The organism is Mycolicibacterium iranicum, assembly GCF_002101705.1.
In the GTDB taxonomy this organism is placed as follows: Bacteria; Actinomycetota; Actinomycetes; order Mycobacteriales; family Mycobacteriaceae; genus Mycobacterium; species Mycobacterium iranicum.
Map to the genome: position 1 here is coordinate 279,934 of NZ_LQPC01000047.1, position 230,686 is coordinate 510,619.

Annotated in this window: 214 protein-coding genes and 1 pseudogene (1 of these 215 cut by a window edge); 106 read left to right on the forward strand and 109 right to left on the reverse strand. The window is 65.9% G+C overall.

The annotated features are described in order from the left end of the window. A protein-coding gene (locus AWC12_RS22600) for a DUF305 domain-containing protein (protein WP_085177051.1) crosses the window boundary here: on the forward strand, positions 1–270 show its 3' end. 411 nt of this gene lie to the left of the window's left edge; the window shows 270 of its 681 coding nt (coding positions 412–681); its start codon lies beyond the left edge, outside the window; its stop codon occupies positions 268–270. Positions 271–283: 13 nt separating this feature from the next. Here the strand turns inward: AWC12_RS22600 and AWC12_RS22605 are convergent, their stop codons facing one another. The 3 genes from AWC12_RS22605 to ripB form a co-directional block, all read right to left on the reverse strand. Further along, positions 284–1,459: a sensor histidine kinase gene (locus tag AWC12_RS22605; protein WP_085177053.1), complete on the reverse strand. Its 1,176-nt coding sequence runs from the start codon at positions 1,457–1,459 to the stop codon at positions 284–286. Continuing rightward, positions 1,456–2,211: a response regulator gene (locus tag AWC12_RS22610; protein ID WP_110808716.1), complete on the reverse strand. Its 756-nt coding sequence runs from the start codon at positions 2,209–2,211 to the stop codon at positions 1,456–1,458. The genes AWC12_RS22605 and AWC12_RS22610 overlap by 4 nt, the downstream gene beginning before the upstream one ends. Before the next feature lie 364 nt (positions 2,212–2,575). Further along, a complete protein-coding gene (gene ripB / locus AWC12_RS22615) occupies positions 2,576–3,259 on the reverse strand; it encodes an NlpC/P60 family peptidoglycan endopeptidase RipB (protein ID WP_234814136.1) in 684 nt (227 codons plus the stop codon). Positions 3,260–4,200: 941 nt separating this feature from the next. Here ripB and AWC12_RS22620 point away from each other — a divergent pair. From AWC12_RS22620 to AWC12_RS22630, 3 genes are all read left to right on the forward strand, one after another. Continuing rightward, complete coding sequence (locus tag AWC12_RS22620) at positions 4,201–4,431, forward strand: heavy-metal-associated domain-containing protein (protein WP_420087732.1); 231 nt, start codon at positions 4,201–4,203, stop codon at positions 4,429–4,431. Beyond that, a complete protein-coding gene (locus AWC12_RS22625; RefSeq protein WP_412098545.1) occupies positions 4,428–4,664 on the forward strand; it encodes a metal-sensing transcriptional repressor in 237 nt (78 codons plus the stop codon). The genes AWC12_RS22620 and AWC12_RS22625 overlap by 4 nt, the downstream gene beginning before the upstream one ends. Positions 4,665–4,752: 88 nt before the next feature. Next, entirely contained in the window at positions 4,753–6,870 is a 2,118-nt protein-coding gene (locus AWC12_RS22630; RefSeq protein WP_085177059.1) for a heavy metal translocating P-type ATPase, read from the forward strand. A 34-nt stretch (positions 6,871–6,904) separates the two neighbouring features. On the opposite strand, the gene AWC12_RS31715 is transcribed toward AWC12_RS22630, so the two are convergent. Further along, positions 6,905–7,672, reverse strand: a complete 768-nt coding sequence (locus tag AWC12_RS31715) for a hypothetical protein (RefSeq protein WP_110808717.1) — start codon at positions 7,670–7,672, stop codon at positions 6,905–6,907. An 87-nt stretch (positions 7,673–7,759) separates the two neighbouring features. Then, positions 7,760–9,202 (reverse strand): GGDEF domain-containing protein, encoded by a 1,443-nt coding sequence (locus AWC12_RS22640; RefSeq protein ID WP_085177061.1) that lies wholly within the window; start codon positions 9,200–9,202, stop codon positions 7,760–7,762. 380 nt (positions 9,203–9,582) lie between these two features. Here AWC12_RS22640 and AWC12_RS22645 point away from each other — a divergent pair, with 380 nt between their 5' ends. Then, positions 9,583–10,428: a universal stress protein gene (locus AWC12_RS22645; RefSeq protein ID WP_024449476.1), complete on the forward strand. Its 846-nt coding sequence runs from the start codon at positions 9,583–9,585 to the stop codon at positions 10,426–10,428. Here AWC12_RS22645 and AWC12_RS22650 read toward each other — a convergent pair. Both AWC12_RS22650 and AWC12_RS22655 read right to left on the reverse strand, forming a co-directional pair. After that, a pseudogene (locus tag AWC12_RS22650) lies at positions 10,429–11,133 on the reverse strand (hypothetical protein). A gap of 118 nt (positions 11,134–11,251) precedes the next feature. Next, positions 11,252–11,686, reverse strand: a complete 435-nt coding sequence (locus AWC12_RS22655) for an Hsp20/alpha crystallin family protein (protein ID WP_024449478.1) — start codon at positions 11,684–11,686, stop codon at positions 11,252–11,254. Positions 11,687–11,913: 227 nt separating this feature from the next. Between AWC12_RS22655 and AWC12_RS22660 the strand changes: the two genes are divergently transcribed. The 3 genes from AWC12_RS22660 (at position 11,914) to AWC12_RS22670 (ending at position 14,433) form a co-directional block, all read left to right on the forward strand. After that, positions 11,914–12,573, forward strand: a complete 660-nt coding sequence (locus AWC12_RS22660) for an SRPBCC family protein (RefSeq protein ID WP_024449479.1) — start codon at positions 11,914–11,916, stop codon at positions 12,571–12,573. 46 nt (positions 12,574–12,619) lie between these two features. Beyond that, positions 12,620–13,408 (forward strand): HPF/RaiA family ribosome-associated protein, encoded by a 789-nt coding sequence (locus AWC12_RS22665; RefSeq protein WP_085177063.1) that lies wholly within the window; start codon positions 12,620–12,622, stop codon positions 13,406–13,408. A gap of 134 nt (positions 13,409–13,542) precedes the next feature. Then, positions 13,543–14,433, forward strand: coding sequence for a universal stress protein (locus AWC12_RS22670; protein ID WP_085177065.1), 891 nt, complete (start codon positions 13,543–13,545; stop codon positions 14,431–14,433). Here the strand turns inward: AWC12_RS22670 and AWC12_RS22675 are convergent. Continuing rightward, on the reverse strand, positions 14,424–14,924 hold the full coding sequence (locus AWC12_RS22675; protein ID WP_085177067.1) for a GNAT family N-acetyltransferase: 501 nt from the start codon (positions 14,922–14,924) through the stop codon (positions 14,424–14,426). The genes AWC12_RS22670 and AWC12_RS22675 overlap by 10 nt on opposite strands. Positions 14,925–15,096: 172 nt before the next feature. Between AWC12_RS22675 and AWC12_RS22680 the strand changes: the two genes are divergently transcribed. Beyond that, positions 15,097–15,687, forward strand: a complete 591-nt coding sequence (locus AWC12_RS22680; protein ID WP_085177069.1) for an Rv1733c family protein — start codon at positions 15,097–15,099, stop codon at positions 15,685–15,687. 40 nt (positions 15,688–15,727) lie between these two features. Beyond that, positions 15,728–16,459, forward strand: coding sequence for a universal stress protein (locus AWC12_RS22685; protein WP_024449484.1), 732 nt, complete (start codon positions 15,728–15,730; stop codon positions 16,457–16,459). Here the strand turns inward: AWC12_RS22685 and AWC12_RS22690 are convergent. The 3 genes from AWC12_RS22690 to AWC12_RS22700 are packed head-to-tail and all read right to left on the reverse strand — an operon-like array spanning position 16,423 to position 18,922. Next, positions 16,423–17,079 carry a response regulator gene (locus AWC12_RS22690; protein WP_024449485.1) on the reverse strand — a complete coding sequence of 219 codons (657 nt, stop codon included), beginning with the start codon at positions 17,077–17,079 and terminating at the stop codon, positions 16,423–16,425. The two genes, AWC12_RS22685 and AWC12_RS22690, sit on opposite strands and share 37 nt — an antisense overlap. Positions 17,080–17,083: 4 nt before the next feature. Next, positions 17,084–17,932, reverse strand: a complete 849-nt coding sequence (locus tag AWC12_RS22695; protein ID WP_085177071.1) for a universal stress protein — start codon at positions 17,930–17,932, stop codon at positions 17,084–17,086. A gap of 6 nt (positions 17,933–17,938) precedes the next feature. Beyond that, the gene (locus tag AWC12_RS22700; protein ID WP_085177073.1) at positions 17,939–18,922 is read right to left on the reverse strand and encodes an Acg family FMN-binding oxidoreductase; all 984 of its coding nucleotides are present in this window, start codon (positions 18,920–18,922) and stop codon (positions 17,939–17,941) included. Positions 18,923–19,047: 125 nt separating this feature from the next. Between AWC12_RS22700 and AWC12_RS22705 the strand changes: the two genes are divergently transcribed. Further along, positions 19,048–20,547 carry a bifunctional aminoglycoside phosphotransferase/ATP-binding protein gene (locus AWC12_RS22705; protein ID WP_110808718.1) on the forward strand — a complete coding sequence of 500 codons (1,500 nt, stop codon included), beginning with the start codon at positions 19,048–19,050 and terminating at the stop codon, positions 20,545–20,547. Positions 20,548–20,564: 17 nt separating this feature from the next. Here the strand turns inward: AWC12_RS22705 and AWC12_RS22710 are convergent, their stop codons facing one another. The 5 genes from AWC12_RS22710 to ppsA all read right to left on the reverse strand — a co-directional run bounded on the left by AWC12_RS22710 (position 20,565) and on the right by ppsA (position 27,691). Continuing rightward, on the reverse strand, positions 20,565–22,928 hold the full coding sequence (locus tag AWC12_RS22710) for a heavy metal translocating P-type ATPase (RefSeq protein ID WP_085177075.1): 2,364 nt from the start codon (positions 22,926–22,928) through the stop codon (positions 20,565–20,567). Between the two features lie 12 nt (positions 22,929–22,940). After that, positions 22,941–23,591: a DUF305 domain-containing protein gene (locus AWC12_RS22715; RefSeq protein ID WP_085177077.1), complete on the reverse strand. Its 651-nt coding sequence runs from the start codon at positions 23,589–23,591 to the stop codon at positions 22,941–22,943. A 30-nt stretch (positions 23,592–23,621) separates the two neighbouring features. Beyond that, entirely contained in the window at positions 23,622–24,503 is an 882-nt protein-coding gene (locus AWC12_RS22720; RefSeq protein WP_085177079.1) for a universal stress protein, read from the reverse strand. Between the two features lie 29 nt (positions 24,504–24,532). Then, positions 24,533–25,318 carry a universal stress protein gene (locus AWC12_RS22725; RefSeq protein WP_085177081.1) on the reverse strand — a complete coding sequence of 262 codons (786 nt, stop codon included), beginning with the start codon at positions 25,316–25,318 and terminating at the stop codon, positions 24,533–24,535. A gap of 84 nt (positions 25,319–25,402) precedes the next feature. Next, on the reverse strand, positions 25,403–27,691 hold the full coding sequence (ppsA, locus tag AWC12_RS22730; RefSeq protein WP_085177083.1) for a phosphoenolpyruvate synthase: 2,289 nt from the start codon (positions 27,689–27,691) through the stop codon (positions 25,403–25,405). Between the two features lie 182 nt (positions 27,692–27,873). On the opposite strand from ppsA, the gene otsB reads away from it, so the two are divergent. Then, positions 27,874–31,524 (forward strand): trehalose-phosphatase, encoded by a 3,651-nt coding sequence (gene otsB / locus AWC12_RS22735; protein WP_165762846.1) that lies wholly within the window; start codon positions 27,874–27,876, stop codon positions 31,522–31,524. On the opposite strand, the gene arcC is transcribed toward otsB, so the two are convergent. Genes arcC through arcD form a run of 4 tightly spaced genes read right to left on the reverse strand, consistent with a single transcriptional unit; the run spans position 31,514 to position 36,192 of the window. Then, positions 31,514–32,428, reverse strand: coding sequence for a carbamate kinase (gene arcC, locus AWC12_RS22740; protein WP_036466012.1), 915 nt, complete (start codon positions 32,426–32,428; stop codon positions 31,514–31,516). The genes otsB and arcC overlap by 11 nt on opposite strands. A gap of 9 nt (positions 32,429–32,437) precedes the next feature. After that, positions 32,438–33,442: an ornithine carbamoyltransferase gene (locus AWC12_RS22745; RefSeq protein WP_024449042.1), complete on the reverse strand. Its 1,005-nt coding sequence runs from the start codon at positions 33,440–33,442 to the stop codon at positions 32,438–32,440. A 21-nt stretch (positions 33,443–33,463) separates the two neighbouring features. After that, entirely contained in the window at positions 33,464–34,720 is a 1,257-nt protein-coding gene (locus tag AWC12_RS22750; protein ID WP_024449043.1) for an arginine deiminase, read from the reverse strand. Further along, a complete protein-coding gene (gene arcD / locus AWC12_RS22755) occupies positions 34,717–36,192 on the reverse strand; it encodes an arginine-ornithine antiporter (protein WP_024449044.1) in 1,476 nt (491 codons plus the stop codon). Before arcD ends, AWC12_RS22750 begins: the two co-directional genes overlap by 4 nt. A gap of 191 nt (positions 36,193–36,383) precedes the next feature. Here arcD and AWC12_RS22760 point away from each other — a divergent pair, with 191 nt between their 5' ends. The 7 genes from AWC12_RS22760 to AWC12_RS22790 all read left to right on the forward strand — a co-directional run bounded on the left by AWC12_RS22760 (position 36,384) and on the right by AWC12_RS22790 (position 45,568). Further along, positions 36,384–39,254, forward strand: a complete 2,871-nt coding sequence (locus AWC12_RS22760; protein ID WP_024449045.1) for a cation-translocating P-type ATPase — start codon at positions 36,384–36,386, stop codon at positions 39,252–39,254. Positions 39,255–39,349: 95 nt separating this feature from the next. Continuing rightward, positions 39,350–39,811 (forward strand): hypothetical protein, encoded by a 462-nt coding sequence (locus tag AWC12_RS22765; RefSeq protein WP_024449046.1) that lies wholly within the window; start codon positions 39,350–39,352, stop codon positions 39,809–39,811. A gap of 55 nt (positions 39,812–39,866) precedes the next feature. Continuing rightward, positions 39,867–40,235: a SpoIIAA family protein gene (locus tag AWC12_RS22770; RefSeq protein ID WP_024449047.1), complete on the forward strand. Its 369-nt coding sequence runs from the start codon at positions 39,867–39,869 to the stop codon at positions 40,233–40,235. Between the two features lie 87 nt (positions 40,236–40,322). Next, positions 40,323–40,772, forward strand: coding sequence for a pyridoxamine 5'-phosphate oxidase family protein (locus AWC12_RS22775; protein WP_024449048.1), 450 nt, complete (start codon positions 40,323–40,325; stop codon positions 40,770–40,772). A gap of 25 nt (positions 40,773–40,797) precedes the next feature. Continuing rightward, entirely contained in the window at positions 40,798–42,843 is a 2,046-nt protein-coding gene (locus AWC12_RS22780) for an erythromycin esterase family protein (protein WP_024449049.1), read from the forward strand. Next, positions 42,840–43,802 carry a 1-phosphofructokinase family hexose kinase gene (locus tag AWC12_RS22785; protein ID WP_024449050.1) on the forward strand — a complete coding sequence of 321 codons (963 nt, stop codon included), beginning with the start codon at positions 42,840–42,842 and terminating at the stop codon, positions 43,800–43,802. Before AWC12_RS22780 ends, AWC12_RS22785 begins: the two co-directional genes overlap by 4 nt. Positions 43,803–43,888: 86 nt before the next feature. Continuing rightward, positions 43,889–45,568: a sensor histidine kinase gene (locus tag AWC12_RS22790; RefSeq protein WP_081660148.1), complete on the forward strand. Its 1,680-nt coding sequence runs from the start codon at positions 43,889–43,891 to the stop codon at positions 45,566–45,568. 12 nt (positions 45,569–45,580) lie between these two features. Here the strand turns inward: AWC12_RS22790 and AWC12_RS22795 are convergent, their stop codons facing one another. The 7 genes from AWC12_RS22795 to AWC12_RS22825 all read right to left on the reverse strand — a co-directional run bounded on the left by AWC12_RS22795 (position 45,581) and on the right by AWC12_RS22825 (position 50,534). After that, positions 45,581–46,216, reverse strand: a complete 636-nt coding sequence (locus tag AWC12_RS22795; RefSeq protein ID WP_051226936.1) for a TetR/AcrR family transcriptional regulator — start codon at positions 46,214–46,216, stop codon at positions 45,581–45,583. 67 nt (positions 46,217–46,283) lie between these two features. Then, positions 46,284–46,736 carry a hypothetical protein gene (locus tag AWC12_RS22800; protein ID WP_051226938.1) on the reverse strand — a complete coding sequence of 151 codons (453 nt, stop codon included), beginning with the start codon at positions 46,734–46,736 and terminating at the stop codon, positions 46,284–46,286. A 60-nt stretch (positions 46,737–46,796) separates the two neighbouring features. Then, entirely contained in the window at positions 46,797–47,054 is a 258-nt protein-coding gene (locus AWC12_RS22805; protein ID WP_085177085.1) for an Rv2628 protein family, read from the reverse strand. A gap of 119 nt (positions 47,055–47,173) precedes the next feature. Continuing rightward, the gene (locus tag AWC12_RS22810) at positions 47,174–48,472 is read right to left on the reverse strand and encodes a dienelactone hydrolase family protein (protein ID WP_085177087.1); all 1,299 of its coding nucleotides are present in this window, start codon (positions 48,470–48,472) and stop codon (positions 47,174–47,176) included. A 13-nt stretch (positions 48,473–48,485) separates the two neighbouring features. After that, positions 48,486–49,280: a GAF and ANTAR domain-containing protein gene (locus AWC12_RS22815; protein ID WP_085177089.1), complete on the reverse strand. Its 795-nt coding sequence runs from the start codon at positions 49,278–49,280 to the stop codon at positions 48,486–48,488. Next, positions 49,277–50,026 carry a GAF and ANTAR domain-containing protein gene (locus AWC12_RS22820; protein WP_085177091.1) on the reverse strand — a complete coding sequence of 250 codons (750 nt, stop codon included), beginning with the start codon at positions 50,024–50,026 and terminating at the stop codon, positions 49,277–49,279. Before AWC12_RS22820 ends, AWC12_RS22815 begins: the two co-directional genes overlap by 4 nt. A gap of 91 nt (positions 50,027–50,117) precedes the next feature. After that, complete coding sequence (locus tag AWC12_RS22825; RefSeq protein WP_085177093.1) at positions 50,118–50,534, reverse strand: DUF5709 domain-containing protein; 417 nt, start codon at positions 50,532–50,534, stop codon at positions 50,118–50,120. Positions 50,535–50,787: 253 nt separating this feature from the next. Between AWC12_RS22825 and AWC12_RS22830 the strand changes: the two genes are divergently transcribed. Further along, the gene (locus AWC12_RS22830; protein ID WP_085177095.1) at positions 50,788–51,675 is read left to right on the forward strand and encodes a universal stress protein; all 888 of its coding nucleotides are present in this window, start codon (positions 50,788–50,790) and stop codon (positions 51,673–51,675) included. A gap of 306 nt (positions 51,676–51,981) precedes the next feature. On the opposite strand, the gene AWC12_RS22840 is transcribed toward AWC12_RS22830, so the two are convergent. Together AWC12_RS22840 and AWC12_RS22845 are read right to left on the reverse strand one after the other, a co-directional pair. Beyond that, positions 51,982–53,133: an Rv2629 family ribosome hibernation factor gene (locus AWC12_RS22840; RefSeq protein WP_085177412.1), complete on the reverse strand. Its 1,152-nt coding sequence runs from the start codon at positions 53,131–53,133 to the stop codon at positions 51,982–51,984. Next, positions 53,123–53,578 carry a nitroreductase/quinone reductase family protein gene (locus tag AWC12_RS22845; RefSeq protein WP_110808719.1) on the reverse strand — a complete coding sequence of 152 codons (456 nt, stop codon included), beginning with the start codon at positions 53,576–53,578 and terminating at the stop codon, positions 53,123–53,125. The genes AWC12_RS22840 and AWC12_RS22845 overlap by 11 nt, the downstream gene beginning before the upstream one ends. Positions 53,579–53,740: 162 nt before the next feature. Between AWC12_RS22845 and AWC12_RS22850 the strand changes: the two genes are divergently transcribed. The 10 genes from AWC12_RS22850 to AWC12_RS22895 all read left to right on the forward strand — a co-directional run bounded on the left by AWC12_RS22850 (position 53,741) and on the right by AWC12_RS22895 (position 61,939). Next, entirely contained in the window at positions 53,741–54,007 is a 267-nt protein-coding gene (locus tag AWC12_RS22850) for a hypothetical protein (protein ID WP_085177099.1), read from the forward strand. Continuing rightward, the gene (gene acsA / locus AWC12_RS22855) at positions 54,004–55,803 is read left to right on the forward strand and encodes an acetate--CoA ligase (protein ID WP_085177101.1); all 1,800 of its coding nucleotides are present in this window, start codon (positions 54,004–54,006) and stop codon (positions 55,801–55,803) included. Before AWC12_RS22850 ends, acsA begins: the two co-directional genes overlap by 4 nt. Beyond that, positions 55,803–56,777 carry a pyruvate dehydrogenase (acetyl-transferring) E1 component subunit alpha gene (gene pdhA / locus AWC12_RS22860; protein WP_036466016.1) on the forward strand — a complete coding sequence of 325 codons (975 nt, stop codon included), beginning with the start codon at positions 55,803–55,805 and terminating at the stop codon, positions 56,775–56,777. Before acsA ends, pdhA begins: the two co-directional genes overlap by 1 nt. After that, positions 56,774–57,751, forward strand: coding sequence for an alpha-ketoacid dehydrogenase subunit beta (locus tag AWC12_RS22865; RefSeq protein ID WP_085177103.1), 978 nt, complete (start codon positions 56,774–56,776; stop codon positions 57,749–57,751). Before pdhA ends, AWC12_RS22865 begins: the two co-directional genes overlap by 4 nt. Then, positions 57,748–58,923: a dihydrolipoamide acetyltransferase family protein gene (locus AWC12_RS22870; protein WP_085177414.1), complete on the forward strand. Its 1,176-nt coding sequence runs from the start codon at positions 57,748–57,750 to the stop codon at positions 58,921–58,923. Before AWC12_RS22865 ends, AWC12_RS22870 begins: the two co-directional genes overlap by 4 nt. A gap of 5 nt (positions 58,924–58,928) precedes the next feature. After that, positions 58,929–59,183, forward strand: a complete 255-nt coding sequence (locus AWC12_RS22875; protein WP_024449067.1) for an acyl carrier protein — start codon at positions 58,929–58,931, stop codon at positions 59,181–59,183. 88 nt (positions 59,184–59,271) lie between these two features. Next, entirely contained in the window at positions 59,272–59,814 is a 543-nt protein-coding gene (locus AWC12_RS22880; protein ID WP_085177105.1) for a hypothetical protein, read from the forward strand. Positions 59,815–59,899: 85 nt separating this feature from the next. Continuing rightward, the gene (locus AWC12_RS22885) at positions 59,900–60,178 is read left to right on the forward strand and encodes a DUF1876 domain-containing protein (protein ID WP_085177107.1); all 279 of its coding nucleotides are present in this window, start codon (positions 59,900–59,902) and stop codon (positions 60,176–60,178) included. 286 nt (positions 60,179–60,464) lie between these two features. Next, positions 60,465–61,346, forward strand: a complete 882-nt coding sequence (locus AWC12_RS22890) for a universal stress protein (protein WP_085177109.1) — start codon at positions 60,465–60,467, stop codon at positions 61,344–61,346. Next, a complete protein-coding gene (locus AWC12_RS22895; protein ID WP_234814117.1) occupies positions 61,343–61,939 on the forward strand; it encodes a hypothetical protein in 597 nt (198 codons plus the stop codon). The genes AWC12_RS22890 and AWC12_RS22895 overlap by 4 nt, the downstream gene beginning before the upstream one ends. Before the next feature lie 15 nt (positions 61,940–61,954). Here AWC12_RS22895 and AWC12_RS22900 read toward each other — a convergent pair whose 3' ends face one another. Continuing rightward, on the reverse strand, positions 61,955–62,878 hold the full coding sequence (locus AWC12_RS22900; protein ID WP_234814118.1) for an alpha/beta hydrolase: 924 nt from the start codon (positions 62,876–62,878) through the stop codon (positions 61,955–61,957). Between the two features lie 97 nt (positions 62,879–62,975). Between AWC12_RS22900 and AWC12_RS22905 the strand changes: the two genes are divergently transcribed. Further along, positions 62,976–64,226, forward strand: a complete 1,251-nt coding sequence (locus tag AWC12_RS22905; RefSeq protein WP_085177111.1) for an alpha/beta hydrolase family protein — start codon at positions 62,976–62,978, stop codon at positions 64,224–64,226. On the opposite strand, the gene AWC12_RS22910 is transcribed toward AWC12_RS22905, so the two are convergent. After that, complete coding sequence (locus AWC12_RS22910) at positions 64,188–65,081, reverse strand: universal stress protein (protein WP_024447462.1); 894 nt, start codon at positions 65,079–65,081, stop codon at positions 64,188–64,190. The two genes, AWC12_RS22905 and AWC12_RS22910, sit on opposite strands and share 39 nt — an antisense overlap. 127 nt (positions 65,082–65,208) lie before the next feature. Between AWC12_RS22910 and AWC12_RS22915 the strand changes: the two genes are divergently transcribed. Further along, the gene (locus AWC12_RS22915; protein ID WP_024447461.1) at positions 65,209–65,952 is read left to right on the forward strand and encodes a ZIP family metal transporter; all 744 of its coding nucleotides are present in this window, start codon (positions 65,209–65,211) and stop codon (positions 65,950–65,952) included. Positions 65,953–65,955: 3 nt separating this feature from the next. Here the strand turns inward: AWC12_RS22915 and AWC12_RS22920 are convergent, their stop codons facing one another. Then, positions 65,956–66,831, reverse strand: a complete 876-nt coding sequence (locus tag AWC12_RS22920; protein ID WP_085177113.1) for a universal stress protein — start codon at positions 66,829–66,831, stop codon at positions 65,956–65,958. A gap of 126 nt (positions 66,832–66,957) precedes the next feature. On the opposite strand from AWC12_RS22920, the gene AWC12_RS22925 reads away from it, so the two are divergent. Beyond that, positions 66,958–71,328 carry a cation-translocating P-type ATPase gene (locus AWC12_RS22925; RefSeq protein ID WP_133057376.1) on the forward strand — a complete coding sequence of 1,457 codons (4,371 nt, stop codon included), beginning with the start codon at positions 66,958–66,960 and terminating at the stop codon, positions 71,326–71,328. Here AWC12_RS22925 and AWC12_RS22930 read toward each other — a convergent pair. Continuing rightward, positions 71,278–72,279: a magnesium transporter gene (locus AWC12_RS22930; protein WP_085177114.1), complete on the reverse strand. Its 1,002-nt coding sequence runs from the start codon at positions 72,277–72,279 to the stop codon at positions 71,278–71,280. The genes AWC12_RS22925 and AWC12_RS22930 overlap by 51 nt on opposite strands. After that, a complete protein-coding gene (locus AWC12_RS22935; RefSeq protein WP_085177116.1) occupies positions 72,276–73,655 on the reverse strand; it encodes a WS/DGAT/MGAT family O-acyltransferase in 1,380 nt (459 codons plus the stop codon). The genes AWC12_RS22930 and AWC12_RS22935 overlap by 4 nt, the downstream gene beginning before the upstream one ends. 129 nt (positions 73,656–73,784) lie before the next feature. On the opposite strand from AWC12_RS22935, the gene AWC12_RS22940 reads away from it, so the two are divergent. Beyond that, the gene (locus tag AWC12_RS22940) at positions 73,785–74,429 is read left to right on the forward strand and encodes a response regulator (protein ID WP_024447457.1); all 645 of its coding nucleotides are present in this window, start codon (positions 73,785–73,787) and stop codon (positions 74,427–74,429) included. A gap of 647 nt (positions 74,430–75,076) precedes the next feature. On the opposite strand, the gene AWC12_RS22945 is transcribed toward AWC12_RS22940, so the two are convergent. Beyond that, complete coding sequence (locus AWC12_RS22945; RefSeq protein WP_085177118.1) at positions 75,077–75,436, reverse strand: Rv2640c family ArsR-like transcriptional regulator; 360 nt, start codon at positions 75,434–75,436, stop codon at positions 75,077–75,079. 102 nt (positions 75,437–75,538) lie between these two features. Here AWC12_RS22945 and AWC12_RS22950 point away from each other — a divergent pair, with 102 nt between their 5' ends. The 5 genes from AWC12_RS22950 (at position 75,539) to AWC12_RS22970 (ending at position 78,718) form a co-directional block, all read left to right on the forward strand. Beyond that, a complete protein-coding gene (locus AWC12_RS22950) occupies positions 75,539–75,991 on the forward strand; it encodes an ArsI/CadI family heavy metal resistance metalloenzyme (RefSeq protein WP_085177120.1) in 453 nt (150 codons plus the stop codon). 131 nt (positions 75,992–76,122) lie between these two features. Continuing rightward, entirely contained in the window at positions 76,123–76,497 is a 375-nt protein-coding gene (locus tag AWC12_RS22955; protein WP_085177122.1) for an ArsR/SmtB family transcription factor, read from the forward strand. After that, positions 76,494–77,603, forward strand: a complete 1,110-nt coding sequence (arsB, locus tag AWC12_RS22960; protein ID WP_085177124.1) for an ACR3 family arsenite efflux transporter — start codon at positions 76,494–76,496, stop codon at positions 77,601–77,603. Before AWC12_RS22955 ends, arsB begins: the two co-directional genes overlap by 4 nt. 3 nt (positions 77,604–77,606) lie before the next feature. After that, on the forward strand, positions 77,607–78,284 hold the full coding sequence (locus AWC12_RS22965; RefSeq protein ID WP_024447452.1) for an arsenate reductase ArsC: 678 nt from the start codon (positions 77,607–77,609) through the stop codon (positions 78,282–78,284). Positions 78,285–78,292: 8 nt separating this feature from the next. Next, the gene (locus tag AWC12_RS22970; protein WP_085177126.1) at positions 78,293–78,718 is read left to right on the forward strand and encodes an arsenate-mycothiol transferase ArsC; all 426 of its coding nucleotides are present in this window, start codon (positions 78,293–78,295) and stop codon (positions 78,716–78,718) included. A gap of 56 nt (positions 78,719–78,774) precedes the next feature. Here AWC12_RS22970 and AWC12_RS22975 read toward each other — a convergent pair whose 3' ends face one another. Continuing rightward, entirely contained in the window at positions 78,775–79,440 is a 666-nt protein-coding gene (locus AWC12_RS22975; protein WP_234814119.1) for a hypothetical protein, read from the reverse strand. 303 nt (positions 79,441–79,743) lie between these two features. On the opposite strand from AWC12_RS22975, the gene AWC12_RS22980 reads away from it, so the two are divergent. Then, entirely contained in the window at positions 79,744–80,808 is a 1,065-nt protein-coding gene (locus AWC12_RS22980; protein ID WP_024447449.1) for a GGDEF domain-containing protein, read from the forward strand. Here AWC12_RS22980 and AWC12_RS22985 read toward each other — a convergent pair whose 3' ends face one another. The 10 genes from AWC12_RS22985 to AWC12_RS23030 form a co-directional block, all read right to left on the reverse strand. Next, positions 80,809–82,731 (reverse strand): DUF2339 domain-containing protein, encoded by a 1,923-nt coding sequence (locus AWC12_RS22985; RefSeq protein WP_085177128.1) that lies wholly within the window; start codon positions 82,729–82,731, stop codon positions 80,809–80,811. Positions 82,732–82,762: 31 nt separating this feature from the next. Further along, positions 82,763–84,367, reverse strand: a complete 1,605-nt coding sequence (locus AWC12_RS22990; protein WP_085177130.1) for a S53 family peptidase — start codon at positions 84,365–84,367, stop codon at positions 82,763–82,765. Positions 84,368–84,418: 51 nt separating this feature from the next. Then, entirely contained in the window at positions 84,419–84,685 is a 267-nt protein-coding gene (locus AWC12_RS22995; RefSeq protein ID WP_024447446.1) for a hypothetical protein, read from the reverse strand. A 164-nt stretch (positions 84,686–84,849) separates the two neighbouring features. Next, positions 84,850–85,152, reverse strand: a complete 303-nt coding sequence (locus AWC12_RS31210; RefSeq protein ID WP_165762848.1) for an ANTAR domain-containing protein — start codon at positions 85,150–85,152, stop codon at positions 84,850–84,852. Between the two features lie 121 nt (positions 85,153–85,273). Continuing rightward, a complete protein-coding gene (locus AWC12_RS23005) occupies positions 85,274–85,882 on the reverse strand; it encodes a sigma-70 family RNA polymerase sigma factor (protein ID WP_085177134.1) in 609 nt (202 codons plus the stop codon). Positions 85,883–86,035: 153 nt separating this feature from the next. Continuing rightward, positions 86,036–86,701, reverse strand: coding sequence for a nitroreductase (locus AWC12_RS23010; protein WP_024447443.1), 666 nt, complete (start codon positions 86,699–86,701; stop codon positions 86,036–86,038). 89 nt (positions 86,702–86,790) lie between these two features. Next, on the reverse strand, positions 86,791–89,571 hold the full coding sequence (locus AWC12_RS23015; protein WP_085177422.1) for a helix-turn-helix transcriptional regulator: 2,781 nt from the start codon (positions 89,569–89,571) through the stop codon (positions 86,791–86,793). A gap of 103 nt (positions 89,572–89,674) precedes the next feature. Then, a complete protein-coding gene (locus AWC12_RS23020) occupies positions 89,675–90,439 on the reverse strand; it encodes an SDR family oxidoreductase (protein WP_024447441.1) in 765 nt (254 codons plus the stop codon). A 100-nt stretch (positions 90,440–90,539) separates the two neighbouring features. Continuing rightward, positions 90,540–91,451, reverse strand: a complete 912-nt coding sequence (locus AWC12_RS23025) for an MBL fold metallo-hydrolase (protein ID WP_085177136.1) — start codon at positions 91,449–91,451, stop codon at positions 90,540–90,542. Between the two features lie 119 nt (positions 91,452–91,570). Then, complete coding sequence (locus AWC12_RS23030; protein WP_085177138.1) at positions 91,571–92,248, reverse strand: GAF and ANTAR domain-containing protein; 678 nt, start codon at positions 92,246–92,248, stop codon at positions 91,571–91,573. 76 nt (positions 92,249–92,324) lie between these two features. Between AWC12_RS23030 and AWC12_RS31215 the strand changes: the two genes are divergently transcribed. Further along, complete coding sequence (locus AWC12_RS31215) at positions 92,325–92,486, forward strand: hypothetical protein (RefSeq protein ID WP_162562239.1); 162 nt, start codon at positions 92,325–92,327, stop codon at positions 92,484–92,486. Between the two features lie 194 nt (positions 92,487–92,680). Here AWC12_RS31215 and mbp1 read toward each other — a convergent pair whose 3' ends face one another. The 10 genes from mbp1 to AWC12_RS31220 all read right to left on the reverse strand — a co-directional run bounded on the left by mbp1 (position 92,681) and on the right by AWC12_RS31220 (position 100,578). Next, positions 92,681–92,920, reverse strand: coding sequence for a microaggregate-binding protein 1 (gene mbp1, locus AWC12_RS23035; protein ID WP_024447438.1), 240 nt, complete (start codon positions 92,918–92,920; stop codon positions 92,681–92,683). A 98-nt stretch (positions 92,921–93,018) separates the two neighbouring features. Further along, positions 93,019–93,273 (reverse strand): hypothetical protein, encoded by a 255-nt coding sequence (locus tag AWC12_RS23040; protein WP_420087733.1) that lies wholly within the window; start codon positions 93,271–93,273, stop codon positions 93,019–93,021. An 81-nt stretch (positions 93,274–93,354) separates the two neighbouring features. After that, a complete protein-coding gene (locus AWC12_RS23045) occupies positions 93,355–93,813 on the reverse strand; it encodes an STAS domain-containing protein (protein ID WP_036465298.1) in 459 nt (152 codons plus the stop codon). Between the two features lie 280 nt (positions 93,814–94,093). Beyond that, entirely contained in the window at positions 94,094–94,534 is a 441-nt protein-coding gene (locus AWC12_RS23050; protein WP_024447435.1) for a response regulator, read from the reverse strand. Positions 94,535–94,730: 196 nt separating this feature from the next. After that, a complete protein-coding gene (locus AWC12_RS23060) occupies positions 94,731–95,555 on the reverse strand; it encodes a glycosyltransferase family 2 protein (protein ID WP_085177143.1) in 825 nt (274 codons plus the stop codon). Continuing rightward, on the reverse strand, positions 95,552–96,478 hold the full coding sequence (locus AWC12_RS23065; RefSeq protein ID WP_024447432.1) for a glycosyltransferase: 927 nt from the start codon (positions 96,476–96,478) through the stop codon (positions 95,552–95,554). Before AWC12_RS23065 ends, AWC12_RS23060 begins: the two co-directional genes overlap by 4 nt. Next, positions 96,396–97,634, reverse strand: coding sequence for a glycosyltransferase family 4 protein (locus AWC12_RS23070; RefSeq protein ID WP_024447431.1), 1,239 nt, complete (start codon positions 97,632–97,634; stop codon positions 96,396–96,398). Before AWC12_RS23070 ends, AWC12_RS23065 begins: the two co-directional genes overlap by 83 nt. Before the next feature lie 180 nt (positions 97,635–97,814). Then, positions 97,815–98,588 carry a SigB/SigF/SigG family RNA polymerase sigma factor gene (locus AWC12_RS23075; protein WP_085177145.1) on the reverse strand — a complete coding sequence of 258 codons (774 nt, stop codon included), beginning with the start codon at positions 98,586–98,588 and terminating at the stop codon, positions 97,815–97,817. Positions 98,589–98,826: 238 nt separating this feature from the next. Further along, positions 98,827–99,633: a SigB/SigF/SigG family RNA polymerase sigma factor gene (locus tag AWC12_RS23080; RefSeq protein WP_051226765.1), complete on the reverse strand. Its 807-nt coding sequence runs from the start codon at positions 99,631–99,633 to the stop codon at positions 98,827–98,829. A 681-nt stretch (positions 99,634–100,314) separates the two neighbouring features. Beyond that, entirely contained in the window at positions 100,315–100,578 is a 264-nt protein-coding gene (locus AWC12_RS31220; protein ID WP_162562238.1) for a hypothetical protein, read from the reverse strand. Between the two features lie 83 nt (positions 100,579–100,661). Here AWC12_RS31220 and AWC12_RS23085 point away from each other — a divergent pair, with 83 nt between their 5' ends. The 3 genes from AWC12_RS23085 to AWC12_RS23095 all read left to right on the forward strand — a co-directional run bounded on the left by AWC12_RS23085 (position 100,662) and on the right by AWC12_RS23095 (position 105,608). Beyond that, positions 100,662–101,687: a YihY/virulence factor BrkB family protein gene (locus AWC12_RS23085; protein WP_085177425.1), complete on the forward strand. Its 1,026-nt coding sequence runs from the start codon at positions 100,662–100,664 to the stop codon at positions 101,685–101,687. Between the two features lie 366 nt (positions 101,688–102,053). Beyond that, on the forward strand, positions 102,054–103,346 hold the full coding sequence (locus AWC12_RS23090; RefSeq protein WP_234814120.1) for a PE-PPE domain-containing protein: 1,293 nt from the start codon (positions 102,054–102,056) through the stop codon (positions 103,344–103,346). A gap of 267 nt (positions 103,347–103,613) precedes the next feature. Continuing rightward, the gene (locus tag AWC12_RS23095; RefSeq protein WP_085177147.1) at positions 103,614–105,608 is read left to right on the forward strand and encodes an acetoacetate--CoA ligase; all 1,995 of its coding nucleotides are present in this window, start codon (positions 103,614–103,616) and stop codon (positions 105,606–105,608) included. Positions 105,609–105,671: 63 nt separating this feature from the next. Here AWC12_RS23095 and AWC12_RS23100 read toward each other — a convergent pair whose 3' ends face one another. The 4 genes from AWC12_RS23100 to AWC12_RS23115 are packed head-to-tail and all read right to left on the reverse strand — an operon-like array spanning position 105,672 to position 108,731. Continuing rightward, a complete protein-coding gene (locus AWC12_RS23100; RefSeq protein ID WP_085177427.1) occupies positions 105,672–106,763 on the reverse strand; it encodes a sulfate/molybdate ABC transporter ATP-binding protein in 1,092 nt (363 codons plus the stop codon). Continuing rightward, positions 106,763–107,569 carry an ABC transporter permease gene (locus AWC12_RS23105; RefSeq protein ID WP_024447424.1) on the reverse strand — a complete coding sequence of 269 codons (807 nt, stop codon included), beginning with the start codon at positions 107,567–107,569 and terminating at the stop codon, positions 106,763–106,765. Before AWC12_RS23105 ends, AWC12_RS23100 begins: the two co-directional genes overlap by 1 nt. After that, entirely contained in the window at positions 107,566–108,285 is a 720-nt protein-coding gene (modA, locus tag AWC12_RS23110; RefSeq protein ID WP_085177429.1) for a molybdate ABC transporter substrate-binding protein, read from the reverse strand. Before modA ends, AWC12_RS23105 begins: the two co-directional genes overlap by 4 nt. 41 nt (positions 108,286–108,326) lie before the next feature. Further along, positions 108,327–108,731, reverse strand: a complete 405-nt coding sequence (locus tag AWC12_RS23115; protein WP_024447422.1) for a TOBE domain-containing protein — start codon at positions 108,729–108,731, stop codon at positions 108,327–108,329. A 188-nt stretch (positions 108,732–108,919) separates the two neighbouring features. On the opposite strand from AWC12_RS23115, the gene AWC12_RS23120 reads away from it, so the two are divergent. Beyond that, complete coding sequence (locus tag AWC12_RS23120) at positions 108,920–109,303, forward strand: STAS domain-containing protein (protein WP_085177149.1); 384 nt, start codon at positions 108,920–108,922, stop codon at positions 109,301–109,303. Here AWC12_RS23120 and AWC12_RS23125 read toward each other — a convergent pair. The 6 genes from AWC12_RS23125 to AWC12_RS23150 form a co-directional block, all read right to left on the reverse strand. Next, positions 109,300–110,568 carry a DUF4032 domain-containing protein gene (locus AWC12_RS23125; RefSeq protein ID WP_024447420.1) on the reverse strand — a complete coding sequence of 423 codons (1,269 nt, stop codon included), beginning with the start codon at positions 110,566–110,568 and terminating at the stop codon, positions 109,300–109,302. The genes AWC12_RS23120 and AWC12_RS23125 overlap by 4 nt on opposite strands. A 33-nt stretch (positions 110,569–110,601) precedes the next feature. Then, positions 110,602–111,801, reverse strand: coding sequence for an ABC transporter ATP-binding protein (locus AWC12_RS23130; protein ID WP_024447419.1), 1,200 nt, complete (start codon positions 111,799–111,801; stop codon positions 110,602–110,604). A gap of 4 nt (positions 111,802–111,805) precedes the next feature. Then, positions 111,806–112,633, reverse strand: coding sequence for a carbohydrate ABC transporter permease (locus AWC12_RS23135; protein WP_085177151.1), 828 nt, complete (start codon positions 112,631–112,633; stop codon positions 111,806–111,808). Further along, positions 112,630–113,592 (reverse strand): carbohydrate ABC transporter permease, encoded by a 963-nt coding sequence (locus AWC12_RS23140; RefSeq protein WP_024447417.1) that lies wholly within the window; start codon positions 113,590–113,592, stop codon positions 112,630–112,632. Before AWC12_RS23140 ends, AWC12_RS23135 begins: the two co-directional genes overlap by 4 nt. Beyond that, the gene (locus tag AWC12_RS23145; RefSeq protein ID WP_024447416.1) at positions 113,589–114,899 is read right to left on the reverse strand and encodes an extracellular solute-binding protein; all 1,311 of its coding nucleotides are present in this window, start codon (positions 114,897–114,899) and stop codon (positions 113,589–113,591) included. The genes AWC12_RS23140 and AWC12_RS23145 overlap by 4 nt, the downstream gene beginning before the upstream one ends. 125 nt (positions 114,900–115,024) lie before the next feature. Then, positions 115,025–116,047, reverse strand: coding sequence for a LacI family DNA-binding transcriptional regulator (locus tag AWC12_RS23150; RefSeq protein ID WP_024447415.1), 1,023 nt, complete (start codon positions 116,045–116,047; stop codon positions 115,025–115,027). A gap of 131 nt (positions 116,048–116,178) precedes the next feature. On the opposite strand from AWC12_RS23150, the gene AWC12_RS23155 reads away from it, so the two are divergent. Both AWC12_RS23155 and AWC12_RS23160 read left to right on the forward strand, forming a co-directional pair. Then, positions 116,179–117,831 carry a glycoside hydrolase family 13 protein gene (locus AWC12_RS23155; protein ID WP_085177153.1) on the forward strand — a complete coding sequence of 551 codons (1,653 nt, stop codon included), beginning with the start codon at positions 116,179–116,181 and terminating at the stop codon, positions 117,829–117,831. 39 nt (positions 117,832–117,870) lie between these two features. Beyond that, a complete protein-coding gene (locus AWC12_RS23160) occupies positions 117,871–118,863 on the forward strand; it encodes an Acg family FMN-binding oxidoreductase (RefSeq protein WP_085177155.1) in 993 nt (330 codons plus the stop codon). On the opposite strand, the gene dosR is transcribed toward AWC12_RS23160, so the two are convergent. From dosR to AWC12_RS23175, 3 genes are read right to left on the reverse strand one after another with little or no spacing between them, the layout of a single operon-like run. Then, complete coding sequence (gene dosR, locus AWC12_RS23165) at positions 118,860–119,504, reverse strand: hypoxia response regulator transcription factor DosR/DevR (protein WP_024447412.1); 645 nt, start codon at positions 119,502–119,504, stop codon at positions 118,860–118,862. The two genes, AWC12_RS23160 and dosR, sit on opposite strands and share 4 nt — an antisense overlap. Positions 119,505–119,537: 33 nt before the next feature. Continuing rightward, the gene (locus AWC12_RS23170) at positions 119,538–120,359 is read right to left on the reverse strand and encodes a universal stress protein (protein WP_024447411.1); all 822 of its coding nucleotides are present in this window, start codon (positions 120,357–120,359) and stop codon (positions 119,538–119,540) included. Then, complete coding sequence (locus tag AWC12_RS23175; protein WP_085177430.1) at positions 120,353–121,348, reverse strand: Acg family FMN-binding oxidoreductase; 996 nt, start codon at positions 121,346–121,348, stop codon at positions 120,353–120,355. Before AWC12_RS23175 ends, AWC12_RS23170 begins: the two co-directional genes overlap by 7 nt. Before the next feature lie 104 nt (positions 121,349–121,452). On the opposite strand from AWC12_RS23175, the gene AWC12_RS23180 reads away from it, so the two are divergent. The 3 genes from AWC12_RS23180 (at position 121,453) to AWC12_RS23185 (ending at position 126,869) form a co-directional block, all read left to right on the forward strand. Next, positions 121,453–123,174 carry a sensor histidine kinase gene (locus tag AWC12_RS23180; RefSeq protein WP_207576469.1) on the forward strand — a complete coding sequence of 574 codons (1,722 nt, stop codon included), beginning with the start codon at positions 121,453–121,455 and terminating at the stop codon, positions 123,172–123,174. Positions 123,175–123,393: 219 nt separating this feature from the next. Beyond that, positions 123,394–124,488 carry a hypothetical protein gene (locus tag AWC12_RS31720; protein WP_234814144.1) on the forward strand — a complete coding sequence of 365 codons (1,095 nt, stop codon included), beginning with the start codon at positions 123,394–123,396 and terminating at the stop codon, positions 124,486–124,488. Further along, positions 124,482–126,869 carry a hypothetical protein gene (locus AWC12_RS23185; protein ID WP_234814121.1) on the forward strand — a complete coding sequence of 796 codons (2,388 nt, stop codon included), beginning with the start codon at positions 124,482–124,484 and terminating at the stop codon, positions 126,867–126,869. Before AWC12_RS31720 ends, AWC12_RS23185 begins: the two co-directional genes overlap by 7 nt. Before the next feature lie 15 nt (positions 126,870–126,884). On the opposite strand, the gene AWC12_RS23190 is transcribed toward AWC12_RS23185, so the two are convergent. Continuing rightward, complete coding sequence (locus AWC12_RS23190) at positions 126,885–127,628, reverse strand: GAF and ANTAR domain-containing protein (RefSeq protein WP_412093753.1); 744 nt, start codon at positions 127,626–127,628, stop codon at positions 126,885–126,887. 87 nt (positions 127,629–127,715) lie between these two features. Next, the gene (locus tag AWC12_RS23195) at positions 127,716–128,213 is read right to left on the reverse strand and encodes a DUF1990 domain-containing protein (protein ID WP_024447406.1); all 498 of its coding nucleotides are present in this window, start codon (positions 128,211–128,213) and stop codon (positions 127,716–127,718) included. Between the two features lie 37 nt (positions 128,214–128,250). Here AWC12_RS23195 and AWC12_RS23200 point away from each other — a divergent pair, with 37 nt between their 5' ends. The 12 genes from AWC12_RS23200 (at position 128,251) to pdxT (ending at position 139,118) form a co-directional block, all read left to right on the forward strand. Then, positions 128,251–129,102: an aldo/keto reductase gene (locus AWC12_RS23200; RefSeq protein WP_036465294.1), complete on the forward strand. Its 852-nt coding sequence runs from the start codon at positions 128,251–128,253 to the stop codon at positions 129,100–129,102. A 21-nt stretch (positions 129,103–129,123) separates the two neighbouring features. Next, positions 129,124–129,753 carry a PaaI family thioesterase gene (locus tag AWC12_RS23205; RefSeq protein WP_085177157.1) on the forward strand — a complete coding sequence of 210 codons (630 nt, stop codon included), beginning with the start codon at positions 129,124–129,126 and terminating at the stop codon, positions 129,751–129,753. Then, positions 129,750–130,178, forward strand: coding sequence for a TIGR02611 family protein (locus AWC12_RS23210; protein WP_085177159.1), 429 nt, complete (start codon positions 129,750–129,752; stop codon positions 130,176–130,178). The genes AWC12_RS23205 and AWC12_RS23210 overlap by 4 nt, the downstream gene beginning before the upstream one ends. A gap of 73 nt (positions 130,179–130,251) precedes the next feature. Further along, positions 130,252–132,327, forward strand: coding sequence for a threonine--tRNA ligase (gene thrS, locus AWC12_RS23215; RefSeq protein WP_085177161.1), 2,076 nt, complete (start codon positions 130,252–130,254; stop codon positions 132,325–132,327). 2 nt (positions 132,328–132,329) lie between these two features. Beyond that, the gene (locus AWC12_RS23220; RefSeq protein WP_024447402.1) at positions 132,330–132,878 is read left to right on the forward strand and encodes an ATP adenylyltransferase; all 549 of its coding nucleotides are present in this window, start codon (positions 132,330–132,332) and stop codon (positions 132,876–132,878) included. After that, a complete protein-coding gene (gene pgsA, locus AWC12_RS23225; protein ID WP_024447401.1) occupies positions 132,875–133,543 on the forward strand; it encodes a phosphatidylinositol phosphate synthase in 669 nt (222 codons plus the stop codon). The genes AWC12_RS23220 and pgsA overlap by 4 nt, the downstream gene beginning before the upstream one ends. A gap of 47 nt (positions 133,544–133,590) precedes the next feature. Continuing rightward, entirely contained in the window at positions 133,591–134,496 is a 906-nt protein-coding gene (locus tag AWC12_RS23230; protein WP_110808731.1) for a phosphatidylinositol mannoside acyltransferase, read from the forward strand. Between the two features lie 4 nt (positions 134,497–134,500). After that, positions 134,501–135,631, forward strand: a complete 1,131-nt coding sequence (locus tag AWC12_RS23235; RefSeq protein WP_085177164.1) for a glycosyltransferase family 4 protein — start codon at positions 134,501–134,503, stop codon at positions 135,629–135,631. Next, the gene (locus AWC12_RS23240; RefSeq protein ID WP_024447398.1) at positions 135,628–136,671 is read left to right on the forward strand and encodes an NUDIX hydrolase; all 1,044 of its coding nucleotides are present in this window, start codon (positions 135,628–135,630) and stop codon (positions 136,669–136,671) included. The genes AWC12_RS23235 and AWC12_RS23240 overlap by 4 nt, the downstream gene beginning before the upstream one ends. 65 nt (positions 136,672–136,736) lie before the next feature. After that, the gene (gene pdxS, locus AWC12_RS23245) at positions 136,737–137,642 is read left to right on the forward strand and encodes a pyridoxal 5'-phosphate synthase lyase subunit PdxS (RefSeq protein ID WP_024447397.1); all 906 of its coding nucleotides are present in this window, start codon (positions 136,737–136,739) and stop codon (positions 137,640–137,642) included. Positions 137,643–137,685: 43 nt separating this feature from the next. Beyond that, positions 137,686–138,534: an acyl-CoA thioesterase II gene (tesB, locus tag AWC12_RS31725; protein WP_024447396.1), complete on the forward strand. Its 849-nt coding sequence runs from the start codon at positions 137,686–137,688 to the stop codon at positions 138,532–138,534. Then, positions 138,531–139,118 (forward strand): pyridoxal 5'-phosphate synthase glutaminase subunit PdxT, encoded by a 588-nt coding sequence (pdxT, locus tag AWC12_RS23255; RefSeq protein WP_024447395.1) that lies wholly within the window; start codon positions 138,531–138,533, stop codon positions 139,116–139,118. The genes tesB and pdxT overlap by 4 nt, the downstream gene beginning before the upstream one ends. A gap of 14 nt (positions 139,119–139,132) precedes the next feature. Here pdxT and AWC12_RS23260 read toward each other — a convergent pair whose 3' ends face one another. Together AWC12_RS23260 and AWC12_RS23265 are read right to left on the reverse strand one after the other, a co-directional pair. Next, a complete protein-coding gene (locus AWC12_RS23260) occupies positions 139,133–140,344 on the reverse strand; it encodes an acyl-CoA dehydrogenase family protein (protein ID WP_085177166.1) in 1,212 nt (403 codons plus the stop codon). 69 nt (positions 140,345–140,413) lie between these two features. Continuing rightward, positions 140,414–142,138, reverse strand: coding sequence for a CocE/NonD family hydrolase (locus tag AWC12_RS23265; RefSeq protein WP_085177168.1), 1,725 nt, complete (start codon positions 142,136–142,138; stop codon positions 140,414–140,416). Between the two features lie 62 nt (positions 142,139–142,200). Here AWC12_RS23265 and AWC12_RS23270 point away from each other — a divergent pair, with 62 nt between their 5' ends. Next, positions 142,201–142,794 (forward strand): TetR/AcrR family transcriptional regulator, encoded by a 594-nt coding sequence (locus AWC12_RS23270; protein ID WP_085177169.1) that lies wholly within the window; start codon positions 142,201–142,203, stop codon positions 142,792–142,794. A 47-nt stretch (positions 142,795–142,841) separates the two neighbouring features. Here AWC12_RS23270 and AWC12_RS32060 read toward each other — a convergent pair whose 3' ends face one another. Beyond that, a complete protein-coding gene (locus tag AWC12_RS32060) occupies positions 142,842–142,913 on the reverse strand; it encodes a hypothetical protein (RefSeq protein WP_110808732.1) in 72 nt (23 codons plus the stop codon). Between AWC12_RS32060 and AWC12_RS23275 the strand changes: the two genes are divergently transcribed. Then, positions 142,902–143,657, forward strand: a complete 756-nt coding sequence (locus tag AWC12_RS23275; protein WP_024447391.1) for a YebC/PmpR family DNA-binding transcriptional regulator — start codon at positions 142,902–142,904, stop codon at positions 143,655–143,657. The genes AWC12_RS32060 and AWC12_RS23275 overlap by 12 nt on opposite strands. A gap of 48 nt (positions 143,658–143,705) precedes the next feature. Continuing rightward, the gene (locus AWC12_RS23280) at positions 143,706–144,056 is read left to right on the forward strand and encodes a hypothetical protein (RefSeq protein ID WP_234814122.1); all 351 of its coding nucleotides are present in this window, start codon (positions 143,706–143,708) and stop codon (positions 144,054–144,056) included. On the opposite strand, the gene AWC12_RS23285 is transcribed toward AWC12_RS23280, so the two are convergent. Further along, positions 144,040–144,885 carry an alpha/beta fold hydrolase gene (locus AWC12_RS23285; protein ID WP_085177171.1) on the reverse strand — a complete coding sequence of 282 codons (846 nt, stop codon included), beginning with the start codon at positions 144,883–144,885 and terminating at the stop codon, positions 144,040–144,042. The two genes, AWC12_RS23280 and AWC12_RS23285, sit on opposite strands and share 17 nt — an antisense overlap. 62 nt (positions 144,886–144,947) lie before the next feature. On the opposite strand from AWC12_RS23285, the gene AWC12_RS23290 reads away from it, so the two are divergent. The 7 genes from AWC12_RS23290 (at position 144,948) to AWC12_RS23320 (ending at position 149,394) form a co-directional block, all read left to right on the forward strand. Further along, positions 144,948–145,562 (forward strand): TetR/AcrR family transcriptional regulator, encoded by a 615-nt coding sequence (locus AWC12_RS23290; RefSeq protein ID WP_085177173.1) that lies wholly within the window; start codon positions 144,948–144,950, stop codon positions 145,560–145,562. A 72-nt stretch (positions 145,563–145,634) separates the two neighbouring features. Beyond that, complete coding sequence (locus tag AWC12_RS23295) at positions 145,635–145,958, forward strand: hypothetical protein (protein WP_024447387.1); 324 nt, start codon at positions 145,635–145,637, stop codon at positions 145,956–145,958. A gap of 76 nt (positions 145,959–146,034) precedes the next feature. Beyond that, complete coding sequence (gene ruvC / locus AWC12_RS23300) at positions 146,035–146,625, forward strand: crossover junction endodeoxyribonuclease RuvC (RefSeq protein WP_024447386.1); 591 nt, start codon at positions 146,035–146,037, stop codon at positions 146,623–146,625. After that, complete coding sequence (gene ruvA / locus AWC12_RS23305; protein ID WP_085177175.1) at positions 146,622–147,209, forward strand: Holliday junction branch migration protein RuvA; 588 nt, start codon at positions 146,622–146,624, stop codon at positions 147,207–147,209. The genes ruvC and ruvA overlap by 4 nt, the downstream gene beginning before the upstream one ends. 51 nt (positions 147,210–147,260) lie before the next feature. After that, positions 147,261–148,280, forward strand: coding sequence for a Holliday junction branch migration DNA helicase RuvB (gene ruvB / locus AWC12_RS23310; RefSeq protein WP_420087734.1), 1,020 nt, complete (start codon positions 147,261–147,263; stop codon positions 148,278–148,280). Between the two features lie 17 nt (positions 148,281–148,297). Next, positions 148,298–148,684 carry a DUF1304 domain-containing protein gene (locus AWC12_RS23315; protein WP_085177179.1) on the forward strand — a complete coding sequence of 129 codons (387 nt, stop codon included), beginning with the start codon at positions 148,298–148,300 and terminating at the stop codon, positions 148,682–148,684. A 71-nt stretch (positions 148,685–148,755) separates the two neighbouring features. Next, positions 148,756–149,394, forward strand: coding sequence for a hypothetical protein (locus tag AWC12_RS23320; RefSeq protein WP_085177180.1), 639 nt, complete (start codon positions 148,756–148,758; stop codon positions 149,392–149,394). Here the strand turns inward: AWC12_RS23320 and car are convergent. Continuing rightward, positions 149,391–152,879: a carboxylic acid reductase gene (car, locus tag AWC12_RS23325; RefSeq protein ID WP_085177181.1), complete on the reverse strand. Its 3,489-nt coding sequence runs from the start codon at positions 152,877–152,879 to the stop codon at positions 149,391–149,393. The two genes, AWC12_RS23320 and car, sit on opposite strands and share 4 nt — an antisense overlap. A gap of 310 nt (positions 152,880–153,189) precedes the next feature. Between car and AWC12_RS23330 the strand changes: the two genes are divergently transcribed. Continuing rightward, positions 153,190–153,564 carry a hypothetical protein gene (locus AWC12_RS23330; RefSeq protein WP_234814123.1) on the forward strand — a complete coding sequence of 125 codons (375 nt, stop codon included), beginning with the start codon at positions 153,190–153,192 and terminating at the stop codon, positions 153,562–153,564. 258 nt (positions 153,565–153,822) lie between these two features. Here the strand turns inward: AWC12_RS23330 and gabT are convergent, their stop codons facing one another. Next, entirely contained in the window at positions 153,823–155,166 is a 1,344-nt protein-coding gene (gabT, locus tag AWC12_RS23335) for a 4-aminobutyrate--2-oxoglutarate transaminase (RefSeq protein ID WP_024447380.1), read from the reverse strand. Positions 155,167–155,561: 395 nt separating this feature from the next. Between gabT and yajC the strand changes: the two genes are divergently transcribed. The 6 genes from yajC to AWC12_RS23365 all read left to right on the forward strand — a co-directional run bounded on the left by yajC (position 155,562) and on the right by AWC12_RS23365 (position 163,616). Next, on the forward strand, positions 155,562–155,906 hold the full coding sequence (gene yajC / locus AWC12_RS23340) for a preprotein translocase subunit YajC (protein WP_024447379.1): 345 nt from the start codon (positions 155,562–155,564) through the stop codon (positions 155,904–155,906). A 64-nt stretch (positions 155,907–155,970) separates the two neighbouring features. Further along, complete coding sequence (secD, locus tag AWC12_RS23345) at positions 155,971–157,758, forward strand: protein translocase subunit SecD (protein ID WP_024447378.1); 1,788 nt, start codon at positions 155,971–155,973, stop codon at positions 157,756–157,758. 3 nt (positions 157,759–157,761) lie between these two features. Then, positions 157,762–159,018, forward strand: a complete 1,257-nt coding sequence (gene secF, locus AWC12_RS23350; protein ID WP_085177185.1) for a protein translocase subunit SecF — start codon at positions 157,762–157,764, stop codon at positions 159,016–159,018. A 6-nt stretch (positions 159,019–159,024) separates the two neighbouring features. After that, a complete protein-coding gene (locus tag AWC12_RS23355; protein WP_024447376.1) occupies positions 159,025–160,674 on the forward strand; it encodes an ABC transporter substrate-binding protein in 1,650 nt (549 codons plus the stop codon). Beyond that, complete coding sequence (locus AWC12_RS23360; RefSeq protein WP_051226750.1) at positions 160,641–161,204, forward strand: adenine phosphoribosyltransferase; 564 nt, start codon at positions 160,641–160,643, stop codon at positions 161,202–161,204. The genes AWC12_RS23355 and AWC12_RS23360 overlap by 34 nt, the downstream gene beginning before the upstream one ends. 39 nt (positions 161,205–161,243) lie before the next feature. Then, on the forward strand, positions 161,244–163,616 hold the full coding sequence (locus AWC12_RS23365) for a RelA/SpoT family protein (protein WP_024447374.1): 2,373 nt from the start codon (positions 161,244–161,246) through the stop codon (positions 163,614–163,616). A 23-nt stretch (positions 163,617–163,639) separates the two neighbouring features. Here the strand turns inward: AWC12_RS23365 and AWC12_RS23370 are convergent, their stop codons facing one another. After that, a complete protein-coding gene (locus AWC12_RS23370) occupies positions 163,640–164,653 on the reverse strand; it encodes a peptidylprolyl isomerase (protein WP_085177187.1) in 1,014 nt (337 codons plus the stop codon). Between the two features lie 5 nt (positions 164,654–164,658). Continuing rightward, positions 164,659–165,549, reverse strand: coding sequence for a peptidylprolyl isomerase (locus tag AWC12_RS23375; RefSeq protein ID WP_085177189.1), 891 nt, complete (start codon positions 165,547–165,549; stop codon positions 164,659–164,661). Between the two features lie 117 nt (positions 165,550–165,666). Between AWC12_RS23375 and AWC12_RS23380 the strand changes: the two genes are divergently transcribed. The 3 genes from AWC12_RS23380 (at position 165,667) to AWC12_RS23390 (ending at position 168,659) form a co-directional block, all read left to right on the forward strand. After that, positions 165,667–166,347 carry an MBL fold metallo-hydrolase gene (locus AWC12_RS23380; RefSeq protein WP_024447371.1) on the forward strand — a complete coding sequence of 227 codons (681 nt, stop codon included), beginning with the start codon at positions 165,667–165,669 and terminating at the stop codon, positions 166,345–166,347. Continuing rightward, positions 166,340–167,602: a histidine--tRNA ligase gene (hisS, locus tag AWC12_RS23385; protein WP_085177191.1), complete on the forward strand. Its 1,263-nt coding sequence runs from the start codon at positions 166,340–166,342 to the stop codon at positions 167,600–167,602. The genes AWC12_RS23380 and hisS overlap by 8 nt, the downstream gene beginning before the upstream one ends. A gap of 145 nt (positions 167,603–167,747) precedes the next feature. Beyond that, positions 167,748–168,659 carry a cutinase family protein gene (locus tag AWC12_RS23390; RefSeq protein WP_110808724.1) on the forward strand — a complete coding sequence of 304 codons (912 nt, stop codon included), beginning with the start codon at positions 167,748–167,750 and terminating at the stop codon, positions 168,657–168,659. A gap of 4 nt (positions 168,660–168,663) precedes the next feature. Here AWC12_RS23390 and AWC12_RS31730 read toward each other — a convergent pair whose 3' ends face one another. Continuing rightward, positions 168,664–169,206, reverse strand: coding sequence for a hypothetical protein (locus tag AWC12_RS31730; RefSeq protein WP_234814124.1), 543 nt, complete (start codon positions 169,204–169,206; stop codon positions 168,664–168,666). A gap of 71 nt (positions 169,207–169,277) precedes the next feature. On the opposite strand from AWC12_RS31730, the gene AWC12_RS23400 reads away from it, so the two are divergent. Beyond that, positions 169,278–170,270, forward strand: a complete 993-nt coding sequence (locus AWC12_RS23400) for an amidohydrolase family protein (RefSeq protein WP_085177193.1) — start codon at positions 169,278–169,280, stop codon at positions 170,268–170,270. Between the two features lie 414 nt (positions 170,271–170,684). Here the strand turns inward: AWC12_RS23400 and urtE are convergent, their stop codons facing one another. The 5 genes from urtE to urtA are packed head-to-tail and all read right to left on the reverse strand — an operon-like array spanning position 170,685 to position 175,503. Beyond that, positions 170,685–171,377 carry an urea ABC transporter ATP-binding subunit UrtE gene (gene urtE, locus AWC12_RS23405; protein ID WP_024447365.1) on the reverse strand — a complete coding sequence of 231 codons (693 nt, stop codon included), beginning with the start codon at positions 171,375–171,377 and terminating at the stop codon, positions 170,685–170,687. Beyond that, positions 171,377–172,210 (reverse strand): urea ABC transporter ATP-binding protein UrtD, encoded by an 834-nt coding sequence (urtD, locus tag AWC12_RS23410; RefSeq protein ID WP_024447364.1) that lies wholly within the window; start codon positions 172,208–172,210, stop codon positions 171,377–171,379. The genes urtE and urtD overlap by 1 nt, the downstream gene beginning before the upstream one ends. Further along, positions 172,207–173,319: an urea ABC transporter permease subunit UrtC gene (urtC, locus tag AWC12_RS23415; protein ID WP_085177195.1), complete on the reverse strand. Its 1,113-nt coding sequence runs from the start codon at positions 173,317–173,319 to the stop codon at positions 172,207–172,209. Before urtC ends, urtD begins: the two co-directional genes overlap by 4 nt. Then, complete coding sequence (gene urtB, locus AWC12_RS23420; RefSeq protein WP_024447362.1) at positions 173,316–174,200, reverse strand: urea ABC transporter permease subunit UrtB; 885 nt, start codon at positions 174,198–174,200, stop codon at positions 173,316–173,318. Before urtB ends, urtC begins: the two co-directional genes overlap by 4 nt. A gap of 37 nt (positions 174,201–174,237) precedes the next feature. After that, positions 174,238–175,503: an urea ABC transporter substrate-binding protein gene (gene urtA / locus AWC12_RS23425; protein WP_085177197.1), complete on the reverse strand. Its 1,266-nt coding sequence runs from the start codon at positions 175,501–175,503 to the stop codon at positions 174,238–174,240. A 257-nt stretch (positions 175,504–175,760) separates the two neighbouring features. Here urtA and AWC12_RS23430 point away from each other — a divergent pair, with 257 nt between their 5' ends. Continuing rightward, positions 175,761–176,204 carry an Rv2576c family protein gene (locus AWC12_RS23430; protein ID WP_234814140.1) on the forward strand — a complete coding sequence of 148 codons (444 nt, stop codon included), beginning with the start codon at positions 175,761–175,763 and terminating at the stop codon, positions 176,202–176,204. Position 176,205: 1 nt separating this feature from the next. On the opposite strand, the gene helR is transcribed toward AWC12_RS23430, so the two are convergent. Next, positions 176,206–178,419, reverse strand: coding sequence for an RNA polymerase recycling motor ATPase HelR (gene helR / locus AWC12_RS23435; protein ID WP_085177201.1), 2,214 nt, complete (start codon positions 178,417–178,419; stop codon positions 176,206–176,208). Positions 178,420–178,501: 82 nt separating this feature from the next. On the opposite strand from helR, the gene AWC12_RS23440 reads away from it, so the two are divergent. Continuing rightward, the gene (locus AWC12_RS23440) at positions 178,502–179,521 is read left to right on the forward strand and encodes an Rv2578c family radical SAM protein (protein ID WP_085177438.1); all 1,020 of its coding nucleotides are present in this window, start codon (positions 178,502–178,504) and stop codon (positions 179,519–179,521) included. Positions 179,522–179,551: 30 nt separating this feature from the next. Here the strand turns inward: AWC12_RS23440 and AWC12_RS23445 are convergent, their stop codons facing one another. The 4 genes from AWC12_RS23445 to AWC12_RS23460 all read right to left on the reverse strand — a co-directional run bounded on the left by AWC12_RS23445 (position 179,552) and on the right by AWC12_RS23460 (position 183,943). Next, positions 179,552–180,826, reverse strand: coding sequence for an acyl-CoA dehydrogenase family protein (locus AWC12_RS23445; protein ID WP_085177203.1), 1,275 nt, complete (start codon positions 180,824–180,826; stop codon positions 179,552–179,554). Next, positions 180,823–181,959, reverse strand: coding sequence for an acyl-CoA dehydrogenase family protein (locus tag AWC12_RS23450; RefSeq protein ID WP_085177205.1), 1,137 nt, complete (start codon positions 181,957–181,959; stop codon positions 180,823–180,825). The genes AWC12_RS23445 and AWC12_RS23450 overlap by 4 nt, the downstream gene beginning before the upstream one ends. Positions 181,960–181,976: 17 nt before the next feature. After that, positions 181,977–183,206: an amidohydrolase family protein gene (locus tag AWC12_RS23455; protein ID WP_085177207.1), complete on the reverse strand. Its 1,230-nt coding sequence runs from the start codon at positions 183,204–183,206 to the stop codon at positions 181,977–181,979. Positions 183,207–183,325: 119 nt separating this feature from the next. Beyond that, on the reverse strand, positions 183,326–183,943 hold the full coding sequence (locus AWC12_RS23460; RefSeq protein WP_085177209.1) for a TetR/AcrR family transcriptional regulator: 618 nt from the start codon (positions 183,941–183,943) through the stop codon (positions 183,326–183,328). A 109-nt stretch (positions 183,944–184,052) separates the two neighbouring features. On the opposite strand from AWC12_RS23460, the gene AWC12_RS23465 reads away from it, so the two are divergent. Beyond that, complete coding sequence (locus tag AWC12_RS23465) at positions 184,053–184,925, forward strand: acyl-CoA thioesterase (RefSeq protein WP_085177211.1); 873 nt, start codon at positions 184,053–184,055, stop codon at positions 184,923–184,925. Here the strand turns inward: AWC12_RS23465 and AWC12_RS23470 are convergent. Together AWC12_RS23470 and ypfJ are read right to left on the reverse strand one after the other, a co-directional pair. Next, positions 184,922–186,550 (reverse strand): DUF885 domain-containing protein, encoded by a 1,629-nt coding sequence (locus tag AWC12_RS23470; RefSeq protein ID WP_085177213.1) that lies wholly within the window; start codon positions 186,548–186,550, stop codon positions 184,922–184,924. The two genes, AWC12_RS23465 and AWC12_RS23470, sit on opposite strands and share 4 nt — an antisense overlap. After that, positions 186,543–187,439, reverse strand: a complete 897-nt coding sequence (gene ypfJ, locus AWC12_RS23475; RefSeq protein ID WP_024447351.1) for a KPN_02809 family neutral zinc metallopeptidase — start codon at positions 187,437–187,439, stop codon at positions 186,543–186,545. Before ypfJ ends, AWC12_RS23470 begins: the two co-directional genes overlap by 8 nt. A 77-nt stretch (positions 187,440–187,516) precedes the next feature. Here ypfJ and AWC12_RS23480 point away from each other — a divergent pair, with 77 nt between their 5' ends. Continuing rightward, the gene (locus AWC12_RS23480) at positions 187,517–189,004 is read left to right on the forward strand and encodes a carboxylesterase/lipase family protein (RefSeq protein WP_085177215.1); all 1,488 of its coding nucleotides are present in this window, start codon (positions 187,517–187,519) and stop codon (positions 189,002–189,004) included. On the opposite strand, the gene AWC12_RS23485 is transcribed toward AWC12_RS23480, so the two are convergent. After that, positions 189,001–189,516 (reverse strand): SRPBCC family protein, encoded by a 516-nt coding sequence (locus tag AWC12_RS23485; RefSeq protein ID WP_207576470.1) that lies wholly within the window; start codon positions 189,514–189,516, stop codon positions 189,001–189,003. The two genes, AWC12_RS23480 and AWC12_RS23485, sit on opposite strands and share 4 nt — an antisense overlap. A 140-nt stretch (positions 189,517–189,656) precedes the next feature. Between AWC12_RS23485 and aspS the strand changes: the two genes are divergently transcribed. The 3 genes from aspS to AWC12_RS23500 all read left to right on the forward strand — a co-directional run bounded on the left by aspS (position 189,657) and on the right by AWC12_RS23500 (position 192,912). Then, entirely contained in the window at positions 189,657–191,429 is a 1,773-nt protein-coding gene (aspS, locus tag AWC12_RS23490) for an aspartate--tRNA ligase (protein ID WP_085177217.1), read from the forward strand. 38 nt (positions 191,430–191,467) lie between these two features. Continuing rightward, positions 191,468–192,400 carry a DUF8686 domain-containing protein gene (locus tag AWC12_RS23495; RefSeq protein ID WP_085177219.1) on the forward strand — a complete coding sequence of 311 codons (933 nt, stop codon included), beginning with the start codon at positions 191,468–191,470 and terminating at the stop codon, positions 192,398–192,400. A 62-nt stretch (positions 192,401–192,462) separates the two neighbouring features. Next, positions 192,463–192,912 carry a nitroreductase family deazaflavin-dependent oxidoreductase gene (locus AWC12_RS23500; protein WP_024447346.1) on the forward strand — a complete coding sequence of 150 codons (450 nt, stop codon included), beginning with the start codon at positions 192,463–192,465 and terminating at the stop codon, positions 192,910–192,912. Between the two features lie 56 nt (positions 192,913–192,968). Here AWC12_RS23500 and AWC12_RS23505 read toward each other — a convergent pair whose 3' ends face one another. Next, positions 192,969–194,168 carry a thiolase family protein gene (locus tag AWC12_RS23505; RefSeq protein WP_085177221.1) on the reverse strand — a complete coding sequence of 400 codons (1,200 nt, stop codon included), beginning with the start codon at positions 194,166–194,168 and terminating at the stop codon, positions 192,969–192,971. 96 nt (positions 194,169–194,264) lie between these two features. On the opposite strand from AWC12_RS23505, the gene AWC12_RS23510 reads away from it, so the two are divergent. Then, positions 194,265–194,735: a winged helix-turn-helix transcriptional regulator gene (locus tag AWC12_RS23510; protein ID WP_085177442.1), complete on the forward strand. Its 471-nt coding sequence runs from the start codon at positions 194,265–194,267 to the stop codon at positions 194,733–194,735. Positions 194,736–194,806: 71 nt separating this feature from the next. On the opposite strand, the gene AWC12_RS23515 is transcribed toward AWC12_RS23510, so the two are convergent. The 8 genes from AWC12_RS23515 to AWC12_RS23550 all read right to left on the reverse strand — a co-directional run bounded on the left by AWC12_RS23515 (position 194,807) and on the right by AWC12_RS23550 (position 203,015). Continuing rightward, entirely contained in the window at positions 194,807–195,628 is an 822-nt protein-coding gene (locus AWC12_RS23515) for a BtpA/SgcQ family protein (protein ID WP_085177224.1), read from the reverse strand. Positions 195,629–195,672: 44 nt separating this feature from the next. After that, entirely contained in the window at positions 195,673–196,443 is a 771-nt protein-coding gene (locus AWC12_RS23520) for an SDR family NAD(P)-dependent oxidoreductase (RefSeq protein WP_085177226.1), read from the reverse strand. A 28-nt stretch (positions 196,444–196,471) separates the two neighbouring features. Continuing rightward, positions 196,472–197,530 (reverse strand): ABC transporter ATP-binding protein, encoded by a 1,059-nt coding sequence (locus AWC12_RS23525; protein ID WP_085177228.1) that lies wholly within the window; start codon positions 197,528–197,530, stop codon positions 196,472–196,474. A 21-nt stretch (positions 197,531–197,551) separates the two neighbouring features. Continuing rightward, positions 197,552–198,367 carry a carbohydrate ABC transporter permease gene (locus AWC12_RS23530; protein WP_085177230.1) on the reverse strand — a complete coding sequence of 272 codons (816 nt, stop codon included), beginning with the start codon at positions 198,365–198,367 and terminating at the stop codon, positions 197,552–197,554. Further along, positions 198,364–199,224, reverse strand: a complete 861-nt coding sequence (locus AWC12_RS23535) for a carbohydrate ABC transporter permease (protein WP_085177444.1) — start codon at positions 199,222–199,224, stop codon at positions 198,364–198,366. Before AWC12_RS23535 ends, AWC12_RS23530 begins: the two co-directional genes overlap by 4 nt. Positions 199,225–199,286: 62 nt before the next feature. Continuing rightward, positions 199,287–200,609: an ABC transporter substrate-binding protein gene (locus AWC12_RS23540; RefSeq protein WP_085177232.1), complete on the reverse strand. Its 1,323-nt coding sequence runs from the start codon at positions 200,607–200,609 to the stop codon at positions 199,287–199,289. Positions 200,610–200,625: 16 nt separating this feature from the next. Then, positions 200,626–202,203 carry an FGGY-family carbohydrate kinase gene (locus AWC12_RS23545; RefSeq protein WP_085177234.1) on the reverse strand — a complete coding sequence of 526 codons (1,578 nt, stop codon included), beginning with the start codon at positions 202,201–202,203 and terminating at the stop codon, positions 200,626–200,628. Beyond that, a complete protein-coding gene (locus AWC12_RS23550; protein WP_085177236.1) occupies positions 202,200–203,015 on the reverse strand; it encodes a DeoR/GlpR family DNA-binding transcription regulator in 816 nt (271 codons plus the stop codon). Before AWC12_RS23550 ends, AWC12_RS23545 begins: the two co-directional genes overlap by 4 nt. A 139-nt stretch (positions 203,016–203,154) precedes the next feature. Here AWC12_RS23550 and AWC12_RS23555 point away from each other — a divergent pair, with 139 nt between their 5' ends. From AWC12_RS23555 to AWC12_RS23575, 5 genes are read left to right on the forward strand one after another with little or no spacing between them, the layout of a single operon-like run. Next, positions 203,155–204,084, forward strand: coding sequence for a DUF389 domain-containing protein (locus AWC12_RS23555; protein ID WP_085177446.1), 930 nt, complete (start codon positions 203,155–203,157; stop codon positions 204,082–204,084). A gap of 43 nt (positions 204,085–204,127) precedes the next feature. Then, the gene (locus AWC12_RS23560; RefSeq protein ID WP_085177238.1) at positions 204,128–207,463 is read left to right on the forward strand and encodes a transglutaminase family protein; all 3,336 of its coding nucleotides are present in this window, start codon (positions 204,128–204,130) and stop codon (positions 207,461–207,463) included. Continuing rightward, on the forward strand, positions 207,463–210,162 hold the full coding sequence (locus tag AWC12_RS23565; protein ID WP_085177240.1) for a circularly permuted type 2 ATP-grasp protein: 2,700 nt from the start codon (positions 207,463–207,465) through the stop codon (positions 210,160–210,162). Before AWC12_RS23560 ends, AWC12_RS23565 begins: the two co-directional genes overlap by 1 nt. Beyond that, the gene (locus AWC12_RS23570) at positions 210,159–211,091 is read left to right on the forward strand and encodes a transglutaminase family protein (protein ID WP_085177242.1); all 933 of its coding nucleotides are present in this window, start codon (positions 210,159–210,161) and stop codon (positions 211,089–211,091) included. Before AWC12_RS23565 ends, AWC12_RS23570 begins: the two co-directional genes overlap by 4 nt. Next, positions 211,084–212,169 carry a zinc-binding metallopeptidase family protein gene (locus AWC12_RS23575; RefSeq protein WP_085177448.1) on the forward strand — a complete coding sequence of 362 codons (1,086 nt, stop codon included), beginning with the start codon at positions 211,084–211,086 and terminating at the stop codon, positions 212,167–212,169. Before AWC12_RS23570 ends, AWC12_RS23575 begins: the two co-directional genes overlap by 8 nt. Here AWC12_RS23575 and AWC12_RS23580 read toward each other — a convergent pair. From AWC12_RS23580 to AWC12_RS23600, 5 genes are read right to left on the reverse strand one after another with little or no spacing between them, the layout of a single operon-like run. Continuing rightward, entirely contained in the window at positions 212,099–214,741 is a 2,643-nt protein-coding gene (locus AWC12_RS23580) for a PEP/pyruvate-binding domain-containing protein (RefSeq protein ID WP_085177244.1), read from the reverse strand. The genes AWC12_RS23575 and AWC12_RS23580 overlap by 71 nt on opposite strands. 58 nt (positions 214,742–214,799) lie before the next feature. Then, the gene (locus AWC12_RS23585; RefSeq protein ID WP_085177246.1) at positions 214,800–215,576 is read right to left on the reverse strand and encodes an SDR family NAD(P)-dependent oxidoreductase; all 777 of its coding nucleotides are present in this window, start codon (positions 215,574–215,576) and stop codon (positions 214,800–214,802) included. Next, complete coding sequence (locus tag AWC12_RS23590; RefSeq protein ID WP_024445075.1) at positions 215,573–216,049, reverse strand: nuclear transport factor 2 family protein; 477 nt, start codon at positions 216,047–216,049, stop codon at positions 215,573–215,575. Before AWC12_RS23590 ends, AWC12_RS23585 begins: the two co-directional genes overlap by 4 nt. Further along, positions 216,049–216,834: an SDR family NAD(P)-dependent oxidoreductase gene (locus AWC12_RS23595; protein WP_024445074.1), complete on the reverse strand. Its 786-nt coding sequence runs from the start codon at positions 216,832–216,834 to the stop codon at positions 216,049–216,051. The genes AWC12_RS23590 and AWC12_RS23595 overlap by 1 nt, the downstream gene beginning before the upstream one ends. A gap of 40 nt (positions 216,835–216,874) precedes the next feature. Beyond that, positions 216,875–217,450: a hypothetical protein gene (locus AWC12_RS23600; protein ID WP_024445073.1), complete on the reverse strand. Its 576-nt coding sequence runs from the start codon at positions 217,448–217,450 to the stop codon at positions 216,875–216,877. A 49-nt stretch (positions 217,451–217,499) separates the two neighbouring features. Between AWC12_RS23600 and AWC12_RS23605 the strand changes: the two genes are divergently transcribed. From AWC12_RS23605 to AWC12_RS23640, 8 genes are all read left to right on the forward strand, one after another. After that, a complete protein-coding gene (locus tag AWC12_RS23605) occupies positions 217,500–218,339 on the forward strand; it encodes a DUF3097 domain-containing protein (protein ID WP_024445072.1) in 840 nt (279 codons plus the stop codon). A gap of 9 nt (positions 218,340–218,348) precedes the next feature. Continuing rightward, positions 218,349–219,692 (forward strand): replication-associated recombination protein A, encoded by a 1,344-nt coding sequence (locus AWC12_RS23610; RefSeq protein ID WP_085177248.1) that lies wholly within the window; start codon positions 218,349–218,351, stop codon positions 219,690–219,692. Positions 219,693–219,819: 127 nt separating this feature from the next. Then, positions 219,820–220,128, forward strand: a complete 309-nt coding sequence (locus AWC12_RS23615) for an ArsR/SmtB family transcription factor (protein WP_051226528.1) — start codon at positions 219,820–219,822, stop codon at positions 220,126–220,128. Next, a complete protein-coding gene (locus tag AWC12_RS23620) occupies positions 220,125–220,598 on the forward strand; it encodes an SRPBCC domain-containing protein (protein ID WP_085177250.1) in 474 nt (157 codons plus the stop codon). The genes AWC12_RS23615 and AWC12_RS23620 overlap by 4 nt, the downstream gene beginning before the upstream one ends. A gap of 122 nt (positions 220,599–220,720) precedes the next feature. Beyond that, the gene (locus tag AWC12_RS23625) at positions 220,721–221,359 is read left to right on the forward strand and encodes an HD domain-containing protein (RefSeq protein ID WP_085177450.1); all 639 of its coding nucleotides are present in this window, start codon (positions 220,721–220,723) and stop codon (positions 221,357–221,359) included. 9 nt (positions 221,360–221,368) lie between these two features. Continuing rightward, positions 221,369–223,528: an ATP-binding protein gene (locus tag AWC12_RS23630; RefSeq protein WP_085177252.1), complete on the forward strand. Its 2,160-nt coding sequence runs from the start codon at positions 221,369–221,371 to the stop codon at positions 223,526–223,528. Next, positions 223,489–224,169: a helix-turn-helix transcriptional regulator gene (locus tag AWC12_RS23635; RefSeq protein WP_085177254.1), complete on the forward strand. Its 681-nt coding sequence runs from the start codon at positions 223,489–223,491 to the stop codon at positions 224,167–224,169. Before AWC12_RS23630 ends, AWC12_RS23635 begins: the two co-directional genes overlap by 40 nt. Before the next feature lie 13 nt (positions 224,170–224,182). Further along, entirely contained in the window at positions 224,183–227,008 is a 2,826-nt protein-coding gene (locus AWC12_RS23640) for a helix-turn-helix transcriptional regulator (protein WP_085177452.1), read from the forward strand. Here AWC12_RS23640 and AWC12_RS23645 read toward each other — a convergent pair. Then, entirely contained in the window at positions 226,962–227,924 is a 963-nt protein-coding gene (locus tag AWC12_RS23645; protein ID WP_234814125.1) for an alpha/beta hydrolase, read from the reverse strand. The two genes, AWC12_RS23640 and AWC12_RS23645, sit on opposite strands and share 47 nt — an antisense overlap. A gap of 145 nt (positions 227,925–228,069) precedes the next feature. On the opposite strand from AWC12_RS23645, the gene AWC12_RS23650 reads away from it, so the two are divergent. Both AWC12_RS23650 and AWC12_RS23655 read left to right on the forward strand, forming a co-directional pair. Beyond that, entirely contained in the window at positions 228,070–229,575 is a 1,506-nt protein-coding gene (locus tag AWC12_RS23650) for a catalase (RefSeq protein WP_272937895.1), read from the forward strand. A gap of 8 nt (positions 229,576–229,583) precedes the next feature. Next, positions 229,584–230,165, forward strand: a complete 582-nt coding sequence (locus AWC12_RS23655; RefSeq protein ID WP_085177256.1) for a sigma-70 family RNA polymerase sigma factor — start codon at positions 229,584–229,586, stop codon at positions 230,163–230,165. Here AWC12_RS23655 and AWC12_RS23660 read toward each other — a convergent pair. Next, positions 230,151–230,645 (reverse strand): FBP domain-containing protein, encoded by a 495-nt coding sequence (locus AWC12_RS23660; protein ID WP_085177258.1) that lies wholly within the window; start codon positions 230,643–230,645, stop codon positions 230,151–230,153. The two genes, AWC12_RS23655 and AWC12_RS23660, sit on opposite strands and share 15 nt — an antisense overlap. Between the last annotated feature and the right edge of the window lie 41 nt (positions 230,646–230,686).

Consider the following 230,686-nt stretch of genomic DNA (forward strand, 5'->3'; position numbering starts at 1 on the left):
CAAATGCCCGGTGCTGGCGACATGGGCGATATGGCCGGCAGCCACGGCATGATGTCCGAGGCCGATATGGCGGAACTGCAGAACGCTCAGGGCGCCGCGGCAAGTCGCCTGTTTCTAGAGCAGATGATTGTCCATCACGAGGGTGCAATCACTATGGCGCAGCAAGAAATCGACAACGGACAGTTCGCGGCGGCAGTCGAGATGGCACGCAACATCGTCTCGTCGCAGCAAGCTGAAATCACGAAGATGCAGGAGCTCTTGCAAGGGTAAAAGCACGATCTGATTACGTGAGGGCGGAACCGGTGCTGACGTGCACCTCGCCGTTGCGGGTGAGGCCCCAGGGCAGGTCGACAACGAAGATTGCTCCTGTGCCGGGTCCCGCGCTTCTGGCGGCAATGTTCCCGCCGTGTGCCTCGACAAGCGCTTTGGCGATCGCCAGGCCCAGTCCAGCACCACCGTGGTCGCGATCGCGCGCCGTATCGGCTCGGTAAAACCGTTCAAACAGCTGCGGCAGATGTTCGGTGGTGATGCCCTCGCCGTCGTCCCTGACCTCGAGTCTGAGCCGAGTGCCTTTGTTGGTGGCGCTGATCTCGACGGTGCCTCCGGATGGGGTGTGGCGCAGCGCATTCTCGAGCAAGTTGCCCAACACCTGCCCCAGGCGTTGCTCGTCGGCCCACAGCGGGGGCAAACCAGGATCGACTTGTAGGTGCAGGGAGACGCCCTTGCTGTCATAGCGCTCCCTGACCGCAGCGACGCTGCGACGGGCCAGACGATCGACATCGAGCGCGGTATACGACATTGACACCGAACTCTCTTCGGCTTTGGCCAATGCCGCCACGTCGTCGGAGAATCGAACCAACCGCCGAGTCTGGTCACGCAGCATCGCTGCGGTCTGCGGTGTCAAGGTTCGCACCCCGTCTTCGAGCGCCTCAATGTAGGCCTCGAGCACTGCGACAGGTGTGCGGATCTCGTGCGCCAGGTCGCCGAAAAGACGCTGTCGAGTCGAATCGACTGCCTGCAGCCGCGATGCCATTTGGTTGAATGCGGTAGCGAGAGCGTCGAAATCGTCGCCTAGTCGAGGCGGGGACACGCGAATGTCGTAGTGACCTTCGGCGATGTCGGTCGCGGCTGAGGCGACCTCTGTGACCGACCGTTGCAAGCGTCGGCTGACGTAAAAACTTACCGCCAACGCAGCGAGGGCCGACACTGCGAGAGCGCCTCCGATGGAGATGACCGTCGCGTAGCCGTATGCCTCTTCGGCATGCATTTCTTCCAGTGAGTCCGTGGGTACCCCGGCGAGGTGGAGATGTTCCCGAAACAGTGGCGGACCTACGACCGCAGCCACGATGGAGGTCGTCGCGGCACCGGCGATCAACACGATGGCCTGGGCTGCCAGCAGGCGCAGGCCAATTCCGGGGCGGCGCCACCACCACCGTCGTGGGGATGATGCCGTGTTCACTGGCCCGTGCCCATGCGGTATCCAACTCCTCGGACCGTCGCGATGTATCGCGGCCGAGCGGCATCGTCGCCGAGCTTGCGCCGGAGGTGTCCAATATGGACGTCGACCAGATGCTCGTTGCCGACCCAGGGTCCGTCCCGAACAATCTCCAAGAGTTGACGTCTGCTCAGCACCATCCCAGGCCGCCCCGAGAGTGCTTCGAGAATGTCGAATTCTGTGCGAGTCAACAAGATCGCCTCATCGTCGATGTGTACTTCCCTGGCTGCCACGTCGATGCTGAGCGGCCCAAATCGCCGCGGTGGCGTGATCTCGGGTCCTGCGGTCTGCGACGCGCTTTGCAAGACGCGCGGCCGCCTGAGCATCGCCCGGATGCGCGCTACGAGTTCCCTCGGACTGAAGGGCTTGGTGATGTAGTCATCCGCGCCGACCGTCAGTCCCAGGATGGTGTCCAGTTCGGTATCACGGGCCGTGAGCATCACGACGTAGGCATCGGAGAACGTGCGAAGCTGTCGGCATACTTCAAGGCCGTCGATGCCGGGTAAGCCGATATCGAGGATGACGACGTCGGGATCAAGCTCGCGTGCGATGGCGATGGCATCGGCGCCGTTGTTTGACACGATGGTTTCGAATTGCTCGCGTTCCAGGTAGCTGGCTACTACCTCGGCCAGCGGCACTTCGTCATCGACGACGAGCGCTCGATAACCTTTCGCATGCTCACACGGCGAGGCCGGGGACTGCTCCATGTTTCTCATGGTGCCTGTCGGCAAGGCCCGACGGCGGAGAGACTGTCCGTATCGGTTCGATCTTGAGCAGATCTTCACAGGACCCATATCAAGAGGACTCCACGATTAAGCAAGGCTCGAGCGTGAAGGGAGGGCAGGGATGCAGTCGGTGATGGACGGATACTTCAACAATCTCGGGTGGGAACCCTGGTTGCTTGTGTGCTCCGCTTTGGTAATGCTGTGGGCTGGGGTGCAACAGCTCTGTTCCAATCCTCGGGACGGCTACCCGGTGTTCACAGCACGGAACTGATGCACAACGATGGCAGCCTCGACGCAGGATCGCCCAGACGCCCCCGCGAGAAGGATTGAGCGACCACTTGGGGCTGAGTTCCAGTCAGCTCTCTATGATTCGAACGACGTAGGTAGCCATGCCTGCCAGCCGAACGGGGGAGATCCTGACCGGCACACCGGTCTGCTGTGCTTCGATGATCTGACCTCCCCCTAGATAGATGGCTTCGTGTTGGCCTCCGCCAGGTCCCCAGAACAACAGATCTCCCCGTTCGGCTTGAGAGGGGGGCACCTTGCGGCCAGTGTCGTATTGATCGCCTGAGTAACGCGGAAGCAGAATTCCTACTCCGGCGAAGGCGAATCGCGTCAGGCCTGAACAGTCGAAGCCCACCGTGCCCGCTCCTTGATTGACTCCGCGGCTGGGCCCATTGAGGCTGCCGCCGCCCCACGAGTAGGGAACGCCTATTTGCGTGCCAGCCCTGCGAATTACGTATTCGATCGCCTGAGCACCAAACAGCCTATTACTGCGAATGCTCGCTGCGGGACTGGCTGTGGGGCTGGCAAATCCCAAGCTGCTCAAGAAGTTGCGCCCCATCGTCACAGCGGTCTGTGTCGCCAGTGCCGTCGCTTGCAGCGACGCATTCGCGATGGCGACAGGATCTCCTGGTGCTCCCGCGCTCGGCATCTGGGGGAGAAGCGGGTCCCACGGGGATGTCGCGGGTTGCGCTGAGGCGACCGGAGCGCACGCGAGGACCAACGTTGCGACGGCGGCAACGATCCGCGACAGAATCCGAACCTTGGGGTCACTTGGGGAGGTCTCCGTGCTGGCGCCACGTTTTCTGGCCAAACATCGGAGGCATACAACTGATCCCACGTGCTTCTCCCATTCCGGCGCCGAGAAATGCGCTGCTGATACATCGCAACGATGCCTGGCGGTGAGGCACGATCGTCGCTGCGCGACAGTCACATACGTAGCAAATACGTAGGAAACCTAGCTCACAAAACTCCCTTCAGTCGCATTCGTAACCGAATTGCAGCATCTAGATATGTTGCAATGAAACTGATTTCAAGCCGCCACTGAGGCCGCCTGTGAAGTGTTGCCTTGGGCGACTAGACGTTGGCGTCACCGGCTTTTCACCGCTGCTACGGGATGTTCCAATCTCCGGGGGCATCGGTCACCGAGAGGGTCGACCATCGACCGGGCCGCGTCCTCGGGCCGTTGCTTAACTGTCGTTGTCGGCAGTTTGGCTTTGCTGGCGCTTCGATGAAGATCTGATAAAGGTGCGCAGTCATGTCGCAGAAGTGGCGCCGAGCACGTGCGCCTTCGCAAGGCCGTCAGCGATGTACTGATCCCAACGATGCGGCGTCGCGTCTGGGCGGTGCGACGCTGCGTAGCTCTAATGTGAAACAGCGCAACGTGATCGCGACCCGCGAGGCCTCGGTCGGCGGGCGCACGCTGTGGTGAGCAGATCCATCCCCCGTAGCGCATCGAAACGAGCTCGCCTGCACCCATCACCTATCACCCTTCACCCGTCAACGGCCAATCGTCGTCTCGGGCGTGACGCACTTTTACCGGAATGCCGACGCCTGCCCCTCTGCGTAACTTCCGGGTCAAGGGTCCGAAAAAGCTGGGCGCAGGAAGTCCGATTCGGCTTACGCAACTAGTTGCCACATACCCTATGGGGGTATAGAGTAGACCACACTTATACCCCATGGGGGTATGTCGAATATATGAGGCGGAGCGTGGCCGTGATCACCAGCAAGTACGTGGTAACGGGGATGACCTGCGGGCACTGCGAGCTGTCGGTGCGGGAAGAGGTGAGCGAGGTCGGCGAAGTCGAAGCCGTTGAGGTGAACGCCAAGACCGGCGATTTGATCGTGACCTCAAGCGGCCCGATCGACGATGCGAAGATTCTCGCCGCTGTCGATGAGGCCGGCTACTCGGCGGTGCGGGTCGCATGAATGCCGCGGGCTTCGCGTCCAAAGGGCCGCTTATGACCCGCGCCGGCGCCGCGGACGATGGCCTGCCACCTTCAACGCACGGCTACATCAGCGACAAAGACAAGTACCTCAAGCGCATGAAACGCATTGAAGGGCAGGCCCGCGGCATCAGCACCGCTGCCGCCGGTGGGCCAGAATCCGACGCCAAACTCGCCGAAGCATCCGAAGCTATCGCCCGACTCGTGCGATCGTGACGGCCTCGGCGGCGCAGCCGCGTCCGCCTCTTCCCGACGCCATGGGGGCATCGAAACATCACGTGAGCTCCATGAAGGAGAGCAGCAGATGACACATCACCAGAACAAGGCAGCAGCGTCGCCGTACAACGACGTCCGGGCCGACCATGAAAGCCACGGCGAGCACCACGGGCACGCCGAGCACGAGCCTCACACCCAGCATGGTGGCCATACCCACGCCGGGCACGGCGATCACGTCGCACAATTCCGAAAGCTCTTCTGGATCAACCTGCTTCTCGCCGTACCCGTCGTGGCGTTCTCCACCATGTTCGCGATGCTGATCGGCTACGAAGTCCCCGACGTCGCGGGCGCCCGCTGGATTGCGCCCCTCCTTGGCTCAGCGATGTACGTCGTCGGCGGGCGTCCCTTCCTCACCGGCGCGGTCAGCGAAATCCGTTCCCGCAAACCAGGAATGATGCTGCTGATCGGGCTGGCGATCACCGTCGCCTTCCTCGCGTCCTGGGGTGCCAGCCTGGGCCTGCTGCATCACGAACTCGAGTTCTGGTGGGAACTGGCGCTGCTGATCGTCATTATGCTGCTCGGACACTGGGTGGAAATGCGCTCGCTCGCCCAAACCACCTCCGCGCTGGACTCGCTGGCCGCTCTGCTCCCCGACGAAGCCGAAAGGGTCGACGGCGACCACACCATCACGGTCGCACCCGCAGACCTGGTGGTGGGGGACCTCGTCGTCGTCAGGCCCGGTGGAAGCGTGCCGGCTGACGGCAGGATCGTCGCCGGTCGTGCCGACATGGACGAATCGATGGTGACCGGCGAATCACGACCCGTCACCCGTGACGTCGGCGATGCAGTCACCGCCGGAACCGTAGCAACGGATTCCGGGTTGCGGATAGAGATCACCGCCACGGGCGAGGACACCGCACTCGCCGGAATTCAGCGTCTGGTCGCCGAGGCGCAGAACTCCTCCTCACGCGCCCAACGCCTCGCAGACAGGGCGGCCGGCTGGCTCTTCTGGTTTGCGCTGCTGATCGCCGTCATCACCGCGACTGCCTGGACGATCGCGGGTGATCCCGACGCCGCGGTGATACGGGCAATCACCGTCCTGGTCATCGCTTGCCCCCACGCGTTGGGCTTGGCGATCCCACTGGTCGTCTCCATCGCCACCGAACGCGCCGCACGGGGCGGCGTGCTCATCAAAGACCGGCTCGCGCTGGAAGCGATGCGCACCATCGACGCGGTGTTGTTCGACAAGACAGGCACTCTCACCAAGGGCGAACCCACCGTGACAGCGATCGAGACCACCGGCGACCTTGATGGCAACGGTGTGCTGGCGCTGGCCGCCGCAGCCGAGGCCGATAGCGAGCATCCACTGGCGCGCGCCATCGTCAAAGCGGCCCATGACCACAAGCTCGATATCCCACGCGCAAGCGGCTTTTCGTCTTCCCCGGCGGTTGGTGTCACCGCGACAGTCCATGGACAAGAGATTCGCGTCGGCGGTCCACGCCTGCTTGACGAAGTTGGCGCCGACGAGGTCACGGCTGCCGCGCAATGGCGAGCCCAGGGAGCCATTATTTTGCATGTCGTCCGTGATGACATCGTCGTCGGCGGCCTCAGCTTGGCCGACGAAATCCGGCCCGAGTCTCGCGAAGCCGTCGACGCGCTCCACAAACTCGGTGTCGAGGTCGTCATGATCACCGGCGATGCCGACGCCGTCGCTCAAGCTGTCGGGCGCGAACTCGACATCGACCGCGTGTTCGCCGGTGTGCGCCCAGAAGACAAGGCCACCAAGGTGTCTGAGCTGCAACACGAGGGAAAGAAAGTGGCCATGGTAGGTGACGGGGTCAACGACGCCCCGGCACTGGCACAGGCCGACGTCGGCATCGCCATCGGGGCAGGCACCGATGTCGCCATCGCTTCCGCCGGAGTCATCCTGGCCAGCTCAGACCCGCGATCGGTGCTGTCGGTGATCGAACTGTCCCGCGCCACCTACCGCAAAATGAAGCAAAACCTCTGGTGGGGCGCCGGATACAACCTCATCTCCGTACCCCTGGCAGCCGGAGTCCTGGCACCGGTCGGATTCGTCCTGCCCATGTCGGTCGGTGCAATCCTGATGTCACTATCGACCGTCGTGGTGGCATTGAACGCCCAACTGCTGCGCCGACTCGACCTCAGCCCCGAGGCCAGCACCCGCGCTGTCCTGACCCGCTAGGACGGAGGTTTACTCGTGTTGCAATGCGTAGCGATCAGTGTGCGTGGTCATGATCCTCGTGACCGCTCAGAGGCGCGGCAGGGGGAAGCGGTTCGCTGATGGGCGCTGGCGTGGGACCGGCAGGAACCCCTCCAGGTGCCGGGGCGGGAGCGTCGACCGGGCGCGCGGCAGGCGGGGAAGTCACGGGCTCAGGAGCATGACCGTAATGGTCATCAGCATGTTCGCCGGTCGACGCGTGATGACCTGGTTCCGCCGCGGGCCCGTGGCCGGTTGTCCCGTGATCCCCGTGCCCGTGCCCGTGGTCGCCGTGCCGCAGGCCAGAGGCAGCCCCGACTGTAGACGCCAACGCAACGACACCGACCGCGCCGAGCAAGATCGCAGCACTTGCGAAGGCCGACACCGGCTCCCCGCGCAGACCGCGATACCAAACCCAGCCGGCGCCCATCACGACATAGATCTGAAGGAGAAGCGCGCACAAGTCAGCGCCGGCCACGATCTCGGTCTGTCCGGCGTGCGGACCGATCGGAGCCCCCGCCGTGCGGGACAGCGCCCAAAGGACAATGGCGCCAACGTTGACCAGAATCCCGGCGGCAAGCACCAGTGTCGTTGTGTGGACGAGAACAACGCGGGACCACACCAGCTGAAACAGAGCAATCGCTAGAAAGAAGAGACCCGCAGGGGCCCACTCCTGCCAGTGGGCAGGGACGACGGCGAAGTGAATAACAGAGGCGCCCAGTGAAGCTAGCGCGGCAAGGCGGGCCGCCAACCTGCTGTCTGTCCTTTTCACCGTCTGAGACGCCACCCGTCCGATGATGACAGCAGGTATCACGTCCGAAACTCGGCGACATCACATCGCCACCCGAACGAGACGACGTCGTCATCTGGCCGGCTAACCGCCATCGTTCTGAAACTGTGCGACCTTCTCGGAAGACGCATCGACGCTGACGGAATCCTTACCGCTTCGTTTCGCGTCGTACATCAGCGCGTCGGCTTGGCGCAGGAGCATCTCGGCGTCACACCCTCCGTTTCCGGTCACGACGCCCGCGCTGACGGACAGCCGGTCATAGGTGCCTCCCATGCTGAGCGTGATGGGTCGACGCAGATCTTCTCGAAGCTGTTCTGCGATACCCTCCAACTGCCCGATGTCGGACGTGTTGGGGCACAGCACGGCGAATTCGTCGCCACCCAAACGGCCTGCGGTGTCGGTCATTTCGATTGCCGCCAGTACCCGGGCCGATACCTCGAGAAGTACTTTGTCGCCTTCGGCATGTCCCCATGTGTCGTTGACTGCTTTGAAACCGTCGAGGTCGAGGAAGATCAGACCCACGCCATCTGACGCCCCGCTGCGCACCAACTCCAGGGCGTCCTCGATCCGTTCGACGAACAGATCGCGATTGACCAGCCCGGTCAGCGAATCGTGCGATGCGAGATGGTCTGCCCTGTCGCGTGCCTCCTCGAGTTCGGCGATCAGTCGCGCGCGCGAGTCGCGGTAGAGCGACAGCGTCAGCACAACTAGGGTCAGACTGCAGACCATGCCCTGCGCCAACAGTGCCCGCATCTGAACGTCATCAACGACGAACCCCCTGCCGGACAGCGTCGCGTAGACGATCCACCCGCCCGCGACCAGGAGGAACACGGTGCTGCCCGTCGTGCTGTACCGCAGTGCCACCCACATGGCGGGTAGCAGCGCTATGAACGCCATCGGTATGCCGGCATGCAGCCAGAACGTCCAGAAAAACAGGACCGCCACGCCGCAGGTCACGAGGAACACCTCAAGGACGGTTTGCGCGCTGAAGCGCCTCCAGTGTGTTTCTCGGTTGCGCAAAGTCAGCCAAATCGACAGTCCCAGCAGCGCCATCGCGCCATTGCGCACGGCGAATAGCGCGAACGTCTCCACCACCGGCGCACCACCGACGAGCGCGAAGTATCCCGTCGCGAGCACCGCGGCCGAACAGGTGCCGACTGTCACGGCGGCGACGAGATGCGCAAAGTCGGCTGGGTCGCGAAGCGTGACCTCATCTCGGCCGGCGGTCAGAACCTGCACCGTGACGACCGACAAGACCACGTTGACGAGGACAAACCACAGGCTCAGGGGTACCGCGGCGCCCGTTGTGAGGTTGGTTGCGAATGAGACGACAGCGAGGAGGGCGACATGTGCCACCCGCACCCATGTGCGGCATCTCCACACCGAGAGCATCCAGATCGCTCCGACCGCTGCTGCGGGCCACAACAGCGCCACCTCGCCACCGGCGAGTCGAGTCGCGCGTCCGGCAAGGACGGATAAGGAGTACACGAGGGGGAACGCGACCAAGTGGGCTGCGGAGCAGGTCATTGATTCACACTCCACCCCACTCCTGACGTCAGCGGCAGCTTCAGGATGCCGTCCCGGGGGATCTCCGCGGGGCAAATGACGCGTACGTCAGAGATTAGTTTCTGTACACCGTTCGGTTGTTGCCTTCTGCCGCCGCACGATGCGCCATCCGTGGGATCGCGTCAGCCGTGCACGCCGTTGCCTTGCGAGCAATGTCCGCAACACAGCCTTGTGCGATAGCGCTTCCATTGTGCAGCGCTCGTAGCTGGCGGGGCAGAGGCATTTGGACCCTATTGCTTCACAGAACACTCCGTGATCTGCGGCTTCCGGGCATTTGGACCCTAGTGCCGCGTCGCGCACGCGCTTAACGTCAGCATGCGGATCTATTAGGGGAGGCCTGTATGCAGACCAACGTGCTCGTGGGTTACGACGGTTCGCCGGCGGCGGGAGCTGCCATCACGGCGGCAGCGGTGCTCTTCCCGGACGCCCACGCCTGGATTGCCTACATATGGGAACCGCCCTTTGCCGGCAAAAGGCTCCGGCGAAGGTTACGCACACTCGCGGCCACCGCGGACGAACTTGCCGAACTCATCGAGCAGGAAGGCGAGCGCGAGGCGGGCGCCATCGTGGCTGCCGGCGTCGCGTTGGCGACGGCGGCGCAATGGGATGCCGAGCCAATCGTCAAGCGCGCCGTCGGTTCAGACGGCCTGAGGCTGGCGCAGTTGGCAGAAAAGCTCGACTCCGACGTGCTCGTGCTCGGCGATCGGGGCCTCGACGGGACGCAGGAGGTGGTCGGCGGCGTGTGTGACATGGCGGTGCACTTCGCTACGGTTCCGGTCCTGATGGTGCCCAGTCCTCTGCTGTCTGGAGAGTTCGACGCACTGGAGGGCGGCCCGGTGGTCGTCGGCTACGACGGTTCCGCGGCAGCCGATGCGGCGGTGTCGAAGGTCGAGCGCCTGTTCCCGGATCGGAAGGTGGTACTTGCGTCCGTTCGCGGGGACGGCGACGACGAAGTCACGGGTCCCGATGGAGCCGAGGTCTTGTCGGTGTTCGAGTCGAACCGTTTTGGTCGCCCTCGCGACCGCTCGGTGGCCGATGCGCTCATTCAATGCTGCGACGATACGGACGCCGCGGTGCTGGCCGTCGGTTCGCGCGGACGCTCACCCGTCCGTGAAGTTCTGCTCGGAAGCGTCGCGGCCGCCGTCCTGCGCCGCGCCCACCGGCCGGTCCTGGTCGTTCACAGCTGATCAGGTCGCCTGCGGAATTCGCGTGACGCCCGGGCTGCACGGGTGCCGCTCGATCGCATCCGCGATTTCGCGTCGGCGCGTCTGCTGAGCCCGGCGCGCGATGCCGCGCAGCATCTTCTGCTCCATCACGAAGTGGGGGATGTCGAACCAGAAGTGACCGACGGCGCCGCCGCTGCTTCGCGCCAGCAACCGCGTCCACCCCACCTCGCGGCGTAACACGAATGACCAACTGCCGCTGGCTTTTCCGCCTCGCTGTAAGCGCACATAGTCGTCCGGGGACACGAGAACCAGATGAGATTTCGGCTCTACCGCGGCGACGATCTGCCGCGCGTCTGGGCCGTATCGGTGGGCCAGCCATACGGTGTCGCCCACCTGGAGGTGCTGCCACTCCGGATGGATGACGTCGGCGTTGCGGATGTCGGCTCCGACGGCTCGCTCCAGCAGGGAGTAGCTGTAGAAGCCCGCCCGATCCTCGCCGATCTGAACCAGCCACGGCCAGATGTCGTGGCGCGGAGCGTCGACCGTCACGGCGCGGGTCGCGCGCCTGGTGCCTTCCTTGACGAGTTCGTCGCCGGGCAACGTGGCGCTGACCTCGTCGGCTCGAGCACCCTAGGTCTGAATCCAGGGCTGCACGTGGGCGCGGTACAGCGCGGCGATGCCGATGGCGGCCATTGCGTCAGCCAGGAGTTCTCGTTGCTTACCCATGCCCTGACGTTATGGATCCAGGGGACCGTCGCGTAGAGCCGAAAGTCACGTTCGCCGGTGCGTCGGCCCAGGGCGCTCGGGGGCTCGAAAAGATCGCCCGGGCGCCGCCGAACCTGCATCAACCCTCGGCGGCTCCGACGGGGATGTGCTTTTCGGGTGCCTCAACTTCTTTGAGCGGCACGGCGACGCGGAGAATCCCTTTGTCGTAGCTGGCTTTGATGCCATCCTCGTCCGCACCGGTCGGTAGGGTGACAGACCGGGTGAAGGAGCCGTACGCGAATTCCGAGCGGCCGTTGGATTCCTTCTTCTCGCTGCGCTCGGCCTTGATGGTCAGCACGCCGTTTCGGACGGTGATCTGGACGTCCTTGTCCGGATCGACGCCTGGGATTTCGGCCTGCAGCTCGTATGTGCCGTCGGTGATGTCGTCTTCGACTTTGATGGGGTGGGTGCCGAACAGCGGGCGCAATGTCGCCCACTGCGGCAGGCCCGAGAAGAACTCGCTGACTTCCGGCCACGACGGCCGATGATGTTGCGGTGCAACAACGTCGTTCATGATGCTCTCCTGACATCGATGGTTGGTAGTGCGGTGGAGTTGCAGTTGAATCCGACCACCGACGAATCGACCTCACTAGGGACTGAAGTCCCTGGCATGCGGGTCGTTCGTCTGGCGAATCCGGTCCTGCTGGTTTGCGACGCGGTCTACAAGTCCAGGACCGGTCGCATGACGCAAAGGACTACCGGCCCTAGCGGATGAGTCCCTGTCGGGACGAAGGTGAGGCCATGCCGAAAAAGACTGGAATGGTCGTCGCCGCAGCGGCGTTACTGTACGCCGCGCGCCGCTACTTCCGTGACTGGGGCACGACCAAGGGCGAGGCAGGCGAGAAGCTCGCGGGTGACGAACTGCTCTCACCGCCAGTGCTGCAGGCGACCGAGGCGGTGTGGATCGACGCACCCGCCGACGAAGTGTGGCCCTGGCTGATCCAAATGGGCCAGGACCGTGGCGGCCTCTACAGCTTCGAGGCGCTCGAAGACGTCATTGGTCTTCGCTATCACAACGTCGACACACTTCATCCGGAATGGCAGCACCTCGCGGTGGGGGATGCGGTCCGGTTGGTGCCGAAGGGATGGCTCGGTCTGACCGAAGGGGTCGAAATGCAGGTCGTCCAAGTAACTGCACCAGAGACGATCGTGCTGCGTACGCAAAAGCCGCAGTCGCCGTGGGATGCAGTGTGGTCGTTCCACATCGTCGCACAGTGGGAGGATCGCTGTCGGCTGCTGATCAGATCCCGTCTGGCGTTGCGCCACCCCGGCGAGGTGCTGCTGGCAGAGGTGGCAGGACCGGCCAGAGCACTCGTCACTCGCGGCATGCTCCTTGGCATCAAGCGTCGAGTCGAGAGCCGGTCCGGCATTTCGGCTCCGAAACAGCCTGTCGACCAATGACCTTCGGCCCTAACCGAGGCGAGGGTCAGCGGCGTACCAACGAGCCATGAGCAATACAGCAGACACTGCCACCGTCGTCGATGTCACCACACACGGTGAGTTTCCCGGCGCCGTCGAGTACGCGAAAGCAAAGATCGGCAGCGTCGCCCGCTTGACCCGCCGCCCGATGTCGCACGCACGGGTGAGGCTGACCCGCAGTCATCGCGCGGCCGCGGAGAAGCCGGTGATTGCGCAGGCGAACGTGGATTTTGGTGGTCGTGTCGTGCGCGCGCAGGTCGAGGCCGACGATGCACTCGAGGCCATCGACATGCTGGAAGCGCGGCTGCGCAGGCAGGTGGAGCACCTTCACCACTTGTGGGACCCCCATCGCGGTCCGGACACCGCGCCGCCATGGCGCAAATCGGGTGAACCCAGGTCGCACGCCGGATCCTCGGCAGGCGCGGTGGGTTACCCGCGGGTCATTCGTCGCAAATCGTTCGCCATGGCGCCATGCACGGTGGACGAGGCCGCCGCAGAGATGGAACTGCTCGATTACGATTTTCATCTGTTCAATGAGATCGGTTCGGGCGCCGCCGCAGTCCTGTACAGGGGTGGGCCCACAGGACATCGCCTCGCGCTGGTGGCGCCCGCGCTGGCTGGTGAGGTCGCGCCGTACCGGCTGCTCGCCACGATCAGCCCCCATCCGGTGCCGTGCCTACGCGAAGAGGATGCTCTGGCCAGGCTGAGCGAGATGAATTTGGCGTTCCTGTTCTATATCGACGCCGCGGAAGGTCGCGCCTGCGTGCTGTATCGCCGCTACGACGGCCACTACGGACTGATCACGCCCGCCGGGTGAACGGTGAGAAGCGCTCTGAGGTCTTGCGGCGACTCCGAATGTGACAAACGGCCTTAGAGATCCGTGAGCGGCCGGTCTTAGCGTCAGAGGCAGGGCCGCCGCCAGGCGGTGAGAATCGAACGGAGAGTGCGACCATGACTTCTCAACAATTGCCGAGGCTGCACGGCATCGTGGCGGCGGTGGACGGCTCGCCGACATCCGAAACGGCGCTGGCATGGGCTGCGCGTGATGCGTCGCTGCGCGATGTGCCGCTGACCGTGGTCCACGTCCAGCCGTCCGACGAGGTCGGCCCATGGCTGGACCTTCCGATCTCCGAGGAGTATCTCGAGGCCCGCGATCGTCAGAGCACCGGGATCGTCGACAGGGCAGTTGAACTCGCCGGCACCGCAATGGAGGGGCGTCGCCGCGTCCCCGTGGAGAAGCTGGTCTTGCGAGGCCCGGTGATGCCTGCGCTGCTGGATGTGTCCAAAGACTCCGACATGATGGTCGTCGGATGCCGCGGATTGGGTGCACTCGCGGGGCTGCTCTTGGGCTCCACCAGTTCGGCCCTCGTCCATCACGCACATTGCCCGGTCGCGGTGGTGCACGAACACTCGGGTTCAGGCATTGCTGTCACTGCACCGGTGGTCGTCGGGGTCGACGCCTCGCCAGCATCCGAATTGGCAATCGCCATCGCCTACGACGAAGCATCGAGACGCGGTGTCGAATTGGTTGCCGTCCACACGTGGATGAACAACGCCGACTTCTATGTCGACGTCCCGGTCGAGGACCTGGCCAAGCAAGCTGACGAGGAACTCGCGCAGCGGCTCGCCGGTTGGGGCGAGCGGTATCCGGACGTGACGGTGCGCCGCGTCGTGGGACAGGACAGCGCCGCGCACCGCCTGATCGAGGAATCCGAGGACGCCCAGCTTCTGGTCGTCGGCAGTCACGGCCGCGGTGGCTTCGCGGGACTTCTTCTGGGATCGGTCAGTTGGGCAGTGGCCCAGTCGGCCCACATCCCGGTAATTGTGGCTCGTCAATCCTGAATCGGTCCGCCCGCGGCGTCGATGTTGATTCGCAGCTTGAGCATCTCTCCGTCCCGGCGAACCGTGACAGGCCAGCCGGCGTCACGAATCACCTCATGGACGGCATGGTTTGCGGCCAGTACGTCGGCAACAAAGCACCGCATACCGTTGCTTCGTGCCTGGCGCCCGAGCTCGTGGAGCAGCGCCGTTCCGATGCCTCGGTGATGTTGTTCGTGGGCAACGACAATGGCGACTTCCGCGCACCCGTCCTCCGACGTGTCGACGTAGTTCGCGACTCCCTGCAAGTCGCCGGATTCGAAGGCCCCCAACGCGCAACCACGGTCCGACGGCGTGGTCAGCGACAGCGCCCACTCACCGATGTAGGTCGGATAGCGGGTCAAGAACCGTCGATAGCGTTCGTCGGCGTCGAGCTCGCTGACCAGACGAATGACGGCGTCATAATCGTCGTTGCAGAGAACTCGGACGTCGATGTGCGGCGCGGAACGATTCACAGCGTCGTGCCTCCCGGTCCCCTCGTGGAATGAATCTCAGCCTAGGGGACCCGAAGTCGGGCAGCCGTGGGGCATTCGGCTCACCACGAGGGGACCTTCGCCCCTGCCGTGCACTTCGTACCTCCCGCGATGATTGTCTTGACGAGCGAACCAGGGCGAGACGAGGTGCAACATGCAGGTTTTCATGAACAGCTTCGGCGTGTGGCTGCGCCGGTTGACAGCACGGAATCCGCTCGTTCGAGTAGCTGACCGCTTCGAAGCGTTTGCCCTTCTCGCGGTCGGCGCGGTCATGATCTTGACCGTGCCGGTGGCGGGTGCTGTGGGTACCGCCACCCACGACCGACTTTCAGAATCTTTCGCCGCGCAGCGGCTCGTCCGCCAGGATGTCACCGCGACCGCGGTCGCGGACAGCCGAGAAGATCCGGAGCCCTACCAGACGCTTTACGTCACGACCGTGACGTGGACCTACAACGGCGTGACCCATGAGGACGACGTTCGTACTCACCGCATCAATGCCGGCGACACGGTAGTGATTTCGGTTGACGGCGCGGGGAACCGAACTGCGCGGGTACCGACCGACGATGACGCGGCGGCGCAGGCGGTACTCGCGGCACTGGGTTTGTGGTGCGCGGTGGTGACCGCTGCCGTCGCGTCGTGGCTGTTGCTTCGAATGCGGTTGAACCACTTGCGTTCCACCGCCTGGGATCGTGAGCTCGACGACCTCGCCGACAACGGAGGTAGGGCCAATAACAGCGCGGCGTGAGGGCGATACGGATACCCGCGAGAATCGGAGAGGCAGAGCGATGGTCGATGGCGGGCCGGTGGTCGTGGGTGTCGATGGTTCTCGCGCAGCACTGAATGCAGTGTGTTGGGCTCGCTTGGAAGCGCTTTCACGAGATAGCGTCCTTCGACTCGTCCACGCTGTCCCCGCTCACGCAGAGGGATACGATACGGCGCTGAAGCATGCCGAACAAACGGCGAGGGCGACACCGCATCCCGTGCGCATCGAAGTTGCTTCGGTCATCGGAATGCCGGGCGAGGTTCTACTGCGGGAATCCGAGAGCGCGGCGATGGTCTGCATCGGTTCCAAAACCATTCGGGCAATGGACGGAACGTCCATAGGTCCTACCGCGAAGGCTCTCGCCGAGGCCGCCCGCTGCCCGGTCGCGATCATCCGGACACGGCGGGACGGATCACCGCACACCGAGGGTGTGGTTGCGGTGGTTCTGTCCGACGAAGACGGTAACGACGAGGCGGTGCATCTGGCCATGCATGAGGGCAGACTGCGGCACGCGACGGTCCGTCAGATCGACCAACGCGCCACGAGTTGGGTGCGGCGCTACCCCGATGTCCATGTCGAAACCGTGGCAGCCGGGACGGGACAACAGTACGACCGACATGATGTGACGAGTGTCGGGGTAGGTCTGGCAGTGGTGGGGCGCAGGGACGCACAGGAATTGGCCGGCGTGACGTCACCCAACTGCCACCCCATCGTGGGCTATCCGGATTGTTCGGTTCTGCTCGTGCGGGCGTGATGGTTGGAGATGAATGCCGCCGCTTGGGTTCTGCGCTGCATGCCCAGTTTCTCGAGCAGGCGCGACACGTAGTTCTTGACGGTCTTCTCGGCCAGGAACATTTGGTCGGCGATTTGCTTGTTGGTCAGGCCCTCGCCGATGTGCTCGAGGAGGACCCGCTCCTGCCCGCTGAGCGCCGCCAGCGGATCTTGCTGCTGCTTTCCTTGACGTAGCTTGGCCATCAGTGCTGCTGCGGCCCGATTGTCGAGCAGCGAACGACCTGCCCCGACGTCTTTGACTGCTTGCGTCAATGCCAGGCCTTTGATGTCCTTGATCACGAAACCACTTGCCCCGGCGAGGATCGCATCGAGCATTGCTTCGTCGGAGGTGTAGGACGTCAACATCAGGCAGCGCAAGTTGGGCAGGCGTGACAGGAGATCTCGACACAGTTCGATGCCGTTGCCGTCGGGAAGCCGGACATCGAGTACAGCGACATCCGGCTGAAGTGCCGGAATGCGGGCCATCGCCTGCTCCACCGAGCCTGCTTCACCGACTACCGTCAGTTCCTCGTCCGCGCTGAGTAGCTCGACGAGCCCGCGACGGACAACCTCGTGGTCGTCGACCAGGAAGACCGTCACCATGTGCTCAGAGTAGGCGGTGCGGCTCGCAGATCAAGATGTCGAAGCAAATATCCTGCGAACTTGCCGTACTCCTCGGTCCGAGGAGGTCGGCGATCTCGGCGGCGCGTTCATGGGGGACTATCGCTAGCGCGATCATATCTTGGTTCCGCGCAAAGTAATTGAGGGCGCTTCCCGCCAGGGCGACTACCTCGGCATTGAGGTCGGGGTGCTTCTCGCGCCACGGTGCAAGCCTGCGTTCCCAGTCGCTTTTGACCGTGCGATTCATGCTGGTGACCGCATGGTGATCGTGGATGTCGGGGTATCGAGATCGTCGGGCTGCGACGACTCTCAACGCGGCTGAACGCAGAAGCGCTTCTTCGATACCGCGCACCATGGCGATTTCGCCTGCCTGCGAGTCCGTCACCTCGGCGACCACCCAATCCTTGCGGGAGTGTGTCCGACCCTGCGCGTGGACGATTGCCACCGGACACACCGCCGAATGTGCCACTGCCACTGCGACGGAACCGACGTGGCCGATGCCGCCATGGCTGATTCCCATGGATCCCACACACAGCATCGCCGCCCCGTCGGCCTCCCGCCGCAAGATCTCGCCGGGCGGCCCGGTCAACACCTGAGCCTCTACTTTGACCGGTTTTCCGCTTCTCTCGACCGCGATCACCGCGGAATGGACGATCGTTCCGGCGTGGTCCAGGGCGTCAGCAGTGATCTGGGAGCTGTCCGGCGATGGCGTGACGGCGTGCACCAGCCGGACGGGTACGTCGCGGCTCGCGGCTTCGTCGACTGCCCAGAGCGCAGCAGCGGTGGCGGAATCCGATCCGTCGACGCCCACGATCACAGCGGGGGGACTGGACACGGCGGCTCACCGCCTGATCTCAAGCACGTCGGTGACTCGACGACGCGGTGTCGGGACTGCGATGTCGTCGGGGGCGGGCGCGGAACCTATTCGCACGAGAAGTTCAGGCGTGGACTCCGAACCGGTCAGTTGTCTGACGATCTCGCGGCTGGCGGGGACTTCCGTCAGGTGCGACAGCGTGCACGTCGCCAGGCCGGCCATCGTCGCGTCCAGCAGGATGGAGGACAGCAACTCGCCGCATCGAACCCGGCTGTCGCGAGTGCAATCCTCGGTCGACAACACGACTACCTCGGCATCGTCGTCGGAGATGTCTCTGCGCCGGTCGGCATGCGCGGCCACCGGGAAATCCCGTCCGATCGCGACACGTTTGCTTTCGGCGTCGGACGGTAAGGTGCCTTCCGGAATTCCCTCGGCGACCGCCACCTCGGATGTCCAGCCGACGAGTTCGGCGTGATACCCGGAATCGTAGAGACGCGCCGTTCTGGTCAGCTCCGACGCCCGGACGAGCTCGGGTTGTCGGGCATCGCCGATGGCGAATACCGACACGCCGTTCGAACCGACGCCGCGACTGATCGTTCCGAGGAAGACGTCCCAATCGGCCGGTCGTGCGTACGGAAGCCGGTCAGTGCGTCGGCGCGCAATCGCATCGGCGCGCCGCCGATGCGCCTCGGTGACGAAATCGAACGGTGTGAAGTCGACGGACGCCAGATGATCTCTGTTGTTCGGGTTGGGGAAGCGGTCGACATTGCACGTCCAGCCCGCAGCCGCCATCGCCACACGAAAGTGGTCGAGCGCAGCGCCGCAACTGATGAGCAATTCGCGTCCTGTCGGATCGGTGAGCTTCGGGGTCCGAGCGTCATCCAGGAACAGCGATACGACGGGTCCCTCGCTCACCCATCTCCACGGCTGGCTGTTGTGCAGCGACGGAGCACGACACGCCAGTGCCACGGCGTCGGTGATCACATCGATGTCCACGATCACGTCGCGCATCTCTACCTCCGTTCGATACGTTGACCATCGCCGGGAACCGGTCGGGAAACCAGGGTCAATGGTCCTCATCGGCCGATCCCAGAAGGCCCTGTCGCCGCGACGCAGCCGAGCGCAGGCTTGAGGGCATGGCTTCGGGGCTTGAATGCGCAGTTGAGTCACAGCCGGCGTGGATGACGCCGGGCAACCTCGGTGCCGAAGTCCACGAAACTCACACCGGCCTGGTCACCCTCGTCGGCGACCGGGCCTTCAAAGTCAAGAAGCCCGTGCGCACGGATTTCCTCGACTTCAGCACCGCCGCCAAACGCGCCGAGGCCTGCCACCGTGAGGTGCAGCTCAACCGTCGGCTGGCACCGTCGAGCTACCTCGGGGTGGGCCAGTTCCACCCGCCCGTGGGCGAGCCCGAACCGGTTGTCGTCATCCGCAGATATCCGGACTCCGAGCGGCTGGCCACGCTCGTTTCCTGCGGGGTGCCGGTGGGGAAATGGCTGATGACGATCGCTGAGATGCTGGCGCGTTTCCACGCCCATGCCGACCGCGGGCCCGTCGTGGACACCGAGGCGACGACGGAGGTGCTCCGGGACCGCTGGCAGCAGAATCTTTCGGAGTTGAAACGGCACGTCGGTCCCGTGATCGCCGAAGAGCCCCTGGCTGATATCGAGCGGCTGGCGATGCAGTACCTGGCCGGCCGCGCGCTGTTGTACGACAACCGCATCGCCGCCCGCCGTATCGTCGACGGACACGGCGATCTGCTCAGCCAAGACATCTTCTGCACCGCCGAAGGACCCGTGCTGCTGGACTGCCTGGAGTTCGACGACCGGCTTCGATACGTGGACGGCGTCGACGATGCCGCCTTCTTGGCAATGGATCTGGAGTTTCTCGGGCGTCGAGACCTTGCCGATCTGTTCCTCGACGAGTATTGCCTGCAAGCGGGTGATCACGCCGCGCACTCGCTACGGCATTTCTGCATCGCCTACCGGGCGGTCGTGCGAGCCAAAGTCGACTGCGTGCGCGTCGGCCAGGGAGACTCGGACGGTATCGCGGCAGCACAGCGGCACCTCGCCATCGCGCACTCGCACCTCAAAGCCGGCTGTGTGCAGCTCGTCGTCATCGGGGGTGGCCCCGGCACCGGCAAGACGACGATTGCCCATGCCTTGGCAGAGATCATCGACGCCCACGTCATCTCGACCGATGAGGTCCGGCGCGAACTTCGGCAGAGCGGAGACATCACCGGCGGAGTCGGTGACCTGAACGCAGGACTCTACGCGCCGGACAAGGTGTCCGCGGTCTACGACGAAGTCCTCAACCGCGCGCAAAACTGGCTCAGCGCAGGCCATTCCGTCGTACTGGACGGGACGTGGCGCGATGCGCGCCAACGCCAGCGGGCGCACACGGTGGCTGCCGAGACCCACAGCCCGATCGTCGAGCTGGTATGCACCTCGCCTGTCGGCGAAGCGGCGAATCGGATCGCGGGCAGAGGATCCACCGCCTCGGACGCCACCCCGGCGATGGCCGCCGAGCTGAGTGGATGGTCGGACGAGTGGCCCGGTGCCCACCCGGTCGACACCACACGTCCGCTTGAGGAGTCGGTGCGCGAGGCGCGCCAAGCGTGCGCGGCCGCGATCTAGGCGCAACTGTTCGTACCTCAATGCGGCTTCGTCGGTGCGGGGGCAGCCGCCGTGTCCAGGTCGGCAAGCGAGAAGTAACTCTCCTCTTCCTGAATGAAATGCAGCCGCAGCAGCGCATACAGTCCGTAGAGGCACGCGAGCAAATCATCGATCTGATCGTGCTGGATACCTCCGGCCGCCTGCGCGAGTCGGAGGTGCTCACCGATGCGATCGGACAGTCGCTGAATCTCGGCATGGGTACGACTCATGGTGGCAGTGGCTTCACCGCTGTGCAGGGGCGCGGCCAGCGCCGGGTAAAGCTCCGTTTCCTCGGCGCGCTCGTGGGGCAGAATCCGCTCCGTGAGCAGCGCGTAGGCTCTCGAAAGTGATTGCAGGGCAGCCTCATCAGCGCCATCGGCCAGTTTGTCCGCGCAGTTGCGGATTTCTATGAGGCTGTCGCGCAGCTCGTCGTGCTCGGCTGCGAACCCCTGCAGCATTCGTTCGGTGTCTGCGGCCAGCTCGAGGTCGGCGCGCGGATCCCCGCGCAGTGCGCGCAGAGCGTTCAGGATGACCGCCACGTCGATGGCTTCCTGCAGCAATGCTCCCGGCGCGGGCGGAAGCCAACCCAGCGCAGCGACCGTCATCGCCGCCAGGGAGAGCGCCATGCCGACGACAGCGCTCTGCACGGCGATGTGCCGGGACCACCGCGCGATGTCCATCGCGTCGGCGAGCCTGTCGAGACGGTCGGTGGTCAGGACGATGTCGGCCGCCTCCGATGATGCCGTGGCACCACGCGCCCCCATCGCGACACCCACTGTCGCTGCCGCGAGTGCCGGTGCGTCGTTGATGCCGTCACCGACCATCACCGTGATCGCCCGATTCCTTTCGGCGCGGACCGCTGTCACCTTGTCGGCGGGTGTCTGGTGGGCGTACACCTCGTCGAGACCCAGTACGGTCGCGACCTCGCGGGCAGGTTCGGCACGATCACCAGTGAGCATCACCAGTCGGTTGAAGCCCGCCTCTCGTAACCGTCTCATTGTTCTGGGCGCCTGGCGTCGCAGCGGATCGCGAAGCAGTACAGCGCCTTTCGGTACGCCGTTCACGCAAACCCACGCCACTGCGGCATTGTCGAGCCGTGCCCTGTTCAGGGCGCCCTGCGCCCACGTGGTCTGCAGATCGTCGTCGGCGAGTTTGCCGACGGTCACGCGAAGACCGTCGAGTTCTGCACTGACACCGCGGCCCGGTTCCTCGGTCGCGCCGGTGGGCAGCGAAAGCGTCATGCCTCGCTTCAGTGCCTCGGTGACGATGGATTCAGCCATGACATGCGGTGACAACTGATCCACCGAGGCGGCCATCCGCAGCACCTCGATGGTATCGGTCGACGGCCCGGCGATGACATCGATGACCACTGGACGGCTCATGGTCAGAGTGCCGGTCTTGTCCATCATCAATGTTGTTGCATGGCCCAGGTTTTCCAGTGCGCCGCCGTCGCGGATGACCACCCCGGCCCGCGACGCGCGGGACAGGCCCGAGACAATCGCGACCGGCGCGGCCAGCAGCAGGGGACACGGGGTGGCGACCACGAGCACGGCCACCGCCCTGACGGCTGAACCGCTGATGAGCCACGCAACACCCGACACGAGCAACGTCAGCGGGAGGAAGTAGGTGGCATAGCGGTCCGCGAGGCGCACGAGCGGTGCGCTTTCGGCTCCCGCCTGCAGTGCCAGCCGGACGATCCCGGCGTAGGTGCTCTGCTCGGCAGACGCTGTGGCACGGAGCTCGAAGACCCCACCCGCGTTGACCACACCGCTGCGGACCGTATCTCCCGGGGGGCGGTCCACGTGTGCGGATTCGCCGGTGAGTGCGGCTTCGTCGAGCACTGCCGCGGAGCCGACGACTCGTCCGTCGACCGGGACGACATCGCCGGGACTGATCACGAGGATGTCCCCGACGTCGACGTCGGCAAGGCCGACGACCTCAACCTGGGTGCCGACGCGGCGACGTGCGAACCGCGGCGCGCGCTCAAGCAGTGCCGTGAGGTCACGAGATGCTCTGCGAGTGGCTGCGGCGTCCAAAGCGCGACCGCCTGTCAGCATCAACGCGATCAACGCACCTGCGAGATACTCGCCGACGAGCAGCGTTCCGCCCAGCGACAGCACCGCAATCAGGTCCACTCCGAATCGCCCGTGCCGCAACGCGATGAGCACCCACAGCAGGGCAGGCACGATCGCGATTGCGGTGCCGATCATCCAGCACATGTCGGCTGCATCTTTCGCGCCGAACAGCCACGCGACACCACCTGCCCCCAGCGCAAGGCCTGTGAGCGCCAACAGGATCGGCTCCAGAAAGGGCCGCCAACGTGCGGACAGATGTCCGAGGGAAGTAGCGCTGACTACGGTCATCCTTACGCTCCGCTACAGCGACCGCAGGATCTGGTTCATCACATCGATCTCCTTGCGCTGGCTGGTGACGATGGATTCTGACAGCGCAATGGCCTCAGGGAAGCGACCGCTTTCGATCTCGTTGTTCGCCATGTCGATCGCTCCCTCGTGGTGCTTGATCATGTGTACGAGGAACAGCCTCGTGGCATCCACTCCTTGTGCGTCACGGATGGCCTGCATGTCGGCTGGTGACACCATCCCCTGCATACCGGGCATACCTTCCATGCCGGGCATTCCGGGCATTCCGGGCATCCCGTGCATTCCTGGCATGCCGTCCATTCCGGGCATCCCGGCCATTCCCCACTGGTCGAGCCAGGCCTGCATCTGTTGGATTTCTGCCGCCTGTACGGACTTGATCTGTCCCGCCAATTCAATGACACGCGGATCGATATCCGACTTGGTCGTGATGATGTCGCTCATCTCGATCGCCTGCTGATGGTGCGGGATCATGTGGCGCGCGAACATCACATCGGCCTGATTGTGCAGGTTCGCCGCGCCGTCAGATGTTGTCCACGAAGTGGTCGACGATGATCCTGGTTGGTCCGTAGCGGCGCCCCCGCACGCCGCGACAGCAACCGCCGCAACGAAGATGACTCCGGTCAGGTATTCTGTGTTCCCTTTCATGCCAGATCCTTTCGCTGATGGCGTCCGATCTCACGATCGGACAACGGCCACCGGAGTGGTCGCCGACTCGGCGACGGCTGTGCTGACCGAGCCGAGCAACATGCTCGAAATCCCGCCTCGACCACGGCTTCCCACCACCACCAGCTGCGCGTGCTTCGACTCGTCGATAAGCCATCGCGCGGGCTTGTCGCAGACGATCCGGCGACTGATGCGTACGTCGGGATAGGCCTCCTGCCACCCCGCGAGGCGCTCACCGAGGACTTCGTGGCCTTGCTGCTCGTAGGTGTGCCAGTCCATCCCCAGAATCGGGAACACGGCAACGTCGCTCCAGGCGTGCAGTGCGACGAGTTCCACCCCGCGCCGTGACGCCTCTTCGAAGGCGAATGCCGTGGCAGCCTCGGAGGCCGGAGAGCCGTCAATACCCAGCAGCACGGGCAGATTACGATCGGGCCGCCTGACCACCCCCTCCCTGGCGACGATGACCGGACATCGAGCGTGATGCAGCAGAGCGCGGCTCACCGAACCCAGCACCGCGCCGCCAACGGGACCCAAGCCGCGACTGCCGACCACGATCATGTCCGCGCTCTCTGAGGCGCTCGACAGTTCCGTCATGATCCCGTCGTGCCGGAGTTCGAGGTGCACCTCGGGTGAAGGGGATCCCTCCACTTCCGAGTGCAGGGTTTCCTGACTTTGCTTCAGCACTTCGGTGGCGTTGTCTTCCTGCCACTCATAGAAACCCGTGATCACCGGTTCGATGGGCCAGGTGACCACGATGGGTGCCACGACATGTAGGAGCGTCACGGGTCGTCGGCGAAGGACGGCCTCCTGCGCGGCCCAGCGGACGGCGGCATGCGACTCGGGAGACCCGTCGACGCCGACGACTATCCCGCGTTCGGCGGGGGATTCGGACATTGGTGACTCCTCCTCGACTACATGGGGTTTCAACGCACGACAAGGGCCGAGGTCGCCGTGTGACGGAAGGCCGAGTGGCCGTGTCCCACGATCTGCGCGACCTGGTCGGCGTGACGTCCCCCGATGACGGCGAGCAGTACCGGCTCGTCGTGCTTTCGGAGGAAGTGGGTCACTTCGGCGCGGTTGTCGATCGGGTAGATGTGGACATCAGGGAAGCGTTCTCGCCACAGGAGTAGCTGCCGCCTCAGCGATTCGGGCGCGCTGCTGTCACCGAGGGCCAGCACCGGGAGGTGGCGCAGGGCAGCTTCTCGCATCGCCTGCTCGACGACGTCGTCGTTGTCCGGCTGGTCGGTCACGGCGACGACGATCCAGTTCACGGCCTGATCACCGCCTCCGGCGTCGGGTCTGATGACCGCGACCGGGCAGTGCGCCTTTTCGGCGAGATCGGCAGCGGTTGAGCCGAGTATCGATCTGGCATACCGTCCAATTCCGACGGAACCTACACACATCATCTGCGCGGCGGTCGACTCCGCGATCAGAGCGTCCGCCGGCGGTCCGCTGATGACCGCGGTGTCGACGGTGACTGCGCTGCCCGCCGCTTCGACCTCAGCCTGTGCCTGGTGTAACGCGGAGTGGGCATGACGCACGTCCTCGGCGTACTCGTCGGTGCTTCCATGCGGGGTTTTGGTCACGTACACGAGTCGCAATGGCGCGCCGCGGAATTCGGCCTCGGCGGCTGCCCAGCGCGCGGCATGGAGTGCCGTCGTCGACCCGTCCACTCCGGCGGTCACAGGTAGGGGCGTGGCATCTGTCATCGTTGGTCTCCATTCAGGCCCTGCTTGAACGCTATGGGGCGGTGCTGACCGCAGACAGGGCCATTGGTCCCCACTCGGGTTGCGCTACGCGTGACCTCGCCGCGCCGCGTCGAGCAGGATGCGGCGCTCTGCGGCCGCGATCACCCGTCGAGTGGCGTCGACCGCGTCGGGGTTGACTGAGACGGAGGTGATCCCGTAGCGGACGAGATGCTCGGCGAACGCGGGATTGGTCGAGGGTGCCTGACCGCACAGTGACGACGTGATACCGAACTTGTTGGCTGTCGTGATGATTCGCCGGATGGCGTGCAGGACCGCGGGGTCGGACTCGTCGAACAGCTCGGCGCACGTATCGGAGTCGCGATCGACCCCGAGCACCAACTGTGTCAGGTCGTTACTGCCGATCGAGACTCCGTCGATCCCCATGCCGATGTACTCCGGCAGCCAGTGCACGACGGAGGGAACCTCGGCCATCACCCAGCGGTGCAGGCCGCGCTGGCGGCCGAGTGGGCTGGCGTCGACCAGTGAAAGGCATTCCTCCAGTTCCCATCGGGTGCGTACGAAGGGAATCATCAGAGCGACATTGGGTGACTCCTCCCGCACCCTGGCCAATGCTTCCAGCTCGAGGGCGAACAGATCAGGTTCCTTGACGTAGCGGTAGCAGCCGCGATACCCGATCATCGGGTTGTGCTCGACCGGTTCGTAGTCGGATCCGCCTTTCAGGCCTCGGAATTCGTTGCTGCGGAAGTCGGTGGCCCGGTAGACGACGGGACGGGGCGCGAACGCCGCGGCGATTCGACCGACCGAGGCCACCATGCGGGTGACGAGCGTCTGCTGCTCCCCGCGAGCGATGAGGTCGCGGGGGTGACGGCCGCCGAGGGCGTCGGTCAGCATGAACTCCGCGCGCAGTAGTCCGACGCCGTCGACCTCCTGGCCCGCGACGCTCTCCGCGGCGTCGGGCATTGCGAGGTTGACATAGATCCGCGTTGCCGTCACCTCGCTGACCGCAGTGTGTTCCGCGGTGGGGCGCGCGGACGTGACGACGGTGCTGGTGCCACGCCCCGACACAACCTCGCCGCGGGCACCGTCGACGGTCACGGTGGTTCCGTCACGCAGGTCTGTGGTCGCGGTCCTGGCGCCGACGATGCACGGTACTCCCAACTCCCGCGCCACGATCGCGGCGTGGCAGGTCATGCCGCCGGTGTCGGTGACCAGCGCGGCGGCGCGGCGGATGGTGGGCAGCCAATCGGGGTTCGTCATCGGCGCGACGAGAATCTCCCCGGCCTGTAGGCGTTGGCCGTCTTCGGGTGCCTGGAGGACACGGACCCGACCTGTGGCCACCCCCGGTGCCGCGGCGAGTCCGCGCGCGAGAACCGTGTTCGGCGTCTCTGCGGCCTGCACAGTGTGTCCCAGCGTGGTGACGGGGCGAGCCTGCACCAAGAATGTTCTGCCGCGGCTGATCGCCCATTCCGTGTCCTGTGGACAACCGCTGTGTTGCTCCATCGCGATCGCCATGCGCGCGATCGACCGCAACTCGTCGTCGGTGAGCACGCGGGCCTCCGCGTGCGTATCGTCCAGGTCGACCACCTCGTCGCTACCATCAGATCCTCGAATGATCTGAAACTTTTGATGCCCGATGCGAATATCGAGGGGCGCCAGGGTGTCCTTCGAGACGGTGTACGTGTCGGGTTCCACCTTGCCCGACACCACCACTTCCCCGAGTCCGTAAGCAGCTTCGATCACCACGCGGTCTCGCGCTCCGGTGCTGGGGTCGGCGGTGAACGCCACTCCGGCCTTCTCGGAATCGACCATCTGCTGCACGACGACCGCCATGGCAGGGTCGTCGGTGAATCCGCGGCTGGCGCGATAGGTGATCACCCGGGGGCTGAACAGCGATGCCCAACAGCGGGTGACGGCGTCGAACAATTGTGCCTGGCCGCAGACGTTGGTGATCGTCGCGTTCATTCCCGCGAACGACGCGTCGGCGCCGTCCTCACCGGTGGCCGACGACCGCACGGCCACCACCGCTTCCGGGCCGAGCCGGTCGTAGGCGGCTAAAACCTGACGACGAAGGCGATCGTCGATACCCGCCCTGCGGACCAGGGCCTGCATCCACCGGCACAGCTCATCCAGGCGTTCGGTATCGGCGGCGTTCGCGAGCGCCTCGCGGTGCAGTGCGGCGAGTTCGGCGTCGACGCCACCGTGGTGCATCGCGTCGCGATAGCAGGTGCGCAACAGTACGAACCCGGGCGGGACTGGCAACTTGGCCGCCACCATTTCACCGAGGTTCGCGCCCTTGCCTCCGGCTTCCTCGGCGTCGTGGATCGACAGACTCTCGATGTCTCGGATGTAAGCCGTATCAATTCCGTGGTCCATGGTTTGAGCTTCCGCTGCGGTGCCGTGTCGCCGTAACGGCCGAGGGCAGCTCTCGGCCCGACGAAAGTCCTCTGTTCGCAGGGTCTTAAGTCCCCGTTGCCGGGAGAAGGGACCAATGTCCCTTCTCCGTCCAGCACGAGGTTGCTGACATTGAGCGCGAATGCTGAGTGAGGAGCCTGGCGATGGTACTGCCGGTCTTTGTCGACCCACGTGATCATGATGCGGTGCTCATCGAGCTCGACAGTCTGATCACTGGCGCAGGCAGCCTTCGCCCCTATCACAGGGCGCGCGAGTTCGTGCGCGAGTTGGCTTCTGCCGGCGTGCGCACTGCCGCTTACTCCTCGGCCGGAGGGTGTGCACAGAAGCTGACATCCATCGGGCTGACCGAGGTGTTCGCCGCAGTGGTGGACGGCCCAGCCGGCGACGCTGCGGAGAAGCTCGGTCTCCCCCCCAACCGGTGCGTCGTCGTCGATCACACCTCGGCCGGGGTGGCTGCTGCGTGTGAGGGCGGTTTCGGCCTGGTGATCGGCGTGGACCTGACAGGTGATGCGGCCCGCATCGTGCAGAGCGGCGCCGACGCGGTGGTTCCCGACGTTGTCACGCTGAGCGTGCGCAGCGGCTACGAATCTGTGGCTGTGATGCCCGACGCGCTCGCCGCTTTCGACGAGGTTGCCTCCCTGGCTGTGACGCGTCGACCGGTGCTGCTCCTCGACTTCGACGGAACTCTGTCGGAGATTGTCGACGACCCGGCCAAAGCCGAATTGCCGCCGCGCACCGCCGAAGTGGTCGAAAGTCTGGCACGTTACTGCCCTGTCGCGATACTCAGTGGTCGCGGCCTTGCCGATCTGCGCGATCGCGTCACGCTTCACGGTGTGTGGTACGGGGGCAGCCACGGCATCGAACTCGTGTCACCGGACGGTGCCGGACACCACAACCCGCGTGCGACCGAAGCGCTGCGTGCGCTGAGTCCCGCTGTACCCGACCTGACGGAACAGCTCGGTGATGTCCAGGGCATCGTCATCGAGGACAAACGCTTTGCGATCGCAGTGCACTACCGCAACGTGGCCGACGACGTCGTCGACGGCGTGATCGCAGCTGTTCGCAGGGTCGGGCGCGCCCGCCACCTACGCGTTTCGTCGGGGCGGAAGGTGATCGAGCTGCGTCCCGACATCGACTGGGACAAAGGGCGGGCGGTCGACTGGATTCTCAATCAGATCGACGGACAGGATCTGGCGCTGCCTGTCTACATCGGAGACGACAGCACCGACGAGGACGCCTTTGACGTGCTCAGGCACAAGGGCGTGGGAATTGCGGTGCGCCAGGGGCTTTCCGACAAGCGACGGTCATCGGCACGGTTCTGTCTGGCCGACCCCGAATCCGTCTGCACGTTCTTGTCCCGGCTGGAACAGCGACTCGGCGATGAGGCCGACGGCGCCGGTGACTCCTGGAGCCTGGTGTTCGACGGCTACGAGCGAGAACAGGAGAGGCTTCGAGAGTCGTTGTGCACGACGGGCAACGGGTACCTCGCTGTGCGCGGCGCCGCACCCGAGGCCCATGCCGGACAGTTCCACTACCCGGGGACCTATATCGCCGGCGTGTACAACCGGCTCACCGATTCGGTCGCAGGCACGCCTGTCGCCAACGAAAGTCTGGTCAACCTGCCGAACTGGTTGCCGGTCTCGTTCCGGGTGGATGGTGGAGCGTGGTTCGACATCGACCGCACTCCACCGGCGTCCTATCGCGTGATATTCGATTTGCGTCGCGCGACGCTGATCCGGACGTTCACCGTCTGTGACGAGGACGGGCGCACCACCGAGATCACTCAGCGGCGGTTCGTTTCGATGCAGCAGCCGCATGTGGCGGCAATGCAGACAATGGTTCGGCCGTTGGACTGGGAAGGCTTGCTGGAGATCCGTTCGACACTGGATGGCGGCGTTGCGAACACGGGCGTCGACCGTTATCGCGACCTGGCGTCCAGGCACCTGAACATCACCGAGATTCGGGAGTTGTCCGAAGATTGCGCGCTGCTGGCCGCAGAGACCACACAGTCCAGGATTCGCATCGCTCTCACCGTCCGCAACGCGCTGCGGTGTGGGGGAGCAGCCTCGGAGGATCGTGAAGTCCGACGCATGCCGATCGTCGGCGATGTCCACGTCGGCCATCAGTTCTCGGTCGACCTGGCACCAGGTCACACGGTATTGCTGGAGAAGACCGCGTGCGTGTTCACCAGCCGGGACCACGGCATCGGCGAACCTGTCGAAGCCGGTATCCGTGAGATCAGCAGGGTCGCAGGTTTCACCGAACTCCAGCGGGGACACCAGCTCTCCTGGGCGCACCTGTGGGAGCGCTTCACCATCGATATCAGCCGTGACGTCGAGACACTGCGCGTCGTGCGGCTCCATCAGCTTCATCTGCTGCAGACGCTGTCGCGCCACACCGCAGACCTCGACGTCGGTGTCCCGGCGCGGGGCTTGCACGGCGAGGCGTACCGGGGCCACGTCTTCTGGGACGAACTGTTCGTCTTTCCGGTCACCAATCTGCGGATGCCTGAGGTCACGCGGTCACTGCTGATGTACCGCTACCGCCGGTTGCCCGAAGCCCGCCTCGCCGCACGTGAAAGGGGGTATCGAGGCGCTATGTTTCCGTGGCAGTCCGGCAGCAGTGGACGCGAGGAGAGCCAGCAGTTGCATCTCAATCCCCGTTCGGGGCATTGGAATCCCGATGCGAGCGCCCGGGCACATCATGTCGGCATCGCGATCGCCTACAACGTCTGGCAGTACTACCAGGCCACCGGCAACTGGGGTTTCCTGATCGATTACGGAGCGGAAATGCTGACCGACATCGCTCGATTCTGGGTGAGCCGGGCCAGATTCGACAGCACACGCAACCGATATGTCGTCACCGGCGTCATCGGGCCCGATGAGTTCCATTGCGGCTATCCGGGGCGCGACTACGACGGAATCGACAACAATGCCTACACCAACGTGATGGCAGTATGGGTGATATTGCGGGCACTGGACGCCCTTGAGTGGGTCCCGTTGTCCCACCGGCTGAACCTGTTGGAGAAGCTGGGAATTGATGACGACGAGATCGCGCAGTGGGAGGATGTCAGCCGCCGGATGTTCGTGCCCTTCCACGACGGCGTCATCAGCCAGTTCGAGGGTTACGAGAATTTGCGCGAACTCGACTGGGACGCCTATCGGACGCGCTACGGAAGCCTGCAGCGCCTGGACCGGATCCTGGACGCCGAGAACGACAACGCCAACAACTACAAGGCCGCCAAACAGGCCGACACGGTCATGCTCTTCTACCTCTTGTCGTCCGACGAACTCTACGAGCTGTTCGATCGACTCGGCTACACGTTCACTCCGGACCAGATACCGGCGACGATCGACTACTACCGGTCGCGCACCTCACACGGTTCGACGCTGAGCGCTGTCGTGCACTCCTGGGTGACGGCGCGCGGTGACCGCGCCGAGGCGATGCGCTATTTCAAACAGGCGTTGGACTCCGATGTCGTCGACATCCAGCGCGGCACCACTGCCGAAGGAATTCATCTCGCTGCGATGGCAGGCAGTGTCGACCTGCTGCAGCGGTGCTTCACCGGCCTCGAACTCCGTGATGATCGGATTGTCATCGGCCCGCTGTGGCCGGAGTCGCTGGGCGGCTTGGCCTTTCCATTCCGGTACCGAGGTCATCGGCTCCGGCTCAGCGTACGCGGACGGGGTGCCACCCTCAGCGCGGAACCCGGGGACGCACCGCCCGTCCAGGTCGAGTGCCGCGGTGCACAGCAGACCCTGGTCGCAGGCGGAACCGTGCGATTCAGCCGGTAGCCTTCGCGACTGCCGTCCCCGCTTCACCGGCGACGATTCTGTCGATGTCGCGAAGCGCGCCGATCACCGCGGTGTTGCCGGTGTTGCCGGCGAATCCGCAGGCGGCCTCGACCTTGGGGCCCATCGAGCCCGCGGCGAAGTGCATCGCTCCAAGTTCCTCAACGGTGATATGGGACAGTCGCTCCTGCTCGGGGGTGCCCCAGCCGCTGTAGACACCGTCGACGTCGGTGGCGATGACGAGCAGGTCCGCCTGGAGTTGTTCGGCCAGCAGCGCCGATGCCAGGTCTTTGTCGATGACCGCTTCGACGCCGCATAACCTGCCGGCTTCGTCGTAGGCAGTCGGGATCCCGCCGCCACCCGCGCAGATGACCACGGTCCCCGATTCCACCAGTGTGCGGATCGGCTCGATCTCGAAGATGCGCCGAGGTTTTGGGCTTGCCACCACTCTGCGGAACCCATCGCCGTCGGGAGCGAAGGCCCAGCCGCTCTCGGCGCGTAGCCGATCCGATGCATCGCGGTCGTAGACCGGGCCGATCGGCTTCGTCGGATGGGCGAAGGCCGCGTCGTGCCTGTCCACTTCGATCATCGTGAGCAGGGTCGCCAGCGATTGACCGGCCGGCAAAAGGTTTCCGAGCTCTTGTTCGATGACGTAGCCGATCATCGCCTCGGTCTGTGCGCCGAGCACATCCAGGGGGTACGGGGCCACGTCGTGGTACGCCGCGGCCTGCAGCGCCAGCAGCCCCACCTGCGGCCCGTTTCCGTGCGCGATCACGAGTTGGTTCCCCGGTGCGACAGCAGCGATTGCCGCGGCGGCCACGCGAATGTTGTCCCGTTGATTTTCAGCCGTCATGGGCTGGCCCCGGCGCAGAATCGCGTTGCCACCCAGTGCGATGACGATACGCACGGGCGCGCGTCAGGACAGCGCCGACACGAGGACGGCTTTGATGGTGTGCATCCTGTTCTCGGCTTGCTCGAACGCGACGTTCATCGGGCTCTCGAAGACCTCTTCGGTGACTTCGATGCCGTCACACAAATTGGGGTACTGTGCGGCGATCTCGGCCCCGACCTCGGTAGCGCTGTTGTGAAACGCCGGCAGGCAGTGCATGAACTTCACCCGCGGATTGCCGGCCGCGGCCATCAGGGCCAGGTTGACCTGGAACGGCAACAGCTCCTGGATACGTTCGCCCCACCTCTGGACCGGCTCGCCCATCGACACCCAGACATCGGTATAGACGAAGTCGACGCCGGTGACCGCCTTGACGGGGTCGTCGGTGATGGTGATGCGCGCCCCGGAATCCATGGCGAATTCCTCGCACATCGACACGTGGTCCTCGTGCGGCCACAGTGCCGGGGGTGCTCCGATCCGGACATCCATCCCCAGTTTCGCCGCCACGAGCAGAAGCGAATTGGCGACGTTGTTCCTGCCGTCGCCGACGAACGCGAACGCGATGTCGGTCAACGGCTTCGGGCACTGCTCTGTCATGGTCATCACGTCGGCGAGCATCTGGGTGGGGTGGAACTCGTCGGTCAGGCCATTGAAGACAGGGACCCCGGCGTACTCGGCGAGTTCCTCCACCGTCTTCTGACTCGCTCCGCGGTATTCGATGGCGTCGTACATGCGGCCCAGCACGCGCGCGGTGTCTTTCATCGACTCCTTGTGCCCGATCTGTGAGGACTTGGGGTCGATGTAGGTGACATGGGCTCCTTCATCATGGGCTGCCACCTCGAATGCGCACCGTGTCCTCGTAGAGGTCTTCTCGAAGATCAGCGCGATGTTCTTGCCCGCGAGACTCTGCCGCTCCACCCCGGAGTACTTGGCTCTCTTGAGGTCCCGGGACAGGTCCAGCAGGTAGTGCAGGTCCCGTTCCGTATGGTGAACGAGACTGAGCAGACTGCGATTACGGTTGTTGAAGGCCACGATCGGTCCCCTCGTCGGATGTCAGGTGTACAGCGGGTCACGAAGAATGGGGCAGGTCATGCACCTGCCGCCGCCGCGCCCGCGGCCGAGTTCACTGGCGGTGATGGTGACGACTTCGACACCGGCCTTGCGCAATGCCGTGTTGGTGAGGATGTTGCGGTCGTATCCGATCACCAGACCGGGCTCGAGCGCGACGACGTTGTTCCCGTCGTCCCACTGCTCGCGTTGCACCCCGTAGACGTCGCCGGCTGTACTGACGACCCGGAACGTGACGCCGAGTGCGTCCCCGATGGTCGGAATCAACGCTCTCGGCTCGCGTCGGATGTCCAGGCCGGACGGTGCCCGATCGTCCGGGCGGAGGCTGAACGGCACGATCCCGTCGACGACCGACGCGTATGCCGTGACGAGGTCGTAGTCGCAGAACGTGAACACGGTGTCCAGATGCATTGCTGCGCGCGACTTGGGCAGGCTCGCAACGATCACATGCTCGGCGGCACCCGCCGCGAAGAGATTGCGCGCAACCTGTGCGATCGCCTGGTGTGACGATCGCTCGCCCATGCCGATGACCACCACTCCTTTGCCGATCGGCATGACGTCGCCGCCTTCGAGTGTCGCCGAACCATGGTCCAGCCCAACGCTGTCCGTGTCACCCAGCCAGACGTCGAACTTCTCGTCGACGAACGCGGGATGGAACTTGTAGACCGCGGTCGTCAGCAGCGTCTCCTGGCGTCGCGCAGGCCAGTACATCGGATTCAGTGTGACCCCATGGAAGATCCAGGAGGAGTTGTCTCGCATGAACTGTGTATTGGGAAGCGGCCGCAACACGAAGCCCGTCGGATCCAGATCGCGGAGCGTGGTGAGGAAGCTGCCGCCGACCTCGTCGGGAACATCGGCGTAGGCGATCCCACCGATCAAGAATTCTGCCAGCTGTTCTGCGGGGAGTTGATCCAGCCAATCTCGGACCTGATGACGCATCCCCGGACCGACCAGGTCGTCGGTCACCTTGCGGTCCAGAATCCATTGGCGGGCTTGATGACTGGTAACGATGTCAGCAAGAAGGTCCTGCAGTTCGAGGACTTCGACCCCGTGGTCCTCCATCTTGGCGACGAAATCGAAGTGGTCGCGGCGTGCCTGCTGTAGCCAGATCACGTCGTCGAACAGCAGCTCGTTGCAGTTCTGCGGGGTCAGCCGCTGATGAGCTAGTCCCGGAGCGCACACCAGGACCCGGCGCAGTTTGCCCGCCTCCGACCACACTCCGAGGCGCGAATCCGTTGTCACAGCACGGCCAGGTTGCCGGCGGCGAGCAGGACGATCGCGACAGCCGACGTCGCGGCCACCACTCCGACCACAAGCATCTCGCCCGGTGTGAAGACCGGCAGCCTGCTCTCTCGCCGGGCCCATATGTACAGCGCCGTGCCGACCAGATAGAACACTGCCGCCATCAGCAGGTACTGCCAGCCGCCCGCGTACAGCAGCCAGACGGCGTAGCCGAGGGCGACCACACCGACGACCAGGTCGCGCGTCCTCCCATGGCCGGACTGATACGTCTCACCGCGTAGCGTCAGCAGAACCTGATAGGCCGCCGACCACAGGTAGGGCAGCAGGATCAGCGACGTCGCGAGGTAAATCAGGTTGGTGTAGGTGCTCTCGTTGGCCAGTGTCCACAGCAGCATCGCCTGCACGCACAGGTTGGTCAGCCAGAGGGCGGTTGCGGGTGCGCCGTGCGCGTTCTCCTTCGCGAGTGCCTTGGGCATCACGTTTTCCAGTGCGGGCAGACGCAGGATCTCGACACACAGCAGCACCCAGGCGATGAGCGCACCCAGCAGAGAGATGACCAGACCGGCCGAGATGAAGGTCGCACCCCAGCTGCCGACCTCGTTCTCCAGCACGCCCGCCATCGATGGATCCGGCACACCGGCCAGCTCCGCCTGCGCCATCAGGCCATACGAGAGCAGGTTCACCAGGAGCAACAGGGCCAGTACGGCGCCGAAGCCCAGCACCGTGGCACGCCCCACGTCGGCGCGTTTGGCGGCGCGCTGCGAATACACGGCGGCGCCTTCGATACCGATGAACACCCATACCGTGACCAGCATCATGTTCTTCACCTGGGTGAGGGTGTCGCCGAGCGGGGCGCCGTCGATTTGTGTTGTCCTGCCCCAGAAGTCGGCGGTGAACAGGCCGGCCTTGAATCCGACCGCGGCGATCGCGATGAACACGACGATCGGAACAACCTTGGCGATCGTGACGATGACGTTCACCAACGCCGCGGTCTGGATCCCCCGCAGGGTCAGGGCGTGCACGACCCAGAGCACGACCGAGGCGCCGATGATGGCCGGTACGGTGACGCCGCCCTCGAAAGCGGGAAAGAAGTAGCCCAGTGTCGAGAACAGCAGCACGAGGTAGGCGACGTTGCCCACCCACGCCGACATCCAGTAGCCGAACGCCGATGTGAAACCGATGTAATTGCCGAAACCCGCTCGGGCATAACCGTAGACGCCACCGTCCACGTCGGGTTTACGGGTGGCCAGAGTCTGGAAGACAAAGGCGAGCGTCAACATGCCCACGCCGGTTACGACCCACCCGATGATCAGCGGACCGGGTGCGGCACTGCCGGCCATCTGTGACGGCAACGCGAAGATCCCGCTGCCGATCATCGAACCGACGACCAGTGCGGTCAACGCCGTGAGGCCGAGGCCCGCGCGGATGCCAGGACGTGGTGCGGCAGGTCTCGGAAGTACTGACTGCGACATCGTTGTCTCCCAGATACATCGGTACAAGATCGCGGACGCCACCTTGCTGAGGTCGACGCTATTGCTGAGGTCAGGCGGGCTGAGGGGTCTTTGGTCCTCTATCGGCTGTCGGAAGTCCTCATACCCCGCGGCGCACTGCTGTGGGACGGGACTGTCAGGGCACCATGGCCGGCAACGGAAGGAGCGCGGCAATGACGGCGAGAGCCAGCGATTGTGGCGCGATCATGTCAGGCGCCTGCCCGCCGCTCGAATCCATGGATCCTTCCCTGCGCGAAGGCGTCGAGGTAGCCAGGGATCTGGGCGTGGACCCAGCTACCGGCCTCAGCGCAGCGCAGGCTGCGCGGAGATTGGATACCGACGGTCCCAACGAACTCGAATCCGAACCGCCGGTGCCGCTGTGGCGAAAGATCATGTCGCAGTTCCGCGATCCATTCGTCTACCTCCTCCTGGCTGCCGCGTCGATCGCGCTGCTCGCGTGGGTTGCAGAGGGTGCGCCCGGCGTGCCCATCGACGCTGCGGTCATCGGCGCGGTGATCATGCTCAACGCCGCCATCGGTTTCATCCAGGAGCGTCGTGCCGAGAATGCGGTGGCCGCACTGCAGGCCGTGACTGCTGCACGGTCCACTGTCCTGCGAGACGGTGCGCTGCTGACCATTCCGTCGAGTAAGTTGGTGTGCGGCGACATCATGGTGCTCAGCGAGGGCGATGCCGTCGGGGCCGACGGGCGCCTGCTGACTGCTACAGGGTTGCGGATGTCCGAGGCGGACCTCACCGGGGAGAGTGAGCCCGTCACGAAAAGCCCCGCTGCGCTCAGCGCGGCGGCCTCCCTCGGCGACCGAACGGGAATGGTATACCGGGGCACCGGAGTCGCGCAGGGCGTGGGTCGCGCCGTGGTCACCGGCACGGGCATGTCCACCGAGGTGGGCGCCGTCGCTGCGATGCTCAAAGCCACTAAGGCCGAGCCCAGTCCGCTGCGAAGGGAAATAGCACGGGTCAGCAAGTCCCTCGGTATGGCGGTGATCGTCATTGCGTTGGTCGTCATGATCGTGACCGCGCACGTGAATCGTGTTTCCACGCTTGACCAATTCGTCACCGTGCTGCTTCTCGGCGTATCGCTGGCTGTCGCTGCCGTACCCGAGGGCTTGCCCGCGATCGTGACGGTGGTGCTGGCCCTCGGAGTCGAACGCATGGCCAAGCGGAGCGCGGTCGTCAAGGATCTGCACTCTGTCGAGACACTCGGTTGCGCAACGGTGATCGCGTCCGACAAGACCGGAACACTGACTCAGAACCAGATGACGATCCGACGAGTACACACGGCGTCGGGCACTGTGGAACTGACCGGCATCGGGTACCGGCCGGAGGGCACCGCAGTGGTTGACGGACAACCGCCCGACGATCGTGCGCTGAGAAGGGAAGCGGCGATGGTGATCGGTGGCGGAGCACTGGCCAACGACGCCCAGTTAGCGCGGCGCGACGAAGAGTGGGAGATCCAAGGCGATCCCACCGAGGCTGCCTTCCTGGTGGCCGCGCACAAGCTCGACGGAACGGTGGAAGCGATCGGACGGTTCCGTCGCCGCTGGGAGGTGCCGTTCACCTCGGACCGAAAGATGATGTCGGCCGTTGTCACCGACGCCGCCTCCGGCGCCACGTTTCTCATCACGAAGGGCGCGCCTGACGTCCTTCTGACGCGGTGCGTCGCGGTCCAGGTGGGTGATCACCCAAGACCGCTGAACGACCACGACGGCGCTGCGATGCTCGCGGGTGTCGAAGCGCTGTCCTCGCAGGCCTTTCGCACCCTGGGGGTGGCATACCGCCGGCTCGGCACTTCGGACACCGTCGAGGTCAGCGAGGCGGATGAGAACGACCTTGTGTTTCTGGGTGTCGTCGGGATCATCGACCCACCCCGCGACGAAGTTCCCGCCGCAGTGGCAGACGCGCGGCGGGCCGGGGTGCGGGTGGTGATGATCACGGGGGATTACCCGACGACGGCCGCGCGCATCGCCCAGGATCTCGGCATTGCCGGACCCGACACGGCGGTCGTCACCGGGACCGACCTGGACGCGACATCACCGGCGCAGTTGTCCGATCTGGCGGTCGACACCTCGGTGTACGCCCGCGTGGCACCGAGGAACAAGTTGCAGATCGTCAGGGCGCTCCAGGCCCAGGGTGAGGTGGTTGCGGTTACCGGCGACGGAGTCAACGACGCGCCGGCGTTGAAGGCGGCGGACATCGGCATAGCGATGGGCACGGGCACGGAGGTCACCAAACAAGCGGCGCACATGATCCTCGGTGACGACAACTTCGCGACGATCGTCGCCGCCGTACGGCAGGGGCGGGTCATCTTTGACGACATCGCCAAGTTCCTGCGCTATCTGCTGTCGTCGAACGTGGGTGAGGTCTTCACCGTCTTCTTCGGGATCTTCTTCGCGGGCGCGCTGGGAATCGCGGGCGCCTCAGGAGGCGAGATCGCGGTGCCCCTGCTTGCCACTCAAATCCTCTGGATCAATCTCGTCACCGATGCCGCGCCCGCATTGGCCATCGGTGTAGACCCCGAGACCGCAGACGTGATGCTACGGACTCCGCGGCGTCTCACCGATCGGATCATCGACCTGCAGATGTGGACCAAGATCATGTTCACCGGCGCCGTGATGGCAGCCGCCACCCTGCTGACGATGGACGCCTTCCTCCCAGGTGGCCTCATCGAGGGTTCGGATTCGCTGGATGTGGCACGCACCGTGGGCTTCACCACTTTGGTTGTCGCCCAACTTTTCAACGCTTTCAACTCCCGATCGGCGACCGCCAGCGCGTTCCGGAACCTGTTCACCAACCGCTGGTTGTGGACGGCGGTGGCGCTGGGTCTGGCGCTGCAGATCGCTGTGGTCCATGTGCCGTTTCTGCAGACCGCGTTCGGTACGGCATCGCTGGACGTAGGGCAGTGGGCTGTCGCCGTGGCGGCTGCCTCGTCGGTGCTGTGGTTCGAGGAGGTTTACAAATTCGCGCTGCGCGCGACCGGAGCTGACCGCCGTTGGTGGCGGAATCGTGACCTAAGGCGTGTGGGGTAGAGGCTTTCGACCCTGCAGCGCCGCGGCGATCAATGGTGGAATGGCATCGCGAGATCAATGGATCTCGTAGGACCGCGTGATGAATCGAGAAGATCATGACTGTTCGGATTCACAGCCGTACCAGACATTTCGCCCGGGTGCTCGGCCCGTTTCTCGCAATCGTCGCAATCGTGGCCGTGATACGCATGCGGGATATGCCCCAATTGCTGTCGGAGTTCACCGCCAGCAGTGTGTGGCCCTGGGTCACGGGGACCTTCGTGCTCCTCGGCGGCGTGGCCATCGTCGCGTCCCACCAGATATGGCGCGGGCCGGCGGCGATCATCGTGTCGGTGCTGGGATGGTTGCTCGTGGTGCGCGGGATCGTGTTGCTGGCTTTCCCCGACGTCCTCGCCTCCCTGGCCGACCGGCTCATCGACGTCGCAGGTGTGTGGATCCCGATGTTGGTGGTGATGGCCGTCATCGGGCTGTACTTGACGTACATAGGTTGGAAGCCGCGACCGGTGGATGCCCACGATCTCGACGTGCACATCAGCGTCGACTATCCGCACGCCGCTTGAACAGCTGCGCTCGTCATCGTGTCCGCAACGAGATGATCGGCAGAAAGAAAGTCCGGTGATCGAGGTGCTGACCGACATGCCTGAGGGCGTGCTGGGCCTGCAGGTATCCGGCCGGCTGCAAGGCGAGGATCTGCGCGGTATCGAGCCGGCGCTTGAACAGATGCTCACGACAGGCGAGATCAGGATCGTCGAGATCATCACGTCCGACTACGAGGGGTTCGGCCGTGGTGGTCTCGTCGAGGACCTGAAATTCGGCCTGGGTTCGGTTGTGAAGCACCATGGGTCCTTCAAACGGATCGCTGTGGTGACCGATAAGGACTGGGTCGCCCACACGCTTCACGCCCTGGCGTGGATGGTGCCCGGGGAGATCGCCCTGTTCGGCCTCGACGACATCGATCGTGCGAAGAAATGGGCGGCGGACTGAGGACGTCGGCGGTCGGGGCCATTCGGGTCGCCAAGTAGGGACTTTATGCCACAGACCCAATGCCGTTGCGCTGCTTACAGTCACCCCATGACCGATCGCAACGACCAGATGAGCGTCCTGTCCGAGACCGAGTGCTGGCAACTGTTGGCCGATGCCGGGCTGGGGCGGCTGGTCACCAACGCCGACGGCAGGCCCGCGATCTTCCCGGTGAACTTCGCTGTGCAGAACCGCACGGTTCTCTTCCGGACCGCTGAAGGCACCAAGCTGGTCGGCGCCGCGATCAACAACAACGTGCTGTTCGAGGCGGACGGTTATACGTCCGACGAGGGCTGGAGTGTGATCGTCGCGGGCGTTGCACGCTCCCTGCGCAGCGACGAAGAAATCGCCGAGGCCGAACAGGTTGAACTGGTTCCGTGGGTGGCGTCGGAGAAGAAGCATTTCATCCGAATCCGCCCGCGCAACGTCACCGGCCGACGGTTTCAGTTCGCCACCCAGCCCGCCGACATGCTCGCTGCCGAAGATCCCGTGTTGGGATGAAACCACACATCGAACGGAGTCGACGATGACCACTGCGCGACGAGTGAACCAGGATCATCCGCGTAGGGTGTTCCGGGATCGCCGGGAGGCCGGACGGGTTCTCGCCGGACTGCTCGGCGCCTACCGCGGCCGGGGCAACGTGGTGGTCCTCGGGCTGGCCCGCGGTGGGGTACCGGTGGCCTGGGAAGTGGCGGCGGCCCTCGGGGTTCCGTTGGATGGCTTCATTGTTCGCAAATTGGGCGCTCCAGGCCACGACGAATTCGCCATGGGTGCGCTGGCCAGCGGAGGCCGCGTCGTCCTCAACGACGACGTGGTACGCGCCCTGCGCGTGTCTCCTCAGCAGTTACGCGATATCGCCGAGCGCGAGGGCCGCGAACTCCTCCGGCGCGAGGCTGCATACCGCGGAGGTCGACGGCCGCTGGACCTGGCGGGCAAGACGGTAATCCTCGTCGATGACGGTTTGGCCACCGGCTCGAGCATGCTCGCCGCCGTACACGCACTGCGGGAGATGGCCCCTGCCGAGATCGTCGTCGCGGTCCCTGCCGCTCCGGAATCGACGTGCCGCGAGTTCGCCGGAATCGTCGACGACGTCGTCTGCGCGTCGATGCCCACCCCGTTTCTCGCAGTGGGGGAGTCGTTCTGGGATTTCCGGCAGGTCAGCGACGACGACGTACGCGAGCTGCTGACCACGCCAACCACCGGCATGGCCACCGCGCGAATCCGCCTGGCGGAGACACCGGCCGAGATAATCAGCCGCACCGCTGTCGATGCGCCTGCCGGTGTGCCGCCACGGGAGGCGCTCGACGAGCTCATCGGTGACGCTCGTATCGTGCTGATCGGCGAAAGTTCGCACGGCACAGCCGAGTTCTATCAGGCCCGGGCCGAGATCACCAAGTGGCTGATCGAGGAAAAGGGTTTCTGCGGCATTGCCGCCGAGGCGGACTGGCCGGATGCCTACCGGGTCAACCGGTACGTCCGCGGTCTTGGTTCGGACGGGTCCGCCGAGGAGGCCTTGCGCGGTTTCGAGCGATTCCCGGCGTGGATGTGGCGCAACACCGTCGTGCGCGACTTTGTCGGGTGGCTGCACGGCCACAACTCTGCGGCGCGTACGGCGGGGCGGGGTGAGGCCGGCTTCTACGGGTTGGACCTTTACAGCCTGCACCGGTCGATGCGCGAGGTGATCCGATATCTGGAGAACGTCGATCCGGAAGCCGCGCAGCGGGCACGCGAGCGCTATGCGTGCTTCGACCACACCTCTGCCGACGACGGGCAGGCCTACGGTTTTGCCGCGGCGTTCGGCGCCGGGCTGTCCTGCGAGCGTCAGGCAATCGAGCAGCTTGTCGAGATGCAGCGCAACGCAATCGACCATGTGAGACGTGACGGGATCCTCGCCGAAGACGAGAACTTCTACGCGCAGCAGAATGCTCAAACCGTGCGCGATGCCGAGGTGTACTACCGTGCGATGTTCGGCGGCCGAGTCACCTCGTGGAACCTGCGGGACAAGCACATGGCCCAGACCCTGGAGGCGCTGCTGTCCCACCTCGATCGTCGAGGTGGAGCAGAACCTGCACGGATCGTGGTGTGGGCGCACAATTCTCATGTCGGTGATGCCAGGGCCACCGAGGTCGGTTCCGATGGGCAGTTGACACTGGGCCAGCTGGCCCGCGAACGGTATGGCGATGACGCCCGGTTGATCGGATTCACGACGTACAGCGGTACCGTGACGGCAGCCAGCGAATGGGGCGCGGTGGCCGAGCGCAAAGTCGTCCGGCCGGCGCTCAACGGCAGCGTCGAAGAGTTGTTCCACGAAGTCGAGAGGCCCGAATTTCTGGTGTCGCCTCTCATCAGCCGTGCCGCCAAGGAACCTCTCGACGCTGTTCGGCTCGGACGTGCGATCGGGGTCATCTATCTCCCTGCGACAGAACGGCAGAGCCACTACTACCACGTCCGGCCCGGTGACCAGTTCGACGCCATCATCCACATCGACAAGACCACGGCCCTGGAGCCGCTGGAGGCCACCAGCCTGTGGGTCGCCGGCGAGACACCCGAAACGTATCCGTCGGGGCTATGAGACATTCGGCCGTTGTCACGTTGACGATGAATCCGGCCCTCGACGTCACCGCCGATGCCGACCAGGTCCTTCCTACCGAGAAAATCCGTTGTCGCGCAGAGAGATACGACGCCGGTGGCGGCGGTATCAATGTCGCGCGCTTCATCCACGCCTTGGGTGAGCCGGTCTCGGCGGTGTTCGCGGCGGGCGGATCCACGGGTAGCCGTGTGATCGATCTGGTGAATGCTGCCGGGGTACCCAACACGCCGGTCCCAATCGGCGGCTCAACCCGCGAGAGCTTCACCGTCAACGAGCGCACAACCGGCAGACAGTATCGATTCGTGCTTCCCGGTCCCGTCGTCAACGCGGCCGAGCAGGATCAGTGTCTCGACGCACTGCGGCGAGCTGCGGCATCGGCTCGGTTCGTGGTGGCCAGCGGGAGCCTGCCCCCCGGGGTGCGGCCCGATTTCTATCAGTGCGTTGCCGATGTGTGTCGGCGGGCGGACGCCCGCCTGATCCTCGACGCCTCCGGTGGCGGACTGACCCACGTCACGTCGGGAGTGCGCGTGCTCAAGCCGAGCGTTCGGGAACTGCGCGAATGCATCGGCCGGCCCCTGGACACCGAAGCAGAGCAGATCGCGGCGGCCCGCGAGCTGATTGCGCGCGGGATGACGGACGCGGTCGTCGTGTCGCTGGGCTCGCAGGGCGCTCTGGTCGTGGAGTCCTCGCGTAGCGAACGTGTTCCGGCGATCGCTGCGAATACCGTCAGCGGTGTGGGTGCCGGTGACGCGATGGTCGCGGGAATGGTGGTGGGACTGTTGCGGGGGTGGGCGTTGGGTCGCGCCGTTGGGTACGGAACCGCCGCCGCGGCGGCAAAGTTGCAGACCCCGGGCACGTCCGCGTTTAGCCTGACCGACGTTGATCGTTTGTTCGGTAACTCGGTAAAGACTGGATCAGAAAGCGTCATTATTTCGTCATAATTTACGCGTTTTTTTTCGCATCACGAACTGTCTAGTGGCACGATGGTCGTGTGACCGGCGAGGTCGGACCGGACGTTGACATCGGCATGCGTCCGCTGCGGGACACCTTGTCTCAGCTGCGGCTTCGGGAGCTGCTCAACGAGGTGCAGGAGCGCGTCGAGCAGATTGTCGAAGGACGGGATCGGCTCGACGGCCTTCTGGATGCCATGCTGGTCGTCACCTCCGGTCTGGAGCTCGACGAGACGCTACGCACCATTGTCCGGACCGCGATCGAGCTGGTCGACGCCCAGTACGGGGCCCTGGGGGTGCGAGGCCACGACCACGAGCTTGTCGAGTTCATCTACCAGGGGATCGACGAAGCCACCAGGGATCAGATCGGTCATCTTCCCGAGGGGCGGGGAGTGCTGGGCGTGCTAATCGACGATCCGAAGCCGATTAGGCTGGATCAGATCTCGAAACATGCTGCGTCAGTCGGGTTTCCGCGCAACCACCCGCCGATGCGAACGTTTCTGGGGGTGCCGGTGCGCATCCGCGACGAAGTGTTCGGCAATTTGTATCTGACCGAGAAAGCGGGCGGCCAGCCGTTCAGTGAGGACGACGAGGTCCTTGTCCAGGCGCTGGCAGCGGCCGCCGGAATCGCCATCGAGAACGCGCGACTCTACGAACAGTCCAAGATGAGGCAGTCCTGGATCGCCGCGACGCGCGATATCGGCACGGAAATGCTCTCCGGCGTCGACCCGTCGCGAGTGTTCCGACTGGTGGCCGATGAATCCCGGCATCTCAGCGGAGCTGAGCTGACACTGGTCGCGGTCCGCACCGACCTTGAGGAGAACAACAACCCGGTCGACGAGCTGGTAGTCGCCGCCACGGCCGGCGACGGATCCGGGGCGGTGGTCACCGCGGTGCCCATCGGCGACGGCGCGATCGGCGAAGTCTTCGCCAGTCAAACTCCGCGTAGCTTCGAGGGGTTGCAGCTGGATGCCGAGAACAGTGCGCGAGGGCCCGCACTGGTCTTACCGTTCCGGGCGACCGGCGCCATCGCCGGCGTCGTGGTCGCTGTGCGGCCGCCGGGAGCACCCCCTTTCAGCGCCGACGAACTCGACATGATGGCGGCGTTCGTGGATCAGGCGGCGCTGGCGTGGCAGCTCGCCACGACCCAGCGGCAGTTGCGGGAACTCGACGTGCTGACCGACCGGGATCGCATCGCCCGGGATTTGCACGACCATGTCATTCAGCGGCTGTTCGCCGTCGGCCTGGCGTTGCAGGGCACGATCCCTCGGGTGCGCGGGGCCGACGTGCAGAATCGGCTTAACGAATGCGTGGACGATCTGCAGCAGGTGATCCAGGAGATTCGCACCGCGATCTTTGATCTGCACGCGGGGCATAACGGCAATACACGGCTCCGTCAGCGGCTCGACGAAGCCATCGCGGCATTCGCGAGCTCCGATGTGCACACGACAGTCAAGTTCTCGGGGCCGCTGTCGGTTGTCGACGCGGTTCTGGCCGACCATGCCGAAGCGGTCGTGCGCGAGGCGGTCAGCAATGCGGTTCGCCACGCTCATGCCACCGCGTTGACCGTCGCCGTCACCGCAGGCGAGGAATTTCGCGTAGAGATCACCGACGACGGCGACGGCATCCCCGTCGATGTGACCGAAAGTGGTTTGAGCAATTTGCGCCGGCGTGCCTCGGAGGCGGGAGGCACGTTCTCCGTTGGACAGGGTTCAGGCGGGGGCACGCAGCTCGTCTGGAGCGCGCCGCTGAAATGATCCCCGGTGGCCTCAGCGGAGCGCGTCGAGGATGGTCGAGTCGGCCAGCAGCCCCTCGGTATACAACTCGAGCGCGGGTTCGATCATGTCATCGGCGTAGTCGCGCAGCACGGCCGCCATATTGTTCGGGGTGGGATGGCGGCGCCGGTACAGCAGGAAACCACCGGTGTTGTTGAGCGCGAGAAACATTGCGCGTCCGCGAGGATTGCGGCTGGGCTTGATCGTTCCGGCGCGCACACCGTCGTCGAGATAGTCGATGGCATTCTCGATCATTCTGTCCAGCAGGCTGCTTCCCAGCTCGCGACCGTCTTCCATGCTGCGCACCAGATAAGCCATCATGGGCGCGAACGACTCGATTCCGGCGATCGCGGCAAGCCACGATGCTGGGTCGTGCGACTGCAGCGCTTCGTCTTTCGAGGCGCGAACGGTCTCGATGATGTAGTCGTCGCAGGCCTTGATCAGGTTGCGTTTAGAGCCGAACAGGTCACGAACGGCACCGGGGCTCAGTCCGGCGGCCGAGGCGATTGCGCGCATCGGCGTCCGAAATCCCTGGGTGCCGAACTTCACTACCGCGGCGTCTCGGACTTGCGCGCGTAGCTGCTCTTCGGCGGCATGAACGGCGATCTTCGCGTCATCGAGGACGGTCATGTCAACAACTCCTCCGGCTCGGAGACGGGTCTCAGTTATGCAGCATCACCCGTGGGCACGCGTCCAATTAGGGTCGTTGGGTCCGCGTCGACGAGACCAAAGTCCTCAATGCGCCTGAGTAGCCGACAAAAGCGAGGTAGCCGCCCGCTGCTGCGAATCCGAGGTGTGCAACCGGCCAGAGTGTGCTGCCTGCCATGCTGAGATCTACGCGGTCGGCCACGAATGTCGGAAACGCGAGCAGCAGGATGCTTCTGATGATCACCAGCCACCCGAACACAGAGATCACCATGGCGGCGGGACTGTGCCACAGCTGGTGAAAGGCGACCACGGTGAGACCAGAGAGAAGACCGACAATGCCGAGCGCCCAGCACCATAGCGCGCTGCCGGTAAGGGCGGCGTACAGAGGCTCCCGGTGCGGTGTGTCAAGGACGGCGGCCGCGCTGGCGATCGCCAAGAACGGCCCCAGCACTCGCGCGAACTGTACGGTGCGGTTCTGGGCTTGAGGCGTGCTTACAGTCATGCCGATCTGCTACTGACTGGATGCGTTCGCCTGAGCGTGGCGTTCGCTGTCGTGCGCCGCTCACGCCGCAACGGTGACATCGACCGACAAAGCCTCGGCAATGGCGTGAGCCGACGCCCAGTCGCCTTCTCGAAGCGTCCGTGCGAAGTCCTCTGCCAGGAAGCTGTGCGCCCCCAACTGGGCCAGCCACGCCGACACAATCGTGGTGATCTCATCCGCTGTGACATGGACGCAGCGTTCGCGATGCAGACGGTCAGTCACGACGTAGACGGTTCGAACCGGTTCCCTACGACGTATCAAGCCGTTGAGCGTCTTCATCGTTCGCTCCTTGTTCTTCGGACCCTTCCATCACATCACCGTCGAACCGATTGCACTAAGGCCGAAGTGCGGGGATAAGTGAGTCTTTGGTCCCATCGATCGTGGGCCCCGCGGGAGCCTTATCGTGGCGCCGCGTGAAGGGCGAGCTTTTCGAGGAACCAGTCGCGGGCAAGTCGAGCGACCTGCTCGAGGGTGCCGGGTTCCTCGAACAGGTGCGTGGCACCGGGTACCACGGCGATGGCACACTCGGCCGACATCGCCTCCCGCGCACGAGAATTCAGTTCGAGCACCATTTCGTCACGGCCGCCGACGATCAACAGGGTCGCGGCCGTGACATCGGCGAGCTTGGCGCCCGCGAGGTCGGGCCGACCGCCGCGCGACACGACAGCCTTGATATCGACGGGCGAGTCTGCCGCGGCCCTCAGCGCGGCGCCTGCGCCCGTGCTCGCGCCGAAGTAGCCAAGGGGCAGGCCGCCGATCTCGGGTCGGCCGGTGAGCCAGACGGTCGCATCGTTCAGGCGGCGTGCCAGCATCTCGATGTCGAAGACGTTGGCACGGTCGGCTTCCTCGGCAGGTGTCAGAAGGTCGAACAGCAGCGTCGCGAATCCCGCCTCGTTCAGAACCTTTGCGACGTAACGGTTGCGCAGGCTGTGGCGGCTGCTACCACTGCCGTGGGCGAAGATGACGGCGCCGCGTGCGTGGTGGGGCACGGTGAGATAGCCCTGGAGTTCAACCAGGCCCGAGGTGAACTGGACGGCGGCATCAAGGCACGTCCGGCGCGAACGATCCAGCAACGCGATCACTTCGTCGTCCGACGTGTGCGGTCGTTGGTGGCGGGTTTCTTCGACCGTCGCGTAGAAAAAGAAGGGCGATGCGTCCGGGCAGACAACGTCATCGGCGTGACCCCGCAGGGCCTCGATGACCTGGGCTGAGCCGGCCGGTGCGGCGACGACGACTCGCGTGGCGCCTCTGCTTCGCGCAAGTCGGCACGCCGCGATGGCGGGTGCGATGTTGACGAGTTCGTCGTCGACGATGACGGCGACTCGATCGAAGAACGGAACGCGTTCGTGAGCGCGGCGATACAACTGCACCTGGCGTTCGAGGTCGGCCCGCTGCGCCTGTTCGACCTCGGCCATCTGTTCGGCGCCGAGCGCGGTCTGCTGAGCCACCCTGTCGTTCACCACGCGAATGCCATCCTCGGCGACGGCGCCGAACGTCACGTCGGGGTCGAACGGCAATGTCAGACTCCGAACGACGAGCACGTCGAGCGGTGCTCCCAGCGCCTCGGCGACCTCGAAGGCTACCGGGACCCCGTCGCGGGGCAACCCGAGCACCACGACATCCGCGCTGCGCAGAGGCGCGAGATACTCAGCCAGCCGACGACCGGTGTGGGCGAGGTGATTCCCGGAAAGCTGCATGTCCGTCAATCTTTCAGTGTGATTCAGCTGCTGTGGAGGGCAAGTCGGCCGCTCTTCGTAGGCATTTAGTTTGCTGGGCTCGGCTGCTCAGCACATCGGATGTTGTCGACCCATCCTGGATCACCGCCTCTGCGAGCTCGGACAGCTTCCAGTGGTGGGTGTGCGCGTAGGAGCGAAGAACGTCGAAGGCCTCGCCGATGCTGAGGCCCGCGCGTTCGGCGATGAGCCCCTTCGCCTGCTCGATCATGAGGCGATGATTGATCGCGTTCTGCAGCTGTTCGACCAGCAGCCTGCGGTGCCTGACGGCTCGGTCGTGAAGAAGCGCGATAGCGGCCACATCCGTTAGAGCCTGTGCAGCCTCGAGGGTTTCGGCGTCAACGGACCGTCTCGCCGTGGTGAATAAGCTCATCCCGCCGATGACTTCGTCCCGTAGCCGCATCGGCAGCGCGTGGATCCCGGTGAAGCCTGCCTGAAGTGCTTCCGACGCGAAGCGGGGCCATCGCGTCACCTCAGTGCTCAGATCACTACAGCTCACCGGTTGACCCGTGCGGAAGCACTCCAGGCAGGGGCCCTCTCTGTTCTGCAGCTGGGACAGCTCGAGAACTCGGGCCTCTTCCGTCGATGCCGCAATCACATTGAGGCTGCCGTGACTGTCGACCAGCAGTATCCCGACGGCATCGACGCCGAGGATCTGTTGGCTGCGCGCAGCGATGAGGTGCATCACCTCGACGAGGTCGAAGTCCGTGACGAGGATGTCGACCAACTCGGTGAAAGTTTGGGCCAGGGATTCCCGAGGCGCGGCGCTCATGGCTCGCCTTGCCCTGAGTCTGCGGCACATTCCGCGGCAAACCGGACACGGCGCTCGACCACCTCCCGGGCCAGTGCTGTCAGAGACATGTCGTGGCTGTAGGCATGGGCTCGCAGTCGCACCAGAGCATCGAGCACGGAAAGTCCAAGCTGCGCGGATACCATCCCTGCTGCCTGGTGTACCTCGGCCCGCCAAAGAGCAGGCGTCTGGCCATTCGAGATCCCACCGTTGGCGGCCGTGTGGATTCCGCTGCGCGCATCGAGTGTCAACAGCAGCGCAGTGTCGGCGTAAACAAGGGCATCGACGAGGTTGTCGCTGCCGAGTTCCCGAGGGATGAAGCTGTACAGATTCAGAGCACCGACGCGTATCGCCCCCAGGGCAAGCGGAAAACTGTGTATCGCTCCGACACCGAGGCGTGCCATGTGGGCCGCGAGCATCGGCCACTGACGCATGCTCGACGATGAGGCCATGTTGTCGGCCAGGATGGGCTGTCCGCTCGACACCGCGTCGAATCCCGGCCCCTCACCCAGCGTCGTTTGCAGCGTGTCGGCTTCTTCGGCCTCGGGCCCGGTGAAGTACACGGGCTCTAGGCATTCCGACCCTGTCGCGAACATGAGGCCGGCGCCGCCCACGGTGAGTGCCTCGACGCACTCAAGGCATGCGTGCGCCGGTGAGATCGGCGTCCTCTCTCGCATCGCCCGCAGGGCGACGGCAGTCCATATCCGCGCGGCGCGATCACTGTCCATCGCTCACCTGCCCCGATCGTGAACTGAAATCTGTTGTGACACTGAATCCTCCGGTCAGCCAGCCGTGCGTCGCGCAGCTGGGGTGACAGTTTCACTCGTCATCGATGACGTGGACAGCCGCCTCTTCTGCCGAGGCGGCACCCCCGCTGAACCCGACGTCGCTGGCGACCAACTCTGCCTCAGCATCCTCGCCGAATCCCATGTCCGGAGCCACGAGTCGGCCTGCCCTCGCCCTTCCCACCTCGCGGCGGGAGGGAAACTCGGCCTCCCGTTCGGCGGCATCCGACCGCTGTTCTTCGTCCTCGTCGTACAGAACATTGAGCCGCGCTCCGGGATCCGCCACGTCCGATGCGGATGTCCGGCTCAGGTACGAACCTTCGGACGGTGAGTAACCCTCATCGAGGACGTCGGCGACACCCCGGTCGATGAGGGTGTCCTCGGGCTGAAGTTGGTTCTCGTCGTCGGTGCTGTACTCGCCCGGGCCGGGCGCGAATGCTGAGGTGTCCATGTCGATAAACGGATCGGTCAGCTACCGGTGCCTGGGTGCATGATTGCTCGTGCCGTGATGGCGTGCTCAGTCATGTTGTGCTCCTCGCCTTTTCGCCGTGGGGGAATATCCAGGCAATTATTGGATTCTGACCCGGGGCATGCCCCCGGCGAAGGGCCTTTCGGCCCTAGGTTCATGACAAACGCCTCCAGTGACATCGGGCGGCCCGACGTAGCGTCGCAACGATCGGCGTGATGCCGTAAGGGAGGCTTACATGTCTGAAGGATCGCCACGTCATGGGATCGTGGTCGGCACCGACGGGTCGGCGTCGGCTTTGAACGCGGTGCGCTGGGCCGCGGGCGAAGCCAAGCTGCGCCACCTCCCGCTCACCATCCTTCACGTCATGGAGGAGGCCAGATGGGCCCAGCAGGCAGGGCAGATACCCGACGAGGTGCTTTCGATAGCGGAAAACGAGGGAAGCGCGGTCATTGCCGAGGCCGTCGCGGCAGCTCGAGGCGAATGTGCCGACGTCGAACTTGAGGTCGAAACAGGTTGTCCACCAGGACAAGCCGTGGGAGTACTCGTCGACTCATCCCGGCAGTCGCACATGCTCGTGGTGGGGTCCCGCGGGCTGGCCGGCAGGCACCGACGCTCGATCGGATCGATAGCTGTCGGCCTGCTGCATCACGCTCACTGCCCGGTAGCCGTTGTCCACGATGAGGCTCCGCCGCAGCCCAATTCGCATCACAAGCCCGTCCTGGTCGGTATCGATGGCTCACGGGCCTCGATGGTTGCCGCGGCAACGGCAATGGAGGAAGCATCGCGACGGGGCGTCGGTTTGCTTGCGCTTCATGTGTGCAAAGACGATGCCGAGTCCGCGTCGATCTCGGGCTCGCGCAGGTCCATACTCGAGGCCGAAGCCGAAGCGTTACTCCGCGATCACCTGCGAGAACTACGGCAACGACACCCGCAAGTAGCCGTGCACATGTTGGTCCGCTTCGCCGCACCGGCCCGTCAGATTCTCAATCAGGCCGAGCGCGCGCAATTGGTCGTCGTGGGCAGTCACGGGCGTGGCGCGCTGACCGGCACGTTGCTGGGCTCGGTCAGCACAACTGTCGCCAAAGACGCGCACGTTCCGGTGCTCGTCACCCGCCACGGCTAGGAACGCGCTTCGACCGCCACCAAGTGGCTTGGCTTCGTGAGAAGCGCGCCCCACGCTTCATCGATCGCGAACCGCACGGCCTCGTCTGTTTCCTGGCCGGGGTCCCCCTGCACTCGCGACACCAGCGCAGTCGCCAGCCGTAGTGGTGCGACGTTATGACGTCGAGCGGTTCCGATGATGTCGAGGAACGCGTCATCGAGGCTGCAATGCGCAAGAGCGACCAGTACACCCTCTGCGGCGCACAGTGTTCGGCGACTGTCGTGGTATGGGCTCCTCCTCAAGACGGGATGCGTCCCCAACGCCATGTCACCCTGCCTTTCTCGCCGACGGGGACGCCGCGGCGCGCGGCTTTTCGGCGCTTGGCCTGGGATAGCGCAGCAATGCCGCGATGCCACCGGTCAGCGCCGTCCCGGCGTCACAGCGCACCACCGCCGAACCCGTCGCAAGCGCGGCGTAGGGAAGGGCCTCGTCAGCCAGGGCGATCCGACGCGGCGCTTCGCCCAGGTCGGACAGCGAATCAGCATCAGCGGCGATAGCGGTCAAGTCCTCTCCGGCGACCACCGTCGCGTTGCCGAGGTCGCCGACAAGGAGGACGTCGACGGCCCCGTCCCGCAGCGCCGTGCAGACGCCGGGCAGTCCCTGAACCGCGAAACCGGATGCCCGGGCGCGTTCTGCTTCGAACCGTGCGACGACAGTATTCACCGCGTCATGCCTACGACGCGCCAACTCCTCATCGATCGCCGTCGCCACATCGTGTTCGGCTGCGCGGCCGCCGCGCGCACCGGCAGGGAGGAACACGACGCGATCTGCGACGCGCTGCGGCAGGGCTGAGGCGACGTCGGTGCGCGCTCGTACTTCACCGCAGACCAGCACCAGTTCCGCATGTGATTCGTCGGCAGCCTTGGTGATTCGCTCGGCGATGGCCCGCACGTTGGTCCGGATCGCCTCGTCGGTGGTGTGTTGAAGGTCGCCATAGCCGTTCCAGCCTGCGGTCGTCGGCGTGTGTACCTGAAAAGCCTGGCCCTCAACGACTTCGGTGTGCACTCCGGCGCCGATGTGCACCGAGAGCTCAGCACCGAGATGGTCCACCGAGGCGAACACGAAGGTTGGTTTGAACGCGCCGAACTCGAAGAGTGGCAACACATAGGGGTAGTCGGACACGCGTAGATGGGTGACAGGCAGCGGGTTGTCCAGCAGTTCGTTCAGTAGCACACCTTCTCGTCCCGCGATGACTGCGCGGCTCTTCGGGCCGACGCCGGGGCGGCTGTGCAGAACCGCCCGCTCGACCGCTCCCACGACGTGCTCGCTCAACCCGCTGTCTTCCAGATGGCGCCGGATCGCCGACCACCGCGACTGCGCCTGTTTCTCGGCATCAGCGGTGTTGCGGGTGTCGTCGACGTACAGCGACACGAATGGCCCCTGTGCGTCGGCAATCCGTCGGAGGCGGTCAGCGTCCATGATGCTCCTCCCGGTCATCGGGGCGGATCCCCGCCTTGGTGTCGGTCCGGACGTCAAACTTGGCGTAGTCAGTGATCCCGAAGCGTTTGAACGTGCGGCTGTGGCGGCTGGACAGCTGCCTCTCCGCCTCCTCGGCGCCGATTATCCGGGGGTTGGTGACGTCGAAGGACGAACCGCCGACGGTGATGGTCGCGTGGTTCTCAGCAACCGCATTGCGCAGCCAATCCACCTCCGTGCCATAGGGAAGAGGAACTATGAAACCGTCAGTGACCCGGTCAGCGACAACCGGCGTCACACGTTTCCTGCCGGAGACGCGCCCGGTGTGGTGGATCGCAGCGGCGTACCAGTGCTTCCGGCCCGCCAACCGCAACATTGCGGGATTGAGGAAGTACTTGTTGAACTGCCGCACCGCATCGGTGACGGCGTTTCCGGTCTTGTTCGGCATCTCCCGATGCTCGTCAAGCTCGCGGTTTGGCGCACAGGGCCAAGCGGACATCGATTCGGTGACCTAAGACCCCAGTCCCACAGCGGGTGACTTTCGTCCCTACCGCCGCGGGATGTGCGTGGAAAACGATGGGTCCGGCCCACTGTTCCCGGAGGTGCGAACATGTCCATGTCGAGCGCGCGGACCGTCCCGACTCAGAGCCAGCTCGACGACGTCGCGTGGCAGTTCCTCCGGTCGGAATTCACCGGCGATGTCTATGCGCAGTGGCCCATCGACCGTCGCCTCGACGTGTTTCTCCTGCATCGCGGGTACCGCCGATTACACGACGACGGATCTGCCTACAGTGCATTGCTTGACCGCGTGATGGCCAATCTGCCTGTCGCGGCCCGCATCGGATTGCTTCCGCCGAAGACCGTGACAGCACCATGACAGTGATCCGCAAGACAGCCGACGACTGGGCGGCCCCGCCGAATTTCGTTGACTACGAGAGGACTCGGGCCGAGTTCACGTGGTCAGCGGCGCCGAACAACTGTACCGGTATGGGTGCCGGACTGTGCAACATCGCCTACGCCGCGATCGACCGGCACGCCGCCGGACCGCAGGCGTCACGGACCGCGCTGCGCTTCGTCTCAGCGTCCGGCGAAGGCGACGCCCTCACGACGAGCGACCTCAGCTATCGCGATCTCGGCCGCCTCACGCGGCAGTTCACCAACGTCTTGCGCTCGATCGGCGTAGGCAAAGGAGAGCGGGTGTTCACTCTGCTCGGACGATGCCCGGAGCTCTACGTCACCATTCTCGGCGCCCTGCGCAACGGCAGTGTGGTCTCACCGCTGTTCTCAGCGTTCGGGCCGGAGCCGGTCGCCACCCGGCTGCGCATCGGCGAGGGGGCTGTCCTGGTCACCACCAAGGCGCTCTATCACCGCAAGATCGCCGGGATCCGGGACAGCTTGACGTCGCTGCGCCACGTGTTCATCATCGACGACCACAGCGATGACGGCGCCGTACCCGGGACGCTGGGCTTCTGGCGCTCGATGGATGCGGCCGCCGATGACGCGCCGATCGAACCCACGACAGCCGACGACCCGGCGCTGCTCCACTTCACCAGTGGCACCACCGGAACCCCCAAGGGCGCTCTCCACGTCCACGGTGCAGTGACGATGCACTACGTGACGGGGTCCTACGCGCTGGATCTCCATGACGACGACATCTACTGGTGCACAGCAGATCCCGGATGGGTGACCGGAATGTCCTACGGTGTCATCGCCCCCCTGGTGCACGGAGTCACCTCGGTGGTCGACGAAGGCGAGTTCGATGCGCAGCGTTGGTACCGCATCCTGGAAACGCAGGGGGTCACGGTGTGGTACACCGCGCCCACAGCGATCAGGATGCTGATCAAAGCCGGAACCGAGATGGTGTCGAACTTCCGGTTCCCGCGGTTGCGCTTCGTTGCCAGCGTCGGTGAACCACTCAATGCGGAGGCGGTCTGGTGGGGGAAACGCGTGCTCGGATTACCGATTCACGACAACTGGTGGCAGACCGAGACGGGCGGCATCATGATCGCCAACACACCGGCTTTCGACATCAAGCCGGGATCCATGGGCCGGCCACTGCCCGGGGTCGAGGCGTTCGTCGTCCACCCTCGCTCGGACGGGTCGGTGGAGGTGCTCGACACTCCCGACGTCGAGGGTGAGCTCGCGTTGAAGCCGACATGGCCATCCATGTTTCGCGGGTATCTTCACGAAGAGCAGCGGTATCGAAAGACCTTCGCTGGCGGGTTCTATCTGACCGGGGACATCGTCAAACGTGACGCCGACGGATACTTCTGGTTCGTCGGACGCGCCGATGACGTCATCAAATCCGCGGGCCACCTGATCGGTCCGTTCGAGGTCGAGAATGCCCTCACCGATCACCCGGCGGTGGCCGAGGCCGCGGTCATCGGCGTGCCTGATCCCACCGTCGGGGAGGTGGTGAAGGCCTTCGTGACGCTCAAGGACCGTTACCGGCCCGACGAAGCCTTAAATCGGGAATTGATGGCCCACGCCCGGAAAAGGCTGGGTGCAGCGGTAGCACCGAAGAGCATCGAAATCGTCGAGTCGTTACCTCACACGCGCAGCGGAAAAATCATGCGCAGGCTACTGAAGTCCAGGGAGCTCGGCCTTCCCGAGGGAGACATTTCCACCATCGAGGCCCCCGGTGGTGGCGGCGTGGAGGCTGTGACGCTGTGATGGATCACGATGTCGCCTACGGACTCCTGGCGGACATGGTCCGCGTCCGCCGGATGGAGGAGAAGTGCGCAGAGTTATACGGCGAGAGTAAGATTCGTGGATTCCTCCACCTCTATGTCGGCCAAGAGGCTGTCGCGGCGGGGTCGCTGCGGGCGCTCGACGCGCAGGACGCCGTCGTCGCGACCTATCGTGAACACGCCCATGCGCTGCTGCACGGAGTGCCCATGACGTCCATCATGGCCGAGATGTTCGGCAAGCAGCAGGGATGTTCGCGGGGACGCGGTGGTTCGATGCATCTGTTCGACGCTGCCCGACGGTTCTACGGCGGAAACGCCATTGTCGCGGGTGGACTGCCGCTCGCGGTCGGCCTGGCACTCGCGGATGCCCAACTGGGGCGTCCCCGCGTCACGGCCTGCTACTTCGGGGACGGCGCCGTTGCCGAAGGCGCGTTCCACGAATCGCTGAACATGGCGGCTCTGTGGCGCCTTCCCGTTCTCTTCTGTTGCGAGAACAACCTTTACGCGATGGGTACCGCCCTGGAGCGTGCACAGTCACAGGTCGATCTGACCGTCAAGGCCGCTGCATACAACGTGCCGACCAGGGCGGTCGACGGTATGGATGTGGCGGAGTGCAAGGCGGTGGCCCAAGAGGCCGTCGACCACATCCGGACAGTAGGTGGACCCTTCTTTGTCGAGTTCCGCACCTACCGATTCCGGGCCCACTCGATGTTCGATCCCGAGCTATACCGGGCCAGAGTCGAAGTCGATGAATGGCGGGGCCGCGACCCGATCCGTACGTTCGCCGATCGAAGCGTGGCAGAGGGGTCGCTGAACTCGGCCGACATTGACGTCATCGAGAGGGCTGTCGATGCCGAGATCGCCGAGGCCGTGGAGTTCGCCGAGGCCGGAACTTGGGAGGACGTCGCCGATCTCGCGAAGGATGTCCTGACGCCGACCGGAGGGCAGACAGGATGAAGACGACCTACCGCGCAGCGGTGCACGACGCGATCCGCGAGGCTCTGCTGTCGGACCCCCGCGTGATGCTGCTGGGAGAAGACGTCGGCCGCTACGGCGGCACGTACGCGGTGTCGAAGGGGTTGCTCGACGAATTCGGCCCTGAGCGGGTGCGCGACACCCCCTTGTCCGAACTGGGCTTCGTGGGAATGGGAATCGGTGCCGCCCTTGGGGGTCTGCGGCCCATCGTCGAGATCATGACCGTGAATTTCAGCTTGCTGGCACTGGACCAGATCGTCAACACGGCGGCGGCGCTGCGCCACATGTCCGGTGGCCAGTTCTCGGTGCCCCTGGTGATCAGGATGGCGACAGGCGCCGGTCGCCAGTTGGCGGCGCAGCATTCCCATAGTCTCGAATGCTGGTATGCCCACATCCCCGGCATCAAGGTCGTCGCCCCGGCGACAGTGGAGGATGCCCACGGCATGCTGGCAGCTGCGTTGGCGGACCCGGATCCGGTGATCGTGTTCGAGCATGTGCAGCTCTACAATACGTCGGTCGACGTGGATGGCTGGCAGCCCGCCGACATCACTCGGGCGGCTGTTCGCCGCCGTGGTTCTGACGCGACGTTGATCACCTACGGGGGATCCCTGCCCAAAACGCTGGACGCCGCCGACGAACTCGCATCCGAGGGTGTGGACTGCGAAGTCATCGACCTGCGAGTGTTGCGGCCACTGGACGTCGAGACGGTCGTCGAGTCTGTTCGCCGGACGCACCGCGCTGTGATTGTCGATGAGGCTTGGCGCTCAGGCAGTCTCGCCGCAGAGATCAGCGCGCAGATCGTCGAACACGCATTCTTTGACCTCGACGCGCCGATCACACGGGTCTGTAGCGCGGAAGTGCCCATACCCTATGCCCGGCACCTCGAAGAGGCGGCGCTCCCACAGCGCGACGACATCACCGCGGCGGTCAGGACCTTGTGCGGGGTGCAGCGGTGATCGAATTTACGATGCCTGCCCTCGGATCAGACATGGATGAGGGAACGCTGAACGAGTGGCTGGTGAAGCCGGGCGACACCGTGACCCGGGGTCAGGTCGTCGCGGTCGTCGAAACCACCAAGGCTGCTGTGGAGGTGGAATGCTGGCATGACGGCACGGTCGAGGAGCTCCTCGTGCCGGTCGGCCAGACTGTATCGGTCGGCACACCGCTGGCGCGACTGTTGGAATCGGGTGAAGCCGCAACACAATCCGCGACGACCGAACACGCAGCGGAACCGGCCGCTGCGCGGCCCGCCGCGGAACCGGCCGCTGCGCGGCCCGTGGCGGAGCCGGCACATCGGCGTTGGGTTTCTCCCGCCGCGCGCCGGCTGGCGGCATCACTGGGTGTCGACCTCGACGGCATCACCGGCAGCGGTCCGCAAGGCGCAGTGACCATCGCCGATGTGGAACACGCCGCGGCCCAGGTATCAGAGCCGTCCCCCCAGCCGGCAGCAGAGCAGCGAGGCGTTGCAATGAGGCGGTCCATAGCGGCCGCCATGGGACGGTCCAAGCGTGAGATCCCGCACTACTACCTGAGCGACGAGATCATGCTGGACACCGCGCTGCGCTGGCTGACCGAACGCAACGCTGCGTGCTCGGTCACCGAACGGGTACTGCCGGCAGCCCTCTACATCAAGGCCGTTGGTATCGCCGCCCGCCGCTTCGACGACCTGAACGGATTCTGGGTCGACGACGAGTTTCGCGCTGCCGGCGGCGTGCACGTCGGCGTCGCGATCTCCTTGCGCGGCGGAGGCCTCGTCGCGCCCGCCCTCCACGACGTTCCGGACAAGAAGCTCGACGCGTTGATGACCGACCTGGCCGACCTCGTGGCTCGCGCCCGCGCGGGGACGCTACGCAGCTCCGAGATGTCCGACCCCACGATCACCGTCACCAACCTCGGAGACCGCAGCGTTGACAGCGTCTACGGCATCATCTATCCACCGCAGGTGGCACTGGTCGGGTTCGGCAAACAGGCGCAGCGCGTGTGCGCGGTAGACGGCGGCATTCGCATCGCCACCACCATGCATGCGACGCTTGCCGCCGATCACCGCGCCAGCGACGGCCATCGTGGTGCGATGTTCCTCGCCGCGATCAACGAAATCCTCCAGCATCCAGAACAACTCGAGAAGTGACACCCATGCGGACACGACAGGACATTCGCGGCGACATCATGTCGGTGCTGACGAAGATCGCCCCCGAGGTGGATCCCGACGACATCGACGATGATGTGCTGCTTCGTGAGCAGGTCGACCTCGACTCGATGGACTGGCTGAACTTCCTTGTCGGCATCCACAACCGGTTGGAGGTCGACATCCCCGAATCCGACTACGCACAGCTTCGAACCTTGGCAGACGTAGTGGAGTACGTGGATGTGCGGTCGGGTTCACTGTAAAGAGCGGCGCCGGCGAGGGGCCAATGGCCCTCGTTTACTGGACCAAAGGCGCTACAGCTCAAGGATCCACAGAATTTAGCGTCAGTCTGTGGACCACGATGGTACGGCGCAGTCGGACGACCGTTGGGTCGTTGCGGTTCTGGCCGACAAATCGAACGCGAGCGCTGTGTTGAGCGCAGCGTTCCACGAGGCCGCCGTACGAGGTGCAGCAGTCATGGTGTTGGCTCCCCCCGGTGGGGATGCGCAGTCGATAGCCGACTGGATCGACGAGGATCCGGAGTTCGACATCGACCGTCGTTGTGAAATTTGGGTCTTGCCGGCGCCGACCGATGTGCTCGACCTCTTACTCACCAACCGTGACTTCGAGCATGTCGTAATCACCTCTGACGACAACGCCCCTCTGGTCGACGACTTCGCTCGACGCATCCAGAGAGGTGCAATACCGGGACATTTCTCGATGATCGTCATACCAGCCACAACTGCTGCGAACAGGACCGAGCCAGGCGGTGACACGCTGCTGGTTGCCCGTCCCGTCCGCGCCGTCTGGTCTGTCTTGCGTCATCCACTCACGACATGGGCATTGCGCACTTCGCAGGAGCGCCTGGTCGACCCCAGTACGGCTCCGCGGTAGAGGGTTCAGTTAGGTCCTTTCGGCCCTACTGGTGCCGAATGGGCGCTCCTATCGTGATGTCGAGGTAACTGACGAGGAGGGCGCGATGACTAAATCGATGAGCCGGCCCAGGGAGTGGACCGTCGGCGTATGTGTCGACGAGCACGACGATCACACTCACGCGACCGCCTGGTTGGTCTGGGACGACAGGGACGTCACGGGCGTCGGGTTGGCCAAGCGCAATCCCGCGGACCAGGACGTGCCGGTGATCGGAGACGAGCTCGCGGTGGCACGCGCTCTCTCCGATCTGTCGCGTCGTCTGCTGGCATTGACGGCGCACGACATCGAAAGCGTCACCCATGAGCATGTGGTCTCACTCGACTGACAAAAATGCGGGTCTGGTGCGTACGGGCGTTGCTCTGCGGCATCGGAAGTCGGTGGCCGACCGCCGTAGCGCGCCATGACGACCGGCACCCCAAGACGGGACCAAGGGCCCTAATGCCGTTGCGTTGCAATCCATAGCGTAAGTGACGAAGCGCCCGGTTCGTACGAGGACGAGGAGCAGTCATGGATTGGCCGACCGCCGCAGTGCTGATCGCCATCGTCGTTGCGGCGATGGCAGTAGCGACGACCTACATCGCCGGGCGCTACTCGAAGTGAGGGGAACCACCATGGGCGAAGAAACTCGGTACGGCATCCTGGTGGGTGTCGATGGCTCCCGGGAATCGGCGGCGGCGGTCCGGTGGGCGGCCCGCGAAGCCCAGTTGTTCGGTGTGCCGCTCACGCTGATGTGTGTGGTGACCCCGGTATCGGTGAATTGGCCGGTCGGCCCGCTGCAGGAAACCATCAGCGAATTCGAACGGCAGAATGCCGAGCAAGCGCTGAAATATGCTCGCGAAGAGGCGCTATCGATCTCCACCGCGGGCAAGCCGATCGATGTCCGTGCCGAGCTTCAGCGAGGTCCGACACTGCCTGCGCTCATCGATGCCTCCAAGGAGGCGCAGATGACCATCGTCGGTAGCCGCGGGATGGGGACGCTCAAGCGGCTGGTCATGGGTTCGGTCAGTACCGGTCTCATCCACCATGCGCACGGGCCGATCACCGTCGTGCACAGTCGGTCCGGTGAGCTGCCCGATGTCGGCTTGCCCATCCTGCTGGGAATCGACGGTTCGCCGGCGTCGGAGGCTGCCACTGCGGTCGCGTTCGAAGAGGCGGCCAGGCGCGACGTCGTCCTGCTGGCCGCGCACGTATGGAGCGTTGGATACGGACTTCCCGCGGAGGGCGCTGACCTACGCGGGTACGAGCAGCAGGCCGAGGCAACGCTCGCTGAGCGTCTGGCCGGATGGCAGGAGCGCTATCCGCAGGTCGACGTCCGGCGTCACGTCGAGTTTGACGAGCCGGCTCACTGGCTTGTCCAGAAATCGCGCACCACACAGTTGGTGGTGCTGGGTAGTCACGGCCGCGGCGGCTTCACCGGAATGCTGCTCGGATCGATCAGTTCGGCTGTGGCACAGTCTGTGACCGTACCGCTGACGGTGGTTCGCCCGCGATGACCGACGTATCGGTGCCGCCGCCCCCTCCGGCGTCCGCCACGCCGGCCGACTCGTTGAGCAACACGGGCAAGCAGCGGTGGTACCGCTCTTTTCCGGTGATGCTCATCTTCGCGATGATCGCTGCGGTGGTCGTCGCCTCGGGCGTTATTGCGCTCGTGCTGACCGGTGAGGCACCCGACGGGCCGCGTCGACTGGCGCCCGCACAGCACGCCGAGTTGACGCAGTGGTGGGCGACGGCGTACCCGGAGGTGGCGGACCTCCAAGAGGCACTGGATGATTCAGAGCGCGCGCTCGACCGCCTGGACGCACCTGCGCTCGCCGCAGCCTGCCAGCGGGTGCACGATTCGGCGGCCGTCGGTATCGCCGCGCATCTGCCGTCGCCAGATCGGGAACTGACCGCAGAACTGAACGCTGCGACAGACGACGCACATGAGGCTTCCCACATGTGCATGGCAGTGATCGGCCGGACGACGAATGAGTATGACGCCGAGTTCGTTGCCGACATCGAGCAGGCGAACCGGCATCTGAAGGCAGCCGTGGCGATCGTCAACCGCTATCTGACACAGGAGCCGCGCTGGTCGGCGCGCAAGTAGGAGCGAACCTCAGCGTCACGGGTGAGACAGGTGCCGAATCAGGAAGTCGCAGTGATCGTGCGCGACTCGGTCGCGCACCGCGCCGTGATAGACGTCGAAATGCCCGACGGGATACTCTTTTATCTCAGTATTTCTGCTTTGCCCGATGTTTCGCTTGACGAAAGCCGAAGAAATCTGGGCATCGTCGCGCGCGAGAGTGACCAACACGGGGCATCGGATTCTTTCGAAGGTACCGCTGCGATATCGCGGGGCGTGGAAGAGGAACCGGGGTGTCACGCTGTTGCGCCAGGTGCGCGAGTGTGCCTCCAGATCTCGAAAGCGTTCGGTTAGAGCGGGGTCGGCGAATATCGCCGATCCGAATCGTCCGAAGACGGGTACATAGTGCGGTGGGCGTCCCAGCCGACCGCGGATCTCGTCGAGTAGGGCGGCGATCACCAAGTGCGCCGTTGCGATCGCGGTGCGTGCGGGCTCCGGCCGAAAGGTAGGTGACTTGGCGCGGCCTCGTAGGCCGGCGTACATGTCGATTCCGGGGACGTTGGCCACCACCGCCGCGACCCGCGGGTCGTCGGCGGCAATCCTGAGAACGTGTCCGCCTCCGAGGGAGGTGCCCCACAGGGCGATCTGTTCTGCGTCGACCGCTTCGTGGCCCCTGACGAAATCGACCGCGGCCCGGATGTCCTCGAGTTGGCGTCGGGTGTCGACAAGCTGTCGGGGATCGCCTTCACTCAGGCCGAAATGGCGGTAATCGAAGGTCAGGACCGCCAGTCCGGCTGTGGCGAAGACGCGGGCGAAGTCTGGAAGGATCCAATCCATCGTGCCCGAAAAGCCATGGGCGAAAACCACGCATGCGTACGGCTGCCCGCTCTCGGGAAGGTGGAGCTCGCCGGCGATCCGCGACCCACCGGCGGTGAACCTCACCTGCGTCGTGCTGTACCGCACACCCACAAATCTAGTCCTCGGTGAATGTCTTTGTACCATTTCGGATGTGACCAAGGCCCCCTGTGAGCGTACGGGGCCGGAACTACCGTCTCAGAGCATGGCACCACCTTCACTGCGCGATGCCTTTCGTCCGCTGACCAGAACGGGAGGTTATTACGCCCGGTCGTGGCGGGACTACATCGTCGACGACTCGCCCCAGCTGCCGGTCGCGCGACCGACAGTCGCGTTGGCGGTCGAGGCGTTGCGTGACGAAGTCGTGCTGCTCGGGCTCCGGGCACGCCGACCCGTGAGCGATCCCAAAGCCTTTGCGCGCATTCATCAAGAGGTCGTCGACGGTCTCGAGTTCTACGGACGGCGCGGATGGCTGCAGAACCCCCAGGGCTTCTTCGCGGCGCCTTCGCCGCTCACCGATGTCGAGGTCACGCCCGTGCACCGCCGGAACCATTCCTACGCTCGCCTGCGCTGGGACAGCGACTACCGGCCACATCGTGAGGAACCGGGCGCCGGCCGATGGTCGGCGTACAGTTCTGTGGGCCACGGTTATGCACTCATGCTGCGCCACGAGGAGCCACGCCCTTGGCTGGTGTGTATCCATGGTACGGAAATGGGCAGGGCAGCACTGGATCTCGCTCTGTTTCGAGCCTGGTACCTGCACGATACGCTCGGCCTCAATGTGGTGCTGCCGGTGCTGCCCATGCACGGACCCCGCAGCAAGGGACTACCGAAAGGGGCGGTCTTTCCCGGCGAAGACATTCTCGACGACATCCACGCGCCGGCCCAGGCTGTCTGGGACATCCGGGCGCTCATCGGCTGGATCCGCCGACAACAGCCGACCAGCGCCCCGACAGGCCTGTACGGACTGTCGCTGGGAGGTTTCGTCGCCGCGCTGGTCGCCAGCCTCGAAGAGGACTTGACATGCGCGGTGCTGGGCGTGCCGGTGGCGGATCTCATCGAACTGCTGGCCCACCATTCTGGCCTCGACTCCGACGATCCGCGCCGTCGAACCATCCTGCTGGCGAGTGCGCTAGGCCGGATGATTTCACCGCTGTCGCTGACGCCGCGTGTTCGGCTGGCCGGCAGGTTCATCTACGCAGGACTGGCAGACCAGGTTGTCCATCCGCGCGAACAGGTGACTCGGCTCTGGGAACACTGGGGCCGGCCGAATATCGAGTGGTATCGAGGGGGCCACGCCGGATTCTTTCAGTCGCGTCCGGTGCACAAATTCGTCACCGATGCTCTCGTGCAGTCGGGGCTGGTCGGAAGCTTTGACCCAGCGACGGACCGCGACGGGTCGGCACGTGATGGCGGGTCAGCCCTGCCGCGCGACGATCACCGGAATCTGGGCTGACTGAACCACGGCGGTACTCACCGAGCCCAGTAGCGCGCCCGCCACGCCGCCGCGGCCGTGGCTCCCCACGACGATCAGCTGGGCCGCATCGGCCTGCTCCAGCAGCCGATTCACCGGTCCATCACACACCACCACCGGATGCACCGGAACATCTGGGAACTGATCTCGGAAAGGTGCCAGGAAAGCAGCGAATTCCTTTTCCTCGTGTTCCTCCACATCGCGCCAGTCGATGGGCGCCCAGCTGAAATCCGGAAAGCCGAGTGGGCCCATGTCGCTCCACGCGTGCAACGCAACTAGGCCCACGTCTCGACGGGAAGCCTCGTCGAACGCGATAGCCGCTGCCAGGGCAGATTCTTCGGATCCATCGATTCCGACTACTACCGGCGCCTTCGGGGAAGGTCTTTGCTCGCCGTGGATCACAGCGATCGGACAGTGCGCTCGGTGCACCAGGGCCGAACTGATCGAGCCGATCAACGCACGGCTGGCCGCGGTCTCGCCCAGACAGCCGACGACGAGCATCTCGGCTTGTTTCGACATCGCCGCCAGAGTCGGCACCACCGGTCCATGGACGATCTGTGTGGCGATCGACGATGCGCGCTGCGGTGCAGCGTCCAGCGCCGATGCGTAGGCCCGCGCGGTGATGTGCTGAGCCCGCTCCTCTGCACAGCGTGCGTACGCCACAGGTAGTTCGGGCCACGGCGTGCGCGGCATCACGATAGGCGGAACCACATGCACCAGCCGCAATGCCCGGTCGCGCAACGCGGCATCGTGGGCGGCCCATCTCACAGCCGTCGCAGACGCGCACGATCCGTCGATGCCGACCACGATTTCTGCCTCTGATTCAAACGCGGCCACAGTCATTCCTTCCTCATCTTGCGGCATCTTAAGGCCGCGTTGCACGTACGTTCTGGAGTCATTGGTCTTTGCGTGAAGGGGCCTTTGGGCCTCCGCGGCCGCTATCGGGCGCCGATAGTGTCGGGACATGCCGGTGGTGCTGTGGATCATCGCGGCGGGCATGGCCATGAGCGCGCTCGCTCTTGTGGGGAGCGCTGCGCTGTTGATCCCCGAGCGGCTGTTCGCTCGCGTGGTCATGCCTCTGGTGGCGCTGGCCGCAGGCGCGCTGCTGGGCGGCGCGCTGTTCCACATGCTTCCGGAAGGCATCACAGATGCCGGCATCAGACCAGCATTTACCTGGTGCGCTGCGGGTATCGTCACGTTCCACGTACTGGAGCAGTTCTTGAACTGGCATCACTGCCATCGGCCGGTGAGCGGGCATCGGCCGCTCGGTTACCTCATTCTGCTCGCCGACGGGTTGCACAATCTGATCGGTGGTTTGGCGGTGGGAAGTGCCTTCATCGCTGACATCAGGCTGGGCATTGTGACGTGGGTAGTGGCCGCGGCCCACGAAATCCCGCAGGAGCTAGGAGATTTCGGGATACTGCTGCACAGCGGCTGGTCTGCTTCGCGGGCATTGATGTACAACTTCGCGTCTGCGCTGACCTTCCTGCTGGGGGCGTTACTGGCCTATCTGGTTGCTGGCCATGTCGACACCGGCTTCCTCATCCCCTTTGCCGCAGGCAATTTCATCTACATCGCCCTCGCCGATCTGGTACCAGAGATGGTGGCGTCCCCACGTGTGACGGACAAGGTCGTGTTCTTTGCCACGTTTGTGGCGGGATTGCTGATCCTCGATGCGATCACATCGTGGGATGCTCTGGCTCGCTGAGGTTTACTTCGGACGCGTCACGATCACAGGAACCCTTGCAGCCTGGACGACGGCACTACTGACCGAACCCAGCAGCGTGCTTGCGATGGCACCGTAGCCGTGACTGCCGACGACGACGAGCTGTGCTGATTGGGCATGCTCGACAAGTTGGTGAGCCGGCCTGTCGGGAATCACGATGCGCTCGACCACCACGTCGGGGTAGCGCCTCTGCCACGCAGCCAGCTGGCGAGATACCTCGTCGTCGACTTCGGGCCGGATGTCCTCCCAATCGAAACCGGGCATCTCGAACGCTCCCGGTGACCACCAGGCATGCAGCGCGACGAGTTTGACGCGCCGCAGCGCGGCTTCCTCGAAGGCCAGTTTGACAGCCGGCTCCGCCTCGGGGGAGCCGTCGAAGCCCAGCAGCACGGGCGCACCGGCATCAGGTGGTGGCTCATCGTCGTGGACGACGACGACCGGGCAATGGGCGCGGTGGACGAGTCCGGTGCTCACGCTGCCCAGGATCGTGCGTGCGAGCGCACCCTGTCCGCGGGAGCCGACGATGACCATGCCTGCTGATTTGGAGGCTGCCACCAGAGCGGAGGTCGGCGTTGCGACAACGAATTCGGTGGTGATAGCCAACGTTGACCCGGTGAGTTTGTTGGCAATCTGCTCGGCGTCGGCGAGAATCTCTCGACCGACCTCCGCCTGCCAGTCCATGTAGCCGGTGGGTATCGGCGCCACGGGCCACGCGGCTATGGGAAGAGAAGCCGCATACAGGATCGCCAAAGGTACGTCGCGCATGGCCGCTTCGTTGGCGGCCCATTCGAGAGCGGGCTCAGAGGATGTCGAATCATCGACGCCCACAACGATCCGTTCGAAATCTGTTTGAGCGGCCATCGTGTCATCCTCATTTCCGCATCAGTGCGCGTCGTCCTGCGATTTCGACACTAGGAGAGTTCCCGCCTCCACTGTAGAGACCTTCGGCCCTTCCGGACCGGCCGCGTGCGCAGCAGAATCCCGGTCATGCTCAGAGAGCTCGTCGGCCTGCCCATGACGCTTGCGACTTCTGGCACCCGCACAGCCGTCGGAACGACGAGATCCGCTGTCACTGCGGTGGCTGGCGTGGCTCTCAGTGGTGAGCCGCTCTCTGAGCTGACCGCAATGGGGCGAGCTCTTGCCGGGGTTGCGCGGGAAGCAGTGGGCGGCCCTCGCGCTCGGCGCACGTCATCGCACGGGTCACGGCGCTGGGTCGAGGTGCGCGGGCTCGACAGCGAAGACGGTGAACAGATCGGCGACGCCGTGCTCAGCGCGATCTGGGCGACACCGGGAGTTGACGATGCCGTACTCGTCGCACCCATTTCGCGGGTCTTGGTGACGGTCGGCGACGGCGGTCCGTCGGCCGCGCGGCTGTCGGCTGTCGTCGCCGAGGCTGAACGCAGGACAGGCGCGGCGGCCACGACATCTGCGGGCATCAGCCTCCCCGGTGACGACGAGGTGCTCGCAGCCCGAGTTGCGGCAGTCGGGGTCGCCGCAGCAGCTGTGGGTTTGACGATGGTTGGGGGTGCCGTGGGACTGCCCCGCCTCGCCAAGGCCGTGTCGGTGCCTACCACTGTCGTCGACCACACGCCCGTTCTGCGCCGCCAGATCGAAGAACGTGTCGGTGCTGATGCCACCGACATGCTTTTTGCGCTGGCCAATTCGGCAACCGCGGCGCTCACCGCGTCACCGGCGTCGGCGGTGGCAGAGGCACTGGGGCGAGCGGTTCTTGTCACCGAAGCATGGACTGCACGACGCGCGTGGCAGGAGCGCGAACCTGAACTCGCGCGACGCCCGACGTCAGGGGGTGCTGCGCGCGCCAGCTGCACTGATCTGTTTCGCACTGCAGCGCCGGCTGATCGCTACGCAAGCCACGCCGCGGCCGTCGGGCTCGGGGCCGCCGCGGTACTCGGCGCAGCGACCGGCAGTGCGGATCTTGCCGCGCAGGCCGCTCTGATCGCCGTCCCCAAACCGTTGCGCGCGGCGCGAGAAGCCTTCGGTGCCACGATGACCCGGGGGCTGGACGCCCATCATGGATCGCTGGTGATGTCCTCCAGGACTCTCCGATTGCTGGATCGTGTGGACGCGATCGTGATAGATCCGCGGGCCCTCTACACCCGCGGGGTGACAGTCAGCCGAATTGGTGGACTGGAGAACTCGCATCGGGCCTCGGCATGGGAGGCTGCGCGAACCGCCTTGGAGAGAGGTGAATTGGGTGTCGGCTGGCATCCACTCTCCACCGTTTGCCCCGAAGAAGGTATCGGCGAGGTGCTCGTCAGTCCAGTTCGGGACCCGCACGCCTCCGCGCTTCTCGCCGAGGCGCGCAGAACCAACCTGCGGGTGATCTCCGTCGAGGACGACGGGCTTCATTCTCTTGCAGAAGGGTTCGATCAACTGCAGACGGCCCGAGGGTCGGTGGACAACGCCGTCGCAGACGCGGTATCGGCACTGACCTCTGAGGGAGCGACTGTCGCACTGGTGACCACATCTGAGATGAACGTCTCGCACTCCGCTCACGTCACGATCGGCCTGATGCGCGAGGATGATTCGCCGCCGTGGGGCGCCGATGTCTTTGTCACGGATCTCACCGGGGCGTGGCGCGTACTGCGTGCATTGCCGGCAGCTCGCCGAGCCAGCGACCAGGCAGTGAGACTGTCGGCGTCGGCGTCGGCGATCGGTGCACTGATGCTGGTTCCCGGCGTGGTCGGACGCGGACCGGCGTCGGTGAGCATCGGTTCAGCCGCCAGTCTGTGGAGTGGTATCACCGCCGCCAACAGGGTTTTTCGCGATCCAGCCCCCCATCCGGAGCCGCGCCATGACTGGCACTGCCTACCGGCCGACGAAGTCTGCCGATTGCTGCCCCGCCCGGCGGACGATATCCCGGTCAACGACCCGAGTGGAGGGCCGGCCGCCAAGGACAGGACGACGTGGGCGGCGGTGCGGGAATTTGTTGCCGAGATGCGGCACGACTTGGACGACCCCATCACGCCGCTGCCCATCACCGGCGCGGCCGCGAGCGCGCTGCTCGGGTCCGCCGTCGACGCGGTTCTCGTCGCCGGGGTATTGCTGGCCAACGCCGCCGTGTCGGCCGAACAACAGCTTCACGCCGAACATGTGCTGAACCGTCTGCTGGCGGTGCAGGAACCTGCCGCTCGTAGACGCATCGGGCCATTGTCGGTCGGAAGGCACGACACCGTAGCGGCCGACCGTCTGCGCCCCGGCGACATCATCGAGGTGCGAGGTGGTGAGGTGGTTCCGGCTGACGCACGATTGCTCGATGTATCAGACGTCGAGGTGGACGAATCGGCACTGACCGGCGAGTCACTCCCCGTGTCGAAGAGTGTCGGCGCCACCCCGGGCGCTCCGCTCGCCGAACGCGAGTGCATGCTCTTCGGCGGCAGCACAGTGCTTTCGGGCACCGCGCTGGCGGTGGTGACCGCCGTCGGACCGGGTACGGAGATGCGGCGCGCCATGGCGATGGCGCCCCGGAAGTCCAGCGAGATCGGTCTGCACACCCAACTGCGACACATCACCCATCGCGCCCTGCCCGTCAGCGTCGTCGGTGGCGCGCTGGTCGGTGTGTTGGGCGGACTTCGGGGTTTGCCGCTCAAGCATGCCCTGGCCAGCGCCGTGTCGGTGATGGTGGCAGCGGTGCCCGAAGGGTTGCCCCTTGTCGCGACGCTCGCCCAGCAGGCGGCCGCGGGTAGGCTCAGCGACAAAGCGGTCCTGGTTCGAAACCCGCATTCCGTCGAAGCATTTGCCCGGCTCGATGTCGTTTGCTTCGACAAGACCGGCACGCTGAGCGAGAACCATCTGCGCGTGAGATCGGTGCATCCGATGTCCGGCCGTACTGATTCCGATGTACTCACCACCGCAGCGCGGACCACCTTCGCGCGAGCGGGGCACCGGGCTCAGCACGCCACGGATCAGGCTATCCGAGAGGCTGTCGAGGGGGACCGTCGACAGTTTGACCAGGACGTTGACGGCCGCGACGCATTTCTGCCGTTCCAGTCCGATCGCCCTTTCGCCGCGGCGCTCAAGGGCAAGACCATCGCTGTCAAAGGTGCACCGGAGACCCTTTCGGCGGCTGTCGCCGACGGTGGCGGTGCCTTCGGCGGCCTGGTTGCCGACATGGGAGAGCGAGGCCTGCGGGTGCTGGCTGTCGCCGAGCGCCACCTCAGTGACGAGCAAGCGGCTGCCGCGGCAGCGGATACGTCGTCCTTCGAGTCGCTGTGCCGAAGTGGCTTGACTCCCGTCGGACTCATCGGGTTGGCCGACACTCCGCGGCCGGCGGCCCGCGGCCTCCTCACGGAGCTGCAACGCCGCCATATCGGGGTCCGACTGATCACCGGCGATCACCCGGTCACAGCCCGAGCCGTCGCATCCGAACTCGGATTGCTCGTCAGTGCCGACGAGGTCATCACCGGAATAGATTGGGAGACAATGACTCCTGATCAACGAGAAGCTGCGGCCGCACGGTGCCGGGTGTTCGCGCGGATGTCGCCGGAGCACAAGATCGATGTGGTTCAGGCGCTGGAGAAGATGGGCCTGGTGACCGCGATGGTCGGTGACGGCGCCAACGACGCGGCAGCGATTCGCGCTGCAAGTATCGGAGTTGGTGTGGTGGCCCGCGGCAGTGCCCCGGCGCGAACAGCGGCGGATGTCATGCTTCTCGACGGCCGCATCGAGGCGCTGCTGGATGCGATCGACGAGGGGCATCAGTTGTGGCGGCGGGTTCATTCCGCCGTGTCGGTCCTTCTCGGTGGCAATGCCGGCGAGGTCGGTTTCGCGCTGATCACGACCTTGCTGACGGGAGATTCGGCGCTGAACACGCGGCAGATGTTGCTGGTGAATCTCCTCACGGATGCGTTTCCGGCGGCAGCGTTGGCCGTCAGCGAGCAGAAGAACACCTCCCCGGGCCCGCATGATGAGGCGGCGCTCTGGAAAGACATCGGTATCAGGGGAGTGGCAACGGCCAGTGGTGCGACACTGGCATGGCTGATAGCCCGCCCCACCGGCACCGCAAGGCACGCATCGACGCTGGCGTTGGTCGGTCTGGTCGGCGCGCAGCTGCTGCAGACGCTCATCGATTCCAACAGCCCCGGCGTGGTCCTGACCTCGGTGGGCAGTCTCGCGGCCATGGGCGTTGTCATCAGCACACCGGGCATAAGTCAGCTTTTCGGCTGCACACCGTTGACGCCGATCGGGTGGGCGCAGGGCCTACTCGCGGCGTCGGCGGCCACCGCGGTCTCGGCCCTCGCCCCGGGAGTTCTCACCAATATCGCCGATCGCTTCAGGACCGCGGATTCAGTTGAGCAGCAGACTGACAGCGCCCAAGTAGAACAAGATCGACAGTAGATCCTGGAACACAGTCGCAAGCGGTCCGGCGCCGAACGCGGGATCCTTGCCGAGTCTATGCAGCAGCCAGGGCAGGCACAGAGCGACGAGCGTCGACACCGTGCTCGCACCCACGATGGCTAGCGAGACTGCGCTCGCCAGAGCGGAACTCGCAGTCATCATGGCCACCACGGGCCACATGATGGTACCGAGTAACAGTCCCATCAGCAGACCGGTCAGGCCTTCGCGCACGGTAATCCGCCGGATGCCAACTCCGACTGAGAGTCCCCGGATTGCCAGCGTCTCGGTCTGCGTGCCTACCGCGTCGGCGAGATAGACGATGCCCGGAACGAAATACGCGATGGCCAGATCAGCTTCGAGCACGTCATCGAACGCCGTCATCATCACCGCAGAGATCATGGCGCCGAGAAGCCCGACGATCAGCCAGGGAAGTCTGTGCCACAACCGCTTCCGTACCGACTCCACGCTCGTCGACCTCGCTGACTCGACGTCATGGAGGAACCCCCCGAGTCGTGCCAGATCTTCGTCGTGTTCCTGCAGCAGGATGCCGAGCAGACGCTGCGGAGAGATCAGTCCCAGGAATGTGCGCTTCTCGTCGACGACGGCCAGGTAAGGCTCAGCCCGCTGCACTGCCTGCCACGCCGCGTGTTCCTGGTCGGTGCGGGGCGCAACCACCGGGGGCGTCGGGTCCATGACATCTCGCAGGCGCTGCTCGTTGTCGGCCGCGAACATCGCCTCGATCGTGGCGATTCCGACGATACGGCGCTCGTCGTCGAGGACAGCTACCGCCGATGCGCTCTCGAAGCGTCTGCCGCGCATGGTGCCAAGCGCATCGGTGACCAGGGTGTCCGGGCGGAATGCGGGAACGTCAGTGGATGCATGGTGCAGCGCCTGGTCTGCGGGGCCGAGCAGATGGTGCTGAGCAGAGGTCAACGCCTGTCCCGGCGTCATCCGCCGGCCCGGACGGATCCGTATGGTGTCCGAGCGGCAGCGGCGAGGCCGGCCACTGCGTCCACGATTCCCCTGGCGAGTTCGTCGACGTCGGGGAACGCGTCGAAATCGGTCGTGATCCCGAAGATCAAGTCCTGCCCGTAGCTCAAGATTGCGACCGCGACTCGAAGCCGCAGCGCCACAGGCGGAACAGGAAGCATGCGCACCACGTCGCAGCCCATCATCTGCAGATGTCGTTGTGGCCCGGGCACGTTGGTCGCCAAGGTGACCACGCCTCGCTGAGGCAGCGCGGTCACGGTACGGATCAGACGGGCGGCCATCGCGAAGGGCAGAAACCTGGTCGCGGTCATCGCGGCACTTGCGGCCTGACGCTGCCCGCCGGCTTTGACGCGGTTGAGGCGTTGGTGTACAGCCTTCAACTGCTCGACTCGGTCCGGTTCGTCGACCGGCAGATAGGGGAGCATGACCGACACTCGGTTGTCGAGCCGGCCCATCGCGTCGTTGCCTCGGACCGACACCGGCACGAGGGTGCGCAACGAATCCCTCTCAGGATGTTCGCCACGCCGTTGCAGCGCTGCGCGGAAGCTGTCTGTAATGGCCGACAAGGCAACATCATTGATGGTCACGTCGAAGGCCTGGCATACCGACGCCACGTCGGCCAGAGGTACGTGCACGGCGCTGTAGCGGCGCATCGTAGTAACGGGCCCGTTCAACGACGTTGTGGTGCCCGCCTGCAGCAAGCTGTTGAGAATTTCGATCGTGCCGCCGATTGTCGTGGTGACGGCCGAAACGGCGTTGGCCGCTGTGCGCGCCCACTGCAGAGGGTTCAGCGTCGGCATCGAAAGAGAAAAGCCGGGACGTGCCTGCTCGTGGGCGGCTCGAATGGCGCCGACATAGGTGTCTCCTTCGCCCGCGTCGCTGAGCCCGGTCAACATGAGCATGGTGGCGATGCCGTCGGCGACGCAGTGGTGCACCTTCATCAGAATTGCCCAGCGATCGTTCGCGAGGCCTTCGATGATCCAGCACTGCCAGAGAGGCCGTTCTCGGTCGAGTCTGGTCTCCATCGCTTCTGCGGTGAACCGGAACAGGGCCTCGTCATCACCGGGGTGGGGAAGGGCGGCACGGCGAATGTGATGAGCCAGGTCCAATGCGGGATCGTCAACCCATTCCGGTGGGGACAGATCGAACGGTTGTCGGCGAACCACCTGCCGCAAGCGGGGGATCGCCAGGACCCGTCGCCCGATCGCCGCGACGATCTCGTCGTAATCGGGCACTGGACCTTCCAAGACCGAGACCCCGCCGACCGCCAGGCTGATGTGCCGGTCTGCGTCTTCTGCGTACAGGAATCCGGCGTCGAGGGTACTCAAACGTGCCACACCGTGAACTATCTGTTGCGCGAACGCCTCTTTGCAGAGTCCGAGGTCCCCCGCAGATGAGGACCAGCGGCCCTACTTGTCACATCCACTGTCGCAGAGCATTGATCGATAGTGTGGAAAGGCTCTGCGATGATCCGTGTTTTCCTGGTCGATGACCACGAAGTTGTCCGGCGCGGACTGATCGACCTGCTGAGTGCTGACTCCGCGCTCGACGTGGTGGGAGAGGCAGGCTCGGTTGCGGAGGCGATGACACGGGTACCCGCCGTCAATCCTGACGTGGCGGTGCTCGACGTGCGCCTGCCTGATGGCAACGGGGTCGAGTTGTGCCGCGATCTCCTGTCTCGGATGCCGAATCTGCGATGCCTGATGCTGACCTCGTTCAGCTCGGATGAAGCGATGCTCGATGCGATCCTCGCCGGAGCGAGCGGATACGTCATCAAGGACATCAAGGGTATGGAGCTCGCCAAGGCGATCAAGGAAGTGGGCGCAGGTCGGTCCTTGCTCGACAATCGAGCCGCGACTGCGCTGATGTCACGAGTGCGCGACGCCGCTGAACGCGCTGATCCGCTGTCGGGGTTGACCAGTCAGGAAAGAGTGCTGCTGGACCTACTCGGCGAGGGACTGACCAACCGGCAGATCGCGAGCCGGATGTTCCTCGCCGAGAAGACCGTCAAGAATTACGTGTCGCGACTGCTCACCAAGCTCGGATTGGAGCGTCGCACCCAGGCGGCCGCATTCGTCTCGCGGCTCGACCGCCCCAACCGTGATCGTTGAGCTCACGTCTGAGCTCGAAACCTCAACGGAGCCAGGAGTCGACGCCGATGACGGGGTCACCACAGGCCGCAGCGGCGATCAGAATGGCAACGCCGGTGGGTGCCGACCCATTCCAAGTCACGTCGAAAACTTTCGTCGAACCGCGTTCGAAGCCAACGGGTCTCAATGTAGGCGCCACGCCGCCCCAGATGGACACCGAGGGGCGGGCAGGGGCCGAGGTGACCTGACCACTAGCCCACGGGGTGTTGCCGCTGCCGATCCTAAAACTCGGGCTTCTTAAGGCCTAGAGTCGAAGGTCACGTTTCTGTTCGTGGCGGTGAATGAATGTGATCGCCTGGAACACGGTCGATTTAGCGCTGGCCGTCAGATCGCAGATCACGTCACAACTTGACGCTATCTATTCCAGTGTACGTCCACTACTGTCAGGGAGTCACACTCAAGCAGCCGGGTGATGGCAGATCCGCTGGTCCGCATGACCAGGGGCCGAGCGCGAGAGGCGGCCATCAGAGCACCGTCGGATCCGGAGCCGGCGGGTGCCCAGCGCTTTCGTCTTGGTCGTCGCGCCGTCGACGAAAATCGTTGCGCCTTGCGGCCTTTCATCATTCACAGATGGACAATTGGCTGCGCGAGACAACGCTGATCACAGGTCACGTGCAACAGTTGGGATCAAGCACGACGCACAAAGCCTTCAGGGCCTCGCGTCGCACCCTGTGAAATACGTTCATTCCACGGCGTTCCGACGACACGATGCCGGCGTTGCGCAGTTGGCCGAGATGGTGACTGGCGGTTGATTCGCTGATTCCCAGCGCCGTCGCCAGGGCGCTGCTGGTTTCCTCCCCGTCGGCGCTTCCGAACAACAGCGACACAAGTTTGATTCGGACGGGATCGGCGATTGCCTTGAGCCGCATCGCGATCTGCAGTGCGACGTCGTCATCGACTGGCCCCGCGGCGACAGGTTCGCAGCAGACAGGCTGGGACATGTCGATGACCGGCAGTGCTTTCGGCATAGACGCATCCTGTCACAGTATTGACATATATCAAAAAGGTGGCATGCTCGCCTTAGCGCGCTACTTCGATATATGTCGCATTGCTACCGTGGAGGTCGTATCATGTCCCGTGTCCAATTGGCCCTCAACGTCGACAACCTCGATGAGGCGATCACGTTCTACTCGAAGCTCTTCAATACAGCCCCGGCCAAGATCAAGCCGGGCTACGCCAACTTCGTCGTGGCGGAACCGCCCCTGAAGTTGGTGTTGATCGAAAACGCCGGCCACGGCGGCACGCTGAACCATCTTGGTGTCGAGGTGGCTTCCAGTGATCAGGTGCACTCCGAGATTGCCCGGCTCACCGGCGAAGGCCTGTTCACCGATGAAGAAATCGGCACCACCTGTTGCTTCGCCACCCAGGACAAGGTGTGGGTGACAGGGCCGGCAGGGGAGAAATGGGAGGTCTACACGGTCCTCGCTGATTCCGAGACGTTCGGCACCAGCCCGCAGCATCTCACCGCAAGCAGCGGTGCCGAGGCGGCTGGCGTATGCTGCGGCACCCAGCTCACCCCATAGTCCGCCAAAGTCGTTGCGGCGGTGGTTAACTGCGGAGAATGTCCACCGCCGCACGGCGTTCTCCCGGGTATAGGGGCTCATTCATTCACCGTTCACTTGCACATTGATTCGATGAATGTCAATATCGATGAATGTCGAAATCAAGCGGCCTCGCCGCCGACGGCCAGTGTTGTCCGCCGGGCTCTCTTTTGCGCGAGCCCCTCACGGCAACCGCAGCCGGCGAGATGGCCGTGCGGTTCAAGGCGCTCGCCGATCCGGTGCGCCTTCAACTGTTCAGCGCGATCGCCAGCCACGAGGGCGGGGAAGCCTGCGTATGCGACGTGTCGGCCGGGCTTGAGGTTTCCCAGCCGACTGTGTCGCATCACCTCAAGGTCCTTCGCGACGCCGGCCTGCTCACCTCCGAGCGTCGCGCCTCCTGGGTCTACTACGCCGTCGTGCCCGAGGCGCTCGCCAGCCTCGCCGGCGTCTTGGGCGCCAGCGGGCACGCCGTGGGAACGCCGGTATGACCGAGACCTCCACCGCCGCGACTCCGGCTGTCGTCGGAAAGCTGTCCACCCTCGACCGCTTCCTGCCGCTGTGGATCGGCCTGGCCATGGTCGCCGGACTGCTGCTGGGTCGGTGGATTCCGGGCTTGAACACTGTTCTGGAAAGTGTTGCCATCGACGGCATTTCGTTGCCGATAGCGCTGGGCCTGCTGATCATGATGTATCCGGTCCTGGCGAAAGTGCGCTACGACCGTCTCGACACCGTCACCGGCGACCGCAAACTGCTGCTGTCCTCGCTGATTTTGAACTGGGTGTTCGGTCCGGCGCTGATGTTCGCACTCGCCTGGCTCATGCTGCCCGACCTCCCCGAGTACCGCACCGGACTGATCATCGTCGGGCTGGCGCGCTGCATCGCCATGGTCATCATCTGGAACGACCTCGCCTGCGGCGACCGCGAAGCCGCCGCCGTGCTCGTCGCCTTGAATTCGATGTTCCAGGTGTTGATGTTCGCGGTCCTGGGTTGGTTCTACCTCTCGGTGCTGCCGGGCTGGTTGGGCCTGGAACAGACGACGATCGACACCTCGCCGTGGCAGATTGCCAAGTCGGTGCTGATCTTTCTCGGAATACCGCTGCTGGCCGGCTACCTGTCGCGCCGTATCGGTGAGAAGGCCAAAGGCAGACAGTGGTACGAATCGAAGTTCCTTCCCGTGATCGGGCCCTGGGCACTGTACGGCTTGCTGTTCACCATTGTCATTCTCTTTGCGCTCCAAGGTGATCAGATCACCAGCCGCCCGCTTGATGTCGTCCGCATTGCTCTGCCGCTGCTGGTCTACTTCGCGGTCATGTGGGGCGGCGGCTACCTGCTGGGTGCGGTGATCGGATTGGGCTACGAACGCACCACGACTTTGGCGTTCACCGCCGCCGGGAATAACTTCGAACTGGCGATCGCCGTCGCGATCGCCACCTATGGAGCAACCTCCGGGCAAGCGCTGGCCGGAGTGGTCGGACCGCTCATCGAGGTGCCGGTTCTGGTGGCGCTGGTGTACGTATCGCTGGCGCTGCGCCGCAGGTTCGGCATTCGCACACCTCACCACGTCCATACCCCGCCGGAATCAACAAAGGAGTAGATGATGAGCGAGAGCCCCGTAGCGTTCAAACGCCACATCCGTGCCGACCTGTCGATCGATCAGCAGCACGCGCTGCTGACCGCCGCGACGCGTCTGCAACGCACCTTTGGTGACACCTTCGGTGTCGAGACCATTGAGCGTTTCCTGCACTCGTCCTACGACCAATTCGCCGGTCGTGCTTCGGTTCCCAACTTCCTGCCACTGCTGGCAGAACGGTTCGCCCGTCAACGCCTCAACGCGTTGGCGCGCGTCGAGGGCAAGGTCGCCGACGGCAAGCCCACCGTGCTGTTCCTTTGCACCCACAACGCCGGCCGCTCGCAAATGGCGCTCGGCTACTTCACCCACCTGGCGGGTGACAACGCGGTGGCGTGGTCGGGTGGCTCGGAGCCCGGTGATCAGGTCAACCCCTCGGCCGTCGCAGCAATGGCCGAGGTCGGCATCGACATCGCCGGCGAGTTCCCGAAACCGTGGACCGAGGAGATCGTCCAAGCCGCCGATGTCGTGGTGACGATGGGTTGTGGCGACGCCTGCCCCATTTTCCCCGGCAAGCGTTATGAGAACTGGGAATTGCCCGACCCTGCTGGGCAGTCCGTCGAGTCCGTCCGGCCCATCCGCGATGACATCGAAGAACGAGTCCATCGCCTGCTCGATGAGCTTGGCGTCGCCGTCCGCCGAAGCTGAACCGTCGAATGGTCGAAAACCCGAAACCCTCGGTGCTGTTCGTCTGTGTCAAGAACGCCGGCAAGTCGCAGATGGCCGCAGCACTGATGCGCAAGCTCGCCGGCGACAGCGTCGACATTGATTCGGCGGGCACCAAGCCCGGTGGCAGCGTCAACGCCCTCTCGGTGGAAAGTCTCAAGGAAGTCGGAGTCGACATCTCGGCGGAAGCACCCAAACCCATTGACCCCGAACGCGTTCGAGACGTTGACTACGTCATCACGCTGGGTCGTGAAGCGCATGTCACACCCGTTGACGGCACGGCCTTCGAGACCTGGGAGACCGACGAACCGTCCGACCGGGGCATCGACGGGATCGAGCGCATGCGCCTCGTCCGCGACGACATCGCGAACAGAGTGGACGACCTTTTTCGGCGACTGACCAAGGATTCAGCCTGAATCACCGGTATCCAGTCGGCGACGGTTGACCCGCCGCGAAGTCCAGCGGGGAGACGTCAGTGTGCGTGGTCGTGATCCTCATGCCCGGCAAGAGGTTGCGGCGCCGGAAGCGGCTCGCTGACCGGCTGTCGCGCGGCTCCTGGAGGCGACCCGACCGGCGCGGGCACCGCAGCCCGAACCTCAGCGGCGTCGCCGCCGTGTCCATGGCCGCCGTGTCCATGGTCGCCGTGCCGGAGACCTGAAGCAGCTCCGACGACGGACGCGAGCGTGACGATGCCCACGGCGACCAGGAGGATCGCCGCGTTGGCGAATGCAGGTACCGATCCTCCACGCAGCCCGCGATACCACACCCAACCGGCGCCCATGACCACGTAGATCTGAAGCAACAGTGCGCACAGGTCCGCGGCCGCTATCAGCTCGACCTGGCCGGCATGGGGACCCACCGGCGCCCCTGCAGTGCGGGACAGCGCCCATAGCGCAATCGCGCCTACGTTGAGCAGAATCCCCGCGGCAAGCACGCCAACGGATGTGCGGACGAGAACGATCCGCGACCACATCAACTGGAACAACGCCGCCGACAGAAAGAAGACGCCTGCAGGTTTCCACTCTTGCCAGTGGGCGGGGACCACCGCGAAATGAATGACAGAGGCACCAAGTGAGGCCAACGCGGCGAGCCGAGCCGCCAATCTGCTGTCGGTGTTCTCCACAGTCTGCTGTGCCACTCGTCCGATGATGGCACCAAGCCGACCGGCCAGAAACTCTGTGACACCACATCGCCATCCGACCGAGACGGCTCCGTCACCTCTGACCGGATCGTCCATGGGAAGGCGGCGAAAGGTCGCAGTTCGTTTGACTGCGGTCTCATCCCGACAGCGCAACCTCGCGTTACCCCGGGTACCCGGATACCGATTTATGCCCAACGTGTCCTGTGGCACGTGCTCCAATGACATGGCGGGGAGTGAGCACAGTCGAGGTGGAACAGGGGGATGCTCGTGGGGGGCCGTCCTTCTTTATTCGCCGCCGTGATGAGATCTTGGCGCGAGCCCGGCCGGTATGACTGGTTGGTACAGCTCGTCGAGGTCAACGGTTACGGGCGCCTGACCCGATACGGAATCGCCCTGGCGTGCTTGGCAATCGGTGCCTGGCCGATTCTCTTGGCCCTCAGCCCGGAAACGATTCCCGATACAGCCACTCGAATCGTGACCGTTATCTTCGGGATGGTTGCGATCGCGTTCGGAGGGTGGTGGCTGGTCGGTTGGCCCACGCGTCGGCAGTCGACTTTCATCGTCGTCGTCCTGAATTCCGCCATCGCCTTCTGGTGCGTCGCGTACACGCTCGCGGGCCGGCCCGTCGCAGGCACTGTGGCTTTCGCCGTCACCGCCAGCTACGTGGCGTGTGTTCAGACTCTGCCGCAACTGGTTGCCCTGTTGACCCTTGCGTCCGCGATCAACATCTTGGGGATGGTGACCGTCGGGATGGCCGGTCATCCGGCAAGTGGCCTGGCAGACGGCCTCCTTCGGCTGGCGTCGGTCACCGTTGTGCCGATGACGATCCGGACATTGGTCGACCTGCTCGGCGAAGCCGCGGTCGTCTCCGATATCGACCCGCTGACGGGGCTGGCGAACCGGCGAGGTTTGACGCGAGCGATTCGGCACATGGTGAGCACCCTTCCTGCCGACAGTCCGGGCAAGGTCTGCGCGACCATGATCGACATCGACGACTTCAAAAAGATCAACGACACCAAGGGGCATGCCGCCGGCGACGGGGTGCTGGTGGATCTCGCCGAGACATTGCGAACAGTCAGTCCCGATGGAGCCGTGATCGCGCGGATCGGCGGTGAGGAATTTGCGATAGTCGCCGTCTGTGACGCCGAGGGCGCCGTGCGGGTCGCCGAGGGACTGCGTGACGCGCTCCGCGCCGAGCCTGCTGATTTCACCGCCAGCTTTGGTGTCGCGTCGACCACCCTGCCGCCGCGTGCCGCGGTCGACTCGATCCGGCTCACCGAGCGCCTCCTCGAGGATGCCGATCATGCGATGTATCTGGCCAAGCGTGCCGGGGGCGACCGGATCGAGGTCGCCGGTATCCGCTAGCTATCGGGGCGGATCGCCGCGCCAGCTGAAGCTGTTGACGTACTTGCCCATGTCCAGTGCCAGCTGAAGGTTGGCCGCAGAGGGCTTACCGGATCCGAAGTCCGGCCCGAACGCGCGATACGGGCCGACGGCGCCCGCGATCAGCGCCAGGTCATTCTTGACGGCGACCATCACGATGATGCGCATCCGGGTCGAACTGCTCATCGCACCCTGCGGCCAGACGTCGGCGGCCAACCCGTAACCCGGCTGGTAGCCGACCATCGTGTTCGGTATCTCGTAGGCGGTCTTGGTGTCCGGGTAGGTTTCGTGCAACAGGGTGTAGGCGATCTCCTCGGCGCTGCGACCCTCGGCCGGTCGGCTGAACAACTGCATGGTGCCGCCGTCGCCTGCCTGCAGCACTGCGGTCACACCGTCTGATCGCGTGGACACCGCATAGGCTGCGCCCTCGGCCGGATAGGACACCGAGAACGCCCCGTCGGCCGACGTGAAGCGGGGGTTGATCTCGACGGCACGATTCATCGGTGGGCTGCCGCACTCGGGCGGGCAGACATATTTGGCCGCGGGGGTAGAGATCAGCCCGGACAGACCGATCAGCGCGCCAGCCACAATGACGATGGTGACGCTCAGCGCCAGCGCGACGGTGCGGAACGACGTCTTCGGTGCCTGGGTCGCCTCGAAAGTGCCGGACTGCGTCGAATAACCCGGAAGCAGTCCTACGACGACCTTCCCGGCCGCGGTTGCGTCGGCGACAGGGACAGGGCGATTGTCCCTTCGGATTTGGCGCGACCGGCGTGAGCACGCCCCCATGGCAGCGCCGCATCTCGCACAGAATGGCGCATCCGGCACGATGTGATTGCATTCGACGCACAGGATCGGTTCGTCGGTGCGCACCTCGTCGTGCGCCTCATGCAAAAGGGCCAGATGCAGACCCACCCGGAGGGCGAACAGGGCAAGGCCGGTCAAGGTCAGATGCAGTGCCAGCTGGAGCCATTGAGGGAAACGCACGACGTCCACCAGGCCCAGCCCGGCGTAGACGGCGATCACCACGACCGCGATCAAGATGAGCGTCAGGCGAACGAAGGCACGCCCCTGGTCGGCTTTGTTCGCCGGCCGTGTGAACCACAAAGCCGTCCCGATGAGACCGCCCACGGCAGCGGCGGTCAGCGGCATGGCGATACCGCGGATGCCGGCCTCGACGAGCAGCCCGTCCATCGGACGGGCACGGTTGATCATCCCGGTGGTGAACTGGGGTGCCAGCCGGGTCAGCGTGGCTGCCGCGGTGAACGTCAAAGCGCCCAGAGCCCCGATGGCGTAGCCGTCCAACGCTTCCCGTCTACCACGCCAGGTGACCCGGGCCACCAGCGCTGGGACCAGCATGAGCATCATGCTGCCCAGCGGCACACCGATGCCGTCGCGCAGAATGCGTCCACCGGCGATACCCGCGCCGAGTGGAACGCCGTAGGCGCGGGCCACCGCAGCTCCTGTCAGCAGCACCCAGCCGACTCCGAGGATGAGGCCGAGTGCGACCGTCAATACCAGTGTGCTCCATGGAATGTCATGGGAAACACCGGATTCGCGCAAGTAAAGAGCGAAAAGTAGCGGAAGGCCGAGTGATGCCACCGCGATGAGCGCAGCCGGCATCCGGCACACGGCGGCGACCGTCAACGCGGCCATCAGCAGCCCGAGCCCCATCAGGAACACCCGGCGCGCTCGCGGTGTCAGGTGTGGAAAGAGTGAACTGGTCAGCGCAGGTGTCACCAGTCGCTGGCCGGGTGCCGCGCTGAAGGCCCTGGCACGCAACCAGTGTGGGCCGTCCCCGCCGCGGTGCTCCGCCAACGGGACGCCGCACAGCCCGCAGAATTCGCCCGCGGGGACGTCGATCTGACAGACCGGGCATTCCACCACTCCGGTCGGACTGCTCATCAGTACCGTCTCTTCGTCGCGCAGCTACTCATCAGGCTTGCACCTTTTGAGCCAACAGCACGTTTCGCACCAAATTGTCGACATCGGGGGTGCCCAATCCGGTGACCAAGTCATAGCCGGGTCCCGCATTGTCGACTGCGTTGCCGCCCAACGTGACATCGCGATATGCGGGTCGTGGCGCGCCCTGGGCGATGCGGTACAGCAGCGGGTTGATGTCGCCGATCAGCGCACCGCCGTTCTCAAGCAGATACTGGTTCATCACCGCCGTCAGTCCGGCCCAGATGGGCGCGGATTGTGACGTGCCGCCCCCGACGACGACCTCGTCGTTGAGTACGAATTTCACCCCGGTGAACGGGTCGGCGACCGCAGCGACATCGGGTGTCATCCGCTTGCCGTTGTGCCGCTGGGGAGCGATCCCGGCTGCGGCATCCTGCTGCCAGGCCGGCATGTCGAACAGTGCAGACACCCCGCCACCGGTGCCCTGGGACAACGGCACATCGAACCACGTCTGCTCCGACACCCACGTCCCGTCGGCGTCCGTGGACAGGGTGGTCCCCCCGACGCTCGTCATCTCCGGCAGCGACGCAATGGAATCCAGACCGATGTCCTGGTCGCTCGGAGGCGACGACCAGTCTTGCCCGCCGCGGCACTCCATGCCGGCGAGGTCTCCGCTGGCGTTGTACGCCGTGGTGCCGTGGGATTGCGCGGTGCGCAGCGCGGCCCGAACGGGAGCCAGATCGGCGGCCGTGATCAGCTTGTCGCAGCCCCAGCCGATCGAGAAACTCCACACCGCCCCAGGGAATTGGCGATCGGTCTGCTCGAGCATCTCACCGATTTTGCGGTATCCGCCGTCCGTGCCCACCGTGGGTAGTGCATTGACCACGACCTTGCGGGCGTCGGGTGCAATGGCATGGGCCACTTGCAGATCCATCGACAATTCACCGCGCACCTCTTCCGGCACGCCTCCGACCACTTCGGGGGCCAACCGCGGCAACGCGAACGTCGACGTGAACTTGTCCAAGTCCGACTGGTGGAAACCGTCGAAGGCGAAGATCACGATGGTGATGCCCTTGCCCGTAAAACCGGCCCTGGCCAGATCGTCGGCGTTATAGGAATTCAGCAGAGCATTCGGGCCCAGTCCGCGGTCGGGCACATCGAGAGGGATGTGGTCGGGTCGCGACATGTGGTGCGGCGTGTAGCTGAGGATCCGGCCCATCTCGGACACCTCGCCGCGCAGGTGCTCGGGCACCGACGGTTGGTGCGGTGAGGCGTAGAAGAGTTGTCCCTTCCTGCCCCGGTAATCGCGCACGGAAACGTCGAAGGCCCGCTCGACGGCATCGGGAGGCCCCTCGACGACCGCCCAGTCATCACCCGGTCGCCACCGGACCGACAGGGATTGGTCTGTGGCCCAGTCCATGAGCGCGCTGGGCCGAGACGGGTCGGTCAGGCTTGCCGTGATCTCGATGCTTTGCTCGCGCGCCGGTCCGAGATCGGTCGATGCTTCCAGCAGTGATGCATACGGACCTTCGATAAGCCGGTCATCGGGTCCGCGGTCGCTGGTGGACAGACCAACGCCCGCCGCCACGGCTCCGACGAGGAGCACGGTGGCCAGCGGGCGCAGGGTCGCCTTATTCATGGCTCGCACACGATCTCGGAGCGTGCCCGGACGGTGGCCGGGCACGCTGGCTCACTGACCGTAGTCGTCGCGACCCGGATTGACCGTTTGCTGAGGTGCCTGCACCGGAGGAGTGAAGATGTTCGGGCCGTCGGGATCAGGGGCCTTCTCGGTCGGACTCAGCGGCGGCGTCGTGGTCGTGGTCGTAGTGGTGGTGGTGGTGCTCGACTCTTCGGGGGTCCCGCTGTCGGTGCTACACCCCGCGGTGACGCCGATCATCGCGATGGCGGCGCCAAGACCCACCCCTGCGGCGATCCGGCGAAGACGAACTGATGCCATTTTGGTCCTTTACTGGGTCTCTTCAAGCTAACAACGGTCGCGCTTAACTAACGCACGCGTGTGTCAATCGTATTCCGAGCACCGTGGTACGTGCAGCGGAACTCGTAGCACTCGGCCCGCTGGCGGTGGTCGAGCCCGCCTTCACGAGCCCTCTGCAAAGCGCTCTATTCGAAACGCGGAGCCGATGCCACCCGGGTGATATCGCCGAAAAGCGGGCCCCATTCGAACTCGGCGATGACCGCGTTCATCGACGTCGAGGGGGAGCCGTCGTCAATCCCGGTCGCCAGGTCCACGAGTGCGCCCGCGGCGGAGGTGAGCGTGATGTCGTGCCGCCGCGATACCTCCAGCAACTCGCCGAACGCCTCGCCCGGTGAGTAGCGCCGCCGCCCGATGAGGATTCCCTGCGCGAGGTCAATTGTTCGACGGCCCTCCGAGCTGCGATCTGGGCGACGACTCTGCTGGCGCATCCGTCCAGCATGGCAGCGCGACCTCCTCCTCGGCTGAACATCTGGTGGCCGATGGCTGACGTCGAGGCGCCTGTTTGGCGGCCGGTGCCTCGGCGCAACCGTCGACATGTGCCGGTCCGTCTCATGCGACGTGCTGGGCCGTCGGAATGTCGGCGTGATCCTGGGGTGCGCGGTGGGCCAGGGCGATCCGTAGGCGTTGGCGGCCTCGGTGCGCTCGGGACATGACGGTGCCGATCGGGACATCGAGGATCTCCGCGGTCTCCGTGTAGGTGTGGCCGGCGACGAACGCGAGGTAGACCACCTCTGCGAAGCCCTCCGGCAATGCCGCCAGCGCGGCACTGACATCGGCATCCGGGATGCGCTTTAACGCCTCAGCTTCGGCGGACATCGTGCCGGAAGCGCCTGCCGTGCTTGCCAGCACCCGATCGGTGATCGCGTCCTCTGCGACCTCAACGGGACGGCACTGCTTGGCGCGGTAGCCGCTGATCCACTTGTGGTGAAGGATCGTGAACAGCCAGGCCTGCATGTTGCTGTCTTCGCGAAACTGGTGCAATCCGGTGTAGGCCCGCAGGAACGTCTCCTGGAGCAGGTCCTCGGCGTCGGCCTCCGATTTGGTCAGTCGTCGTGCGCCGCGGCTCAACACGTCGCGGTAGGGCAGGACGTCGCGGGTGAAGCGGTCGGCTAAATCGGCATCGCAGGCCGCTTCGCGGGCGAGCGCGGTTATGGTCATTTCCAGTCCTCGATCTGTCGTCCGCGACGTGTCAGCGTCTCGGCGCCCTAGGGTTTGGGGAAAGCAATCGGATGAAGTGCGTGGCAATGATGTTTCGCCGGCGGGGGCGTCAGCGGACCCTTGGAAACCCGTAGTCAGCGGTGCCGAAGGTGCTCAGTCCCCGATGAAGGTGACGGTCTCTCCAAGGGACGCCCTGCCGGTGCGGATGTAGTTCACCGCGTGGTCCTCGTAACCGATCGACATTCCGCAGAACAGCATGAGGTCATCGGGCGGACGAACGGTCTCTGCGACGGTTTCGCGAACCTGGGACCACGCCATCTGCGGACAGCTGTGCAGCCCTTCGGCACGCAGGAGCAGCATGACGGTCTGGAGGTACATTCCGAGATCGGACCACTGAGGTCGCCCGAGGTCGCGATCGATGTAGCAGAACAGGGCCGCGGGTGCGCCGAAGCAGTCCCAGTTGCCGATGGCGGCGCGCTGGCGCGCGTCCCAGTCTTGCCGAGCGATTCCCAATGAGGCATACCGCTCGTTACCGAACGCCCTCCGGCGTTCGACGTAGGGTGACTTCAAGCTGCTGGGATACATCTCGAATTCTCTTTCATCCCAGGCAAATCCGGCCGCGACTCGCTCGATGGCGACCTTCTTGAGGCAGGCCAGCGGTGTACCGGTGAGGACATAGATTCGCCACGGCTGAATGTTCGATCCCGACGGGGCCCAAGATGCCGCGGCCAATACACGCTCCAACGCCTCCGCCGGCACGGGCTCATCGGTGAATCCGCGCACCGCCCTTCGGCTCAGTACCGCTTCGTAGACGTCCACCATCGCGCCTTCCTCGTGACCATCAGCTTCTTGCTTCCAGCCTTGCAGGGGTCGAAACCGCGGAAACCCTTGACAATTCGTGGTTTGGTTCAGCCGGCCCAGGAACCGGTGCGCAACTGGCGTCGTGACGTGATACCGAGTTTGACGAAGACCTTCCGCAGATGCCATTCCACAGTGTGGGTGCTGATGAACAGCTGGGCGCCGATCTCTTGATTGGTCAGGCCCGCCGCGGCCAGACGCGCTATCTGCGCCTCCTGCGCGGTGAGGTCGTCACCCGCGCCGAGGGGGTGCTTGCGCACCTTCTGGCCGGTGGCGACCAATTCGCGCCGGGTGCGTTCGGCGAAGCCGAGTGCGCCCATCCGCGTGAACATCTCGTGGGCGGCATCGAGATGCCGCTTGGCGTCGCGGCGACGATTCATACGCCGGAGCCATTCGCCGAACGAGAGGTGTGTGCGCGCCTCGTGCAGTGTGATGCCTGCATCCCTGAGGCGGTCAATCGCTTCGACGAACAATGCCTCGGCATCCTGCTGGGGCGCCAACAGCGCCTGGGCAGCGGCCACCGCACCCAGACCCCAGTTCGTCCCGCTGGAGCCCGCTCGCGCTTCGAATCGCGGCAGGGCCTCCGCGGCGGATTCGCGATCGCCGGCGTGCACGGCGGCCTCGATGAGCTCGAAGAGACACCAGCTGTAAAAGCCCAGATCCTCGTACTCACAGCACTTGCGAGCGGCGGCGAGCGCCTCGTCGTACCGGCCGGCGCCGTTGAACAGCACCGCCGAGGTGTACCGGGCGAGTCCGACCAGCCGACCTTCACCTCGGGTGCCTCCGTCGGCAGCGGCCGCTTCGATCAGACCGAGAGCGTCTGACGGTACTCCGCGCCACGCACCGAGGGTCAGGGAGTGATACTTCACCGGCGTCGCGCCCACGGATGTGGTGATGGTCGTGGCTTCTTCGAGAAGTTCTGCTGCTCTGGCGAGCTCGCCCAGGTAAACGTGGACGCCGGCTAAATGGGTCAGTGCGGGCGGAAGCATCGCCAGAGCGCCGGTATCACGCGCGCGCCGAACCATGTCGGTCGCGATGCGTTTCAGGACAGCGTCGTCCCACAGTTCGTGCGCAGCCGACTCCTGCGCGATCGGGAACGGCCAGTGGGCGGGGAGGTCAGAGTCTTTCTCGGTCGCGATGCTCCAGAGTTCCAGCGCGTTGCGCAGATCTTCGGACCCGGCTCCCGGCCCCTCCAAGATCCGCGTGGACATGCCCCTCAACAGATAGTCGACGGGACGGTCCAGCGAGGGCAGCCGATCGGCAGCCGCCCGGGCTGATGCGGCGATCTGTGCCAGCACCTCCGGATGGCCGAGTCGGCCGGCGTACATGGCGGCAGCCACAGCTTCGAGATGTGTCTCTCGCGCCAGTCGCGGATCGACATCCTCGAGTGTTTTTGCTGCACAGTGCAACTGACGTGCCGACTCCGCCAGAGTGGGGGCGCCGGGTTCGCCGCTGCGGCTGCGGGCGAAGTCCATCTGAGCCCGCATCCGGGCGACCTGCGCCCGTTGCAGGTCAGACAGCGGACCTGACTCGGCGATCGCGAGAAGCTCATGGGCCGCGGCAGGCGCCGCGGCGTCCCGCTTCGCCTCTGCGGCTGACAGTGCCCTGGAGCCTCGAAGGGCCGGGTCGGAAGTCAGTACAGTGGCGCGCTCCAGAAATGCTGCGGCGGCTGCGATTCCGCCCCTGCGCTGAGCGCGGCCGGCCGACGCTTCCAGCTCAGCGGCGATCGTATCGTCCTGTCCTGCGGCTCCGCCGGCGGCATGCCAGGCCCGACGATCGGGATCTGTGTGCGGATTGGTGGCTTCGGCAAGTGCGCGATGAATTTCGCGGCGATCGTCCATCGACGCGGCGCGGTAGGCAGCCGACCGAACCAGCGGGTGGTGGAAGCGCATTCGGGGACCGAACTCGATGACACCTGCCGCCTCGGCGGGGGCGAGAGCGTCGACCGCAATGCCCAGGATCGCCGCTGCGCGCAGGAACAGCCCGGAGTCGCCCACCGGTTCGGCGGCGGCCACCAGCAACAGCTTCTGCGTCTGAGTCGGCAGGGACCGAATGCGTTGCGTGAAGGTTTCTTCGAGCTGTCCCGGCGAGTACCGTCCACCCATGTTCCAGAAGCCGCCGGCCAATTCAGCGGGGGAGAACCTGCGTGGTATTTCCAGAATTGCCAATGGATTGCCGCGTGTTTCGGCGACCACCCGGTCGCGTATCCCGGGATCAATTCCTCCCACCATGACCGATTCCAGAAGCTCCCGTGCGTCGCCGTCGGACAGACCCGCGACTGCGATGTCGGGTAGTCCTGCCAGGATGGCCGGTGCGTCGCGGACCGCGGCGATCACGGCAACTGATTCGGCCATCAGGCGACGAGCCACGAAACCGAGGACCTGCACCGACACCTCGTCGAGCCACTGGGCATCGTCGACCACACACAGCAGCGGTTGGCCCTCAGAGGCCGCCGCCAGCAAGCTCAACACGGCAAGGCCGACGAGGAACCGGTCCGGTGTCGGTCCTACACCGCGGCCGAACGCCACATTCAGGGCGTCCCGCTGCGGCTCCGGCAACCCGTCGACGAGGTTCATGAGCGGAACGCACAGCTGGTGAAGCCCGGCGAAAGCCAGCTCCATGTCGGACTCCACGCCCGCGACATGTATGACCCGAAATCGCGTTGACTGGTCTCTCGCGTACCGCAGCAGCGCGGTCTTGCCTACGCCCGCGTCGCCGCGCAGAACAAGCACCTGGCTCTGACCCGATCGCGCGCCGGCAATCGCACCCCGGATCGCCTCGCATTCGCTGTCCCTGCCGCGCAAAGGTTGTTGTTGACCCTTGCTCGACATAGCCACCACCGCATCCGGTTCCGACGGACCCGTCCCCACCGCTTCGAGTAGGTGCCGGTCCGATCGCACAGAATGGTAGCTATTGATTGTCGCTCCGGTCACGTCAACGCTGGGGTTTGGCGGCGGTCTCCAGAATCCAATCCGCCAACCGGATGTCGAAGAGGGCGGCGCCCGAGCCCGGGACGAGCGTGCCTTCGCTCACGTCGACGCCCCAGTACCTGGCTGCCGGGTCGGTGATCACCACGCGGTGATCGCCACGCGCCGTCAAAGCCGTCCGAAGGACTTCGTCGATCGTGAACTCTTCGGGTCCGCCGATCTCGCTGATGCCGTTGAGAGGGTTGTTCACCGCAGCGATGGCGACCGCCTCGGCGACATCGGCGGACGCCATCGGCCGGATCGGTGACGGTGGCACGCGGATGGTGTCGCCGACAGTCGCGGTGTCGGCGATGCTGTTCAGGAACTCGAAAAACTGGGTGGCGCGCACGATTGTGTAGGGAATCGGCCCGGCCGCGATGAGCTCCTCCTGTGCCAGCTTGGCCCGAAAATACCCGCTGTCGTCGGCCAGTCTGTCGGTGCCGACGACTGAAAGGGCGACGTGATGACCGACGCCTGCGGCGGTCTCGGCACGAAGCAGGTGGGATGTGGAGAGCCGGAAGAACTCCATGGCGGCCCGGTCCTCGAACGACGGCGAGTTCGACACGTCGACGACAACCGACGCGTCGCTGAGCACGCCGTCGACGCCCTCGCCGGTCACCGTATTCACGCCGGTGCCGGGGGCTGCCGCGACGACGGCATGACCGTGGTCGGTGAGGTTCTGCACGACCTTCGAGCCAACGAGCCCGGTTCCTCCGATGACGACGATCTTCATGACTCTCCTCTCCGCGGTTGCCGACGCAGCCGTCTGAGGACCGGAACCCGCGGACCCGATGGGATTCATCCCGGGTGGTCGTCGCTCTTGGATCTTCGTGTCAGTAGCCCCAACCCGCAGGCACGCATCGAAAGACATCCCCCGCGGTGGCGACGTGGCAGACGGACGGAAACGGTAGATGGGTGGCTACCAGCGCCTCGCCGGTGGCGGCGAGCTCGCGCAGGAGTTGGACTCGAACGCGCGCCGACTCCTCAGGGTTGTGCTCGAAACCGTTGTGCCACTCAGGATTGTCGAAGCCGGGGGCGAACACCGCGTCACCGGCGAACGTCAACCCATCCCCGCCGGAGGCCAACCGTACGATGCTGTGCCCCGGGGTGTGGCCAGCGGTACGCGCGACGAGCACGCCGGGTGCCACCTGATACTCCGATTCGAAAGTCTTTATTTGGCCTCGGTATTCGTCAAGGAACCTCGACGCGATGGAGCGAAGGGCATTCGGTACCGGTGCCGGCATGTCTGTATGCGAGAAGTCGGGTGCCTCCCAGAACTCGGCCTCGGCCGCCGCCACGTGAATGTGAAGGTCGGGGCGAAGTCGTTCCTTGAGTCCTTCAGTGAGCAACCCGCCGACATGATCCATGTGGAGATGGGTGAGCACCACATCCGTGACGGTGGACAAATCGATGCCGGCCGCCTCCAGTCGGTTCGCCGTCTGTCCTGCCCTGGGGAAGTCGGGGAATTCGACGCCGAGTCCGGCATCGACCAGGATGGTGCGCCGGCCGCTGCGTACCACGATCACGTTCAGCGGCCAATCCAGCACATCCTTGGGCAGAAATCTGTCCTCTAGCCAGTTTCCGAAGTCCGCGGTATCGGCGTTGGTGGCCATCGTCTTGGCCGTGATGGGTAACACTCCGTCGCTGATGACCAGCACCTCGATGTCACCCACTTGGACGGCGTACCGCGACGGCACCAATTCGTCGATTCCCTGCGCGCCGAATGCATTGCTTTCCACGCTCATGATGTCTCCTCCTGACAGCCACGTTCCGGTGAAGCTGCCAATGGCGCTGCTGACTCGTCGAACCCGCGGCTGCGCGGAAATTCATCCCGGCGATGTCGACGGTCGCGCAGAGGAGAAAATCACCGGGTTTCGATCACCTGGCGTGCCACATCGAAGAGCTTGGTGTCGGTGGTCTGCGAGATCTGGCGCATCATCTCGAAGGCGCGCAGGTCGTCGACGTCGTAGCGCTCCATGATGATGCCTTTGGCCTGACCGATCTGATCACGAGTCCGCAGCGCGGCTCTGAGGTGGTCGCCGTGCTGATTGGCCAAGATCGCCGCGGTGGCGTGCGCGGCCAGGATGCCACCGATCGCGAGGTCGTTGTCGTCCCACACGTGCGGCTGAAATCCGAAGAGGTTGAGCGCGCCCGCGGTCCGATCCGCTGTGAACATCTTGAACGAGAGACCGCTTCGGACGCCGATGTCGAGCGCGGCCGGCGAGTATCGCGGCCAGCGCACCTCTGACCGGAAGTCATCCGTGACGACCTCGGTGTCGTCGAGTGCTGCCTGCATACAGGGGCCCTCGCCGAGAGACATCTGTAGGTCGTCCAGCTGTTTGGGTATCTGCGCGGTGCCTGAAACGGACTCGTGAGCGCTTGCCCGGATCAGTAGAATTCCCGCGGTATCGACCCCCGGGATGAGATCGACTGCAGTCGCTGTGACGGAGTCGAGGATATCGCTCGCCGACCAGGCGCCCGACGTCGCTCTGGCGAGGTCGGCCATTCGCGCAGCAAGGTCGGTTCCGCTGGGCAGTGTCATGTAGTCCTTTGGTCGGTCTCTGGTCGTTTCCGGCTACCCGCTGGAGGACGAACGAACCCTGCGCGAGGACAGGCGTTTGTCCGCGTCCGCGCCGGGAAACGAGCAGCACGAGCAGAAGCTCGCCGCCGAACAGCAGAAGCGAGAAGAAGTTTCGTCCGCGGCGGTGCGTGCACAGGTCGACGCACAATGCGAGGTCCTGCAGGCCAGGAACCGTGAAGCAGCGGCCACAGACGCCTGACGGGTTGGCGGGCCCCCACACGAATGCCCCCGTGAACGGTCACGGGGGCATTCGGAGCCGCGGGATCAGCGCACAGCAGCGAGATCGCGTCGTGGGCACTGATCGGCATCGCGTAGCGCGAGCGGAACGGTTGCGGAAAAATCGAATCGGGCCCCACCCCGCAGGAGGGGTGAGGCCCGATCGATCAAGCGAATCTATTTGGCGTTCTCGGCGCTCTCCTGGCGTGCCTCGGCAGCGGTCGCAGCGGCGCGTGCCGCTTCGGCCTCAGCCTCTTTCTTGGCTACGTCGCGCTCGGCTTCAGCCTTATCCTGCTGCGCGCGGCCTTCTTCACGAAGACCGTCGTTGTCGGTAACAATGCCGATCACTTCCTTGGCCTTGCCCTTGACATCTTCGACCACGCCGTCGATGGCGTTCTCGGGTCCGCTGTCGCCCACGGGTGTTCCTTTCGCTCAGTTTTCGAGGTGAGTGACTACTACCCGTTTCGCATTGTGGCTCCAACGCGTTGTGACTCAGGTCATGAAGGAAACAAGCCTCACAGATGAGGAGCTTCCTTGATGGTGCTGTCAGGCTTGCCGACGGTCTGACAGAACGTGGCGACGGACAGCCGCGTCCCGGTGAGCTCAGCGTTGCTCGGCTCGTTCTTGCCCTCATCGGTCAGCATCTTGGTGATCGCTTCGTTCTGCTTCTTCTCTTCTGCCGATTGGAAGTCCGAGCACGTGGTGTCGCCGCCGTCATTGGTGACTTGGGAGCAGCCGCTCAGGACTGCGGTGGCGGCCAATGCTGACATGAGAAGAACTTTCGCGTGCGTCATGGCCTACCTTTGCCCCGGAGTCGACACGACCAAACCATGCTGCAGTTCGTCGGTCGATCAGCCTGCGCGCCACCCGGTCTTGGAGTTCCAAACGAATTGCTGGCGGCGATGAGCGAGCCGGTCGAGGCGGGCCAGCGCCGTCGCGAGATCGGTGGCCAGGGGCAATTCGCCCTCTGGGTCGCAGACCGACAGCAGTCGTCGCACCGCTGGGCTGCCGACGATCGCCCAATCCACGTCACTGCGCGAACAGTGGACGCTGATGTAGTACAGCGCGGTGAAACCCAGGCTTCCGAAGAAGTCGACGGCCCGCATGTCCAGTATCAGCTGCCGCGAGATGCCGGTGTGACGCTCCACGTAGCGGCCGAGCTCTCTGCCGTTGAGGGCGTCGACTTCGCCGATCACAGCGACGGCCACCCGATGCGACGCACAGTGTCGAACGTCGAACACTGCACTGCCACAACGCTGTTGATCATCGGTCGATGCGAATCTCGGCCGGAAGATCTGCTCAGATCTGATAGCTACATCCTCACGCTCACGACTGGTTGCGGAGGTGCCTTTGGGTTATCGACGGGTGCGGTCTGTCGCCAGACCGGACGGGATCTCATGCCGAGGGCACGTCCTCGCGGGCTGGTAGCTCAACCTTGGTCCAGGATAGTACGGAATCAGTGGCTTGGGAACGACTATGCCACGTTTGCCATTCGAGCCGGTGAAGTTACATTTCAGCATCGACGCCCGTCAAGGTTGCTTACGTAGACGTCAATCAGAAGAGCTGGCGCTACGGATTTCGTCGTGACCGTCAGTGCCCGGGCAGGCGGACCACCTGAACGAAGAACTCGTCGATCTGACGGACCGCGCTCATGAACTGGTCGAGGTCGACGGGCTTGGTTACGTAGGCGTTCGCGTGCAGCTTGTAGCTGCGCAGAATGTCCTCCTCGGCTGACGACGTGGTCAGCACGACCACCGGAATGTCGCACAACTCGGGATCGGACTTGATCTGCTCCAAGAGCTGCCGGCCGTCGTACTTGGGAAGATTCAGGTCGAGCAAGACCAGATCCGGGCGGGGCGCCAGTTCGTGGTCGCCGCGGCGGTACAGGAAGTCCAGGCCTTCCTGGCCATCCCTGGCCACGTGAAGTGTGTTGGCAATCTTGTTCTGCTCGAATGCTTCTCGTGTGATGAGTTCGTCGCCGGCATCGTCTTCGACGAGTAGAACGTCGATCGTTCGGGTAGGAGTTGACATCAGATCCCTTCAGGTTGGCGTCGCTGTCGCGACGGTCGCGCAGTCGTGTTGGCGCTGAATGCTGAACGACAACCCGAAGTGGGGTTTGCCGCCGACGGTCGAGTGTGTCGTCGGGCAGCAGCACCATTGTCGCACACCGACCATTCTGGACACACGGTGAAAATCGTCGATGCCGAAATGGTCGCGCGGACCCCGGTCAGACGAGCGCTCGGGGGGTGCCGTCGTCGTCACGTTCGATCAGTCCGTTCGACTCAAAGGCTTTCAGCCATCCCTGCATCGGCCATTGGCCCCATCGACGATGGAAGACAAGCGAATTCCGCACGATGTCGTCGAGATGCTGTACGGGTGGATCGCTGACGTGGTGATGTTGATGGAATGCGTGCGCGCCTCCGACCCATAGCATGGGTACGCCACGTGCCGCGGCCTTGCGCCCGAAGTCGGTGTCTTCGCCGCCGTAGCCCTCGTATTCCTCGCAGAAGCCCCCGATGGCGTGCCATGTCTTCGCGGTCAGCGCGAACGACAGTGACCAGAACAGCGAGTAGTCGGTGGCGGGGACGGTGGTGTCGTCGGGCGGCGACGGCCGTGCAGGATGTGGGTCGATCCATTGGTCCAGGGCGGACAGGTCGTATCCGCAGCTGCCCGGAGGTGGCAGGTAGGTCACGGGGCCGCACAACAGCGCGTCGCGGTGATCTGCCACATTCGCCACCGTGTGGTAGCGCTGCAGCAACCCCGCCGACGGTATGCAGTCCACATCGAGGAAAACCAGTAGTTCGGCACCGTCATCGAGGGCAGCTTCGGCCCCCCGGTTGCGCGCCGCTCCCAGCGGCAGACGCGAACCGGCGGGACAATCGAGCACAGCGGCCGTAGATCCCGTCGAGCGGACGATGTCACCGATGTGGGGATCGCCCAAAGCAACCACGACGTGCGCATCCGGCCGGGCGGAGCTACGCCGCAAACCGCGGATCTGCTGACGCAGGTGGCCGTGCCTTCCGTGCACGACCGTCACCACCGCGGTTCTCATGACGCTGCCGCACGGCAGCGCGTTGCCGTGTTCTCGATCGCGTGGGCGGCGCGCGCGGCTGCGCCTTGGACCTGCCAGTGTCTCCACCGACTCGTGTCGACGGCTCTGGCTCTGCGTAACACGTCTGGCCAGCTGTCCCGCGAAGGCCACACTGCAGACGTGACGGCAAGTCCGTGACGGCTGAGCACCTCGGCGGTGGCCTGCTGCTCGCCGAAAGGCCGCGGCTGGGGGATGATCACCGCCGGCCGGCCCGCTGCGGCGAGGTCGGCGATGCTGTTCTGGCCCGCGTGGCTGACGACGACATCGGCGGCGCAGATCTCCGTCCACGGGTCGGCGATCCAGGGCCCGGCGTCGCCGCCGATGACCCTCCACGTCACGTCGTGCAGCTCCGGCGTGGCGTCGCCCAAACCGCCACCGGCGCCGCCGAGCAGAAGCACCTTCGAGGTTCCGGAGTGGTCATATAGTGCCGTCGACCTAGTACGGCCCTCGAAACGGCTGATCCCTCCGACGTAACTGGTTTTATGCGCGTGGGGAAGCAGCCAGTGTGGCGAGTTCAGTGCCGCCGGCCACGCCGCCAGGATGTGGTCGGCAACCCGGTGGACGAGAACATGCGCGGCATCGGTTCTCTCGCCGGGGAGAGCGACAACGATGACGGGAACACCCAGAAGCCGCAGAAAGATTGCGACTTCGACCGACACGTCGACGACACACGCCTCGGGCTGGGCGTCGGCGACCCACCGGGCGAGGGCCCGCATGCGAGCGCCGTACCCGTGATCGTGGTGGGGAGCCCAGTGCAGCGCGCCGTGCGCGGTGGGCTCGGACACGACGGCGGCGGCGTCGTCACGGGGCAGGTTGACGATCTCCGTGAACGGATGGGGGTGCGAGACGGTCCGGGAGGTCAGCGCTGTGACAGGTCGTCGCAACTGTGCGCTGATGCTGACGGCTCGTGCCAGATGTCCGTAGCCGTGGTGGTGGATGTAGTAGCCGATCATCGGAGTCGTCGTTCCTGGCGGAGATCATCTGCCGGTAGAGGGACAGGTACGCCTCGACCATGGCGGCCGACGAGCACCATCGCACGGCGTGCTCACGTACCTGGAGCCGAGGCAGGCGGGCCGCCACAGGGATGGCGGCCGCGAGTGCGTCGATATCATCCGGCGCGACGAGACAACCGGATCGTTCGGAAACGAGCTCGGGTATGCCCCCGCGGCTGAAAGCGACAACTGGTGTGCCGCAACACATCGCCTCGGCGACGACCAATCCGTACGGTTCGTCCCACACCGGGGTGACCAGTGCGACGGCCGCGGATCCGACGAGGCGCGCAAGGTCACGCTGGGTGAGGTGTCCGGCGTAGTGCACCTCCGCGCCGAGATGAGGCTGTATACGCTCGGCGTAGTATCGCGGATCGGCGATCGGGCCCGCCAGGGTGATGGGACGTCGAGCGCCACGCGCGGCTTCGATCGCAAGATGCGGCGCCTTTTCGGGGGTGATCCGTCCGAACCACACGACGCCTTCGCCGCCCGCGCCCAACGGCCAGCCCCGGGCGTCGATCCCGTTGGGCACCACGGTGAATCGCTGGCTGCTGTGTACCCACGCCGCCGCGGTGTGCCGCGACACCGCAGCGAATCGTGTCTCGGGTCCGTTCGAGGCCTGGATCGCCGACTCCAGCCACGGCGTGGGCGGTGTGTGCACCGTGGTCAGCATGGGCGTGGACAACGTGGATGCCATGGCGACGGGCAGGTAGTGCAGACTGTGATTGTGCACGACGTCGAAGGTGTGCGCGTCGATGCCGCCGAGTTGCAGCATCAGCGCGAGATAGGCGTGGTGTTCGGCCATGAACTCCATTGCGGGCATGGAGATGTCGGATTGCGCTGCACGAGATAGGTGAAGCGGACGCACCGACAGGGACGAGCAATCGAAATCCACATCCGAACCCGGTGCGGCAAAGAGCGACACCGTGTGACCCTGCTTCGCCAGGGCTCGCGCGAGATGCCAGACGTGAGCTTCAAGGCCTCCGGCGAAGGGCTGGCAGATCGGAAACCTCGACGACGCGATCAGCGCGATACGCAGTCCGCCGGTCATGGAGACGTGAGAAGCAGGAACGGAAGCGACACGCAACAATGACGTCCTCCTTCGAGTAGGTGAGTTCTCGTGGGGTGCGCGTGCGTTGCCGCTGCGTACCCTCCGGTAGGGCGGTAAAACCTGGCGGAGCTGTTGGCTTAAGCGCTGAACTATGGCTGCAGTCAGCCACTTTCCAGCCCGCTATGCCACGCGTTCACCTCGGAGTTGCGCGGGCCTGGGCGCCTGTCCATCGTTGAGTGCCTGGCTTCGCAGGGTGTTGAGAGCGCTGGCGAGCAGGCGGGAGACATGCATCTGCGAGTAGCCGATGCGCTCCGCAATCTGCGTCTGGGTGAGTTCTTCGAAGAACCGCATCTTGAGGACCGCCTGTTCACGCGCCGGCAGCTTCTCGATCAACGGGCGGATTGTCTCCACGTCGACGATCTGGTCCAGTCGTGGATCGGGTTGGCCCAATGTCTCGCGCAAAGTAAGGAATTCACCGTTTGGGCCCATGGCTGCATCGGTGGACATGGTCGAATAGTTGGCGCCGGCGATGGTGGCCTGCACCACTTCCTCGCGGTCGACGCCCAGATGCGCAGCGATCTCACTCGCGGTGGGTGCGCGCCCTATCGTCTGGCTGAGGTCGGAGCGGGCCTTCGCGAGTTGCTGGTTCAGATCCTTGAGCCGGCGTGGAACTTTCACCGCCCACCCGTAGTCGCGGAAGTGGCGACGCACTTCGCCCATGATCGTGGGCACCGCGAACGCGAGGAAATCCGAACCACTATCCGGATCGAAACGATTCACCGCGTTCAGTAACCCCACGCTTGCGACCTGCACGAGGTCGTCGTGCGCTTGGCCGCGACCCCGGAAGCGGCGAGCCGTGTGATGGGCCAAGGGCAGTGTGCGCTGGATGATCAATTCATGTAGGCGCCGGTATTCGGAAGAAGCGTGATCGAGAAGCTTGAGATCGCGGATCATCGCCGGAACATCGGCATAGTCAGCACGCGATTGGGATGGCAACGAGCGCTCCTAAAGGTCGTTTAGGTTGGCGGCTCGTTCTGAACCTGATGCGGGCGGGTACCCCGGCGCGGCAATGACGAAACCTGCGGCAGCGGGGCGGGCGGAGACGGTCAACGGGGCAGAGCTGTGAGCTCTGAGCCAAGGTTACCCCGTTGAACCGTCTCGCGGATGGCCTTGCTGGCGCGCCGCCCGCAGATCAGGCGTTGACCTGGTCCCGTAACGTCGCCAGTGCACGTGACAGCAGTCGAGAGACGTGCATCTGCGAGACACCGATCTCTTCGGCGATCTGGGACTGGGTCTTGTCGTCGAAAAATCGCAGCTTCAACACCAGGCGGTCGCGCTCGGGCAGGTCGGCCAGCAGCGGGTACACCGTCTCTACGTCGATGACGCGCTGAATGTTGGTGTCCAGAGCGCCGAACGTGTCCTGGAGGGTAAGTCCTTCGCCCTCGCTGCCGAACTGGGTCGCCTGCTCGGTGGACCGCGTCGAATAGGCATTCGCTGCGACGAGTCCTTCGACGATCTCTTCGCGGTCCATCCCGAGATGAGCCGCGAGCTCGGTGGGCGTCGGTGCACGGTTCAGCATCTGGGTCAGCTCTGCGCGAGCCGAATTCAAGCGCACGTTGAGCTCTTTGAGGCGGCGGGGAACTTTCAGCGACCAGCCATGGTCGCGGAAGTAACGACGGACTTCCCCCATCATCGTGGGGACGGCGAACGCCAGGAAATCGTGGGCGGAGTCGACGTCGAATCGGTTGACGGCATTGAGGAGTCCGACGCGGGCTACCTGCACCAAATCTTCGTGTGCCTCACCGCGGCCGCGGAAACGGCGCGCGATGTGATCGGCCAGTGGCAGGCAACGTTCGATGATGGCGTCACGCTGCCGCTGGAAGGCCGGCGATCCGTCCTCGTACAGCGCCAATTCTCGGAACATGTCCAGGACATCGTCATATCCGTCCCGCGTTCGTGCGGGACGCTTGTGGGTGGTTCGCTCTTGAAGGGTTTGCATTGAAATCACGGCTCTCTGAAGTGCCGTGACGCGTAAGTATCGAGGTCGCTCGCGCTTTCCTGCGAGGCAATCTGCGAAAGCAGCTGTGCTCACTCGCGTCACGTCGTGGGCCGCCGGCTAGCGATTGGCATACGGACCAACATGGATCACGCCAGATTCTCGACATGCGCTTGCTGCGGCAGGTAACTCTTCGTGTCGACGGCTTTCGCCGGGTTGTTCGCCACGGGCTGGTCACACAAGATGGCCTGTCTCTGACAATACGGCGGTCGCTGAAGAAAGCAAGCCCACGGGTGCACTGTTCGGCGTGTCAACTCTGCCACAACACCCTTGACCTCACGTTTTCGATGGCGTGCCATGTCTTCGCGGTCAGCGCGCGACTACTCGCTGTTCTGGTCACTGTCGTTCCGCTGTGCCCACCGTCTTGGCGTGTCCGGGCGCGGCGTTCAGTCTGCTGATGGCACTGTTGCTGTTGCGAGTTCTGTCGTCCGGTGCGGAACGCGCAAGCTTTGGCGTTTTCCGGATAGTGGGCTGTAAGGCGATGTCACAATGCGTTTTCGCACGACCAACGTCTCGGGTGCCCTTGAATCAGTGCGTACCTCGGCTCGTGGATACCTTTGTCAATCATGACGAATGGCGAGGCCAACGCACGGCCTCGCCATTCGAGATGACTGGATTCGGTTGTCAGAACCAGACTTTTCGCCCGCCGACCGGACGTCCGACGGCGCCGAGAATCCAGAGGATGACACCAACGACGACCAGGATGCCACCGATAGTGGTCAGGATCGGAATGCCGACGAAGTAACCGATCAGCAAGAGGATGATGCCGAGAATAATCATTGTTGGTCTTTCCAATCCATTGGATAAGGGGACGGCGGTCACGAGGGTATTGCCCACTTCGTCAAATCCAAACACAGCTTCTTCGCCTTCCCCCAAAGTCACGCTCACGCGCAGCGTTGGCGTGAAGCCGCAGGTGATCGGGTACCCCGACGCGTGGTGGTATGGGGCCGCCGGACATGCGGGAGGTCACGATGGTGAAGTGGCTGGATCGCCTGCAGCAACGGAGTCGGTTCGCGGGATTCATCATCGCGGTCGTCTACAAATATCTCGACGACCAGGGCGGCTATCTGGCAGCGCTGCTGACCTACTACGCATTCGTCTCGCTTTTCCCGCTACTTCTTCTGCTGACGACCACGCTCGGTGTGCTGCTGTGGAATCGCCCGCAGTGGCGTGCCCAGATCGTCGATTCAGCGATCAGTCAGTTTCCGCTGATCGGGGACCAGTTGAGCCGGCCCGAGTCGCTCAGCGGTGGTACGACGGCGGTCGTCGTCGGAATCCTCGGAGCGCTCTACGGTGGTCTCGGCGTCGGTCAGGCATTGCAGAACGCCATGAACACCCTGTGGTCCGTCCCCAGGTTCGACCGTCGCGACCCGATCAGATCGCGCGTGCACAGCTTGTTGCTGTTGGTGATCCTGGGATCGGCGCTCGTGGCGACGACGTTGCTCACGGGATTGGGCAGGAACTGGGCGAGTCTGGGCGTCGTCGGTACGGCCGGCGTTGTGATGGCTTCTGTGCTACTGAACACCGCGGTGTGTGCTGTCGCCTTCCGCGTGACCACGGTGCGGCCGCTGACCTGGGCGCAAGTGATGCCGGGAGCGGTGCTCGCGGCGGTGGTCTGGCAAGGGCTGCAATGGTTCGGCGCCTCCTACGTGTCGCATGTTGTCGCGTCGGCCAGCGTCACCAACAGTGTGTTCGCCATCGTTTTGGGCCTGCTGGCCTTCCTGTATCTGGTGTCCGTCGCGTTGATGTTGTGCGCCGAGATCAACGTTGTGCGGGTGGATCGCCTACATCCGAGGGCGTTGCTGACCCCGTTCACCGATAACGTCGATCTCACCGTCGCCGACCGCAAGGCTTATGCGGGGCAGGCAGAAGCGCAGCGGGCCAAAAGCTTTCAACAGGTCGATGTGTCCTTCGGCGCTGCGCAGCCCGAAGGCGAAGTCCAAATGGACAATGGCGAAGCCGCGCTGAAGCCCGTCCAATCCCTCGACAACACATGAGGCATCAGGCGGCTCCCGCAGCGACAGCTGCTGCAATGCGTTCCTGAGTCGCCAGAAACAGGACTCACCAGTGTCGGCGTGCGCGCACTCGGTGTCCGTTGTCGGGGAAAAATATTAACTCTGTGCGCATCCGGCAACGAAGACCACCAAACCAATGATCCGGCACTGGCCAGTATCTGCGGTCGACCCCGTGCCGCGGGGGGAATCGAGACAACCACCGATCTGTTTGCCGGCTTTGCGTTTATGAGAATTAGAAGTTTTGTCGATTTTTCTGTCGCCCATTCTGGATTTACGCCCTGTGTGGGTAGAAACCGATTGATAGATACCTTTTTGGGGGAGATTCCGATGCGAATCACTAGACAGAAAATGCGTACCACGGGTATTGCCTGCGGCGCGGCGGCCGCCTCCGCGCTTCTCGGCATGGCAGGAGCCACCCAGAGCGGGGCGATCAGCACGGCGATTGTCATCGGCGGAATCGGCACACCGACCCTGCACGACGTCGTGATGTCTCAGCTGCTCGGCGGGGCACTGCAGGATTACGATCAGCGAGTCTCGGTCAACTGGCCCGCCGAGGCGAGGCCGTATACCGGCGCCGACGACATGACACTCGGGCAGTCCATCGAAATCGGCCGCGCCAACCTCGATGCGCAGATCGACGACGCGCTCGCACAACTCGAGCGTGACGCAGACGGCAACCCGCTCGACGGTGAAGTGGTCACCGTGGTCGGGCTGTCCGCCGGATCTCTGGTGGTCACCGAAACACTTCGCGCATGGCAGACCGACGGCGAAGAAGATCCCGCAGCCAAGGACATCAACTTCGTGGTGGTGGCGGACTCGAGCCGACAGGAAATCATCGACGACACCGAGGAATACAACGAAGAGTACGACTACACCTACCGGCAACCGCCGGAGACCGTCTACGACACTGTCGAGATCACCGGCGAGTACGACGGGATGGCTGACTTCCCCGACCGGTTCAGTTTCACGGCAATTCAGAACGCGCTGCTGGGGTCCACACTTGTGCACGTCCCGATGATGTTCTCCGACATCTCGGAGGTGCCGAAGGAGAACACCACGGTGACGGAGAATTCGTTGGGCGGCACCACCGTCCGTTACCTGGTGCCTACCGAACCGCTGCCGCTCGTGCAGGCGAACCCGAGTCTGGCCCCGCGCGAAGCCGAGCTGAGAGCCACCATTGACAGGGCCTACAGCCGTAACGACCCGGCGAACGTCGCTGCGCGTCTCGCCGGACCCGATGTGCCCGAGAGTATTCGGGAAATCGTGACACCGGAAGTCGACGAGGTCGAGGACGTAGACCTTGCGAATGCGGCGGCGCTGCAGGAAGAAGCCGAAGCCGACGCGACCACGAAGGCCGACCAGCAGGCTCCCTCCAGCCTCAGTGAGCAACTCAGCGACGCCGCGAGCGTCGAGGAGGGCGATGAGGCCGATTCGCAACCGACGACGAGCACGATCACCTCGGCTCTCGAGTCGGTGTCCCAGCAACTCGCGGGTGCTGCCGATGAGGACGGCACCGCTGCGCTGACACCAGAGAGCGGCGCCGCTGCGGAGGAGTCCACCGATTCGTCGGAGTCGACAGAGTCGGATGCCGCTGAGACGAAGGCAAGCACTGATAGGGAGTCTGCGGACTCCTCCTCCTAGACCTCGGAGACTCCGCATCCTCCGAAGGCCCGGAGCCCCGGCACACCTGCCGGGGCTTCGTGGTGTCCGGCTCCGTCCAGCGCAGGTTAGCTGGTAGGCCTCAAAGAACTCGTCGGAGCCCGTGCGAAGGTTCGCGATCTCAATTCCGGCGGACCCGTGGAAGGTGTCCGACCTGCCGAGATCCACGGTCATCGCACCGCAGTGCAATTACATTGAATCCGTCCCGACCACCCGTCGGAACGGTTCAGCCGTGAAGGAGACGCCCGTATGGACCCGTCCATCTCTGCCGCATCGGAGCCACCGGTGCTGTGGCGCCCCGATCCTGCGCTCGTCCGTGACAGCGCGATCGTCGGCTTCGCACGGTACGTCGCAGAGGCGGGCCTGGCCCAGATCGACGACGAGCTCGACTACGATGCGCTGCACGCCTGGTCGGTCCGTGATCTTGCAGGATTCTGGTCGGCGGCCGCGCGATTCCTGGGGGTGCTGTTCCGGGACCCGCCGCAGACTGTGCTCGGCAACGTGCAAATGCCTGGAGCGCAATGGTTTCCGGGATCGACACTGAACTACGCGGAGCACGCCCTGGGATCCGGGCCCGGAAAGGACAACCACGACACCGCGATCGAATTCGCGCGTGAGGACGGCCTCGAACGCACGGTGACCTACGGCGACCTGCGCGAGATGGTGGGGAGGGCCCGCGTCGGGTTGACCTCTGTGGGGGTCGGACGCGGCGACCGTGTTGTCGCGCTGGCGCCGAACTGTGTCGAGACCCTGGCGCTGTTCCTTGCTGCCGCATCTCTGGGCGCAATCTGGTCCTCCTGCTCGCCCGACTTCGGCTCCCGCGCGGTGCTCGACCGCTTCGCGCAGATCGAGCCGACCATTCTGCTGGCTGTCGACGGATATCGCTACGGGGGTAGAGGATTCGACATCCGCGACCGCGTCGACGCGCTGCGGGATCAGTTGCCGACGGTGCGGACCACCGTGCTGGTGCCCTACCTGGATCCCGAGTCGCGTTTGACCGGAACTATCCCCTGGGAAGAATTCATAGCCGCGCCGGGCTCGTTGGAGTTCGACGCAGTGCCGTTCGATCATCCGCTGTGGGTGCTCTACTCGTCGGGAACCACCGGTCTGCCCAAAGGCATCGTGCAGGGCCACGGCGGAATCGTCCTCGAGCACCTGAAAGCGTTGCGCCTTCACAGCGATCTCGGCCCCGGTGACCGCTTCTTCTGGTTCACCACCACCGGCTGGATGATGTGGAACTACCTGATCGGCGGGCTCCTGGTCGGCGCGACCATCGTGTTGTTCGACGGGAATCCGAGCCACCCGGACATGAGCACGCTGTGGGCCCTCGCCGAGAAGCACCGCGTACGGCTGTTCGGCGTCTCGGCGCCGTATGTCCACGCTTGCATGGACGCGGGCCTGCGCCCGCAAGCGCGGTACGACCTCTCGACGCTGCGCGTGGTGGGTTCGACCGGATCTCCGTTGTCGGTCAAGGGTTTCCGTTGGATCAGCGAGCATGTCGGGGCGCATGTGCAGATCGCGTCGGTTTCCGGAGGGACCGACGTCTGCACCGCGTTCCTTGGGGCGGCGCCGACGGTCCCGGTGTGGTTGGGAGAGCTGTCCTGTGCGGCGCTCGGTGCCGACGTCCACTCGTTCGACGAACACGGCGCGGATCTGCACGGTGAGGTGGGGGAGCTGGTGCTGACCCAGCCGATGCCCTCCATGCCCGTGAAGTTCTGGAACGATCCCGACGGATCTCGGCTGCGTGCAGCCTATTTCGAGGAGTATCCGGGTGTATGGCGACACGGCGACTGGGTGATCGCCACCGAGCGCGGATCGTTCGTCATCCAGGGGCGGTCCGATTCGACACTCAACCGCGGTGGCGTCCGGATGGGGACCGCGGATTTCTATGCTGTGGTCGAAAGTTTCCCCGAGGTTGCCGACTCGTTGGTGATCGACACGACCGAGCTCAGCGACGACTCGGAGGGCGAGCTGCTGTGCTTCGTCGTCCTGGCACCCGGGGCCACCCTCGATGCGGTCGAAGCTGCGCTGCGCTCGGAGCTTCGTCGCGAACTGTCGCCGCGCCATGTGCCGGACAAGTTCATCGTAATCGACTCGGTGCCCAAGACGCTCAGTGGCAAGAAATGCGAAGTGCCGGTGAAGAAGATCCTTGCGGGGGTAGACCCCGGCAAAGCCATCAGCCGCGAGGCGCTGCAGAACCCGGATGCGATAGAGCCCTTTCTGGCGCTCGCGTCGAGGACGTGAGCCGGATCGAGGCCGTCCTTTTCGACCTGGACGACACGCTGCTCGACCATCGAGGCGTGATTGCTACCGTCCCAATGACTTCGGCAGGGCAGCATGGAGTCCCACCTCCTGCGCCTTGACCACGAAATAGACCGAACGGCCCGGCGCGAGATCGAGGTCGGTCACCGCGGCAGCCGTCACGTCGGCTGCGAGCCCGGCTCCGCCGTCCGGTTGATCGGCACCACGGACACGGACCACCGTGCCGTTGACGTCGAGTTCACCGATGGTCACGGCGATGACATTGCGCGGACTGCCGTGCGGCACATCCACATGCACGGCGACGGCGCTCGGCTGGAACAACGCGATCGCAGGCGTCCCGGGTGGGACGTCGCCGGCGCCGAAGATGTCGGTGCCCCACGCCGTGCGGATGACGCCGCGTGCCGTCGCCACGCCGGGGATCAGGTTGACGCCTGCGATACGGGCAGCGAAGGTGCTGCGCGGCGTCGTCAGCACGGAACGCGACGGGCCGCTCTCGACCACCCGGCCATCGTCGATGACGACGACCCTGTCGGCGATGGCCAGCGCGTCCAGAAGATCGTGCGTGACGATGATCGCCGTCCTGCCCTGGCCGCGCAGGATATCGCGCAGGAGACGCCGCAGGGCGGGAGCGGCGGTGACGTCGAGCGCGGCCATGGGCTCGTCGAGCAGAAGTACCCGCGGGTCGGCGGCGAGTGCGCGAGCGACAGCGACGCGCTGGGCCTGTCCGCCAGACAGTTCCGCGGGTTTGCGATCGGCGAGGTGGCCTGCGTCGACGGCATCCAGCCAACGCCGGGCGGTCTCGCGGGACGCGCTGCGCGACTGACCCTTACAGCGGGGTGCATAGGCAACATTGGCGGTGACCGTCATGTGCGGGAACAGCATCGCTTCCTGACTCAGCATCGCCACACCCCGTGCGTATGCGGGCACGAACGTCCCCGAGTCGGTATCGGTGACGACTGTCCCACCCAGCTCGACACGTCCGACATCGGGGCGCAGCAGGCCGGCGATGAGCGACAGCAAGGTCGACTTTCCGGCCCCGTTGGGCCCCAGCACGGCCAGCACGTCACCGTCGCCGACGGTGACGTCGAGGTCGACGTCGCGCGCCGCGAGCTTGGCCCGGACGTGAAGGCCGGTCATCACGTTCCCGTCAGCCGTCTGCTCGCTGTCGCGATGACAATCAGTGCAGCGACCACGATGAGCAACAGCGACAAGGCGACCGCTGCGTCCGCATCGGTCTCCCGCTGCAGATAGATCTCCAACGGCAAGGTCCGGGTGACGCCCTGAAGCGATCCTGCGAATGTCAGAGTCGCGCCGAACTCGCCGAGCGACCGCGCGAACGCGAGCACCGTGCCGGAGATGAGTCCCGGCAGCACCAGCGGCAGCGTGACGGTCCGCATCACGGTGGTCGGTCTGGCGCCCAGTGTCGCGGCGATGTGCTCGTAGCCTGCACCCGCGGAGCGCAACGCACCTTCCAGGCTGACCACCAGGAAGGGCAGTGACACAAAGGATTGCGCCAGCACCACCGCGGTCGTGGAGAAGGCGATCCGGATACCGAGAGCTTCGAGGTGATGTCCGAGAAGTCCCTGCCTGCCGAATGTGTACAGAAGCGCAATCCCGCCGACCACGGGCGGCAGCACCAGCGGAAGAAGCACGAGAGCACGCAGCACCGATCGGCCGGGAAAGTCCCCGCGGGCTAGCGCCAGAGCCATCGGTACGCCGAGTAGCACGCACAATGCCGTGCTGGCCGCGGCCGTCTGCAGACTCAAAACCAGCGCAGCACGCGAAGATTCTGACGTGACGAGCGGGATGAAATGGGGCCAGTCGATCCTGAGGAGGATCGCCAGTAGGGGAGTGATGACGAACAGTGCACCCACCGCGGCGGGCAGGTAGATCCATCTCGGCAAGCCGACCTGGATGCGTCCGCCGGCACGACGCGCGGTCACGGTGCGGCGAAGCCCGCCGCCGACAACACTTCACGTCCTCGTGAACCGGTAACCAGTCCGACGAACTTCGCCGCCGCGGTGGAATCGGCCGCCCCGCGCAGCACGGCGATGGGGTAGGTGTTGATCGCAGAGGAGGATTCGGGGAAGGGGACCACGGTGACCTTGTCACCGGCGCCCGATGCGTCGGTCACGTACACGAGGCCGGCATCGGCTTGGCCCGAGGTGATTTTGCCGAGCACGTCGGTGACGGCGGATTCCTCACTCACCGGCGTCAGCGTCACACCGGTGGCTCTCTCAACCTTCTCGGTTGCCGAGCCGCACGGGACCTGCGGCGCACAGACGACTACCTGGCTGTCAGACCTGGCCAGGTCGGCGAAAGACGCGATGCCCCTAGGATTTCCAGGTGGCGTCACGATCACCAGCGTGTTGGCGGCGAAATCGACAGGTTCGCCGGACACGAGGCCGGCCTCGACGGCTTTCGCCATGTTCGCGGTGTCGGCAGAGGCGAAGACGTCAGCCGGCGCGCCCTGCGAGAGTTGAGAGACGAGATCGGAGGACCCCGCGAAGTTGAAACTCACCTTCGTGCCGGGGTTGTCCTCTTCGAATTGTGCGCCGAGTTCGGTGAAAGTGGACTTGAGCGACGCCGCGGCGAACACCGTCACCCCGCTGTCACCGGTGTTCGAATCGGACTCCGACAGTGAACATCCCGTTGTCATGGCGGCCACAGTGAGGACCGCGATGAAGCCGGGTAGGGGGTTCACGAAACTCCCTCCGGTGTCTCGATGATGACGGTCGTCGCCTTGACCACCGCGACGGCGATGACACCGGGCTCCAGGCCGAGCTGACGCGATGACTCCGTGCTCATCAGTGAAACCACGGTGAACGGGCCGCACTGCATCTGCACTTCGCTCATGACCTTGTCGGCGGTGACCTTCGTGACCAGACCGACCAGCCGATTGCGGGCCGAGCTGCCCCCGCCCAGCGGATCGGGCGGGGGCGCCGCGTGGTCACGGGCGAACTCGGCGAGGGCCTTGCCGTCGATCACTTTCCTCCCGGAGTCGTCCTTGGCGGCGGGCAAGCTGCCACTGTCGACCCAGCGCCGCACGGTGTCATCGCTGACGCCGAGCAGCATGGCAGCGTCCCTGACCCGAATGGCGGGCATCCGACTCCCTTCGGTTTTCCGTATACACGGAACAATGACACCAATACAACCACGTCTGCGGGTCTGAGAACCAGCTGGATCCGAATTCGCGGACTCAACGACGGAGGAGACCAGGAGGCGGCGGGGGAGCGTCAAGTGTGCTGAGATGGTTCCACGGGTGGGTTCACGACCGGTAGTGAGGAACGACAATGGCTGACGAGATCGGCACCTCGGCGTTCCCACCCGCGCGCAGCGAGGTCACGGTCTGTACGGACGTCGTGGACGGGACAGTTGTGCTCTCGATAATCGGCGTGATCGATGCCGCCACGGCGACCGAGGTGAGTACTGCGGTCGACGAAGCAGTGGCCGAGGCCCCGCCGGCGCTCGTCATCGATCTCACCGGAGTGACCTTCCTTGCCTCGGTCGGCATGACCATCCTGATCAAAGCGAAAGCAGACGTCGGCGCCGGCACTGGCTTCGCGGTGGTCGCTGAAGGGAACGCCACCCGCAGGCCATTGACACTCGTGGGTCTGGATTCGGAACTGACGCTGTGCCTGACCCGTGACGAGGCGCTCAGGGCCGTGCAGGCCTAGTCATCGTTGACGTCGTCGAGCACCGAGAACGGCTCGGTCGGATCCTCGACGACCATCAGCTGAGCGGCCGACTCCGACGGGACGACGTTGCGCGCCAACGCCTGTAGCGCGCGCTCGGTTCCGACGTCGTGCCCGGCGCGCTCGGACAGCAGCCACCGTACTTCGAGGAGATCGCAATACGCCTGGATCGGTGTCCCCGTCGCGCCGACCGCGGCGTGTGCTCGGTGCATCGTTGGGGTGGCGACCTCCATCACCCAGAGCGCAGCGGCGGTCTTGTCGTCGACATCGTGACCGGCTTCGCGGCACAGCTGGGCCTGATAGGCGTGCAGGTCGCCGAGCAGGATGCGCGCCTGCCCCTCGCCGACGTCGAGACCGGCCAGCCGACGCAACTGCGTTGCGTGATAACGCCGGTCGCCGACCGCGACGTGGAGGCGCAGCTCGTCAGCGCCGGCGCGGACCGGCTGCAAAGACACCTCGTCCACCGCGAAACCCAGCTCGTTGAGCTTGCGAATGGTTCCCTCGACGCGGTAGCGGTCGGCGAAGCCGAACGTCGGCTTCGAGTGCAGCAGATCCCACAGTCCTTCGTACCGTTGGCGGATGCCGAGAGCTTCGGTGATGAAACCCGGCTCCAGATCTGGTCTTTCGAGCTTGGCCGCGAGGTCAAGCAGCCCCGCGGCGACATTCTCCACTGTGATGTCGATGTCGTGGGTGCGCTGTCCGTCGGACAACCTGGGATGGATCTCACTGGTCTCGGCGTCGACGAGGAACGCCTGGAGCACCTGGCCGTCCCGGGAGAACAAGGTGTTGGCCAGCGAGCAATCGCCCCAGAACAGTCCGTAGCGGTGGAGTTCCACGAGCAGCGTGGCCATCGCGTCGAACAACCGTGCGCGGTGTTTGGGGGCATCGGGCGGCAGTCGCATGAACAGACGCCGGTACTGCCACGAGCCGACCAGATAGCGGGTCAGCAGAATCGAGGTGTCGAAGTCGGGCTGGTACACCAGGCCCGCGGGGCGGACCGCGTTGAGGCCCATCTCTTCCAGTCGACTCAACACGTCGTATTCGCGCGCGGCGATACGCGGAGGCAGCTCTTTGAGCGCCCACAGCTCGCCATCGGATTCGACGAACTTCACCAGGTGTCGGCTCGGGCCCACTGGGAGATCCCGCAGTCCGATCTCGGGGGCCGCCCATTCGGCAAGCGGCCGATCCCACGGCAACGCAAGGAGTCCCGGGCGCGGGGCCCGCAGCCGCAGTTCGGGAGCGGCCATGCTCGTGGTGGCGTCGCCGGCCGTGACTGCCGGCTAGCCGGCGGCCGCAGCGTGCCGCCCGTGTGACTCCACGGTGCGGGTGAGATTGTCACCCGATTGCGGGTCGAACAGGTGCAGTCGCTCGGCATCGAGCCACAGCTTGGCCGTGTCTCCGGACCGCACGCGGCTGAGCGGGTCGAGTTCGACGCAGATCTGCGTGCGCAACTGCTCGCTGTCGAGGTCGTTGGCCAGCTCGGCGAGCTGTCCGGCGATCTCAGTGGAAGCCTCGAACGGCACGAACGCGTACTGCTCGTTGCCCAGCCACTCCGTCACATCGATGGTGACGTCGAATGTCACTCCGCGCGAACGCTTCTCCTGATCGACAAACTCGGCGTCCTCGAATGCGCCGGGCCGGATACCGGCGATGTAGATCTTGCCGTCCTGCACGGCGCCGCGCCACTCGTCCCGCAAGGGGACCTTCGCGAACGGCAGCTCGATCTCGTCGCCCCGCACCTGGGCGGGTACGAAGTTCATCGGAGGGGAGCCGATGAAGCCGGCGACGAACAGGTTCACCGGCTGGTCGTAGAGCTCGCGCGGACTAGCGACTTGTTGCAGCACACCCTTTTTCAGCACCGCAACTCGGTCCCCCAGCGTCATTGCCTCGGTCTGGTCATGGGTGACGTACACCGTGGTGACCCCGAGCTTGCGCTGCAGCCGCAGAATTTCGGTGCGCATCTGGCCGCGCAGTTTGGCGTCCAGATTGGACAGCGGCTCGTCGAACAGGAACGCGTCGGCTTCGCGCACGATCGCGCGGCCCATCGCCACCCGCTGACGCTGACCGCCCGACAGGTTGGCCGGCTTGCGGTCCAGGTGCTCGCCGAGCTCCAGCGTCTTGGCGGCATCGTTGACTCGCTGGCGGATCTCCTCGTCGGAGAGCTTGCCGGACAGGCGCAGCGGAAAGGCGATGTTCTCGAACACCGTCAGATGTGGGTACAGGGCGTAGTTCTGGAACACCATCGCGAGGTTGCGGTCGCGCGGCGCCTTGTCGTTGACCCGCTGGTCGCCGATGAGCATGTCGCCGGAGGTGATGTCCTCGAGGCCGACGATCATCCGCAGCAGCGTCGACTTCCCACATCCGGACGGACCGACCAGGATCATGAACTCGCCGTCGGCGATGTCCAGGCTTACGTCGTTGACGGCCGGATAACCGTCGCCGTACTTCTTGACGATGTTGCGCATGGTGATTGCTGCCATGGGGTTATCCCTTCACTGCTCCGGAGGTCAGACCGGCGACGATGCGCCGCTGAAAGATGAGAACCAAGATGACGACGGGGATCGTCACGATCACCGACGCGGCCATGATGTAGGGGACGGGCGACTCGAAGTAGGACGCGCCCTGAAAGAACGCCAACGCTGCGGGCACCGTGCGTGCGCTGTCGGTCGAGGTCAGCGAGATCGCGAAGAGAAAGTCGTTCCAGCAGAAGAAGAACGTCAGGATGGCGGTGGTGAACACCCCGGGTGCGGCCAGCGGGACGATCACCTTGCGGAAAGCCTGCCACTGGGTGGCGCCGTCCACCTGCGCGGCGTGCTCCATTTCCCAAGGGATCTGACGGAAGAACGCCGACATCGTCCAAATCGACAGGGGCAGAGCAAAGGTCAGGTACGGGATGATCAGGCCGAGCCACGTGTCGTAGATGCCGAGCCCACGCCACATGTCGAACAGCGGGCCGACCAGCGCGGCCTGCGGAAACATCGCGATGCCCAGTGCCAGCGATAGCAGCAGCTTCTTGCCCGGAAACTCCAGGCGCGCAATGGCATACGCGGCGAACATTGCGATGATCACCGAGATGATGGTGGCGATGATCGCGATGCCGATCGAGTTGATCAGCGCCCGGGTGAACAACGGCTGGCTGAAGATCTGCGCGAAATTGTCGAGCGTGAACGTGCTCGGCAGGAATGACGGCTTGCCCGAGACGATGTCGGACGGCGGTTTGAAGGCCAGGCTGATCATCCACAGCATCGGCACGAAGCTGTAGATGACGATCACGATTCCGGCGATCGTCCACCATTTGGTGCTCTTGGTCACTGGTCACCCCTGACTTGCGAGAGGTCGGTCTTGAATACCTTGATGAATATCCAGGCGATGGCAACGACGGAGAGGAACAACAGCACCGAGACCGCCGATCCCATACCCAAATTCACCAGGGTCACGTTCTGCCGGTAGGCCAGGAACGAGATCGTCTCGGTGTTGTTCGCACCCGCCGTCATCACGTACGGGTTGTCGAAGATCCGCCACGCGTCGAGAGTGCGGAAAAGCAGGGCGACCATGATCGCGGCCTTCATATTCGGCAGCGTGACCTTCCACAGCCGCTGCCAGGCCGTCGCGCCGTCCACCTTCGCCGCCTCCTGCATGTCCTCGGGGACCTGAACAAGCCCGGCGAGTAGCAGCAGCGAGATGAACGGTGTCGTCTTCCAAATCTCGGAGAGGCAGATGACGAAGATCGCCGACCACCGGTCGCCGAACCAGTCGAACTCGCTGAGGTTGAGCCACTGGTTCACGAAGCCCGAATCGATCGCGAACGCGTAGCGCCAGATGAACGCCGACACGACGGTGACGATGCCGTACGGAATGAGGATCGCCGTGCGCAGTGGACCACGGCCTCGCACGATCCGCAGCATCACGAACGCGAACCAGAAGCCGAGCACCAACTCGATGGCCACTGTGACGACCGTGATCGCCAGCGTGGTGACGAAGTCGTTCCACCAGATCGGGTCGGTCAGGATGACGAGGTAGTTGCTCAGGCCTACGAAGCTGCGTCCCTCCGGATCGGTGAGCCGGAAGTTGTAGAGCGACAACACCAGCGCGTAGCCGAGCGGGTAGGCGGTGACGAGAAGCATCACCACATACGACGGAAGGGTCAGATAGAGGCCGAGTCGGCGTTCACCCTTGGCGCGCTCGCTGACCGACGGTTTGCCGGGATCCTGTTGAATGGGTGCGTCCTGGAGTGCGCCGCCAACGCCCGTCGCTTCGCTCGCCCGGGTCACAGCAGCCGCCTCCCTGCCAGCACGTCAGCCATGAATTCGTCTGTCCTCTCCGGTGTTTCGGCGTTCACCGAGGCGGGCGGATGCCACGTCTGCTGGATCGCACCCGAGATATCGGTGTAGAAGGGTGTGGGTGGCCGCGGTCCGCCGTCGCCGATGGATTCGCGGATCAGATCGGCATTTTCGTACGTTTCCCGGATCTTGGGGTCGTCGTACGACGCCGCGTAGGGCGAAGGTTCGCTCTCGTCGAGCATGTACTGCGTCGCCTTGGGTTCGGCGTTGATGCACTCGACGAGCGCGATCGCCTGATCCGGATACTTGGTGTAGGCGCCGATGCCGAGATTCGCGCCGCCCAGCGGCGGCGCGCTGGGGCGGTCCGAAGACACCCTGGGGTAGCGGGCCCAGCCGATGTCGTCCACCACCGCCTGCGGGAGTGTGCCCTCCTCAGCGGCGGTGCGCGCCGCGGCCAGCACGTAGGGCCAGTTGACCATGAACATGCCCTGCTCGGATTGGAAGTTGGCGCGGGCCTGCTCCTCCGACGCATTGGACATGTCGGCGGGCGCGGCAGGGGAGCGGCCGAGGTTGCCGACGATCTCGGCGGCTTTCTCCCCGGGCGGGCTCGCAAGCGAAGGTTTGGCGTTGCGTCCGGCCTCGACGTCCTCCAGCAGTGCGCCGCCCGCCGAGAGCACGAGGGCATTGATCAACACAGTGTAGCCCTCGTAGCGCTGCGCCTGGACGGCGATCTTCTTCTGTTGCCCCACAGCGGCTTTGAGCATCTCGTCCCACGTGAAGGTCGGTGACGTGGGATCCACGCCGGCCGCGGCGGCGGCCGACTTGCGGTACCAGAGCAGCTGGGCGTTGGATTTGTAGGGTGCGCCGTAGAGCGTGTCTTCCCACATACCCGTCTCGACAGGCGCCGGAAGCATCCCCGCGGTGAGACGTTGGGTCTCCTCGGCGGTGTAGGGGCGCAGGAACCCGGCGTTGGCGAACTCGGCGGTGAACACCACGTCCATGCTGACCAGATCGATCGACGAATCGCCGGCGGCGAGGCGGCGGACCATCTGCTCGCGCTGGGCGGTGGCGGTGCTCGGAAGTGATTCGATGCGCACCTGATAGGCGCCGTTGGAAGCATCTGCGCACTGTTCGGCGCGTGCCGCGGAGCCTCCGTTGTCGGGAAGGATGTACCAGGTCAGGGTTGGGGGGCCGCCCTGGCTGCCGCAACCGGACAACAGTGACGCAGCGACCAGAGGCGCACTGGCCAGCGCGATTGCGCGACGTCGTCGCCCGCGGGCGAACTGATCTCGTTTCATCACGTCCTCGTCTATGAAGTTTGTCCCCGTTCTCGGAAGTTGTGAGCTCCGATGAGGGCCACGTGCAGCACATTCGGTACGCCTGTGAGTGTGTCACACCTCACAGGTCACGTGGGGCAGCGGTGTCAGTGCGGCGAGGCGGTCGACCCGCGAATCACCAATCGCGTGGGCAGGGTCGTCATCGCCCCGTCGTTCTCCACGCCGTCGGTGGTGAGCTGACGGAGGACTTTTCGTGCGGCGATCTGACCTTGGTCGCGCACCGGCTGCGCGACGGTCGTCAGGTCGGTCAGTTCAGCAGACGGGTGGTCGTCGACGCCGATGATCGAGATTTGCTGCGGGACAGAGACTCCGGCACGCCTCAACGTACGGAGTGCGCCGAGGGCGATCTCGTCGGAGTGGCAGAAAACCGCGGTGGGCAGCCGGGAGTTGCTCAGCAGCATTTCCATTCCGCGCGATCCACCCTCGATGCTCCACTTCACCGTCACCACCGTGGGATCGTGCAGCCCCGCCTCGCGCATCTGGTGATGGAAGCCGCTGATGCGTGCCTGATCGGTGGCCCATGGGATGTCCGTGTCGTCAGCGGCCTGGATCATCGCGATGTCGCGGTGCCCGATGTGGAGCAGGTGCCCGACGGCCTGGCGGGCGGCGAGCTCGTCGTCGATACCGATCCACGACCGGTTCCCGTCGGGGTGATGACCTCCGACGAAAACGGTCGGTACGTTGAGCTGATCGATGCGAGTACGTTCGCGGGACGTCAGCGGCAGTGAAACCACCACCACAGCATCGACTTTGCGGCGCAGGGGAAGCGCTTCGAAGAAGCGGTGCCGCGCAGCCGAATCCGGCAGGGTGCAGAGCACCAGATCCACGCCGACGGTGTCGAATTCGTCTGCGATGCCGGCCAGCACCGTGGAGTAGAACCAGGCGTCGATCCGCGGAACTACGACACCGACCCTGCCCGTAGCTCCACCGGAGAGTCGGGACGCCTCCGGTGAGACGACGTAGGACAGCTCCCTCGCCGCGGACAGGATCCGGTCGCGGGTCACCAAGGACACCCCGGGTTCGCCCCGCAGGGCCCGTGACACCGAAGCGATCGAGACTCCCGAGTGTCGGGCGACGTCAGTCATGTTGACCGTCTGCTTTGGAATCATCAGATGCTGAGAATAGCGGAGCGTAATTATTTACGTTATGAGTTTCGGGATTGACATGTAGTTGGTATATCGCGAGTCTAAGTACGCAAACGTTTACTTTCCCCTTTCCGCTCTTACCGAGGAGTTTCGCCGTGGCCTCCGAACAGTCGTGGTGGCAGACCGCCGTCGTCTATCAGGTCTATATCCGCAGCTTCGCCGACGGTAACGGCGACGGCATCGGCGACATCGCGGGATTGCGTGCGAAGTTGCCGTATCTCGGCCGTCTCGGTGTCGACGCCATCTGGATCAACCCCTGGTATCCATCTCCGATGGCCGACGCCGGCTACGACGTGGCCGACTATCGCGATATCGAACCGTCCTACGGCACCCTGGATGAGGCGCAGTCACTGATTGCAGAAGCGCACGACCTCGGCATCCGGGTGATTCTCGACATCGTTCCCAACCACACGTCCGATCGGCACATGTGGTTCCAGGCCGCGCTCGCCGGCGAGAAGGGCGCCCGGGAGCGCTACCACTTCAAACCCGGGCGCGGGGAGGGCGGTGTGGAGCCGCCGAACAACTGGCGGAGCATCTTCGGCGGCCCGGCGTGGACAAGAGTCGCCGACGGGTCGTGGTACCTGCATCTGTTCGCTCCCGAACAGCCGGACCTGAATTGGGGCCACGACGAGGTGCGTGCGGAGTTCGAGGACATCCTGTCGTTCTGGTTCGACCGCGGCATTGACGGCTTCCGCATCGACGTCGCGCACGGCCTGGTCAAAGTGGATGGGCTGCCCGACGGTGTCGACCCCTCCGTCGATGCAGCACCGCACTCGATGCTCGTCTTCGGTGACCGGCACCCGGCATGGGATCAGGACGGCGTGCACGAGATCTACCGCGGTTGGCGTGCGGTGGCCGACCGCTACACCCCGGAACGAATCTTCATCGCCGAAGCGTGGGTCTCCAGCAACGAGCGTCTGGCCCGCTACCTCAGGCCCGACGAGTTGCACACGGCATTTCAATTCGACTTCCTGCGCTCGCCGTGGCGTGCGGAAAAGCTGCGAGAGGTCATCGACGACGCGATCGGCTCCGCCGCATCCGTCGGAGCGCCGCCCACCTGGGTGCTGTCCAACCACGACGTCACGCGCACCGTCACACGCTTTTCGCGCTCACAACCCGACCAGCTCATCGAAACCGACTGGGAGCGCGCCCGCTGGTCGGCCGAGGAACCCGACCATGATCTGGGGCGTAGGCGGGCGCGCGCCGCGGCACTGGTGCAGTTGGCGTTGCCGGGCACGGCGTACGTCTATCAGGGCGAGGAGTTGGCCCTCGAAGAGATCGAGGACGTGCCTGACGACCTGCGCCAGGACCCCACCTGGGTGCAATCGGGCTTCACCGACGTGGGCCGCGACGGTTGCCGAATCCCGTTGCCGTGGAAAGAGACTGACGTACCGTACGGTTTCGCAGCCGACCCCGGTGCGACCACGTGGCTGCCGCAGCCCGACCACTGGGCCGAACACAGCGTCGAGGCTCAGGAGCGCGACGCCGAGTCGACATTGAATCTCTACCGGGAGGCGCTCAAGCTGCGGCCGTCGCTGTGGCGCGATGCCGGTGACCTCAAATGGCTCACCGCTCCCGACGGAGTCATCGCGTTCGAGCGCGGCGCAGCCCAGTGTTGGGTCAACACCGGGTCCACCCAGGTCGATCTGCCGGACGGCGCGGTCGTCGTCCTGGCGTCCGCGCCGGGCGTCGAGACCGTCCTGCCTGTCGACACCGCGGCGTGGTTGAGGACCGAATGGGGTCTTTAGGCCCTCTACACGGGGGTGGCGGCGTCGCACTCTAGAGGAATGAACGGTTCCTATCCCGATTACGAGACGCTCCGTTCGGCGCTGTCCCTGGCGAATCGCGCGCCGTCGGTCCATAACTCCCAGCCGTGGCAATGGCGATTGGGTGATTCCAGTGTGCATCTGTACGCGAATCCGGATCTGCAACTGTCCCACACCGATCCGGATGCTCGCGATCTGATGCTCAGCTGCGGAGCCGTCCTCAACCATTGCGTGGTCGCATTGGCGGCGCTGGGCTGGCAATCAAAGGTCCATCGGTTCCCCAACCCTGCGGAGCCCGACCACCTTGCCGCGGTGGAGTTGTACCGCTATCCCGCTGCCGAACTCGACGTCACGCTTGCCGCTGCGATCCCGCGTCGCCGTACCGACCGCCGCCACTACAGTTCGTGGCCGGTCCCTCGCGGGGACATCGCGCTGATGGGTGCCAGAGCCGCACGTGCCGGGGTCACACTGCGGCGTGTCGACGACATCGCCGGACTCACCCGGCTTGTCAACGAGGCCGCCGCGCGGCACGGGTCGGATCAGGGCTACCTCGCCGAACTAGCCGCGTGGAGTGGCCGGTACGCATCCACCGCCGGGGTTCCGGCGAGGAGTGTGCCCGGTTCTCATTCGACGGGGCCGATTCCGTTGCGAGCGTTCGCCGGTGGCGTCCTGCCTCAGACGCCGGACACTGCGGCCGCCGAGGACAATGCAACGGTGCTGGCGCTGGGCACGATCGGGGACGACCGGCTGTCGTGGCTGCGGGCGGGGGAGGCGACGAGCATCGTTCTGCTGACCGCCACGGCGCTTGGGCTGGCGAGCTGCCCCATCACTGAGCCTCTCGAGATCGCAGAGACGCGGGAGGCCGTCCGACGCGAGGTGTTCGGAGCCGACGGGTATCCGCAGATGTTGCTGCGCATCGGCTGGGCGCCGCTCAACGCGGACCCGCTGCCTTCCACGCCGCGCCGCGATATCGCAGATGTGGTGGTCCGGCTGGATGGTTCGCCGATGAGCTAGTCGCGCCGGCGGCTTCGGTCGAGCTTCGACACGAATGCTGCCGCCTGCGTGCGACGTTCCATGCCGAGCTTTGAAAGCAGCCGCGACACATAGTTTTTGACCGTCTTCTCGGCGAGGAACATGCGGGCGGCGATCTGCTTGTTGGTCAGACCCTCGCCGACCAGATCGAGCAGCACCTTTTCTTGATCGGTCAGACCGGACAGCGGATCAGAGGGTTGGCCTTCCCCGCGCAGCTTGGACATCAGGGCCGCGGCGGCGCGATTGTCCAGCAGCGATCGTCCCGCCCCGACCTCTTTGATGGCGCTTGCCAGCTCCATGCCTTTGATGTCCTTGACCACGTACCCGCTGGCGCCGGCAAGGATCGCGTCGAGCATCGCTTCATCCGACGTGAACGACGTCAGCATCAGACACCTCAGGTCGGGCAGCCGGGACAGCAGGTCGCGGCACAGTTCGATGCCGTTGCCGTCCGGCAGCCGGACGTCGAGTACCGCGACATCAGGCGCAAGCGCCGGGATTCGCGCCATAGCCTCGGCAACGGACCCCGCCTCACCCACGACGTCGAGGTCGGGATCGGTGCCCAGGAGGTCGATCAGGCCTCGCCGGACCACTTCGTGGTCGTCTACCAGGAAAACCTTCACCATGTTGGAACGTCCTACCTATACGGATGTGCACCGTCACAGTGCGTTGGGCGGTTCACACACCAGTATCGAACAATCCGTGTCGCGCAGTGCGGCATTGCCCGGCGCCCCGATGAGCGCCGCCACACCGCCTGGCCGGTCGCGTCCGATGACGACGAGCTGAACCGACTCGCCGTGGACGGTGAGATAGTTCAGCGTGTCGCCGTTGCCCACGGTGGTGATCTCCAGATTCGGGTAGCGGCGCCGCCATTCGGCCAGCCGGCGTTCCCACTGTGCCTCGAAATCGGGATAGGAGCGCGCGGGCGTCAGCACACGCACCGGGGCGTGTCGGCGGCGGGCTTCCTCGAGGCCGTGGTGGAGTACGGGGCTGTTCGCCGCACTTCCGGTGACCTCGATGACGACGGCACGGTCGTTACAGCGCTGCGGCCGGTGCGTCCTGACGATCGCGACCGGGCAGAGCGCGGACGCCGACAGGGCGGCCGCCGTCGAGCCCATCGCGCCCCGGGTGGAATGCCGAAGGCCCCGCGCACCGATGCACAGCATCGCGGCCGATCGTGCCGCTTCGCGAAGAGTCTGGACAGGTCTGCCCTGCAGAATCTCCACTTCGATCTTGACCGAACGTCCGGTGGACTCAACCTCGGTCACTGCGTAGCGAATCGCCCTGTCTGCCGTGGACAGACGGCGCGCCTGTTCTTGCGGATCGAGGGTGACCCCGGCCTGATCGTCTACCACATACACCAGCCGCAGCGGGATATCGCGGTCCGCCGCCTGATCAATCGCCCACAGTGTCGCATCGATGGCAGCCGGGGAGCCGTCGATTCCGACGACGACATACGACCCCGACTGGCCTTCTAACATGCTGTGCCCCTGTTTAGTTCAAAGACTTCACGAATCGGCCGACGCGGCGTGGGCGGCGGCGGGGCGGCCAGGGCAGGAGCGACGCCGACCCGCACGATCGCCTGCGGAATCGCGGTGATGCCGACAAGCGACGCGACGATGTCGCGCCCGTGGGGGACTTCGGTGACGTGGGTGACCGTGCAGGTCGCCATTCCCGCCATCGTCGCGTCCAGCAGCACCGCCGACAGCGCCTCGCCGCAACGCAATACGCTTTCTCTGGAATCATCCTCGGTGGACAGCACCAGGATGCCCGCGCGATCGTCATCGATGTCGCCACGCCGTTCCGGGTGGGCCTCGACGGGGAAGGTGCGCCCGACGTCCACTCGGTCGCTCTCGGCCGCCGAGATCAGCGCACTCCTGGGTATTCCGTCGTCGGCGACGAAATCAGCTGTCCACCAGAACAGTTCGGAGTGGTAGCGGGAGTCGTACATTCGAACCGCGTCTGCCAGATGGCACGCCTCGGCCAACGATTCACGTGCATCGTCTGCAAGTGCGTCGGCTCGTACCGTGCCGCGCTGCGCGGTGTCGCCGAGTGCGGCGGCAAGTCCTTCCCAGTCTTGGGGAGCCGACATCGGCATTCGATCGGTGCGACGCAACAGGATCGCGTCGGCACGTGTCTTCTGCTGCGTGGTCACCCGCGGCGCGGCGGTGATGTCGACACCGGCAACGTGTAGTGGGTTGTCCGGGTCAGGGAGGCGCCGAACGGAGGTGTCCCATCCGGCCGCGGCCATCGCCACCCGGAAGTGGTCCAGTACGGCCCCGCAGCTGATCAAGGCTTCCCGACCGCTGCTGTCTGCCGCACGAACCATCCGTCTGGGGTCGGCGTACAGGTCGACGCCGTTGTCGTTGGCGACCCAACGCCACGGCTGGCTGTTGTGCAGGGACGGTGCCCTGCAGGCCACCTCAAGCGCATCCATGATCGTCTCGGCGGGCACACACGTGGCCGGCATGCTGACCTCCGTTCGGTTCACCAACGACACTGCTCGCCGCGGGCCATCGCCGACAGGGCCAATGGTCCTCAACCACTGCGGCTGTCGTGGGGCACCATGGTGTCGTGGCGCAGGACGGGGAACCCGGTGACGGAGAGCGTCCGCTGCGCGTCACGCTGTCGCAGCTGCGGTTGCGCGAACTGCTCGTCGAGGTGCAGGACCGGGTCGCGCAGATCATCAAGGGCAGAGATCGGTTCGATGGCCTGGTCGAGGCCATGCTGGTGGTCACCTCGGGTCTGGAGCTCGACGACACCCTTCGCTCGATCGTGCACAGCGCGATTGACCTCGTTGACGCGCGATACGGTGCGCTCGGCGTGCGGGGCGCGGGCCATGAACTCGTCGAGTTCGTCCACGAGGGCATCGACGGGCCCACCGGGGAACGCATCGGTCACCTGCCAGAGGGGCGCGGGGTGCTGGGAGTTTTGCTCGACGATCCCAAACCGATTCGGCTCGAAGACATCTCGACACACTCGCACTCGGTCGGTTTCCCGCCGAATCATCCGCCGATGCGGACGTTCCTCGGAGTGCCGGTACGCATCCGCGACGAGGTGTACGGGAACCTGTATCTCACCGACAAAGTCGGCGGAGTCCCGTTCAGCGACGACGACGAGGTCCTGGCCCAGGCGCTGGCCGCCGCCGCCGGAATCGCCATCGAGAACGCCCGACTCTATGAGCAGTCGCGCGCCCGTCAGTCCTGGATCGCCGCGACCCGCGACATCGGCACCGAGCTGTTGTCGGGGACCGATCCGGCTGGAGTCTTCCGGCTGGTCGCAGACAAGGCGCAGGAGCTCAGCGGGGCGGTGACCACGATCGTTGCGATCGCCGAGGATCCGAATCAAGTCCGCGCCGAGGTCGACAACCTCACGGTCATCGCCGCGGCGGGGGAGCCGATCGCCCCTGCGCCCTTGCTGATCCCTGTTGCCGGCACAGCGATCGGCGAGGCGTTCCTCGGACGAACTCCCGACAAGTTCGTGGGTTCCGACGTCGGCACCGGAACCGCGGCCCGCCCGGCGATGGTGCTTCCGCTGCGAGCGACCGACGTGGTGCCGGGGGTGCTGATTGTGCTGAGAAGCCCTGGCGGACAACCTTTTCGGGACGATGAGCTCGATATGATGGCGGCCTTCGCCGATCAGGCCGCACTGGCGTGGCAGCTGGCATGCGCTCAGTACCGAGTGCAGGAGCTGAGTCTGCTGGCCGACAGGGACCGCATCGCGCGCGACCTGCACGACCACGTAATCCAGCGGCTCTTCGCAGTGGGGCTATCGCTGCAGCGGGCCGTTGACGGTGCCAGATCCGACGAAGTGCAGCAACGACTCTCGGAGTACGTCGACGATCTTCAGGACGTCATCCAGGAAATTCGGACCGTGATCTTGAACCTGCACGGCGGGTCATCGGGGATCACCAGGTTGCGGCAGCGCATCGATGAGGCCGTCGCGGCGTTTCAAGCGGCGGATGTGCGCACGTCGGTGCAGTACGTCGGTCCACTGTCGGTCGTGAACGCCCAGTTGGCAGACCACGCCGAGGCCGTCGTACGCGAAGCCGTCAGCAACGCCGTTCGCCATTGGGGTGCCACCGTAGTGACGGTGACGGTGACCGTCGACGAAGACCTGTCGATCGACGTGACCGACAACGGCCGGGAAATCGAGACAGGTGTCACGGAAGGCGCCCTGGCCAACCTCGCCGGCCGAGCCGACAACGTGGGCGGCTCGTTTGCCGTCCACAGAGCGGCCGACGGAGGGACCAGGCTTCAGTGGCGTGTTTCGCTTCCGTCGAAAGAGGGGCTCTAGCTTTCGCTCTGCGGATATCTCGTTGCGTTGAACCAGCGTCAAGCAGTGATGTCCGCGCTGGTATCTGCGCATGACTGGTGACGGGAGCGCTTCGCCTTCGCAACGGTTGGATAACGCCGCTGCTGTCGCGAGGGAAAATTTCGAAGTTTTCGGTTCAGTAAGCGGAGTAACTACACCGATGTAATTCGCTTGGCGCGGACGTAGAAAGACTGGGAGCACATGTCTCGGACGAAAAAGGGCATCGTCGTTGTCATGATGGGCAGCGCAGGATTGTTCTTGAGCGCCCCGCTGCTGGGCTCCGCGGCGAATGCGACACCCACCCGCGGTGGCGTACCGTGCGTCGGCATCCTCCAGCAAATCGTTTCCCGTCCCGGTGACATCCCGCAGGCGCTCAACGACACCGCGCGATCCTTCACCACGCCGGGTCAGCCGCGGCCGCCGGTCGTGGTTCCGCCCGCCAGCACCTCGATTCCCGCCGCGACCCCGCCAGTGCCCGGAACCCCGCCGGCGTCGATCGTCACGCCGTCGTCGGGTTCGACCCCGCCTGTGCCGCCCCGTCCCGGGACTCCGTTGACGTCATCTACCGGCGGCGGCACTCCGCCTGTTACTCCGGTGCCGGGGACCTCCGCCGGCGCACCAGTAGGTAGTCCCGGCGTTCCGACCCCACCGGTTCCGGGTGCGCCGGCGGGTGCTGCGGTGGGCGGTCCTGGAATTCCGACGCCACCCGCCCCGGGTGCGCCCGTGGTTACGCCGGTCGGCAATCCGGCAGTGCCGACGCCTCCCACTCCTGGTGTGCCCATCGTCGGCGACGGTGGCGCCGCGCTGCCGCCGCTTCCGCCCGCCCCGGGCGGCCCGGCCGCGATTCCCGCCGGTCTGGCATCACCTCCTGCACCCCCGGCGCCGGGTGCGCCGATCATTGGCGAGGCCGGTGCGGTGCCTCCGGTCGGTGGCTCTGCTTCTCCTCCCGGCATGTCAGGGGCTCCCGTCGCCGCGGCCGCCGGCGCATCGGGATCCGGTGGGTCCGGTGCCGGCGGCCCGGGTGGCGGCGCCCCCGGTCTTCCGGGCGCACCGGTCGAGGGTGCTGCCGGCGCGGTGCCTCCTCCTCCCGCGCCCGTCGCGCCGCTCGCGGCGTCGGCCGGCGACATTCCGCCGCCCCTTCCGGCTCCAGGTGCTCCGGTGGTCGGGGAGGCCGGTGTGGTGGCGCCTCCTGCTCCGGGTGGTCCTGGAGTGCCGGTGGTCGATGAGGCCGGTGTGGTGACGCCTCCTGCACCGGGTGGTCCCGGTGTGCCGTCGGGGAGCCGGGCGGCGTGGTGACTCCTCCAGCTCCGGGTGGTCCTGGAGTGCCGGTGGTCGATGAGGCCGGTGTGGTGACGCCTCCTGCACCGGGTGGTCCCGGTGTGCCGGTGGTCGGGGAGGGCGGCGTGGTGACTCCTCCAGCTCCGGGTGGTCCTGGTGTGCCGGTGGTCGATGAGGCCGGTGTGGTGACGCCTCCTGCACCGGGTGGTCCCGGTGTGCCGGTGGTCGGGCCGGGCGGCGTGGTGACTCCTCCAGCTCCGGGTGGTCCTGGTGTGCCGGTGGTCGATGAGGCCGGTGTGGTGACGCCCCCCGCTCCCGGTGGTCCCGGTGTGCCCTCGGGTGAGCCGGGCGGCGTGGTGACGCCTCCCGCGCCTGGCGCCCCGGGCTCGCCGGCCGTGAACACGATCGAAACCTTCTCTCCCCCAGTACCTCCCGCGCCGGGAACGCCGTCGTCGGGTTCAATCGAGACCTTTTCCCCTCCTGCGCCGCCGTCGCCGGGCGCGGGCACGAATTCGATCGTCGAGATCGCGACGCCGCCGCCTCCGGGTGTGCCAGGGATTCCCTCTGGAGGTTCGACGACTTTCACGACGCCGCCGACACCGGAGATCACCCTCAACCCGGCCAATTCGGGCGTCGACATCGCCACCCCGCCCGGCCCCGGACTCCCGGGCGCTCCGTTGCAGGCATCGGCCAATGTCGCAACGCCGCCCGCTCCGGGTATTCCCGGTACGCCGGTGAATGCCTCGGTCGACGCCGCGATACCCGGCGGCCTCGACGTACCCGCCGCGCCGATCGAGCGATCGACGACCATCGCGACGCCTCCGACCCCCGGGGCGCCCGGCGCTCCGGCGAACGCCGCGATCGATCTGGCCACGCCGCCCGCACCAGGCGGTCCCGGCGCTCCACTCAATGCCGCGGTCGAGGTGCCGACTCCCGGCGCCCCCGGTGCTGCGGGTGTGCCGGTGGTGGATGAGGCGGGTGTTGTGACGCCTCCTGCTCCGGGTGGTCCTGGTGTTCCGTCGGGTGAGCCGGGCGGTGTGGTGACGCCTCCTGCGCCGGGTGCTGCGGGTGTGCCGGTGGTGGATGAGGCGGGTGTTGTGACGCCTCCTGCTCCGGGTGGTCCTGGTGTTCCGTCGGGTGAGCCGGGCGGTGTGGTGACGCCTCCTGCGCCGGGTGCACCCGGCGCACCGGTGATTGGTGACGCAGGTCTGGCGACGCCTCCGGGGCCGCCCGCTCCCGGCGCGCCGGTCATCGACGAGGCTGGACTTGTGGCTCCGGCCGTGCCGCCCGCCGAGGGCGCCCGTATCGATTCCTCCGCAGCGGCAGTGACGCCGCCGGGACCGCAGGCTGCCCCGGCTTTCGGTGACGCAGGCGCTGTAGGCGCAGGCGAAGGTGGCGGTGCAGGCGCGGGAGGCGGAGCTCCGGTCGAGGGAGCAGCCGGCGCCGTGGGCGCCGGGGAAGGCGCTACCCCAGGTGGTGCACCCCTCGCGGCCGCGAGCGGTACCGCCACAACCGACGCCGCAGGGGCCGGGGGTCCCGCAGCAGCGGCAGTCCCGGCGGACGGCCCTCCTGGCCCGCCAGCGCCGGGCGCGCCGATCTTCGGCGAAGCCGGTGTGGTGACGCCGCCTGTTCCGCCGGTGCCCGGTGGTGGCGCGGGTGTGCCCGGGGGTGTGGTTTCGCCTCCGAGCCCGGGTGTCCCGGGTGGTGCCGAAGCGGTGCCTGCCGGTGTGGTGACGCCGCCTGTTCCGCCGGTGCCCGGTGGTGGCGCGGGTGTGCCCGGGGGTGTGGTTTCGCCCCCGACGCCGGGCGTCCCTGGTGGCGCCGCATCCGTACCGAGCGGCGCGTCCACGCCTCCGACCCCGCCGCTGCCTCCGGGGTCAACCAACACCTACATCAATTACCCGGCCCCGCCGGTGCCGCCGACCCCACCGAACGGGACGAGCGTCAACGCCGGAACGCCCGGGTTGCCGATCCCGGGGACACCCGGCAACACGCTGACGCTCACGGATCTGCTCACGCCCCCGGGTATGGCCCGGACTGTGCAAAATACGGCGTCGTCGGTCATGGGCATCACCCCGCCGGGAACTCCGCCGGTGCCCGGCGCCCCGGGTGCGGTGAACGTGGCTGTTCCCGGCCCGCCGAGCCCGCTCACCCCGCTGGCGGCGACAGGTCTGTCGAACCTGATCAACCCGCCGTCGCTGACCATTCCGTCGATCCCGGGTATGCCGATTCCGCTGCCGAACACCGTGCCGGTGCCGTCGGATCTGCTCTGTGTCGGCACGGATTGGTCTGCCTCGCAGGGTGATTCGGCCACTTCACCGCCGAGCGCCGATGCGCCCAGGCCGGTCGTTACGGGCCCGGCGGCCGGCCAAGGGCGCGACCGCTGGGACACCCGGTAGGCCGCGCTGCGGAGGCTATTCCGAGTTGCCGTTGGACGAGAGCGTGCCGGAGACCAGATCGGAGGCGACCTTGGTCAAGGGCACGTTGGAGTTCTGCGAAAGCTTGCGCAGCAACTCGAACGCCTGGACCGCGTCGACCCGGTATCGCTCCATGATCATGCCTTTGGCTTGGCCTATCACATCGCGGCTGGCGAGTGCCTTCTGGAATTGCGACTCCCGCCGCGCCGAATTCCACGCCACCGACGAATGCGCGGCGAAGATCAGGCCGAGGGTGCGCGACTCGTGGCCGAAGGCGTTGGGTTCTTCGGAGTAGACATTCAGTGCGCCGAGACTCTCGTCGGCGATGAAGAGCTGGAACGCCATGATCGAGCGGATCGGAGTCTCTTCCAGAGCGTCCTTGCGGTAGTTGGGGAACCGGTCATCGGTCTCCAGGTCGCGAACGTGGACGGTCTTTTCCTCCCACGCCGCGGTCAGGCACGGTCCTTCGAGATGCCGCTGCTGGATCTTGTCCAGCAGTAGCGGCCAATGATGGGTTGTGGCAGGGGTTTCAACCTGCTTGGCGTTGCGGGTGAGTGTGATACCGGCGTACTGCGCGCCGGGAATCCTGGCGGCCGCATGTTCGGCGAGCTCGGCCACCACCGTGTCGGAATCGGTGTCAGGTCTGTTGTGGAGCCCCTGAACCAACTCGGCCACCCGAAGATGTGCGGCCTCCACATCGGCTGAACTTCCCACCGTCACCGTCCAGTACTTGCGCGTCAATATGGCTCTTCAGGCTACCGCCGACAGCCGTCGCGGGCGCGCGCATGAACAATGTCACGCCGTGCCAATCTACTTCGCGAGGGTCGGTCACAGCGCCCGCAGATAGCGATCGGTGACGAGCCGCTGGATCGTCGAGGTGACCGGTGAGGCCAGTCTGCTCCACCACGTGGCGTGCTTCGAGAAGGCCGCCACCTCGGCGTAGACATTCTCAGTGGCGGGATCGAAGCGCACCAAGAAAAGCTCCTCGCCGCACTCCGCGTGGCCGGGCAGCGTGCCGTAGGCAAATCCGCGACGGTCAGGTTCGTCGACGACGTAGACGACGCGGCACGGAGCCAGCACCGGGCCGAGATGGACCAACACGTCGGCGCCCACGGCCGCGGTCGGCGCCGACGCCTCGACCCGCAGACCGGCGCCACGCAGCATCCCCCAGCGCATGCCGTCGGCCGCCGCCTGCTCGAAACGCTCACGGCCCCTGCCGATCACCGACGATTTCCGGATGTGGTGGTAGCCGGCGGGCATCTCATCCGCGGTCGCACCCACCTCGGGGTACGTCAGCGCCAGGCCGGCAAGGTCGGTCAGCTTCACCCTGTCAGCTTGACACCAGCCGCGTACCGTCGACGGCGTGACCTCTCCGACATTCGCCCTCGGCGGCGACCTCACCGTCAACCGTCTGGGCTTCGGCGCGATGCGCCTCACCGGCAAGGGTGTCTGGGGACCGCCCGCCGACCGCGATGAGTGCCTGCGCGTGCTGCGACGCGCGGTCGAGCTCGGTGTCGACTTCATCGACACCGCAGACTCCTACGGGCCATACGTGTCCGAGGACCTGATCCGCGACGCCCTGCACCCCTACGACGGGGTCGTCGTCGCGACCAAGGCGGGCCTTTTGCGCACCGGACCCGACGACTGGACGCCGCTCGGGTTCCCCGCCTATCTGCGCCAGGAATGTGAGATGAGTTTGCGCAGACTCGGTGTCGACACGATCGAGTTGTTCCAGCTGCACCGCATCGACTCGAAGTTCCCGGCCGAAGACCAGGTTGGCGAGCTGCTGAAACTCCAGCAGGAAGGCAAGATCCGGCACATCGGGTTGTCGGAGGTTACGGCCGAGCAGCTCGCCGCCGCGCGGGCCGTCGCGCCGATCGCGTCGGTGCAGAACATGTACAACCTGACGATGCGCGCCGCAGAACCCGTCCTCGACGTCTGCGAATCGGAGGGCATCGCATTCATTCCGTGGTTTCCGCTGGCCGCAGGTCCGCTCGCGGCATCCGACGGTCCGCTGCAGCGCATCGCCGCCGATCACGGCGCGAGCCCATCGCAACTGGCGCTGGCATGGCTGCTCAAGCGATCGCCGGTGATGCTTCCGATCCCCGGGACGTCGAAGGTCGCCCACCTGGAGGAGAACGTCGCCGCGGCGCGCATCGAACTCACCGACGCGGAGTTCGAGACGCTGAGCAAAGCCGGTGCTGCTCAGGGCTGAGGTACCCCCTACGGTGAGCTGGTGAGCACCAATGACGCGGCCGAGGCGCATGTGGGTGGGGGATTCAACCCGCCCGAACCCACCAACCACGGCGGTCCCGACTACGGCCGCTTCGTCGCCGCGGTCCGCGAACTGCAGGATCATGCCCGGGCCGCCGACGCCCCGGACGCGGTGATCGCCGAGGCCGCCGATCTCATCGAGAAGGTGTCGGCGTTGCTGGCGCCGTACGACGCCGACGAATGGTCGTCACCCTCGGGCCGTCGGATAGATCTGCCCAACCGCGGCAACATCCTGGCGATCCCCGTCGACCTGGGACTCACCGAGGACGGCCGCATCGCCGGTACGGCCCGATTCCGCCGATTTCACCTCGGCCGTAACGGTGCGGCGCACGGCGGTGCGGTGGCCCACCTCTTCGACTCGGTGCTGGGTTTCACGGCTTTCAAACTCAGCAGAAGCAAGGCCCAGCGCACCGCATTCCTGCACGTCGACTACCGCAAGATCGCGCTCGTCGAGAAGGATCTGCAGGTCGAGGCCCGTATCGACGACATCGTCGACCGCAAGATCTTCGTCTCGGGGCGTCTCCTCGACGGCGAGGACGTGCTCGCCGAGGCGCGCTCGCTGTTCGTCAAGCTGAAACCAGGTCAGCCGTGAGCGAGACCGAGAATCCTGGCATCAAGCGCAAATGGGCGCGCTGGCGTGACCGGCTGCGGGAGCGCCCGGCAGCCGACCTGGCGTACCGCACTGGCGTCGGTGTCGTCGGCCTCGCTGTTCTCGGTGTCGGCATCCTCGCCATCCCGTACCCCGGTCCGGGCTGGGCGATCGTCTTCGTCGGCCTGGCCATCCTGGCCACGGAATTCGAATGGGCGCAGCGGCTGCTGAAGTACGTGCGCAAGCGCTACGACGCCGCCATGGAATGGTTCAAGCAGCAGGGTCTGTGGGTCCAGATCCTCGGTGCCGCATTCACCGCCGCGATCGTCATCGGCACGTTGTGGCTCTTCGGCGTCGTCGGCTTCGCGGGGGAGGTGCTCGGCATCGAGCACAAGTGGATGGATAGCCCCATTGGTATCGGGGCCTGACTTCGGGCCCCGATAGCATGGTCGCGGTCGTTCCGACCTTGTACCCATCGCCCGAAAGTTTGGAGAGCCCCGCATGAGCGCCCCCGCCCGCCCCGCCCCAGCAGCCCCTATCCGGGTCGCTGCCGGGACGACCGCCGGGCAGGCGGTACGCGACGCCGGGTTGCCCGCCCGCGGCGAGGTCGATGCCGTCGTCGTCGTGCGCGACGCCGACGGACGGCTGCGCGACCTCTCGTGGGTTCCGGACGCCGACGCCGACGTGGAGCCGGTGGCGGCCAACACCGACGACGGACGAAGCGTGATCCGACACTCGGCCGCGCACGTGCTGGCCCAGGCGGTGCAGGAGCTGTTCCCCGAAGCAAAGCTGGGTATCGGGCCGCCCATCATCGACGGCTTCTACTACGACTTCGACGTCGCCGAGCCGTTCACCCCCGAGGATCTCGCGGCCCTCGAGAAGAAGATGCGGCAGATCGTCAAGGACGGACAGCTGTTCTCCCGCCGCGTCTTCGAGTCCAAGGACCAGGCGCGGGAAGAACTGGCGGGCGAGCCCTACAAACTGGAGCTCATCGACGACAAGTCCGGCGCCGACGATCCGGAGGTCATGGAAGTCGGCGGCGACGAGCTCACCGCCTACGACAACCTCAATCCCCGCACCCGCGAACGGGTTTGGGGCGATCTTTGCCGCGGTCCGCACATTCCGACCACCCGGTACATACCGGCCTTCAAGCTGACCCGCAGCTCGGCTGCGTACTGGCGCGGCGATCAGAGCAACGCGAGTCTGCAGCGCATCTACGGGACCGCGTGGGAGTCCCAGGATGCACTCGACCACCACCTGGAGCTGCTGGAGGAAGCGCAGCGGCGCGACCACCGCAAGCTCGGCGTCGAACTCGACCTCTTCAGCTTCCCGGATGAATTGGGTTCGGGCCTGCCGGTTTTTCATCCCAAGGGTGGAGTGGTGCGCCGGGAGCTGGAGGAGTACTCGCGACGTAAACACATCGAGGCCGGCTACGAGTTCGTCAACACCCCGCACATCACCAAAGAACAGCTCTACATCACCTCGGGGCATCTGGAGTGGTACGCCGACGGCATGTTCCCGCCGATGCACATCGACGCGGAGTACAACGAGGACGGCACCGTCCGCAAGCCGGGGCAGGACTACTACCTCAAGCCGATGAACTGCCCGATGCACCATCTGATCTATCGTTCCCGCGGGCGGTCGTATCGCGAACTTCCATTGCGGCTCTTCGAGTTCGGCAGCGTGTACCGCTACGAGAAGTCCGGGGTGGTACACGGTCTGACTCGCGTGCGCGGGATGACCCAGGACGATGCGCACATCTACACCACCCGCGAGGAGATGCGCGAGGAGCTGACGCGCATCCTGCAGTTCGTCCTCGAGCTGCTGGCCGACTACGGTCTCGACGACTACTACCTTGAGCTCTCCACCAAGGACCCGGACAAGTTCGTCGGCTCCGACGACATCTGGGAGGAGGCCACCGAGACCCTCCGGGAAGTGGGTGAGGCTTCCGGCCTTGAGCTGGTACCCGACCCAGGCGGTGCGGCGTTCTACGGCCCGAAGATCTCGGTGCAGGTACGCGACGCCCTGGGCCGCAGCTGGCAGATGTCGACGATCCAGCTCGACTTCAACATGCCCGACCGGTTCGAGCTCGAATACACCGCGGCCGACGGCAGCCGGAAGCGGCCGGTATTGATCCACCGCGCGCTGTTCGGGTCGATCGAGCGGTTCTTCGGCATCTTGACCGAGCATTACGCCGGCGCGTTCCCGGCGTGGCTGGCGCCGATTCAGGTGGTCGGAATCCCTGTGGCCGAGGGGCATACGGCATACCTCGACGACGTCGCGGCCGACCTCCGCAACCGCGGCATCCGCGTCGAGATCGACGCCAGCGACGACCGGATGGCGAAGAAGATCGTCAACCACACCAACCAGAAGGTGCCGTTCATGCTCCTCGCGGGGGACCGCGACGTGGAGGCAGGCGCGGTGAGCTTCCGGTTCGGTGACCGCACCCAGATCAACGGGGTACCGCGCGAGCAGGCGATCGAGACGATCGTCGACTGGGTGAGGCGGCGCGAAAACGCTACTCCCACTGCGGAACTCGTTGATATCGAACCCGGCGCGCGAGCAAGCGAGGGGTGACCGTGGATCCCGAGGAAACGATCGTAGATCGCGGGGTCGGCGATCCGGACCACCTCCAGCGGCTCTGGACGCCGCACCGGATGACCTATATCGCCGACGCAGTGAAGGTGGGCTCGGCGTCCTCGGCGGAACCGTTCACCGACATCCCGAATATGTCCGACGAGGACGGGCTCGTGGTCGCGCGCGGAGAACTCGTCTATGCGGTGCTCAACCTCTACCCGTACAACCCCGGCCACCTGATGGTGGTGCCCTACCGACGGGTGGCGGAGCTGGAGAACCTCACCGACGCCGAGAGCGCCGAACTGATGGCGTTCACGCAGAAGGCGATTCGCGTGATGAAGGCGGTATCGCGTCCGCACGGCTTCAACGTCGGGCTCAACCTCGGCACGTCGGCGGGCGGGTCGCTCTCGGAGCATCTACACATGCACGTGGTGCCACGCTGGGGTGGGGACGCCAACTTCATCACCGTCATCGGGGACTCCAAGGTGATACCCCAACTGCTTCGCGACACCCGCAAGCTCCTGGCCGCCGAGTGGGACAACCAGAAGTGAGCGACTTCTATCTGATGACGCGCGCGGCCTACGCGAAACTTTCGGGGCCGGTCGCCAAAGGGGCGCTCAAGGTGGGACTCACCCCCGACAGCGTGACGATCCTCGGCACCGCGGGTTCGGTGCTCGGCGCGCTGACTCTCTTCCCGATCGGGCAGCTGTGGTGGGGCGCCTTCACCGTCTTCGTCTTCGTGCTCGCTGACATGCTGGACGGCGCGATGGCCCGGGAACGCGGCGGTGGCACCAGATTCGGGGCGGTGCTCGACGCGACGTGCGACCGGATCAGCGACGGCGCAATCTTCTGCGGACTGCTCTGGTGGGCGGCGTTCGGTCTACAGAGTGCCGAGCTCGTGGTCGCCACGATGATCTGTCTGGTGTCCTCTCAGGTCATTTCGTATATCAAAGCGCGTGCCGAGGCCAGCGGCCTCTCCGGCGACGGCGGACTGATCGAGCGGCCGGAGCGACTGGTCATCGTGCTCGTCGGGGCAGGCCTGTCGGGTCTGCCGTTCATCCCCGACGTGCTGCTGGACGTCGCGATGTGGGTGCTCGCTGTCACGAGTGTGGTGACGATCGGACAGCGGCTGCACAGTGTGCGTACCTCCGGGGCGGCGATGGACCCGCTCCAGGCGGCCGACGCCGGCGACAAGCCGGAGTCCACCGAGCAATGACACAGCAATCGGGCGGGTCGGGCCTGAAGGCCACTCGTCTGCTCACGATGCCGTCGACGGTCGGTAGCCAGCTCAGTGACTGGGGCTATGCGGCGGGGTGGCGACTGGTCCGTGCCTCGCCGGAATTCCTGGCGCGCAACACTTTCGATGTGGGCGCATGGTGGGCGTCGCGCAACGGGGGACCCGATCAGCTCCGCAAGAACCTCGCCCGGGTCACCGGTACCACCCCCGAACGTGTCCCCGATTCACTGATGCGGGCGTCGCTGGCCTCCTATGCCAGGTATTGGCGTGAAGCTTTCCGACTGCCTTCGATGGACCACGCCGAACTGGGCCGTGAGCTGTGGGTCGATGACATCGAGAAGGTGTTCGAGTCCCTGGACGCGGGCAATGGTGCGGTGCTCGCGCTTCCGCACAGCGGGAACTGGGACATGGCCGGGGTGTGGCTGGCGCAGAACTACGGCACCTTCGCGACGGTGGCAGAACGGCTCAAACCCGAGTCGTTGTATCTGAGATTCCTCGCCTACCGGGAAAGCCTGGGCTTTCATGTGGTACCCGCGTCGGGCGGCGAGCGCCCAGCCTACGACGTGGTGCGCGACTGGCTCCGCGACAACGGCATCGTCTGCCTGATGGCGGACAGGGATCTCAGCCGCCGCGGTGTCGAGGTCGACTTCTTCGGGGAGGCGACGCGCCTGCCCGCCGGGCCGGCCAGACTCGCGATAGAGACCGGCGCGGCACTCTTCCCGGCGCACTGCTGGTTCGAAGGCGAGGGCTGGGGGACAAAGATCTGCCCACAGATCGACACGTCCTCCGGCGACGTCACCACGATCACGCAGGCGCTGGCCGATCAGTTCGCCACGAACATCGCCGCGTATCCGCAGGATTGGCACATGATGCAGCCGCAGTGGCTGGCAGATCTGTCCGACGAACGCAGGGCCCGGCTGGCGGGCGGGTGACCTGATGCGTATCGGGATGGTCTGCCCGTACTCGTTCGACGTGCCCGGCGGCGTGCAGTCGCACGTGTTGCAGTTGGCCACGGTGATGCGCGACCGGGGGCATGAGGTCAGCGTGCTAGCACCCGCCTCACCGGAGGCCGAGGGTTCGCTGCCCGATTTCGTGGTCTCCGGGGGTAAGGCGATACCGATTCCCTACAACGGATCGGTGGCGCGGTTGCGATTCGGGCCCGCCACTCACCGCAAGGTCAAACGGTGGTTGCAGCAGGGCCAGTTCGACGTGCTGCACCTGCACGAGCCGAACGCGCCCAGCCTGTCGATGCTGGCCCTGAACATCGCCCAGGGTCCGATCGTCGCCACGTTTCACACCTCGACGACGAAGTCGTTGACGCTGTCGGTATTCGAGCCGATCCTGCGGCCGATGCACGAGAAAATCGTCGGGCGCATCGCCGTCTCCGACCTCGCACGCCGCTGGCAGATGGAGGCGCTCGGAAGCGATGCCGTCCAGATCCCCAACGGCGTGGACGTCGACAGCTTCGCCTCGGCGCCGCTGCTTCCCGGCTACCCCCGACCCGGCGGGTCGGTGCTGTTCCTGGGCCGGTTCGACGAACCGCGCAAGGGCATGAGCGTGCTGCTCGGCGCGCTGCCCGCCGTTGTCGGGCGCTTCCCCGACATCGAGATCCTCGTCGTCGGTCGCGGCGACGAGGACGAGCTACGCGCTGCGGCGGGCCCGAACGCCGGCCATCTGCGCTTCCTGGGGCAGGTCGCCGACGCGGAGAAGGCCTCGGCGATGCGCAGCGCCGATGTGTATTGCGCACCCAACACCGGCGGCGAGAGCTTCGGCATCGTCCTGGTCGAGGCCATGGCCGCGGGCACGGCCGTGGTGGCCAGCGACCTGGACGCCTTCAGACGCGTCCTCGACGACGGGGACGCAGGGAGGCTGGTGGCCGTCGACGATCCCGATTCGCTGTCGCAGGGGCTGATCGAGGTGCTGGCCGACGACGCCGCCAGGGCGCGCTACATCGCGTGCGCCGCGGAGGCGGTGCACCGCTACGACTGGTCGGTGGTGGCGGCCCAGATCATGCGGGTGTACGAGACAGTCGCGGGCGCGGGTGTGAAGGTGCAGGTCGAATCGTGATCCCGTGGGTGACGGCGATCGTCATCGCCCTCGTGGTGGCCGCCCTGCTCCTGATTCTCGCCTGGGCCTACCAGACCGCCAACCGCCTGGACCGGCTACACGTCCGATACGACCTGTCGTGGCAGGCCCTCGACGGGGCCCTGGCGCGGCGGGCCGTCGTCGCACGAGCGGTGGCAGTCGAGGCATACGGCGGGGGACCGGAGGGCAAGCGACTCGCTGCGTTGGCTGATGCCGCCGAGCGGGCCCCCCGCCAGTCGCGCGAGGCGGCGGAGAACGAACTTTCGGCCGCGCTCGCCCGTGTCAACCCGTCGTCGCTCGCAGTCGCGCTCGTCGCGGAACTCGCCGACGCCGAAGCGCGGGTGCTGCTGGCGCGCCGCTTCCACAACGACGCCGTCCGTGACACTCTCGCGCTACGGGAGCGCCCGCTGGTGCGCTTCCTGCGCCTCGGCGGAACTGCGGCACTGCCAAGCTATTTCGAGATCGCCGAAGGGGGAGAGGAGTCGGCGCGCGAGCCCGCACCCACGCGCAGACGCATCTCGGCGCGAATCGTGTTGCTCGACGAGGACGGCGCGGTCCTGCTGCTGTGCGGATCGGATCCGGCCGGTGCCGGCGGCGAGGCGCCCCCGCCCCGGTGGTGGTTCACGATCGGCGGCGCAGCCCAGGTCGGCGAATCGCTGTCCCAGGCCGCCGCACGAGAACTCCAGGAGGAGACCGGCCTCGTCGTCGCACCCGAGGCGATGGTGGGGCCGGTGTGGCGCCGCGACGCGATCATCGACTTCAACGGCGCGGTGATCCGCAGCGAGGAGATGTACTTCGTGCACCGCACCCGGCGGTTCGAACCCTCCGAAGCGGGTAGGTCCGGCCTGGAGCGCACCTACATTCACGACCACAGGTGGTGCGATGCGACAATGATCGAAAAGCTGGTCGCGGGCGGTGAGACCGTGTACCCGCTGCAGTTGGGCGAGCTTCTCGACGAGGCGAATGCGCTGGCCGACGCGCCGGGTGCGCTGCAGGCGGGGTCGCTGCAATCCATCCGGTGATCTGCGGATCGAATCGATTTGCGGCCGCCTTTAGACTGATTCAGTAGCGATTTAAGGAGTAAGCAGTGGAATCCGAAACGCCCGGGGCTCCTGCTCGCGGTACCGCACGGGTGAAGCGCGGCATGGCCGAGATGCTCAAGGGCGGCGTCATCATGGACGTCGTCACCCCCGAACAGGCACGTATCGCAGAAGGCGCCGGCGCCGTCGCGGTGATGGCGCTCGAGCGGGTGCCCGCCGACATCCGCGCCCAGGGCGGCGTCTCACGGATGAGCGACCCCGACATGATCGAGGGCATCATCGACGCCGTCACCATCCCGGTGATGGCCAAGGCCCGGATCGGCCACTTCGTGGAGGCGCAGATTCTGCAGAGCCTCGGGGTCGACTACGTCGACGAGTCCGAAGTGCTGACACCCGCCGACTACGCCAACCACATCGACAAGTGGAAGTTCACCGTGCCGTTCGTGTGCGGGGCGACCAATCTCGGCGAGGCGCTGCGGCGCATCACCGAGGGTGCGGCGATGATCCGCTCCAAGGGTGAGGCCGGCACCGGTGACGTCTCCAACGCCACCACCCACATGCGCAAGATCGGTGGCGAGATCCGTCGGTTGACGTCGCTGTCGGAGGACGAATTGTACGTAGCGGCCAAGGAATTGCAGGCTCCCTACGATCTCGTCGTCGAGGTGGCGCGGGCCGGGAAACTGCCCGTCACCCTGTTCACCGCCGGCGGCATCGCCACCCCGGCCGACGCGGCGATGATGATGCAGCTCGGTGCCGAAGGGGTGTTCGTCGGCTCAGGCATCTTCAAGTCCGGAAACCCGGCCGAACGGGCCGCGGCGATCGTCAAGGCGACCACCTTCTACGACGATCCCGACGTGCTGGCCAAGGTGTCGCGCGGACTCGGGGAAGCGATGGTCGGCATCAACGTCGATGACATCCCGGTCCCGCATCGCCTCGCAGAACGCGGCTGGTAAGCCTTGACGCTGTGATGAGCCGCTTGCGCGAAGAACCGAAGTAATGGCGATTGAAGAGATCCTCGACCTGGAACAGCTCGAGGTCAACATCTATCGCGGTGGTGTGTTCAGCCCTGAATCAGGCTTCCTGCAGCGCACGTTCGGCGGTCATGTCGCCGGCCAGTCCCTGGTGTCCGCGGTGCGCACCGTCGATCCCAAGTTCCAGGTGCATTCGCTGCACGGGTACTTTCTGAGGCCCGGGGATGCGCGCGCACCGTCGGTGTATCTGGTCGAGCGGCTGCGCGACGGCGGTTCCTTCGTCACGCGGCGCGTCAACGCGATCCAGCACGGCGAGACGATCTTCTCGATGTCGGCGTCCTTTCAGACCGACCAGAGCGGCATCGAGCACCAGGACACGATGCCGGTGGTGGCGCCGCCCGACGGCATCCCCGATTTCAAGTCCGCGAGCAAGGTCTTCGACGACGCCAGCTTCCGGCAGTTCGACGAGTGGGATGTTCGCATCGTGCCCCGTGATCTGTTGAACAAGTTGCCGGGCAAGGCTTCTCAGCAGCAGGTCTGGTTCCGGCACCGCGACCCGCTGCCCGACGACCCGGTGCTGCACATCTGCGCGCTCGCCTACATGAGCGATCTGACGCTGCTCGGTTCGGCGCAGGTCAACTACCCGGAGGAGCGCAAGCACCTGCAGGTGGCCTCGCTCGACCATGCGATGTGGTTCATGCGTCCATTCCGCGCCGACGAATGGCAGCTTTACGACCAGTCCTCGCCGTCGGCCTGCGGAGGTCGCTCGCTGACGCAGGGCAAGATCTTCAACCGTTACGGCGAGATGGTCGCGGCGGTCATGCAGGAAGGGCTGACCCGCTATGCGCGCGAGTTCACGCCGCAACGCGGGTGAGCGCGCCGACTGTCGGGGTTCTCGCACTGCAGGGCGACACCCGTGAGCACCTTGCGGCGCTGCGCGAAGCGGGCGCCGAAGCCGTCACCGTCCGCCGCCTCGTTGAGCTGGAGCGTGTCGACGCGCTGGTGATTCCGGGCGGCGAATCCACGACGATGAGCCACCTGTTGCGCGAACTCGACCTGCTGGAGCCGTTGCGGGCGAGGCTCGCCGATGGCATGCCGGCCTACGGATCGTGCGCCGGAATGATTCTGCTGGCCAGCGAGATTGCCGACGCCGGGGTGCCGGGTCGAGAAGCGCTTCCACTCGGTGGCATCGATATGACGGTGCGCCGCAATGCTTTCGGTCGTCAGGTCGATTCTTTCGAAGATGACATCGACTTCAACGGGCTCGACGGCTCCATCCATGCGGTGTTCATCCGCGCGCCGTGGGTCGAGCGGGTCGGTGCCGACGTCGAGGTGCTGGCGCGCGCGGCCGGACATCCCGTCGCGGTGCGGCAGGGCCGGATGCTGGCGACGGCCTTCCATCCCGAGGTGACGGGCGACCGGCGCGTGCACCGCCTGTTCGTGGAGTCGCTCCGCTAGCGATCTCGGCGTGCTCAGCGCAGGGGGAGGCCCGTGATCGCGCGGGCCATCACCAGGCGCTGAATCTCGCTCGTGCCCTCGAAGATGGTGAAGATCTTGGCGTCGCGGTGCATCCGCTCGACGGGGTATTCGCGCGTGTAGCCATTGCCGCCGAGGATCTGGATGGCCTCGTCGGTGACGTAGACGGCCGTCTCGCTGGCGACCAGCTTGGCCATCGAACCCTCCGCCGACTCGAACGCCTTGCCGTTGCGGGCCATCCAGCCGGCCCGGTAGACGAGCAGACGCGCAGCGTCGATGCGTGCCTTCATGTCGGCCAATTTGAATGCGACCGCCTGGAATTCGCCGATCTTGCGGCCGAACTGCTCGCGCTCGGTGGCGTAGTCGCGGGCGTACTCGTAGGCCGCGCGCGCCACGCCGACGGCCATCGCGCCGACGGTCGGTCGGGTCCGCTCGAACGTCGCCATCGCGGCTTGGCCCGCGGCCTTTTTACCTTCGCGGACCTTGGCGATCCTCGCGTCGAACTTCTCCTTGCCTCCGACGATCAGCCGGCCGGGAATGCGGACCTCGTCGAGCACGACTTCGGCGGTGTGCGAGGCGCGGATGCCGTGCTTGAGGAACTTCTGGCCCTGGCTGAGACCCTCCGTTCCGGGCGGGATGATGAAGGACGCCTGCCCGCGGGTGCCGAGCTCGGGGTGCACCGAGGCGACGACGATGTGGACGTTGGCGATGCCGCCGTTGGTCGCCCACGTCTTGGTCCCATTGAGCACCCATTCGTCGGTGGCCTCGTCGTAGCGGGCCCTCGTCAGGATCGCGCCGACGTCGGAGCCCGCGTTCGGCTCTGAGGAGCAGAACGCGGCGACCTTGGGGTCGTCGACGGTGCCGAACATCTGGGGCAACCATTCGCCGACCTGCTCGGGAGTTCCGTTCGCGGCGACCGAGGCGGCCGCCAGGCCGGTGCCGAGGATGGCGAGCGCGATGCCCGCGTCCCCCCAGAACATCTCCTCGAACGCAACGATCATGCCGAGACCGCTCGGCTCCGCGGCCTGCTCGGCGAAGAACTCCATCGAGTAGAGACCGACCTTGGCGGCCTCCTGAATGATCGGCCACGGGGTGGCCTCGCGCTCGTCCCACTCCGCAGCCGCGGGGCGGACGACATCGGCAGCAAATTCGTGGACCCACTTCTGCACGTCCAGCAGGTCTGAGGACAACTCCAGCGAGAATGTCATGGTTCAGTACCTTACTCCCGAGTAAGTTACGTGGCCAGACTGTGTGGCTCAGCTAACAGTGCCGAGCGGCTACGGGTTCAGCGCCGGAAGCAGCAGGCGTGACCCCGAGAACACCGTGTTGACGGTGCTGGTTCCCACGCTGGCGTGACGAAAGTTCATCATCGCCGGTGTGCTCGGATCCTGATCGTCGCTGCAGAGCACCAGCCGCACACGATGGCCCGCGTGGAAGCGACGAGCGTTCGGCACCAAGGGAATTCGATACGTCAGCTTCTCACCGACGGCCACGGCCACCGCTTCGTCGCACGGTAGGACGGGGGTGCCGTCATGGCTCCCGGCGTCATCGACCGTGCGCAGGCTGGCCCGCACCCACCCCGCTGTCACGTCGGTCACCTCATTGTCCGGGGCGAGGTCCTGAAGCGTGGCGATCCAAGCGGTGTCGGCGGCGGTGGCCGAGGCCTCCAGGCGCAACTCGATGGCGCCGACGACGTCGAGGTCGGCTGGCAGCGGAGCCGATGTCCACATCAGCGACGACGGAGGGTCGGTCGGGCTGGCCTTGGCGCGGTTGAGTCCGGTGCCGAGTGACAGGTACTCGCGGTGGCCGGGTTCTCCCTCGTCCTCGTTCAAGCTGCCGTCGCCGCGCAACGCAAAAAGTCGATTCGTGGCGGCGGGTGGCCAGGTCGGGCTCGTGCGCCAACCCTCGGTTCCCGGAAGGACGTAGCGGACGGCCGGGCCGTCCATGATGCCGGTGTCGGCACCTCTGAGCCAGTGGTCGTACCACGCCAGAGCCTCGGTGTGCAGACTCTCCCAGGGCCAGGTCAGGCCGAACCTGCCCAGCATCGCCATTCGTACATTCGGGTTGTGCTGCAACGCATTCCACGCCGTGAAGGTCGAGGGCAGGTGTAAGGGCACATTCTCCCAGTCGCACCCGAGGTAGACGGGGATGTCGACGTTCTTGAGCAGCGGCAGCACATTGCGCTCTTCCCACCACTCATCGCGCAGCGGATGCCTGACCATCGTCTCGAGCCAGAGGTCATCCCAGGGGTGTGGGTCGTGGGGCAGTCTGAGAAGGCCGCGCATCATCGTGACCGCCGCCTCACCGTTCATCGTCGCGAATCTCTCGTGCAGTTTCGGCGTGTTCAGCACCCTGCGTGCCAGTGCGATCACCGGGTTGCGTCGCCAGAACGCGTCGCTGCGATCGGACGTCAAGCCCATCATCGACAGGAACGGTGTGATGAACGACGAGCTCGCCAGCCCGTGGTGGGAGGCTGCGTCGAAGAGGTCGGCGGTCACCGCGACGGGAAAAATCGCCTTGAGGTGGGGAGGCTTCTCGACGGCGGCCTCCAGTTGAGTCATCGCGAAATAGCTGATGCCGATCATGCCGACGTTGCCGTCGCACCACGGCTGCGCCGCGACCCATTCCACGAGGTCGTACATGTCGCGCCGCTCCTGAGCGTTGAAGAACCCGAACGTGCCGCCAGATCCGCCTGTGCCCCGAATGTTGGCGATGACGTGCACATAGCCGCGCGATACCCAGAAGTCGGTGGCGCCCGCTTCGATGAATCCGGCAGGAGCGCCGAGGTCCTGCATCTGGCGCGGGTACGGCGAGGCGGCGATCAGTGCCGGATACCTCCCCGTCGACGTCGGGTGATGGATGTCGGCGAGGAGGTCGACACCGTCGCGCATCGGGACGCGCTGATTGGTCAGGTGCGCGATGCCGTACTGCGGCTGGCTGAGGTTGCGGTATTCGCGGCCGGTGTCCTGAGGACCGTTGAGCCGGCGTTCGCGGATGGGCATAGTCTCACGCTACGTTGAAACTAGTTTCAACGCAATGTGAAACTCGCGCTAGGATCGGATCCGTGCCGAAGGCCACCCCCGGTCCGCGCGACGAGCGCGGCGTGCTGTCCGCGCGGATTCTGGTCGCAGCGCGCAGGGCATTCGCAGATACCGGCTACGCAGGCACGACGATGCGGTCGGTGGCCCGCGCCGCCGACGTCGACCCCGCGCTCGTCTACCACTACTTCGGGTCCAAGGAAGCCCTTCTGGACGCGGCCACAACGCCGCCCCCGCGGTGGTTGGAGAGCGTCGCTGAGACCTGGACGACGCCGGTCCCGCAGCTGGGTGAGGCGCTGATCCGGCTGATGCTCAGCGCATGGGCGGATGACGAGATCGGTCCGGTGCTGCGGGCGATCCTGCAGACCGCCGCGCACGAAGCCGCTACGCGCGAGAAGCTGCGCCTCATCGTCGAGCGAAGCCTCATAGGCGTCTCGCAGCTCGGGTCGAGCGAGCGAGAGCGCTTGGTGCGCAGTGGGCTGATCTCGTCGCAGATCATGGGATTGGCGATGATGCGCTACGTCTGGGGCATTGAGCCCGTCGCGACCATGAGCGAGGAGGCGCTCATCGCGGCCGTAGCCCCGAATCTGCAGCGCTACATCGACGAGGACCTGGGGTGACGGCCACGTAGACTGGCCAACTGGACTTTGACTTCGAGCCACACTTATCAGCCAGAAGAGCAAGAAGAGCAAGAAGAGCAAGAAGAGCCAGAAGAGGTAGTACCTGCATGAGCGGCCATTCCAAGTGGGCCACCACAAAACACAAGAAGGCCGTGATCGACGCGCGTCGCGGCAAGAACTTCGCCAAGCTGATCAAGAACATCGAGGTGGCGGCGCGGACCGGCGGCGGTGACCCGGGCGGTAACCCGACGCTGTACGACGCGATCCAGAAGGCCAAGAAGAACTCGGTGCCCAACGACAACATCGAGCGCGCGCGGAAGCGCGGCGCGGGCGAGGAAGCCGGCGGCGCCGACTGGCAGACCATCACATACGAGGGTTACGGGCCCAACGGCGTCGCCATCCTCGTCGAGTGCCTGACCGACAACCGCAACCGCGCCGCGGGCGAGGTGCGCGTTGCGATGACTCGCAACGGCGGCAGCATGGCCGACCCGGGATCGGTGTCCTATCTGTTCTCCCGCAAGGGTGTGGTGACGCTGGAGAAGAACGGCCTGACCGAGGACGATGTACTGGCCGCGGTCCTCGACGCCGGCGCCGAGGATGTCAACGATCTCGGCGAGAGCTTCGAAATCATCTCCGAGCCCACCGATCTCGTCGCCGTGCGGACCGCGCTGCAGGACGCCGGCATCGACTACGAATCAGCGGAAGCCAGCTTCCAGCCGTCGGTGTCGGTCGCCGTCGACCTCGAGGGGGCCCGCAAGGTGCTCAAGCTCGTCGACGCGCTGGAGGACAGCGACGACGTGCAGGACGTGTACACCAATGTCGACATCCCGGACGACGTCGCCGCGCAGCTCGACGAGGACTGATCCGCCGACTGATCCGTCCTGCAGAGTGCATAATCCTGTTCGTCGTGGATGACGATCAGGGAAGTGGCCGGCCGCATGGAGAAGGTGACTGATCCCGACGGGGTGCAGTGGCGAGTTCGTCGGTGGTGGTGGAAGACCGTGCCGTGGGAGACCGGCTTTGCCACCCTCGATGCGCTCATCTTCCTGGTCGTGTTGCCGTTCATGGTGATGTGGCCGTTCTGGCTGGCGTCGAAATGGCTCGGCGCGTCCTGGACCATTCTGGTAGAGCGCGACGGCACCCAGGTCAGTCGTGAGCACGTGCGTGGTTGGGGCAAGTCGGGTGAGCGCGTGCGTGAGTTGGCGCAGCAGGCGCAGGCAGGCACGCTGGCGCACACCTTGGCCCTCACCGAGCAGCAGTGACGGCGAGGAACTGCCCGATCGCCTGCGCCGTCTGCACCGGCTGATCGAGCATGACCAGCACGTAGGCATCGTCGATCGTCTTGAGGCGGCCCTGTGGCAACAACTCGGCCAGTCGCCGCCCATGATCGGCGGGCATCACCGGGTTGTCGGTCCACAGAACCAGCGCCGGCCGGTCGAAAGCCGCCAGGTGTTCGGTGGACTTGATGAGCTCGTCGTCGCGGAACTTGGTGCGACAGTACTTGACCAGATCGCGCCGCACCGCCTTGTCGGTCAGAGCCGTTTCCACCCAACTGTCGAAAATCGTTTGTGGCACAGGCCTTTTCGCCATCATGCCGAACATCAACCGCTGTCTGCGCAGCCAGCCGATCTTGAGCTGGCGCATCGCCAGCCACACGGTGCCGGTGGTCCGGCTGGCCAGCCACGCGACCTTCCCGGGGAACCCCGGCGGAAAATTGTCGAAGGCCTCCGACGGACAGATCACAAGCCGCGAGACCCGCTGGTCGCGATTCATGTCGGTCAGGAACAGCGGGCCGCCCCAATCGGTGACTACGAGCGTGACGTCGGTCAACTCCAGCGCGTCGAGAAAGTCGGCGACGATGCCGATCATGCCGGGCAGCGTCAGGTCGGCGTCCTCGCGCATCGCGAGGTGGTGCCCGCCCATGGGTAGCACAGGAAGCAGGTAGCGGAAACCCTGTGGGAGATGGGGGAGGGTCAGGTCCCATTGGGAGTCGTTCATGAGCAGGCCGTGGAGTAGGACGACCGGTGGCCCCTCGGGGTCGCCCTCCTCGCGATATTCGAGAACCCCCGCCGTGACCTGCACCGTACGCATAATTCCTCCACTAGAACGATCATTCTAGAACGTATGCTCTAGCCTGACACGAGGAGGTGCGGATGGCAAGGTCCACCAAGGAGTCGATCCTGACCGCAGCTGCGGAGCTGATGCGGCACAGGGGTTACGCCGGCGTGGCGATGAAGGACATCGCCGAGGTGTCGGGGGCGCCGATCGGATCCCTGTACCACCACTTCCCGGGCGGCAAGGTCGAGATCGCGCGTCAGGCGCTGACGAACGCCGGCCTTGCCTACGGACTCCTGATCCCCACCATCGTGGACGGCTACGACGACCTCGGGGCGGCCGTGGAGGGGGTGTTCACCCAGGCTGCCGAGGACATGGCCCAAACCGGCTTCGCCAACATGTGCCCGGTCGCCAGCGTGGCCGGGGAGATCTCGGACACCGTCGAGGAATTGCGCACCGCCACCCGCGACATCTTCAAGGCGTGGATCGACGGCGGCACGGTGTACTTCGCGTCCCGCGGGCTCGACGAAACATTGGGCAGGCAGGTGACTCTGGCGATCGTCGGGGCGCTGGAGGGGGCGTTTCTGCTCGCCAGGGCGATGCGCGACGCCGAGCCGCTCCTGGCTGCGGGCCGGACGATGGCACCCCAGTACCGCGGCATCGAGCTGACCCCGCGGCATGTCAGCGGCGCAGCGCATTCGATATCGACCTGACCTGCTCTGTTCGTCGCGTCCCTGCGGTGTCATTGCCCGGTCAAGCCGGTTGTCGGGCCCTATGCTTCGCGCATGCCAGTCCTCACGGATCCCTCGGGCGTGCAGTGGTCGGTGCACCGCAAGCTGTGGCCGTTCCCGTCGCTGGAGACGCTGCTCGACAACTTCGACTTCTTCGGCTGGGTGATCGGTCTCGTCCTGCTGCTGCCGTTCGTGCTGCTGTGGCCGTTCTGGCTGCTGACCAAATTTCTGGGCGGGCGGTGGGTGATCGTTGTCCAGCGCAACAATCACGAGGTCGAGCGAGAGCTCGTACGAGGCTGGCGTCGCTCCGGCGGCCGCATGGCCGAGCTGATGCTCCAGTTGTCCCAGGGTTGGCGCTCCGGGCATTACGCCATCTGACGCGTGTCCCTGCCGGACGGCGTCGCCCCGGACGGCTAAGCTCTCGAACAAATGTTCTCTTCGAGGAGGAGCTGGCGTGCGGGTGATGGGAGTCGACCCGGGTCTGACCCGGTGTGGGCTGTCGGTCATTGAGAGTGGGCGCGGCCGTCAGGTGATCGCGCTCGATGTCGACGTCGTGCGCACCCCCTCCGATCATCCGCTGGCGCATCGACTCCTCGCGATCAGCGATGCCGTCGAACACTGGCTCGACACCCACCGGCCCGACGTGATCGCGATCGAGCGGGTCTTCTCCAACCAGAACGCCAACACCGCCATGGGCACCGCGCAGGCCGGCGGGGTGATCGCGCTGGCTGCCGCCCGTCGCGACATCGACGTGCACTTCCACACACCCAGTGAGGTCAAGGCTGCAGTCACCGGAAACGGTCGCGCCGACAAGGCTCAGGTGACCGAAATGGTAACGAGAATTCTTGCGCTGCAACAGAAACCGACGCCGGCCGACGCGGCTGACGCACTGGCGCTTGCGATCTGCCATTGCTGGCGCGCGCCGATGATCTCGCGGATGGCCGCTGCCGAGGAGATGGCGGCCGAACAGCGCCGCAAGTACAAGGCGACGCTGAAGGCCGCGGCGGGAGCAAAGGCGGGCCCGATGTCGAAGAGCACACGATGATCGCGTCGGTGCGCGGTGAGGTGCTCGATATCGCACTCGACCACGTCGTGATCGAGGCGGCGGGCGTCGGCTACAAGGTGATGGCGACGCCGTCGACGCTGGCGACGCTGCGCCGGGGAACCGAGGCCCGGTTGATCACCGCGATGATCGTGCGCGAGGATTCGCAAACCCTGTATGGATTCGCCGACTCCGACGCCCGCGACCTCTTTCTGATCCTGCTGGGGGTGTCCGGGATCGGCCCGAGTATCGCCCTCGGTGCGCTGGCGATGTACGACGGCCCCGCGCTGCGTCAGGCGATCGGCGACGGTGACGTCACCGCACTGACCCGAATCCCTAAGGTGGGCAAGAAGACTGCGGAACTGCTCGTCCTGACCTTGCGTGACAAGGTCGGGACGCCGAGCTCTTCGGGCATGGCTTCGGCGGGTGGCCACGGCATCCGGGGGCCCGTTGTGGAGGCGCTCGTAGGACTGGGCTTCGCGGTCAAACAGGCCGAGGAGGCGACCGACAAGGTGCTTGCCAACGACCCGGAGGCGACGACATCGAGTGCGTTGCGTGCGGCGCTGTCGATGCTGGGGAAGAAGTAGCGCGTGGGCAGGTTTTCAGAAGACGCGGCAGATGACGCCGACGAGCGCGAGATGTCGCCGGCGTTGACGGTCGGCGAGGGCGACATCGACGCGAGCCTGCGCCCGCGGTCGCTGGGGGAGTTCATCGGGCAGCCTCGCGTACGCGAACAGTTGCAGCTCGTGCTCGAGGGCGCGAAGAACCGCGGTGGCACCCCTGACCACATCCTGCTGTCGGGGCCGCCCGGGCTGGGCAAGACGTCGCTGGCGATGATCATCGCCGCCGAACTGGGAACCTCGCTGCGTGTCACCTCCGGGCCCGCGCTCGAGCGGGCGGGCGATCTGGCGGCGATGCTGTCGAACCTGGTCGAACACGACGTGCTTTTCATCGACGAGATCCACCGCATCGCCCGGCCCGCCGAGGAGATGCTGTACCTGGCGATGGAGGACTTCCGGGTCGACGTGGTCGTCGGCAAAGGCCCTGGGGCGACGTCGATTCCGCTGGAGGTCGCGCCGTTCACCCTCGTCGGGGCCACTACCCGCTCCGGTGCGTTGACCGGACCTCTGCGCGACCGCTTCGGCTTCACCGGCCACATGGACTTCTACGAACCCGTCGAGCTGGAGCGGGTACTCGCCCGCTCGGCCGGCATTCTCGGCATCGAGCTCGGCGCCGAGGCCGGCGCGGAGATCGCGCGCCGGTCCCGCGGTACCCCGCGTATCGCCAACCGGTTGTTGCGCCGCGTACGCGACTACGCGGAGGTGCGCGCCGACGGCGTCATCACGCGCGACATCGCCAAGTACGCGCTGGAGGTCTACGACGTCGACGAGCTCGGGCTCGACCGGTTGGACCGCGCGGTGCTGTCAGCGCTGACGCGCAGCTTCGGCGGCGGACCGGTCGGTGTGTCGACCCTGGCGGTAGCTGTCGGTGAGGAGGCCACGACGGTCGAGGAGGTCTGTGAGCCGTTCCTCGTGCGGGCCGGGATGATTGCGCGCACGCCGCGCGGCCGCGTCGCCACCGCGCAGGCGTGGACGCATCTGGGAATGACACCGCCGGCCGGGGCAGGTGGGCTCGGCCAGGTCGGCTTGTTCGACTGATACGACAGGAGGAACCCATGCTGACGGCCGGTTTGATCGTTGCGGTGCTTGCGGCCCTGTTGCACGGGTACATCTTTGTGATGGAGTCCGTCACCTGGACCTCGCCACGGACTAGGGCCGTGTTCGGGATGACGGAGGATGAAGCACAGGCGACGAAGCTGCTCGCCTTCAACCAGGGTTTCTACAACCTGTTTCTCGGCATCGTCACGATCATCGGCGTCATCGCCGCATTCACCGGCGCCGTGGCCGTCGGAGTCGCGTTGGTGTTCGCCGGCGTCGGGTCGATGCTCGCGGCTGCGGTGGTCCTGCTGGCCGCTGCGCGCGACAAGGCTCGCGCCGCTGTCAGCCAGGGCGTGCTGCCGCTCATCGCGATCGTGCTGGTGGTTATCGGGCTGGTGCTTTAGCGCGGCCGTGGTGAGCCGGTTACCCCACGGAGTGCCTGGGTACTCGCTGTGCATCCTGTTGAGGAGGAATCATGGTTGACACACCGACCCGGGCGCACCGGGGCTCCATGCAGATCCCGCGCAGCCGAGGCGCCGTCAGCGGGCTGCTCGTCGTGCTGTTGGGCATGTGGGGCGCACTCGCGCCGTTCATCGGCCCGCTCTTCGATTTCGCGTTCAGCCCCGACCGTCCGTGGGTGTGGACAATGGGCCGCGGCTGGCTGCAGGTGCTGCCGGGGCTGGTCGCCGTCATCGGCGGTCTGTTGATGTTTGTGTCGAGAAACCGCGCGACGGCCATGCTCGGTAGCTGGCTGGCCGTGGCCGCCGGCGCCTGGTTCGTCGTCGGGCGCGCCGTGGCGGGTCCGCTCGGACTCGGTGATCCGGGCCAGCCGGTGGCTACCAGCGACGCGCAGCGGGTGTGGCTCGAGCTGTCCTATTTCTCCGGTCTCGGAGCGCTCATCGTGTTCCTCGGCGCGCTGGCGGTGGGCCGACTTTCGGTGCGCTCCGCGCGCGACATCGCGTACCGCGAGGCACAGACCACTGTCGATCCCGTCCCGACCGATGGGCCGACCTCGTGGGATCAGTCCGATGCGGTGACGGCTCCCGTAGAGCGCCGGCGGCCCACCCTGTTCGGGCGTCGCCGCCGGCGCATCCGGGACAAGCTGCCCATCTAGAGCAGACCGAGTAGCTCCAGATCGGTCACGTACTTGACGATCACCGCACGGCTGATGTGCGGAATGTCCTTGTCGGGACCGATCTTCGCGTCCTGAACGGTCGCGCGGAAGTGGTCGGTCGGCGCCATAGAGCCGCGGATGGGAAGCTCCGGACTCTGATAGTTGTGCAGCAGAGGCAGCAGTGAGGCCTGCCGCTGCCTATCCGGCAATCCGTTGATCGCCGACGTGAACCGCTGCAACCATGTCGCATAGTCGCCCACCCGCTGCACCGGATAGCCGGCGTCGATGATCCAGTCGACGAACTCGTCGAGACCGATACCGTCGTCGTAGGGGTTCATGACGTGGTAGGTCTCGAAGCCCGTGACCGAATCATTGCGGACGGCGGCACCGAGAGTGGAGATGGCCTCGGCTATGAATTCCACTGGGAGACCGTCGTAGTGAGCCCGCTGCCGGTTGCCGGTCTCGTCGAGCTGATAGAACGAATTCGGCGCTACACCGGTGGCGACCAAACTCAGGATCAGCCGGGTGAACATGTCGGGCACGTTCAGCTGACCCGCGTAGGTGGTATCAGCAAGGATCATGTCGCACCGGAACACCGCCACGGGGAGCGCGCACAGATCGTGTGCTTCCCGCAAGAGCACCTCGCCCGCCCACTTGCTGTTGCCGTAGCCGTTGGCGTAGCTGTCGTCGACGGCGCGGGTGGCGCTGATCTGCCTGATATCGGCGCCTTCGGTGAACTGTCCGGGTTCAATTCCGGCACCGACGCCGATGGTGGACACATACACGAACGGCTTGAGGTGCGTTGTCAGCGCCAGCTTTATCAGCTCCGCGGTGCCGAGTGCATTGGGCCCGAACAGCTGGCTGTAGGGCAGCACGTGGTTGACCAGAGCCGCGGGATCGACGATCAGGTCGACGGTGTCGGCGAGCCGCTGCCACGTCTGCGGGTCGAGTCCGAGGTCTGGCTCGCCCTTGTCGCCCGCGATGACCTGAAGGTGGCCATCGGCCAGCTGCCGGTAATGCTCCAACAGCCGAGGATCACCACTGTCGAACGTGCGGTCGAGCCGATCACGTGCGGCGGCATCGTCTTTCGCACGGACCAGGCAGATCAACGTGCCGCCGACGATGGACAGCCGCTCCAGCCATTCCAGTGCCAGATAGCGCCCGAGGAATCCGGTGGCCCCGGTGAGCAGAACGGTGCGCACTTCGCGTCGTGGACCGGGTAATCCCACTGCCTCCGTGAGGGTCGTGGCGTCGATGAACTTGTCGAGTGTCAGGTCGCGGGCATGCACCTCGGTGGCACCGGCACCGTGCACCGATGCGAATGTAGGCCTCGTCGACCGGTTTTCACGTTCCGCTTCGATGTAGTCGGCGAGGGTGCGAAGGTCGGTCGCGGGGCTCACGATGACCCCGACGGGAACTTCGATGCCGAAGATGTCGTGAAGGAGATTGGCAAATGTCAACGCGGACAGCGAGTCTCCACCGAGGTCGGTGAAGTGCGCGTCAGGTTGCAGGTCGCCCGCCGCGGTGCCGAGGAGGGCGCCCGCGGCGCGGCTCACCGTTTCCAGTGCCGGACGGTCCGCCCCGGCGAGGCGTAGCGCGCGAAGCTCTTCGGCTTGCCCTTCGGCAAGCTCGGAGTACAGCGTTTCGAGCCGGTCGGCGTAGCGCTCCTTGAGCTTGGGTCGCGCCAGCTTGCGGATGCCGGTCAGCAGTCCGTTCTCCAGCGTGAACGGCGTGGTCTCCACGAGAAAGTCGCGCGGGATCTCGTAAGACTGCAAGCCCGCCGTCTTTGCCACGTCCTGCAGGGATGCACTGATGAGTGCCTTCACGTCGTCGTGGGCAAGCGCCGCCTCGGTCGGCACGACCACGGCGAGCAGGTAGGGGCGGGAGCTGTTGCCGTATACGTATATCTGGTGGATCCAGGGACTGTCGCCGAAGACTGCTTCCAGTTTGGAGACGGTGACGAACTCGCCTTGCGAGAGCTTCAGGACGTTGTTGCGCCGGTCGAGATAGACCAGCTGATCCGGTCCGGTCTCGGCGACGATGTCGCCGGTGCGGTAATAGCCGTCCTCGTCGAACATCTCGGCCGTCACCTCGGGCCGTTTGTAGTAACCCGGGAAAAGGCTCTCCGACTTGACCAGAAGCTCACCGCGCGGATGGGGCCGATCGGTGCGGAAGTAACCGAGGTCGGGGACGTCGACCAACTTGTAGTCGGTGACCGGCGGGCGCTGCACCTGTCCGTCGACAAAGACTGCGCCCGCCTCGGTCGAGCCGTAGCCGTCGGTCAGGTGCAGATCCAGCAGATCCTCCACGAACCGCTTCATCTCCGCCGACAAAGGCGCCGAACCGGACAGTGCGGTCAAATAGCGGCCGCCGAGCAGGCTCTGGCGTAGCTCGGCGTAGATCTCGGCCTCGGGCGCGCTGCGGCTGTCGACCTCCTTTGCGACCTCTGCGTAGACGGTGTCCCAGATTCGCGGCACGAACGACAGCTGCGTGGGTCGCACCAGTGCCAGATCCTCCAGGAAAGTCGAAAGATCGCTTCTGGCAGCGAAGTACGCTGTGCCACCCGATCCGAGCGTGCCGTAGAGCTGCATGCGACCCATGACGTGGCTCATCGGCATGAAGTTCAGCGTGATCGACGGGTCTGCACCGCGGTCACCCCAGCGTGCACGCCCCGACGGCCGCCACGCGTTGGAAACCATCTGCTGTGTGTACATCGCGCCCTTGGGGGCCCCGGTGCTGCCCGAGGTGTAGATCAGCAGCGCCAGGGTGTCCGCGCCGGGGGATGGTTGAGGCTGCACCGGCGTTGATGCCCAGCCGCGTTCGATCACTTCGGACAGCGTTTCCACGGTGATCGCGCTGCCGGTTTGGTCGAGGCGCCCGCGCGCTGCCGTTAGCGCGTCGCGGTGGTCGTCGACCTCAGGCATGTAGTCGAAGACGACGATGCGGATCACCGTCGGCGCTGCCATGGCGAGGTCGAGGGCGTCGTCGAGGTAGTCGATGGACGAGGCGATCACGACCGGCTCGGTCTCGGCGATGATGGGCCGCAAGGCCGTGACCGAAGCCGCGGTCTGCAGCGGCACGGACACGGCGCCGCGCAGGACCAAACCGATGTCGACGGTGGCGTAGTCGACGCTTGTGAAGCCCAGCAGCGCGACACGTTCGCCGGGGCGCACGTCGGCGAGGGCCGCTGCCAGAGCGTGTGCGCGTTGCGACACCTCGGCGTAGCTCAGCGTCTGAAAAGAGGGCAGCAGTTCTGCGGATGTACGTCCGGTGGCTGGATCGGTGACGAACCGAATCTCGCGCTGTCCGAGGGCAGGTCGACCGGCATATCCGTCGAACACGGTATCCACGATGGACGGGAGAGTCATATCCGGTGCGTCGATGGCGGCGACGATTGTGGCGTCGGGTGCGGCTTGTGCGAATTGACGATCGGTGGAATACAAACTGGCGATGCGGCGCTCGAGGCGATCCTCGCGAGTCGACATGATGCCTCCTCGAAAATAATTAGTGGGAAAATGGGCGCAACGTTGCGCCTACGAATTGCTACGTTGCTGAAACCCAAGGTATTCCGCGAATAGGCGGGTATGGGCTGTCAATACGCTGTGAAGATGTTGGCGAGGTGAGTGTGGCGCTGTGACAGCCGTCGCTGATGCGCCCCAATGTGTCGTTGGACACGCGGTTCTGCCGACTGGAGATCGCTGGGCTCGGCAAACCCGTTGCTGCGGAACGCTTTCCGCGAGGTGAGCCGCCATCAGGGGGAAGGGGCGGAAGGTCCGAGAGCGATAACGTGGTCGAATGGCGGGTAGCGACATGAACGTTGGAGTGGACACGGTGGTTGGAGTGGACACGGTGTCGGACATGCTTGCCGTGCGCCTGCCCGAACCCTTGGAAGACGATCCCGCGGTCATGGTTCTGGGTGAACGGCTGCACGGGCTTCTCGTTGCGCTCGGTGTGCCTGCCCGTGACTGGCTGTCGGTCGCACAGAGGTTGGACGTATGCGACACACGAACGGCTGACGCGCTCGGCGGCTACGTCGACGTCCTGGTCGCCGATCGGTGTGGCCGGCCCGGCGAGGACCTCGTGTCCGATCTGGTGACATTCGAGGTCGACGGCCGCGCGCTGACGGCCGATGAGCTCAGGGCGATCGTGGTGGGCCTGCTGATGTCCTGATCGAGGTCACGCCGCCGCGGTATCGCGGGCCCCGGCATGACAGACCGCATTCCCGCCGGCGCGCTTGCCCGTGTACGTGGCGTCGTCCAGCCGAGGTGAGCAGCCGGTCGCGAGTGACTCGCAATTCCTCCGGATCCCCGTCGTCTCAGGACGGGGCGACCCTGCACCGAGCCGTCAATAACGTTGTGGCACCGCCTATTCGGAGTCGTTTTCGCTCACCCCGAATAGGCCATCACGTGCTCTCGCGGAAAATCTCTCTCAGAGGTCGCGGAGAAGGAGTTCGAGGACCTCGAGACCCTCGAGCAGCAGCTCGTCGCTGATGGCCAGCGGCGGCAGGAAGCGCAGCACGTTGCCGAAGGTGCCGCAGGTCAGCACGATCACGCCGGCCTGGTGCGCGGCGCTACTGAGCTTCTTGGTCAGCTCCGCGTCGGGCTCTGTCGTGCCCGGTTTGACCAGTTCGACAGCGATCATCGCGCCACGTCCGCGGACGTCACCGATCCGGTCATCCTCGGCTTGCATCCGGCCGAGCTTGTCCTTCATCAGCGACTCGATCTGCGCGGCCCGCGCGACCAGTCCGTCGGCCTCGATCGTCTCGATGGTGGCCAGCGCGGCCGCACACGCGATCGGGTTTCCGCCGTAGGTGCCGCCGAGGCCGCTGACGTGCGGGGCGTCCATGATGTCGGCGCGACCCGTGACGGCCGACAGCGGCAGGCCGTCGGCGATGCCCTTTGCCGTGACGATCAGATCCGGGACGATGCCTTCGTGCTCGCAGGCGAACCAGGCGCCCGTGCGTGCAAAACCGGTCTGCACCTCGTCGGCGATGAAAACGACGTCATTGGCGCGGCACCAGTCCAGCAGCGTCGGCAGGAAGCCTTCGGCGGGAACGATGAAGCCGCCTTCGCCCTGGATGGGTTCGATGATGACCGCGGCCAAATTGTCCGCGCCGATCTGTTTGTCCATCACGGTGATGGCGCGACGCGCGGCGAGTTCGCCGTCGGTGGCCAGTTCCTTGCCTCCGAATTCGGCGTCGCGGAACGGATAGGACAGCGGCGCACGGTAGATCTCGGGTGCGAAGGGGCCGAAGCCGTGCTTGTAGGGCATCGATTTCGCGGTCAGCGCCATCGTCAAGTTGGTGCGGCCGTGATAGGCGTGGTCGAAGGCGGCGACTGCCTGCTTGCCTGTGAACGTCCTGGCGATCTTGACGGCGTTTTCCACGGCCTCCGACCCGGAATTGAACAGTGCGGAGCGTTTGTCGCCGTCTCCCGGGGTGAGGCGGTTGAGCGCCTCGGCGACTGCCACGTACCCCTCGTAGGGCGTGACCATGAAGCAGGTGTGCGTGAACTTGCCCGCCTGCTCGGCCACCGCGTCGGCGACCTTGGGGGATGCGTTCCCGATGGTGGTGACCGCGATACCCGATCCCAGATCGATCAGGCGGTTGCCGTCGACGTCCTCGACGATTCCGCCGAATGCCCGCGCCGTGTAGACGGGCATGGTGTTGCCGACCCCTCGGGCCACCGCTGCGCTTTTCCGCGCCATCAATTCCGACGACCGGGGGCCAGGAATGGCGGTGGCGAGATGGCGGCTCTGTTCGAGAGCGCTCACAGGAAACCTCCTTGAGGAGCCGGAGAGAAACAGAAGATTCGACGCTTGCGCGTGCGGTTCGAGCCTAGTCGCACTGAGCACCGATCCGTCGAGAACCATGCCGCTTCCTGGCGGAATCAGCAGTGTAGACCGAGAATGCCAACGAAATCCGCGGCGATATCGTCGGCAACGTGCGAAGCTCTGGGCGCTGCAGAGCTGCCTGGAGATTTTCTGTTCTCTCCGAGCTGACCGGGGGCGACTGAAGGAAACGCCGCTGATGGCACACTGGACCACTGAGTCCTTCACGACGGGCCAACACCACGACATGTCCGGGAGTCCCGGACACTCGATCGTGACATTGAATAATTCACACGAAACTCGAAGATCTCTTACAGAACTAGAAAGACACTGCCGCCATGGATCTGGTCGTATTCCTACCCCTGCTCATCATCATGGGCGCATTCATGTTCTTCGCCTCCAGGCGCCAGAAGAAGGCGATGCAGGCCACCATCGATCTTCACAACTCACTCGAGATCGGCGACCGTATCCACACCACGTCAGGTCTGCAGGGCACGATCAAGGGCATCGGTGACGATTACATCGACCTGGAGATCGCACCCGGCGTGGTCACCACCTGGATGAAGCTCGCGGTGCGCGACCGCATCGTCGACGACGTGGAGGACGACGATGATCTCGATGGCGACGTCGAATCCTCCGGCGTCGAGCTGACCAAGAGCCCGAACGAGAAGACTGACGGCTGAGATCTCAGCAGCAGCACGTACTCTTTGCGGTGCTGACGACCTGATCTCGAGGAGACCCTGACACGTGGCATCGTCTTCGACGGTTCACCCTGCCCGCTACCTGGCGCTGTTCCTGGTACTGCTCATCGGCGCATACCTGCTGGTGTTCATGACCGGGGACAAGAAGCCCGACCCCAAATTGGGCATCGACCTCCAGGGCGGCACCCGCGTCACCCTGACCGCCCGCACACCCGACGGCTCCCAGCCTTCGCGTGAATCGCTGATCCAAGCCCAGGAGATCATCAGCGCCCGCGTCGACGGCCTCGGCGTGTCGGGCTCCGAGGTCATCATCGACGGCAACAACCTGGTGATCACCGTTCCCGGCGACGACACCAGCGAAGCCCGCAGCCTCGGCCAGACGGCGCGTCTCTACATCCGCCCGGTGATCCACGTGATCCCGGCGGGCGAACAGCCGCCACCGGAGGCGGGGCCCGAGGGAGCCCCACCCGGAACGATCCCCGGTATGCCTCCCGGTGCGATTCCCGGTATGCCGCCGGGGGCCATCCCCGGCATGCCGCCCGGGGGCGCAGCGCCCGAGCCCGCGGCACCCGCCGCGCCTGAGCCCGCACCGCAGCCGCGCCCCTTCCCGCAGCAGCCCGCTCCGTCTCCGGAGCCCGCGCCGCCCGCGCCTGCCCCTGGGCAACAGGCGCCACCTCCCGAACCGGGTGCCCCCCCGTCTCTCCCCGGCGACCGCGGCGACAGGCCGATCGCGGATCAGATCCAAGACGAGAAGCAGTTGCGTCAAAGCAGCGAGCAGGCCATCCAGATCCTGGCGCTGCAGTTCCAGGCCACCCGCTGCGGTGAAGAAGACGTTCTCGCCGGCAACGACGACCCGAACCTGCCGCTGGTCACGTGTTCGCAGGACGGCAACGAGGTCTACCTGCTGGACAAGTCGATCATCAACGGTGAGGAAATCGAGAATGCGTCCTCTGGGCTGAACCAGCAGGCCGGCGAGTACGTCGTCGACCTGTCGTTCAAAGACCAGGGCGCCAAGACGTGGGCGGATTTCACCGCAGCCAATGTCGGTACCCAGACGGCGTTCGTCCTGGACTCCAAGGTCGTCAGTGCGCCGGTGATCAACGAGCCGATCCCGGGCGGAAACACCCAGATCACCGGGCAGTTCACCCAGGACACGGCGCGTGAACTTGCCAACGTGCTCAAGTACGGGTCGCTGCCGCTGTCGTTCGACTCGAACGAAGCCGAGACTGTTTCGGCGACGCTGGGCCTGTCATCGCTGCGGGCAGGTCTGATCGCCGGTGCGGTCGGGCTGGCCGCCGTGCTGTTGTACTCGCTGCTCTACTACCGGGCGCTCGGCATGTTGATCGCGCTGTCACTGGTGGCCTCGGGTGCGATGGTCTTCGCCATCCTTGTGCTGCTGGGCCGATATATCAATTACACCCTTGACCTGGCCGGTATCGCCGGCCTGATCATCGGTATCGGCATGACGGCGGACTCGTTCGTGGTGTTCTTCGAACGAATCAAAGACGAGATCCGTGAGGGGCGTTCGTTCCGCTCCGCGGTGCCGCGAGGGTGGGCGAGGGCCCGCAAGACGATCCTGTCCGGCAATGCCGTGACGTTCCTGGCCGCCGCTGTGCTGTACTTCCTCGCCGTCGGCCAGGTGAAGGGATTCGCGTTCACGCTCGGACTGACAACCATCCTCGACGTCGTCATCGTGTTCCTGGTGACGTGGCCGCTGGTCTTCATGGCGTCGAAGTCGCCTACATGGGCCAAGCCGTCCCTCAACGGATTGGGCGCCGTCCAGCAGATCGCACGCGAACGCCGAGCTGCCGCGAACGCGGCGGGACGGGGATAGACGATGGCCACCAAGAACCGCTTCCACGAAGAGTCGACCGCCCAGGAAGCTCCGGACCTGGAATCAAGCGCGTCCGAGGCGTCCAAGCACGGGTTCTTCGTCCGCCTCTACACCGGCACCGGCGCCTTCGAGGTGATGGGCAAGCGCAAGCTCTGGTACACGGTCAGCGGCATCATCGTTGCGATCGCCGTCGCAGCGATGGTCATCCGCGGCTTCACCTTCGGCATCGACTTCGAGGGCGGCACCAAGGTCTCGTTCCCGCGCGGTGACGGGCAGACCACCACCCAGCAGGTCGAGACGGTGTTCAGCGACACGATCGGGCGGGCGCCCGACTCGGTGGTCATCGTCGGCAGCGGCAACGACGCGACCTTCCAAATCCGGGCCGAGACGCTGACCAACGACGAGATGATCGAGCTGCGCACCGCGCTGTTCGACGCCTTCCAGCCCGTCGGATCCGACGGCCAGCCCAGCGAGCAGGCCGTCAGCGACTCCGCGGTGTCCGAGACATGGGGCGGCCAGATCACCCAGAAGGCCCTCATCGCGCTGGTGGTCTTCCTGGTCTTGGCCGCCATCTACATCACGATCCGCTACGAGCGCTACATGGCGATCGCGGCGCTGGCGACCCTGGGCTTCGACCTCGTCGTCACGGCGGGGGTGTACGCGCTCGTGGGCTTCGAAGTCACCCCGGCAACTGTGATCGGTCTGCTGACGATTCTTGGCTTCTCGCTCTACGACACCGTCATCGTGTTCGACAAGGTCGAGGAGAACACCGACGGCTTCGAGCACAGCACACGAAGGACGTTCGCCGAGCAGGCCAACCTCGCTGTGAACCAGACGTTCATGCGATCGATCAATACCAGCCTGATCTCGGTGCTGCCGATCCTCGCGCTGATGGTGATCGCCGTGTGGCTCCTCGGCGTCGGGACGCTGATGGACCTGGCGCTGGTGCAGCTGGTCGGCGTCATCGTCGGCACCTACTCGTCGATCTTCTTCGCCACACCACTGCTGGTCAGCCTGCGCGAACGCACCGACGTGGTGCGCAAGCACACCCGAAGGGTGCTCAACCGCCGCCAGACCGCGGCGGCCAGGGCTACGGGGATCGACGCCGACGCGCCGGCCGAGGGCGACGCCGAGCCCGCAACCGTGGCCGCTTCGCCGCAGCCGCCACCCGACAAGCCCCAGCCCGGCGCTCGTCCCGTGCGGCCCACCTCGAGCAGGACCGGGCGACCCTCGGGTAAGCGCACGCCGCGGAATCGGTAGCGGCCCATGGCTGGCCGTCGCGCGATCGCCTTCGTGGCGGTACTCGCCCTGATGGGCGGACTCGGTCTGACCTCCTGCTCGGAGGAAACCGCCGATTCCGTCGACTACGCCGTCGACGGCACGCTGATCAGTTACAACACCAACACCGTCGCCGGTGCCGCGTCGGGAGGGCCGCAGGCGTTCGCTCGCGTCCTGACCGGATTCAACTATCACGGCCCCGATGGTCAGATCGTCGGCGACCACGACTTCGGGACGGTCTCGGTCGTCGGGCGTTCGCCGCTGATCCTCGACTATGAAATCAAGCCGAACGCCGTGTACTCCGACGGCAAGCCGATCACGTGCGACGACATGGTGCTGGCTTGGGCATCGCAGTCCGGCCGGTTCCCGTGGTTCGACGCCGCGAGTCGCGCCGGCTACTCCGACATCGCGACCATCGACTGCGCGCCGGGACAGAAGAAGGCGAGGGTGTCGTTCGCGCCTGAGCGCGGCTTCACCGACTTCGGTCAGCTGTTCACCGCGACCTCGATGATGCCGGCGCACGTCATCGCCGACGTTCTGGGTCTCGGCGATGGAGCGGTGACCACGGCGCTGCTCAACAACGACGGTCCAGCCGTGGAGCGGATCGCGCAGGTGTGGAACAGCACCTGGAACCTCACACCCGATCTCGATCTGAAGAAGTTCCCGTCGTCGGGCCCCTACAAGCTGGAGTCGGTCACCGGCGACGGCGCAGTTGTGTTGGTGGCCAACGACAAATGGTGGGGCGCCAAGCCGGTCACCCCACAGATCACCGTCTGGCCTCGCAGACCCGACCTGCAGGATCGCGTCAACGAGGGTGCCTACGACGTCGTCGACATCGCAGCCGGTTCGTCGGGCACCCTCAACCTGCCCGATGACTACGTGCGCACTGATTCGCCGTCGGCAGGTATCGAGCAGTTGATCTTCGCCCCGCAGGGGCCGCTGGCCGCAGTGCCCGCCCGCAGGGCGTTGGCACTGTGCACCCCGCGCGACGTCATCGCGCGCAACGCCGAGGTCCCGGTGGCCAACAGCCGCCTGAACGCGGCCACCGAAGACGCCTACACAGCCGCTGAAGCCACGCCGCAGGTCAACGAGTTCGCGGTCGGCAATCCGGAGGCCGCGCGCGCCGCGCTGGGCGGGCAGCCGCTGAGGGTGCGGATCGGCTATCAGACACCGAACGCCCGACTCGCCGCCACAGTCGGCGCGATCGCCAAGGCCTGCGCGCCCGCCGGCATCACCGTCGAGGATGTCGCGGGAGAGAACACCGGTCCCCTCACCTTGCGCGACAACCAGATCGACGTGCTGATCGCGAGTACTGGCGGTGCGGCGGGCAGCGGATCGTCGGGCTCCTCGGCGATGGACGCCTACACACTGCACAGCGCGAACGGCAACAATCTGCCCCGCTACCGCAATGAGCGCATCGACGCGATCATCGCGACGATCGCCGTCACGTCCGACCCGAAGGAGATGGCGCGGTTGCTCGGCGAGGCGGGTCCGATCCTCTGGGGCGATATGCCGACCTTGCCGCTGTACCGTCAGCAGCGAACACTGCTCACGTCGACGAAGATGTTCGCGGTGAGTGGTAACCCGACGCGATGGGGAGCGGGATGGAACATGGACCGCTGGAAGCTGAGTCAGTGAGCAGAGACGAAGACATCTCCGAGGTCATCAAATCGCTGATGCGTGAGGTGCCCGATTTTCCCGAGCCGGGAGTCCAGTTCAAGGACCTCACACCGGTGCTCGCCGACGCGCGCGGGCTCGCTGCGGTGAGCAAGGCGATCTCCGACAGCGCGCGCGGAGCGGACCTGGTGGCCGGAGTGGATGCGCGGGGCTTTCTGCTGGGCGGCGCTGTCGCGGTCACGCTGGGCATCGGTGTGCTCGCCGTCCGCAAGGGCGGCAAGCTGCCGCCGCCGGTGCTCGGAGAGACCTACACGCTCGAGTACGGGTCGGCCACCCTCGAAGTGCCCGCCAACGGCGTCGAGCTCGCCGGCCGTTCGGTCGTCGTCATCGATGACGTGCTCGCCACCGGTGGCACGCTCGCCGCCACGCACCAACTCCTGACGAAGGCCGGCGCCGAGGTGACGGGTGCGGTGGTGATGATGGAACTGACCGCACTCGGAGGCCGGGCCGCGGTGGAACCTCTCGAGGTCACCAGCTTGTACACCGTCTGAGCGGATATCCTGCGAAGAGCACTGCTCCTGGAGGTGAACATGGCCGACAAGGTTCGGACGGATCCCATCGCGAACCAGGCTGTGCAGTCACCTCCGTCCTCTTCGGTCTCCAGCCCGGAAACCCAGCCGATGGAGATCGTCAAGCCGGCACCCACCAGCGCCTCGCGACGAGTGCGGGCGCGGCTGGCGCGCCGGATGACCTCGCAGCGCAGCACCATCAACCCGGTACTCGAACCGCTGGTGGCGGTGCACCGCGAGATCTACCCCAAGGCCGACCTGACGCTGCTGCAGCGGGCTTACGAAGTCGCCGAGCAGCGCCACGCCGACCAGATGCGCAAGTCCGGCGACCCGTACATCACCCACCCGCTGGCAGTCGCGAACATCCTCGCCGAGCTCGGCATGGACACCACGACGCTGATCGCCGCGTTGCTGCACGACACCGTCGAGGACACCGGCTACACGCTTGAGGCGCTCACCCAGGAATTCGGCGTCGAGGTGGGGCATCTCGTCGACGGCGTCACCAAGCTCGACAAGGTCGCGCTGGGGACGGCCGCTGAGGGCGAGACCATCCGCAAGATGATCATCGCGATGGCGCGTGATCCCCGCGTGCTGGTGATCAAGGTGGCCGACCGGCTGCACAACATGCGCACCATGCGCTTCCTGCCGCCGGAGAAGCAGGCCCGCAAAGCGCGTGAGACGCTGGAAGTCATTGCGCCGCTGGCGCATCGGCTCGGCATGGCGACGGTCAAGTGGGAGCTCGAAGATCTGTCGTTCGCGATCCTGCACCCCAAGAAGTACGAAGAGATCGTCCGGCTGGTCGCCGACCGCGCACCGTCGCGCGACACCTACCTGGCCAAGGTGCGGGCCGAGATCACCGCCACGCTGAACGCGTCGAAGATCAACGCGACCGTCGAAGGCCGACCGAAGCACTACTGGTCGATCTATCAGAAGATGATCGTCAAAGGCCGCGATTTCGACGACATCCACGACCTGGTCGGCGTGCGGATCCTGTGCGACGAGGTCCGCGACTGCTATGCCGCCGTCGGTGTGGTGCACTCGCTGTGGCAGCCGATCGCGGGTCGGTTCAAGGACTACATCGCCCAGCCCCGGTTCGGGGTCTACCAGTCGCTGCACACCACGGTCGTAGGCCCGGAGGGCAAGCCACTGGAAGTGCAGATCCGCACCATCGGCATGCACAAGACCGCCGAGTACGGCATTGCCGCGCACTGGCGGTACAAAGAAGCCAAGGGCCGCAACGGGGTTCCGCCAAGCAGCACCGCCACCGAGATCGACGACATGGCCTGGATGCGACAGCTGCTCGACTGGCAGCGTGAGGCCGCCGACCCGGGGGAGTTCCTGGAATCGCTGCGCTACGACCTTGCGGTGCAGGAGATCTTCGTCTTCACCCCTAAGGGCGACGTGATCACTCTGCCGACCGGCTCGACCCCGGTCGACTTCGCCTACGCCGTGCACACCGAGGTGGGTCACCGGTGCATCGGCGCCCGCGTCAACGGTCGCCTCGTTGCGTTGGAGCGAAAGCTCGAAAACGGGGAAGTGGTGGAGGTTTTCACGTCGAAGGCGCCTAACGCCGGTCCGTCGCGGGACTGGCAAGGCTTCGTCGTGTCGCCTCGCGCGAAGGCCAAGATCCGGCAGTGGTTCGCCAAGGAGCGCCGGGAGGAAGCGCTCGACACAGGCAAGGAGGCGATCGCCCGCGAGGTTCGTCGCGGTGGACTTCCGTTGCAGCGCTTGATGAATGCCGAGACGATGTCGGCGCTGGCGCGCGAACTTCGCTACACCGACGTGTCGGCTCTTTACACAGCCGTCGGCGAGGGGCATGTGTCCGCCCGCCACGTGGTGCAGCGACTGGTCGCCCAGCTCGGCGGTGACGACGAGGCCGCCGACGAGATCGCCGAGCGGTCGACGCCGGCGACGATGCCGATCAGGCAGCGCACCAGCGACGACGTGGGCGTGGCCGTGCCGGGCGCGCCGGGTGTGCTGACCAAACTCGCGAAGTGCTGCACGCCGGTGCCGGGTGACAACATCATGGGCTTCGTCACCCGCGGCGGCGGCGTCAGCGTGCACCGCACCGATTGCACGAATGCGACGTCGCTGGAGCAACAATCGGAGCGGATCATCGAAGTACAGTGGGCTCCGTCACCGTCCTCGGTGTTCCTGGTGGCCATCCAGGTGGAGGCGCTCGACCGGCACCGGTTGCTCTCCGATGTCACGCGCGTGCTGGCCGACGAGAAGGTCAACATCCTGTCGGCATCGGTCACCACGTCCAACGACAGAGTGGCGATCAGCCGCTTCACCTTCGAGATGGGTGATCCCAAGCACCTCGGGCACGTGCTCAACGTGGTACGCAACGTGGAAGGCGTCTACGACGTCTACCGCGTCACGTCCGCCGCCTGAGGTACTGCGCTCGCCGAGCAATCTCAGCCGACGGCGACCGATTCGATCGTGACCTCGACGGCCGGCTCGCCGTCATCGCCACTGCCGCCCTTCACTCCCGCCGAAGCGATGTTCTCCAGTACGGCAAGACCTTTCGTGCCGATCTTGCCGAACACCGTGTATTGCGGGGGGAGCATGGAGTCGTCGAAGATCAGGAAGAACTGGCTGCCGTTGGTGCCCAGCCCTGAGTTCGCCATCGCGAGGGTGCCGCGCGGATACACCACATCGGACTTCAATGCCGGGTCGGTCAGCCGGTACTGGTTGCTCGGGTATTCGTTGGGGAAGCGGTATCCGGGTCCGCCCGTGCCGGTGGCTGTCGGATCGCCGCACTGGAGCAGGCGAAGTCCGGGGTCGACGGAGAGTCGGTGGCAGCGGGTGTCGTCGAAGAACCCTTGGCGGGCGAGGTTGGTGAAATTCCGCACCGTGCATGGGGATTTCGCGTTGTCGAGTTCGAGGCCGATGTCGCCGCGATTCGTGACGATGGTGGCCGGGATCGACGGCGGGGTGGTTGACGTGCGACCGGTCTGCGGCGTCTGTACCGGCTTGTCCGCCGGTTCCGTCGTCGTGGGGTACTGGCAGTTGGAGCCCAGCGTCGCCGGCGGATCGAACGCGGGGAGCGGATCACCCGTCGAGGGCGTCGGTTCGATGGTCGGCCGGCGGTGTGCGTTGTCGAACTCCTCGAGCGACTGCGCGAGAAACACGACCATGACGACGCCGACCACCACGACGACGATCGCCGCCACCATCACCAGGTATCCGACGATCAGGCCGGCGATGGCAAGACCGCGGCCCTGCTCACCGGTCCTCTTGATCTGCGACAGCGACATGTGGCCGAACACCACGCCCAGTGGTGCGAGCACGAACGCGCACACCAGCGAGGCGATCGCCAGCGAGTTCGTCGGCCGCGGAGGGGGAGCGGGGGTTCCCGGATAGGGCGACTGCACGCCGTAACCCGTTGCGTAGGGCTGACTTTCGTCGAACGGCGGCGGGCTCGTCACTGCCGTCAGTCCAGCTGGATCGACTTCACCGTGGTGGCGAGCTTCGGGGCGCCGTCGGGACCGCCGTCGGCGACACCCTCGGCGGCGATCTTGTCCAGGGTGGCCAGCCCGGTCTCGTCGATGGTCCCGAACACGGTGTACTGCGGGGGCAGCTGCGAATCCTTGTAGACGAGGAAGAACTGGCTGCCGTTGGTACCCGGTCCGGCGTTGGCCATCGCCAGGGTCCCGCGGGGGTAGACGACCGGAGCGTTCAGCGCCGGATCGTCGGGCTGGTACTGATCGGTGGGGTATTCGTTGGCGAACTGGTAGCCGGGTCCGCCGGTGCCCTCACCGGTCGGGTCACCGCACTGCAGCACACCGAGCGAGTCACTGGTCGTGAGGCGGTGGCACGGGGTGTCGTTGAAGAATCCCTGCTGGGCAAGGCTGGCGAAGCTGTTCACCGTGCACGGCGACTTGCCGTTGTCGAGCTGCAGCCCGATATTTCCCTGGTCGGTCTCCATGCTGGCGCTGACCAGTGCGGGATCGGTCGGGACCTTGCCGGTGCGCGGCGGGTTGTTGGGCTTGCTGGCCGCCTCGGCGGATGCCGGGTACTGGCAATCGCTTCCCAGTCCCTCCGGCGCCACGAACTCCGGCAAAGCGCCGGTCTCGGTGGGCGGCGGCACGTCGAACGGCGACGACGTCTCGGTGGTGGAGGTCGAGGCAGACGCAGTCTGGGTTTCGGTATCGCGGTTGACCAGCACGATGGTTGCCACCACCGCGGCGACGACGAGGACAGCGCCCACCGCTGATCCGATGATGGTGTACTGGCGGCGCTTGCGTTCCCGCTCGGCCCGGTTCTCGAGCTGGCGCTCGAGCTTGCGCTTGGCTGTCGCACGCCGTTGTTCGTTCGTCGGCACGGCCGGTGTCCTCCTCGCAGTTGATCCGGTCGGCACCGAGTGTGCCAGTTGACGCTGAGCGAACGGGGCGCGACCCTCGTGAACTGGGCTGCGACCTGGGCATGGGAAGCTGAAGACGTGTTGATCACCGGATTTCCGGCAGGCATGTTGGCATGCAATTGCTATGTGCTGGCCCCGCGGCAGGGGGCCGACGCCGTCGTCGTCGATCCCGGCCAGCGAGCGTCGGGGCCGCTGCGGCGGATTCTCGACGAGAACCGGCTCACCCCTGCCGCGGTGCTGCTCACCCACGGTCACATCGACCACATGTGGTCGGCGCAGAAGGTCGCGGACACCTACGGCTGCCCGGTCTACATCCACCCCGCCGACCGCTACATGCTCACCGATCCGATCAGGGGGTTCGGCCGCGGTTTCTTCGGCGGTCTGGCGCGCACAGCGCTCGGGGCCATGTTCCGCGAGCCCAAGCAGGTCGTCGAACTCGACCGCGACGGCGACAAGATCGAGCTGGGCGGCATCACCGTCGCGGTGGACCACACGCCGGGTCACACCAAGGGATCGGTGGTGTTCCGGGTGGAGCAGGGAACCGACCACGTCGCCTTCACCGGTGACACGTTGTTCCAGCAGACGGTCGGGCGCACCGACCTGCCCGGCGGCAGCGGACGCGACCTGCTGGAGTCGATCGTGACGAAACTATTGGTGCTCGATGACGACACCCTGGTATTACCGGGGCACGGCGAGCGGACCACCATCGGCACCGAACGCCACACCAACCCCTTCCTCAAAGGTTTGACCCGTGACTGACAGTTTCAAAGCGCCCAAGGGCGTCCCCGACTATCTGCCGCCCGACTCGGCCGAGTTCGTCGCCGTGCGCAGCGGGCTGCTCGACGCGGCGCGCCGCGCCGGATACGGCGACATCGAGCTGCCGATCTTCGAGGACACCGCGCTGTTCGCCCGCGGAGTGGGGGAGTCCACGGATGTGGTCTCCAAGGAGATGTACACCTTCGCCGACCGCGGCGAGCGCTCGGTGACGCTGCGCCCTGAAGGCACCGCGGGCGTGATGCGGGCTGTCATCGAGCACGGCCTGGATCGCGGGGCGTTGCCGGTCAAGCTCTGCTATTCGGGACCGTTCTTCCGTTACGAGCGACCGCAGGCGGGCCGTTATCGCCAGCTGCAGCAGGTCGGGATCGAGGCCATCGGGGTCGATGATCCGGCACTGGACGCTGAGGTCATCGCGGTCGCCGATGCCGGCTTCCGGTCGCTGGGGCTCGACGGGTTCCGGCTTGAGATCACCTCATTGGGCGACGACAGCTGCCGACCGCAGTACCGCGAGCTGTTGCAGGAGTTCCTGTTCAAGCTCGATCTCGACGAGGAGACACAGGCACGCGCCCGGCTGAACCCGCTGCGCGTCCTCGATGACAAACGTCCGCACGTGAGGGAGATGACCGCCGACGCACCGGTGATGCTCGACCACCTCTCCGATGCGGCCAAACAGCATTTCGACACCGTGCTTGCCCACCTCGACGCGCTGTCGGTGCCCTACGTCATCAATCCGCGCATGGTGCGCGGCCTGGACTACTACACGAAGACGACGTTCGAGTTCGTCCACGACGGTCTCGGCGCGCAGTCGGGCATCGGCGGGGGCGGCCGCTACGACGGGTTGATGGCCCAACTGGGCGGACGCGACTTGTCCGGCATCGGATTCGGGCTCGGGGTGGACAGGGCGCTGCTCGCGCTGCGCGCCGAGGGCAAGACGGTCGGTGAGACGGCCCGGGTCGACGTCTACGCGGTACCGCTGGGCGGCGACGCGAAGGTGCGCCTGGCCGTTCTGGGTGCGCAGTTGCGCGCGGCCGGGGTGCGGGTCGACGTCGCGTACGGCGATCGCAGTCTCAAGGGCGCGATGAAGGGCGCCGATCGTTCCGGCGCCACGATCGCGCTGGTGGCCGGCGACCGGGACCTGGAGGCAGGAACCATCGGCGTGAAGAATCTGTCGACGGGGGAGCAGGTCGACGTCGCGATCGACGACGTCGTCGACGACGTTCTCTCCCGCCTGGGCTGACGGCCGCCGCACCGCAGCTGGGAGCCCTCTCCGTGGAGCCGCGGGACCTGCGTAGTGCACTACGCACGACACGCCCGCCCGCACTCGCGACCATGTCAGTCAGACCCGGCCGGAACGTTCCCGGGACTGACGAAAGAGGAGCGCGATGGGAGCGGTTGACGGCATCGACGGCAGTGCACACCCGCGGATCCGCGCGGCCGACGAAGGCATCGTCGCCGCACCGACCGCGACGTTGTTGACGGTGAACGGAACCGGTGTTGCCGACCCGTTCGGTGCGGGCTTCCCCGCAGATCTGGCGAGGGCGCTCCTGACGCAGGCCGAGGGCATGTGGAAATGGCAGCCGGTCGGCTATCCGGCTGCGGCCTTCCCGATGGGACCTTCGGTGTGCGTGGGTCGGGCCGCGCTGTGTGCTCAGATCCGGCGGCATCCCGGCCCTGTCGCGCTCAGCGGTTACAGCCAGGGTGCACTGATCGTCGGCACCGTGTGGCGCGACGACATCCTCGCCGCGGACGGCGTCTTGCACCATCGGCTCGACGACGTTGCGGCGATCGTGAACTACGGCGATCCGATGCGGTGCCCCGGCGTCGCCAACGGCAATGCGTTCGCCGGACAACCATTGCCGCGCAACATCAATGGATTCGTTTCCGGCGGAATCGCGGGTCCGGGAAACCTCACCCCGGAACAGACGCCCGACTTCCTGCTGTCCTTCGCCAACGACGGGGATCACTACACCTGTGCGCCAACAGGTCTCGATCCGTGGAAGAAGGAGACCGAGCTCGGGCACCAGGAGCGGATCATTTTCGACGCCGTGCAGGACGCGACGGTCGCGACGGTGTCGGCCATCGCGACCGCGGTGGCCGAGATGCTGGACGAACCCGTCGAGCGGATCGTCCCGAGAGTGCGGTCCATCGCCGACGGCGCCTTCTTCCTCGGATCTGGTGCCGGCGGCCCGCACGCGCGTTACGACATTGCGCCGGCGGTGCGATTCCTTACCGAGGCAGGGGCAAACCTTCGGGTCCGCGCGCTGATCGACGCCGAGATGCCGCCAGCCCTCTGAGCCTCTACCGCCTAGCTTTCGGGATCGCGAGGGCATGCCTGAGCGCCTCGTCGAGGTTTCCGATCGATCCACCAAAGGGGTTGCCGCGCAGCAACACCCATTCGCCGGCCGGCGTGAGCACCACGAGTTTGGGTGAGCTGGAGCCGATCTGCATGCGGCGCTCAATGCGGACCTGATCGAGTCGCGCAACGCTGCGTCCGTGGGCATCGATGAAGGTGCGCTGCGCGCGGTCGAAGACGGCCACCGGTGGGTAGTTTTGCAGCGGAGCCCGTCGGCGTCGGCGCTGGGACCGGGCGCCGTACGCCATCCCAACGGCAGCCAGCACGCCGATACCGAGCAGCGCCGCAGAGATCGCAGCCGGGACGCCCGAAGAGATGCTTGACGCCGTCATCACCAGGGTCACCAACCCGAAACCTCCGAACACAAGCGCGATCACCAGCAGCACGAAGACGAGGATCTGCATCGGACCGCCGCCGCGGTCGATGACGACGACGTTCGGTCCGTCCTCGGCCACGACGAATCGACCGGTTTCGGCGATCACGCGCATGCGGGAAGTGTGTCACCGGCCCGAGAAGACCGCGGCGCTTTAGAGTCTGATTGATCCACTGTGGAGGTGCCATGACGTTGATCGCGCTCGAAGAGCACTACGCCTGGGATCCGGCCAGCCGGGACAATGTGGTGGCCAACTGGTTGAGAGTAAACAACCCAGTCGGTCACGAGCGCCTGTACGACAGGGGCGCCCTTCGGTTGGAACAGATGGACGCCGCCGGAATCGATTTCCAAATCCTGTCGCTTTTCGACCCCGGCGTTCAAGACGAGGCCGATGCGTCCAGGGCCGTCGATCTCGCTCGCGCAGCCAATGACGACCTTGCGGAAACGGTGCGTCAGAACCCCAGTCGCTTCGGTGGTTTCGCAACGCTGGCAACCCAGGACCCCGCTGCGGCGGCTACCGAACTCAGGCGTGCAGTCACCGAGCTGCCGTTGGTCGGCGCGCTGATCAACGGCCACTGCCAGGGTCGCTATCTCGACGATCCGGCGTACCACGAATTGTTCGGGTGCGCCGAGGAGCTCGGAGTGCCGATCTATCTACATCCCACGACGCCGCACCCCGCGGTCATGCAGGCGTGGTTTGCGCCGTACGTCGCCGATGGCATGCACCTGGCGTCATGGGGTTTCGCCGCCGAAACCGGCACCCATGTGTTGAGACTCATCTACTCGGGCCTTTTCGACAAATTCCCGGGACTGCAGATGGTCATCGGGCACCTCGGCGAAATGCTGCCGTTCGCCGCTTATCGCCTAGACCGCTATTACGGACTTGGGGGAGACGAGAACGCGCGGCACCGCCTGCAACGCATGCCGTCGGACTATCTTCGGACCAATTTCCACGTCACGATGAGCGGAAACTTCTGTGCACCTGCATTCAGGTGCACCCTGGAGGTGCTCGGCGCCGAGCGCGTGATGTTCTCGGTGGACTATCCGATGGACGACAACGAGACCGGCGCGCAGTTTTTGGCGTCGTATCCGATGGACGACGCCACGCGCCGAAAAATCAGCTGCGAGAATGCGGCCCGGTTGTTCGGCGGCCGGATCCCCCAAAACCCTGGGCGTTGAGGAGCTAGTACCGGCGGCGGTTTGCTGTTGAAGTTTGCGAAGAGTCTGACTACACGCGACCGCAACACACGCCGTGCAATGGCTCGGGGTGTCGGTAAACGTCCTCGAACACCTCGGAAGCGGCATACCGCCCGCTACCTGGAGTGGGGCTTCGCCATCGTCTGAACGGGAGAGCAAGTAAGCGACATCGCCTGCCCCAACCCCCGGAAGCCACGTAGGAGCCGGCCATTATCGGGTCACCAACGGCGTCGTCGACACCAGCTACCCGGCGCGGGTGTGGAAGACATGGAGTAGCTCGGGAACCTCCACCGGCAACTGATACCCGACCGAACACCTTGCGAGCGAGCGCATTTGCACACTTTTGCTCGGCGCGCCGCTGTGCAGACACGCGCGCTCGCGGTGCAGGGCTGCCGCTCAGATGGCCATGGCGGCGCGGACGTCGGCTTCCGACGCGGAACCGCCTGTGCCGCTGGTGGTGACGCGGCCGGCCTCCAGAATGTAGTACCGCTGCGAGGATTCCAGGGCGAAGCCGATGTGCTGCTCGACGAGGAGCACCCCGAGGTCACCGCGATTGGTCAGCGCGGTGATGGCTTCTTCGATCTCGTGGACGACCGACGGCTGGATACCTTCGGTCGGCTCGTCGAGTATCAGGCACTTCGGCGTGGTGATCAGCGCGCGGGCGATGGCGAGCTGCTGACGCTGCCCGCCTGACAGCAGGCCGGCGCGCCGCGTGAGCAGTTCTTTGAGCGCCGGGAAGAGATCGAGCTGCTCGTCGATGAGCGCTTTGCCGTTCTTGCGGCCATCGGCGACCACCTGAAGGTTCTCGGCGGTCGTGAGCTGTCCGAACGACTGCTGCCCCTGCGGTACGTACGCCAGGCCGCGGCCGACACGCGCGCTGGGTCGCAGCTTGGTGATGTCGTCACCGTCGAAGAGCACCTTGCCCGACGTGCACTTCAACAGTCCGACGGCGGCGCGCAACAAGGTCGTCTTCCCGGCGCCGTTGTGGCCCATCACCGCGGCGACTCCGTCGGTGGGCACTTCGAGGCTTACCCCATGGATGACCTCGCTGCGGCCGTAGCCGGTTCGGACGTCGACCAATTGCAGCATCAGGAGTTCTCCTCGACGAGTTCGATGCCGTCGGCACCGGCCGCGGCGGTACCCAGGTAAACCTCTTGGACTTTGGGGTTGGCCTGCACCTCGGCAACCGAGCCTTCGGCGATCACCTGGCCGCGCGCTAGCACCGTCACCGACGTCGCGAACGCCCGCATGAAGTCCATATCGTGTTCGACGACGACGACGGTGCGTTCGGCACCGATGCGGCGCAACAGGTTTCCAGTCTCTTCGCGTTCCTCGGCGCTCATTCCCGCCACCGGTTCGTCGAGCAGCAGCACATCGGCGTTCTGCACCAGCAGCATGCCGATCTCCAGCCACTGCTTCTGCCCGTGGGCGAGCACCCCGGCGGGTTTGTCGGCCAGGTGGGTCAGTCCGATGGTGTGCAACGCCTGCTCGATTGCGGGCAGCACACCGCTGCGCCTCCGCAGCAATGTCCACACCGACCGGCCGGCGCCTGCAGCGATGTCGAGGTTCTGCAGCACGGTGAGCTGTTCGAACACGCTGGCGGTCTGGAAGGTGCGCCCGACGCCGCGCCGGGCGATCTGGTGCACCTTCTTGCCGAGCAGCTCCACGCCGGACTTGTTCACCGAGCCCGTCGCAGAAACCAGGCCTGTGATGGCGTCGATCACGGTCGTCTTACCGGCGCCGTTGGGGCCGATCAGGAACCGCAGGTCGCCCTGGAACAACGTGAGGTCGACATCGCTGACAGCCTTGAAGCCGTCGAAATCCACTGTCAGACCCCGCACTTCGAGGTACTGCGTGCCCATGCCGACGTTGCCGCCTTCGGCAGGTTCCTTGCCTGCGGTGCTCGCTTCGACTTCGGTCATGAGCTGGCGCCCACCTTCTCTGCGTCGGGGTCGGAGTCTGCGGCGTGCTCCGGCGGCGACTCGGCCTTGGCCTTGCGCCGTCGCTTCAGCAGCACCGCGAGGCCGGCGAAACCGGCGGGGAAGAAGCCGACGACAACGATGAACAACAGGCCCTGGGCATATGTCCACTCCGACGGAAAGCGTTCGGAGAACAGGGTTTGCGCCCACGCGACACCGATCGCGCCCAGCACCGGTCCCAGCAGGGTGGTGCGGCCACCGATCGCGACGCCGATCAGGAATGCGATCGACGGCAGGATGCCGACCTGAGACGGCGCGATGAACCCGACGATCGGGGCGAACAGCGCACCGGCGATGCTGGCGAACAGCGCCGCCACCGTATACGCCACCACCTTGATGTTGGCAGGGTCGTAGCCCAGGAAGCGCACCCGCTCCTCGCCGTCGCGCACGGCGACGAGCAGTTCGCCGTAGCGGCTCTGCATGAGCTGACGCACCACCGCGACGACGATCAGCAACACCGCGGCGGCGATGAAGTACAGCATTCTGCGGTTCACCGGATCGTTGAGCGTGAACCCGAAGAACGTGCGGAACCTGTTGAGCCCGTTGGAGCCGCCGAGGCTGGTCTGTCCGACCAGCAGAATGGCCAGGGCGGCCGCGAGAGCCTGCGACAGGATCGCGAAGTATGCGCCCTTGACCTTCCGCTTGAACACGCTGAGTCCGAGCGCTGCGGCGATCCCGGCGGGGATCACGATGATCGCGATCAGCGTCACGATCGGTGATGCGAAAGGTGCCCAATAGCCGGGCAATTCACGCACACCCTGGATCTGCATGAAATCGGGCACCTCGTCGCCGCGCAGTTGCGCGTCGGCAATTTTTAGGTGCATCGCCATCATGTAGCCGCCGAGCCCGAAGAACACGCCCTGACCCAGCACGAGCATGCCGCCCCGGCCCCATGCCAGGCCGATTCCGACCGCGACGATCGCAAAGCAGAGGAACTTGCCGAGCAAGCTGAGCCGGAAGTCGGACAGCACCGCGGGCGCGATGACGAACAGCACCAGGGCAGCGACTCCGAAACCGGCCCAGGTCTGCCAACGCCCGAGGACGGTTCTCATACGAGACTCCTTGTTCGAACCGTGAAGAGACCCTGCGGGCGGGCCTGGAGGAATACCACGATGATCACGAAGACGATCACCTTCGCCAGTGACGCCGTGGTGTTGTACTCGATGAACGAGTTCAGGAAGCCCAGCGCGAACGCCGCGATGACCGTGCCTTTGATCTGGCCGAGACCACCGACCACCACGACGAGGAATGCGTCGATCAGATAGCTCTGCCCGATCGTCGGGCTGGTCGATCCGATCAGCGTCAGCGCCACACCGGCGACCGCCGCCAAGCCAGACCCGATGAAAAACGTGGTGATGTCGGTCTTGCGTGACGAGATGCCGCTGGTCTCAGCGAGATCGCGGTTCTGCACGACGGCGCGGATTCGCCGCCCCATCGGGCTGACCTTGAGCACCGCGGCCAACACCGCGACGCACACCACCGCAAGCACCAAGATGAAGATGCGGGTTTTCGGTACTACGGCACCCAGGATTTCCACACCGCCGGAGAGCCATTCCGGCGCGATGACGTTCACCGCGGGCGCCCCGAAGATGTCGCGCGCCACCTGTTGCAGGATGAGGCCGACGCCGAACGTCACCAGCAAGGTGTCCAGGGGGCGGTGGTACATGCGCTGGATCAGCGTGACCTCCAGCAGTGCGCCCATCGCACCACCGATGAAGAAGCCGAGGATCAGCGAGATGATCAGCGAGACACCGGCACTCGATACGATCTGCTGCACCACGTAGGCGGTGTAGCAGCCGGCCATGATGAATTCGCCGTGCGCCATGTTGATGACGCCCATCTGACCGAAGGTCAGCGACAGTCCCAGTGCGGCCAGCAACAGGATCGAGCCGAGGCTCAATCCTGTTGCCAGCTGTCCGATTACGACATCCACGTGCTGCGTACTCTTCCCGTCGTTTCGCTCGCCCGGATCAGCCGGACAGTCCGGCGGCCCACGGGTAGGACTTGAGGAACGGATCCGGCTCGATCGGGCCGGGCGACTCCCAGATCGTGTAGATCAGCCCGTCGGGGCGGATCTCACCGATTCTTGCGGTCTTGGTGATGTGGTGGTTCTCGCCGTCGATGGTGACCAGGCCCTCCGGGGCGTCGAACGTGACACCGTCAGCGTTGTCCTGAATTGCCTTGACGTCGAACGACTGTGCCTTCTCCACGGTGTTCTTCCACAGGTACACCGACACGTACGCGGCTTCCATCGGGTCCGAGGTCGGCTTGTCGGCCCCGTACTTGGCCTTGTAGGCCTTGACGAACTCGTTGTTCACCGGTGTGTCGATGGTCTGGTAGTAGTTCCACGCGGTCAGCTGATTGGTGATGTTCTGCACACCGATACCGCCGACCTCTTCTTCGGCGATCGACACCGAAACGACCGGCATGTCCTGAGGCGTCAGGCCGACGTTCTTGTACTCACGGAAGAACGCGACGTTCGAGTCGCCGTTGAGGGTGTTGAACACCGCGTCGGCGTCGGCGGAACGCACCTTGTTGACGATGGTGGAGAAGTCCGTGCTGCCGAGCGGGGTGTAGTCCTCGCCCTTGATCTCCATGCCGTTGGCCTGCGCGTAGGCCTTGATGATGCGGTTGGCGGTCTGCGGGAACACGTAGTCGCTACCGACCAGGTAGAGCGACTTGACCCCCTGCTCCTTCAGGTAGTCCAGCGCTGGCACGATCTGCTGGTTGGTGGTGGCGCCCGTGTAGAAGATGTTGGGGGAGGCTTCCAGGCCCTCGTACTGCACCGGGTAGTACAGCAGCGAGTTGGCGCTCTCGAACACGGGCAGCATCGCCTTGCGGCTCGAAGACGTCCATCCACCGAACACCGCGGCGACGCAGTCGCTGCTGATCAATTTCTCGGCCTTCTCGGCGAACACCGTCGGCTCCGACGCGCCGTCCTCGCCCACCAGCTGGATCTGCTTGCCCATGACCCCGCCCGAGGCGTTGATCTGCTCGACGGCCAGATCGATCGCGTTGCGGACGGTGACCTCGGAGATCGCCATAGTCCCCGACAGCGAGTTCAGTGCGCCGACCTTGATGGTGTCGCCGGAGGTGTCGACACAGGACTCGGCATTTGCTGAATCTGTCTCGGTGGCCTTACTGCCGCAGCCGGCGAGCAGCAGACTGGCGACGGCCACGACACTTCCTGCTCTCAGCGCTGATCTCGTGAACGGGTGGCGTCGAGGTTGGTGCATGAACGGCCTTTCTGGCAGTCGGCAGCGCTCACCAGCTGATGAGGCGCCGAGTGGAGAAACTTCTGAACGACGAACTTTCGACACCGCCCGGTGTCGAATCGGGACGTTAGAGCGCCTGTGTTTCTGCCAAATGTCTGTGTGTGACAGGGAAGTTAACCTGTTGCCGCAATCGACAGTTGGTTTGCCGTTCACCGATCGCGTGCCGGCGGGACTAGCACGCTCGTAACAATCCGGTAGCGTCCGGCGATGTGACCAGTATGCGATCAGCTTTGCGAAGCAATGCAGCCAAAGTAGGAGCGGCGGTCGGGGCGTCACTGATGGCGGCGGCCACCTCGGTCGTGGTCGGTGCACCCACTGCGGGTGCTCAGCCCGCGGGTCATCAGGTCCGGTACACCCTGGTGTCCGGGGGTGCCTACCAGTTCGACCTCTTCTACCTCACGAGCCAGCCGCCCAGCATGGAGGCCTTCAACGCCGACGCCTACGCGTTCGCCAAGCGCGAGAAGGTCAACCTGGCGCCCGGAGTGCCGTGGGTGTTCGAAACGACGCTGGAGGACCCGAACTGGGCGATTCTTCAGGTCAGCAGCACCACCAAGGGTGGCCAGGCCGCCCCTAATGCGCATTGCGACATCGCCGTCGACGGCGCGGTCCTGACCGAGCACAACGATCCCTACAACGTGCGGTGCCAGCTCGGCAACTGGTGATCTAGACGGGGGTCAATCCCGACAGGGCGGGCGGAAGCTCGTCGCGATGAAGCACGCCGAGGCGCTGCGTGGCGCGGGTGAGTGCGACGTACAGGTCGGCCGCGCCGCGAAACCCCTCGGCGAGAATCCGTTCCGGATAGACCACGAGCACCGCGTCGAACTCCAGGCCCTTGGTGGCCGTCGGCGGCACCGTGCCCGGCACGCCGGGCGGCCCGATGACGATGCTGGTGCCGTCCCGTGCTGCTTCCTCCTGCACGAATTCCTCGATGGCCGTGGACAGTTCGTCGTCGACTACACGGCGCGCCCACGGTGCGGCACCGGTGGAGCGCACCGATTCCGGCGGTTGTACGGCGGGCGCGAATTCGGCCAGCACGGCGGCCGCGACGGCCATGATCTCCGACGGCGTGCGGTAGTTCACCGTCAAGGTTCGATACATCCAGCGCTCTGCCACATACGGTTTGAGCATCGCGTCCCACGAGGTCGCCCCCGCTGAGGAGCGCCGCTGCGCGAGATCGCCGACCGTGGTGAACGACCGGCTCGGGCAGCGCCGCATCAGCACTCTCCAGTCCATTTCGGAGAGTTCCTGCGCCTCGTCGACGACGACGTGCCCGTACGTCCATTCCCGGTCGGCGGCTGCGCGTTCGGCGAGCTCGCGGGTGTCGCGCTCCAGGAATCGCTCGGCGAGATCCTCGGCCGCGATGACGTCCTGGGCCATCAGCCGGTCCTCGTCGTCCATCATGTCCTCGCGCCCGATCATGAGATCGAGGACGCCCGCCGCGTACGCGGCTTCCTCCACCCGTTCCCGTTCCGCGGCTTCCTCACCCGACTTGTCACGGCCCAGCAGGTCGACCAACTCGTCGAGCAGGGGTACGTCCGACAGTGTCCACGCCGCACCGTCCTCGCGGTGCAGCGCCGGATCCGCGCCTGCGGCGCGAAGCCGTTCGTGTGACGAATACAGCTCGCTGAGAAGGGATTCCGGCGTTAGTACGGGCCAGAGCCGATCGAGCGCCGCCTTGAAACCGGCGTGATCCTCCAGCTCGTCGATCAGGTCGGCGCGCAGATGTTCCCACGCGGCCTTGTCCGCGCGGGTGAGCCATCCCCGGCCGATCTTGGCGATCGCCCGTTCGGTAAGCGCCCAGGTGATGACGTCGACGAACGTGGTACGGGCGTCGTTGTGCGGTTGATCGGTGGCGCGCGCCTCCTGGACAGCCCACTGGGCGATGTCGGCGCCGATGCTCACCGACACGTCCGACAGGTCGATGGGCACCGGCTCCTGCGGCACGCGCTGCCGGTCGGCGACCGCTGCGGAAAGCACGTCGAGAATGGCCAGCGATCCCTTGATCTGCGCCGCCTTCGGGGTGTCGGTGTCGGTGACGTGCAGACCGGGATAGAGATCGCCGACGGTCATGAACACCACATTGGTTTCGCCGAGTGACGGCAGCACCCGCCCGATGTGGCGCAGGAACGCGGCGTTCGGTCCGACCACGAGCACACCGTGGCTCTCCATGCGCTTGCGTTGGGTGTAGAGCAGATAGGCGACGCGATGCAGGGCGACGACGGTCTTGCCGGTGCCGGGGCCGCCCTCGATGACGAGCACCCCGGGATGATCGAGCCGGATGATGGCGTCCTGCTCGGCCTGGATGGTGGCGACGATGTCGCGCATTCCTTCCCCGCGTGGTGCGTTGACCGCCGCCAACAGGGCCACGTCGCTGGAACTGCCGCGCTGGCCTTCAGTCTCGTCGGAGCCGGGCCTGCCGAACACCTCGTCGGTGAAGTCGATGACGCGGCGCCCGATGCTGCGGAACTGCCTGCGCCTGCGCATGTTCTCCGGATGGGCGCCCGTCGCGACGTAGAACGCGCGGGCCGCGGGCGCACGCCAGTCGACCAGCAATGGCTCGTAGTCGTTGTCCTCGTCCTGCACGCCGATGCGGCCGATGTAGATCCGCTCACCGTCGACGCTGTCGAGGCGGCCGAAGCACAAGCCGGCGTCCGCGATGTTCAGCCGGTCCATCCGGGCGGCAGACGCGCGCACCTCGGCGTCGCGATCCACCATGGTGCCGCCGTCCTGGGTATCGACGGGGGCCCCGAGCGCGGCAGCGTATCTGGATTTCACCCGTTCGCGCTCGGCATCGAGCCGTTCGTACAGGCCTTCGACATAGCTGCGCTCCGACTGCAGCTCGGTGTCGTAGTTGGTCGGTGTCTTCTGAGTCGACATGTGCCCCTTAGCAAATTGCGCAACGGCTGCGATTTTACAGCGGGTCGCTTGACAGCATGTCGAACATATGTTCGCATGGTTTATGCGCTGGGCAGGCCAAGGCATCGACGTCGACGACGGCGCACTCCCCGGGCTACAGCGTATCGGCCTGATCCGCACCGTCCGGACGCCGCAGTTCGAGGGCATCACCTTCCACGAGGTGCTCTGCAAGTCGGCGCTCAACAAAATTCCTGAAGGTGCTGCCGTCCTCCCTTTTCGGTACACCGTCAACGGATATCGCGGGTGTTCCCATGCGTGCCGCTACTGCTTCGCCCGGCCCACGCACGAGTATCTCGATTTCGACCCCGGCCAGGACTTCGACAGTCAGGTGGTCGTCAAGACGAACGTCGCCGAGGTGCTGCGCCGCGAACTGCGAAGGCCGTCATGGATGCGCGAAACCGTTGCGCTGGGGACGAATACGGACCCCTACCAGCGGGCCGAGGGGCGTTACGCGCTGATGCCCGGCATCATCGGCGCCCTCGCCGACTTCGGGACACCGTTTTCGATCCTGACCAAGGGCACGCTGTTGCGCAGGGACCTTCCGCTGCTGACCGAGGTGGCCCGCCGGGTCGATGCCAGTGTCGCCGTATCGCTGGCGGTGGGTGATCCGGACATCCACGCCCGCGTCGAGCCGGGCACGCCGTCGCCCCAGGCGAGGCTGGGACTGGTCGCCGCGATCCGCAATGCAGGGCTGGACTGTCACGTCATGGTGGCCCCCGTCCTGCCGCGGATCACCGACTCCGAGGAGCACTTGGACGACTTGCTAGGGCGCATCGCCGCAGCGGGGGCAACGAGTGTCACAGTGTTCGGACTGCACCTGCGGGGGAGTACACGCGGGTGGTTCATGGATTGGCTCGCGGCCGCGTACCCGCACCTTGTCGGCGAGTACCGCAATCTCTACCGGCGGGGCGCGTACCTACCGCAGCAGTACCGGGCGATGTTGGCCCAGCGCGCAGCGCCGCTGATCGCCAAACACGGGCTGACCCGTGACGGACGGTCGTTTCGCGGCGCGCCGACTGCACCGCCACCCGCCGCGACATCGGCTCAGCCTGCGCTGTTTTAGAAGACGCGCTGTTTTGGTGCCAGCGGCGTTCTAGCTCTTGTTGCGCTTCACCTGATTGAACGGCACGCCTCGGTCGGCGGCGGCTTCGCGCGGGAAGCCGAGGATGCGTTCGCCGATCACGTTGCGCGCCATCTCTGAGCTGCCACCGCCGAGCGATCCCGTCTGCCGGGACAGGTAGCGCACACCGATGTCGGAGAGCTCCGTGAGGCCCGGTGCCTCCTGCGAACCCTCGTCGATCACGCCCGCAGTTCCCGCGATCGCCAGTGCCGTGTCGACCTCAAGTTCTGTGGTTTCGGCATGGAACAGCCGAATCAGCGTGCCCGCGTTCGGCGGCAGCGAGCCGTCGGCGATCGCGTGGAACACATGGTCGATCAGCTGTTCTTTGACGATCCTGCGTGTCAGCGCGCGCCCCGCCAGATCCTGGATACGAGGATCGTCGCCTTGGCCGGTGGCCTCGGCCAGCCCGACGTGATCGGGCGGCATCTCGTTGGCGTTTTCGGCGGCGGTGCCGCTGGCGAACTCCGAACCGCCGCCCACCGCGCGGCGCTCGTGGTGCAGCTGGCGGGTGGCAACCTCCCACCCCTTGTTGACCTCGCCGACGACGGCATCGTCGCCGAGCGCGAGGCCGTCGAAGAATTCCTCGCAGAACTCTTCATTGCCGTTGACCTCTTTGATGCGGCGCATCGTGATGCCGGGGGAGTTCAGCGGCACGAGGAACATCGTCAGGCCCTCGTGCTTGGGCACCGTCCAGTCGGTGCGGGCCAGCATCAGGCCGTAGTCACCGGCGAACGCGCTGGTGCTCCAGGTCTTGGCGCCGTTGATGATCCACTTGCCACCCTCGTAGTCGGCCCGGGTGATGACGCCGGCGAGGTCGGAGCCACCGCTGGGTTCGCTGAGCAGCTGAACCAGGATCTCGTCACCGCGAATCGCGGCCGAGATGCGGTCGCGTTTCTGGGCTTCGCTGCCCACGTCGAGGATGGTCGCCGCACAGATCGTGAAGGTCGGCGTGTTGAGTATCAAGGGCATCTCGTAGCTTCGGCATTCGGCGTTGAACGCCCGCTGGTAGGCATAGTCCAGGCCGAGCCCGCCGTACTCGCGCGGGAAGCAGATTCCTGCGAAACCTCCCTCGTACAAGCGCTTCTGGAGTTCCTTCGCGCGGTCCCAAGAGGCCTGTTCGGCACGCACCGAGAACGGCGGGTGGTCGGGATCGACCCTCGGCATGTTCTCGGCCAGCCAGGCCCGCGCGCGGGCGGCGAAATCCGCTACCGACTCGGTCGTCTGTGTGGAGGTGACGGTGTCGGTCATGCCGGGACCTCTGCCTTCCTGCTCAGCTGATAGACGACGCGGTGATGATCCTCCGGGGAGCCGAACACAGCCCGGTAGAGCGCCACCCGGCGCAGGTAGAGGTGCAGGTCGTGTTCCCACGTGACGCCGATACCGCCGTGCAACTGGACGCAGTCCTGCAGCATCATCGGGGCACGCTCGGCCACATAGGCTTTGGCGACGCTGACCAGCTTCTCGGCGTCGGGAGAGCGTTGCGCAACTGCCGCGACTGCACCCGCGGTGGTGCCGCGGCAGGCCTCGAACCACAACTTCATGTCCGCCGCACGGTGTTTGAGCGCCTGGTAGGACGCCAGCGGACGGCCGAAGCTGTGGCGATCCGTGAGCCACTGGTTGGTCATCGCGAGCACCGAGTCGAGGATCCCGACGATCTCGGCGCACTGCAGAATCAGCGCGATCTGACGCTGGCGTTCGATGATCGCCGACGTCTGCTCGGCAGTACCCACCACCGCGGATTCGGCGACCTGCACCCCGTCGAAACGCACTCGCGCGTAGCGCTTGACCATGTCGACGGAGTTCTGCACCGTCACGGTGACCCCTGCGGCGTCTGTCGGCACCAGGAACTGCCTGATCGCCCCGTCACAGGCAGCAACGACGAGTACGGCGTCGCAGTCGGCGCCTGCCTCGACGCGATCCTTGACCCCGTCGATGCGATAACCGGAATTGGTTCGGGTCGCAGTGGTTTCGGCCGTCAGCGCGGCGAACGGGCGCCGGGGTTCGTAGACCGCCCAGGACGCGATCAGCTCACCGGAGATCAGGCCCTCGATGGATTCCTCGTGTTCCTTCGGCGCCTCGACGAGACCGGCGAGAACGACGCTGACCGGATGCAGTGGGCCGGGCGCGACCGTGTGGCCGATCTGCTCAGCGACCAGCGCCAGGTCTGCCACCCCGTCCCCAGAGACGCTGCCGCCACCGAGTTCCTCTGGCACCAGCAGGCTGGTCCACCCCAATTCCGCTGCTCGCTGCCACCATTCGCGCTGGAACGACACCCCGGAGGCGTGCAGCCCCCGGACATGGGTCAGCGAGCCCTGCTTCTCAAGGAACGTCTGAGTGGTCGAGGCGAACAGCAGCCGTTCGGGATTCACCGCATCGGTCATACGAGTTATGTTGCCTCTCAGGCGATGACGAGCGCTGGGACATCGGGCTTGTGGACGACCTTGTTCTCGACACCGAACAGGTCGACCATGTTCTTACCCATGACCTTGCGGACACCCTCGGCGTCGAGTCCGTGCGCTTCCAGATCGGACACCAGGTTGATCGGATCGGCGAGGCCTTCGGGGTGCGGCCAGTCGGAGCCGAAGATGACGCGGTCGATGCCACACAGGTCGGCCATCTTCTTGAAGTCGTCCTCCCAGAACGGAGCGACGTATACGCAGCGGCGGAAGGCTTCGATCGGGTCCTCCGGAAAGGACTGCGGCATCTTCGAATACACATCCTTGAATTGGTAGAACAGGTACGGCACCCACGACGCCCCGTTCTCGACCGACAGGATGCGCAGGTCCGGGTTGCGGGTGAAGGCGCCGTGGCAGACCAGGGCGGCCATGGTGTCCTCGATGGGTCGTTTGCCCATCGCCACCATCCGGAACGACGTCGGTTTGAACGGCAGGAACTCGTCGGCGGGCTCCCAGTCGTTGAGGTATTGCGCATAGCCGCTGTCCGACGCGTGCATCGCCACCGGGATGCCGGCCTTCACGCAGGCGTCCCAGAAGGGGTCGAACTCCTCGGTGCCGAACGACCGGGTGCCACGGTAGCCGGGCACCGGCGCCGGCCGGACCAGCACGGTCTTGGCGCCGCGCTCCAGGCACCATTCGAGCTCTTCAAGCGCGCGGTCGACGATCGGCAACGTGATGACCGGCGTCGAGAAGATCCGGTCTTCATAGTTGAATTGCCAAGTCTCGTACATCCATTCGTTGAGCGCATGGATGATGTCGTGGATGAGTTCGGGGTCGTCCTTGAGCCGTTCCTCGACCAACGAGGCGAGCGTGGGGAACATCAGCGTGTAATCCAGGCCGAGTCCGTCCATCACCTCAAGGCGCGCTTCAGGATTGCGGAACGCGGGGATCGCCTTCATCGGCTTGCCCATGACTTCGCGGTAACTCTTGCCGCCGCTGCCGTGCCGGAAGTACTCCTCCTGGGCTCCGGGCCGAGCCACCACTTCGAAGGTCGGGTTCGGGATGTAGTCGCTGATGTGGTTGCGCACCATGATCTTGGTGCGACCGTGCACGTCGATGTAGTCGATGACGCCCTTGCGCTTGTCCGGCAGGAACTTGGTCAGCGCTTCCTTGGGTTCGTAGAAGTGGTTGTCGGCGTCGAAGACCGGATAGTCGAGGATGCGTGACGGCATGGTGGGCTCTCCTGGCACGTCGAATTTGCTTGGTGCGGTAACGGCATTACCGATAGTGGTAACGACATTACCACGGGCAAGTGTAACGGCACCAGATCGTCTTATCGCAGCTCAGGGGGTTAACGCAGAAGTCCGCGAACGCAGAAGGTGTACACGTGCCTTCCCTCGATCGGCACGTCGTTGAGTTCGGCGCCGAGGTCGCGCATGCGCAGTGCGCCCAGCACCGTCTGCATCAGAATCGTGGCATCGGTATCCACGTCGAGGTCGGGCCTGAACGTGCCGTCCTCGATGCCGCGTCGAAGGATGTCGGCGATCAGGCGCTGCAGCGGCGCCAACACCTTCGCGAACTCCTTCGGTCGCGTCTCGTGGAGGTGGTCGTTGTAGTAGGTCAACCCGCGATTGATGCTGTCCTGGGTGCTCGATTCGGCGGGTGCGCTGATGCGCTCGATGAGCAGCCGCAGCGCGTCGCTGCTGTCATCGGCGGCGGTTTCGGCCCGCCACCGTTCGGTGGCATCGGCCATGATCCTCTCGACGAGGGCAAGCAGTAGTTCGTCTTTGGTGGCGAAGTGTTGGTAGAACGCGCGCAGCGAGGTCTTGGACCGCTCGACAACCTCCAGAACCGTGAAGTCGGTGCGGCCGGTTTCGCCGAGAATGTCCAGCGCAGAGCGCATGAAACGGTGGGCGCGTGACTCGGAATCGGCGGCGGCGGGCGCATTCGATTGGGACTTCGCTGCCATCGCGCACCACCCTTTCCTGTCCGGGCACTCGATGGTAATGACGTTACCGCTTTGAGGGAACCTCGGTTACTGTTCCCTCCGACGGTCACCCGATGGAGGCGATGGACAGATGGCACAGGCGCAATGGACGGTTCAGGCATTACTCGACCTTTTCGACGCGGAACCGGTGGGCGAGAACACCTTCACGGCGCAGACCGGTCCCGCCGGTGAGGACGAGCGCCAGGTCGTCGAGGGCACTCAGGTCCTCGCGCAGTCGATTGTGGCCGCCGCCAAGCGATTCCCCGAGAAGTCGATACGGTCGGCGTATGCGGTATTCGCCCGAGCAGTCATGGTCGCTGCCGGACCGGTGGAACTGGAGATCGACGTGGTCAGCGAAGGGCGTTCCACCGCAACGGCAATCGTGACAGCCAAGCAGAACGGCAAGCGCTGTATCACGACGACCATCCTTGCCGACGTGCCCACCGGCGACGTCATCCGCCATCACCTGCCCAAGCCGGAGGTGGCAGCCCCCGCCGAAGCAAACGACTCGCCCATGCCGATGACCGGGCGCCAGCTGCGGCTGGTCGACGTGGTCGACGTGAACAGCCCCGATGAGGTCGGCCCGCCCGAGCTGTACGCGTGGCTGCACTACGACCCGATCCCGGATCGGGACGACCTGGCGAAAGCGTTGATCGCGTATTTCACCGGGCACCTTGGCATTTCGACGACCATGCGAGCGCACGAGGGCATCGGGACCAGCCAGGCGCACCTCACCGTGTCGACCGCCCCGATGACCGTATCGGTCAGTTTTCATGAGCCGGTCACCTGGGGTGGCTGGCTGCTCTACACGCACGAAAGCACACAGGTGGGCGCCGGCATGTCCTACGTGCGCGGCGCGGTGCACACCGAGGAGGGAGAGCTGCTCGCGTCGTTCACCCAGGATGCGCTGATCCGTCCGCTGCGCACCACGGACACCGCAATCAAGGAGCAGTCGCGGCTCTAGGCGAGCGCCGACCGCAACACGTCCAGGGGCAGCCCGCCGAGATCGAGCGCCCGACTGTGAAAGTCCTTGAGCGACACCCCGCGCGCCAGGCTGTCGTCGCGCAACTGCTGCCAGATGCGTTGGCCTATCGCATAGGACGGCGCCTGACCGGGCCAGCCAAGATAACGGTCGAGTTCGAACCGCAGGTTCTCCTCGGCCATCGCGCTGTGGGTCTGCAGGAACGTCCACGCCCGCTTGGCATCCCACACCCCGCCGTCGGGCGCGGTCATACCGCAGTGCACACCGATGTCGAGGACCACCCTTGCGGCCCGGAATCGTTGCGCGTCAAGCATTCCCATGCGGTTGCCGGCATCTTCCAGCCACCCCAGCTCGGCCATCAGGCGCTCCGCGTAGAGCGCCCAGCCCTCGCCATGACCGGACACCCAGCATCCGAGCCTGCGCCACCTGTTGAGCTCGTCGCCGAGCACCACTGCGCGGCCGATCTGCAGGTGATGGCCGGGCACTCCTTCGTGGAACACCGTCGTCATCTCCTGCCACGTATGGAAGGTATGTACGCCCGGTGGTACCGACCACCACATCCGGCCGGGCCGCGACAGGTCCTCGGACGGACCGGTGTAGTAGATCCCACCGGTCTGCGTGGGCGCGATCCGGCACTCCAGGTTGCGCAACTCGGGCGCGATGTCGAAGTGCTTGTCGGCCAACGCATCCACGACGCGGTCGGAGAGCTCCTGCATCCACTGCTGCAGTGCGTCGGTGCCGTGGATAAGGTAGCGCTCCTCGCTGTCGAGTCGCCGCAGCGCCTCGCCCGCCGTCGCCCTCGGATAGAGCCGTTCGGCGATCTCGTCCTGCTCGGCGACAATGCTCTTCAGTAGTCCCATGCCCCAGTCGTAGGCTTCGTCGACATCGACCGACGCGCCCAGGAACATGCGTGACATCACCGCGTAAGCGTCGCGTCCGCAGCCGTCCACATCGCGGGCGTGCGGGCCTATCTCGTCGCGCAGCACGGTGGTCAGCGACGCGTAGGCGTTCGCGGCGTGCTCGCCGTACCGGCGGATTTCGGCGTGGAGTGCGGGATCGTCCGGCGCGGCGTCGGCGACCATGTCGACGAACAGGTTGGCGATCTGGCCTGCCTGCTGGATTCCCCGACGAACCTGTCGAGCCGCGGGTGCGTGCCCCGACGCTGCGGCGGCCCGCAGCGCCTCGGCGTATCCGCTGACGCGCTCCGGGATCCGGGCCAGCCGCCGACCGAAGACCGCCCAGTCGTCTTCGGTGTCGGTGGGCATCAGGTCGAAGACGTCGCGCATCGTCTGTAGCGGAGAGGCGATGACGTTCAGCTCGCCGACGTCGAGGCCCGCGTCGTGCAGGTCGATGAGGACGCCGAGCCGCTCCCGCAGCGCGGCGGCCGTGACGACGTCGGCCGCGTCGGCCGGTTCGGCCGCGTCGAGTTCGCGCAGTGCGGATTTGGCGGCGTCGACGCGCGCGGCGACACCGTCGGGGGAGTAGTCGGTGATCTCGTCGTCGTAACCGGCAATGCCGGATTCCGTTGCCGCGCAGGGATCAAGGGCAGCCGAGACCTCGAGATAGCGCTCGGCGACGGCATCGACTGCGGTCGTCTGCCTAGCCAAGGTTGTTGGTCGCGAAAGTGTCGCACTTGGCCGGGTCTCCGGTCTGGTAACCGGTGGTGAACCACTTCTGGCGTTGCTCCGACGAACCGTGGGTCCACGACTCCGGGTTCACCCGGCCGGTGGCCGCCTCCTGGATGCGGTCGTCGCCCACGGCGGAGGCCGCCGACAGCGCATCGGCGATGTCCTTGTCGGTCAACGGCTCCAGGAACGGTACGTCGGTGCCTTCCTGTTTGGTGATCGCCGCATAGTGCGCCCACACTCCGGCGTAGCAGTCGGCCTGCAGCTCGGTGCGCACACCCCCGCCGGTCGGCCCGGTGGGGTCCTGCTGCGCACGGCCCAGCACGCCCTGCAGGTTCTGGACGTGATGGCCGAATTCGTGGGCGACGACATACTCCTGTGCGAAGGGTCCGCCGCTAGATCCGAATTGATCCCGCAGGGTGTCGAAGAAACCCACGTCGAAGTACGCGGTCTGGTCGCCGGGGCAGTAGAACGGACCGACGTCGCTGCTGGCGAAGCCGCAGCCCCCGGTGTCGATGCCATTCTCGAACAGTTCGATCCGCGGCCGGGTGTAGTCGGGCATCAACTGTGCCCACACGCCGTCGAGGGAATTGCCCGTCGCGACCACGCGGCACTGCACGATGGTGTTGGCGTCTTCCCCGGTCTTGCACTGGCTCAGGTCGAACCCGGGAGCTTCCACGCCCTGGGTGTCCATCGGCTGCTGTTGCGGCATCACCGAGCCGGGGTCGACACCCAGAAGCAGCGCCACCACCACAATGACCAGCCCGCCCAGTCCGCCGCCGATCGCGATGCCCCTGCCGGGGCCACGGCCGCCGCCTCCACTGCTGGATGTGGTGCTGGTGTCGATTCGCATGCCCTCGTTGAAGGTCATCGCGCCACCTCCGTCTGCTGTTCGCCGGCCCGCCTGGCGTCCAGGCGAGTCCAGCTTCGCACACTAGGATTTGGCGTGTGGTCGTCGTTGCCGGAGATTCCACCGTTCTGTCCACCCCGTCCGGCGATCTGCGTGGCGACATCGAGGGCGGTATCGGGGTGTGGCGCGGAGTGCCGTACGCCGAGCAACCGATCGGGCAACGGCGGTTCGCGGCGGCCGAGCCGCTCATACCGTGGACGGGTGTGCGCGACGCCACCGAGCACGGGCCGCTGCCGCCACAGGCGAAATCATTTGTGGGCGGGGGGCGCGACGACCCGAAGGCGCGGGACGAGGCGTGCCTGACGCTGACCGTGTGGTCGCCGGACACCACGGCATCGTTGCCGGTGATGATGTGGATTCCCGGCGGGGCGTTCGTGTACGGGGCCGGGCAATTCCAGTTCTACAACGGGTCCCGGCTGGCGGCCAACGGCAACGTGGTCGTCGTCAACGTGACCTACCGGATCGGGGTCTTCGGCGGATTCGAGCTCGGTGACCTCGGCGACGGGTTCGATGACAACCTCGCCCTGCGCGACCAGATCTGCGCACTGCGCTGGGTGCGTGACAACATCGCGTCGTTCGGTGGCGACCCTGACCAGGTCACCGTGTTCGGTGAGTCGGCGGGGGCGACGTCGGTGCTGGCCCTGATGTCCGCGCCGGAGGCGACCGGGTTGTTCCACCGCGCCATCGCACAGAGCCCGGCGTTGCCGTTGATCGCCGATCGCGAGTTTCGCGCCGCCAACACCCGTGAATTCGTGCGCCGTCTCGGCGCCGATGCCGCGCAGTTGAAGGTGCTTCCGCAGCGTCAGCTCCGCCGCACCGCGGGCATTCTGCAGCTCAAGAGCACCCAGACCACGCCGACCCTGGCCTACGGGCTCACCCACGGCACCGAGCTGTTGCCGCTGCACCCGGTGGAGGCGGCCCGCCGGGGCGCCCTCGCGCAGGTGCCGCTGATCATCGGCACGAACAGCCACGAGGCCTCGATGTTCGCGTGGACGAAGCCGCCGATGCTGCCGACCACCCGGGCGTCGATCGACAACTATTTCTCCAGGGTGGCCCCGCACGCCAAACAGCGGGTGCTCCAGGCTTATCCGGAGTATCCGCGGCGAAGCGCCCTCGTCGCCATCGGATCCGACGCCATGTTCGGCGGTCCGACATGGGCCTTCGCCGATGCGTACTCCGAACACGCGCCGACACAGATGTACCGGTTCGACCATTTCGGGATCAGCCTGCGGATGCTCGGCCTTGGCGCCACCCACGGCAGCGAGATCGTGCACATCCACCACAGCTATGCATCGTTCGTCGGGCGCAAGCTGCATCCGCTGGGCCGCCGCATCCAGCCCGGTGTGGGACGCAGGATGCAGCGTGCATGGCTGGATTTCGCCAAAGACGCCCAGGACGGCGACACCGACCACTGGCCGCGCTACGAGACCGGCAAGCGCCTGACGCGCTTGATCACCTCCACCCGCGACGTCATGTCCTCCGACCCCGATGAGCAGCGGCGGTCCGCGTGGGCAGCGGTGTACTAGACCGGGTTACCGGGCAAGGCGAACCGTTCGTCGGTGTAGCGGCGCAGGTTGTGCAGGAAGCCCTGGAACATGCGGCTCATGATCGGCTTACCGACGAACAATCCGACGCGTCCCGCGACACCCTGGGGCTTCATCGCCATGATCCAGGTCAGGTGACACCCTTGGGCGGTGGGAACGACGCGGTAGTCCTCGGCGAACGCCGAGATGCTGCCGGTGCTGGCCGCATTGAAGCGGAAGGCCATGCGCGTGAACGGTTCCCAGGCCAGGAACACCTCGTCGCCGGTGATTCCGCCACGCATGTCGACGGTGCGGGTGGTGCCGATCCCGCGCGGTTCGGGGCTCGTCCACGTGACGTTGGTGATGACGCTGGCCCAGTGCGGCCACGACGTCTCGTCGGCCAGGACCTCGAAGAGCTGTTCGGGGGTGACGGCCAGGTCGACGGTGCTGACGAATCGGTACGGGGCGGTCTCGACGAAATCCAGGCCGACACGTTCGCAGGCATGCATGGCCATACACGTTAGGCCATGATGGTTGGTCTAAGCGCCGTGGCCGCAGCGGCAGGTCGAATCCGGCGGATCGAGTCCCTCTAGACTGGTCAGTCGCTGCGACGCTTCCCCCGTCGCTGAGCTCGCCCCGTCCAAGAGGAGTTTTCGTGCTGCGCACCCGCACCGCCGGTTCATTGCGCCCCGCTGATGCCGGCCACACGGTGACGCTGGCCGGCTGGGTGGCGCGCCGTCGCGACCACGGTGGCGTCATCTTCATCGACCTACGTGACGCGTCCGGTGTGTCGCAGGTGGTGTTCCGCGACGGTGAGGTGCTGACCCAGGCGCACCGGCTGCGGGCGGAATTCTGCGTCGCCGTCACCGGCGTGGTCGAGGTCCGGCCCGAGGGGAACGCGAACCCCGAGATTCCCACCGGCGACGTCGAGGTCAACGCGACGTCGTTGACGGTGCTGGGGGAGAGTGCCGCGCTGCCGTTCCAGCTCGACGAGACGGCGGGTGAGGAAGCCCGGTTGAAGTACCGCTACCTCGATCTGCGCCGCGAAGGTCCGGGGCATGCAGTCCGGTTGCGCTCCAAGGTGAATGCCGCCGCGCGCAATGTGTTGGCCCAGCACGATTTCGTCGAGATCGAGACGCCGACGCTCACTCGGTCGACGCCCGAGGGTGCCCGCGACTTCCTGGTGCCCGCCCGCCTGCAGCCCGGCTCGTTCTACGCGCTGCCGCAGAGCCCGCAGCTGTTCAAGCAGCTGCTGATGGTGGCGGGGATGGAGCGCTACTACCAGATCGCACGCTGCTATCGCGACGAGGATTTCCGCGCCGACCGTCAGCCCGAGTTCACCCAGCTGGACATGGAGATGAGCTTCGTCGACGCCGACGACGTCATCGCGGTGTCCGAAGAGGTGCTGCGCGCGCTGTGGGCGCTGATCGGCTACGACCTGCCTCTGCCGCTGCCCCGCATCAGCTATGCCGACGCGATGCGCCGGTTCGGCTCGGACAAACCCGACATGCGGTTCGGACTCGAGCTCGTCGAGTGCACGCAGTACTTCAAGGACACTCCGTTCCGGGTGTTCCAGGCCGACTACGTGGGCGCTGTCGTGATGCCGGGCGGAGCGTCGCAGCCGCGTCGCACCCTGGACGGGTGGCAGGAGTTCGCCAAGCAACGCGGCCACCGCGGGCTCGCCTATGTGTTGATCGGAGACGACGGCGAACTGGGCGGACCCGTCGCGAAGAACCTCTCCGACGCCGAGCGTGACGGCTTGGCCGCCCACGTCGGCGCGAAGCCCGGCGATTGCGTGTTCTTCTCGGCGGGATCGGCGAAGACGGCCAGGGCGCTGCTCGGCGCCACCCGCATCGAGATCGCCAAACGCCTCGACCTCATCGACCCGGCGGCGTGGTCGTTCACCTGGGTGGTGGACTGGCCCATGTTCGAGTCGGCCGCCGAGGCGACCGCCTCCGGCGACGTCGCCGTCGGATCCGGAAGCTGGACTGCGATGCACCACGCTTTCACCGCTCCCACGCCCGAGTCGGAGGCGACGTTCGACACCGATCCCGGCAGCGCGCTGTCGAACGCCTACGACATCGTCTGCAACGGCAACGAGATCGGCGGCGGATCGATCCGTATCCATCGCCGCGATGTCCAGGAGCGGGTGTTCGCGATGATGGGCATCGGTCCGCAGGAGGCGCAGGAGAAGTTCGGATTCCTGTTGGATGCGTTCACCTTTGGCGCACCTCCGCACGGGGGCATCGCCTTCGGTTGGGACCGCATCGTCGCGCTGCTCGCCGGCGTCGACTCGATCCGTGAGGTGATCGCGTTCCCGAAGTCCGGTGGCGGCGTCGACCCGCTCACCGAGGCGCCCGCCCCGATTACCGCGCAGCAGCGCAAAGAATCAGGCATCGACGCAAAACCCGGTAGCGACGGCGCGTAGTCGCCGGCGCGCGGGTTCGCCTCGGTACGATCCGGCGCGTGCAGCCTGAATCGGCTCCGGAGACGGATGCCAAGTCTGAGACCCCCCGCTCATCACGAGCGCTGAACGCCACCGTCGTTACCACGCTCGCCGTGGTGATCGCCGTGTACGTCGGTGCACTCGTCGGATATCGGCTGTTGGAGCAGCCGCCGAAGCCGTTCGAATTCAGCGAGTCCTCGGAGATCGGCGAGACGGCGGTGATCCTGCGACTGGGCAAGATGGAGACGGTCGAGAACAAGCTCACCGTCGATGTCCTCGTTCACCCGGACAACGACCTGCTCGGCAACGGGCCGGAGGCAGCCGCCAATCCCATTGTGCGCCTGAGCTCGTGGACCCAGGACGGTGAGCTCATCCACATGCACGACGACTTGAAGAGCAACGCCTCCGCGGTTGAGTTCACGGCGGTGGGCGACCCCGACCACTGGCCATTGGACACCTACGTCAGTAACACCATCGGCGTCGAGGTCTTCTACGGGGACGGCCCGGACCGTCGCAAGGTTCCGGCCGCCATCGTCGTCGCGGGCTCGATCAACGGTTGGGATGTCGACAGCGATCAGAAGGTGCTAGAGGCGCCCTGGGGTCCGATTCAAGGCGTGTCGTTTCATTTGGAGCGCACCCGCGGAGCGCATGCGGTCGACTTCGGCATTTTGCTCGTTCTCTTGGTGCTGCCGGGCACCGCGTTGTTCGTCGCGATCGAGATGCTGCTGAACCGGCGCAAGTTCCTACCGCCGTTCATCACCTGGTACGCGGCCATGCTGTTCGCGGTCGTCCCGCTGCGCAACATCCTGCCGGGTGCGCCGCCGACGGGTGCGTGGATCGACGTGGCGGTGATCCTGTGGGTATTGCTTGCGCTGTCGGCCGCGATGGTCGTCTACCTCGCGGCTTGGTGGCGGCAGACCCGGGCAGAGGAGAATCGTCACCCCAAAACCTGACCCGTCCGCCCAGCCGCAAGTGGTGGAGCCCGAAAGACGCCGAGAACAGGGATCATCACAGCATGACAGAGATCGACAAGGACAAGCTCGTCGCCGATACCGCGGCGCTCGACGACTTCAACCGCTCCATCGTCGAGGAGTTCCGCGCCAACGGCGGCAAGGTCGGCGGGCCGTTCGAGGGCGGCACACTGCTGCTCCTGCATACCACGGGCGCGAAGTCCGGCAAGTCGCGGCTTTCTCCGCTGGCGTATCTGATGATCGACGGGAAGATGATCATCGTCGGGTCCTACGCGGGTGCTCCAAAGCATCCGGCGTGGGTGCACAACCTGCGTGCGAACCCGAAGGCGTACATCGAGATCGGCACCGAGGCCTATGACGTCGCCGTCCGCGAACTGCCGGAAAACGAGCGGAACGCGACGTATCCGAAGCTGATCGAGCTCGCGCCCGTCTTCGCCGAGTATCAGGCCAAGACGACGCGGCCCATTCCGCTCTTCGAGCTCACCAGGGCGTAGCGAATCGGGCGCGCAAAACGACGGTGAGCGTCGCTTTGCGCGCCGAATTCACTGCGTCAGAGCCGTTCGATGATGGTGGCGTTGGCCATGCCGCCGCCCTCGCACATCGTCTGCAGCGCATAGCGACCGTCACGCTGCTCCAGCGCGTTGACGAGCGTGGTCATGATGCGCGCCCCGCTCGCGCCCAGCGGATGCCCGATCGCGATCGCGCCGCCGTTGACGTTGGTCCTCGACAGGAGGTCGGAGTGTGACCCGCCTCCAAGTTCCTGCGCCCAGCTCAGCACCACGGGGGCGAACGCCTCGTTCACCTCGAACAGGTCGATATCGGAGAGGGCCAGACCCGAGCGTGTGAGTGCTTTCTGCGTCGCCGGGATCACCCCGGTCAGCATGTACAGCGGATCCGAGCCGACCGCGACCATGGTGTGGATCCGGGCGAGCGGCCGCAGGCCGAGCCTGCGGGCGGCCGCCCCGCTGGTGATCATCACCGCGGCACTGCCGTCCGACAGGGGCGAGGAGTTGCCCGGCGTGATCTCCCAGCCGATCTGCGGGAAGCGCGCGCCGATCGCCTCGTTGAAGAATGCGGGCCGCAACCCCGCCAACGTCTCGACCGTGGTGTCGGGGCGGATGATCTCGTCGGTGGCCAGACCCGCGATGGGGGCGAGCTCGTTGTCGAAGAGCCCGTCCTTGGTGGCGCGGGCAGCCTTCTGGTGGCTCTCGGCGGAGAATTCGTCGAGCCGGGTGCGGGAGAGGTTCCACTTCGCGGCGATCAGCTCGGCGCTGATGCCCTGGGCCACCAGACCGTCGGGGTAGCGCGCGGCCATGTCGAGCCCGAACGGGTTGCTGCCGGGAAGCACCGAGGACCCCATCGGAACCCTGCTCATCGACTCGACGCCCGCGGCGACGACGATGTCGTAGGCGCCGGCCAGCACGCCCTGTGCTGCGAAGCTGATCGCCTGTTGGCTGCTGCCGCACTGCCGATCGACGGTGGTGCCGGGCACGGTCTCGGGGAATCCCGCACCGAGCAGTGCGTTGCGCGCGATGTTGACGGCCTGGTCACCGACCTGGGTCACCGCGCCGGCGATGACGTCGTCGATCTCGACCGGATCGACGCCGGTGCGCTTCACGAGCTCGCGCAGGCTGTGGGCCAGCAGATCGGCGGGCAGCACGTCGTGCAGTGCACCGCTGGCCTTTCCCTTGCCGACGGGGGTACGTACCGCCCCGACGATGACGGCGTCGCGGTCCGAATATTGCGCCATGTTCACTCCTGGACAACTCTTCGCTGAGTACTGCTCTCTATACTTAGATGTAACACCTAGGTTCAGTCGCAACAACCCAGCTGGGGAGTGATGTACATGACAGTCCTGCAAGGACCACTGACAGACCGCACCACGTGGTCGGCGGTCGGCCGGTGCCCGATCGAGAAGACGATGGCGTTGGTCGGCACCAAGTCAGCCATGCTGCTGATGCGCGAGGCCTACTACGGCACCACCCGTTTCGACGACTTCGCGGGTCGCGTCGGCATCACCAAGGCCGCGACGTCGGCGCGGTTGTCCGAACTCGTGGAGGCGGGGCTGCTGACCAAGCGTCCCTACCGGGAACCGGGACAGCGAGCGCGCGACGAATACGTCCTCACCGAGGCGGGGACTGAGTTCATGCCGGTGGTGTGGGCGATGTTCGAGTGGGGTCGCAAACACATCGACGACACGCCGCTACGGATGACCCACCTGGGCTGCGGCGCGCAGGCGAGCGTCGAGATCGTCTGCGCCGAGGGGCATCACGTCCCGCCTGACGAGCTCGGCATTCGGCTCATCAGGCGCCCGTAACTTTCACCGAAACTGCATTCCGTGCGGTGAAAACCCCAAAAATCGCGCACGGAATGCAGTTTCGGCGGGGATCAGCTGAGCGTGGCGCGAAACTCCCTGGCGGCTCCCATGAGCTCCTCGACCCGTGACTTCTCGGCGGCGTTGGCGAACAGGCCGTCCTTCTTGAAGTAGGTGCCGACGACGGCACCGTCGGCGATACCGAGCTGGGTGGCCACGTTCTCGGCCCGCACGCCCGTGTTGACGAACACCGGCACATCGCCGGCCGCGGACTTCACGATTCGTAGCGCCTCGGTGTCCGTCGGAGCGCCGGCGGTGGCGCCGGATACACAGATCGCATCGGGGAGTGTGGCGAACACCGTCGTCCGCGTGATCGAGGCCAGATCGCGCTCGGCGAGGTAGGTGGCGGACTCGGGCACGATGTTGAAGAGCAGCTTCACGTCCGACCCACCGATGCGGGCACGGTGGCGTGCCACCTCGCCGACGTTGGTATTCCACAACCCGAAATCGCTGGCGTAGACACCGGTGAAGATCTCGCGCACGAACTTCGCACCGGTGGCCACGGCGAGGTCGATCGATGCGCGGCCGTCCCACAGCACGTTCACGCCGTAGGGAACCGTGATGTCCGGCAGCAGTTCGCCGATGATCCTGGCCATCGTGATCGCGGTGATCGGTTCGGTTTTCGTCAGGTACGGCAGGCTGAACTCGTTGCTGATCATCACGCCGTCGACGCCGCCGCTCTGTAGCGCCTCGAGTTCGGTGCGAGCCCGCGCGACGACCGCGGCGATGCCGCCTGCAGAATCGTAGCCGGGGTCGCCGGGCAGCGCGGACAGGTGGAGCATGGCGATGACGGGCTTCGTGACGTTGAAGACCTCGTCGAGCCAAGTGGTGGTCACTGATGTGCCTCTCTCTTACAGGGGAATCGGGATGCGGCGGCAGTTCAGTCCATGTACGCGCCGCCGTTGACGGCAAGTGCTTCGCCGGTGATGAATCGGGCGTCTTCGGACAGCAGGAAGGCCACGGCACGGGCCACGTCGTCGGGTTGCTCGAGCCTGCCGAGCGGCGTGTCGTCGATCATCATCGCTCGCACGCCTTCCGGTGTGGTGCCGCGCAATTCGGCTTCCCACGTCAATTCCCTTGACTGCATGGGTGTTTCGACGAATCCGGGACAGACGCAGTTAACGGTGATGTTGTGTTCGCCGAGTTCGTAGGCCATCGCCTGGGTCAGCCCCACGACACCGAACTTCGAGGCGACGTAATCCGCCAGGTAGGGCACACGGCCCTGCTTGCCTGCCATTGAGGCCGTGTTGACGATTGCGCCGGCAACGCCGGAGCGCACCATCTCGCGTGCCGCGGCCTGCCCGCAGACGAACACGCCTTTGAGGTTGACGTCCAACGTCTGCTCATAGCGCTCGATCGGTGCGTCGAGGAAGCGGTGCATGAACGAGATGCCGGCGTTGCTGACCCACGCATCGAGTCCGAAACGTCCGGCGATGTCGGAGGCCACTGCGGCCGCGGCGTCCGGGGACGTGACGTCCAGCGCGGCGGACTCGTGTCCCGCCGACTGGTTGGGCAGCCCCGAGGCGACCTCGCGCGCGGCGGCGTCGTCGACATCGGTGACGATGACCCGCCAATCCCGTTGCGCCAGTGTGGTGGCGATGGCGCGACCGATGCCGGAGCCTGCGCCGGTCACCACGACAGTTCTCGTCATCTGTAGTTCTCGTTCCTTTCGGTTGTCCTCAGCCGGCGATCCGCCGGCCGGTGGCGGTGTCGAACAGATGCGTCGCGCCCGGGCGCACAGCCAGGTCGACGGTGGTTCCCTCGGTGATGCCCGTCAGACGCGCGGTCTCGACGACGCTGGTCAGTTCGATGCCGTGGGCCTCGATCGTGACGATGGCGCGGGGGCCGAGATGCTCGATCAGAATCACGCGCGCCGAGCCCTCATGCGCCGACGCGGTCGGCAGCAGGTCGTCGGGTCGGACACCCAGCGTCACGGGGCCCTCCGTGGTCGCGTCGACGGACAGGGCGAAGCCGCCGTTGTGGCGGAAGGCGTTTCCTGCCAGGGCCCCGTCGACGAGGTTCATCTTCGGGCTTCCCACGAAAGCGGCCACGAAGGTGTCTGCGGGGCGGGCATACACCTCCTGCGGGGTGCCCTGCTGGGCGATCTTGCCGTCGCGCATCACCACCATGCGGTCCGACAGCGTCATCGCCTCTTCCTGGTCGTGCGTCACATAAACCGACGTGATGCCGAGGCGCCGCTGGATCTGCAGAAGTTCGGTCCTGGTCTCCACGCGCAGCTTGGCGTCGAGGTTGCTCAGAGGTTCGTCGAACAGGAACACCGACGGCTCGCGGATGATCGCGCGTCCGATGGCGACCCGCTGCTGCTGCCCGCCGCTGAGATCTTTGGGCTTGCGTGCCAACAGCTTTCCCAGCCCGAGCGACTCGGCGACGGTGGCAGCCCTGGCCAGCGCCTCGCGCCGCGGCGTCTTGGTGGCCCGCAATGGGAACGCGATGTTCTCGGCTACCGTCAGATGCGGGTAGAGGGCGTAGTTTTGAAACACCATCGCGATGTCGCGCTCTCGCGGCTCCAGGTGGGTGACGTCGCGGTCGCCGATGGTGATCGTGCCGGATGTCACCGTTTCCAGACCGGCGAGCATCCGCAGCGACGTCGACTTGCCACATCCAGACGGGCCGACGAGCACCGTGAACGAACCGTCGGGCAGCTCGAGATCGAGATCGCTGACGACGGAGGTGGTTCCGTACGCCTTGTTGACGCCGGAGAAGCGGACGTGCGCCATTGAAAGCCGAACCTGCCCTTCCTAGAACTTCACCGCGCCACCGCTGATGCCCTGCACCAGCTTGCGCTGGATGAAGAAGCTCGCGATGACGACCGGGACCACTGCGATGAGGATCGCCGCGCTCATCGAGCCGATCTGCACGCCCCGGAATGTGTTGAAACCTGCGATGGCCACCGGCAGGATCGCTGCTTTGCCCGGAGCCAGGATGAGGCCGTAGAACAAGTCGTTCCACGACAGCGTGAAGCCGAAGATCGCCGCGGCGCCGATGCCGGGCAGAACCTGCGGTAGCACCACGAGCCGGAAGGCCGCGAACCTGCTGAAGCCGTCGACCTGGGCCTGCTCCTCCAGCGACCGGGGAACCGCCTCGAAGAAGCCGATCAGGAACCAGGTCACCACGGGCAGAACGAAACTCAGGTGGGCGAAGATCACCGGCACCAGTGTGTCGGTGAGGCGCAGCGCGTACGCCATCGTCAGGAATGGGAACACCAGCACGGCCGGCGGCAGCACCTGCGCCGCCAGCATGCCGAATCGGGTGAGGGTGCCGCCGGCCCGGTAGCGGGCGATCGCGTAGGCGCCCATGCTGCCGACCACCACACTGATGCCCACGGTCACCAGCGCCACCACGGCGCTGCGGCCCGCCGCGCCGAGAATTCCCGACGACAGCACGTTCTGCCAGGCGGAGAAATCGGGGGTGAAGGACAGCAAGAACGGATCGTTGAGCTGTTCGGGGGTTTTCACGCTGGCGAGCGCGATCCAGACGATCGGAAACAGCACCGAGATGCCCGCCGCCCACAACAGGGCGATGCGCAAGACGGTGACCAGGGCGGCGCGGTTCACCGGGATCCCGCCGTCCTTGCTTTGTCCATCCGGCGGAAGGCGAACACGATCACCGCAAGCACCACGACCAGCACGACGAACGCCATCGATGACGCGGAACCGAGCCGGAAGAACTGGATGCCGGTCTGATAGATGAAGTACTGCAGGGTTTCTGTCTCGGTGCCGGGACCGCCGCGGGTGGTAGCAAAGACGTATTCGAAGACCTTCATCGCGTCCAGGGAGCGCAGCAGGATCGCGACGACGAGCACCGGCGCCAGGAGCGGGAGAGTGATCCGCCGCAGCACGTACAGCCCGCCGGCGCCGTCGACGCGGGCGGCATCGAGCGGTTCTTTCGGAATCGATTCCAGGCCGGCGAGCAACAGCAGCACCATGAACGGCGTCCACTGCCACACGTCGATCAACGCCAACGTGAACAACGCCTTGCCGGGGCCGAAGAAGTCGTAGGAAATGCCGATCGTGTCGAGCATCGCGGGGATCGCCCCGAGTTGGTCGTTGAGCAGGAAGCGGAACGTGAGACCGACCGCGATCGGCGTGATGAACATCGGCGCGAGCAGCATCGACCGGGTGAGATCCTTGGCCCAGCGCTGCTTTTGAAGCGTCAGTGCGATCGCCAACCCGACGGCGAGCTCGAGGCCGACGGCGATGGCGACGTAGAGCGCCGTAGTGCCGAAGGCGTTCCAGAACGCGCCGTCGCCGAACGTCGCGACGAAGTTGTCGGCGCCGACGATCGCGGGTGTTCCGCGGTCGGTGAGCTTGTAGTCGGTGACGCTCAGATATGCCGCGTACACCAGAGGGAAACCGACCACCCCGACGAAGAGGGCGACGAGGGGGGCGACCATGCCGTGCTGAAATCGCATGCCGGATTTCACGGTGGTCTCGCTCCTTTCGTGGGGTGGTCGGTTTCCGGATCGGGGGTGGGTCAGCCCTGGATTCTTTCGGCCTCGGCTTGGGCTGCCGCCAGGGCGTCGTCGACGCTCTTGGTGCCGGCGACCGCCTCGTTGAGCTCGGTGCCGACGGCCTGGATCATCTCCTCGCCGCTGGGCCCCTGGCTCAGCGGAGACGAGTTGGCCAACAGTTGCTCGACGGTCTTGTAGTACTCCTCGCCGAACCGGCCCTGCAGCACTGCCGGGTCCTGCAGCGTGCTCTGACGTATCGCGGCGCCGCCTTTTTCCGTGCGCGCAACGTCATTGGGCTTGGCGGTGATCCACGAGACGAATGCCCACGCGGCGTCCGGAGTGGCCGAGTTCGCCGGGATCGCCCAGCTCCACGACCCCAGCACCTGCTTGCCGCCGGGGATGGGCGCGAGCTTGATCTTGCCTGCCGCGGGGCCCGAGCCGGGCTCGTTGAGGGCGGGCAGCTGCCAGTTGTAGTTGATCATCGACGCCGCCTGATTGGCCGACACCGACCGCTGCGCCTCGTCCATGCTCCAGTTCAGGCTGTTGGCGGGTGCGGCGGTGTTGTAGGTGTCGATGTAGGCCTCGAGTGCCCTCTTGGCCTCGGGGGTGTTGAGCGTGATCTTGCCCTCGGAGTCGTAGATCGAGCCGCCCGCGGCGAACAGCCAGTTGCCCCATTCTTCGAAGATCTTGTAACCGCGTTGCGGCTGCATCGCGATACCGGCCCGGTCACCGGTCTTGAGCGCCTTGCTGGTGGCCACCAACTCGTCGAGGTTGGTGGGCACCTGCTGATTGGCGGCGGCCAGATCGTCGGTGTTGTACAGGTATCCGAGCGCGTAGTTGTAGAACGGGACCGCGTAGCGGGCGCCGTCGACAGTGGTGATGTCGGTCAGGGGTTTGAAGAAGTCCGCCGCGTCGTAGTCCGGGGTGCTGTCGATGCGGGCGTCGAGCGGTTGCAGGAACTTCGCGTTGGCGAAGTCGACCATCCACGGGTTGTCAACGACAATCAGATCGTAAGTGGGAGAGGATGACTGGAACGACGAGACCAGTTTGTCGCGCATCTGGTCGTAGGTCAGCGATTCGATGTTGATCTCGACGCCGGGGTACTCCTTGTTGAAGTCGCCCACCATCGATGTGACGATGTCGGTGTCCGGCACGTTCTCCATCAGGATCCGCACCGTGCCCGAGACGTCGGCGGACACCTCGCCGGTGCCGGTGGACTCGGCCTGCTCGGGGCCACCGGAGCCCGCACACGCGGACAACAGCAGAGCGGGGACGGCAACAGTGGCCACGAGAGCGGAGCGGACACGTCCGCGCCGCCCTGAAGTGGGCTTTTGGGCGAATCTCATTGGTGCGGTGTTCCTTTCATCGGGTGGTGCGGGCAATGGCGTGCGAGATCGGGGTCATGGCAGCGCTGAGTTCGCGCCACGTCGCATAGGCGAGGTCGTAGATGTCGCTGCGGACGGGGTCAGGAACGTACGGCTTCTCCAACGTGATGAAGCCAGCGGCGTCCGACCAGTCGTCGAGTGCGCCGATGCCGATGGCCGCGACGACCGCGGCGCCCAGCGAGGCGCCGGGGTGGCCGCTGACCGGATGCATCTCATAGCCGAGCACGTCGGCGTGGATCTGCTTCCACAATGTGGATTTGGATCCGCCGTTGGTGATCATCACCCGGGAGAGCGGGATACCGATCTGGCCGAACACGTCGACGTGATGGCGAAATCCGAACGCTATCGCCTCGAGCACCGAGCGGTACATGTCGGCCCTGGTGTGCCCGAGGTGCATGCCGGCGAACACGCCACGCAGATCGGGATCGTGCAGCGGGCTCTTCTCGCCGAGGAAGTAGGGCAGGCACAGTATCTCCGCGGGAGACCGTGGCGCGGCCTCGTCGTCGAGTTCGGTCAGCGGGGCTCCGCCGACGAGCGCCTGGAACCACCGGATCAGGCTCCCGCTGGTCGCCATGCAGCCGTTGGGCAGCCAGTGCCCGGGAACCGGATGCGCGTCCAGATACAGCCGGGCGTCGACCACCGGCGTGTCGCTGGCGACCAGGATGTCGCCTGCGCCACCGAGTTTGACGAGAGCATCGCCGGGACTGTTCACGCCTGCGGCATACGCCGACAAGACGTGATCGGCGCCGCCCACCACGAGCGCCGTGCCGGCCCGCAGGCCGGTGGCGTCGGCGGCCGCCGTGCTGAGCCCCCCGACGCGCGTGCCGGGGCGATGCACCGCAGCCAGCGTACGCGGATCGAGGCCGGCGGCCTTGAGCACGGCGTCTGCAGTATCACCGTCGATGCTGAACAATCCCGATTCCAGCGCCCAGTTCTGTTCGGTGTGCACCGGCGCGCCCAGCGCTGAGAGCACCCAGTCGTAGGAACCGACCCAGTGCGCTGTGCGGGCGTAGACGTCGGGTTCGTGTGCGCGCAGCCACACCGTGGTCGGTGCGACGGACTGCTGTGTCAACGCCGACCCGGTGAGCGACACCAGATCTGTTCCCGAGAGGGTGTCGTGGAGGTCGGCGACCTCGCGGTGCGCCCGCGCGTCGTTCTGAAGGATCGCGTGCCGCAACGCATTTCCCGCATCGTCGACCGGGATGACCGCGGGCACCATACCCGACGTGGCGATGGCGCCCACGGCCTGCGGCGAGACGCCGCTGGTCGTCAACACCTCCCGGATCGACTCGATGACGTTGCGGGACCACTGCGCGGTGTCTGCTTCGGCGAAGCCGGGACCGGGAGAGTGCAGCGCGGTCTCCCGGGATGCGCTGGCCACGATCCCCGCGGTGTTTGATGCGCGGCCCGCCGCGGTGCCTGATGCGCGGCCCGCCGCGGTGCCTGATGCGCGGCCCGCCGCGGTGCCTGATGCGCGGCCCGCCGCGGTGGTGTCGAGGAGCACCGTCTTGGTTCCGGTGGTACCGATGTCGACCCCGATGGTGTAGCGGCTCATCCCGCTCCCACCGCGGTCTCGTCGATCGAATCGCGCTGTCCCTCAACGCAGATGACCTCGACGCCCAGGCCGCGGGCAGCCACCAGCGCGGGGTGGTCGGGAGGGCCGTCGCTGACGATCGTATGGATCTGCGACAGCGCGGCGATGCTCACGAAGGTGACGCGCCCGAGCTTACTCTTGTCGGCGGCGACGATGACGCGGTCCGCGCGTCGGCTTGCTGCTCGCTTCACCCGGCTCTCGGCCTGGTGGTAGTCGGAGATCCCGCGGTCGGCGTCGATGCCGGCCACGCCCATCACATAGGTGTCGCAGTTGTAGTTGGCCAGCGTGTCTTCGGCGGTGGGGCCGATCAGGCTCAGTTCGCCCGACCGCAACTCGCCGCCGGTGAGAACGACACTGGTCTCGGGTTCGTCGACCAGGGCGAGCGCTGCGAGCACGCTGGGGGTGACGACCGTCAGGCCGAGACCGCGTCCCTTGAGTGAGTTGGCGACCGCGAGGGCGGTGCTTCCGGAATCGAGGATCAGCGTTTCGTTGCGGCTGATCAGATCCGCGACCACGTCGGCGATGTGGATCTTCTCCTGCGCCGCGTCGGCCATCCGCGTGGCGAAGGACGGTTCGGTGTCCTTACCCGGCACTGCGATCGCGCCCCCGACCACGCGGCGCACGACACCGAGGGCTTCGAGGGCCTCGATGTCGCGACGGATCGTCATCTCGGACACGTCGAACTCCGCCGCAAGGTCGGCGAAATTGATCTCGCGGGCAGCCCGGACTCGTTCTTCGATCCGGTCCCGACGGGTTCGTACGTCTACGGCCACCTAAGCCACCACTACCTCGTCTGTTCAAAATTCACAGTATCTTGTCCGATTGTGTGAATCTATAACATGTTGATGTGTAGTGCCCACATTTCGGCGGCATCCGTTCTTTTCCGATGCGCGAGGCGGTTACCGTGCGGCGGTGCTGCATCTGAGGGTGATCGTGCCGGGGGACATGCGCGAGGACGTGCTCGCCGTGTTGCGGGCTCAGGTCGGTGTCGCGCACATCCTGGTGCTTCCCGGCGCTGCCGTGGACCCGCCCGGCGACGAGATCACCGCCGACATCGCCAGGGAATGCGCCAACGACGTGATCAGGAAACTCAAGGCGCTCGATGTCCAGCATCGTGGGGCCATCACGATGACCAGGCTCGACACCGTACTTTCCACCAGGGCGCACCGGGCCGAGGACGACGCCGAGGGCGATCCCGCCGATGCGGTGGTGTGGGACGAGCTGATCAGCCGGACCCGCGAAGAATCCACACTGTCGGTGACGTTCACGATGTTCCTGACCCTGGCCTGCCTGCTCGCAGCCATCGGCGCCCTCACCGATTCCACCGTCACGGTGGTGGGGGCGATGGTCTTGGGGCCCGAATTCGGCCCGCTTGCCGCGATCTCGGTCGCGCTCGTGCAGCGCCGCGCCGACCTCGCACGGCGGGCGGCGTTCGCGCTGCTCGTCGGGTTCCCGGTCGCGGTCGGCATCACGGCTCTGCTGACACTCGCGGGGGAGGCGGTGGGCTGGCTGAGCCTCGACACCGTCCGCAACATCCACGAGGTCGATTTCATCTTCCAGGTGGGGCCCATCTCTTTCGTCGTCGCGCTGCTGGCGGGTGCCGCGGGGATGCTCTCGCTGGTGTCGTCGAAATCGGCCGCGCTCGTCGGCGTTTTCATCTCGGTGACCACCGTGCCCGCGGCGGGCTTCGCCGCGGTCGCCGCCATCCTCGGCGACTGGGGTATGGCAGCGCGGTCGGCCACCCAGCTCGTCGTGAACCTCGTCGGCATCGTGGTGGCCGGAGTGCTCGTGCTGCTCCTGCGGCCCCGCGGCAACCTCATTCCGCGCATAGCGCAGACCTGACGCGATCTGCGCTGCACTGTGGGGTGTGGTGGGATCTAGCGCTATGGGTATCAAGGTGGCGCTGGAGCACCGCACCAGCTACACGTTCGACCGCCTCGTGGAGGTCCATCCGCACGTGGTGCGGCTGCGTCCGGCGCCGCATTCCCGCACACCCATCGAGGCCTACTCGCTTCAGGTCGAACCGGCGGATCACTTCATCAACTGGCAGCAGGACGCCTTCGGAAACTTCCTGGCCAGGTTGGTGTTCCCGTCGCGAACCCGCAGCCTCACGATCACTGTCGGCCTGATCGCCGACATGAAGGTCATCAACCCGTTCGACTTCTTCATCGAGGATTACGCCGAGACGTTCCCGTTCGAATACCCGAAGAACCTTCTCGAAGACCTCAAGCCCTACCTGCGGCCGGTCGACGACACCGGCGAGGGGTCCGGGCCCAGCGATCTCGTCGATGCGTGGGTGAAGAACTTCGTGATCGCCGAAGGCACCCGCACCATCGACTTTCTCGTCGCGCTCAATCGTGCCGTCAACGCCGACGTCGGCTATTCCCTGCGGATGGAACCCGGTGTGCAGACGCCGGAATTCACCTTGCGCACCGGGATCGGATCGTGCAGGGACTCGGCGTGGCTGCTGGTGTCCCTGCTCAGGCAGATGGGCCTGGCCGCCCGGTTCGTCTCCGGCTACCTCGTGCAGCTGACGTCCGATGTCGAGGCGCTCGACGGGCCGTCGGGGCCTGCCGCCGACTTCACCGATCTGCACGCCTGGACCGAGGTCTATATCCCCGGCGCCGGCTGGATCGGCCTGGATCCCACCTCCGGACTGTTCGCCGGGGAAGGCCACATCCCGCTGTCGGCAACGCCGCACCCGGAGTCGGCAGCGCCGATCACCGGCGCCACCGAACCGTCCGAGACGACGCTGGAGTTCAGCAACGTCGTCACACGCATCCACGAAGACCCGAGGGTGACGCTGCCCTACACCGAGGAAACGTGGGCGGCGATCAACGCGCTCGGCAGGCGCGTGGACGACAGGCTGGCCGCGGGTGATGTGCGGCTGACCGTCGGCGGGGAACCCACCTTCGTCTCGATCGACAACCAGGTCGACCCCGAGTGGACCACGGCCGCCGACGGGCCGCACAAGCGCGAGCGGGCCTCGGTGCTCGCGGCGCTGCTGAAGAAGGTTTGGGCGCCGCAGGGGCTGGTGCAGCGCAGCCAGGGCAAGTGGTATCCGGGAGAACCGTTGCCGCGCTGGCAGATCGGACTGTTCTGGCGTGCTGACGGGGAACCGCTGTGGGCCGACGAAGCGCTGCTGGCTGATCCCTGGAAGGAGGGGGGCGACCACCCCGAGATTCCATCGGATGCCTCAGGGCAACTCCTCGCCGTCATCGCCGAGCGCCTCGGCTTGCCGGACAGCCAGGTGCGCCCGGCCTACGAGGATCCGCTGGCGCGACTGGCCGCCGCGGTGCGGCAGCCCAAAGGCCAGCCCGTCGCCGCGGGCGACGATCTGGCTGACGACACCGCGGACGGGCGGGCGGCACTGTTGGCGCGGCTCGAATCATCCGTCGGCGAACCCACCGCCTTCGTGCTGCCGCTGCACCGCTCGGACGATGAGGACAGCTGGGCAAGCGCCGACTGGACGTTCCGCCGAGGACGCATCGTGCTGCTCGACGGCGATTCACCGGCAGGACTGCGACTTCCGCTGGACTCGATCAGCTGGCGGCCGCCCCGGCCGTCGTTCGAGGCCGACCCGATCCAGCGCCGACCCGCACTGCGACCAGGGGGCGGTGCGAAGGCCGCGCCTCCTGCGCCCGTCGTGGCGGAGGAGGACCAGGAATGGGTGCCGACGACCGCACTGGTCGCCGAGATCCGGGACGGCCTGCTCTACGTGTTCCTGCCGCCGACACACGAATTGGAGCATTTCGTCGATCTGGTCGAACGCGTCGAGGCGGCCGCCGCCGCGATCGACTGCCCTGTGGTGATCGAGGGATACGGACCGCCCAGCGATCCGCGCCTGCAGACGATGACGATCACGCCGGACCCGGGCGTCATCGAGGTCAACGTGGCACCCACGAAGAGCTTCGCCGAGCAGCGCGCGCAACTGGAGACGCTGTACGCGCAAGCCCGACTGGCTCGACTGTCCACCGAGACGTTCGACGTCGACGGATCCCACGGCGGCACCGGCGGCGGCAACCACATCACCCTCGGTGGCATCACCCCTGCCGACTCTCCGCTGCTGCGGCGGCCCGATCTGCTGGTGTCGATGCTGACGTACTGGCAACGCCACCCGGCACTGTCCTATCTGTTCTCGGGACGCTTCATCGGCACGACGTCGCAGGCGCCACGCGTCGACGAGGGGAGGGCCGAGTCTCTCTACGAGCTCGAGATCGCATTCGCCGAGATCGCGCGGCTTGCGACGTCGCCGGAGGGGCCGAAAGCCTGGCACACCGACAGGGCTCTTCGTCATCTTCTCACCGACATCACCGGCAACACCCACCGCGCCGAGTTCTGCATCGACAAGCTCTACAGCCCCGACAGCGCGCGGGGCCGGCTCGGGCTGCTGGAACTGCGTGGGTTCGAGATGCCTCCGCATTACCAGATGGCGATGGTGCAGTCGCTGCTCGTCCGCTCGCTGGTGGCCTGGTTCTGGGACGAGCCGTTGCGGGCCCCGCTGATCCGCCACGGCGCCAACCTACATGGCCGGTATCTGTTGCCGCACTTCATCATTCATGACATTGCCGAAGTGGCCGCGGATCTGCGGGCGCACGGGATCGAATTCGACACCAGCTGGCTCGACCCCTTCACCGAATTTCGCTTCCCGCGGATCGGGACCGCGGTGTTCGGTGGCGTGGAGATCGAACTGCGCGAGGCGATCGAACCGTGGAACGTGCTGGGGGAGGAGGCCACCGCGGGCGGTACCGCCCGCTACGTCGACTCGTCGGTGGAACGTCTGCAGGTCCGGCTGATCGGCGCCGACAGGGCCCGCTATATCGTCACCGTCAACGGACACCCAATCCCCATGCTGGCCACCGACAATCACGATGTCCAGGTCGGCGGCGTGCGGTATCGGGCGTGGCAGCCGCCCAGTGCGCTGCACCCGAGCATCACCGTCGACGGTCCGCTGCGATTCGAACTCGTCGACGCCGCCAGCGGGGTGTCGCGCGGAGGCTGCACCTACCATGTCTCCCACCCGGGGGGTCGTGCCTATGATGCGCCGCCGGTGAACGCCGTCGAAGCCGAGTCACGCCGCGGCCGACGCTTCGAAGCAAGCGGTTTCACACCGGGCAAAGTCGACTTGGCGGACCTGCGGGAGAAGCAGGCGCGCCAATCAACCGATGTGGGCGCGCCGGGCATCTTGGATCTGCGGCGAGTGCGTACCGTTCTGCAGTAATGGCCGTCCCCGCAATGCCTCCGATGCCTGGTACAGGTTTCGGAGCGACCGACCTCGACCCACTGGAGCGTTACGGCGCCATGCGGGCGCAGCAGGCGCTGTTCGACGTCCAGCCCCTGGCGAGCGGTCCGTCGACCGGCTATGACGAATTCGTCGATGCACAGGGGGAGGTCCGGCCGGCATGGCAGGAGCTTGCCGACTGTGTGCGGGAGCGGGGTCGCGACGGGCTTGCCCGGCTGCGTGCGGCGGTCCGCGGCCTGGTCGACAACGACGGCATCACCTACGTCCAGGTCGACAGACACGGTGAGGCGATCACCGACACCGACGGCACCGCTGTCCCGGGCCCCTGGCAGCTCGATGCTCTTCCGTTGATCATCGCGGCGCCGGACTGGGATCGGCTGGAAGCCGGTCTCGTGCAGCGCTCCCGACTGCTCGACGCTGTCCTGACCGACCTCTATGGGGACCGGCGCTCGATCACCCGCGGGGTGCTGCCGCCTCAACTGGTGTTCGCCCATCCGGGGTATGTCAGGGCCGCACGCGGCATCGAGGTTCCCGGCCGCCACCAGTTGTTCCTGCACGGCTGCGACATCAGCCGGGCACGATCCGGAGAGTTTCTCGTCAACGCCGACTGGACGCAGGCGCCGTCCGGGGCCGGTTACGCGCTCGCCGACCGGCGCGTGGTGGCCCATGCGATCCCGGACCTCTACGAGCAGATCGGGCCTCGGCCCGCATCGCCGTGGGCCCAAGCGCTGCGGCTGGCCCTCGTCGATGCCGCACCGGAGTCCGCTGAGGAACCCGTTGTCGTGGTCCTCAGCCCTGGCATCCACTCGGAGACGGCGTTCGACCAGGCCTATCTGGCCAGCCTTTTGGGTCTTCCGCTTGTCGAGAGTGCCGATCTGGTCGTGCGTGACGGCAAGTTGTGGATGCGCTCGATGGGCACCCTCAAGCGGGTGGATGTCGTGTTGCGCCGTGTCGATGCCGAGTATGCCGACCCGCTGGACCTGCGACCGGATTCCCGGCTCGGCGTGGTCGGGCTGGTCGAGGTGCTCCGTCGGGGTGCAGTGACGGTGGTCAACACGCTCGGCAGCGGTGTGCTGGAAAGTGCTGGGCTGCTTCGCTTTCTGCCCGAGCTCGCCGAGAAGCTGCTCGGTGAGACGCCGTTGCTGCAAACCTCACCGCTGTATTGGGCAGGCATCGACGTCGAACGGTCGCACCTGCTGGCCCACCTGGCGGAATTGCTCATCAAGCCGGTGACCGGAGGGGATCCGATCGTCGGGCCCGAGCTGTCCGCCGTGCAGCGCCAGTCTTTGGCGGCCCGGATCTCGGCCACGCCATGGCAGTGGGTGGGGCAGGAGTTGCCGCAGTTCTCCTCGGCGCCATCGGATTTCCTACCCGGTGGGTTGTCGTCGCCGAACGTCGGCATGAGACTGTTCTCGGTGTCGCAGCGCAGCGGGTATGCGCCGATGATCGGCGGACTCGGCTATCTGATGGCGCCGGGCAGCAAGGCATATCAACTCAAAACTGTTGCTGCCAAAGATATCTGGGTGCGCACGCCCACCCGTGTCACCGCTGAGAAGATCCCGGCCGCCGGTGCGCTGGATGTCACCGTATCCGATACCGGGCGGCTTCCCGCGCTGGCGAGGTCGAGCCCGACGCAGGAGGTCAGCTCGCCACGCGTGCTCTCCGACCTGTTCTGGATCGGGCGTTACGCCGAACGCGCAGAACACATGTCACGGCTGCTGACCGTGACCCGCGAGCGCTATCACGAATTCCGCTACCGCCGCACGATGGCGGGCAGTGAATGTGTGCCCGTGCTGCTCACCGCGCTCGGCGAGATCACCGGCACGGACACCGGCGCCGGAGCGGACTACGCCGAGATGGTGGCCACCGCCCCCACCACCCTGTGGTCACTCACCGCCGACCGGCACCGGCCCGGGTCGCTGGCCCAGTCGGTGGAGCGCCTGGGCCTGGCGGCCCGTGCGGTACGCGACCAGATGTCGAACGACACGTGGATGGTGTTGTCCGCGCTGGAACGCGCGCTGCTGTACGGCCCTGAGACGCCGCCCGATTCGCGAGCCGAAGGTGATGCGTTCCTCGCGTCGACAAGCACGCAGGTGCTGGCGGGCATGCTCGCGCTGTCGGGCGTGGTCGCGGAGTCGATGGTTCACGACGTCGGCTGGACCATGCTCGATATCGGCAAACGCATCGAGCGCGCCCAGGCGCTGACCGCGCTGCTGCGGGCCACCCTGACCACGGTTCGAGCGCCCGGTGCCGAGCAGACCATCACGGAGTCGACGCTCGTGGCGTGTGAGTCGCTGGTCATCTACCGCCGACGGAATCCCGGCGAGATCAGCGTGGCCGGCGTGGCCGAGCTGGTGCTTTTCGACGCGGCGAACCCCCGCTCGCTGGTCTATCAGCTGGAGCGGCTGCGCGTGCACCTGAGGTCGCTGCCCGGATCATCCGGGTCGTCCCGTCCGGAGCGGATGGTCGACGAGATCGCCACGCGGTTGCGCCGCATCGAACCCGACGAGCTCGAAGCAGCGACGGCGGAGGGCAATCGCGAAGAGCTGGAGGGCTTGTTGCGAGGAATGCACCGCGACCTGCGCGAGTTGTCGTCGGTCATCACGGCGATCCACCTGTCGCTGCCAGGTGACATGCAGCCGCTGTGGGGGCCCGACGAACGGCGGGTAGTGCCGTGACCGCGTTCGCCGACGGGCCGACTGCGTCCGGCTCCTCCCGCTGCTACGAGGTCACCCACCGCACCGCCTATCGGTACTCGGATGTGGTCACCAGTTCGTACGGGCGCGGGTTCCTGACGCCGAGGGACTCGGCGCGCCAGCGTTGTCTGTTCCACGAGCTCGTCATCGAGCCTGGGCCCGCCGACAGCTCTACCAGTCGCGACGGGTGGGGCAACATCAGCTCCTACTTCCACGTCACCGAACGCCACCGCGAGCTGACGATCACCAGCCGATCGGTGGTCGAGGTCGACCCGCCTCCCGCGGACCTGTATCAGGGGCCGTCGGCGCGGGCACCGTGGGAGATCGCGCGCCCGGTGGGCGCCGATGGGGCGCTGGCGACCGAATTCACACTCGACCTTCAGCCGCCGGAAATTACCGAGGAGCTGCGGGCTTATGCCGCGCCCAGCTTCGTCGCAGGCAGGCCGCTGATCGAGGTACTGCGGGACCTGACCGCGCGTATTTTCGGCGACTTCACCTACAAGTCGGGGTCGACGACGGTGTCCACGCAGGTGAGTGAGGTTTTGGCGGCGCGTGAGGGGGTATGTCAGGACTTCGCGCGGCTCGCGATCGCCTGCCTGCGTGCCAATGGTCTGGCAGCCAGCTACGTCTCGGGTTATCTGGCGACCGACCCTCCGCCTGGGAAGGAACGCATGGTGGGAGTTGACGCGACGCACGCTTGGGCGTCGGTGTGGACACCTCAGAATCAATGGCTCGGTCTGGACCCGACCAACAATCAGATGGTCGACGAACGATATGTCACGGTGGGTTTCGGTCGCGACTACGCCGACGTCCCGCCGCTGCGGGGGATCATCTATACCGATTCGGAAAGCAGCGTGATCGACGTGTCGGTCGACGTCGCGCCCTACTACGGAGGTGTTTTCGGTGCGTGACTTCACCTGCCCCAACTGCGGTCAACGATTGTCCTTCGAGAACTCTGTGTGCCTGAACTGCAGGAGCGCCCTGGGTTTCTCCCTCGACGACATGGCGCTGCTGGTGATCGCTCCGCCAGACGAGAGCGAGCATGCCGGAGCGGTCAGCGAGCGGCACTACCAGCTGTGCGCGAATCTTCATCTCGCGGAATGCAATTGGCTGGTGGAGAAGGGGCCGATCGCCAAGCTGTGCGTGTCGTGCGCGTTGACTCGGACGCGGCCCAACGACGCCGACACCGTTGCACTTGCGGCGTTCGCGACCGCCGAGAGGGCCAAGCGGCGGCTCATCGCCGAACTCCACGAACTCAAGCTGCCGATCATCGGTCGAGACCTCGATCCCCAGTTCGGGCTTGCTTTCGACCTGCTGTCGAGTCAGTTCGAGAAGGTGTTCACCGGCCACGAGAACGGGGTGATCACACTGGATCTCGCCGAGGGCGACGACGTGCATCGTGAGCAACTGCGCATCTCGATGGATGAACCGTATCGGACGTTGCTCGGACACTTCCGTCATGAGATCGGTCACTACTACCAGTACCGGCTGATTGGCACCTCGCAGGCCTACCTGGACCGCTATCACGAACTGTTCGGCGATCCCGAGGCCGACTACCAGGCGGCGCTGGACCGGCATTACAGCGAGGGGGCCCCGGCGGGGTGGGAGGACAACTATGTGTCCTCGTATGCGACCATGCACCCTGCCGAGGACTGGGCGGAGACCTTCGCCCACTACCTGCATATCCGGGACACGCTCGACACCGCAGCCGCGTTCAGCTTCGCGCCGGCAACCGCGACCTATGACCGAAGAGTGTTGGGCCCCAGTAGTTTCGACACGCTGATCGACCTGTGGCTGCCGTTGTCCTGGGCGCTCAACCAGGTTAATCGATCGATGGGCAAGGACGACATCTACCCGTTCGTCCTCCCGCCGCCTGTGCTGGAGAAGATGCGCTTCATCCACACCGTGATCGATGAGGTCACGTCGAACCCGGCGAAGCTGGCTGAGGTCGGGGCGCCGGCGGACGACCAGGGCCAGCAGCTGGATTAGGGGTTGCGCCGGGTGCGGAATCCACCGGCACGGCAACAGGATCGACGAGGGTGACCGACCCGCTCGTTCCGTCGACACGGATGCGCTGCCCAGCGCGAAAGCGCGTCGTGGCGTTCTCGATGCCCGCGACTGCGGGTATTCCATATTCGCGGGCAACCAACGCGCCGTGTGACATCACGCCGCCCACCTCCATGACCAGCGCGCCCGCCAACAAGAACAAGGGTGTCCAGCCCGGGTCTGTGCTCGCCGCCACGATCACCTCGCCGGGTTGGAGATTCGCGCCGACGGGCGAATGCAGCACGCGGACCGTTCCCTCGTACACCCCGGGGGAGAGGGGAGATCCGACGAGCACCTGGGCCGCCGCGGTGGTCTCCGTCGCGGCTCCGTAGGCGACCTCGCCGTCACTGGTGAGGACACGGGGAATCAAGCGGCGCTGCATCTCTCGCTGAAACACCTCACGGTTGCGCTGCGCGAGTGCACGCAGGTCGACGCCTTGGCCGCCCAGCGCGGCGCGCACGTCGACACCTTCGACGAAGAAGATGTCGTCGCCCTCGTCGAGCAACCCGCGGGCAACGAGCGCCGCGCCGCAGCGCTGCAGTGTGCGTCTGCCGAGGGCGATCGCCCGGACCATGTCGAACTTGGGCCGTTCTCGCAATCCGCCGAGGTCTAGATGGTGGGCCAACATCTTTCGCAGAAGACCCGCTCGCAGAGGTCCCTGGCTTCGGCGGACGGCAGCGATGAGATTCTCCGCAGCAGCCCGCGCTTCGTCGGCTCCCTCCTCGAATGCGTCCAGGGCTCCGGAGTCCCGATACCCCTTGATGAGCTCGACGACGTACGTGGGATCGTCGGACAGCCGGGGCAGTCCGAGGTCGACCTCGCGATCCGGTGCACGATGGCCGAACTTGGCAAGAACCTCAACGACGCCCGGGCTGTTGGCGCTCGGCTCACGTCCGGCCGCCGCGTGTTCGCGGGCCAGCTGGGCGAGTGCGGCGCCCATGGCGATCGTCGGATCGTGCGGAAGCCACCGAAGCACGGGGGCGAATGCCTCCGATGAGCCGAGCCACCGCCGCGTGAGCCGTTCGATGACCACCCTCAGTAACCACTCGCCGTACGCGGGGGTGAGCTGGCGCACCACCATGTCACAGGTCGCCACGGGCAGTTCTTGCTCGACGAAACGTAGCTGCTCTTCCGGGGACGACAGCAGCACGGCTCGACGTTCGAGGTCCGCGAGATCGCTAACCGCGCGAGCGATCAGCCGCCGGCGCGCGTGGTCCGGTGCCGTGACGGCGCCGATGGTCCCGGCCAGCAGCGACGGCACCAGCACGGCAAGCCCCCGCGGAAACTTCACGGACTGCGGTGCCGACAGGCGTTTACCGTTGTCGGCCAACCACGTTCGCAACGCGTTGCTACCAGCCGGGTCCTTCATTTCGAAGTTGGCCACCACGCGCGCGGCGAGCCGCGGCCGCGCCACGAGGGGCGTGACGTCCAGGAACAGGCGGTCCGCAACAATCGGCATCCAGCTCGGGGTGTCATCGCCGGGTCGTGGTCGGCGCCCGGACATCCAATACCGGATCCAGCCGGTGACCATTGTGCGGAAGAACGCGTTCCCGCTGGGCGTCATGGGTTCTGCCAGCCCCTGGGCGACGAGCATGACCGGGACGTACACCCGCAGGCCGGGTTCTGACGTGGCCGGGATCGGAAACAGCGAGGTGATCGGCCTGGACTGCAGCAACCACAGGTGACCGTCGGTGTCCACGGCCCACTCGATGTCTTGCGGCATGCCGAAAGACGCTGCGGCGCGTGCGCCGAGGTCGAGGAGTTGGGCAAGTTGCCGCGGTGTGAGCAGCCGCCGCTGCGGCGCGCGCAGCGGCTGTCGTGTCACGGCGTCGAGGATCCACTGTTCGGGTGTCACCTCGCCGCCGACGACGGCGTCACCCAACTCGGGCGCAGCCTCGATCACGACACGGTCGCGTCGGCCCGACAGCGGATCGGCGGTGAACATGACACCCGCCACCTCGGCGGGCACCATCTTCTGGACCACTACTGCGATCGAAACATTCTGATGCGCAATGTCTCTGTCTCGGCGATAGGCGATTGCGCGGGCAGTCCACAACGACGACCAGCACCGCCGGATCGCATCGCAGAGGGAATCCACGCCGGTGATCGTCAGGAAGGTGTCCTGCTGCCCGGCGAAGCTGGCGTCCGGAAGGTCCTCGGCGGTGGCCGATGACCGAACGGCCAGCGACGTCGCCCCGAGCCTGCCGTAGGCAGCGCTGACCTGTTCACACAACTCGGCCGACATCGACGCCGCCTCGAGTGCGCTACGCAGGCGCGTGGACGCTGCGTGGACGGCGTCGGGATCGTCGCCGAGGCCGGTCAGTTCGTGATCGATGAACGCGTCGAGTCCGTGGTCTGAGATGAAATCGCGGTAGGCCCTGGTGGTCACCACGAAGCCGGCGGGAACGGGCAAGCCGGCTTGCGTCAGCACGGCGAGGTTCGCACCCTTGCCGCCGGTGTGGGCAGCGTCGGCCGCGCCGGCCTCGTCGAGCCATCGCACGGTGAGGTCGGTCATGGTTGGCGACGCTAGTGACCCGTTCTGTCGACCGACAGGGGCAGAAGACCCTAACCGGTCACGCGTCGAGATCCGGGGCCCAGGCCACCCCGTTGATGTGCGCACCGCCGTCGACGAAGAGCGTGTTGCCGGTCAGATACCGCGACCCCTCGGAGGCGAGAAAGACCGCCACCGGCGCGATGTCGTCGTAGGGGTCACCCATGCGGCCCATCGGGTTCGCCGCATCCGCGAGCGCCGCGAGTTCGGGGTGTCCGCCCACCGCGCGCAGGAACGCCTGGCTCTTGGCTGCGGGACACAGCGCGTTGACCGTGACCCCGGTCGGCGCCCACTCCCGCGCCGCCGTGCGGGTCAGCGCGCGCAGAGCTTCCTTGGCGGCGTTGTACTCCAGCGAGCCGACGTGCGCGTTGACGCCGTTGAGGCTGCACAGGTTGACGACTCGGCCCCAACCGGCGGCCTTCATGTAGGGGTAGGCGGCGCGCATCGCCCAGAACGGCCCGTAATAGCCGACCGCGATGCCGTCGGCGAGCTGGCGGTCGGTCTTGTGCTCCACGCGGCCGATGGCACCGCCGCCCCAGGCGTTGTTGACCAGAATGTCGAGCGATCCGTATTCCGAGGCCGCGGCCTCGACAGCACGCTCGACTTGTCCGCGGTCGGAGACGTCGGTGCCGACGAAAAGGCCTCCGATGCCCTCGGCCACCGCCCGTCCCGCAGCCTCGTCACACTCGGCGACGACCACCCGGGCGCCCTCGTCGGCGAACCGTCTGGCGATGCCCTCGCCGATACCCGCGCCGGCACCCGTCACGAGGGCGACCCGGCCGTCCAGCGCGCCTCTCATTGTGTTGCTCCATCCGAAAGCAGTTGGCGGGCAGCGGGTTTGCCGTCCAGTGCCGCAGTGGTTCGGCTGGTGATCTGCCAGCGGCCGTCGATTCGGCGCAAGCGGAAGAGGTTCGCACCGGCCCGTCCCACCGCGAAGCGGCCCTGCCGATGTACCAGCAGCGCCGACTCGCACACCGCCACCGCAACGTCACCGTCGACGGTCACGACCGCCGGGCCGAGGAAGTGGCAGCAACCGCCCTCGATCAGGCCCTGGTGCTGCGGCGAACGGACCATCGCGGCGACGTCGTCGCGGCTGCGCATCGACCAGCCCTCGACCTCGTACGTGCCGTCTTGGGCCCACAGGTCGCCGACCGCCTCGGCGTCACCGGCGTCGACCAGCGGGCCGTAGCGCGCGATCATCCGCTCGATCTCGCGCTCGTCCTCGATGCGGCGCAGTCGGCGTTCCAAGGCGGCGAGTCGTTCGTCGCTCATCACTGTCCACCCATCAGTTGCTGCATGAACCGGTGTGCGCCGAGGACCACCTTGGCTCTGTCGGGGTGGTTGCGCCGGGCGACGTCGGCCTCGTTGCCGCCCGCGATGTGCACGGGACCGAACGGCAGACGGTCGAGGCCCTCCGCGGCGACGGCGGCGGGTTCGGCGACCCGCAGCCCCGGCACGTCGAAGTTCAGCCCGACCCTTTCCATGGCCGGCGTGCGGGTAACCCCGAGCACCAGCTCGAGCACGTGAACGTCGAACTCCCGCAACTCAAGCCAGAGACCCTCGGCGAAGATCCGGCCGAACGCCTTCACGCCGCCGTAGACAGTGTGACGCGTCGAGCCAAGGTAGCCCGCCATCGAGCCGACCATCAGGATGCCGCCGCGGCGGCGTTCCCGCATGGGGCGGCCGAAGTGCGCCACCAACGTCATCAGCGCAGTGATGTTGAGGTCGACCACCCGGCCGAAGTCGGGAAGCGCGCCGTCGAGGAATTCTTCGCTGCAGGTGTTGGCGCCTGCGTTGTAGATCAGCAGGCCCACCTCCAGATCGGATGTCGCAGCAATCACCTCCTCGACCTCGTCGACGAGATCGATTGCCAGCGTTCGGGTTTCGACACCCGACTGACGGCAACGGGCCGCCGTATGCTCTAGCGGCCCTGGCTTGCGCGCGATGAGCACCAGGTTCACCCCGGCGGCGGCCAGCAACGCCGCGAATTCCGCGCCCACGCCTTCCGAGCCTCCCGCGATCACAGCCCATGGCCCGTAGGTCGACAGATCTGCCACCGGTCGATCATGGCGTACGACGGCCAGGGCCGGGTCCGCTTCACTCCATCCGGAGAAACGCCCGACCCCGCGGCGACAACCGGTAGCCGACGTCGAGGCTGATCGTCAGGCCGAGACCTTTGAGCTGACGCACCCGGCGCTTGAACCGCGGCACATCCATGCCGAAGCCCGCGGCCAGGTCCGGGGCCCGCACCGCCTCGTTCTCGCCGATGGTCCTCAGGTAGTCGCGCGTCCACGTCGTTTCGGCCGCCGCGTCCCACCGGTCCAACCGGCCGGCGATGGCCGCGACGTCGTCGGCGGTCAGCGTGTCGTCGGCAGCCAGATCCGGCCGCTCGTCGGGAGCCACGAACGACACCGTGATCACATAGGTGTGCGCAGCGGGCCTGCGGTCCAGGTCGGCCTGAGCGGTCTTGGCGTCGGGGTACCCGGCCGCTCGCGCCTCGGCCGCGCTCACCCGGTAGCGGCCCGGCTTCTCGACGACGTCGTCGATGTGGATGGTGCCCACCTGGGTGCGCTGGGTGCCGCCCACCCTCGCCCGAGGCGAGTCCCACCGGCGCAGCACGACGGTGATGCTGCCGTCGGCGATGCCCTGCGCCGTGGCACGATTCAGCAACACACGGCTGATGTTAAGCGGAGAACGCGGCCGCTTTCCCTAGGATCACCCGGTGGCTGATCGCTATGGAACCGACATTCTTGCCAGCAATCCGCACCAGTCGCGCAAGCCGCGCTCGACCGAGCGGGCCATCGAGATCGGCATGGTCGTCGAGGACGCCCAGACCGGATTCGTGGGGGCGATCGTCCGGGTCGAGTACGGCCGCATGGAACTCGAGGATCGCAACGGTCGCACCAAACCGTTCCCCGTCGGGCCCGGTTACCTGATCGACGGCAAGCCCGTCATCTTGACTCCGCCCAAGAGGGCGGCGCCTGCGGGGCCGACACGCACCGCATCGGGTTCGCTTGCCGTCAAGGGGTCGCGTGCGAAAGTCGCTCTGGCGAGCCGTATCTACGTCGAAGGGCGCCACGACGCCGAGCTCGTCGAGCAGGTCTGGGGCGAGGATCTGCGCGTGGAGGGTGTCGTCGTCGAATACCTGGGTGGCGTCGACGACCTGGCCGCCATCGTCGCGGACTTCCAGCCGGGACCCGGTCGCCGGCTCGGCGTGCTCGTCGACCATCTGGTGGCCGGCTCCAAGGAGGCACGCATCGCCGAGCAGGTGCGGCGCGGCCCGGGAGGGGAGCACACGCTCGTCGTCGGGCATCCGTTCATCGATATTTGGGAGGCGGTCAAACCCGCGCGCATCGGCGTCGCGCACTGGCCCGTCGTTCCGAAAGGCCAGGATTGGAAGCACGGCGTGTGTGAAGCCCTGGGATGGCGTCACCGGGACCAGGCCGACATCGCGGCCGCGTGGCAGAAGATCCGGGGGCGGGTCCGGGACTGGACCGACCTGGAGCCCGAGCTGATCGGCCGGGTCGAGGAGCTGATCGACTTCGTCACTGCTCCCGTGTAAGCAGGGAGCGTGTCCGACAGTCTGTTCGAGGTCCCGGGCGAGGTCCCCGCGGCCAGCGGCGTCCCGCCGCCGGGCGCGTCGTCGCCGCTGGCGGTGCGGATGCGTCCGGCGTCCCTCGACGAGGTGGTCGGGCAGGGACATCTGCTCAAGCCGAACTCACCGCTGCGCCGACTGATCGAGGGCTCCGGTGCGGCGTCGGTGATCCTGTACGGGCCGCCCGGTACGGGCAAGACGACGCTCGCGTCGATGATCTCGCAGGCCACCGGTCGCCGGTTCGAGGCGCTGTCGGCGCTGGCCGCCGGCGTCAAAGAGGTGCGCGCCGTGATCGATGTGGCACGGCAGGCGGCGGTGCGCGGCGAGCAGACCGTGCTGTTCATCGATGAGGTGCACCGGTTCTCCAAGACGCAGCAGGATGCGCTGCTGGCGGCTGTGGAGAACCGTGTCGTGCTGCTGGTCGCCGCCACCACCGAGAATCCGTCGTTCTCCGTCGTCGCACCGCTGCTGAGCCGCTCGCTGATCCTGCAATTGCAGCCGCTCACCCCGGCGGATATCGAGACGGTGCTCCGCCGCGCCATCTCCGACTCACGCGGACTGGCCGGCAAGGTCAGCGTGAACGACGAGGCGGTCGCGTTGCTGGTGCAGCTGTCTGCCGGCGATGCCCGCCGGGCGCTGACGGCACTTGAGGTGGCCTCCGAAACAGTCACAGCGTCGGGCGAGGAGGTGACCGTCGAGGTCATCGAGCAGTCGCTGGACAGGGCCGCGGTGCGCTACGACCGCGACGGCGATCAGCACTACGACGTCATCAGCGCGTTCATCAAGTCCGTCCGCGGCTCCGACGTCGACGCCGCGCTGCACTATCTGGCGCGGATGCTGGTGGCGGGGGAGGACCCGCGGTTCGTGGCGCGCCGACTGATGATCCTGGCCAGCGAGGACATCGGCATGGCCGATCCGACCGCGCTCCCGACCGCTGTTGCGGCCGCGCAGACGGTGCAACTCATCGGTATGCCCGAAGCGCAGCTGACGCTGGCGCACGCGACGGTCCACCTCGCGACGGCGCCCAAATCCAATGCGGTGACCAACGCGCTCGGCGCGGCGATGGCCGACATCCGGGCGGGGAAGGCGGGTCTGGTGCCGGCTCACCTGCGCGACGGGCACTACTCGGGCGCGCAGAAGATGGGCAACGCCGTCGGCTACAAGTATGCCCATGACGAGCCGGGCGGCGTTGCGGCGCAACAGTATCCGCCCGAAGAACTGGTGGGCGTCGACTACTACCAGCCGACCGGGTACGGCGCCGAACGCGACATTTCGACGAGGTTGGAAAAGCTGCGCGCGATCATCCGCCGCAAGCGCTGAGACTTGGCACCTCTTGACACCCGCGCGCAGCCCCCTTACCGTTGTAATCAACCAATTCATTGATCAAGCTAAAGGTTGATTATTGGCGAGTAGCGGGGACGAGGCGGCCCAGCTGGATCGGGCTTTCATGGCGCTGGCGGACCCGGTGCGGCGTGCGATGGTGGCACGCCTGTCGCGGGGTCCGGCGACCGTCAACGAGCTGGCTGCTCCGTTCGGAATCACGAAACAGGCGGTGTCCAAACACATTCAGGTCCTCGAGCAGGCGGGCCTGGTCACCAGGACCCGGGATGCGCAGCGCAGGCCGGTGCACCTGGACGCCGCCGCGCTGGAGTCCCTGACCGCATGGATAGACCGGTACCGACTCACCGCCGAACGCAATTACCGCCGGCTGGACTCCCTGCTGGCCACGATGACAGATGAGGAGAAACCGACATGACGAAAGCTCTCGACCTCACGGCCCCGGTCGACACCCTGGCCATGGAGTTCACCCGCGAGTTCGATGCGCCCGTGGACGCCTTGTATCGCGCCCACGCCGAACCCGAACTGGTCAAGGAGTGGCTGGGCCCGCACGGACTCGAGATGGACATCAGCGAGTGGAACTTCACCGACCACGGCGGGTACCGCTACTCACACAGCAACGAGCACGGCACCTTCCACTTCAACGGCACCTTCCATACCGTGCGGGCAGGCGAATTCATCGCGCAGACTTTCGAATTCGAGGGTGCGCCCGACATGGTGAACATCGAGTTCCTGTGGTTCGAGGACCTCGGTGGTGGCAGGTCGAGGCTGCGCGGCCGGTCCATCTGCCCCAACATCGAGGCGCGCGACGCGCTGCTGGCCTCGGGGATGGAGGGCGGAATGACGCAGGGCTACGAGAAGCTGGACGCGCTGCTCGCCCGCGGCTGAGTCCAGTCCTGCCCGGGTGTTCCCCGGGCCAGGACCGGGGGTCGGCACGGGCGCGATGGGGAGCCGCGGCTCCCGATCATGGAGGTGATCCACGGTCACTCCAACACGAGAGAGAGCCCATGATGGCCGAAACGATTGCCGGGGTCGTCATCCCCGACACCCACCTGGTCCGGGAAGCCACCGAGATGGTGAGGACCGTCACCGATGAACTGCTCTACCACCACTCGCGGCGGGTGTATCTGTGGGGCGCGCTGCAGGGCGCGCGCCGTGGGCTGGTGCCCGATGCCGAGCTGCTCTACATCGGCGCCATGTTCCACGACCTCGGGCTCACCGCTGAGCACGGCAGCAGCGACCAACGCTTCGAACTCGATGGCGCCGATGCTGCTCGCGCTTTCCTGCGCAGCCACGGCGTCCGCGAAGAGGAGGCCCGGAACGTGTGGCTGGGGATTGCGCTGCACACCACGCCCGGCATCACCGAACGTCTCGAGCCCGAGATCGCACTGGTAACTGCCGGTGTTGAGACCGACGTGCTCGGCCTCAACCTCGACGCGCTGACGTCGGCAGAGATCCAGGAAGTCATCGCCGCCCATCCCCGGGTGAACTTCAAAAGTTCAATCCTTCGGGCGTTCTATGACGGGATGAAGTGCAGGCCCGACACCACGTTCGGCACGATGAACGACGATGTGATCGCGCACTTCGACCCCACCTTCGCCCGCGCAGATTTCGTCACACTGATCGAGTCCAACGCGCTGCCCGGCTGACGATCCGAGGTGAACATCGCAGCGGTGAACAGCCTCGACAACCTGTCAGTCGATGCCAAAATGGGAGGCGTGGCTGCACAGGGCGGACTGCTAGGACGCCGGCACGAACAGCAAGAGCTGGCGCGGCTGATCGACGGCACGCGTCACGGGCGGAGCGGGTCGCTGGTCATACGCGGTGAACCGGGCATCGGCAAGACCGCACTGATCAACGATGCGCTCACTCATGCCGCGCAGCTGCAATGCATCGAGATCAGCGGAGTGGAGTATGAATCCGAGCTCCCGTATGCCAGCCTGCACCAGGTCTGTCGGCCGTTGCTCGGCCACCTCGACGATCTCCCGCCTCCGCAGCGCCAGGCGCTCCTCGTCGTGTTCGGGATGACGGGAGGGGACCCACCTGACCGCTTCCGGGTCGCCATGGCGGCGATGAGACTGCTCGGGGAGGCGGCCCGGACCGGTCCCGTGGTGTGTGCGGTCGACGACGCGCAGTGGGTCGATCGGGCATCCCTACAGGCGCTCGCGTTCATCGCCCGCCGGCTCTCCGCGGACCCGATCGCGATGGTCTTCGCCGCCCGCCCGTCGTTCGACGGCACCGAACTCGCGGGTCTTCCGGAACTGTGGCTGCGCGGCCTCGACGACCGCGCCGCACGGGAACTGCTGGCCAGGTCTCTTCCCGGCCATCTCGACGAGCGCACCCACGACAGCATCCTCTCCGAAGCGGCCGGGAATCCGTTGGCCCTGCTGGAACTGCACCGCGCACTGACCCCGGTGCAGCTGGCGGGCGGCTGGGGACTGGCGAAAGCCGGGGCCGACGGGGTCGAGGCGGTGTATTCAGGCATGCTCGCCCGCCTGCCGACTCCGACCACGACGCTGCTCCTGGTGGCCGCCGCCGAACCCGGAGGCGAACCCGCCGACGTCTGGGCTGCTGCAGCCCGGCTCGGGGTAGGAATCGAGGCGGCCGAACCCGCCGAGGATGCAGGTCTTTTGACCTTCGACAGGCAGATCAGATTTCGGCACCCGCTGGTGCGGTCCGCCGTCTACCGATTCGCGACGCCTGCCCAACGCCGGGCCGCCCATCAGGCTTTGGCCGAGGTGCTGCTGGGTCGTGTCGACGAGGCCAGGCGTGTGTGGCACCGAGCGCACGCCGCCGCAGGCCCGGACGAGTCCGTGGCCGTCGAGCTCGAGGCGGCAGCCCGAAAGGCAAGGGCCCGTGGAGGAGTCGCCGCTGCGGCAGCCTTCCTCACCTCTGCGCTGGAACTCACCGCCGACCCCGCCTCGCGCGACAGACGCGCCGAGGAAGCAGCCAGAGCGACTCTCGACGCCGGTGCGCCGGACGACGCGGCAGCGCTGCTCTCGCGCATCGACACGACGGCGACCGCCTCGGTGCCGGCCCCGATCGAAATCCTGCGGGCCGAGATCGCCTTCGCGACCCGGCGCGGCGGCGACACGCCGGTGGTGTTGCTCGGCTGCGCCGAACGTCTCAAATCGATCGACCCGGCGCTCTCCCGGCAGACCTACCTCAAGGCGATCCTGACATCCATCTTCGCCGGACGGCTCTCCGAGTCCGATGCGGCGGATCCTGCCGCGGTCGCTGCTGCCTGTGCGGAGGTCTTGCCCGCTGTCGACAAGCCGAAAGCCCCGGACCTTCTTTTGGACGGTTTGGTGCGGCGATTCACCACGGGTTACCGGTCGGCCGCCCCCGTTTTGGCGCACGCACTGCGCGAGTTCTGCAATGACGCGGCGGCGCGTCGCGCCGACGCCCAGTGGTACGGCCTGGCCGGCCGGGTCGCACTCGACCTGTGGGACCAGACGGCGTGGGCGGCGATCGGACAGTGGCAGGTCGATGCGCTGCGTCGCAGCGGAATGCTCACGCTGCTGCCCGTGGCCCTGGCCCACCGTGCCGGCGTCGCGGTGCACGCGGGCAGGTTGGCCCCGAAGCCGAGGGCTTCATCACAGAGGCGCAGGCGATCTCGGCGGCCATCGGCGTACCCGCGCCCGGTTACATCGAACCGGTGCTCGCGGCATTTCGCGGGCAACGCGAGCAGACCGTCGAGCTCGTGCGGGAAGGTACCGACAGCGGGACCGAGCGCGGCGAGGGCAGGGTCATCCCTCTGGTCGGATATGCGGAAGCGGTGCTGCACAACACCTTCGGCGACTACGACGGCGGTCTGAGGGCGACCCGATGGGCAATTCAATACGACGATCTCGGGATGTCGGGTTACGGACTGGTCGAGCGCGTCGAGGCGGGTGCGCTTTCGGGCGACCACGCGACGGCGCATGAGGCGCTCGATCAACTCCTCGAACGCACCACAGCCAGCGGTACCGACATGGCAAAGGGCATGGCTGCTCGCTCGCGAGCGCTGCTGGCCGACGGTAGCCGGGCCGAAGAACTGTTCGCCGAAGCACTTGAGCACCTACGGCGCTGCGAGGTCGACATGCTGCTCGCCCGAGTGCACCTGCTGTATGGCGAGTGGTTGTTACGCCGGGGCCGTCCGGAAGCGGCTGCGCAGCTGCGCAAGGCTTACGGCGTGTTCGACGCGGCCCGGGCGGAGGCGCTGGCTGCCCGGGCGCGCCGAGGGCTGTCGGGGCTCGGTGAGTCGGTGCCTGCGCCGAGAAGCGGACCGGCCGATCGGCTGGGCAGGCAGGAACTCGCCATCGCTCGACTGGTGCGTGGCGGACACACGAACGCCGAGATCGCGGAGCAGCTGTTCCTGAGCCCTCGGACCGTGGAATGGCATCTGACCAAGATCTTCGGCAAGCTCGGAATCGCATCGCGCCGCGAGTTGCGCACCGTATTGGCCGATACCGGGTAGCCCGACGATGAACATGCACTGGGTCGCAGACGGACCGCGCCGGTTGCTGGGCCGGAAACAGGAACAGCAGGCTCTCACCGAGCTGCTCACGGCGGCCCGAGAGGGGCGCAGCGGGGTACTTGTGCTGCGCGGCGAGGCCGGAATCGGCAAGACGTCGCTGCTCCGATACACCCTGGCGCGCGCTTCGGGTTTCCGCACCGTCCGCATCGCGGGAGCCGAGTCGGAGATGGAGTTGGCCTACGCGGGCCTGCACCAGCTGTGTGCGCCGCTGATGGGCCGACTGGATCGGCTGCCGGGCCCTCAGCAACGCGCTCTGCAGGTAGCGCTCGGGCTCGCCGCCGGGGACACACCGGACCGGCTGATCGTCGGGCTCGCGGTGCTGACTTTGCTGTCGGAGGCATCCCGCGAACGTCCGACGATCTGTGTGGTCGACGACGCCCAATGGGTAGATGCGGAATCTCTCCTCGCCCTGGCCTTCGTCGCTCGCCGCCTGCTCGCCGATCCGATCGTGATGTTGTTCGCGGCATGTCAGCGCCGCGAGGACCGCATCCTTTCCGACTTGCCGGAGCTGACGGTGCGCGGCCTCGGCGACCACGATGCGCGCGATCTGCTGACCGCGACGGTGCCAGGCGGCCTGGACGAGCGGGTCCGCGACAACATCGTCGCCGAGTCGCAAGGAAACCCGCTGGCGCTGATGGAGTTGCACAGGGTGCTCAGTCCCGCCGAACTTGCGGGCGGCTTCGGCCTCGCGGAGGCCAGTCAGCTGACCAGTCGGCTTGAACGCGCGTTCGGCAGGCAGCTCGCGGACCTGCCTGCGGAGACCAAAACAGTCCTGCTGATCGCCGCGTCGGATCCGACCGGCGAACCGCGTTGGCTCGCAGCGGCGGTCGACCGGCTCGGCATCGCCGACGAGGCGGTCGAGGCGGCGCAGGCGACGGACCTCGTGTCGATCGGCGGCCGAATCAGGTTCCGGCATCCGCTTGTTCGCTCCTCGATCTACCGAGGAGCCTCGCTGTCCGAACGGCGGCGCGTGCACCGCGCGCTGGCAGAGGTCGTCGACGGGCCGACCGCCGACGAACACCGCGCCTGGCACCTCGGCCACGCGGCGACCGCGCCAGATGAACGGATCGCGGGACAGCTGGAACAATCCGCCCACCGGGCACGTGCCCGCAGCGGGGTCGCGGCCGCCGCCGCATTCCTCGAGTTCGCGGTCGAACTCACGCCCGACCCCGAGCGTCGTGCGCGGCGAACCTTGGCCGCGGCCGAGGCGAAGCTGGACGCCGGAGCGCCGGAGGCCGCGTCGAAGTTGCTGGTGCTGGCCCAGGACACCACCACCGATGAGCTTCTCAGTGCCAGGATCGGCGTGCTACGAGCCAGGTCGGCGTGTCCGTCAGGGCGCGGGGGCGACACCACGCAGCTGATGCTGGCGACCGCGAGACGGTTGGAGCGTCTGGACCCCGAGTTGTGCCGAGAGGCATATCTCGAGGCGCTGATTGCCGCAATCCTGGCCGGGCGACTGGCGCGCGGACCCGACACCGCGGCGGCCGCCGTGGCAGCGGCGGCGCGCCAGGCCCCGGCTGTCGGCGAACGACCCAGGTTGATCGACCTCCTGTTGGACGCCGTGGTGAGCAGGGTGGTCGACGGATACACCGCCGCGGCACCGCGGTTGAGGGCCGCCCTCGACGAGTTCCTGCGCGCGGATGCGGCGGACCGGGTCGACGTTCGGTGGTATGACGTCGCGACGCGGATCGCTCTCGACCTGTTCGACCACGAGGCCTTCGACCTCATCGCGGCACGTCAGCTAGAGTTGTTGCGCGGCGCAGGGCTGTTGGCGCAGTTGCCCACCGGGCTCGGTGCGCTCGCCGCGGCGGACGTGTTCGATGGGCGACCGGCGGCGGCCGCCGCTCACCTCTCCGAGGCCGAGGCCATCACCGCGGCGATCGCGGGACCGAACTGGCGTCGCAGTGACCCGCTGGTGGCCGCCTACCAGGGCCAGGAGAAACGCTGCCGCGACATCGTGGCGGCCACTGTGAACGGCGAAGCAGTCGAGCACGGCCAGGGCTTCTCCATCGCGGCGGGGTTGTTCGCACTCGCCGTGCTGTCCAACAGCCTTGCTCAGTACACCGAGGCACTGACCGCGTGCGAATCCGCGCTGCAGTACGACGATCCGGGCATCTGCGGGTATGTGTTGGTCGAGATGGTGGAGGCGGCGACGCGATCTGGTGATGTTCCGACCGCCACCGAGGCAGTGGATCGTCTGGTCGAACGCACCGATGCGGCGGCCACGAGCACCGCACTCGGCCTCGCGGCGCGGTCCCGGGCGCTGCTCACCGAGGGGGAAGCCGCCGAAGCCGAGTACCTTTTGGCCATAGAGCATTTGGAGAAGAGCCCGGCAGTGGTGTTCCTGGCGCGTGCGCATCTGGTGTACGGAGAGTGGCTGCGCCGGCAGGGGCGCAGGGTCGATGCCCGCGCCGCGCTGCGAACGGCTCTCGAGATGTTCACCGCAATGGGTGCAGATGGCTTCGCCGAGCGCGCGGCCCGGGAGGTGGAAGCGACCGGTGAAAGGGTGAGCAAGCGATCCGGCGACATCGACAACGGGCTGACGGCGCAGGAACATTTCATCAGCCGGCTGGCTCGTGACGGGCAGAGCAACTCGGAGATTGCCGCGCAGCTGTTCATCAGCCCGCGCACCGTCGAATGGCACATGAGCAAGATCTTCACCAAACTCGGTGTCACGTCGCGCAGAGAACTTCGCAAGATGGAGCTCCCCGCCCCTGTGTCGGCAGATCAAGTCACAGATGCCACAATGCCGTCCGCAGCACCGCGGCGGCCTGGGTGACGGCGGCGCGGGTCGTCGCAGTGGCCCGCAGTGCGTCGAGCACCATGAAGTCGTGGATGACGCCGCCGTAGCGGGTTCCCGCAACCGGTACACCCGCGGCACGTAGGTTGGCCGCGTACGCCTCGCCCTCGTCGCGAAGCGGGTCTGCCTCAGCGACGACCACGAAAGCCGGTGGGAGTCCTCGCAATTGGCTGGTTTCGGCCCGGTTCGGCGATGCGGTGGGATGGGCGCGCACCGACGAATCCGGGGCGTAGGAGTCCCAGAACCACTGCATGGTCTCGATGCCTAGGTAGTACCCGGAACCGAATTCGCGGTATGAACCGGTGTCCATCGCAGCGTCGGTCACGGGGTAGTACAGCGACTGGTGCACAAAACGGACATCGCCACGCAGCCGCGCCAGGTGGGTCAGCGCGGCTGCCAGGTTGCCGCCGGCCGAATCACCGGCCACGGCCATCCGCGTCGCGTCGACGTCCACGTCGTGACCCATCCCGGTAAGCCATTGCGCCGCGGCGTATCCCTGTTCCAGCGCAACCGGATACCCGGCTTCGGGCGCCCTGGAGTAGTCGACGAACGCCACGACGACGTGGGCGCCCACGGCGAGTTCGCGCACCAGGCGGTCATGGGTCGACGCGTCGCCCAGCATCCAGCCGCCGCCGTGCAGGTACACCACCGCGGGTAACGCTCCCGTGGTGTTGCGCGGCCGGACGAGGCGAATTCGGACGTCACCGACTGCTGCGGGCACCGTCAGCCACCGCTCGTCCACCGGCATCAATTCGGTCGATCCGCTCTGCAGGTGGGCGAACCTGTTGCGGGCAACGGCAGGGGCCAGGCGGTGGGTGGGCGGCGCCGCGGCGGCGGCCTGGGCGACGGCTCGACACATAGGGTCCAGGACGACCTTGGAAGGCTCGGGTTTCACGGTTCGACTGTCGCAGCGTGCAGTACCAGAAGCACCCGTGTCGCACCCTGGTGTCACGGGCCCGGGGTTTTCACAGGCGCCCAGCAGCGGCCGCAACTGGTTTCGTCGAAGCGAGCACGCACGACGACATCAGGAGGAAGAAACGGTGAATAGCAACGCAAATGGCGACCGCGCCGGTGAGCAGAGCAAGCTGACCACTATTGCGGGCGCGCCCGTGGTCGACAACAACAACGTCATGACGGCAGGTCCCCGGGGGCCGATGCTGCTGCAGGATGTGTGGTACCTGGAGAAGCTGGCGCACTTCGATCGCGAGGTGATTCCGGAGCGACGCATGCACGCGAAGGGTTCCGGCGCCTACGGCACTTTCACAGTGACCAACGACATCACCGAATACACCAGGGCGAAGCTGTTCTCCGAAATCGGCAAGAAGACCGACCTCTTCGTCCGCTTCTCGACGGTCGCGGGTGAACGTGGTGCCGCCGAAGCCACACGCGATATCCGGGGCTTCGCGGTCAAGTTCTACACGGAGGAGGGCAACTGGGACCTCGTCGGGAACAACACCCCGGTGTTCTTCATCCGCGATCCGTTGAAGTTCACCGATCTCAACCACGTCGTCAAGCGCGATCCGCGTACTCATCTGCACAGTCCACGAAACAACTGGGATTGGTGGAGCCTGTTGCCCGAATCCCTGCACCAGGTCACGATCACGATGAGTGACCGAGGAATCCCGAAGTCCTACCGCCACATGCACGGGTTCGGCTCGCACACCTACAGTTTCATCAACGCCGAGGGGGCGTTGCACTGGGTCAAGTTCCATCACGTGTGCCAGCAGGGAATCGAAAACCTCACCGATGCCGAGGCTCAAGAGGTGATTGGAATCGACCGGGAGAGTCATCACCGTGACCTATTCGAGGCTATCGAACGCGGCGAGTACCCACGGTGGAAGCTGTATGTCCAGGTCATGCCGGCGGCCGACGCCGCGACGGTGCCTTACCACCCCTTCGACCTGACCAAGGTGTGGCCACACGGTGACTACCCCTTGATCGAGGTGGGGGAGTGGGAGCTCAATCGCAACCCCGACAACTACTTCGCAGAGGTCGAACAAGCCGCCTTCTCTCCGGCGAGAATCGTTCCGGGGATCGACTTCTCACCCGACAAGATGTTGCAGGGCAGGCTGTTCTCCTACAACGACGCGCAGAACTACCGGCTCGGGATCAACCACCACCAGATCCCGGTCAACGCCGCACGCTGCCCGGTGCACGCCTATCACCGGGACGGCGCCATGCGCGTCGACGGCAACTACGGGTCAACGCTGCCCTACGAGCCGAACAGCTACGGCGAGTGGCAGGAACAACCGTCTTTCGCCGCGCCGGGTCAGGCCCTCGGTGACGTCGTCGCCCGGAACTGGAACTTCCGCGACGACGATGCCGACTACTACACCCAACCGGGCAACCTGTTCCGCTTGATGACCCCCGAAGAGCGGGAGCGGCTGTGCGCCAACACTGCACGATCGATGAACGGTGTACCGACGGAGATTGCGCAGCGCTGGGTCGCGCACTGCGACAAGGCCGATCCCGCCTACGGCGCCGGGGTGGCACGGGCGATAGAGGAACTTGCGCGCGACGCTCTCGATCCCGCGGGCATGTCGTGAGTCTTGATATGCCGGATCACGTGTGTCCGGCAGCTCAGGCCGAACTCGACGTACGATTCGAGCGCGAAGCAGTTCCGCTGCTGGATTCCCTGTACGGCGGGGCGATGCGTTTGACGGGAAGTCACCAGGACGCCGAGGATCTGCTGCAGGACACCATGTTGCACGCATATGCGGGCTTTTATCAGTACCGCGAAGGCACCAGCATCAAGGCTTGGCTTTACCGGATCATGCACAACAGGTGGATCGACCGGCACCGGAGGAGGCAGCGTCGGCCACACGAGGTGTCAATGGAGCGCACCGTCACTCCGGAGCTGTGCTCGGCTGAGATCTCCGTCCTGGAGGCGCTTCCCGATCAGGAAATCAAGGAGGCGCTGATGGCGCTGCCCGAAGCACAGCGAATGGCCATCTATCTCGCCGACGTCGAGGGTTTCGCCTATAAGGAGATCGCGACGATGATGGGGACCTCGGTCGGAACCGTGATGTCGCGGCTGCACCGCGGCCGGGTGCGTCTGCGCTCGGCGCTGTGGTCGGTCGCATGTCGGCGACACCTGGTGTGTGCATCTTCTTCTGCGCCTTCAGTTCTCGGTTGACAGCACGCTGTCGACGAATCGCTGCACCTTGCGTTGCAGGTCCTCGATCCGCTCTTCGCGGATGCGGTCGAGGTCGGTGCCCTTGTGATAAGCGGGCGGGCGTCGCCGGACATTGCTGGAGCAACCGAAGGCCGCGCAGATCAGGGTCCCAATGGTGTCTCCCTTGCGGCCTGCGGCACCGCCGCGGCGAACGGTGTAGAGCACCGCCTCGTCGGTGAGGTTCACGTCGTTGCACCACGTGCACATCGTTCGTCCCCGCGGCTTGACGGCGGCCTGAGTGAGCAACAGAGCGACGGGCCCATCCGGCCGGTCCACCAGCAGGTAGGCCCGGCGCGGAATCTTCGGATCGGCCCAGCCGTAGTAATCCAACGTGTCGAACTCGACGGAGTCGAAGTCCGCGGCGAAGGTGACTCGTTTGACCTCGCTGCGGGTGGCGCCGCGGAAGGCGCCGAGAATCTGGTCGCGGGTGTAGGCGTCCATGGGTGAATCCATCCTGAAGGGCAACGCGAAAGGTCCGCGTT

Coding starts and splice junctions, on each gene's coding strand:
- AWC12_RS22785 (WP_024449050.1), top strand. CDS start 42,840: ATGAGACATTCGGCCGTTGTCACGTTGACGATGAATCCGGCCCTCGAC.
- AWC12_RS22915 (WP_024447461.1), top strand. CDS start 65,209: ATGCCGGTGGTGCTGTGGATCATCGCGGCGGGCATGGCCATGAGCGCG.
- AWC12_RS23280 (WP_234814122.1), top strand. CDS start 143,706: ATGACGATCAGGGAAGTGGCCGGCCGCATGGAGAAGGTGACTGATCCC.
- AWC12_RS23455 (WP_085177207.1), bottom strand. CDS start 183,206: ATGCCGTCACGCATCCTCGACTATCCGGTCTTCGACGCCGACAACCAC.
- ruvB (WP_420087734.1), top strand. CDS start 147,261: ATGTCGCCGGCGTTGACGGTCGGCGAGGGCGACATCGACGCGAGCCTG.
- AWC12_RS22780 (WP_024449049.1), top strand. CDS start 40,798: ATGACCACTGCGCGACGAGTGAACCAGGATCATCCGCGTAGGGTGTTC.
- AWC12_RS23090 (WP_234814120.1), top strand. CDS start 102,054: ATGCGTACCACGGGTATTGCCTGCGGCGCGGCGGCCGCCTCCGCGCTT.
- AWC12_RS23465 (WP_085177211.1), top strand. CDS start 184,053: ATGGCACAGGCGCAATGGACGGTTCAGGCATTACTCGACCTTTTCGAC.
- AWC12_RS23445 (WP_085177203.1), bottom strand. CDS start 180,826: ATGACCGACACCGTCACCTCCACACAGACGACCGAGTCGGTAGCGGAT.
- AWC12_RS23505 (WP_085177221.1), bottom strand. CDS start 194,168: ATGGCGCAATATTCGGACCGCGACGCCGTCATCGTCGGGGCGGTACGT.
- AWC12_RS23590 (WP_024445075.1), bottom strand. CDS start 216,049: ATGAGCGACGAACGACTCGCCGCCTTGGAACGCCGACTGCGCCGCATC.
- AWC12_RS22830 (WP_085177095.1), top strand. CDS start 50,788: ATGTCTGAAGGATCGCCACGTCATGGGATCGTGGTCGGCACCGACGGG.
- AWC12_RS22805 (WP_085177085.1), bottom strand. CDS start 47,054: ATGAAGACGCTCAACGGCTTGATACGTCGTAGGGAACCGGTTCGAACC.
- AWC12_RS22925 (WP_133057376.1), top strand. CDS start 66,958: ATGCTCAGAGAGCTCGTCGGCCTGCCCATGACGCTTGCGACTTCTGGC.
- AWC12_RS22645 (WP_024449476.1), top strand. CDS start 9,583: ATGCAGACCAACGTGCTCGTGGGTTACGACGGTTCGCCGGCGGCGGGA.
- AWC12_RS23150 (WP_024447415.1), bottom strand. CDS start 116,047: ATGATTCCAAAGCAGACGGTCAACATGACTGACGTCGCCCGACACTCG.
- AWC12_RS23485 (WP_207576470.1), bottom strand. CDS start 189,516: ATGGCCATGCATGCCTGCGAACGTGTCGGCCTGGATTTCGTCGAGACC.
- AWC12_RS22720 (WP_085177079.1), bottom strand. CDS start 24,503: ATGTCCGAATCCCCCGCCGAACGCGGGATAGTCGTCGGCGTCGACGGG.
- AWC12_RS23290 (WP_085177173.1), top strand. CDS start 144,948: ATGGCAAGGTCCACCAAGGAGTCGATCCTGACCGCAGCTGCGGAGCTG.
- dosR (WP_024447412.1), bottom strand. CDS start 119,504: ATGGTGAAGGTTTTCCTGGTAGACGACCACGAAGTGGTCCGGCGAGGC.
- urtD (WP_024447364.1), bottom strand. CDS start 172,210: ATGACCGAAGTCGAAGCGAGCACCGCAGGCAAGGAACCTGCCGAAGGC.
- AWC12_RS23040 (WP_420087733.1), bottom strand. CDS start 93,273: ATGTCAGCATTGGCCGCCACCGCAGTCCTGAGCGGCTGCTCCCAAGTC.
- AWC12_RS22820 (WP_085177091.1), bottom strand. CDS start 50,026: ATGGACAGTGATCGCGCCGCGCGGATATGGACTGCCGTCGCCCTGCGG.
- yajC (WP_024447379.1), top strand. CDS start 155,562: ATGGATCTGGTCGTATTCCTACCCCTGCTCATCATCATGGGCGCATTC.
- AWC12_RS23075 (WP_085177145.1), bottom strand. CDS start 98,588: ATGATCCGCGATCTCAAGCTTCTCGATCACGCTTCTTCCGAATACCGG.
- AWC12_RS22890 (WP_085177109.1), top strand. CDS start 60,465: ATGGGCGAAGAAACTCGGTACGGCATCCTGGTGGGTGTCGATGGCTCC.
- AWC12_RS23620 (WP_085177250.1), top strand. CDS start 220,125: ATGACGAAAGCTCTCGACCTCACGGCCCCGGTCGACACCCTGGCCATG.
- AWC12_RS23295 (WP_024447387.1), top strand. CDS start 145,635: ATGCCAGTCCTCACGGATCCCTCGGGCGTGCAGTGGTCGGTGCACCGC.
- AWC12_RS22620 (WP_420087732.1), top strand. CDS start 4,201: ATGAGGCGGAGCGTGGCCGTGATCACCAGCAAGTACGTGGTAACGGGG.
- AWC12_RS31210 (WP_165762848.1), bottom strand. CDS start 85,152: ATGCGCCAGCAGAGTCGTCGCCCAGATCGCAGCTCGGAGGGCCGTCGA.
- AWC12_RS23285 (WP_085177171.1), bottom strand. CDS start 144,885: ATGCGTACGGTGCAGGTCACGGCGGGGGTTCTCGAATATCGCGAGGAG.
- AWC12_RS22845 (WP_110808719.1), bottom strand. CDS start 53,578: ATGCCGAACAAGACCGGAAACGCCGTCACCGATGCGGTGCGGCAGTTC.
- AWC12_RS23015 (WP_085177422.1), bottom strand. CDS start 89,571: ATGTCGAGCAAGGGTCAACAACAACCTTTGCGCGGCAGGGACAGCGAA.
- AWC12_RS23500 (WP_024447346.1), top strand. CDS start 192,463: ATGACAGAGATCGACAAGGACAAGCTCGTCGCCGATACCGCGGCGCTC.
- ruvA (WP_085177175.1), top strand. CDS start 146,622: ATGATCGCGTCGGTGCGCGGTGAGGTGCTCGATATCGCACTCGACCAC.
- AWC12_RS23540 (WP_085177232.1), bottom strand. CDS start 200,609: ATGAGATTCGCCCAAAAGCCCACTTCAGGGCGGCGCGGACGTGTCCGC.
- secF (WP_085177185.1), top strand. CDS start 157,762: ATGGCCACCAAGAACCGCTTCCACGAAGAGTCGACCGCCCAGGAAGCT.
- AWC12_RS22655 (WP_024449478.1), bottom strand. CDS start 11,686: ATGAACGACGTTGTTGCACCGCAACATCATCGGCCGTCGTGGCCGGAA.
- AWC12_RS23025 (WP_085177136.1), bottom strand. CDS start 91,451: ATGAGCGTGGAAAGCAATGCATTCGGCGCGCAGGGAATCGACGAATTG.
- AWC12_RS23625 (WP_085177450.1), top strand. CDS start 220,721: ATGGCCGAAACGATTGCCGGGGTCGTCATCCCCGACACCCACCTGGTC.
- AWC12_RS22765 (WP_024449046.1), top strand. CDS start 39,350: ATGACTGTTCGGATTCACAGCCGTACCAGACATTTCGCCCGGGTGCTC.
- AWC12_RS23615 (WP_051226528.1), top strand. CDS start 219,820: ATGGCGCTGGCGGACCCGGTGCGGCGTGCGATGGTGGCACGCCTGTCG.
- AWC12_RS23160 (WP_085177155.1), top strand. CDS start 117,871: ATGAACGGTTCCTATCCCGATTACGAGACGCTCCGTTCGGCGCTGTCC.
- AWC12_RS22945 (WP_085177118.1), bottom strand. CDS start 75,436: ATGCCGAAAGCACTGCCGGTCATCGACATGTCCCAGCCTGTCTGCTGC.
- AWC12_RS22815 (WP_085177089.1), bottom strand. CDS start 49,280: ATGAGCGCCGCGCCTCGGGAATCCCTGGCCCAAACTTTCACCGAGTTG.
- AWC12_RS22895 (WP_234814117.1), top strand. CDS start 61,343: ATGACCGACGTATCGGTGCCGCCGCCCCCTCCGGCGTCCGCCACGCCG.
- AWC12_RS22965 (WP_024447452.1), top strand. CDS start 77,607: ATGAGCGAGAGCCCCGTAGCGTTCAAACGCCACATCCGTGCCGACCTG.
- AWC12_RS22690 (WP_024449485.1), bottom strand. CDS start 17,079: ATGGTGACGGTCTTCCTGGTCGACGACCACGAGGTTGTCCGTCGCGGG.
- AWC12_RS23545 (WP_085177234.1), bottom strand. CDS start 202,203: ATGAGCCGCTACACCATCGGGGTCGACATCGGTACCACCGGAACCAAG.
- urtC (WP_085177195.1), bottom strand. CDS start 173,319: ATGAGAACCGTCCTCGGGCGTTGGCAGACCTGGGCCGGTTTCGGAGTC.
- AWC12_RS22790 (WP_081660148.1), top strand. CDS start 43,889: ATGCGTCCGCTGCGGGACACCTTGTCTCAGCTGCGGCTTCGGGAGCTG.
- AWC12_RS23320 (WP_085177180.1), top strand. CDS start 148,756: ATGGTTGACACACCGACCCGGGCGCACCGGGGCTCCATGCAGATCCCG.
- car (WP_085177181.1), bottom strand. CDS start 152,879: ATGTCGACTCGCGAGGATCGCCTCGAGCGCCGCATCGCCAGTTTGTAT.
- AWC12_RS31730 (WP_234814124.1), bottom strand. CDS start 169,206: ATGCGCGTGATCGCCGAAACCGGTCGATTCGTCGTGGCCGAGGACGGA.
- AWC12_RS23070 (WP_024447431.1), bottom strand. CDS start 97,634: ATGACCGGCGGACTGCGTATCGCGCTGATCGCGTCGTCGAGGTTTCCG.
- AWC12_RS23450 (WP_085177205.1), bottom strand. CDS start 181,959: ATGACCGATGCGGTGAATCCCGAACGGCTGCTGTTCGCCTCGACCACT.
- AWC12_RS22795 (WP_051226936.1), bottom strand. CDS start 46,216: ATGACCGTCCTCGATGACGCGAAGATCGCCGTTCATGCCGCCGAAGAG.
- AWC12_RS23560 (WP_085177238.1), top strand. CDS start 204,128: ATGGGTATCAAGGTGGCGCTGGAGCACCGCACCAGCTACACGTTCGAC.
- AWC12_RS22665 (WP_085177063.1), top strand. CDS start 12,620: ATGAGCAATACAGCAGACACTGCCACCGTCGTCGATGTCACCACACAC.
- AWC12_RS22625 (WP_412098545.1), top strand. CDS start 4,428: ATGAATGCCGCGGGCTTCGCGTCCAAAGGGCCGCTTATGACCCGCGCC.
- AWC12_RS23510 (WP_085177442.1), top strand. CDS start 194,265: ATGACAGTCCTGCAAGGACCACTGACAGACCGCACCACGTGGTCGGCG.
- AWC12_RS23260 (WP_085177166.1), bottom strand. CDS start 140,344: ATGACATTCTCGCTGGAGTTGTCCTCAGACCTGCTGGACGTGCAGAAG.
- AWC12_RS22950 (WP_085177120.1), top strand. CDS start 75,539: ATGTCCCGTGTCCAATTGGCCCTCAACGTCGACAACCTCGATGAGGCG.
- AWC12_RS23330 (WP_234814123.1), top strand. CDS start 153,190: ATGGCGGGTAGCGACATGAACGTTGGAGTGGACACGGTGGTTGGAGTG.
- AWC12_RS23030 (WP_085177138.1), bottom strand. CDS start 92,248: ATGACACTGCCCAGCGGAACCGACCTTGCTGCGCGAATGGCCGACCTC.
- AWC12_RS23565 (WP_085177240.1), top strand. CDS start 207,463: ATGGCCGTCCCCGCAATGCCTCCGATGCCTGGTACAGGTTTCGGAGCG.
- thrS (WP_085177161.1), top strand. CDS start 130,252: ATGAGCGCCCCCGCCCGCCCCGCCCCAGCAGCCCCTATCCGGGTCGCT.
- AWC12_RS23390 (WP_110808724.1), top strand. CDS start 167,748: ATGGGAGCGGTTGACGGCATCGACGGCAGTGCACACCCGCGGATCCGC.
- AWC12_RS23520 (WP_085177226.1), bottom strand. CDS start 196,443: ATGACGAGAACTGTCGTGGTGACCGGCGCAGGCTCCGGCATCGGTCGC.
- AWC12_RS22990 (WP_085177130.1), bottom strand. CDS start 84,367: ATGAATAAGGCGACCCTGCGCCCGCTGGCCACCGTGCTCCTCGTCGGA.
- AWC12_RS23080 (WP_051226765.1), bottom strand. CDS start 99,633: ATGCAAACCCTTCAAGAGCGAACCACCCACAAGCGTCCCGCACGAACG.
- AWC12_RS22710 (WP_085177075.1), bottom strand. CDS start 22,928: ATGACCGTAGTCAGCGCTACTTCCCTCGGACATCTGTCCGCACGTTGG.
- AWC12_RS23005 (WP_085177134.1), bottom strand. CDS start 85,882: ATGACCATAACCGCGCTCGCCCGCGAAGCGGCCTGCGATGCCGATTTA.
- AWC12_RS22630 (WP_085177059.1), top strand. CDS start 4,753: ATGACACATCACCAGAACAAGGCAGCAGCGTCGCCGTACAACGACGTC.
- AWC12_RS23060 (WP_085177143.1), bottom strand. CDS start 95,555: ATGAGAACCGCGGTGGTGACGGTCGTGCACGGAAGGCACGGCCACCTG.
- AWC12_RS31720 (WP_234814144.1), top strand. CDS start 123,394: ATGTCTCGGACGAAAAAGGGCATCGTCGTTGTCATGATGGGCAGCGCA.
- AWC12_RS22800 (WP_051226938.1), bottom strand. CDS start 46,736: ATGACTGTAAGCACGCCTCAAGCCCAGAACCGCACCGTACAGTTCGCG.
- AWC12_RS22980 (WP_024447449.1), top strand. CDS start 79,744: ATGAGATCTTGGCGCGAGCCCGGCCGGTATGACTGGTTGGTACAGCTC.
- AWC12_RS23020 (WP_024447441.1), bottom strand. CDS start 90,439: ATGAAGATCGTCGTCATCGGAGGAACCGGGCTCGTTGGCTCGAAGGTC.
- AWC12_RS23130 (WP_024447419.1), bottom strand. CDS start 111,801: ATGGCAGCAATCACCATGCGCAACATCGTCAAGAAGTACGGCGACGGT.
- pdhA (WP_036466016.1), top strand. CDS start 55,803: ATGGATCACGATGTCGCCTACGGACTCCTGGCGGACATGGTCCGCGTC.
- AWC12_RS23430 (WP_234814140.1), top strand. CDS start 175,761: ATGCGATCAGCTTTGCGAAGCAATGCAGCCAAAGTAGGAGCGGCGGTC.
- AWC12_RS22610 (WP_110808716.1), bottom strand. CDS start 2,211: ATGAGAAACATGGAGCAGTCCCCGGCCTCGCCGTGTGAGCATGCGAAA.
- AWC12_RS22955 (WP_085177122.1), top strand. CDS start 76,123: ATGTCGAAATCAAGCGGCCTCGCCGCCGACGGCCAGTGTTGTCCGCCG.
- AWC12_RS22920 (WP_085177113.1), bottom strand. CDS start 66,831: ATGGCCGCTCAAACAGATTTCGAACGGATCGTTGTGGGCGTCGATGAT.
- AWC12_RS23315 (WP_085177179.1), top strand. CDS start 148,298: ATGCTGACGGCCGGTTTGATCGTTGCGGTGCTTGCGGCCCTGTTGCAC.
- AWC12_RS23360 (WP_051226750.1), top strand. CDS start 160,641: ATGGAACATGGACCGCTGGAAGCTGAGTCAGTGAGCAGAGACGAAGAC.
- AWC12_RS23115 (WP_024447422.1), bottom strand. CDS start 108,731: ATGCCCGCCATTCGGGTCAGGGACGCTGCCATGCTGCTCGGCGTCAGC.
- AWC12_RS22840 (WP_085177412.1), bottom strand. CDS start 53,133: ATGGACGCTGACCGCCTCCGACGGATTGCCGACGCACAGGGGCCATTC.
- AWC12_RS23265 (WP_085177168.1), bottom strand. CDS start 142,138: ATGCCCATCCGCGAACGCCGGCTCAACGGTCCTCAGGACACCGGCCGC.
- acsA (WP_085177101.1), top strand. CDS start 54,004: ATGACAGTGATCCGCAAGACAGCCGACGACTGGGCGGCCCCGCCGAAT.
- AWC12_RS23125 (WP_024447420.1), bottom strand. CDS start 110,568: ATGGCCGCTCCCGAACTGCGGCTGCGGGCCCCGCGCCCGGGACTCCTT.
- ppsA (WP_085177083.1), bottom strand. CDS start 27,691: ATGGACCACGGAATTGATACGGCTTACATCCGAGACATCGAGAGTCTG.
- AWC12_RS23660 (WP_085177258.1), bottom strand. CDS start 230,645: ATGGACGCCTACACCCGCGACCAGATTCTCGGCGCCTTCCGCGGCGCC.
- AWC12_RS23120 (WP_085177149.1), top strand. CDS start 108,920: ATGGCTGACGAGATCGGCACCTCGGCGTTCCCACCCGCGCGCAGCGAG.
- AWC12_RS22825 (WP_085177093.1), bottom strand. CDS start 50,534: ATGGACACCTCAGCATTCGCGCCCGGCCCGGGCGAGTACAGCACCGAC.
- AWC12_RS22810 (WP_085177087.1), bottom strand. CDS start 48,472: ATGCAGCTTTCCGGGAATCACCTCGCCCACACCGGTCGTCGGCTGGCT.
- AWC12_RS22705 (WP_110808718.1), top strand. CDS start 19,048: ATGGCTTCGGGGCTTGAATGCGCAGTTGAGTCACAGCCGGCGTGGATG.
- AWC12_RS23170 (WP_024447411.1), bottom strand. CDS start 120,359: ATGTTAGAAGGCCAGTCGGGGTCGTATGTCGTCGTCGGAATCGACGGC.
- AWC12_RS22995 (WP_024447446.1), bottom strand. CDS start 84,685: ATGGCATCAGTTCGTCTTCGCCGGATCGCCGCAGGGGTGGGTCTTGGC.
- AWC12_RS23145 (WP_024447416.1), bottom strand. CDS start 114,899: ATGAAACGAGATCAGTTCGCCCGCGGGCGACGACGTCGCGCAATCGCG.
- AWC12_RS23275 (WP_024447391.1), top strand. CDS start 142,902: ATGAGCGGCCATTCCAAGTGGGCCACCACAAAACACAAGAAGGCCGTG.
- AWC12_RS23525 (WP_085177228.1), bottom strand. CDS start 197,530: ATGGCGCACGTCCGCTTCTCCGGCGTCAACAAGGCGTACGGAACCACC.
- AWC12_RS23235 (WP_085177164.1), top strand. CDS start 134,501: ATGCGTATCGGGATGGTCTGCCCGTACTCGTTCGACGTGCCCGGCGGC.
- AWC12_RS22775 (WP_024449048.1), top strand. CDS start 40,323: ATGACCGATCGCAACGACCAGATGAGCGTCCTGTCCGAGACCGAGTGC.
- AWC12_RS23095 (WP_085177147.1), top strand. CDS start 103,614: ATGGACCCGTCCATCTCTGCCGCATCGGAGCCACCGGTGCTGTGGCGC.
- AWC12_RS23460 (WP_085177209.1), bottom strand. CDS start 183,943: ATGGCAGCGAAGTCCCAATCGAATGCGCCCGCCGCCGCCGATTCCGAG.
- AWC12_RS22970 (WP_085177126.1), top strand. CDS start 78,293: ATGGTCGAAAACCCGAAACCCTCGGTGCTGTTCGTCTGTGTCAAGAAC.
- AWC12_RS23585 (WP_085177246.1), bottom strand. CDS start 215,576: ATGAGAGGCGCGCTGGACGGCCGGGTCGCCCTCGTGACGGGTGCCGGC.
- AWC12_RS22940 (WP_024447457.1), top strand. CDS start 73,785: ATGATCCGTGTTTTCCTGGTCGATGACCACGAAGTTGTCCGGCGCGGA.
- AWC12_RS23400 (WP_085177193.1), top strand. CDS start 169,278: ATGACGTTGATCGCGCTCGAAGAGCACTACGCCTGGGATCCGGCCAGC.
- AWC12_RS22905 (WP_085177111.1), top strand. CDS start 62,976: ATGGCACCACCTTCACTGCGCGATGCCTTTCGTCCGCTGACCAGAACG.
- ypfJ (WP_024447351.1), bottom strand. CDS start 187,439: ATGACCTTCAACGAGGGCATGCGAATCGACACCAGCACCACATCCAGC.
- AWC12_RS22700 (WP_085177073.1), bottom strand. CDS start 18,922: ATGCGCGACGTGATCGTGGACATCGATGTGATCACCGACGCCGTGGCA.
- AWC12_RS22680 (WP_085177069.1), top strand. CDS start 15,097: ATGCAGGTTTTCATGAACAGCTTCGGCGTGTGGCTGCGCCGGTTGACA.
- AWC12_RS23050 (WP_024447435.1), bottom strand. CDS start 94,534: ATGTCAACTCCTACCCGAACGATCGACGTTCTACTCGTCGAAGACGAT.
- AWC12_RS22985 (WP_085177128.1), bottom strand. CDS start 82,731: ATGAGCAGTCCGACCGGAGTGGTGGAATGCCCGGTCTGTCAGATCGAC.
- AWC12_RS22685 (WP_024449484.1), top strand. CDS start 15,728: ATGGTCGATGGCGGGCCGGTGGTCGTGGGTGTCGATGGTTCTCGCGCA.
- AWC12_RS23655 (WP_085177256.1), top strand. CDS start 229,584: ATGCCGGATCACGTGTGTCCGGCAGCTCAGGCCGAACTCGACGTACGA.
- AWC12_RS23640 (WP_085177452.1), top strand. CDS start 224,183: ATGCACTGGGTCGCAGACGGACCGCGCCGGTTGCTGGGCCGGAAACAG.
- AWC12_RS22760 (WP_024449045.1), top strand. CDS start 36,384: ATGACGGCGAGAGCCAGCGATTGTGGCGCGATCATGTCAGGCGCCTGC.
- urtA (WP_085177197.1), bottom strand. CDS start 175,503: ATGCACCAACCTCGACGCCACCCGTTCACGAGATCAGCGCTGAGAGCA.
- AWC12_RS22660 (WP_024449479.1), top strand. CDS start 11,914: ATGCCGAAAAAGACTGGAATGGTCGTCGCCGCAGCGGCGTTACTGTAC.
- arsB (WP_085177124.1), top strand. CDS start 76,494: ATGACCGAGACCTCCACCGCCGCGACTCCGGCTGTCGTCGGAAAGCTG.
- AWC12_RS22875 (WP_024449067.1), top strand. CDS start 58,929: ATGCGGACACGACAGGACATTCGCGGCGACATCATGTCGGTGCTGACG.
- AWC12_RS23230 (WP_110808731.1), top strand. CDS start 133,591: ATGCCGTCGACGGTCGGTAGCCAGCTCAGTGACTGGGGCTATGCGGCG.
- AWC12_RS23535 (WP_085177444.1), bottom strand. CDS start 199,224: ATGCGATTTCAGCACGGCATGGTCGCCCCCCTCGTCGCCCTCTTCGTC.
- tesB (WP_024447396.1), top strand. CDS start 137,686: ATGGCGATTGAAGAGATCCTCGACCTGGAACAGCTCGAGGTCAACATC.
- AWC12_RS23440 (WP_085177438.1), top strand. CDS start 178,502: ATGCGCTGGGCAGGCCAAGGCATCGACGTCGACGACGGCGCACTCCCC.
- helR (WP_085177201.1), bottom strand. CDS start 178,419: ATGTCGACTCAGAAGACACCGACCAACTACGACACCGAGCTGCAGTCG.
- AWC12_RS22850 (WP_085177099.1), top strand. CDS start 53,741: ATGTCCATGTCGAGCGCGCGGACCGTCCCGACTCAGAGCCAGCTCGAC.
- AWC12_RS22715 (WP_085177077.1), bottom strand. CDS start 23,591: ATGAAAGGGAACACAGAATACCTGACCGGAGTCATCTTCGTTGCGGCG.
- AWC12_RS23100 (WP_085177427.1), bottom strand. CDS start 106,763: ATGACCGGCCTTCACGTCCGGGCCAAGCTCGCGGCGCGCGACGTCGAC.
- AWC12_RS23355 (WP_024447376.1), top strand. CDS start 159,025: ATGGCTGGCCGTCGCGCGATCGCCTTCGTGGCGGTACTCGCCCTGATG.
- AWC12_RS22725 (WP_085177081.1), bottom strand. CDS start 25,318: ATGACAGATGCCACGCCCCTACCTGTGACCGCCGGAGTGGACGGGTCG.
- AWC12_RS23085 (WP_085177425.1), top strand. CDS start 100,662: ATGGTGAAGTGGCTGGATCGCCTGCAGCAACGGAGTCGGTTCGCGGGA.
- urtE (WP_024447365.1), bottom strand. CDS start 171,377: ATGCTGCAATTGGTCGACGTCCGAACCGGCTACGGCCGCAGCGAGGTC.
- modA (WP_085177429.1), bottom strand. CDS start 108,285: ATGACAACGGGATGTTCACTGTCGGAGTCCGATTCGAACACCGGTGAC.
- AWC12_RS23580 (WP_085177244.1), bottom strand. CDS start 214,741: ATGACCGACCTCACCGTGCGATGGCTCGACGAGGCCGGCGCGGCCGAC.
- AWC12_RS22885 (WP_085177107.1), top strand. CDS start 59,900: ATGACTAAATCGATGAGCCGGCCCAGGGAGTGGACCGTCGGCGTATGT.
- AWC12_RS23175 (WP_085177430.1), bottom strand. CDS start 121,348: ATGCCGGCCACGTGTGTGCCCGCCGAGACGATCATGGATGCGCTTGAG.
- AWC12_RS22640 (WP_085177061.1), bottom strand. CDS start 9,202: ATGACCTGCTCCGCAGCCCACTTGGTCGCGTTCCCCCTCGTGTACTCC.
- AWC12_RS22930 (WP_085177114.1), bottom strand. CDS start 72,279: ATGACGCCGGGACAGGCGTTGACCTCTGCTCAGCACCATCTGCTCGGC.
- otsB (WP_165762846.1), top strand. CDS start 27,874: ATGGTACTGCCGGTCTTTGTCGACCCACGTGATCATGATGCGGTGCTC.
- AWC12_RS23365 (WP_024447374.1), top strand. CDS start 161,244: ATGGCCGACAAGGTTCGGACGGATCCCATCGCGAACCAGGCTGTGCAG.
- AWC12_RS22670 (WP_085177065.1), top strand. CDS start 13,543: ATGACTTCTCAACAATTGCCGAGGCTGCACGGCATCGTGGCGGCGGTG.
- AWC12_RS22865 (WP_085177103.1), top strand. CDS start 56,774: ATGAAGACGACCTACCGCGCAGCGGTGCACGACGCGATCCGCGAGGCT.
- arcD (WP_024449044.1), bottom strand. CDS start 36,192: ATGTCGCAGTCAGTACTTCCGAGACCTGCCGCACCACGTCCTGGCATC.